Source organism: Amycolatopsis australiensis, assembly GCF_900119165.1.
GTDB lineage: Bacteria > Actinomycetota > Actinomycetes > Mycobacteriales > Pseudonocardiaceae > Amycolatopsis > Amycolatopsis australiensis.
On record NZ_FPJG01000006.1, the window covers coordinates 3,711,461 to 3,942,146 of the forward strand.

The 230,686-nt window shown below is 72.9% G+C and carries 132 protein-coding genes, 1 tRNA gene and 5 pseudogenes (1 of these 138 only partly in view); 93 read left to right on the forward strand and 45 right to left on the reverse strand.

Going from position 1 to position 230,686, the window contains the following annotated elements; all coding sequences use genetic code 11:
- Positions 1 to 68 precede the first annotated feature (68 nt).
- The 3 genes from BT341_RS19045 to BT341_RS19055 all read left to right on the forward strand — a co-directional run bounded on the left by BT341_RS19045 (position 69) and on the right by BT341_RS19055 (position 4,604).
- The gene (locus BT341_RS19045; protein ID WP_072477592.1) at positions 69 to 308 is read left to right on the forward strand and encodes a Clp protease N-terminal domain-containing protein; all 240 of its coding nucleotides are present in this window, start codon (positions 69 to 71) and stop codon (positions 306 to 308) included.
- Positions 309 to 331: 23 nt separating this feature from the next.
- A complete protein-coding gene (locus BT341_RS19050) occupies positions 332 to 1,657 on the forward strand; it encodes an aminotransferase class V-fold PLP-dependent enzyme (protein ID WP_084742918.1) in 1,326 nt (441 codons plus the stop codon).
- Between the two features lie 1,555 nt (positions 1,658 to 3,212).
- On the forward strand, positions 3,213 to 4,604 hold the full coding sequence (locus BT341_RS19055) for an FtsW/RodA/SpoVE family cell cycle protein (RefSeq protein WP_425426484.1): 1,392 nt from the start codon (positions 3,213 to 3,215) through the stop codon (positions 4,602 to 4,604).
- 130 nt (positions 4,605 to 4,734) lie between these two features.
- On the opposite strand, the gene BT341_RS44355 is transcribed toward BT341_RS19055, so the two are convergent.
- Complete coding sequence (locus tag BT341_RS44355) at positions 4,735 to 5,196, reverse strand: hypothetical protein (RefSeq protein WP_143168597.1); 462 nt, start codon at positions 5,194 to 5,196, stop codon at positions 4,735 to 4,737.
- A 655-nt stretch (positions 5,197 to 5,851) separates the two neighbouring features.
- On the opposite strand from BT341_RS44355, the gene BT341_RS19060 reads away from it, so the two are divergent.
- Both BT341_RS19060 and BT341_RS19065 read left to right on the forward strand, forming a co-directional pair.
- Positions 5,852 to 7,474, forward strand: a complete 1,623-nt coding sequence (locus BT341_RS19060; RefSeq protein WP_218177745.1) for an LCP family protein — start codon at positions 5,852 to 5,854, stop codon at positions 7,472 to 7,474.
- A 125-nt stretch (positions 7,475 to 7,599) separates the two neighbouring features.
- Positions 7,600 to 8,223 carry a DUF998 domain-containing protein gene (locus tag BT341_RS19065; RefSeq protein ID WP_245805022.1) on the forward strand — a complete coding sequence of 208 codons (624 nt, stop codon included), beginning with the start codon at positions 7,600 to 7,602 and terminating at the stop codon, positions 8,221 to 8,223.
- Between the two features lie 143 nt (positions 8,224 to 8,366).
- On the opposite strand, the pseudogene BT341_RS46520 reads toward BT341_RS19065, so the two are convergent.
- Positions 8,367 to 8,751, reverse strand: a pseudogene (locus tag BT341_RS46520) (twin-arginine translocase TatA/TatE family subunit).
- A 513-nt stretch (positions 8,752 to 9,264) separates the two neighbouring features.
- On the opposite strand from BT341_RS46520, the gene ftsW reads away from it, so the two are divergent.
- Positions 9,265 to 10,578, forward strand: a complete 1,314-nt coding sequence (ftsW, locus tag BT341_RS19075; protein ID WP_072477596.1) for a putative lipid II flippase FtsW — start codon at positions 9,265 to 9,267, stop codon at positions 10,576 to 10,578.
- A 218-nt stretch (positions 10,579 to 10,796) separates the two neighbouring features.
- On the opposite strand, the gene BT341_RS19080 is transcribed toward ftsW, so the two are convergent.
- Entirely contained in the window at positions 10,797 to 11,147 is a 351-nt protein-coding gene (locus BT341_RS19080) for an ArsR/SmtB family transcription factor (protein ID WP_072477597.1), read from the reverse strand.
- Between the two features lie 154 nt (positions 11,148 to 11,301).
- Between BT341_RS19080 and mgtA the strand changes: the two genes are divergently transcribed.
- The 7 genes and pseudogenes from mgtA to BT341_RS19110 all read left to right on the forward strand — a co-directional run bounded on the left by mgtA (position 11,302) and on the right by BT341_RS19110 (position 22,748).
- On the forward strand, positions 11,302 to 14,055 hold the full coding sequence (mgtA, locus tag BT341_RS19085) for a magnesium-translocating P-type ATPase (protein ID WP_245805023.1): 2,754 nt from the start codon (positions 11,302 to 11,304) through the stop codon (positions 14,053 to 14,055).
- Between the two features lie 125 nt (positions 14,056 to 14,180).
- A pseudogene (locus BT341_RS47890) lies at positions 14,181 to 14,431 on the forward strand (MgtC/SapB family protein); the annotation flags it as partial.
- Between the two features lie 162 nt (positions 14,432 to 14,593).
- A complete protein-coding gene (locus BT341_RS47895; protein ID WP_425426485.1) occupies positions 14,594 to 14,812 on the forward strand; it encodes a hypothetical protein in 219 nt (72 codons plus the stop codon).
- Position 14,813: 1 nt separating this feature from the next.
- Positions 14,814 to 16,553: an ABC transporter permease gene (locus tag BT341_RS19095; RefSeq protein ID WP_072477599.1), complete on the forward strand. Its 1,740-nt coding sequence runs from the start codon at positions 14,814 to 14,816 to the stop codon at positions 16,551 to 16,553.
- Positions 16,519 to 17,895 carry an ABC transporter ATP-binding protein gene (locus tag BT341_RS19100; protein WP_084742920.1) on the forward strand — a complete coding sequence of 459 codons (1,377 nt, stop codon included), beginning with the start codon at positions 16,519 to 16,521 and terminating at the stop codon, positions 17,893 to 17,895. The genes BT341_RS19095 and BT341_RS19100 overlap by 35 nt, the downstream gene beginning before the upstream one ends.
- Positions 17,896 to 19,267: 1,372 nt before the next feature.
- A complete protein-coding gene (locus tag BT341_RS19105) occupies positions 19,268 to 20,131 on the forward strand; it encodes a C1 family peptidase (protein WP_072477601.1) in 864 nt (287 codons plus the stop codon).
- Between the two features lie 337 nt (positions 20,132 to 20,468).
- Positions 20,469 to 22,748, forward strand: coding sequence for an APC family permease (locus tag BT341_RS19110; RefSeq protein ID WP_218177746.1), 2,280 nt, complete (start codon positions 20,469 to 20,471; stop codon positions 22,746 to 22,748).
- 92 nt (positions 22,749 to 22,840) lie between these two features.
- On the opposite strand, the gene BT341_RS19115 is transcribed toward BT341_RS19110, so the two are convergent.
- Positions 22,841 to 23,752 carry a phosphotransferase family protein gene (locus BT341_RS19115; RefSeq protein ID WP_072482040.1) on the reverse strand — a complete coding sequence of 304 codons (912 nt, stop codon included), beginning with the start codon at positions 23,750 to 23,752 and terminating at the stop codon, positions 22,841 to 22,843.
- Positions 23,753 to 24,252: 500 nt separating this feature from the next.
- Positions 24,253 to 24,561, reverse strand: a complete 309-nt coding sequence (locus BT341_RS19120) for a GNAT family N-acetyltransferase (protein ID WP_245805024.1) — start codon at positions 24,559 to 24,561, stop codon at positions 24,253 to 24,255.
- A 244-nt stretch (positions 24,562 to 24,805) separates the two neighbouring features.
- Here BT341_RS19120 and BT341_RS19125 point away from each other — a divergent pair, with 244 nt between their 5' ends.
- The gene (locus BT341_RS19125) at positions 24,806 to 25,195 is read left to right on the forward strand and encodes a hypothetical protein (protein WP_072477602.1); all 390 of its coding nucleotides are present in this window, start codon (positions 24,806 to 24,808) and stop codon (positions 25,193 to 25,195) included.
- A gap of 285 nt (positions 25,196 to 25,480) precedes the next feature.
- Here BT341_RS19125 and BT341_RS19130 read toward each other — a convergent pair whose 3' ends face one another.
- A complete protein-coding gene (locus BT341_RS19130) occupies positions 25,481 to 26,068 on the reverse strand; it encodes a suppressor of fused domain protein (protein ID WP_072477603.1) in 588 nt (195 codons plus the stop codon).
- Positions 26,069 to 26,554: 486 nt separating this feature from the next.
- On the opposite strand from BT341_RS19130, the gene BT341_RS19135 reads away from it, so the two are divergent.
- The 6 genes and pseudogenes from BT341_RS19135 to BT341_RS46530 all read left to right on the forward strand — a co-directional run bounded on the left by BT341_RS19135 (position 26,555) and on the right by BT341_RS46530 (position 32,490).
- Complete coding sequence (locus BT341_RS19135; RefSeq protein WP_143168598.1) at positions 26,555 to 26,875, forward strand: helix-turn-helix domain-containing protein; 321 nt, start codon at positions 26,555 to 26,557, stop codon at positions 26,873 to 26,875.
- A 27-nt stretch (positions 26,876 to 26,902) separates the two neighbouring features.
- Positions 26,903 to 28,012, forward strand: a complete 1,110-nt coding sequence (locus tag BT341_RS19140) for a hypothetical protein (RefSeq protein WP_072477605.1) — start codon at positions 26,903 to 26,905, stop codon at positions 28,010 to 28,012.
- Complete coding sequence (locus tag BT341_RS19145) at positions 28,003 to 28,257, forward strand: hypothetical protein (RefSeq protein WP_072477606.1); 255 nt, start codon at positions 28,003 to 28,005, stop codon at positions 28,255 to 28,257. Before BT341_RS19140 ends, BT341_RS19145 begins: the two co-directional genes overlap by 10 nt.
- A complete protein-coding gene (locus BT341_RS19150; RefSeq protein WP_072477607.1) occupies positions 28,254 to 30,023 on the forward strand; it encodes an AAA family ATPase in 1,770 nt (589 codons plus the stop codon). The genes BT341_RS19145 and BT341_RS19150 overlap by 4 nt, the downstream gene beginning before the upstream one ends.
- 1,664 nt (positions 30,024 to 31,687) lie before the next feature.
- A pseudogene (locus BT341_RS46525) lies at positions 31,688 to 31,927 on the forward strand (alpha/beta fold hydrolase); the annotation flags it as partial.
- Between the two features lie 98 nt (positions 31,928 to 32,025).
- On the forward strand, positions 32,026 to 32,490 hold the full coding sequence (locus tag BT341_RS46530) for an alpha/beta hydrolase (protein WP_245805402.1): 465 nt from the start codon (positions 32,026 to 32,028) through the stop codon (positions 32,488 to 32,490).
- A gap of 3 nt (positions 32,491 to 32,493) precedes the next feature.
- On the opposite strand, the gene BT341_RS19165 is transcribed toward BT341_RS46530, so the two are convergent.
- Positions 32,494 to 32,850 (reverse strand): VOC family protein, encoded by a 357-nt coding sequence (locus tag BT341_RS19165; RefSeq protein ID WP_072477610.1) that lies wholly within the window; start codon positions 32,848 to 32,850, stop codon positions 32,494 to 32,496.
- A gap of 24 nt (positions 32,851 to 32,874) precedes the next feature.
- On the reverse strand, positions 32,875 to 33,054 hold the full coding sequence (locus BT341_RS19170; RefSeq protein ID WP_072477611.1) for a hypothetical protein: 180 nt from the start codon (positions 33,052 to 33,054) through the stop codon (positions 32,875 to 32,877).
- Between the two features lie 138 nt (positions 33,055 to 33,192).
- Here BT341_RS19170 and BT341_RS19175 point away from each other — a divergent pair, with 138 nt between their 5' ends.
- The gene (locus BT341_RS19175; protein ID WP_072477612.1) at positions 33,193 to 33,393 is read left to right on the forward strand and encodes a hypothetical protein; all 201 of its coding nucleotides are present in this window, start codon (positions 33,193 to 33,195) and stop codon (positions 33,391 to 33,393) included.
- 79 nt (positions 33,394 to 33,472) lie between these two features.
- Here BT341_RS19175 and BT341_RS19180 read toward each other — a convergent pair whose 3' ends face one another.
- From BT341_RS19180 to BT341_RS45410, 7 genes are all read right to left on the reverse strand, one after another.
- Positions 33,473 to 34,342: a hypothetical protein gene (locus BT341_RS19180; protein ID WP_072477613.1), complete on the reverse strand. Its 870-nt coding sequence runs from the start codon at positions 34,340 to 34,342 to the stop codon at positions 33,473 to 33,475.
- Between the two features lie 782 nt (positions 34,343 to 35,124).
- A complete protein-coding gene (locus BT341_RS19185; protein WP_072477614.1) occupies positions 35,125 to 35,859 on the reverse strand; it encodes a GAF and ANTAR domain-containing protein in 735 nt (244 codons plus the stop codon).
- A 199-nt stretch (positions 35,860 to 36,058) separates the two neighbouring features.
- Positions 36,059 to 36,331, reverse strand: coding sequence for a hypothetical protein (locus BT341_RS19190; protein WP_245805025.1), 273 nt, complete (start codon positions 36,329 to 36,331; stop codon positions 36,059 to 36,061).
- A complete protein-coding gene (locus tag BT341_RS45400) occupies positions 36,328 to 36,471 on the reverse strand; it encodes a hypothetical protein (RefSeq protein WP_177328710.1) in 144 nt (47 codons plus the stop codon). Before BT341_RS45400 ends, BT341_RS19190 begins: the two co-directional genes overlap by 4 nt.
- 18 nt (positions 36,472 to 36,489) lie before the next feature.
- The gene (locus BT341_RS19195; RefSeq protein WP_072477615.1) at positions 36,490 to 37,230 is read right to left on the reverse strand and encodes a VIT1/CCC1 transporter family protein; all 741 of its coding nucleotides are present in this window, start codon (positions 37,228 to 37,230) and stop codon (positions 36,490 to 36,492) included.
- 148 nt (positions 37,231 to 37,378) lie between these two features.
- Positions 37,379 to 38,101 (reverse strand): trypsin-like serine peptidase, encoded by a 723-nt coding sequence (locus BT341_RS45405; RefSeq protein WP_072477616.1) that lies wholly within the window; start codon positions 38,099 to 38,101, stop codon positions 37,379 to 37,381.
- 26 nt (positions 38,102 to 38,127) lie between these two features.
- Entirely contained in the window at positions 38,128 to 39,531 is a 1,404-nt protein-coding gene (locus BT341_RS45410; RefSeq protein ID WP_072477617.1) for a hypothetical protein, read from the reverse strand.
- A 452-nt stretch (positions 39,532 to 39,983) separates the two neighbouring features.
- On the opposite strand from BT341_RS45410, the pseudogene BT341_RS19210 reads away from it, so the two are divergent.
- Positions 39,984 to 40,271: pseudogene (locus tag BT341_RS19210) on the forward strand (ArsR/SmtB family transcription factor); the annotation flags it as partial.
- A 379-nt stretch (positions 40,272 to 40,650) separates the two neighbouring features.
- On the opposite strand, the gene BT341_RS19220 reads toward BT341_RS19210, so the two are convergent.
- Positions 40,651 to 41,121 carry an ArsI/CadI family heavy metal resistance metalloenzyme gene (locus BT341_RS19220; protein ID WP_072477618.1) on the reverse strand — a complete coding sequence of 157 codons (471 nt, stop codon included), beginning with the start codon at positions 41,119 to 41,121 and terminating at the stop codon, positions 40,651 to 40,653.
- Between the two features lie 83 nt (positions 41,122 to 41,204).
- On the opposite strand from BT341_RS19220, the gene BT341_RS19225 reads away from it, so the two are divergent.
- From BT341_RS19225 to BT341_RS47655, 5 genes are all read left to right on the forward strand, one after another.
- Positions 41,205 to 41,567 (forward strand): ArsR/SmtB family transcription factor, encoded by a 363-nt coding sequence (locus BT341_RS19225; RefSeq protein ID WP_072477619.1) that lies wholly within the window; start codon positions 41,205 to 41,207, stop codon positions 41,565 to 41,567.
- Between the two features lie 108 nt (positions 41,568 to 41,675).
- Entirely contained in the window at positions 41,676 to 42,230 is a 555-nt protein-coding gene (locus BT341_RS19230) for a bile acid:sodium symporter family protein (RefSeq protein ID WP_425426391.1), read from the forward strand.
- 33 nt (positions 42,231 to 42,263) lie between these two features.
- Complete coding sequence (locus BT341_RS19235; RefSeq protein ID WP_072477620.1) at positions 42,264 to 42,674, forward strand: arsenate reductase ArsC; 411 nt, start codon at positions 42,264 to 42,266, stop codon at positions 42,672 to 42,674.
- 149 nt (positions 42,675 to 42,823) lie between these two features.
- A complete protein-coding gene (locus BT341_RS47650) occupies positions 42,824 to 43,066 on the forward strand; it encodes a hypothetical protein (protein WP_072477621.1) in 243 nt (80 codons plus the stop codon).
- The gene (locus BT341_RS47655; RefSeq protein WP_072477622.1) at positions 43,063 to 43,380 is read left to right on the forward strand and encodes a hypothetical protein; all 318 of its coding nucleotides are present in this window, start codon (positions 43,063 to 43,065) and stop codon (positions 43,378 to 43,380) included. The genes BT341_RS47650 and BT341_RS47655 overlap by 4 nt, the downstream gene beginning before the upstream one ends.
- Here the strand turns inward: BT341_RS47655 and BT341_RS19250 are convergent.
- Both BT341_RS19250 and BT341_RS19255 read right to left on the reverse strand, forming a co-directional pair.
- Positions 43,311 to 43,748 (reverse strand): arsenate reductase ArsC, encoded by a 438-nt coding sequence (locus BT341_RS19250; protein WP_072477623.1) that lies wholly within the window; start codon positions 43,746 to 43,748, stop codon positions 43,311 to 43,313. The two genes, BT341_RS47655 and BT341_RS19250, sit on opposite strands and share 70 nt — an antisense overlap.
- Positions 43,749 to 43,818: 70 nt before the next feature.
- Positions 43,819 to 44,871, reverse strand: coding sequence for a permease (locus BT341_RS19255; protein WP_072477624.1), 1,053 nt, complete (start codon positions 44,869 to 44,871; stop codon positions 43,819 to 43,821).
- A 332-nt stretch (positions 44,872 to 45,203) separates the two neighbouring features.
- Here BT341_RS19255 and arsL point away from each other — a divergent pair, with 332 nt between their 5' ends.
- Genes arsL through BT341_RS19295 form a run of 8 tightly spaced genes read left to right on the forward strand, consistent with a single transcriptional unit; the run spans position 45,204 to position 53,181 of the window.
- Positions 45,204 to 46,457: an arsinothricin biosynthesis radical SAM protein ArsL gene (arsL, locus tag BT341_RS43600; protein ID WP_177328855.1), complete on the forward strand. Its 1,254-nt coding sequence runs from the start codon at positions 45,204 to 45,206 to the stop codon at positions 46,455 to 46,457.
- Positions 46,458 to 46,483: 26 nt separating this feature from the next.
- A complete protein-coding gene (locus tag BT341_RS19265; RefSeq protein ID WP_072477625.1) occupies positions 46,484 to 47,743 on the forward strand; it encodes a GNAT family N-acetyltransferase in 1,260 nt (419 codons plus the stop codon).
- 21 nt (positions 47,744 to 47,764) lie between these two features.
- Entirely contained in the window at positions 47,765 to 48,877 is a 1,113-nt protein-coding gene (locus BT341_RS19270; protein ID WP_218177747.1) for a GTP-binding protein, read from the forward strand.
- Between the two features lie 15 nt (positions 48,878 to 48,892).
- On the forward strand, positions 48,893 to 49,648 hold the full coding sequence (locus tag BT341_RS19275) for a methyltransferase domain-containing protein (protein ID WP_072477627.1): 756 nt from the start codon (positions 48,893 to 48,895) through the stop codon (positions 49,646 to 49,648).
- Between the two features lie 36 nt (positions 49,649 to 49,684).
- Positions 49,685 to 50,719, forward strand: coding sequence for an inorganic phosphate transporter (locus tag BT341_RS19280; RefSeq protein WP_084742923.1), 1,035 nt, complete (start codon positions 49,685 to 49,687; stop codon positions 50,717 to 50,719).
- A 9-nt stretch (positions 50,720 to 50,728) separates the two neighbouring features.
- Positions 50,729 to 51,079: an ArsR/SmtB family transcription factor gene (locus tag BT341_RS19285; RefSeq protein ID WP_072477629.1), complete on the forward strand. Its 351-nt coding sequence runs from the start codon at positions 50,729 to 50,731 to the stop codon at positions 51,077 to 51,079.
- Positions 51,076 to 52,290, forward strand: coding sequence for an ATP-grasp domain-containing protein (locus BT341_RS19290; protein ID WP_072477630.1), 1,215 nt, complete (start codon positions 51,076 to 51,078; stop codon positions 52,288 to 52,290). Before BT341_RS19285 ends, BT341_RS19290 begins: the two co-directional genes overlap by 4 nt.
- A gap of 48 nt (positions 52,291 to 52,338) precedes the next feature.
- Positions 52,339 to 53,181, forward strand: coding sequence for a helix-turn-helix domain-containing GNAT family N-acetyltransferase (locus tag BT341_RS19295; protein WP_072477631.1), 843 nt, complete (start codon positions 52,339 to 52,341; stop codon positions 53,179 to 53,181).
- A gap of 3 nt (positions 53,182 to 53,184) precedes the next feature.
- Here the strand turns inward: BT341_RS19295 and BT341_RS19300 are convergent, their stop codons facing one another.
- Together BT341_RS19300 and BT341_RS19305 are read right to left on the reverse strand one after the other, a co-directional pair.
- A complete protein-coding gene (locus BT341_RS19300; RefSeq protein WP_072482043.1) occupies positions 53,185 to 55,677 on the reverse strand; it encodes a molybdopterin-containing oxidoreductase family protein in 2,493 nt (830 codons plus the stop codon).
- Positions 55,678 to 56,646: 969 nt separating this feature from the next.
- On the reverse strand, positions 56,647 to 57,654 hold the full coding sequence (locus BT341_RS19305) for a LacI family DNA-binding transcriptional regulator (RefSeq protein ID WP_072477632.1): 1,008 nt from the start codon (positions 57,652 to 57,654) through the stop codon (positions 56,647 to 56,649).
- Positions 57,655 to 57,810: 156 nt separating this feature from the next.
- On the opposite strand from BT341_RS19305, the gene BT341_RS19310 reads away from it, so the two are divergent.
- The 7 genes from BT341_RS19310 (at position 57,811) to BT341_RS19340 (ending at position 65,958) form a co-directional block, all read left to right on the forward strand.
- On the forward strand, positions 57,811 to 58,911 hold the full coding sequence (locus tag BT341_RS19310; protein ID WP_072477633.1) for an ABC transporter ATP-binding protein: 1,101 nt from the start codon (positions 57,811 to 57,813) through the stop codon (positions 58,909 to 58,911).
- A gap of 29 nt (positions 58,912 to 58,940) precedes the next feature.
- Entirely contained in the window at positions 58,941 to 60,215 is a 1,275-nt protein-coding gene (locus BT341_RS19315; protein WP_072477634.1) for an ABC transporter substrate-binding protein, read from the forward strand.
- A 10-nt stretch (positions 60,216 to 60,225) separates the two neighbouring features.
- Entirely contained in the window at positions 60,226 to 61,215 is a 990-nt protein-coding gene (locus BT341_RS19320) for a carbohydrate ABC transporter permease (protein ID WP_072477635.1), read from the forward strand.
- Position 61,216: 1 nt separating this feature from the next.
- Entirely contained in the window at positions 61,217 to 62,074 is an 858-nt protein-coding gene (locus BT341_RS19325; RefSeq protein ID WP_072477636.1) for a carbohydrate ABC transporter permease, read from the forward strand.
- Between the two features lie 31 nt (positions 62,075 to 62,105).
- Positions 62,106 to 63,767: a glycoside hydrolase family 13 protein gene (locus BT341_RS19330; protein ID WP_072477637.1), complete on the forward strand. Its 1,662-nt coding sequence runs from the start codon at positions 62,106 to 62,108 to the stop codon at positions 63,765 to 63,767.
- 257 nt (positions 63,768 to 64,024) lie between these two features.
- Entirely contained in the window at positions 64,025 to 65,479 is a 1,455-nt protein-coding gene (locus BT341_RS19335; RefSeq protein WP_072477638.1) for an amidase, read from the forward strand.
- Positions 65,480 to 65,619: 140 nt separating this feature from the next.
- The gene (locus BT341_RS19340; RefSeq protein ID WP_072477639.1) at positions 65,620 to 65,958 is read left to right on the forward strand and encodes a phosphatase PAP2 family protein; all 339 of its coding nucleotides are present in this window, start codon (positions 65,620 to 65,622) and stop codon (positions 65,956 to 65,958) included.
- On the opposite strand, the gene gad is transcribed toward BT341_RS19340, so the two are convergent.
- Positions 65,953 to 67,383: a glutamate decarboxylase gene (gene gad / locus BT341_RS19345; protein WP_072477640.1), complete on the reverse strand. Its 1,431-nt coding sequence runs from the start codon at positions 67,381 to 67,383 to the stop codon at positions 65,953 to 65,955. The genes BT341_RS19340 and gad overlap by 6 nt on opposite strands.
- Before the next feature lie 16 nt (positions 67,384 to 67,399).
- Positions 67,400 to 68,269, reverse strand: coding sequence for a class II glutamine amidotransferase (locus BT341_RS19350; RefSeq protein ID WP_072477641.1), 870 nt, complete (start codon positions 68,267 to 68,269; stop codon positions 67,400 to 67,402).
- A gap of 123 nt (positions 68,270 to 68,392) precedes the next feature.
- On the opposite strand from BT341_RS19350, the gene BT341_RS19355 reads away from it, so the two are divergent.
- The 5 genes and pseudogenes from BT341_RS19355 (at position 68,393) to BT341_RS19375 (ending at position 73,223) form a co-directional block, all read left to right on the forward strand.
- Positions 68,393 to 68,644 (forward strand): YrhK family protein, encoded by a 252-nt coding sequence (locus tag BT341_RS19355; RefSeq protein ID WP_072477642.1) that lies wholly within the window; start codon positions 68,393 to 68,395, stop codon positions 68,642 to 68,644.
- A gap of 389 nt (positions 68,645 to 69,033) precedes the next feature.
- Positions 69,034 to 71,016 (forward strand): annotated as a pseudogene (locus tag BT341_RS19360) (tetratricopeptide repeat protein); the annotation flags it as partial.
- A gap of 58 nt (positions 71,017 to 71,074) precedes the next feature.
- Positions 71,075 to 71,809: a tetratricopeptide repeat protein gene (locus BT341_RS47900; protein WP_072477644.1), complete on the forward strand. Its 735-nt coding sequence runs from the start codon at positions 71,075 to 71,077 to the stop codon at positions 71,807 to 71,809.
- Between the two features lie 45 nt (positions 71,810 to 71,854).
- Positions 71,855 to 72,448 (forward strand): RNA polymerase sigma factor, encoded by a 594-nt coding sequence (locus tag BT341_RS19370; RefSeq protein WP_218177748.1) that lies wholly within the window; start codon positions 71,855 to 71,857, stop codon positions 72,446 to 72,448.
- Between the two features lie 34 nt (positions 72,449 to 72,482).
- Positions 72,483 to 73,223 carry a hypothetical protein gene (locus tag BT341_RS19375; RefSeq protein WP_072477645.1) on the forward strand — a complete coding sequence of 247 codons (741 nt, stop codon included), beginning with the start codon at positions 72,483 to 72,485 and terminating at the stop codon, positions 73,221 to 73,223.
- Between the two features lie 256 nt (positions 73,224 to 73,479).
- On the opposite strand, the gene BT341_RS45890 is transcribed toward BT341_RS19375, so the two are convergent.
- Together BT341_RS45890 and BT341_RS19385 are read right to left on the reverse strand one after the other, a co-directional pair.
- Positions 73,480 to 73,692, reverse strand: a complete 213-nt coding sequence (locus BT341_RS45890) for a hypothetical protein (RefSeq protein WP_218177749.1) — start codon at positions 73,690 to 73,692, stop codon at positions 73,480 to 73,482.
- Positions 73,693 to 73,701: 9 nt separating this feature from the next.
- Positions 73,702 to 74,652 carry a DMT family transporter gene (locus BT341_RS19385; RefSeq protein ID WP_072477646.1) on the reverse strand — a complete coding sequence of 317 codons (951 nt, stop codon included), beginning with the start codon at positions 74,650 to 74,652 and terminating at the stop codon, positions 73,702 to 73,704.
- Here BT341_RS19385 and BT341_RS19390 point away from each other — a divergent pair.
- On the forward strand, positions 74,651 to 76,063 hold the full coding sequence (locus tag BT341_RS19390; RefSeq protein ID WP_072477647.1) for an aminotransferase-like domain-containing protein: 1,413 nt from the start codon (positions 74,651 to 74,653) through the stop codon (positions 76,061 to 76,063). The two genes, BT341_RS19385 and BT341_RS19390, sit on opposite strands and share 2 nt — an antisense overlap.
- Here BT341_RS19390 and BT341_RS19395 read toward each other — a convergent pair.
- Positions 76,026 to 76,931, reverse strand: coding sequence for a LysR family transcriptional regulator (locus BT341_RS19395; RefSeq protein WP_072477648.1), 906 nt, complete (start codon positions 76,929 to 76,931; stop codon positions 76,026 to 76,028). The genes BT341_RS19390 and BT341_RS19395 overlap by 38 nt on opposite strands.
- Before the next feature lie 70 nt (positions 76,932 to 77,001).
- Between BT341_RS19395 and BT341_RS19400 the strand changes: the two genes are divergently transcribed.
- From BT341_RS19400 to BT341_RS19415, 4 genes are all read left to right on the forward strand, one after another.
- Positions 77,002 to 77,874: an NAD-dependent epimerase/dehydratase family protein gene (locus tag BT341_RS19400; RefSeq protein ID WP_072477649.1), complete on the forward strand. Its 873-nt coding sequence runs from the start codon at positions 77,002 to 77,004 to the stop codon at positions 77,872 to 77,874.
- A complete protein-coding gene (locus BT341_RS19405; protein ID WP_245805026.1) occupies positions 77,871 to 78,740 on the forward strand; it encodes an aldo/keto reductase in 870 nt (289 codons plus the stop codon). Before BT341_RS19400 ends, BT341_RS19405 begins: the two co-directional genes overlap by 4 nt.
- Before the next feature lie 4 nt (positions 78,741 to 78,744).
- Positions 78,745 to 79,896: an aminotransferase class V-fold PLP-dependent enzyme gene (locus BT341_RS19410; RefSeq protein ID WP_084742926.1), complete on the forward strand. Its 1,152-nt coding sequence runs from the start codon at positions 78,745 to 78,747 to the stop codon at positions 79,894 to 79,896.
- Between the two features lie 104 nt (positions 79,897 to 80,000).
- Positions 80,001 to 80,675, forward strand: a complete 675-nt coding sequence (locus BT341_RS19415) for a uracil-DNA glycosylase (protein ID WP_342750222.1) — start codon at positions 80,001 to 80,003, stop codon at positions 80,673 to 80,675.
- 639 nt (positions 80,676 to 81,314) lie between these two features.
- On the opposite strand, the gene BT341_RS19420 is transcribed toward BT341_RS19415, so the two are convergent.
- The gene (locus tag BT341_RS19420) at positions 81,315 to 81,710 is read right to left on the reverse strand and encodes a hypothetical protein (protein ID WP_072477651.1); all 396 of its coding nucleotides are present in this window, start codon (positions 81,708 to 81,710) and stop codon (positions 81,315 to 81,317) included.
- Complete coding sequence (locus tag BT341_RS19425; protein WP_072477652.1) at positions 81,707 to 81,976, reverse strand: hypothetical protein; 270 nt, start codon at positions 81,974 to 81,976, stop codon at positions 81,707 to 81,709. The genes BT341_RS19420 and BT341_RS19425 overlap by 4 nt, the downstream gene beginning before the upstream one ends.
- Before the next feature lie 151 nt (positions 81,977 to 82,127).
- On the opposite strand from BT341_RS19425, the gene BT341_RS19430 reads away from it, so the two are divergent.
- Both BT341_RS19430 and BT341_RS19435 read left to right on the forward strand, forming a co-directional pair.
- Positions 82,128 to 82,469: a hypothetical protein gene (locus BT341_RS19430; RefSeq protein ID WP_072477653.1), complete on the forward strand. Its 342-nt coding sequence runs from the start codon at positions 82,128 to 82,130 to the stop codon at positions 82,467 to 82,469.
- Positions 82,456 to 83,385: a response regulator transcription factor gene (locus BT341_RS19435; RefSeq protein ID WP_084742927.1), complete on the forward strand. Its 930-nt coding sequence runs from the start codon at positions 82,456 to 82,458 to the stop codon at positions 83,383 to 83,385. The genes BT341_RS19430 and BT341_RS19435 overlap by 14 nt, the downstream gene beginning before the upstream one ends.
- Here the strand turns inward: BT341_RS19435 and BT341_RS19440 are convergent.
- The 4 genes from BT341_RS19440 to BT341_RS19455 all read right to left on the reverse strand — a co-directional run bounded on the left by BT341_RS19440 (position 83,348) and on the right by BT341_RS19455 (position 87,896).
- A complete protein-coding gene (locus BT341_RS19440; protein WP_072477654.1) occupies positions 83,348 to 84,241 on the reverse strand; it encodes a TIGR03619 family F420-dependent LLM class oxidoreductase in 894 nt (297 codons plus the stop codon). The two genes, BT341_RS19435 and BT341_RS19440, sit on opposite strands and share 38 nt — an antisense overlap.
- Before the next feature lie 432 nt (positions 84,242 to 84,673).
- Complete coding sequence (locus BT341_RS19445) at positions 84,674 to 85,468, reverse strand: NAD-dependent epimerase/dehydratase family protein (RefSeq protein ID WP_072477655.1); 795 nt, start codon at positions 85,466 to 85,468, stop codon at positions 84,674 to 84,676.
- The gene (locus BT341_RS19450) at positions 85,468 to 86,472 is read right to left on the reverse strand and encodes a Gfo/Idh/MocA family protein (protein WP_072477656.1); all 1,005 of its coding nucleotides are present in this window, start codon (positions 86,470 to 86,472) and stop codon (positions 85,468 to 85,470) included. The genes BT341_RS19445 and BT341_RS19450 overlap by 1 nt, the downstream gene beginning before the upstream one ends.
- Positions 86,451 to 87,896 carry an NDP-hexose 2,3-dehydratase family protein gene (locus tag BT341_RS19455; RefSeq protein ID WP_072477657.1) on the reverse strand — a complete coding sequence of 482 codons (1,446 nt, stop codon included), beginning with the start codon at positions 87,894 to 87,896 and terminating at the stop codon, positions 86,451 to 86,453. Before BT341_RS19455 ends, BT341_RS19450 begins: the two co-directional genes overlap by 22 nt.
- 175 nt (positions 87,897 to 88,071) lie before the next feature.
- Between BT341_RS19455 and BT341_RS19460 the strand changes: the two genes are divergently transcribed.
- On the forward strand, positions 88,072 to 89,292 hold the full coding sequence (locus BT341_RS19460; protein ID WP_072477658.1) for a macrolide family glycosyltransferase: 1,221 nt from the start codon (positions 88,072 to 88,074) through the stop codon (positions 89,290 to 89,292).
- A gap of 11 nt (positions 89,293 to 89,303) precedes the next feature.
- Positions 89,304 to 99,701: an SDR family NAD(P)-dependent oxidoreductase gene (locus tag BT341_RS19465; protein WP_425426486.1), complete on the forward strand. Its 10,398-nt coding sequence runs from the start codon at positions 89,304 to 89,306 to the stop codon at positions 99,699 to 99,701.
- A 72-nt stretch (positions 99,702 to 99,773) separates the two neighbouring features.
- Here BT341_RS19465 and BT341_RS19470 read toward each other — a convergent pair whose 3' ends face one another.
- A complete protein-coding gene (locus BT341_RS19470) occupies positions 99,774 to 99,989 on the reverse strand; it encodes a hypothetical protein (protein ID WP_072477660.1) in 216 nt (71 codons plus the stop codon).
- 215 nt (positions 99,990 to 100,204) lie between these two features.
- Here BT341_RS19470 and BT341_RS19475 point away from each other — a divergent pair, with 215 nt between their 5' ends.
- Both BT341_RS19475 and BT341_RS19480 read left to right on the forward strand, forming a co-directional pair.
- Positions 100,205 to 101,176, forward strand: coding sequence for an ABC transporter ATP-binding protein (locus BT341_RS19475; RefSeq protein WP_072477661.1), 972 nt, complete (start codon positions 100,205 to 100,207; stop codon positions 101,174 to 101,176).
- Position 101,177: 1 nt separating this feature from the next.
- The gene (locus tag BT341_RS19480) at positions 101,178 to 102,011 is read left to right on the forward strand and encodes an ABC transporter permease (protein WP_245805027.1); all 834 of its coding nucleotides are present in this window, start codon (positions 101,178 to 101,180) and stop codon (positions 102,009 to 102,011) included.
- A 52-nt stretch (positions 102,012 to 102,063) separates the two neighbouring features.
- Here the strand turns inward: BT341_RS19480 and BT341_RS19485 are convergent, their stop codons facing one another.
- Positions 102,064 to 103,251 (reverse strand): macrolide family glycosyltransferase, encoded by a 1,188-nt coding sequence (locus BT341_RS19485; protein WP_177328857.1) that lies wholly within the window; start codon positions 103,249 to 103,251, stop codon positions 102,064 to 102,066.
- 94 nt (positions 103,252 to 103,345) lie between these two features.
- Here BT341_RS19485 and BT341_RS19490 point away from each other — a divergent pair, with 94 nt between their 5' ends.
- Entirely contained in the window at positions 103,346 to 104,476 is a 1,131-nt protein-coding gene (locus BT341_RS19490; protein WP_072477663.1) for an acyl-CoA dehydrogenase family protein, read from the forward strand.
- 5 nt (positions 104,477 to 104,481) lie between these two features.
- Positions 104,482 to 105,921, forward strand: coding sequence for an AMP-binding protein (locus BT341_RS19495; protein WP_218177750.1), 1,440 nt, complete (start codon positions 104,482 to 104,484; stop codon positions 105,919 to 105,921).
- Between the two features lie 74 nt (positions 105,922 to 105,995).
- Here the strand turns inward: BT341_RS19495 and BT341_RS19500 are convergent, their stop codons facing one another.
- A complete protein-coding gene (locus tag BT341_RS19500; RefSeq protein ID WP_084742929.1) occupies positions 105,996 to 106,751 on the reverse strand; it encodes a class I SAM-dependent methyltransferase in 756 nt (251 codons plus the stop codon).
- Positions 106,736 to 108,337, reverse strand: coding sequence for a beta-N-acetylhexosaminidase (locus BT341_RS19505; protein WP_072477664.1), 1,602 nt, complete (start codon positions 108,335 to 108,337; stop codon positions 106,736 to 106,738). The genes BT341_RS19500 and BT341_RS19505 overlap by 16 nt, the downstream gene beginning before the upstream one ends.
- A 306-nt stretch (positions 108,338 to 108,643) precedes the next feature.
- Here BT341_RS19505 and BT341_RS19510 point away from each other — a divergent pair, with 306 nt between their 5' ends.
- Positions 108,644 to 109,306: a GOLPH3/VPS74 family protein gene (locus BT341_RS19510; RefSeq protein ID WP_072482051.1), complete on the forward strand. Its 663-nt coding sequence runs from the start codon at positions 108,644 to 108,646 to the stop codon at positions 109,304 to 109,306.
- Between the two features lie 179 nt (positions 109,307 to 109,485).
- Here the strand turns inward: BT341_RS19510 and BT341_RS19515 are convergent, their stop codons facing one another.
- On the reverse strand, positions 109,486 to 110,547 hold the full coding sequence (locus tag BT341_RS19515; RefSeq protein WP_072477665.1) for an LLM class flavin-dependent oxidoreductase: 1,062 nt from the start codon (positions 110,545 to 110,547) through the stop codon (positions 109,486 to 109,488).
- A gap of 220 nt (positions 110,548 to 110,767) precedes the next feature.
- Here BT341_RS19515 and BT341_RS19520 point away from each other — a divergent pair, with 220 nt between their 5' ends.
- The 9 genes from BT341_RS19520 (at position 110,768) to BT341_RS19560 (ending at position 118,940) form a co-directional block, all read left to right on the forward strand.
- The gene (locus BT341_RS19520; protein WP_072477666.1) at positions 110,768 to 111,730 is read left to right on the forward strand and encodes a hypothetical protein; all 963 of its coding nucleotides are present in this window, start codon (positions 110,768 to 110,770) and stop codon (positions 111,728 to 111,730) included.
- 25 nt (positions 111,731 to 111,755) lie between these two features.
- A complete protein-coding gene (locus BT341_RS19525) occupies positions 111,756 to 112,826 on the forward strand; it encodes an arylcarboxylate reductase (RefSeq protein ID WP_072477667.1) in 1,071 nt (356 codons plus the stop codon).
- The gene (locus BT341_RS19530) at positions 112,826 to 113,893 is read left to right on the forward strand and encodes an NAD(P)/FAD-dependent oxidoreductase (RefSeq protein WP_072477668.1); all 1,068 of its coding nucleotides are present in this window, start codon (positions 112,826 to 112,828) and stop codon (positions 113,891 to 113,893) included. The genes BT341_RS19525 and BT341_RS19530 overlap by 1 nt, the downstream gene beginning before the upstream one ends.
- 55 nt (positions 113,894 to 113,948) lie before the next feature.
- Positions 113,949 to 114,027: transfer RNA gene (locus tag BT341_RS19535), tRNA-Trp, on the forward strand.
- A 55-nt stretch (positions 114,028 to 114,082) separates the two neighbouring features.
- A complete protein-coding gene (locus tag BT341_RS19540; protein WP_072477669.1) occupies positions 114,083 to 114,952 on the forward strand; it encodes an alpha/beta fold hydrolase in 870 nt (289 codons plus the stop codon).
- 20 nt (positions 114,953 to 114,972) lie between these two features.
- Entirely contained in the window at positions 114,973 to 115,839 is an 867-nt protein-coding gene (locus tag BT341_RS19545) for a VOC family protein (RefSeq protein WP_072477670.1), read from the forward strand.
- Entirely contained in the window at positions 115,836 to 117,200 is a 1,365-nt protein-coding gene (locus BT341_RS19550; RefSeq protein WP_084742933.1) for a M20 family metallopeptidase, read from the forward strand. Before BT341_RS19545 ends, BT341_RS19550 begins: the two co-directional genes overlap by 4 nt.
- Positions 117,197 to 118,360 carry a Rieske 2Fe-2S domain-containing protein gene (locus BT341_RS19555; protein ID WP_084742934.1) on the forward strand — a complete coding sequence of 388 codons (1,164 nt, stop codon included), beginning with the start codon at positions 117,197 to 117,199 and terminating at the stop codon, positions 118,358 to 118,360. The genes BT341_RS19550 and BT341_RS19555 overlap by 4 nt, the downstream gene beginning before the upstream one ends.
- On the forward strand, positions 118,353 to 118,940 hold the full coding sequence (locus BT341_RS19560; RefSeq protein WP_072477671.1) for a UbiX family flavin prenyltransferase: 588 nt from the start codon (positions 118,353 to 118,355) through the stop codon (positions 118,938 to 118,940). Before BT341_RS19555 ends, BT341_RS19560 begins: the two co-directional genes overlap by 8 nt.
- Positions 118,941 to 119,005: 65 nt before the next feature.
- On the opposite strand, the gene BT341_RS19565 is transcribed toward BT341_RS19560, so the two are convergent.
- Positions 119,006 to 120,418 carry a UbiD family decarboxylase gene (locus BT341_RS19565; RefSeq protein WP_072477672.1) on the reverse strand — a complete coding sequence of 471 codons (1,413 nt, stop codon included), beginning with the start codon at positions 120,416 to 120,418 and terminating at the stop codon, positions 119,006 to 119,008.
- Between the two features lie 192 nt (positions 120,419 to 120,610).
- Between BT341_RS19565 and aceA the strand changes: the two genes are divergently transcribed.
- From aceA to BT341_RS19640, 15 genes are all read left to right on the forward strand, one after another.
- Positions 120,611 to 121,906 carry an isocitrate lyase gene (aceA, locus tag BT341_RS19570; RefSeq protein ID WP_072477673.1) on the forward strand — a complete coding sequence of 432 codons (1,296 nt, stop codon included), beginning with the start codon at positions 120,611 to 120,613 and terminating at the stop codon, positions 121,904 to 121,906.
- Between the two features lie 109 nt (positions 121,907 to 122,015).
- Positions 122,016 to 122,636 (forward strand): hypothetical protein, encoded by a 621-nt coding sequence (locus BT341_RS19575; protein WP_143168599.1) that lies wholly within the window; start codon positions 122,016 to 122,018, stop codon positions 122,634 to 122,636.
- A gap of 60 nt (positions 122,637 to 122,696) precedes the next feature.
- Positions 122,697 to 122,969 carry an acyl carrier protein gene (locus tag BT341_RS19580; protein ID WP_072477675.1) on the forward strand — a complete coding sequence of 91 codons (273 nt, stop codon included), beginning with the start codon at positions 122,697 to 122,699 and terminating at the stop codon, positions 122,967 to 122,969.
- A gap of 32 nt (positions 122,970 to 123,001) precedes the next feature.
- Positions 123,002 to 124,351, forward strand: coding sequence for an NAD(P)/FAD-dependent oxidoreductase (locus BT341_RS19585; protein WP_072477676.1), 1,350 nt, complete (start codon positions 123,002 to 123,004; stop codon positions 124,349 to 124,351).
- A 90-nt stretch (positions 124,352 to 124,441) separates the two neighbouring features.
- Complete coding sequence (locus BT341_RS19590; protein ID WP_218177751.1) at positions 124,442 to 125,857, forward strand: cation:proton antiporter domain-containing protein; 1,416 nt, start codon at positions 124,442 to 124,444, stop codon at positions 125,855 to 125,857.
- Positions 125,854 to 127,074 (forward strand): macrolide family glycosyltransferase, encoded by a 1,221-nt coding sequence (locus tag BT341_RS19595; protein ID WP_072477677.1) that lies wholly within the window; start codon positions 125,854 to 125,856, stop codon positions 127,072 to 127,074. The genes BT341_RS19590 and BT341_RS19595 overlap by 4 nt, the downstream gene beginning before the upstream one ends.
- Positions 127,071 to 128,294: a cytochrome P450 gene (locus tag BT341_RS19600; protein ID WP_072477678.1), complete on the forward strand. Its 1,224-nt coding sequence runs from the start codon at positions 127,071 to 127,073 to the stop codon at positions 128,292 to 128,294. Before BT341_RS19595 ends, BT341_RS19600 begins: the two co-directional genes overlap by 4 nt.
- Before the next feature lie 111 nt (positions 128,295 to 128,405).
- Positions 128,406 to 140,291: a type I polyketide synthase gene (locus BT341_RS19605; protein WP_084743234.1), complete on the forward strand. Its 11,886-nt coding sequence runs from the start codon at positions 128,406 to 128,408 to the stop codon at positions 140,289 to 140,291.
- A 34-nt stretch (positions 140,292 to 140,325) separates the two neighbouring features.
- Positions 140,326 to 154,650 (forward strand): type I polyketide synthase, encoded by a 14,325-nt coding sequence (locus BT341_RS46545; protein ID WP_072477680.1) that lies wholly within the window; start codon positions 140,326 to 140,328, stop codon positions 154,648 to 154,650.
- A 96-nt stretch (positions 154,651 to 154,746) separates the two neighbouring features.
- Entirely contained in the window at positions 154,747 to 168,300 is a 13,554-nt protein-coding gene (locus BT341_RS19615; RefSeq protein ID WP_072477681.1) for a type I polyketide synthase, read from the forward strand.
- Between the two features lie 44 nt (positions 168,301 to 168,344).
- The gene (locus BT341_RS46550; RefSeq protein WP_425426489.1) at positions 168,345 to 192,725 is read left to right on the forward strand and encodes a type I polyketide synthase; all 24,381 of its coding nucleotides are present in this window, start codon (positions 168,345 to 168,347) and stop codon (positions 192,723 to 192,725) included.
- The gene (locus BT341_RS19625) at positions 192,722 to 201,952 is read left to right on the forward strand and encodes a type I polyketide synthase (RefSeq protein ID WP_072477683.1); all 9,231 of its coding nucleotides are present in this window, start codon (positions 192,722 to 192,724) and stop codon (positions 201,950 to 201,952) included. Before BT341_RS46550 ends, BT341_RS19625 begins: the two co-directional genes overlap by 4 nt.
- Positions 201,953 to 201,983: 31 nt before the next feature.
- Entirely contained in the window at positions 201,984 to 212,348 is a 10,365-nt protein-coding gene (locus tag BT341_RS19630; RefSeq protein ID WP_072477684.1) for a type I polyketide synthase, read from the forward strand.
- Positions 212,341 to 213,099, forward strand: coding sequence for a thioesterase II family protein (locus BT341_RS19635; RefSeq protein ID WP_072477685.1), 759 nt, complete (start codon positions 212,341 to 212,343; stop codon positions 213,097 to 213,099). Before BT341_RS19630 ends, BT341_RS19635 begins: the two co-directional genes overlap by 8 nt.
- Positions 213,100 to 213,110: 11 nt before the next feature.
- Positions 213,111 to 214,367 (forward strand): activator-dependent family glycosyltransferase, encoded by a 1,257-nt coding sequence (locus BT341_RS19640; RefSeq protein WP_072477686.1) that lies wholly within the window; start codon positions 213,111 to 213,113, stop codon positions 214,365 to 214,367.
- Positions 214,368 to 214,393: 26 nt separating this feature from the next.
- Here BT341_RS19640 and BT341_RS19645 read toward each other — a convergent pair whose 3' ends face one another.
- Positions 214,394 to 215,584: an aminotransferase class I/II-fold pyridoxal phosphate-dependent enzyme gene (locus BT341_RS19645; RefSeq protein WP_072477687.1), complete on the reverse strand. Its 1,191-nt coding sequence runs from the start codon at positions 215,582 to 215,584 to the stop codon at positions 214,394 to 214,396.
- Positions 215,585 to 215,798: 214 nt separating this feature from the next.
- On the opposite strand from BT341_RS19645, the gene BT341_RS19650 reads away from it, so the two are divergent.
- Positions 215,799 to 217,004 (forward strand): macrolide family glycosyltransferase, encoded by a 1,206-nt coding sequence (locus tag BT341_RS19650; RefSeq protein ID WP_177328858.1) that lies wholly within the window; start codon positions 215,799 to 215,801, stop codon positions 217,002 to 217,004.
- The gene (locus BT341_RS19655; protein WP_072477688.1) at positions 217,001 to 218,059 is read left to right on the forward strand and encodes a ketoacyl-ACP synthase III family protein; all 1,059 of its coding nucleotides are present in this window, start codon (positions 217,001 to 217,003) and stop codon (positions 218,057 to 218,059) included. Before BT341_RS19650 ends, BT341_RS19655 begins: the two co-directional genes overlap by 4 nt.
- 416 nt (positions 218,060 to 218,475) lie before the next feature.
- Here the strand turns inward: BT341_RS19655 and BT341_RS45430 are convergent, their stop codons facing one another.
- The 4 genes from BT341_RS45430 to BT341_RS19670 form a co-directional block, all read right to left on the reverse strand.
- The gene (locus tag BT341_RS45430; RefSeq protein ID WP_177328859.1) at positions 218,476 to 218,622 is read right to left on the reverse strand and encodes a hypothetical protein; all 147 of its coding nucleotides are present in this window, start codon (positions 218,620 to 218,622) and stop codon (positions 218,476 to 218,478) included.
- 192 nt (positions 218,623 to 218,814) lie between these two features.
- Entirely contained in the window at positions 218,815 to 219,498 is a 684-nt protein-coding gene (locus BT341_RS19660) for a helix-turn-helix transcriptional regulator (protein WP_084742936.1), read from the reverse strand.
- Positions 219,499 to 219,844: 346 nt separating this feature from the next.
- Entirely contained in the window at positions 219,845 to 220,951 is a 1,107-nt protein-coding gene (locus tag BT341_RS19665; RefSeq protein ID WP_084743237.1) for a cytochrome P450, read from the reverse strand.
- A 124-nt stretch (positions 220,952 to 221,075) separates the two neighbouring features.
- A complete protein-coding gene (locus BT341_RS19670; RefSeq protein WP_072477689.1) occupies positions 221,076 to 222,287 on the reverse strand; it encodes a macrolide family glycosyltransferase in 1,212 nt (403 codons plus the stop codon).
- Between the two features lie 141 nt (positions 222,288 to 222,428).
- On the opposite strand from BT341_RS19670, the gene BT341_RS19675 reads away from it, so the two are divergent.
- Both BT341_RS19675 and BT341_RS19680 read left to right on the forward strand, forming a co-directional pair.
- Positions 222,429 to 223,415, forward strand: a complete 987-nt coding sequence (locus tag BT341_RS19675) for an ATP-binding cassette domain-containing protein (RefSeq protein WP_245805030.1) — start codon at positions 222,429 to 222,431, stop codon at positions 223,413 to 223,415.
- Positions 223,412 to 224,257, forward strand: coding sequence for an ABC transporter permease (locus tag BT341_RS19680; protein WP_072477691.1), 846 nt, complete (start codon positions 223,412 to 223,414; stop codon positions 224,255 to 224,257). The genes BT341_RS19675 and BT341_RS19680 overlap by 4 nt, the downstream gene beginning before the upstream one ends.
- Before the next feature lie 40 nt (positions 224,258 to 224,297).
- Here BT341_RS19680 and BT341_RS19685 read toward each other — a convergent pair whose 3' ends face one another.
- Positions 224,298 to 225,401, reverse strand: coding sequence for an oxidoreductase (locus BT341_RS19685; protein WP_245805031.1), 1,104 nt, complete (start codon positions 225,399 to 225,401; stop codon positions 224,298 to 224,300).
- Positions 225,402 to 225,418: 17 nt separating this feature from the next.
- Positions 225,419 to 225,583, reverse strand: coding sequence for a hypothetical protein (locus tag BT341_RS46555; RefSeq protein WP_245805032.1), 165 nt, complete (start codon positions 225,581 to 225,583; stop codon positions 225,419 to 225,421).
- Between the two features lie 122 nt (positions 225,584 to 225,705).
- Between BT341_RS46555 and BT341_RS19690 the strand changes: the two genes are divergently transcribed.
- The 3 genes from BT341_RS19690 (at position 225,706) to BT341_RS19700 (ending at position 228,002) form a co-directional block, all read left to right on the forward strand.
- The gene (locus tag BT341_RS19690; protein ID WP_245805033.1) at positions 225,706 to 226,242 is read left to right on the forward strand and encodes a TetR/AcrR family transcriptional regulator; all 537 of its coding nucleotides are present in this window, start codon (positions 225,706 to 225,708) and stop codon (positions 226,240 to 226,242) included.
- Between the two features lie 64 nt (positions 226,243 to 226,306).
- A complete protein-coding gene (locus BT341_RS19695) occupies positions 226,307 to 227,263 on the forward strand; it encodes an acetoacetate decarboxylase family protein (RefSeq protein ID WP_072477693.1) in 957 nt (318 codons plus the stop codon).
- Positions 227,264 to 227,294: 31 nt separating this feature from the next.
- The gene (locus BT341_RS19700; RefSeq protein WP_072477694.1) at positions 227,295 to 228,002 is read left to right on the forward strand and encodes a type 1 glutamine amidotransferase domain-containing protein; all 708 of its coding nucleotides are present in this window, start codon (positions 227,295 to 227,297) and stop codon (positions 228,000 to 228,002) included.
- A gap of 114 nt (positions 228,003 to 228,116) precedes the next feature.
- Here the strand turns inward: BT341_RS19700 and BT341_RS19705 are convergent, their stop codons facing one another.
- Positions 228,117 to 229,349 (reverse strand): macrolide family glycosyltransferase, encoded by a 1,233-nt coding sequence (locus tag BT341_RS19705; RefSeq protein WP_072477695.1) that lies wholly within the window; start codon positions 229,347 to 229,349, stop codon positions 228,117 to 228,119.
- A gap of 205 nt (positions 229,350 to 229,554) precedes the next feature.
- Between BT341_RS19705 and BT341_RS19710 the strand changes: the two genes are divergently transcribed.
- On the forward strand, positions 229,555 to 230,686 hold the 5' portion of the coding sequence (locus tag BT341_RS19710) for an ArnT family glycosyltransferase (protein ID WP_072477696.1). Its footprint extends 362 nt past the window's final position; 1,132 of the gene's 1,494 nt are visible here — the first part of the coding sequence; its start codon is at positions 229,555 to 229,557; its stop codon lies beyond the right edge, outside the window.

Sequence of the window (230,686 nt, forward strand, 5' to 3'; positions counted from 1 at the left end):
CTCAGCGGCAACGGGGGCGAGCCCATCGCCTCGCCCCGCACGCTGTGCTTGTCCACATAGAGGAAGCTATGACCGACACTACCGCTTCGGGACCCCGGCCTACACCGCGCTACAGCGACGTTGTGAAGCGTGCCTCCCAACTGGCGGACGAACTCGGCCACAGCCATGTCGGCGTCGAGCACCTTTTCGTTGCAATCCTTGAGAACGAACACTCGCTCCCCGCGCAGCAGCTGGGCAAGATCGCTGACCGCGATGCCATCCGGCAGACTTTGCTGGAGACCATGCGCTCCGAGGCATACAACGCATAGACCTGTTCAGCGATCGGAGGCGAATGTCATCCGCAGCTCTCGGCGGCCGCGATATCAATCGCCGCCGGTTCATGATCGCATCAGCGGCGGCCGTGGCGCCCACTGCCAATCGTCCGCAACGGCTCACGTGGCCCGCGGCTGTGAGCCCTCCTGGCCCGGATTGCCGCGCAGCCGTTGGCTGGAGCTGGGTTCGCGAGCAGTTCCAGCTCCGAACCGATCAGGCCCAGTTCTCCGCGTACGTCCTAGCCCCGCACCCGGCGCCGGTCCGCTCGGCCATTGCCGAGCATCGTGCCAATTTGGATCAGGATCCGATCGGCTACCACCGGGCCCACGATGCGGCCTTCGACCTGGCGACCCGGAAGAGCGCAGCCGCCTGTCTTGGCGCGTCATATCGCGACATCGCGGTAACTGGCAGCGCAACGGCCGGGCTGGCGATGCTGTACAACGGTATGCGGATCCGAGCGGATCAAGAAGTCCTCACAACCGTCCACGACTTCTACTCGACCAAAGAGTCGCTTCGGCTTCGCTCGATCAGATCAGGCATCTCAATCCGTACGATCGCGCTGTACACCGACCCTGCCGCAGCCCAGATTGATCAGATGCTCGACACCATCGCCGCGAACATCCAACCCAACACACGTTGCGTGGCACTCACCTGGGTGCACTCCGGCACCGGCGTCACCATCCCGATCCGTGAAATCGCCGACCATATCACCGAGATCAACAGCAATCGGTCACCAGAGGACCGGATCTTGCTCTGCGTCGACGCCGTCCATGCTTGCGGCCTGCTCAGTATCAACTTCGCGGACATCGGCTGTGACTTCCTCGTCACCTCGGGTCACAAATGGCTCTTCGGCGCCCGCGGCACCGGACTGATCATCGGCCGGCCCGAGGCGTGGCGCCAGATCGACCCGACCATCCCGAACTTCACCTGGATCACCGAGCCACCACCACCAGCCTCACCGCCTGGCTACATCCAGACACCGGGCGGCTACCACGCATTCGAGCACCGCTGGGCACTCGAGCACGCCTTCGAGTTCCAGCAAACGATCGGACGAACAGCGATCCAGGAGCGCACCCTTAGCCAAACAGCCCAGCTCCTCGACGGTCTCCGTCGCCTGCCTCACGTCCGTCTTCTGACACCGTACGCCCCCGGACTTTTCGCCGGCATCGTGTGCTTCACCGTCAACGGCACCAGCCCGGCCGACACGGTACAGGCACTACGCGAAGGCTTCGACATCATCGCGACCACGACGCCGTACGCCACAACGGCAGTGCGAGTAGGCCCCAGCATCGTCACCTCACCTGCGGAAGTAGACCAACTGCTGGCAGCGGTGGCAACCCTCTGATCGGCTGAGCACGCGGCCCACGGCAAGGGGTTCTCAGGGCTCAGCGGTACCGATGTGCACTGCTCGCCGATCAGACACGATGTGAGGCGGCAGGCTCGGGGTGGCGCTTGGGACGACTCGGCTCGAGCGTGGCTGGCCTGGACCCACGCACCGGCTCTGCATACAATCCCGCACTGCCAACTTACCCCTGCCAGGGCTGCCCTTGACGTATAGGCGAATCGTGAACGGGATCTGCCGGGCACACCTAGCGTTTTCTCTCGGTAACCCTGTACGCCGGTTTCGCCGTAGCGCCGGGTGGTGTCCGAGTCACCCGCAGCCGGGCTGCGGATCGGCGGCCTTGTGCCGGCCAGGCTCCGCCCGAGTGCGTCGGCCCGACCGGGACACCCGCCCCCGCGCTTGTCAGCGCAGCAACGCTGTGTTCATGTTCTGCCCGCCCAGTTGCTGCGGGGTCGATCATGCGAGGTCGGCTTTTAGGCGGCTGCCGCTGAAGAGACCCGTAGTTCGCCAGATGCGCACCGCCCGCGGGATGGCGGGCATGGGTTTCTCTCAGCGTTTTGCCAGCATCTGCCGGATAGCGTCACGTGCCTCGGGATGGCCAACGTCCCCCACGTGCGGATGGTGGCTTTCCGGATCGTCGTGAGGAGCGCGTTATGTTCGAAGTGGACGGCTGGGCATGAGGTTTGCCGTGTGGGCGGTGCTATGCGTCGTCTGCCTCGCCTCGGGCCACGTCGTGCTTGGCATACTAGGATTGCTGCTGCTCTTCGTCGCTCACGGTGGCTCCGCCGACGTTCGTCGAGCGCGTCGCAACATGGCAGGAATGACTCCGCCGGTGTCGGGCCGGTCGTGCCCGGAACGGCGACGTCTCGTCGTGGCGGGCTGAACGCGCTCGAGGTGCCGCGCGGCGAGTTGGAGGCCTCCAGGAGTATCCGCTCGATCGCGCCTTCACCGCTGGGTTGACGGGTCCGGGCAGCAGATCTCCGGTCGGCGCCGTGCGTCTGGTAGCGGGCTGGGTGAACGCCGACGAAGGGTCCTGTCCTTCGTCGCCTCCGCTGGCTTCGCGCTCGTCATGTTGGTGACCGGCAGTCACGTGCCGTTGCGTAATTCGGCGCTACGCGTTGCCTACGCCAAGATTCGGAAGGGTACGGCGCTCTCGCCGGTTCTGCTCGTGCGCGGGGACGCCCCCAGGCCTGGTACATTTGGTGACCTTCCCGTCCCCGACGGCTACCACCGCGCGTGTGACTCTCATTACCTCGACGAGGACGCCGACATTCCCTGGAAGCTGATCTGACCGCCCGGCGCCACTTCCGCTTCTCAGCGATTTGCCAGGGAACCCTGAATACGATCGGGAACCAGCTCGGATTCCGGCCGCCTACGGTTGCCGGCGGCAATGCCGTTGTGCCGAGCGTGCAACTGTGTCCACACAGGACACTTCATCCGTCGGCGCCGATGAGGGTTCGGAACATAATCGATGATTCCACGCGTGAAGGGGACAGTGACGGACGCGTCACCCGCTGGTCCGTCTCAGCAGTCCACGACGCGTCGCGGTACCGAACTGATGATGCTCGGCTTCGCCACCGTCATCGTGGCCTTCGCCTTCGTGCTGGTGGAAAGCAACCAGGACCACGAACTCACCGCGGTCGTGGTGTGGTACGGGCTGGGATACTTCGCGATCTTCGCGATCGCCCACCTCGCGACCCGCCGGTGGGCACCGCATGCTGACCCGCTGGTCCTACCGTGCACGGCCCTGCTCAACGGGATCGGGCTGGTGATGATCTACCGGATCGACCTGGCACAGGCCGCGAAAGCTACCCAGAACAACGACACCTTCGCGGCAGAGGCGCCGAAGCAGGTCCTATGGACCGTCCTCGCGCTGGTGCTGTTCCTCCTGGTGCTGATCGTGGTGAAAGACCACCGGCGGCTGGCCCGGTTCGGGTACATGGCCGGGCTGGCCGGTATCGTCGCTATCGCGCTGCCGGCGGTACTGCCCAGTTCGATGTCGGAAGTCAACGGGGCGAAGGTCTGGATCAAGCTCGGCCCGTTGTCGATCCAGCCCGGTGAGTTCGCCAAGATCCTGCTGCTGGTGTTCTTCTCGTCGTTCCTTGTGGCGAAGCGGGAACTGTTCATGTCGGCGGGCAAGAAGGTGCTTGGCGTCGAACTGCCGCGTGCACGCGACCTGGGCCCGATCCTTATCGCCGCGCTGGGCTGCATGGCCATCCTGGCGTTCGAGAAGGAACTCGGGGCGGCGTTGCTGTTCTTCGGCATCGTGCTCGTGGTGATCTACGTCGCCACCGAGCGCGGGATCTGGGTCGGGCTGGGTCTGGTCGTGTTCGCGGCCGGTTGCGTGCTCGCGTACCTGCTGTTCAACCACGTCCGCCAGCGCGTGGCGAACTGGATCGACCCGCTGGCCACCTATGACCAGCCCGGCGGGGGCTACCAACTGGCCCAGGGGTTGTTCGGGATCGCGACCGGCGGGGTGGGCGGCACCGGCCTCGGCGCGGGTCGCCCGGACATGGTGCCCGAAGCGAGTACCGATTTCATCACCGCGGCGATCGGCGAGGAGCTCGGATTCGTCGGTCTCGCGGCGATCCTGATGGTCTACCTGATCCTAGCGATGCGTGGGATGCGCGCCGCGCTGGCGGTGCGGGACACCTTCGGCAAGTTGCTCGGTGTCGGCTTGTCCTTCGCTGTCGTCATGCAGATCTTCGTGGTCGTCGGCGGGGTCACGAAGCTGATCCCGGAAACGGGGATCACCGCCCCGTTCCTGTCGAAGGGTGGCTCGTCACTTCTCGCGAACTACATGCTCGTGGCCCTGCTCCTGCGGATCTCCGATGCCGCTCGCCGGCCGGCACCCGGCCCGGCCGCGGCGCCGCCACGCCAAGCGCCGCTGGCCGAAGCGCACACCGTGCTGGTCAAGGCACCCGCCACCCCACCGGTCCAGCCGCGCTGATACGGGGAATGCCGGACAGCTACGCCACGAGGTGAACCGCTGCATGTGATGCGCACGGGAATCGACCCGGCGGGTTCACTTCCGGGCCAGCCGCTACCGCGATCCACACGGCGCGCGGTTGTGCCCTGGTCTACGGCGGCGGGCTCACCGTCCAACGGAGCTTGACGGGACCGGATCGCCCTCCGAGGGCACAGCGCTTGCCGGAGCCGAGGGCAGCCGGTCCAGGCATCCTGACCAGTCCCCGGCAGGGCAGATCCCGACGTTGGTGATCGTCGTGTTGAGGGTGACGCGGTGCCCGGGGGTCCAGGCAGGTGCTCCAGGCCTCCCGGCCGACGCAGGCGGTGTAGTCACCGGATTCGAACACGGTGACCATGGTTCCCGGGATGATCATGGCGCCGATGCCGCCGCCGAAACACAGATCGGGTCGGGGAGGGGTGGCCCGAAGCGCGACGGATTCAGGACGCAGGCTGGAGTCGCAGTTGCGGCGGACGATGGCCGAATCCGCGCCAGGCGTCGCGCCGCATCCGGTGAGCAGGCTCGCCGCGATCCCGGTGGCCAACAGCAGCGCTGCGCACTGCCGCAACTCATTCACCGCAGCCGCTTCCGCTGACGCGGCTGTCATCCAGTGGCCGATGCAGTGACTCGCGACGACGAGCTGTGCCTCGGCTGCTCCGCCGGGACAGTGAGGTCGCAGCGGTCTCCGTAGCCGTCGGCTGGCCCGGATCTGTCGCGTTCGACCATCGAGACGGTTCCTGTTCGGCTTCGGGCGCGTGTCTGAGCCGAGTGTGCGACGGAGTCGTTGAGAGGACGTTGAGATGGCGCCCTGCCCGGTCGCGCAGGTGGTTCCGCACTCGGCGACGAGTACTGGTCCGCCGTGGCGAGGCAACGTTCGCCGATCGTCGACGCGGCTCAGCTGGGCTGTCGCCTTTTCACGTGTGTGCCGCACAGTCCGGTTTGCTTGCAACGACAACTGCGGAGGGAAGTTGCCGGGCGGTGACCCGCATCCTTTTTGCGCCGCGGCTCTCAGCAAGCGCTAAGCGAGTGCCGCGTATTGTGCGCCGGACGCGTAGGCTCGCCGCTCGGACGATGCCGAACCTGATGGGCCACTCACCGAAACCTCAGCACCCTCTGGGTACGGTCAGGACGCGCCGCGTGTGGTACGGGACTGGGCAGGCACGCCGCGCGCGGCGCATCGAAGGTCTCAACAGGACCGGAAATGCTCCGAGCATGGTGATGGGGGTTGGCAGTTGGACTACGAGCAGCAGCGGGCGTCGTCGCCGCGCCGCGGCCCCGCTCCGGGGCGGACTCCGACCGGCGGTACCGGCCCAGCTGATCGTCGCGAGGGCTCCAAGGTCCGCGCTACCGCGGCGGTGCGCCGTCGGCGGCGTCCAGCCTTGGTGGCCGGCCGGGTCGCGGTCGGGTTGATGTCGTTGCTCGTGCTGACCGGCGCCGGAGTGGCCTCGACGATGCTGATCAGCCTCGCCGGCGGACTGAACACCTCCGACGCGCTCGATCCGAGCGGACCGAAATCCCTCGGCAGCGACCAGAACATCCTGCTGATCGGCCTGGACTCCCGCAAGGACCAAGACGGCAACCAGCTACCCAAAGAGGTCCTCGACCAGCTGCACGCCGGGGACGGCAGCGAGGGAGGCTACAACACCAACACGCTGATCCTCATGCACATCCCCGGCAACGGCGGCAAGGTGTCCGCCGTCTCGATTCCGCGCGACGACTACGTCCCCGTGCAGGGCATTCCCGGATACACCAAGGTCAAGATCAAAGAAGCTTACGGGCTGGCGAAGTTCTGCGCCGAGCAGAACCTTGCCAAACAGGGAATCACGGACAAGGCGGAACTGGAGCACAAGGGGCGCGAAGCCGGCCGGAAAAAGACCCTCGAAACGGTCCGTAACTTCCTGGATGTGCCGATCGACCGGTTCGCCGAGATCAATCTGGCCGGTTTCTACGATCTCGCCACCGCCTTGGGCGGGGTGGAGGTGTGCCTGAACCACCCGGTGAAGGACAGTTACTCGGGCGCGGACTTCCCGGCGGGGCATCAGACGCTGAACGGGGCGCAGGCACTGTCCTTCGTGCGGCAAAGGCACGGCTTGGACAACGGGGACCTGGATCGCACGCACCGGCAGCAGGCGTTCATCGCTTCGGCCGCGCACAAGCTGCATAGCGTCGGCACGTTCACCGACCTCGGCAAGCTGCAGGACCTCATCGACACCGCCAAGAGGGACGTGGTGATCTCCTCGGGATGGGACATCCTGGCGTTCGCGCAGCATGCGCAGAACCTCACCGGAGGCGACCTCGAGTTCACCACCCTCCCGATCGCCGGGTACGAGAAAGTCAACGGTCAGGATGTGAACAAGGTCGACACAGACCAGGTCCGCGCGGCGGTCCGGGTTGCGTTCGGCCTCGTGGCTCCGGCACCGGTGACCCCGCAGATCAGGGCGTCGGCCACGGTCGACGTGCGCAACGCCACCGGTAAATCGGGGCTGGCCTCGACAGTCGCGACGGCGCTGGCGCCGTATGGTTTCCGCACCGGTCAGCTGGCCAATACCGCTGCTACCGCTTCGTCGATCGCGTACGGCGCGGGCGAGAAAGACGATGCAGCTACGGCCGCGTCACTGCTGGGCGGACTGCCGATCGCCGCCGACTCCCGCGTGCCCAAGGGCCACCTCCGGATTACCCTGGGCACCGGATTCAGCCTGCCGGCTGCGCTTGGACCGCATGGAGCCGACGCCGCACCCGGCACGCCCGCAGCAGCCGCGACGTCGGCTGGGACCGCGTCCGCAGCCGAGCCACCCCCGGCTGCCGGGCCGCAGGGCGGCACGGTCGACGGCAGCGGCATTCCCTGCGTCAACTGATCGTTCACGAGGAGTTCTGCACGGTGTCTCTGCCCATGCCGTCGTCGGTGGCTGCCGCCCTAAGTGCCGCGGGCCGCTGTCGAGTTGGGGTGTTGGCCGCACAGGCCGTGTTCACTGTCGCCGGCATGCTGCTGGTGGTGTTGCATGTGGACCGTCGGTGGGGGCCGATCAACCCCGCGACCGCGATGTTGTCGGACTACGCGTGGTGTCCTGGTTGGTGGATGTGGGACGCGGCGCTGGCGTTGATCGCGACTGGGTCGGCTGTGGTGCTGGCGGTGCTGTACCGCCGTCGCGTGCTGATGGGCTGGCCGGCGGTGTCGGCCATGGCGGCCTGGTGTCTCAGCGTGTCGGCGGTCGCGGTGTTCAGCAAGGACCCTCAAGGCGGCGCGGTCACTCCGACCGGCAAGGCCCACCTGTACGCCACCGCCGTTTCGTGTGTCAGCCTGCCGATGGCCGGCTGGTTGCTGGGACGCCGCCACCGCCACGAGCCGCGCTGGCGGCGCTCGGCGGCGTGGTCTCGACGCCTGGCGCTGGCCACGATCCCGTTCTTTCTGCCGTTCATCGTCCCGTTCATTGCCAACGTTCTGCTCGGTGGACACCTGCCGACCGTGGCGACGGGGCTGGTGGAGCGCATGATGGCGGCCCTCGAACTGGCGCTGTTGGTCGTGCTCGCCCGCTGGGTCCGCCCCGCCGGCACCGAAGACACCGCCCCGGGCTCAGCGGGTGCCGCTGGCGCTCTTGGCCGATGACGGTCAGCTCCGCGATGTACAGCCGTCGCCTTCGACACCGCGGGGGGCTACGGAAGCCGTGAGAGCGTACTGACGCTTCAGCCGACGTCTGTTCCGATTGTCGGTGGCATGCGCTGCCTGCCAGGCCGGAACGGTGCCCGGGTTCAGGTCGCGTCGGGGTCGATGGGTGCTCGCTCGCCGGTCCGCGACGGGAGCCTGCTGCCCGCCGCGGGGTCAGGGCGCTCATGCGGCGTTTCGGCGCCGCCCATGGGTGGTTCGGCGAAGGTGTCCTCGAGCAGGTACCGGCCGAGCGCGGTCTTGCGGTCGAAGCTGCGCAGGGCTTGCAGGTCCTGCAGGGGCTTACGAAGCTGCTGGAATTCCGGTCCGAGTTCGCTGCTGATCTGCTCCTGTGCGCCCGAGGCGAAGCTTCGGGCCTTGCGCAGGGGTCTGGGCCAGCCAGCGGGCGGATTCGGGCAGCCGCTCCGGGCCGAGGATGAACAAGCCCGCGACCAGCAGGACCAGAAGATGATCCAAGCTGAGACCGAACACGCCAGACTCCTCGCTGCAGTGCCGCGCCGAGCCGGGCGGCGCCTGCCATGGTAGCTACCTGTCCGGACAGCGGGGGAGCGATGACGCCGCGGAGTGCGCCAGAATGGCGGTTCAGTGTGCTGTGCCGGTGATCGCCGGCATTGTCGCGGGTGATCCTCGGTCGGCTCCGACCCGGCGTCGCGGGCGCTGTTTCGCGAGCCGGCTGTGGCGTCGGAACCGGAAAGCGCGAGAGGCCTTCCATGGGGCTGTGTGCCGAGCCGGAACCGTGATCAACGTCGGCGGTACCTCCGTGCACGGGGCTTCGCTCAGTCGGTGCAGCGAAGGCACGACGAATCGCAACCCGGGTCGCGGGCGAGGTCACCTGTTCGCGTCTGGTCGGCTGTTCATCCGCATTGACGACATTCACCCGACCGAGGCCGGTCTCAGCGTCCTATCAGGACATGTAGCGGACTCTGCTCCGACAGACCTGAAGCAACGTTTCCACAAGGAACCAGGAAATTCGGCGGGGTAAGCGTGGTCAACAGGGCCGGAGAGGGCCGGAGGGCACGGCTGCAGACTGCCACGGTCGCCTGGCTGTCCCGGCCGCTGGCGTCGTTTCACCTGGTTCTGGGGCTGTGTGGCCTGCTGACTCTGCTCGGTGCAGTGATGGTGCTATCGGCATCGGCTGCTTCAGCCTACGATCCGCACACTGGATCCGGTGTCTACGGCACGTTCTACCGTCACTTGGCCTACATCGGAGCTGGGCTGTGTGCCTTCTGGGCAGCCCTGCGGACACCGTTGCCGGCACTCAGGCGAGCGTCGCCGCTGGTGATGATCGTGGCATTGGCGCTCCTGGTCCTGGTCATCACTCCGCTCGGGGTCTCTATGGACGGTGCGCAGCGGTGGTTCGCCCTCGGCCCGCTCTCTCTGCAACCGGTCGAAGTCGCCAAGGTTGCCCTCACACTCTGGGGCGCACACATCTTGGTGATCAAGTCCCGGCTGTTGCGGCATTGGCGGCATCTGCTGGTGCCGGTGGTCCCGGCTGGGCTGCTGATGTTCGCGTTGGTCATGGCCCAGCCGAACCTGAGCGGCACGATCACGCTGGGGATCGTGCTGATTGCCTTGCTGTGGTTCGCTGGTGCGCCGAAACGGCTGTTCGCGGTTCTGGTGGCCGGCGCCGGTGTCGGATTCCTGGTGCTTGCTCTCGCCGCGCAATATCGGCTTGCGCGGGTGCTGTCGTTTGTGTCCGGCGGGGACGCTTCCGGTGCGGACTATCAGGCGCTGCAGGCGAAGTACGCCCTGGCCGACGGGGGTTTGCTGGGCGTGGGGCTCGGTCGGGGCGCCTCCAAGTGGAGATATCTCCCGAACGTCCAGAACGATTTCATCTTCGCCCTCGTCGGAGAGGAACTCGGCTTCGTCGGCTGCGTGGTCGTGCTTGTCCTGTTCGGCGGGGTTGCGAGTGTGGGTATGCGAATCGCCATCCGCAACCGCGACCCGTGGATCCGGATGGTGGCCGGGACGATCACGGTCGTGGTGGTGGCCCAGGCCGCGATCAACATCGGCTACGTCGTCAACATCCTGCCGGTCACCGGCGTCACGCTGCCGCTGATCTCCTACGGCGGGACGTCCCTGGTGGTGACCATGTTTCTCTTCGGTGTCCTCGCCCACTGCGCCCGCCACGAACCGGACGCCGTCGCCGACCTGAGGACGCTCGGCCCCGGCCGGATAGGCAGCCTCCTCCGCCTGCCCCAACCGCGAGCCGCGTCCATGGCGACAGATCGCCACCGGCAGCCTCAGATCGCGCGCTCCGGTACCGGTCCGGCACGACGTCCGGATCTTCGGCATTGATAGACCGGCCACACGTCCGGCACGCCGGTACCGGGGGAGTGCCCTGACCGACGCGGGAACGTCATCCAGCTCGACGTCCAGAATTGCGGGAAGTCCCATTAGGAGCGGCATCGATGATCCCGCGCCCGCCGGCCGGGACCGGCCGGCAGGCGTCGGGAGCCGCGACCGGTGGGACTCCGGCGCCCAGGGTCGAACCGCGGCCGCGGGACGAAGGCTGGTCATCCAGCTTGTGTTCGTCGTCGGCGGGACTGCTCGGCGCGCAGTTCCCGGTGGTGGTCGATCGCGAGTTGGGCGATGTGGGCGACGTGGGGATTGTCGACGTAGTGGATCTGGTGCTTGCCGTGGCGGCGGGCGCGGACGAGGCCGGCGAGTTTGAGCTTGCCGAGGTGGTGGCTGACGGTGGCGACGCTCTGCCCGGTTTCCTCGGCGAGGGTGCCGACGTCGCGCTCACTGCCAGCGAGCAGCCAGAGGATGTGCAGGCGGACGGGGGCCGAGAGCAGCCCGAAGACGGCGGCGGCGTCCTGCAGCAGGTCGGGCGACAGCGGTGGCGGTGGAGGATCTGCGGCCACGGAGGTCCTTTCGCGTGATGCCTTGTAGCGTGACGCACGAAGGTCAGTTGGACAAGTGTTTGACTGTTGCGGGGTTGTGCGCTGTACTGGGACCGGCCGCCCGGGTGCCGGGCGGATGTTGTTCTGTGGAGGGAGGTGAGCTGGATGACCAGCGATGGAAGTAGTAGTCACGATCGCGCGGATGTCCGGCCCTTCCCCGCCGTGCTGGGGTAGCCCTCATGCGGTCCGCGTGGTCTGTGCCGCAGTCATTCTCCACCGCTTCGGCCCCCACGGACAGGACCTCCTCATGACCCGTATGTCCCTGCTGCACGCGGTCCCGGCCGGCGACGACACGTCGCTGCGTGAGCTCGGTGACGCTCCGGTGCTCGCCGTCTACCGGCAGCTGCGGAGCTCTCCGAAGGGCCTGACCGAGTCCGAGGCGGCCGAGCGGCTGCACCGCCACGGCGATAACCGGGTCGGGGCCGAGACCGGCCTCAGCGTGCCGGAGCGAGTCTGGGACGCGGTGCGCAGCCCGTTCGTGGCGCTGCTCACCGGGTTGGGCGTCGTGTTCGCGGTCGCAGGTGATCTGCGGGGCGCGATCACCGTCGGTGTGATGATTGTGCTGAGCGTGGGTCTGCGGTGGTGGCAGCACACCCGCTCGGACCGGGCGGTGCGGGCGCTGCGCGCGCAGGTGAGCACCACCGTGACCGTGCGGCGCCGGGCTGATTCCGGGTTCGCCGGGCTCGAACGGGAAGTCCCGACAGCGGATCTGGTGCCCGGGGACGTTGTGCTGCTGCGGCGCGGCGACGTTGTGCCGGCCGACGTTCGCGTCGTGACGGCCACGGACCTGGTAGTCGATCAGTCCGCCCTGTCCGGTGAGGCCCTGCCCGTACCGAAGCGGGTACCGGCCACGCGGCAGCGCCGGCACCGGGCACCGGTCGACATCGTGGATGTGCCCGCGCTGTGTTTCGCCGGGACGTCGGTGATCGGCGGCACCGCAACCGCGGTCGTGCTCGCCACCGGGACTGCGACATATGTCGGCTCGCTGGCCACCCAGACCGCCACGCCGCGGGGGGAGTCCACCTTCGACGCCGGGGTGCGTCGCGTGGGATGGACACTAATCCGGTTCATGGTGGTGATGGTGCCGATCGTGCTGGTGGTCAACGGCACGGTCACCGGGAACTGGGCACAGGCCGGGATGTTCGCCGCCGCGGTCGCGGTCGGCTTGACTCCGGAGATGCTGCCGGTGATCGTCACCACCAACCTGGTGCGCGGCGCGGTGCGGCTGTCACGGCAGAGGGTGATCGTCAAGCGGCTCAACGCGATCCAGGACCTCGCCGCGATGGACGTGCTGTGCGTGGACAAGACCGGCACCCTGACCGAAGACCGGGTGGCCTACGCGCACAGCATCGACCTGGACGGGCGTCCGGACAGCGAGGCGGCGGAATACGCGTACCTGGCGGTACATTTCCAGGCCGACCGGCACGACCGGGTCGACGAAGCGATCGTGGCCCAGCTTGCCGAGGCGGATCAGGACCTGGTGACCGACGCGCTGTTCACCAAGGTCGACGAGCTCGGTTTCGACCACGACCGCCGCCGCGCCACCGTGGTGGTGCGCCGCGCCGGCCAGGACATTGTGATAACCAAGGGGGATCCGGACGAGATCCTGCCCCGCTGCACCCACGCCCGCCGGCGCGGCGAGATCGTAGCGCTGACCGATGCCACACGGTTCGATGTCGAAGACCTGGTACGCGCGCACGCCGACCACGGCATGCGGATCCTGGCCGTCGCGGCCCGCCAGACCGCACCGCGGTTCGGCGGCTACGACGAGGGCGACGAGGCCGATATGGTGCTGGTCGGGCTCGTCGGATTCGTCGACCCGGTCCGTGAGGGCGCCGCAGAAGCGGTGAAAACCGTTGCCGAGCAAGGAATCGCGGTCAAGATACTCACCGGCGACAACCGGCACGTGGCCGCTCGGGTCGCCGCCGAGGTTGGCGTGCCGGTCGGCGAGGTCGTGCTCGGGCACGAGATCGACACGGCCGATGACGCCGACCTGCGCGTGCTGGCCGAGCGCACGACGGTGTTCGCCAAGCTCACCCCGGCACGCAAGGCGCGCATCGTGGCCGCGCTGCGGGCGAACGGCCACGCGGTCGGATTCGTCGGCGACGGCGTCAACGACGTCACGGCGTTGCGGACCGCCGACGTCGGGATCGCGCCGGACACCGCGACCGACGTGGCCAAGGACGCCGCGGACCTGGTGCTGCTGGAGCGGGATCTCGGCGTGCTGAACCGCGGTGTCGTCGAGGGGCGGCGCACGCTGGGCAACACGCTGAAGTATGTCAACATCACCGCCAGCTCGAACTTCGGGAACGTGCTGACCGTGCTGGTGGCGGGCGCGTTCCTGCCGTTCGCGCCGATGCTGCCGATCCAGCTGATGGTGGCGAACCTGCTCTACGATGTCGCCCAGACCGCGCTCGCGTGGGACCGCGTCGACGCGGACTACCTGCGGAAGCCACGCCGCTGGGACGCACACGGGCTGACCCGCTTCATGCTCGTGTTCGGGCCGGTCAGCTCGCTGTTCGATCTGTCCACGTTCGCTGTGCTCTGGCAGGTGTTCGGTGCAGGCGCCGACCCTCTGCTTTTGCAGACCGGCTGGTTCGTCGAAAGTCTGCTTTCGCAGCTTTTGGTAGTGCTGATCCTGCGCAGCCGGGCCGCGCCGACCCGGAGGAATCGGCCGTCGCGGCCAGTGCTGCTCGCGGCCGCGGTCGCCGGGCTGACCGGGCTGCTGTTGCCGCTGTCGCCGCTGGCCGGTCCGTTGCAGATGCACCCGTTGCCCGGCAGCTACCTTCTGTGGCTGGCGCTCCTGCTCCTCGGCTACGGGCTGACCGCACAGCTGGCCAAGCGGCTCGATCGCCGAACCTGGTGGTAACCGCCACATTCTGATGACGCAAGGAAAGCGGAACGCAGATGACGACTGCGGAGATTTTGCTGCGCCTGGGCGCGGGCGTCGGCCTGGGCACGGTGATCGGGTTCGAGCGCCAGTACCGGGCCCGGATGGCCGGATTGCGCACCAACGCGTTGGTCGCGGCCGGGGCGACGTTGTTTGTCCTGCTGTCGGCGCATGGGTTCACCGGTGGCAGCGCGGACCCGACGAGGGTGGCCGCGCAGATCGTGTCCGGGATCGGGTTCTTGGGCGCCGGAGTGATCTTGCGTGAGGGCCTGACCGTGCGTGGCTGAACACGGCCGCGACTTTGTGGTGCTCGGCCGCAGTGGGGTCGCTGGCCGGGGCCGGGCTCTACTCCGTCGCGGTGGCGGGCACCGCTGTGGTCGTGGTGGTGAACGTGGCCTTGCGGCCGCTGGGGCGGGTGGTGGATCGGCGTCCGGCCACTGGACGGGAGACACCGACGTCGTACACGTTCCTCGCGGTGACCAAGGACGACGCCGAGGCGCACGTGCGGACGCTGCTGGTGCAGGCCCTGTCCCGCACCGACTTCGCGCTGCGGTCGGTGACCAGCACCAACGCCGACAGCACGGGCCTGGTCCAGGTGCGGGCGGAGCTGTCGGCCGAGCAGCGCGACGACAAGCAGATGGAATCGGCGGTCAGCAGGCTGTCGATGGAGCCCTCGGTGACCAGCGTGCGCTGGGAAACCGAACTGTCCTACCCTGACCAGGACGGAGACAACTGAGATGTCCCTGCTGCGTACCTTCCCCACCCGGGGGGCGCTGCTGCGGCCGCGGCGCACGATCGCGGATGTGGCGGTGTTTCTCGGTGCGGCGGTGCTGCTGTGGCTGGTCGTTCGGCTCGCTCACGGTGCCGTGGTGCCGTGGAACGCCGAGACGGCACCGTCCACTGTGTCCACCGATCCGGCCGAACTTCCGTATTACGCGGGACGTTCACTGTTGCGGATGTTCGCCGCGCTGGCCTTGTCGGTGGTGTTCACCTTTGTCTACGCCACCGCTGCGGCGCGGCTGCGGCGCGCGGAGAAGGTGCTGCTGCCAGTGCTGGACATCCTGCAGTCGGTGCCGATCTTGGGGTTCCTGTCGGTGACGATCACCGGCTTCATCGCCATGTTCCCGAGTTCGGAACTGGGGCTGGAGTGCGCGTCTATCTTCGCGATTTTCACCTCCCAGGCTTGGAACATGACCTTCGCGTTCTACCACTCCCTGGTCTCCCAGCCACGCGATCTGGACGAGGCGTCGCGGCTGCTGCGGCTCTCGCGCTGGCAGCGATTCTGGCGCGTCGACGTCCCCAGCGGGATGATCCCGCTGGTCTGGAACGGGATGATGAGCTTCGGCGGCGGCTGGTTCTTCCTCACCGCCTCCGAAGCCCTGAGCGTCAACAACCACTCCTACGCCCTGCCCGGGATCGGTGCTTACGTCGCCGCCGCCTCCGACGCGGGCGATCTGGGCAAGGTACTGCTCGCGATCGCGGTCATGGTCGTCCTGGTGGTCGGGGTCAACGTGCTGTTCTGGCGCCCGCTGACCGCCTGGTCCGAACGCTTCCGGATCGAATACTCCGAGGCCGCGCAGGCGCCCCGCAGTCTCACCTTGGACCTGCTGCGCCGCTCGCGGATCCCGGCCCTGCTGGGCCGGGTGTTCGGACCGCTGGTGTACCCGATCGACCGGGCGATGGCCACGTTCGGGCTCGCCGAACACCCGCTGCGGGTCTCGCCGGTGCGACGCCGTGCCGGGGACGTCGCCTTCGCCGCGACGGTCCTCGTCTTGATCGTCTACGGCCTGGTCAGAATGATCACCTTCATCGCCGGCTCGGCCGGGTTCGCCGAGGTGGCCCACGCACTGCTGCTCGGGATGATCACCTTCGCCCGGGTGCTCGTGCTGGTCGCGGTCGCGACTCTGGTCTGGGTCCCGATCGGAGTGTGGATCGGGCTCAACTCGAAGGTGTCGCGGCTCGCCCAGCCCGTCGTGCAAGTGCTGGCGAGCTTCCCGGCGAACTTCCTGTTCCCGATCATCACCGCTGTTCTCGTCGCGACCGGTATCCCCCTGGACTGGGGCGGCATCCTGCTCATGAGCCTGGGCGCGCAGTGGTACATCCTGTTCAACGTCATCGCCGGCGCCAGCGCCGTCCCCAACGACCTACGCGAAGCCGCCACCAACCTGCGGCTGCCGCGGAAACTGTGGTGGCGCAAGCTCATCTTGCCCGCGATCTTCCCCAGCTACGTCACCGGCGGCATCACCGCCGCAGGGGGCGCCTGGAACGCCTCCATCGTCGCGGAAATCGTCTCCTACAACGGCCTCACTCTCACTGCCACCGGTCTCGGTGCGTACATCAAGGAAGCGACCAGCGCGGGCGACGCGGGACGCATCCTCATCGGCGTTGCCGTGATGAGCCTGTATGTCGTCGGGCTCAACCGGCTGTTCTGGCGGCGACTGTATGCCCTGGCCGAACGCCGCTTCTCCCTGTCCTGACTGGAGGTTTCCCGTGCCCCGTCCCGAAGTTCTCGTCGCGCTCGAGAAGGTCAACAAGAGTTTCGCCGGCTCCGCCGGCGATGAGCTGCGCGTGCTGGACAACATCACGCTCGAGCTGCGCGCCGGCGAGATCGTCGCGCTGCTCGGCCGGTCCGGCTCCGGCAAATCAACCCTGTTGCGCACCATCGCCGGCCTGATCGGCCCGACCACCGGGTCCGTCCGCTACCGCGGCACCGAGCTCAACGGCGCCAATCCCGGCACCGCCATGGTCTTCCAGACCTTCGCCCTCATGCCGTGGCTGACCGTGCAGGACAACGTCGAACTCGGCCTCGCCGCCCGCAACGTCCCACCTGCCCAGCGCCGGGAGCGCGCCCTGAAGGCGATCGACATGATCGGCCTGGACGGGTTCGAGTCCGCCTACCCCAAGGAGCTCTCCGGCGGCATGCGCCAACGAGTAGGTTTCGCCCGCGCCCTGGTCCTCGAACCGGACCTGCTGCTCATGGACGAACCTTTCTCCGCCCTCGACGTCCTCACCGCCGAAAACCTGCGGACCGAGCTTATGTCCCTATGGGAGCAGGACGACTTTCCCACCAAAAGCATCTGCCTGGTCACCCACAACATCGAGGAAGCCGTCCTGCTCGCCGACCGCGTCCTCGTCCTCGGCGCCAATCCGGGTCACGTCCGCGCCGAAGTCCTGGTCGAGCTGGCACGCCCGCGAGACCGGAAGGCTCCGGCGTTCGAGTCGCTGGTCGACCGGCTCTACGACTTGCTCACCGGCCGTGAACCCGGGGAAACCGTGCCCGAACCCACTCACGCCACTCCCACCGCGCGACCGCTCCCCACGGTCTCGGTCGGCGGACTCGCCGGGCTCGTCGAGATCGTCTACGCCCGAGGCGGCCGCGCCGATCTGCCCGACATCGCCGCGGAGCTCAGCTTCGAAGTCGACGACCTGCTGCCGCTGGTCGACGCCGCGGCGATGCTCGACTTCCTCGTCGTCGCCGGTGGCGACCTGCACCTCACTCCGGTCGGCGAGACATTCACCACCGCCGACATCCAGGAGAGCAAGAAGATCTTCGCCGAGCAAGCCCGCGACCGGGCACCGCTGGTGCGCACCATCTACAAGGCCCTCGCCGCGAGCGCCGACGGCAGCCTGCGATCCGCATTCTTCCTCGACCTGCTTCGCCGCGGCTTTTCTCCCGCAGACGCCCAGCAACAGCTCGACACCGCCATCGACTGGGGCCGCTACGCCGAGCTTTTCGACTACGACACCGACACCGGCCAAATCACCCTCGACCCTGCCCTGTGGTCCGGCGGCGTCATCGTCGGCCGAGCCTCCGCATGAACAGTCGGGCAGCGGTCAGGGACACCGAACCCCGGCTTGGACCGCTGTCCGGCTGTGCCAACAGCATCGTCCTCGCCGTCACCTTCGCTGCCGCGACCCTCACGCTCAGCGCCCACACGATGCCCAGGTGGTACTCGGCGAGGCGCAGTCCGAACTGGTCCTCGACGAAAACCCGCGATGCCCGAACGCGGCGGGCAGGTCGTGGGCCAGCGTGCCAGGGCTGGTCACCGCCGGGGTCGGGGTGCACCGTGAGCCGGCCGGAACCGCCTGCACAAGATCAAGCCAGGGAGGCGCGTGCGTCGACCTGTGTACACCCGGCCTGGCGACGTCTCAGCGCTCGGCTTCCCACCGCCGTGTCACGGAGGATGTGTCAGCGGTGACGCCTACCTACTGACATCCCGTGACGTATGCCGAGTCAGCGTGGCGACGCCTCGCAGTTGAGGTCAGCGGGGACGCCGCCGAGTGGTGGGGCGGCGCTCGGTCGTCGGCTTCCTTGTCGTCGTCGCCGTCGGTGGATGGGCTGTCGTCTGCGTGGTCGCCGGGGCCGTCGTCGTCACCGGCGAGTCCGATGTGGTCGTCACCGGTGTGTCCGGTGTGGCCGGTGCCTCGATTGTCGCCGGGCCTTCGTCGTCGGTGGGATCACCACGCCGGTGCCCGACCCGCCTCCCGCGCACGCCGAAACCAGCAGGCCCGCGCCCGCCGCGAAACTGCACCACCACACCTTCACCGGCCGGACATTAGCGGCGGCGAGCCTGCGATGAGGGCAAAACCGGCCGGGTCCCGCGGCGGTCCAGGGCGTGGCCGGACCGCAGCTACAGCTCCTGGTGGTCCGGGTGCTCGACTCGGGTCTCCGGGACTGGACGCCCGTCGCAAGCCGTTCGAGCCGACGGTTCAGTACGCCACGGAACAAGGGGCGGTCCCGGCGAAGAAGATCACGCCGGGGCCCGCCGGCCGCGGCCCGGCCTCGGTTGCTGCACGTTTGTCCACGGCAGTGCTGTGACCGCTCGTCGCCCACGTGTCGGCCGCCAGTCCCTAGATCGACCCGGGCATTCTCAGGTGCGCCGTGGTGCCTGCGCCGAAACCTTGCAACATTACGTACCGGGCAGGGCCTCCCTTAGAGTTTCCTTATTGTTCTGTCGGGGCCATGCATCCGTTGGAGCGTTATCCGATGCGTCTTTCCCGGCGGCGGTATTTCTGAAATAGAGCCCGTTATATCCGGATCCCGACCAAAGAACTGCGCGGATGACCAGAGCATACCTTCGTCGGTGTCGGCGAACTCTGCGGCCGCCTTATCGTCTGCCTTGGCGCGATTCCCGGGAAGATCCGGACCGCTGCCACCTTTTTCATAGTCTCTTGATGAGAGTGAGAAACAATGGACGTCAAGAAAATGGTCGGCATCGTCGCCGTGGCGCTGGCGGGCATGTCGGCGACGACGGCGACCGCATCTGCGGCCGGCGAGCAGCCCGCGCACCGGCACCTGGCCCACGGACTGGGGCTGGACCTGGCTGCGGCCCGCGCGCACCACAATGCTGCTCACCTCGTCGCGCCGCAGCCGTTGCGTGCGCCGGCGAGCTACGATCTCTCGCAGTATGCGCTGTCGCCGGGTGACCAGGGGCAAGTCGGTGCCTGTGTGACCTGGGCGACCGGTTACACCGGCTACGGCATCCTCTCCAACGAGCAGAACATCGCCGGTGCGCCGATGGCGCCGATGTACATCTATTCGCAGATCGCGCAGGGCAACGACCAAGGCACCACCGCGTCGGTCGCGCTGCCGATGGAACAGCAGCAGGGCATCGACACCAAGAGCGACTACTGGCAGGGCGACTTCGACTACACCACCCAGCCGGACGCCGCCGAGCGCGCGAACGCCGCCCATTACCGGCTTTCCGGCTTCACCGAGCTGCCCACCAGCGGCAGCTCCGCGCGCACCGCGATCGAGAACGCGATTTCGCAGGGAGAGCCGGTACCGATTGGTTTCCAGGTGCACCAGAGCTTCATGGACCTGGACGCCCAGTCCGCTTCGGACTACAGCTACCTGCCCGGCGACCAGTACAGCGACCCGATCGTCGGCGGTCACGAGGTCACCATCGTCGGTTACAACAGCCAGGGCGTGAAAATCGAAAACTCGTGGGGCGCCAACTGGGGCGACGGCGGGTTCGTGACGGTGCCGTGGAGCTTCTTCGACACCGGTGACGTGATGGAGATCCACGCTATGGGGGCCATCGCGCAGGGCTGAACCCGGTCCACCCTGACCAAGATAGCCGCCGAGCACCGATCCCGACCCCAGCCGACCGGTGCTCGGCACCTTCTAGTGCTCGTCCGGCCGAGATCCCTGACGAAATCTTGATGCCCCACCGGCGGATATTTGCGTTTTCTTGATGCCAGCCTGATGTCACACTCGTCATTCCCGTGGGGTGATCGGAACATCCTTTCCCCGTTATGTGGCGACGCCCATTTCTTGACATGCTGTCCCAGTGACGGACATCGAAGAAGCAGTTCGCCGGCCTGAGCCGGGTGCGATCGGGTACGCCCTGAAACGGCTTTTCTTGGGCAAACCACTCATCACTGCCCAGTTGACCCATGAGCGGCTGTCGAACGCGACGGCCTTGGGAGTGCTGTCCCCCGACGCGATTTCGTCCTCGGCCTACGGCACCGAGCAGATCCTGGTGGAACTACTGCCCTATGCCGGTCTCGCCGCGTTCACGGTGGTCCTGCCGGTCACCGCGGTGATCCTGGTGATCCTGGTGCTGGTGACCGCGTCGTATCGCCAGGTGGTGATGGCGTACACGCGAGCCGGCGGGTCGTACGTCGTGGCCCGGGAGAACTTCGGGCCACGGGTCGCCCAGGTCGCCGCGGCGGCATTGCTGATCGATTACGTGGTGACGGTCGCGGTTCAGACATCGGCGGGTACGGCCGCCGTGATCTCGGCGATCCCCGCGCTCGGTCCGTACCACCTCGACATCACCGTCGGCATCGTCGTGCTGCTCTGTTACGCCAACCTGCGGGGCCTGCGCGAAGCGGGGCGCCCTTTCGCCGTGCCGACCTACCTGTTCGCGGCGCTGATGGTCGCGATGATCGTGACCGGGCTGGTGGAGGCCGTGACCGTCGGCCTGCCCGCCTACGACGCGGCACACCTTCCCGGTGCGGTGCCGGTCCATCAGGAGTCCGGGCTGGTCGCCGGAGCGACGGTCATGGTCCTGCTTCGCGCGTTCGCCAACGGCGGATCGTCCCTCACCGGTGTGGAGGCGATCTCCAACACCGTGTCGGCGTTCCGGAGCCCGCGCGGCGCGAACGCCCGGAAAGTCCTGGTGATCATGGCCGCCATCCTCGGGTTCCTGGTCGCCGGTGTCTCACTGCTGGCGTACTTCACCCACGCGACTCCCTACGAGTCCGGATATCCGTCGGTGGTGTCCCAAGAAGCGCGTGCGGTGTTCGGGCACGGCGCGTTCGGGCAGGCCATGTTCGCCCTCATCCAGACGGCGACCGCGCTGATCCTCTACACCGGAGCCAACACCAGCTTCAACGGCTTCCCGTTCCTGGCGAGCTTCGTCGCCGCCGATCGCTTCCTGCCCCGCCAGCTGACCAAACGCGGTCACCGGCTGGTCTTCTCCAACGGCATCATCGTCCTCACCGTGCTTGCCGTGGTCCTCCTGCTCTTTTCCGGAGGAACCGTCACCGCGCTGGTGCCCTTCTACGCCATCGGCGTCTTCACCGGGTTCGCCGTCGCCGGCTACGGGATGAGCAGGCACCACCTCCGGCTCCGTGAGCGCGCCTGGCGGACCAAACTCACGATCAACCTCGCCGCAGGACTCCTTTCCACCGTGGTGGTGGGGATCTTCGCCATCGCCAAGTTCACCGAAGGCGCGTGGCTCGTCGTCGTGGTCTTCCCCGTCCTGGTGTTCGTCTTGATCCGCCTCAACCGCGAGTACCGCGCGGAAGCAGCCGTGCTCGAGCGCTTGACCGCCGAGGGCGCCAACCCGACCCGATACGCCCACCACCAGGTGTTCGTCCTGGTCAGCACGATCGATCTGGCTGTCGTCGAAGCGCTCCGTTACGGCCACAGCCTTCGTCCCGACAAGTTGACCGCACTGCACTTCGTCATCGATGCCCAAGCCGCGGAACGGCTGCGTTCGCGCTGGGAAGAACTCGGCATGAACACCGCCCTGCGGCTCATCGACGTCCCCGATCGGCGGATCGCCCGAGCCGCCTACACATTCGTGCGGGAAGCCACCGAGAACACACCCCGGACCGGCGTCACCGTGCTCCTGCCGCGCCGCAGCTACGCGCCCCTGCTGGGCCGCCTGCTGCACGACCGCACAGCCGACCGTATCGCGCGGGTCGTCAGCCGCGCCCCGCACGCCGCGGCCACCATCGTGCCCTACGACGTGCAAAGCCAGATCCGCACCATGATGCCCGACCTGCCCGAAGAACGCGTCACAGCCGCCATCGAGCGCCTCCTCGACCGGATCAGCTCAAGCGGCGAAGACGGTGCCGAGACCGCCGCCGACCGGATTCCTGCCGATCCGCTGTCCACACCGATCCGCGAACTGCGTCCCGGGACGAGCGTCGTGGTCGACGGACGGCTGCGCGAAGTAGCGATTTCCGAAGAACCCGTGGACTCCGGCGGCCCAGTCCTCACCGCCCAGCTCGCCGACGCCACGGCGACCGTCGTCCTCGAGTTCTGCCGCCCTCATCCGGACCTTGAACCAGGACAGCTTCTCCGCGTCACCGGCGAAGTTCACGAATCCGGGTCCGAGCACAAAATGATCATGCGGGATCCCGGCTACCGCGTCCTCGACTCAGCGAACCCGGATCAAGACGACCAGCCGGACGAGGAGGACGAGACAAGCTGAGAGAGCGGTTCACGCAGGCGTGGACCACGGTGTCCTCCTCGCCGACGTCCGAAGAGCAGGAATCGGGCCGCCGCCCGCTGCACCTGGCCGAGCTACTGCGGCGCGCACTGTCCTGAACCGGTGCCCCACCACGCCGCGGCCAGCGCGTCGAGAGTCGGCTCCGGCGGAGTGGGCAGGATGTCGAGGTACCAGGTGAAGTCGCTGTAGACGTGCAGCAGCGCGTACGCCAGGCAGCGGCGAGGGTCGACCGGCTGGCCGTAGCCGTCCAGGAACCGGCGCATCAGATCGCCGTCGCCGCCGGTCACGAACAGGCCCACCGCAGCGAAGTCGTACTCCGCCGCGCCGCGCATCGCCGGTTCGAAGTCGAACAGGCCGGTGACGCGGCCGTCCGGGTCGACCATCACGTGGTCGCGCATGAACTCGGTGTGCAGCGGCACGACGGTCGGCGTGCCCAGCTCGACGGTGCCGAGGAACCCGGGTATCTGCGCCAGCCACGCCTCGTCCAGGCCCGTCCGGCGATGGTGTTCGACGACGTTTTCCCGTTGTGCCGCCACGAATTGCGCCCAGTCCGGCGGCGCCAGCACGGCCAGCCGCGGGTCGTCGACCGCGTGCAGCGCGGCGAGCAGCTCGCCCAGCTCGGGCATGAGCCGTTGCCTGTCCTCGGGGGACAGGGACGGCCACGCTTCGTTGAGCGTCCGTCCCGGAAGGCGCCGCATCAGCAGCCAGCTCCAGCCGTCCCGCTCGCCGGAGCCGGCCGGTTCCGGCGTCGGCAGCACGCCGTGCAGCACCTCGAGTGCGGTGCGTTCGGTGGTGACCTCGTCGCGGTAGAGCGGTGGGTACAGCTTGAGCACGAGGTCGTCGCCCACGGCGTACACCGGCAACGAGCCTTCGGTGAACGGGACGACGTCGGCGCGGCCGAGCAGGTCGACGACCGCGGGCAGCACGTCCTCGCGGGTCAGCGCGCGGAACTCCGCTTCGGTCGCTGCGGGCGGGAAGGACACCATGATCTCGACGGTAGGGCGGCCGTCCACCGGTTATTCGCTGCTTCTCCACGGCGGTGGTGCGCCGCGTCATCGGCTGGTCCATCGGCGACGACCGCGGGTAGATCAACGGATGGCGGACACGCGAATGCTGCGCCGGCCAGGGTGCAGTGGAGCTGGTAGCGGGGCTGTAGGGGCGGGTCATGCCGTAGTGCTCCAAGTACTCCCGGCGCACGCACGGGGTGGGGATGCCGGTGCCGGGTCGGATCGGCAGGGGGTTGCCGTACTCGCTGCGTGTACCGGATCGGGCGCCTGTAGGTTCTCGCCGCCGATGACATGTCGATCTTCTGCGATGTGCGGTTTTTAGTTGTCTCAGCGCGATGTCACCGTGTGCAATCTCAATGCCCGTGACACTCCTCGGCCGTTGCTGTCTGGTCGGAGATAGTTCCAGCCGTCGGGGCGTGTCTGTACCCGAACAGCCTCCTTGACCGCCAAACCGCTGCCTGGCGGGGCTCAGTGCTGCATCAGCATGGAAAGTCCCAGGTGGGTGAGGTGGTGGTGGACGGCTTGACCGAGGCGGTGGGTGTAGAGCGCGGTTGCGTCGGTGTTGGCTTCGGCGACGTGCAGGAACGGGCGCTCGTTCCGGTGGTGATCAGGGCGCTGAGCGCGCGCACGAGACGGCCGGCGTGGCGTCGGCCGCGGGCCTCAGGCGCGGTGCAGACGGCGCTGATCTCCGTCCAGGCCGGTGGGTGCAGCCGTTCGCCGCGACGGGCAAGCCAGGCTTCTTCGTCAGTACGAGGACGACGCGCTCGAGGTCCATCAAAGCGGACCACCGACCTCGCACCGGAAGGCGCGGGAGGTGTCGCTCCCGGGGGCAGTGACGACCTGTGGTGTTCACAACGAGTGCACTAACCGCCGGGATTTGGATCGGGAGCACCCGCCTAAGCTGACACGGCACAGCCCGCAAAGTTGAGAGAGGTTTCTCTCAGTCGCTCGCGTCCGGAGTGGGGCGGGTAACGCCCGACCCAGTTAGCACGACCTCTTGATCACCGCCCCTGTTGCAGAAGGAGATCCCGCATGCTGCGCCTGCCCGCCGTCGCTGCAGTCGCTGTGGCTGTCGCTGTGCTCGCCGAGGGGTGCGGTAACCCCTCCGCGGGCCCGCTGCCGTCCGCGGTGTCGCTGCACCAGGTGCAGATCACCGTCACCGGCGGGCCGGGCACGACGTACCAGGTGATCAAGAACCGAGCGGCCGGCGCGCCCATCGTCGTGTCCGACGCGGGCAAGGACGTGATGACGCTGCCGACCGGCGACCCGCTGCCTGCGCTGCAGGTCCGGGTCACCGGGCAGCTGCGGGACACGTTCGGCTGCGAGATCAACGTCGACGGCCGCGACGCGGCACGCAAGAACCGGGAGACGAATCCGCAGAACGCGTCGACGGCCGTGGCCGTCTGCGACCTCGTCGCCTGACCTCACGCCGGTGCCTGGCCGTCCGGTGTGCAGCTGCGCGAGATCGTCGCTCGATCACGGCGAGCGTGACTTCGGTGGCGAGTGAACCGGACAAGCGGTCGATCCAGCGCCGCATCCTCGGGCGGATGGTGGGAAGCCCGACGGAGCGGCCGCCAGCGTGCCGGCGAGCTTTGTTGGGTGCCGAGACTGTTCTGGGCAGACCCGCACTGAGGCTCCCTTCGCGCAATCCGACAACGACCGGCTGCGCGCCGCCCCGCAGGTGACGCCGTGCGTGTCTGGCCGGTGTCAAACGGCCGATGCCCGGTAGAGGTCGAGGATGTCGGTCTCGCGGGACTCCCAGACGTCGTAGAGCGCTGCGGGGTCGTCGCCGTGTTCGCGCACAAACCGGAACTCGCTGAGGGTGCAGGGGAGCAGGGTGATGAAGCGTAGCGCGGGTTCGTTTCGATCGTCGTGGTATAGGTCGAACTCGTCGCCGGCGAACGGGTGGGGGGCGGCGAGCAGGAACGCGATGCCGGTGCCGGGAATCAGGGGCTCGGCGTTGACGTAGCCGCTGCCGTAGGCGTAGCCGCGTTGGCGTTCGATCGCTTGGGTGGCGATGACGTGCGCGAGGTATGCGGCTTCGTCCTCGTGCTCGGGCACGGCGGATACGACGAACTCTTGCGGCAACGAGGCGTCGATGTGTTGGAACCGCACCCCGGTGGTCACCGCGGAGACCATCCGCTGCTGCGGGTGCGTGTGGAAGCCGAGGGCGAATCCCCGGTTGCGCCCGTCTGGGCCCTGGGGGCTCTGCGCGTGAGTCACCGGCCCAAGATGGCGTTCGACGTGGGAGCGCAGCCCTTCGTACCGCGTCGGGTCAGCGTGTGGAAAGCTCATCGCCTGATCCTAGGGAAGACGACATTCTGGCGCGGCGAAGCGAGCAGGCGACGTCACTGGATGTCCACTGAAGTTCCTGGCGACGAGGCAGCTAAGCAGCAGTACCTGGCCGCGATCGCGGACGGCAGCCTGATCGCCACCGTCGCGTTGACCGAAGAGGACGGTCGCTCGGAATCGACAGGAGCTTGCCCGCGGTGTCGGCTGCGGGCAAGCTCTGTTCGGCTTCCGGACCGAGGTGCGGCACGCGCGCTCGCTGTAGCGCCGGCGCCAGAGCATGCCCTGCCTGGGCAATAGCCAGGTGCGCGTGGAGGAGCGGCGGCTCGCGAATTGTCCATGCTCGACTGGATGTCGTGACCGCTCTCGTTCGGTGTCTCGCCTGGTGCCTGCTATCCGGTGGCGCGGAGAGCTTCATCGAGGGGTGCCCTGACATCACGCCTCGACCACCGCCGGACGGCCCTGACGACGTCCCTCGACATCCTGGAACAGGTGTCCGAGCCAGCACCCGCCGCGGCAAACCCAGCGACCAGAACGATCGTCGAGCTACATGCCGCCGACATCTTCGCCACCCTTTCCGACCGCGAGCGCATCGTCCTCGCCGACCCCGAGGCCACGGTCCGGGACCTCGCGCGCCGGCTCGGCCTAGGCAAGTCGCAGGCCGACACGATCCGGCACCGGCTCTTCGAACGGCTCCGCCGGGAGTTCGCCGACGACCAGGACGCCGGCCAGGTGATCTCACGGCTATGCGAATTTTGCGATCATTGGCTCCGAGGCCGGACAGAGGTGGAGGGTGCGACGTCTGATGACTGACGCGTCCAATGAACGGGGTGAACAGTGATGACCGCGAACATCCATCCCACCTCCAGTGAGCTCGCGACAGCCGTCACGGAGCCTGGCCAGGCGGGGCCTACACTCGCGCACGTCGACGAGTGCCTGGCCTGCCGCGTCCTTCTCTCACGAATCCGCCACGATCTGAGGCTCCAACCGCCGGACGACGACAGCGTTCAGCGCATCCTGGCGGCGTCGGCGCCGCTGCCCGAGGGCTTGGGTGAACTCCTCCAGGCACCGCGGCAAGGTGATCCCCGACCTGGTGAAATCTGGCGGGTCGGGCGAGACGAGGCACTGCTGGTCTGGGTCAGGCAGATCTTCGATGACGGTGTAGCCGACGTCGTTCCGCTGCTCCTCGACATCGAGCTCGCCGATCAAGAAACGGTCGTGATCGAAGCCGATGCGACTCCACTCGCTTCGGAACTCGCGGCAATGGTGGCTCTCCGCACACACCTCGACTTCGGCGCCTTCATCAACCGGATCGGCGTTCTCAACATCCAACGAGAGGTGAAAGAAGTGATTACGGCCGTCAAGGAGGGGCGGCGACCCAGTGGCATCCGGGTGGGACCACCGATCGACGATGACGATGACCAGCGGATCGAGTATCGGCAAGCACTTCGTGACCTCCTGGGCGAACTCACACCCAGTGCGTGGGCCATGGCCGGGTCCGCAACCGGGCAGGCCCTCGAGGACAAGTCTCCCGAACATCTCGCCGACATCAAGACTCGGCTCGGCGAGCGCGTGGACGGAGTGCAGTTCCGAGGCGTCGACGAGCAGGTGATCACCCTCAGCGGCGGGACCCGACTTAGTGCCGCGCTGAAGGTCACCTGCTTGGACACCGCGATCCTTGTCGTGACAGCCGATGCGTTTCTCCCTGACTACGCCGAGGTCGTCGAGGCCTGCAACAGGATGGTCATCCGGGAAAGCGACGCCGACGCGGTCGCGGTGGCGGTGCCGGCCGAGGACTGGGAGACGTCACTCTTCACGCGAGCGCACCTGCGTCCGGCGATCGAACTACCCGGGGGAGCGTCCGTCGGCCCGAAGGTAACCATGAGTGGCCACGGTCTCGTCGACATCCTCGTCAAATACCTCGAAGGAGTGACTTCTCCGTGGAGGTGACGGAACCCGTCGCCGAGCACCTACCACAGCGCAGTGTGCGCCAGATCGCGCTGAGGTACGCGGAGGCGGAGATCGGGCGGATCTCGCAAGACGGACGTCTTGCCCGTCAACCCGCGAAAAAGGCCGGCTGGCAGACGCTTCCCACTGGCCTCGGGGAGCAGGTCGCCAGGTTCATCGACGCGATCGTCAACGGGAAACCGGTCGACGAGGCACTGCCTGAAATAGATCTCGGTGACCCGCGATGATCAGGAACCTGATTCTGAAGAACTGGCGGAGCTACGAAGATGCCAGTATCGGATTCAAGCCCGGAACGACCTTTGTCGTTGCCTCCAACGGCATAGGGAAGACTTCCCTGGTCGAAGCTGTTCGTTGGGCCCTTTTCGGGAAGATTGAGGGGAATGGCCACGCGGCGGTTCGTGTCGGCGCTGAGGTAGCCACCGCGGAGGTGGAGCTGGAGCTCCCCGACGGCAAAGTTCTCTCAGTCGAGCGAAGCATCGACCCGAAGGTCCGTGGCATCCCCGGACCCACTGTGCGGTCCGATGGGCATACCTTGACCGACGAAGATTTCGGCCGCCGACTGAATGACGCCTATCGCACGGATCCCGCTTTCCTGGCCGGTCTCACTATGCCCGGCCTAGGCCGCGATCCGGCGGCACCGACCACGCTCGGTCTCGCCGAGCACCTGGGCCGCTATTACGGGATCGACGGGCTGAAGGGAGCGGCCGACAGGCTCGGTGTACTCCTGAAGGAAACCCAGGCAGGCATCAGAAGGATCAAGGTCGGCAACGCGGCAACTGCGAAGCAGCTCGAAGAGCTGCGGGAAACGCTTGAGGACGCCGCGGGCAAGGTATCGGTCGCCGTGACCAAGCACGAAATCCTCCAAGCCCGGCTCGTTCGGGCGCAAGAACGGGAACGCTTCGAAAGCGCGCTGCATCGATGGCAGGAAAGCCGGGATGCTTGGGCCGAGGGAGCGGCGGAACTGGCTCGCACGGCATCGCGAGAGATCGGCCGCGACGTACCGGTGGAGGACGTCGAAGACACCGTGGAACACCACGTGGGTGACCTGACACAGCAGCTCGAAACAGTTCGGGTGGAGATCGGCGTCAGCCAGAGCAGTCTGTCCACTTTGACCGGCAACGACGCGCGCCTCAGTGCAGCACACGACGACTGCCCGGTGTGCCGTCGGCCCCTCGATGAAGCGGCCATCGAGGCGGCGCACCAAGCCAACCAACAGGAAATCGAGCTCGTACGCTCCTCGATCCAGGAGCTCGAAGCAAAGGCGGGCACGCTCGGAGCCCAGCGCGACCGCCTAGTGGCGGTCCGCGAGGCATGGCGAAAACTGCCGCGTCCCGGCGAGCGGCCGACACCCCCGGAGGATGAGGATGAGCAAGTCGCGTCCGCTCTCCTGGCGGCAAAGGTTGCGGAGGCCTTCGAGATAGTGGTCAAGGCGCGCACCGCGCACGCCCGGGCCGAGGAAAAGCTGGCAGAGGCTGAAGGCGCCGACCAAGCGATGCGAGACCTCGGACGGCTGTTCCGGCGGGAAGCCGTGCTGACCGTCGCCGTGAACACCACTACGGCGACACTAAACAATCTGCTTGCGGAGACGGTTCTTCCGCTAGCCGGCGAAGTGAACCAACGATGGAAAACGCTGTTCCCCGGCCGTGGCGACGTGGCCACCGACGCGAGCGGTGACATGACGAGGTCGATCCAGGGGCACTCATTGCCGTTCGGCTCGTTCAGTACGGGCGAGAGCATGGGGGCCACTATCCTCATCCGGCTGCTGGCCGCCCAGATGGCAACCAAGGCGGACTTCTGCTGGTTCGACGAACCCCTCGAACACCTAGACCCCGACGTCCGCCGCCGCGTGGCCAACATCCTGTCGCGTGCGACGAGTGGCGAGGGACAGCTCAGGCAGGTCGTCGTGACCACCTACGAAGAACAACTCGCACGCCACCTGCGAGCGAGGGACGAGGAGCGAATCCACCTGATCGACGTACGTCCAGCAACGTGAGGCGTCCTACTAGGGCGAGTCTTGCGCGCCATGATCCTGTGCCGGTTCAAACGTAGCTGACGCAGTCGCTGTCATCGGCACGTCGAGGGGGTACTGGACCTGGTACGCAACCGCTGATCGAACAGTTACCTCTCATGCGTAACACTCCAGCTGCGTATGACGTCTTTGTGGTGTGCCTCGTATCATGGTCCAACGGTTCCCGGCGTGACCCCGCGACATCGGAAAGCCGTCATCCTAGCTATGTGGGGGTTGGCGTGCTACGTGGCGCTCCGTGCCCGAAGTAAGACCAGACTTAGCACTCCGGCGAGGGCTCGACATGCATGTCTGCGCATACATCGCAATGTTGTTCGGAAACCTTCGGATCCTGCGCCGCAGGCGAGAGTTGGTCTGATTTTTCTTGGCGTGTGTCTAGTGGTCGTTTCCGCTGTTCTCGGGTACGCATCGTGGATCTTGTATCTGGATGGTCGACCTGCGGTGATCGCCTCTGCTGGTCACCATCTTGGGATTGGTCTCGAAGTGTATACGCCGACTAACGTGTCAGTTGACCTCTATGTCGTATTTTCTCCAGGTGTGGTCGGTGGTACGGGCGTCGTCGTGATTCCGCGGTTTCGGACTCAGCGGCAATCGCCGTTTGTGGTTGGAATCGAATTCACAGGTGATGCCAGACTTAGGTCAGATGGCCTCACTGCCGGCTCTCGTCCCATATATATTCCACAGAAAGATGTTGGGTTACCATTTGTTACGCGGCGACAAATATTTGTGTCTACCGTTGATCCGAAGCAGTTGAACGAGTCTGGGTACGGTAACGCTGGTATCAGTGGGGAGACGTTTGGATCTTATGTTCAGCGCTCGGGGTTCCGGGTGTCGGCCCATCTGCCGGCGATCAATAGTCCCATAAGTTGCAATCGGCTCGACCAGGTAGACGCCGAAATGCTTCAAACTGCGGCAGTGTCCGAAGAGGATTGGGATGAGTTGATCGGCCCATGTGACGCAGATTCTGGCGAAAGGGGTATGATCGAGATCGAGTTGAGGTACCTTATTTTGGATCCTCGTATTGATTCCGCCAGTCCATCGCCGGTTATCACGCAGAATGGCGGCCTGAGCTGGCTGGCAGGGGTATCGGATGTCCTAATTGAGGCCCAGGCGAACTTCACTAGTATATCGTTGGAGGCGGAAGCACAGCGGAAGCTCTTCCTGGCTGGGGTCGGCCTTGGTGGATCGATAGCGCTACTTCCGATAGGAGTTCAGGCTGGATGGGCTGGTCGTCGGTCAAAGCCTAGGTCATGATGCTCTATGCATAAACGACATCTCGAGAGGCCAGAGCGCCGAGCAAAGGTAGCCATGGCTGCGGGATGGTAGACCGACCGCGGGCTGAGGATGTCGTAGACCTCCAACGAGCCACCCGCGAACCCCCGAAAGCGGCCAAGGAGTCCCGCATAACTGTCGTCGCACGACGCGCTTTCCTGGGTGGTCGGGGTAGTGACGGCACCTGGGAGGATGTCGGCCGCCTCTATCTATGCAAACGCCGTTGCACTGTACGGCACGACTGCCAGCGATGTTCGCCAGCGAAGCCGATTGCAGCAGATGGCGGGGCCGCTGGCCTGACTTGGCTCACGATCGCTGATCTTGGGTAGGTCCTGGCTGTTGAGCTGCGGTTTCGTCGTGTGAACGGCGAAAATCTGCGCACTAAGCGGCCGGTTCTAGGGGTCTGCCCATCGCTTCCCGGTTACGGCTTCAGCGACAAGCCGGCCGCGCCGGGGTGGGGGATCGAGCGGATATCCGACGCGTGGTGCGAGCTGATGGCCCGGCTCGGCTACCGGCGGTTCGGCGCCCAGGGCAGCGACTGGGGCACCAGCATCGCCGCGAGCATCGGTCAACGGCAACCCGATCGGGTCGCCGGCATCCATCTCATGCCGCCGCTCGCACCGCCCGATCCGGCCACGTTGGACGACCTCACCGGTGCCGAGCGGGCGGCGCTCGCGACACTGCGGGAGGCGGACGAATGGGGCTCCGGATACTCGGCGCAGCAGTCGACCCGGCCGCAGACGGTCGGCTACGGCTGGTCGACTCGCCGGCCGCCCTCTGCGCCTGGATCGTCGAGAAGTTCTGGTCGTGGACCGACTCCGGTGGCGACCTGCATCGGGTTATTACCCGGGATGAGCTGCTCGACAACCTGATGCTCTACTGGCTGCCCGGCACCGGTGCCTCATCCGCCCGGCTGTACTGGGAAAGCCTCCGGCAGGTCAACGAATGGATCTCCGGGCCGGCCGGCGCGCCGGTGACCGTACCCACCGGCTGTTCGGTCTTCCCCAAGGAGCTGCAGCGCCCGTCTCGGCGGTGGGCGGAACGCCGGTTCCCGAACATCCGGTACTGGAACGAGCCTGGCAAGGGCGGTCCCTTCGCGGCGTTCGAGCAGCCGGCGTTGTTCGTCGACGAGGTCCGGTCATTCTTCCGGCTGGTCCGCTGATGGTCACCCGGACTCGGTAAGCGGCTGGCTAAAGATCAACAAGTGCCCATCGGGTGTCCGTACGTTGAAGTCGCGCATCCCGTAGGGCCGGTCAGCCAGTGGCTCGACGATGTCGGCGCCGCGGGCGCGCAGCTCGTCGTGGCAGGAATCGACGTCGTCGACGACAACCGTCACCCTGGCCGGGCCGACGCTGCTTTCGGCGTACAGGTGGAACTCGGCGGTGTCGCGGATCACGGCCGCGTAGCTAGGTGGGGTCTCCCAGGTGAAGATGGTGTCGAATCCGAGCACGTCCGTGAAGTACGACCGCGCTGCCTGCACATCTCGGCACGGCAGCACGGGAATCGCCACCCGCATGACCATTCCGTCACCTTACCTGACTTTGGCTCAAGATCGCTGATCTTGGGTAGGGTGCTGGCTGTTGAGCTGCGGTTTTGTCGTGTGAACGGCGAAAATCTCATGCGCCGAGCCGATGTGCTCGATGTCCCACGACCCGCGACGCGAGGAGTGCACGATCTGCACCGCCCTGGCCCCCGACGCCGTCTTCACCGTGCGCACATACGCCACGAGAGACAGCCTAGAACCGGCCGCTTAGTGCGCGAAGGACGACTGACGGAAGAACTCCGAGCCCAGTGGCGTCCCCTCGCGGTGCAGGGTGCTGCGGCCGTCCTGGCGGGCGCCGCCGAAGTTGTACGCCATGAACTCGTGGCAGTACGCGGGTTCGCCGCGTCGGCACTCGTGGCACTCGCCGAGCGCGGTTTCGCGGTCTACGGGCAGGACCACCACGGCCACGGCGCGTCGATCACCGGCGAGCCGGGCGACCTCGGCCCGGGCGGCTGGCCGACGCTGGTGGCCGACATCGGCGTGCTGACCGCCCGGGCGCCGCTGTCTGCGGGGTGGCCATAACGCGACGCTAGCACTGCTGCGAGTCGCGGTGAGGCGATCGTCGACGAGTCAAGCGGTCAAGTCGTACGCGTGGGACGAGTCATGTGCTCCGGCGGCGTATTCGGCCGGCTGTCTGCACGGCGAACGGGAAGACGGCTGCGGCGAGGCCGATGAGGACCCCGGGCAGGAACTGGTAGTTCTGCCTGACTGCTTCCTCGGTGATGAGGGCGTAGCTGACGTCGATGGCTTCGCCGTCGCTGGGTTTGGCTTCCCACTCCATTTTTCCCGGGTCTGAGGGTGGTGGTGAGGCGAAGTCGATGCGGACCGGTTCCCGGTGGGCGTCGATGCGGACGCGAATCCCAGGCATGTCGGGGACGGGCTCGGCGGCCGCGCAGGTGTTGTTCACGTAGGCGAGGGTGGGGTTGAACGCCAGGATTTCACCGCGGTCGATGACCCCGTTCGCGGCTGCTGGCCGCGGGCAGGTCAGAGGCCAGAACAGAGTGGGCAGCGCGCCAGCGATCCTAGCTCGGTCTTTGGCCAGAAGGTTCTCGCGGAAGTGCAGGCACACCGAGCGGCCTGCCCGGGTTCCCTGGAAACTGGCGGTCTTGCAGCCGGTGTAGGTGTCGCTCGCGGGCGGGGCCAGGTTGACCACCCCGACCTGCCGGTCGACTGGCGAAGCTGGGTCGTGTTCGGTTTCGAAAAAGTCAAAGCCGGTCGACTCGGCGCTGTCCTGGGTGATAAGCGCCCGGTTGTAGAGGTTGACCGGGACCGGGGCGTCGCCCGTCGGGTTGTCGGTCCACAGGGCCAGCTCGGCCTCGCTAAGCCGGTCGCCGGAGAAGTCAGGGCGGCAGAAACCCTGGCCCCAGAGGGTGCGGAGATGAAGATCAGGCCACGTGCGGCTTCGTCGTCGAACGGGGATGGCACGGGCATGCCGGGCCGCCCTTCCTCGTACAGCCACCAGGAAGCCCATCCGATCGCGGCAGTCAGCGCGAGCAGGGTCGCGGTCACAGTGGCCCATCTGATGGAGATAGTCCGCCGCTGCACGGCTTGATCATCGGGTGTGATGCGCGGCGCGGCGGCAGTTTGCGGCGCAGTCGAAGGTTGCCAGGCTGGACGCGCAGGGAGGTGCGCCTGGAGCGTTGATGTCGATCATGGCGGCGCATGGCCTGACACTGTAGGGCTTGCAAGGGGTGGTGCGAGCCTGATTGAGAGGGTGTGACGCATCGATTTAGCGAGTGGGGCAGCTTCCGGAGGGGCTGTGGCCGGCTTGGGCAGTCGGGCAGAGCCCTCCGGAAGCGGCGATTTATCCCGCCGACAGCGTTAGCAGTCGATGTTGGTCAGGTAGACCACGGGCGACAGGCCGTAGACGCGGGCCCACTGACCTGGGGGATACCAAGTGCCCTGCACGAAAAGCCAGCAGCCGGGCATTTGCACCCAGTCCACGTCGTAGACGTCGTTGCCGGTGTAGGTGCGTGACCAACGCGGCGCCTGACTGGCGATTTAAGGGCGAAATTGCAGGTCGAACGAGGTCGACTGGCGTCGACTGAGGGCATAAGCGATTGCAAACGTCCCAGCTAGATCGACTGACGTCGACTCGAAATGACTCAAACCAGTAACCCGGAGGGTTCTTGGTTCGAGTCCAAGCGGGGGAGCGCAGGCCCAGGTCAACGACCTGGGCCTTTTTCGCGTTCTCGACGTCGGGTCCCGGCCGCGCGCGGCGTGGCGCACCCACGAGCCGCTCGGTGCCCGGGTTCAGCCGTTGACGACGTCGGCGACAAACTGCTCTGCGACGTCGTGCAACTTCACGTTCCGTTGCTGCGATTGGGTGATCAGCAGGCCGAACGCTTCGTCGGCGGTGATGCGGTGCAGGGCCATCAGGATGCCTTTGGCCTGGTCGATCACCGCGCGGGAGACGAGCGCGGCCTGTAGTTGGCCGACGGTGACCTGAGCGCGCCGGTAGCGGCGCGCGCTGCGGAGGGCGGCTTCGGCGGCGGTGGTGTAAAGCTCCAGCAGGGCCTCGTCGAGGGTGCTGAATCCCTCGTCGCCGGTTCCGTAGAGGTTCAGTGAGCCCTGGTACTGACGGTCGATGAACAGCGGCGCGGAGAGGTAGCTGGCAACGGCGGCCTCGCCGGCGGCCGCGGCGAAGTCCGGCCACCGCTGGGCGGCCTCGCTCACCTTCACCCGTTGGATGTGGCCAGTGCGGGAGGCTTCCAGGCAAGGGCCTTCTCCGGCGTCGTACTGGGCCTGGTCGATGCGGAGAGCGCCGTCTCCGGTGGCGGTCACGGTGTACGGGACGTCGTCGCGCAGCAGCGTGATGCTGGCCATGCCGGTGTCCGGCACCGCGCGCACCACTTGCCGGCACAGCCGCTCCAACACCACCGCCAGCTCTTCGTCCTGCTCGAGGGTGCCGGTCAGCTGTTCCAGGGCGCTGGTGACCTCGTCGACCCGCTGCGCGACGTCGGTCTCGTGCAGCAATCTCTCGTGCATCTGAAGTCCTCCGGCCTCGACGTATGCGGTGAACGTTACCTAGCAGGACGGGCGAGGCCGGGGAACTCAGGCAAGCCGCGCAGCCGTTCGGGTTGTTCTTGTGCGCCCAGTCCGGACCTTCGCGGCGCCGGCCGCGGATCGGGGCTGGCTGGTGCTCCGCGGTCACAGCGCTGCCCGGCGCGGTGGTCAACCGGTGACGTCAATAGAGGTAGACGTCCACGATCAGGGCCGAGAGTGCGGCCAGTAGCGCGGTGAGGGCGACCCGCCTTCCGGGTTCGCGGGCCAGAGGTCCGACGGCGAGCAGCAGCGCGGCGGTTGCCAGTGCGAACACTCCACTGCCGGTGTCCTGCCAGCTCACGGGAAACACCGGGATGGGCGCGTCGGTGAAGAAACCGGGCGCGTGGACGGTATCGAGAATGGCGTTCCAGGCCGCCGGTCCCAGCCCGGCCGCGAGCCCGGCGGTGATGATCACGAGCGGCCGGCGTGGTCGCACCAGCAGTGCGACCAGAAGTGGACGACGGCGTCGACGGTGGTGGCTTGGAGGTCGTCGGGCAGGCCGCTGAGGAAGGCCGGGTCGATGCCGCACGTCGTCGGCACCGGCCGGGCGGGCACGCCGGCCCAGGAGTCCTGTCAGGCCGGTGGGGTGCCGATGAGCCGGCCGATGCCGAAGGTGACGGCGACGGCCAGCCCGCCGAGGAGCAGCTGGCGCAGTCCCGAGCGCAGGAGCGGACGGCCGGTGAGCTTGCCGACCGTCATCCCGCCGGCCAGCAGGGCGATCGCGGTGATGACGAGCGGCGCGATGAGGGTGTGGCCGCCGAACAGGTAGGGCAGCAGCGGCAGCAGGGCGCCGATCGAGAACGCGATGAACGACGCTCCGCCGGCCAGCACGCCGGATGGCAGGTCCTGGGGATCGACGCCGAGTTCTTCGCGGGTGTGCAGGCGCAGTGCCTGTTCCGGGTCGCGTGCGACGGCCTCGGCCATGGTCGAGGCCGTCTGCCGGTCGGCACCGTAGGAGACGAACCGGTCGACGAGTTCGTCGTGTTCCTGCTGCGGGAACCGGGCGTGCATGTCGGCCTCGAGGGCGACTTCGGCGTGCACGAGCTCGTTCTGGTTGGTGACCGAGACGTACTCGCCGGCACCCATGGAGAACGCGCCGGCGACCAGCCCGGCCAGGCCGGTCAGCAGGATCGTGTGCGGCGCGACTCCGCCGCCGCCGACCCCGGCGATCAGGGAGGCGTTGGTGACCAGCCCGTCGACGGCCCCGAAGACGGTGGGACGCAGCCAGCCACCGGACACGTCGCGGTGGCGGTGTGCCCAGCCGGAACCGGGCGCCGGCCTCGGTGAGCGCTGAGCCGGGTCACGTTCGGTCATCACCCCGTGATTCTGGCTGAGAGCGCTGCGTTTCGCGCGCCGATCACCGGTACTCCGCTGAACGGGTGCTGGGACGGCGGGATCGCGGAGTCCGTCCCATGTGGAGTGTCCGGAAAGGGCCGCCCGGCTGACCGGACGGCCCGGTGACTCACTTCCAGGACTCGATCTCTTCGATCACCTCACGTGTCAGCCGGACGGCTTCGTTGGACTTCTTGTCGGCCGCGACCCCGGCGTGCACGCCCACGGCGGCGGGCGAACGCTCGTCCAGGTACGGCGACACCGGTGCCCCGCTCTGGCCGCCGGAGGTGGAGATGCGGTAGCGCAGGATCCGGGTGCCCGGCGGGCTGAGCAGCTTGCCGCTGTCGTACCACAACGAGTTCTCCGGGGACTTGTCGTCAGGGTAGCCGGCGACCTGCCACGTGCCGGCTTCGAGGTCGCGGTCCGGCGCCGCGGTCAGCCGGTACGAGGTGACCTGTGACGGCAGCGGGGCCGCGAGCCGCACCAGGCAGTAGTCGTACGGCCGGCCGCCCGACGGGTACTGGCCCGGGTAGGTCCACGTGGTCGCCTTGACCACGCCGAACGGGGTGCGGCCGGCGTCCCGCGCCGCCGCGAACGTCACGCCGACGGCTCGGCCGCCGTAGTCGTGGTCATACACGGCGTGGGCCGCCGTCACGACGTACTGGGGTGCGATGGCGAACGCCGTCGCTTCGAGCACCTCGCCGTCGGGCATCGTCGCCGACAGCAGGCCGAGGCCCGACCACGGCGGCTGGGTCGTCTGCTGCACCCGCTCGCGGCCGTCCGGCGGGAACGGCATTCCCACCTGGGCGTGGCCGCGGACCGGCTGGTGGAACACGGGCAATGTGGTGGTCATGGTGTTTCCTCCCGAGGGTTGCGTGGTCAGACCTTGACCCGGCGCGGGGCGGCCGAGCGGCTCGCGCGCTGCGTGGGCACCAGCCCGCCGGTCACCGCTTCTTCGATGCGCGCCAGCACCCGCTCGACTTCTTCCGGTGCCGCGGCGACGATCTCCGGGCTGCCGTCGGCGCGGATGCCGCCCACCGACGGGTATTCGGTGAGGGTGATGGTGTTCAGCACCGCGACCATGGCGGAGTACTGCTGCGGCGTCCATTCCCCGGACTCGACCTTCGCCATGTAGACGAGCAGCCGCTGCCGCTTGGCCTCCTTTTCGGTGTTGATCCGGTTTTGCAGGCCGTCGTGCTTCTCGCGGGTGACGCAGCCCTGCTGCATCAGCTGCAGGTCGTAGAAGTGGCTTTCGGTCGTCGCGGCGCACGGCACCGCCAGCGCCATCGAGCTGTTCAACCGGACCGGCATCATGCCTTCGAAGGTCACCGTCTGGTCGAAGGTGATTTCCTGCTTGAAGAAGTTGCTGACGTAACCGACGTTGACCGAGGTGGTGAACGGCAGCAGCTTCGACGCCCACTTGTCGTCTTTCGCCGGCTCCTGCGGGGTCGGGTTCGGTTCGAACTTGAACAGCCCCTCCCCGGCCGTGACCTGCTTGTTGATCGCCTCGAACAGCGTCTTGGTGGTGTTGAGCATCTGCCAGCCGAACTCGTTGCCGCCGCCGCCCTGGACGTACCGGATCGTCACGACGTTGTTCGTGATCAGCTCCTGGGTGATCTTGTCGATGCTGGTGCCGAGGTTGAACCAGCCGATGTTCAGCCCGACGTCGACCTTCGTGCGGGTGTACTCCCAGACCCGCCGCAGGTCGGCGTGGATCTCGGCCACCCATGGGTCCGCGTACAGCTCCGTCTCGCCGGAGATGTTGATCGCGAAGTCCGGTCTCGGCGCCGACTGGTCCTGTTCGTTGCCGACCAGCTCGGCGAACAGGCTGTTGCCGCTGCCGATCTGGTAGCCGGTGCTCGCGCCCAGCGTGACTTCGCTGGGGAAGGTGGCCGAGCCGCCGGTACCCATGTCGACGATGTGCTTGGCGAAGATCGGCTGCACCGTCGTGCCGGTGAGCACGAGCGGCACCAGGTTCGGCTTCTTGACGCCGTAGACGTCGCCGATGACCTTGCTGATGTTGGCCCGCTGGGTGGTGGTGATCTCGGGCACGGCGGTGCCGGACAGGTTGCCGCCGACGCAGCTCTGGTAGTTGCCGCCGCCCATGTCGACCCAGTACGGCTTCGCGTTGATGCCGTAGTAGTCGACCTTGAAGTTCTGCAGCGTCTCCCCGAGGACCGAGTCGATCCGCAGCGGGAAGTAGTGGAACATGTCCTGCTTGTCCTTGTCCTGGTACGCGACGACGCCATCCGCCGCGGCGGGACGGTTGAGCCTGCCAGCCATGGGAACTCCAGAAATGGGAAACAATGGTGGTCGCTGCGCACGAGATTCGACGGCCGCCGGTTTCGCACGCCTCCGCCACGTTACGCAGAACCCTTGTGGCCCATCAGTCCACGAACTGATGACCTTCCTTCACCGCGGGTCACCACCTTTTTCCGAAATCGCGGTAATTCCCCCGGTCCGGCAGGATCATGCGGCCAAGCGGACCGATCCGGAATTGCCGGTCCGCCAAGAACGGCGGCTGAACGGGTGACCCGCACGGTTTCGCGCCGGCGGTGGTTCCGCTGGTTCGGCGGCGCGCGCTACCGATTTCGCCGCCGGAACAGGGCGCGATCACGGTGCCGATCCGGTGCCGGAGGGAGATCCGATGAACAGCTGCGCCGGGCGGTGCCCGAGCCTCGGTTCCGCGGCCTTCGGATCGGGAGACTGCCAAGACCTTCGCCGGGTGGTTCCGGACGCTTGCGGACCCGACGCGGGTGCAGATCCGCACCCTGCTCGCCGAGGCCGGTGGCCCGACGACGGTGGGGGAGGTCGTCGAGCAGGTCACGGTGGGGCAGCCGACTGTCTCCGCACACCTCAAGGTCCTCGCCGACACCGGGTTCGTGCTGGTGGAGCCGCGGGGGACCGCCCGGCTTCACCGCGTGAACGAAGAGTGCGTCTCCTGCTTCCCGAGCGCCACGGACGTCGTCATGGGGCGTGGGGTCCGGTCGTTCGCCGAGACCGTCGACAAGGAGGCCCGATGAACCCGACCGCTACGCCACCGCCGCCCGGCGGGCACTGGCCGGCGAGGGGACCCGGAAGCTTTCCGGCGACGGGGACACCGACCGGCTCGGTGCCGTCCACTACGCCGGCGCGGACGTCCCGGACGAGGTCACCGCGACCAGCCTCGGCTGCGGCAATCCCCTGGTCGTCGCCGAGCTGAAGCCCGGTGAGACCGCGCTCGACCTCGCTCCGGCGGGGGGGCTGGACGTCCTGCTCTCCGCGCGTCGCGGGCAGGCTTTGGCCGCGCTGATCGCCTCGGCCGGCATCACGGCGTCTGGCGCGACGTCGTCACGATCGATCGCGCGTCGGCACCTGACCGGGGCCGGTGCGCCCCTCGATTGCGCACCGGCTCTCGATCCTTCAGCCGCAGCAGCCCTCCGGCTTGGCCGTCGCGCCGGTTTCGGCGTCGGGTGTGCAGCACGTCGCCGGGGTGACCGGCGCCGCGCTCTCGGTTCCGAAGGTCGTCGAGTCGGCCTTCACTGTGTAGACCTCCCACGGCTCCTTGCCTGGACCGTGGACCCACACTTTGTCCTGCACCGCGTAGCAGCACGTGGTGTCGTCCTCGGTGAGCGTCTCGAGCCCTTCGCCGGTCAGCCGCTTCGTCGCCGCGTTGACCTGGTCGGTCGACTCGACCTCGACGCCGAGGTGGTCCATCACCGTCTCCTGGCCCGGCTCGCCCTCCAGCAGCACCAGCTTCAGCGCGGGCTCTTCGATCGCGAAGTTCGCGTACCCCGGCCGGAGCTTCGCCGGCTCGGTGCCGAACAGCTTCGAGTAGAAGTCGATCGATCCGGCCAGGTCTCCGACCCGCAGCGCCAGCTGTACCCGTGACATGTCCGCTACCTCCTTGAATAGACGTCTGTCTAAGTAGACGAGTCTAGATGGCCGTCTATATGCGAATCTGTCAATATAGAGGTATGTCGAAGCAACTGCCGCTCGTCGCGATGGACGCCTGCTGCGCGCCGTTGGCGAGGGAGCCGCTGACGCAGGACCAGGCAGCCGAGCTGTCGCACCTGTTCAAGGCGATGGCCGACCCGGTCCGGCTGCGGTTGCTCTCGCTGATCGCGTCCCACGCCGGCGGCGAGGCGTGCGTCTGCGACCTGACCGACGCCTTCGACCTGACCGGCCCGACCATCTCCCACCACCTGAAGGTGCTGCGCGAGTCCGGGCTGATCACCGGCGACCGGCGCGGCACCTGGATCTACTACCGCGTGCACCCCGAGGTGCTGGCGCGGCTGTCGGCGGTGCTCACGACCACGGGCGAAGCGGTCACCGCGTGACGACGATCGTGGCGCCGCCGCGACTGTCCGGCTGGACAAGTTCCTGCCGGTCTGGATCGCGGCCGCGATGGTCGCCGGGCTGCTGGCCGGGCGCCCGGCCTGGACACCGTGCTGTCCGCGGTCCAGGCCGACGGCATCTCGCTGCCGATCGCGCTGGGGCGCGGCAACCGGGAAGCAGCGGCCGTGCTGGTGGCGCTGAACTCGATGTTCCAGGTGATCGCGTTCGGGCTGCTGAGCTGGGTCTACCTCGCGGTCCTGCCGGGCTGGCTCGGCCTCCCGCAGGCCGGCTTCACCGTGTTCGAATGGCAGATCGCCAAGAACGTGCTGATCTTCTTCGGCATCCCGCTGGTCCTCTTCGCCTTGCGGGGCGACCAGATCACCAGCCGCCCGCTGGACGTCGCGCGCATCGCGATCCCGCTGACGGTCTACTTCGGACTGATGGGGGCCGGCTCCTGCGCACTCGGCAAAGCCCCGGAACTGAACTACGAGCGGACCGCCACGCCGGCGTTCACCGCCGTGGGCAACAACTTCGAACTCGCCCATCGCCACCTTCGGCGCCGCCAGCGGCCAGGCGCTCGCCGGGGTCGTCGGCCCGCTGGTCGAAGCCCCCGGGCTCGTCGCGCTCGTGTACGTCTCTCTCGCGCTGCGGCGCCGCTTCGCTGAGAACACTTGATGACCCGCACCTGGAGAACACCCGTGACCGGCAAGCCTGAAGTCCTCTTCGTCTGCGTGCACAACGCCGGCCGCTCCCAGATGGCCGCCGCGCTGCTCGCCCACCACGCCGACGGCGCGGTCGACGTCCGCTCGGCCGGCTCCGCGCCCGCCGGCAGCATCAACCCGGCCGTGCGCGAGGCGATGGCCGAGATCGGGCTCGACCTCTCCCGCGAGGTCCCGAAGAAGCTGACGACCGACGCGGTCGAGGCCGCCGACGTCGTGATCACGATGGGCTGCGGCGACGCCTGCCCGGTCTTCCCCGGCAAGCGGTACCTGGACTGGCAGCTCGACGACCCCGCGGGCAAAGGCGTCGAGGACGTCCGGCCGATCCGGGACGAGATCGACCGCAGAGTGCGGGAACTGCTCACCGAGCTCTTGGCTGCGGAGGCCTGAGCGTGCTGGGTTGACCCGGGAGGTGTGGGATCAGCTGGCGGGAATCCAGCGCGAAGGCCGACGCAGCTGAGCGTGATCGGGTCGGTGCGCTCCCGGTCACCGCGCAGGTCGACAAGGGCATACAGAAGGGCTGCCAGCTGGTCGACGCCGTGCGGACGACCCCGTCCTCGGATCCGTCGTGGGCGTATCCGCCGGCGTCCGCCGTGCTCACCCGCTGGTACGGGTGCCGCCGCGGGCGAGCCCTGACGACGTTGACGCTGGTCGCCGGGTTCGCCGGCACGGTGTTCGCCCCCCTGACCGAGCACCTGAGCTGGTGGACCAGCTACCTCGTGCTCGTGGCCTGGTTCGCGCCGGTCAGGCCGCCAGGCGGCTGGGGTTCGCGACGCTGGTGAACCGCACCGGCGTACGGACGCGCACCGCCGTCGTGATCGTCCGGCTCGCGGCGACCACCACCTTGCTGGGCGCGCTGACGTCGGCGGTGGCTCTGGTCTGCGCCTCGGTCCTGGCGGGAATGGCCCGCGGCCTGTTCACGCTGCCGCAGGCGACCGCCGTCGCGGATCGGTGGGGCACCGCCGGGTACGGACGGCTCAGCGGCCTGCTGTCCACGCCGCTGGTCACCATGTCGGCGGTCGCGCCCTACGCCGGTGCGGCGCCGGCCGCGCTCACCGTCGCCGCGGCCCCGGTCAGCTCGGACAGCAGCTCCTGAACCCGGCGCTCGATCTCGTCCCGGATCGGGCGGATCTCCCCGGCCGGGCGCCCGGCGGGGTCGTCCAGCTTCCAGTCCAGGTAGCGCGTCCCGGGTACCACCGGGCACGCGTCGCCGCAGCCCATCGTGATGACGACGTCGGACCGTTCGACGCTTTCGGTGGTGAGCTTCTTCGGCTGCTCGCCCGAGAGGTCGATGCCGCGTTCGGCCATGACTTCGACGACGGCGGGGTTGACGGTGTCGGCCGGCGCGGAGCCCGCCGAGCGGGCGATGACCCGGTCGCCGCCGTGGTGGCGCAGGAACGCCGCAGCCATCTGGGAGCGGCCGGCGTTGTGGACGCAAACGAACAGAACTTTGGGTACGGACACGAGAAGTCCCTTCCGAGCGGGGGATGTGCCGGGCGGTCCGCTGGGGGAGGGGCGGCCCGCCCGGCACGAGTCACAGGAGCAGCTGGGCGAGGAAGCCGAGCAGGATGCTGCCGAGCATGCCGAACGCCAGGTACAGCGCGAACACCTTGTTGTTGACCACGCTGCGGACCGCGACCATCGCCGGGATGGTCGTCACGGACCCGGCGAGCAGGAACGTCACCGCCGCGCCCTGGGCCATGCCCTTCGCGAGCAGGCCGCCGACGATCGGGATCGCGCCGACGCCGTTGAGGTAGAGCGGGATGCTGATGACCGCGGCGAGCGGGATGGCCAGCCAGCCCTTGTCGCCGCCGAGGATGCTCGTGATGATCCCGTTGGGCACATAGACCCGGATGACGCCCTCGAAGACGCACGCGAAGACGAGCCACTTGCCCAGGGACACGGTGTCGCGCAGGAAGTTCCGGCCCGTGATGCGCCAGTTCCGCTTCGACTTCAAGCTGGCCTTGGCCTGCGGCCACCACGGTGCTCCGTCGTCGTCCTCATCGGGGCCGCAGCCGCCGCCGGCGCAGGAGCCGGTCGACGCGGGCGCCTCGGTGAGCACGGTCGAGCCGCCGCCGCCGGCGGCCACCGCCACCTGGGCGGGCGCCGCCTGCCGTTCACGCTCGTCGACCGCCGGTTTCTTCTCCGGGCGCAGGACGTCCTTGAACCCGCCGCGCTTCTCCACCAGCAGGATGATGACGCCGGCCCCGATCGCCAGCACGAGCGCGCCCAGCAGGCGGGCGGTCGCCAGCGGCACGCCGATCTCCTTCGCGGTCAACGCGAAGATCGGCGGGTCCATGGCAGGGGAGGCGATCCAGAAGGACATCACCGCGGACAGCGGCACGCCGCCGCGCAGCAGCTTGCGGATCAGCGGAATGACGGTGAAAGAGCAGAACGGGCTGAACGCGCCGAGGCACGTGGTGAACAGGACGCCCAGCAACCCGTGCTTGCGGAACGAGCGGCGGGCGACGATGTCGAGGTAGAGCAGGTCGACGGTCGCGGCGATGGCCAGGGCGATGAAGAAGAAGATGCTCAGGTCGACCAAGTTCTCCCAGGCCAAGCGCAGGACCTCGAGGATCTTGTCCATGCCACCATCCTTGACATCGGGGACCGGTCTCGCGGTGCCGAGGACGCGCAGCTTCCCCCAGCCTTCATCGATGCTAGTCGATGAACGGGGCTCGGTCCATACCTCGTCTGCCGCGGCGAACCACGCTCCAGGGAGCCCGCCGAGGGGGTGATCACAACGTCCGAAAGGATGATTCTGGAGCTGAAAACCGTAATCTACCTGCGTTTATCGATCCATTGACATGTATCGCTGAAGCATGCCATCGTGATGCTCGCGTACGAGACGAGGCCCTCCGCCGGGCCGGTTCCGCTGGGGGAGCCAATCCTTTTGTCCGATTCAGTTGTGGGGGAAGCATGCCCGCTGCGCGTGTACTGGTCGCATCCGCCTTCGAAGCCGAGCTGCAGCCGCTGACCTCCGCGTGCGCCGGTGCCGCGATGCGGGCGCAGGGCGCCGACGTCGCGGGCTGGGACGCCCACAAGAACCCGGACGCCGTACCGGACGGCGAGTTCGACCTGATCCTGCTGTCGGTGCAGCAGTTCGAGGGTGTCGAGCGTGGCCTGAACCTCGCCGCCCGGCTGCGGGAATCCTTCGGTGGAGCCAAGCTGGTCGCCTTCGGGCAGTACGCCCAGATGAACCACCGCCGGTTCCTCGAAACGGCCGACGCGATCGTGATGGAAGAACCGGAGCTCGTCGCGGCCGAACTGGCCGAGGTGGCGCGAGGCGAGCGCGAGGTCGCCGCCGTGCCGGCATCGATGACCGCGCGGGGGATGCGGCCGAAACCGCCGCACCGGCGCATCACCGTTCCGGCCCCGGCTCGTGACCTGTTCCCGTCCTTGGTGCACTACCCGGCCCACCACTCACCGTACGGGTTGATGGGCAACGTCGAGGTCACCCGTGGCTGCCACCACAAGTGCACGTACTGCTCGGTGTACGGCGCCTATGACGGCGGAGTCGCCGCCTACAACGCCGACACCGTCCTGGCCGACTGCCTGCAGCTGGCCGAGGAAGGCGTCCGGCACTTCTGCTTCATCGACGCCGAATTCTTCAACTCCCGCACCATCGGCGCCGGCGTCGTCCGCCGCCTGGTCGACGAGATCGGCCCGATCACCTTCGAGTTCACCACCCGCGTCGACCACATCCTCAGCTACCGGAAGGAACTCACCGAACTCGTGTCGCTCGGGCTGGTGAAGGTGACCTCGGCGCTGGAGTTCCCCTCGAACCGGATCCTGCGGATCTTCGACAAGCACATCGACGTCGACCACATGCGCGCCGCGATCGCCGAAGCCGAACGCCTCGGGTTCGTGCTGTACCCGACGTTCATCCCGTTCACGCCGTGGGTGGAGTACGACGAGCTGCTCACCTTCGAAGACTTCCTCGTCGACACCGGGCTGGCGAAGGTCACCGACCCCACCGCCCTGCAGACAAGGCTGCTGCTGTTCAAGGGCTCGCCGCTGCTGTCCTCGCCGTGGATGGAGGACATCGCCACCGTCGACCGCGGGCTGTGGGTCGAGTGGACCCATCCGGACCGCCGCGTCGAGGAGCTGTGGACCGAGCGCCGCGCGGACGCCGAGGACGTCGGCAAGGTGCGCTGCTGCGTGAAGTGCTGAAGACCGATCGGGAGGGACAGCGAGCAATGGGTGGAGCGCCGCGCGTCGTGGTGAAAACCGGGCAGGGACTGCCGGATCTGGACTGGGAAGGAGAACTGGCCGACCTCACCGACGTCTTCCCCTATCTCGGCCCGACCTGGCTGGGCGCAAGCGAGAAGGCGCTCACCGACCTGCAGCCGTGGCACACGGTCGCGACCCGTGCCCGCGGCGAGCTGGCGTTGCTGCCCGGGTACGTGATGACCACACCGCCGGTCGTCGACCACGAGCCGCGCACCTACCTGGGCTGGCAGGCCCCGACGGGCGAGGAAGTCTGCTGCGGTGCGCAGACCGACGCGTGCATCAGCGGCGAAGTCGACGCCCTCGGCACCGAGCCGTTCTTCCCCGCGCTGCTGCTCGGCTCCCCGCTGGGCTACCGCACCGAAGTGGCCTACAACTTCTGGACGCCCAGCCTGATGGCGCAGCTGGTGTCCGAGCTGGTTCCGGCGGCGTTCGAGCAGGGCATCAAGTGCATCGTCGCGCCGTGGATCTCCGGCCGCAGCGGCAACGACGCGCTCGTCACCGCGCTGGAACAGGCCGGTGGGCACAGCACCTTCTGGGGCTACGAGGACTACCTGCGCCTCGACGCCGGCTCCTGGGACGGGCACCTGGCCGCATTGCCGCTGAAGAAGCGCCAGCGGATCAAGAGCGACGTCCGCCGCGCCGAGGCGGCCGGGGTGCGCGTCGAGCGCGTCGACGGCGAAGCCATCCGCCCCTACGTCACCCGGATCGCCGAATTGACCTGCCTCAACCGGGAGAAGAACGGCGCCGGCGAAGAACCCGCGCACATCATCGACGTGCTGACCGCCCTGCTGGACGCCCGCGCGGACGTGCGGGCCTACCTCGGCACGAAGGACGGCGCACTGGTCGCGACCTGCGTCGTGATCCGCAAGCACCACCGGCTGTTCCCGAAGTGGGCGGGCTTCGACTACGCCGCCATCGGCGAGCGCAGCGGCATCTACTTCGCCCTCGTCCTCGACGCCCCGGTCCGCGACGCCTACGCCGAGGGCCTGCGCACCGTCGAGTTCGGCGCGGGCGCGCACCAGGCGAAGGTGCTGCGCGGCTGCACCCCGCGGCCGGTCACCACCGCGATGGTGGTGTCCGATCCGCAGCTGCGCCCGCAGGTGGCGAAGTGGATGGACGCCTTCGGTGCCAGCCGCCGCGTCGCGTTCGGGGACGCCCCGGCTGCCACCCGCACCCCGCTGCCGATCGTCTCCGGAGGGTCCGGCGCCTGCTGCTCGGACGGCTGACACCACTGGGAGGACATGCTCGTGATCACCTTCGTGCCGCTGACCGGGTTCCTCGGGGCCGGCAAGACCACCACGATGATCGCCACCGCGCAGGCGCTGCAAGCGCGGGGCCGCCGCGTCGCGGTGATCACCAACGACCAGGGCGTCGAGCTCGTCGACACCGCGTTGGTGCGCAGCCAGCTCGACTCCGTCGCCGAAGTCACCGGCGGCTGCTTCTGCTGCCGCTTCGAGGACCTCGTCGACACCATCCGCGCGCTCGTCGACGGCGCCGGCGACAGGCCGGTCGACACGGTGATCGCCGAGGCCGTCGGCTCGTGCACCGACCTGCAGGCCACCGTCGTCCGGCCGCTGCGCGCCCACTACGGCGACAGCATGGTCGTCAGTCCGCTCACGACAGTCATCGACCCCTTGCGGTACTTGGCTTTCGACCGCGCCGCCCAGCGCGGTGAGCCGGAGTCGGACCTGTCGTACCTGTTCCGGCAGCAGCTGACCGAGGCCGACGTCATCGCCGTGAACAAGCTCGACACGATCGCGCCGGACCGCGCCACCGAGCTGATGACACGGCTGGCCGCCGACTACCCGAACGCGGCGGTCGTCGGCTACAGCGCCAAGTCGGGCGACCGCGTCGACGAGCTGGTCGAGGCGTGGGACGGGCCGTCCGGCAACCAGGCGGTCGACCTGCAGGTCGACTACGACCGCTACGCCGCCGCCGAAGCTCAGCTGGCCTGGATGAACCAGGACGTGCAGCTGACCTCGGAGGCGCCGCTCGACCTCACGGCATGGGGCAGGCAGATGCTCGCCGCACTCGGCGCCTGGGCGAACTGCGCCGGTGCCGTCGTCGGTCACGCCAAGCTGACCGTCGAGGCCGGCGACGGCGACTTCGCCAAGCTCAGCCTCACGGCCGCCGGCGCGGAACCGACGGTCGACCGGGCATCCGAGAAACAGGCGACCTCAGCTCGGGTGATCGTCAACGCCCGCGTCGCCTGCGAGCCCGCCGAACTCGACGCCGCCGTCCGCGACGCCGTGGCCACGGCGAACGCCGCCACCGGAGCCCGTTCCGCGGCCACCGCGCCGGTGTCGTTCAAACCCGGCTACCCCACCCCGGTCCACCGGCTCGCCGCCACCGGCGCCTGACCCCGAAAGACGACCATGACCGACACCACGACCGAGATCCAGGACTACTACCGCGGAAAAGCCGCCGAGGCCGCGGAGGCGAAGAGCTGCTGCGCTCCGGACCCGACGCGATTCGGGCCCGGTGCCTACAGCGACATCGGCCCCGGTGAAGCCTCCGACGCCGCGCTGCTGGCCAGCCTCGGCTGCGGCAATCCCACCGCCGTGGCCGAGCTGCGCGAGGGCGAAACCGTCCTGGACCTCGGCTCCGGCGCCGGGCTGGACCTCATCCTGTCCGCGCGCCGCGTCGGCCCGGACGGGCAGGTCTTCGGCCTGGACTTCCTCGAGGAGATGCTCGCCGTCGCCCGGCAGAACATCGAGGACGCCGAGATCGACAACGTCGTCCTGCTCAAAGGCACCATCGAGCAGATCCCGCTCCCCGCCGCCACTGTCGACGTCATCATCTCCAACTGCGTGATCAACCTGTCGGTGGACAAGCCGGCGGTGTTCGCCGAAATGGCGCGCGTGCTCGCGCCCGGCGGCCGGCTCGGGATCACCGACGTCGTCGCCGAGGACCACCTCACGCCCGCCGACCGGGCCGAGCGCGGCGGCGTCAGCCAGTGCATCGCCGGCGCCCTGTCCCAGGCCGAATACCTCTCGCTGCTGGCCGAGGCCGGGCTGATCGACGCCGAGGTCGTGTTCACCCAGGACGCCGCGGACGGCATGCACTCCGCCATCATCCGCGCCCGCAAGCCGGGCACCGGCGAGTGCGGGCCCGGCAGCGGCTGCTGCTGACCACCGAGGTTTCCGACCACTGAGGGGAGTACCTGGATGTCTTTCACCGCCATAGTCGTGTTCGTCCTGGTCGCCGCGCTGGCGGCGGTCAACGGCAGCAACGACGTCCCCAAGGGCGTCGCCACCCTGGCCGGGGCCGGGGTCACCAAGTACCGGTCGGCGATCCTCTGGGGCACGATCACGACGCTGGCCGGCTGCGTCTGCTCGCTCGGGCTGGCGTCGAAGATGACGGCCCTGTTCTCCAAGGGCATCATCACCGGCGCCACGACCGACGCGTTCGCCGTCGCCGTGCTCGCCGGCGCCGCGTTCTGGGTCGGCCTGGCGACCGTGCTGCGGCTGCCCGTCTCCACGACCCATGCCCTCATCGGCGGCATGGTCGGCGCCGGCCTGCTGATGAGCACCGGCGGTGTCTCCTGGAGCGCCGTCGGCAGCAAGCTCGTCACGCCGCTGCTGGTCAGCATCGTCGTCGCCTACGCCGTCACGCTCGTCCTCACCGTGGCCACCGGTGCCACGAACAAGCGCCGGTCCGCGAGCACCCCGCCGGTCACCCCCGCCTCCGACGGCGGCGACGTGGCCGTGAAGACCGCGCCGGCGCCGGAGAAGACCTCGTCCCGGTTCATCACCGGGGCCCACTGGTTCACCAGCGGCGCCACCGGCTTCGCCCGCGGCCTCAACGACACCCCGAAGATCGTCGCCATCGGCGCGTTCGCCCTGGTCCCGGCCGGGATGAAGCCGTGGCACATCATGGTACTGGTGACCGCCGCCATGGCCGCCGGATCGCTGCTGGGCGGGATGCGGGTCGCGGAGAAGCTCGGCGAAGGCGTGGTCAAGATGAACCACCGCGAAGGCTTCCTCGCCAACCTCACCACCGCCGCCCTCGTCGGCGTCGGCGCGGGTGCCGGCCTGCCGATGTCGACCACGCACGTGTCCACCGGTGCGATCGCGGGATCCGCCGGCCCGAACCTCAGCCGGATTTCCGGCGGGACGGTCCGGAACTTCCTGATCGCCTGGCTGGTCACCCCGCCCGTCGCCGGGGTCGTCGCGGCCCTGGTGTTCATCTTGGCTCGCTAGCCTGGCGGAGTGAGCGAGCACAAGCTGGAGCGGGAGACCGCCGAGTCCTACGCCCGCTGGTTCCACGCGCTGTCGGACGCGAACCGGGTCATGATCGTGCACTTCCTGGCCCAGCAACGCGATCCGGTTCCCGTCGGCGCGATCGTGGAGCATCTCGGCATCGCCCAGCCCACGGTCTCCCACCACCTGAAGATCCTGTCCCAGGTCCGGTTCGTCACCCGCCGCCGAGCCGGGACCAGCATCCTCTACGCGATCAACCACAGCTGCGAAGTCGGCCTGCCCACCGCCGCCAACGTCGTCCTCGGCCTGCTGGCCACGCGTGACGGCGACGGCCAGGTTCCCCTGGAAAGGACGTCGTGACCGAGCACCCGGCGCTGTTGCTGGTCGGCAGCGGGGACCGCCGCTACCGCGAATACATCCTGGCCGCGCTGCGGCCGCACTTCCGGTTGTGGCTGCTCGACTCGGTCGAGCCGACCTGGCAGACCGCCCACGTCGATGGCGTCACCGTCGTCGACACCCGCGACCCCTCGGCCCTCGCCGAAGCCGCGGACAAGCTCGGCTTCCAGCCGGACGGCGTGCTGACCTACGACGAATCCCTGGTCACCGCGGTCGCCGCCTTCGCGCGGGACGCCGGGCTCCCGGGGAGCCCGCCGGAGGCCGTCCGGGCTTGCCGGGACAAGGCCGCGACCCGCGCCGTGCTCGCCGACGCCGGGGTGCCGCAGCCCGCGTCCCGGCCCGTCGCTTCCGCCGAGGACGCCGTCGCCGCGGCCGAGGACATCGGCTACCCGGTGGTGGTCAAGGCCCGTGGCCTGGCCGGCAGCCTCGGCGTCCTGCGCGCCGGCACCGCCGGGCAGGTCGCCGAGGCGTTCACCGCCGCCGCCGGAGCGTCCTGGCCCGGCGTGCCGCGCTACGAAGCCGACGTGCTGGTCGAGGAGCTGCTCACCGGGCCGGAGATCAGCGTCGACGCCGTCGTCGGCCACGGCGTCTGCCACCCGCTCGTCATCGCCCGCAAGCAGACCGGCTTCGAGCCGTTCTTCGAGGAGACCGGCCACGTCGTCGCCGCGGACGACCCGCTGTTCGACGACGCCGCCCTGCTCGACCAGCTCGACCGGGTCCACAAGGGCATCGGCTTCACCCACGGCGCCACCCACACCGAGTTCAAGCTGACCCCGCGCGGCCCGCGCCTGGTCGAGATCAACGCTCGCCTGGGCGGCGACTTCATCCCGCGGCTCGGCATCCTCGCCGGCGGCGCCGACCCGGTCGTCGCGGCCGGCCAGGTCGCCGTCGGCCGCCCGCCGGCCCCGCGTCGCACGCTGCGCCGGACCGCCGTGATCCGCTTCCTCTACCCGGCCCGCGACTGCGAGGTCGCCGCCACCACCGTGCACCCCGAGCGGTTCGGCCCCACCGTCCACGAGGCCCTCGGCACCGCCGGGCCCGGCACCGAGCTCGCGCTCCCGCCGCGCGCCTACCTCGCCCGCTACGGGCACGTCATCACCGCCGGCGACGACCACGACCGGGTCATCGCCGACCTGGCCCACGCCGGGGAGCTCGTCGAGCTGCACACCGCCTGAACCATCGACGGCCGTCGATCGCCCACCTGGGTGAGGCACAATCGGGACATGACGACGACCGCGCCCGCCGCCGCGCTGCTGCCCGTCGAGGACGCCGCGACCTACGCCGAATGGTTCGCCTGCCTCGCCGACACGACGCGGGTGCGGATCCTGCACGCCGTCGCGGCCGCGGGCAAGGCCGTCACCATCGGCGAGATCACCGAGCAGATGGCGATCAGCCAGTCCAACTGCTCCCACCACGTCCGCAAGCTCGCCGACGTCGGCTTCGTGCGGCTGCGCAAGGTCGGCACCGCCACTCTCGTGTCGGTCAACGCCTCCTGCGCCGTGAGCCTCCCGCACGCCGCCGACGTCGTCATGGGCCTGCTCGCCCCCAAGCCCGCCGAGCCCGGCGACCTCGCCCCGGACCTCACCGTCCGGCCCCTGCGCGCCAAGGACTGGCCGGCGGTGCGGCGCATCTACGGCGAAGGCATCGCCACCGGCGACGCGACCTTCGAAACCGAGGTCCCGCCGCGCGCCGAGCTGGAGGCGAGGTGGTTGCGCGGGCACCGCTGGGTCGCCGAGGTCGACGGGCAGGTCGCCGGCTGGGCCGCCGCGGCCGCGGTGTCCACCCGCGACTGCTACGCCGGCGTCGCCGAAACGTCGGTGTACGTGGGCGAGAAGTTCCGCGGCCGCGGCGTCGGCAAGGCCCTCATGCACCGGCTCGTCGCCGTCGCCGACGAAGGCGGCCTGTGGACGCTGCAGACCTCGATCTTCCCCGAGAACCGCAACGGCGTCGCCCTGCACCACGGCGCCGGGTTCCGCACTGTCGGCATCCGCGAGCGCATCGGCGAGCACAACGGCCGGTGGCGCGACACCGTCCTGCTCGAACGGCGCCGCGCCTCCCAGCTGTGACCTTCAGGCCTTGCTGATCCGGCAGGCGAAGCACTTGTACGCCTGCTGGCCGGACAGGTTGTCGTAGAACGCGTCGTCGACCAGCCCGTTGACGGCCTCGTAGCGCGGGTCGCCGAACTGGTCGCCGACCTGCTGGGCTGGCCCGAAGGTGTTCGGCACGAAGATCGTGTCCGGCCGGATCGCCGGCCAGAACAGCGCCGTGCCGGTCACCTTCCCGCGCGGGCTCTCCACGACGACGGTGTCGCGGTCGCCGATCCCGAACCGCCGCGCGGTATCCGGGTGCACCTGGACCAGGCGGATCCCGTTGAGCTGCTCGCCGGTCGGCGTCCAGTGCGTCACCGACGCGAAGTGCACGACGCTCGGCCGCCCGGTCATGCCCATCAGCGGGAAGTCGCGGTGCACCGCGTCCGAGCCCGGGACGCCGAGGCGCACTTTGTGCGTCACCGCCTGCGGATTGACCGGGTTGGTGACGAACCCGGGCTCGTACGCGATCGTCGGGTTCGCACCGGTGACCTCGGGGTGGGTGTAGAACACCGGGAGCGCCCGGTGCCCGGCCGCGGCGAGCTTGCGGTCCAGCTCCGGGGTGAAAATCTCGACGTTCCCGCTCGGCGTGAGGAATCGCTTGCCCGGCGCGCCGAGCGCGGCCGCCGCCTCGTACCAGGAGGGGTGGTCGAGGTAGAGCGTGCTGACGCCGGGGTGCGACGGCGCCGGGCACGGCCAGCGCAGCGGCTCGGCGCGGGCGTCCATGCGCTGCTGCGTCATCCCGCCCATCGCCGGGGTGTGCTCGACGAACTCCGCCCACAGCTGCGAATAGTCCTTCCAGCTTTGCGGGAAGGCGTCGGTCCAGTAGCCCGCGGGCTTCTTCCGGTCAAGGCGGCCGAAGGCGTGGGCGAGGTCGATCCAGATTTCCCAGTCCGGCTTGCACTGCCCGGCACGTGGCACGGCGGCGTGCTGCCAGCGGATCGCGCGGTCGTCGCGTCGCATGTAGACGCCGTCCAGCTCCAGACCGCTGCACACGGGCAGGATGACGTCGGCGTAGTAGGCGGCCTCCTCCATGAACAGGCCGGTGTAGACGTAGAAGTCCAGCTTCTCGAACGCCTCGCGGACCTTGTTGGTGTTCGCTGACGAAATCAGCGGGTTGCCCTCGGTGATGACGGCCTTCAGCGGATATGGGCGGCCGGTGAGGATCGATTCGGCGAAGTAGTCCGGCCCGACCGGCAGCGCCTGCTCCAGCGGCGGCGTGGCCACCGTCAGCTCGGGCAGCCGCAGGTCGCCGGGCCAGGTGTTGTGCATGAAGTTGCACCCGCCGCCCGGGACGCCGATGTTGCCGGTGACCGCGGCCAGGAACGTCAGGACGCGGTAGGTGTCGAAGGCGCCGAGCTGGTGGGAGATCCCGGCGTTGCAGAAGATCGCGGCGGGCTTGGCCGTGGCGTAGTCCTCGGCGAGCTGGCGGATCGTCGCGGCCGGCACGCCGGTGACGCCGGCCGCCCAGTCGGGGGTGTAGTCCTTGACGTGGTCGCGTAGTTCGGCGAACCCGAGCACCCAGCGCCGCACGAACGCCTTGTCGTGGAGGTCGCGGGCGATGATGTGCTGGAGCATGCCGAGCACGAGCGCCAAGTCGGTGTGCGGTTTCGGCGCGACCCAGGTGTCGGCGGCCGCGCCGGTCGGGGTCCGGCGGGGGTCGACGACGACGAGCTTCGCCTTGGTTTTCGCTCTGCTTCTGAGCAGGTAGTCGAAGGTGACCGGGTGCGTCTCGGCCTGGTTGGTGCCGAGGAACAGCAGGTACTTCGCCGCACCGAGATCCTCCCGGCCGGTGGCGGCGTCGACGCCGTAGCCGTTGGTGAAGTTCCCGAGCCCGAAGGTCGTGGCGAGGGCGTCGCCGCCGGCGTCGTTGCAGACCGGGCCCACGTCGGTGTTGTTCGGGCTGCCCAGCAGCGCGAACAGGCGTGCGACCAGCGAGCCGGTGCCGCGGGGAAGCCGCCCGGTGGTGCGGTTGGCGATCGACTTCACCTGCCCGCTGTCGCGCAGCCGCAGGAGCCGGTCGGCGATGAGGTCGAGGGCGTCGTCCCAGGAGACCGGCTCGAACCTGGAGTCCTTCGAGCCCTTGGCGCCGGACACCCGGCGCAGGGGAGTGGTCAGCCGCAGCGGGCTGTAGGCCAGCTCCGGCATCATCGACGCCTTCACACAGAAGTTGCCGGCCTGGACCGGATCGTCCGGATCACCGGAGACGCTGATGACCCGACCGGCCCGGATGCCGACCTTGAGGCGGCAGTTCGAGTTGCAGAACTGGCAGGCCGTCGAGACGACGGTGTCCGGGTGAAGGGCGGCCGAATCGGTGGTGAAGTTGAGCGCTCCTCCGCCGATCGGGCCGCCGTGGTGGGCGTCCGGCTGCGCGGGATCGGCGGCAGCGGCGGCCGGGTCGACGAACAGGGACGCGCCGCTGATCACGGCACCTTGCACGAAACCTCGGCGTGACAGACCGGTGAAATCGTCCATCGGGACCACCCCCAGAAGAGAGGAAGGGACACAGCGCGCGACTCCATCGACACGCGTCGATCCACACTAAGGAGTGGCGGAACCATTGCATAGCAACGAATGTCGCAACCGATTGGTGATGACCGATGGTTGCAGCGAACTTTCCGCGAATGCGGCACTCGTGAGCGGGGGGCCGACGAACGGGTGAATGTCCACAGCTTCATGGGGACTTACCGTCATGACGCAAGGGAGTGAGGTGGACGCGGCCGCCCCAACGCTCCTCGGCGCGAGCATCGGCCTCGCGGGCACCCTTGATCGTTACCGCCTGCCAAGCCGGCCGGGCTGAGCGCCAAGATCTCCTGCGCGAGGCCGACGCTCGCGGCTTCGCCTGCCTGACGAAGATCCGCGCCGCGAGACGGCGGCGATCACAAGAAGACGCTCGACGCGCTGGCCCGCATCACCGACACGGAGTTCGGGGAGGTCGCCGAGAAGTTCGGAAATCCTGCGCGTTCGGACATCGGCTCAAGCGACGTCGTCGGTACGTCCACGCCACTTCAGGTTGTGCGCCTGGTCGCCTCCGTGCTTGCCTTGGCGATCTACTGGTGGACTCGGTTTCCGTGGCGATCCGCGGTCATGTGATCAGGTATAGCTTCCGAACGCATGCCGGACGTCGCCGGTTCGAACGCTGTGACCAGCTGCTCGCACGCCCAGTGCGTCGAGGTCGATGCCGAGTGGAGCAACGGTCGTGGCGTCGCCTGATACCGACTCCGAAGTAGCAGCACCCGGGGCACGGAGCAACTCATCAGCGGTCATCCCTTCTTGCGCAGCAGTCTCGTCTGGGCCGACTCGCTGCCCTGGGCCTTGCCGACCGCCGCGGTCATCGGTGCCCGCGCCGCATGTTCGTAGCCACTGAACCTGCCGTCTGGGGAAGGCGGCCCATCCGCTGTGCACAGCCGTGCCGGGCGGGCCGGTGGGTACTGCGGGCGGTGGTCAGGCGGATTCGCGGACAGTGAGCTTCAGTATTCCGTCGTGTGTGGAGCGAGGGGGGCGTTTGCCGGTGATTCCCGCGACGATGATCGCCGCCAGCTGGGCGCTGATCCGCTCGATGTCCTGGTCCACTGTGGTCAGCGGTGGTGCCGCGAACGGCGCGGTCGGGATGTTGTCCACGCCGATCACGGCGAGGTCGTCCGGGGCGGTGAGACCCAGCTTGCGCATTCCGGCGAGCAGGGCGAACGCGACTTCGTCGTTGTAGGCGCACACGGCGGTCACCCGCGGTCGCGCCGCCTGCCAGGTGGCGGCCGCTTCCGCGGCGCCTTCGGTGTCGGGCGGGACGAGCCGGACGTCCGGTTCCGGCAGGCCGAGTTCCCGGCAGGCGGCGGCCACGCCGGCCAGGCGGACCTCGGCGATCGGTGTCAGCCTGGCGTCGGCGGGCATCGCGTAGCCGAGGTTGTGGTGACCGGTGCTGTGCAGGTGACGCACCTGGATTTCGCCGATCTCCTCGTTGGGCACGAGCAGGACGTGCGCTTGCCGCTCGGTGGACGCCGGGCTGCGCAGCAGGTTCGCGAGGAACACGCCGGCGGCGCGCATCGCGCGCTGCTCGGCGGGGTCGACCGGGGTGAACGTCACCACCGCACCGGGCTCCAGTTCGCGCCAGAGCTGGGCGAGCGGCCGGGTGGGCAGCTCGACGTGGGTGACCAGGGTCAGGTTCTGCTTGCCCAGGTCCTCGGCGAGCGCTTCGATCAGGTGCGCGACGTGGGGGCCGATGGGCAGGCCGGGCATCGCCAGCAGCACGGTGTCCGCACGGCCCCGGCTCAACGCGCGTGCGGCGGCGGACGGGGTGTAGCCCAGCCGCGAGACCGCGTCGTGCACCCGCTGCCGGGTGGCGTCCGGGATCTTCTGGTGCGGGGTGTTGTTCAGCACGTAGCTGACGGTGGTCTTGGAGACCCCCGCCTCCCGCGCGACGTCGGCGACCGTGGCCCGCCCTCGGTTCGTCCCCACTGACGGCTCCTCCCTGAGACCTTGACCACGACTGTAGTCGGACCTACTCTAGCTGACGCGCTCCACTGAACCGGATCAGTGAAACGGATCACTGAGCCGATTCACCGGAGCGGGACCTGCCGGAAACGCGACGTGGCGAGAGGACGGCGACTGGCGATGGCGCCCGTGATGTTCGAGAAGGTGAGCCGGGTTCACCCGGGCTCCGACCGGCCCGCGGTGGACGGCCTGCACCTCGAGGTGGCCGACGGGGAGTTCCTCGTCCTGGTCGGTCCGTCCGGCTGCGGCAAGTCGACCTCGTTGCGGATGCTGGCCGGGCTGGAGGACGTCGACGACGGCGTCATCCGGATCGGCGACCGGGACGTGACCGGCCTCCCGCCGAAAGACCGGGACATCGCGATGGTGTTCCAGAACTACGCGCTCTACCCGCACATGTCGGTCGCCGAGAACATGGGGTTCGCGCTGAAGATCGCGCGCACGCCGAAGGCGGAGATCGTGCGGCGGGTGCGGGCGGCCGCCCGGCTGCTGGATCTCGAGGACTACCTGGACCGCAAGCCCAAGGCCTTGTCGGGCGGTCAGCGGCAGCGGGTGGCCATGGGCCGCGCGATCGTGCGTGAGCCGCGGATCTTCCTGATGGACGAGCCGCTGTCGAACCTGGACGCACAGCTGCGGGTGTCGACCCGGACCCAGATCGCGGCCCTGCAGCGCAGGCTCGGCACCACCACGTTCTACGTGACGCACGACCAGGTCGAGGCGATGACGATGGGCGACCGGGTGGCCGTGCTGAAGGACGGCGTGCTCCAGCAGTGCGACACGCCGCGCAAGCTCTACGACGCGCCGGCGAACGTCTTCGTCGCCGGGTTCATCGGGTCGCCGGCGATGAACCTGCTGACCGACGTCCCGGTCGCGGGCGGGGTGGTGCGGACCGGCGGGATCGAGGTGCCGCTGACGCGGGCGACGATCGCCGAAGCCGCGACGGAGGGCCGGTCGTCGATCACGCTCGGCGTCCGGCCCGAGTCGCTGCGCCCGGGCGGACCGGACGAGCCGGGCTTCGACGTGACCGTGAACCTGGTCGAGGAACTGGGTGCGGACGCCTACGTCCACGGCTCGTTCGTGGACTCGCCACGGGGTAGCGCCGACCTCGTCGCCCGGGTCGGCCCGCAGTGCCGCATCGCCGCCGGGGACCGGCTCCGGCTGTGCCCGCGCCCCGGCGAATGGCATTTCTTCTCCAGCGCCACCGGCGACCGACTGCCCGCCTGAACCGGCCTTTCCGAGCAAGGAGAACCCCCGTGAACACCAGCACCAGAAGGCTCGCCGCCGCGGCGGCGGCCGCGTTGATCGTCCTCGCCGTGCCCGCCTGCGGATCCGGCGGCGACGACCCGGCCGCGCAGAACCGGACCGGCCGCGGCCCGATCACTTTCGTGCAGGGCAAGGACAACACCGGCGACGTGAAGAACATCGTCGCCAAGTGGAACACCCGGCACCCCGACCAGCCGGTGACGCTCAAGGAGCAGACCGACAACGCCGACCAGCAGCACGACGACCTGGTCCAGCACTTCAAGTCCCAGGACGCGGGCTACGACGTGGTGACCGTCGACGTGGTGTGGACCGCCGAGTTCGCCGCGCAGGGCTGGCTGCAGCCGCTGGAAGGCGACTTCGCGATCGACACCCGCGACCTGCTCAAGGCGGCGGTGGCCGCCGCGACGTACCAGGGCAAGCTGTACGCCGCGCCCGCCACTTCCGACGGCGGCATGCTGTACTACCGCTCCGACCTCGTCCCCAAGCCGCCGGCGACCTGGGACGAGCTGCGGGCCGACTGCGACATCGCCAAGGTGCACGGGATGGCCTGCTACGCGGGACAGTTCGCGAAGTACGAGGGCCTGACGGTCAACGCGGCGGAAGCCATCCACGCCGCGGGCGGCCAGATCGTCGGAGCGGACGGCAAGACCGCCGCCGTCGACAGCCCGGAAGCCAAGCGGGGACTGGGTTTCCTCGCCGACGCCTACCGCCGTGGTGACATCCCGAAGGAGGCCGTCACCTACCAGGAGGAGCAGGGCCGGCAGGCCTTCGAAGACGGCAAGCTGCTGTTCCTGCGCAACTGGTCCTATGTGTACAACCTGGCCACCGAAGACGGCGCGTCGAAGGTGAAGGGCAAGTTCGCCGTCGCCCCCGAACCCGGCCCCACCGGCATCGGGACCAGCACGCTCGGCGGCCACAACCTCGGCGTGAACGTCTACTCGGCGCACAAGGCGACCGCGATCGACTTCATGCGGTTCATGGAGACTCCGGAAATCCAGCGTCAGGTTCTGGTCAACGAGTCCAACGCGCCGGTGCTGGCCTCCCTCTACGCCGATCCGCAGCTGCTCGCGGATCCGAAACTCGGCTACCTCAAGACGCTCGGGGAAAGCCTGAATTCGGCGCGCAGCCGTCCCGTCACGCCGTTCTACCCCGCGGTGACCAAGGCGATCCAGGACAACGCCTACGCCGCCATCAAGGGGGACAAGAGCGTCGACCAGGCGCTGCACGACATGCAGGCCGCGATCAACTCCGCCGACGGCAGCTAGGGGGAGTGTCATGACCACCACCTTGCCGAAGCCGGCCGTGGCCCGGCCGAAGGCCCGCCGCCGGGTGCGTCTCGGCGCCGGTGAAGGCCGCCTCGCGGCCATGCTGATCGCCCCGACGATCGTGCTGCTGGCCGTCGTCATCGGCTACCCGGTCGTCTCCGCCGTCATCACCTCGTTCACCCGGGACCAGTCGCTGCACAGCGGATTCTTCACCCGCGGCGGCGGATTCGCCGGGCTGGACAACTACATCCACTGGCTGGCCCAGCGGTGCGGGAACGCGGCGTGCCCGCCGGGCACGCTCGGCAGCCAGTTCTGGAGCGCGATCGGCGTCACCGTGTTCTTCACGGTCACCACGGTGGTGCTGGAGGTCGTGCTCGGCACCGCGATGGCGCTGGTGATGAACCGGTCCTTCGCCGGCCGGGCGATCCTGCGGGCCAGCGTTCTGGTCCCGTGGGCGATCCCGACCGCGGTCACCGCCAAGCTGTGGTTCTTCATGTTCGCCTACGACGGCGTCGTGAACCACGTCCTCGGGACGCACATCCTGTGGACCGACGGCGAATGGGCGTCGCGGTTCGCGGTCGTCATCGGCGACGTGTGGAAGACGACCCCGTTCGTCGCGCTGCTCGTCCTCGCCGGCCTGCAGATCATCCCGGGCGAGGTCCACGAGGCGGCGCGGGTCGACGGGGCCGGCGCGTGGCGGCGGTTCACCAGCGTCACGCTGCCCCTGCTGCGCCCGGCGCTGCTCGTCGCCGCGCTGTTCCGGCTGCTGGACGTGCTGCGGATCTACGACCTGCCGGCCATCCTGACCCACGGCGGCGGCGGTGACGGGCACGCCACCACCACGCTGTCCATCCTGGTGATCCAGCAGATCCAGCAGGGTTACGGCGGCGCGTCCGCGTTGTCCACGATCACGTTCCTGTTCATCTTCGGGATCGCCTTCGCGCTCGTGAAGCTGTTCAACCTCAACGTGGTCCGGTCCCAGCAACGGGCGGTGAACTGACATGGCCGTCCCGCACGCACTCGCCAGGTTCTCCTGGCGCCGGCTCGGGCTGTACGCGGGCATCGCGGTCATCGCCCTCTGGTGCCTCGGCCCGTTCTACTGGATGGTGGTGACCGCCTTCCGCGACGTCGGGTTCACCTTCGACACCACCCCGTGGCCGACGCACCTCACCCTGGACAACTTCCGCACGGCCTTCGACACCAGCCGCGGCAACCACCTCGGCCAGGCGCTGCTCAACAGCCTCTTCATCGGGGTGGCCACCACCACGCTGGCGATGGCCATCGGCGTGGTCGCCGCCTACGCCCTCGCACGGCTGCACTTCCGCGGCAAGTTCCTGATCCTCGGCACGGTGCTGGCGGCGTCGATGTTCCCCGGCGTCGCGCTGGTGACGCCGTTGTTCCAGCTGTTCACCGAGATCCGGTGGCTCGGCACCTACCCGGCCCTGATCGTGCCCCAGATCTCGTTCGCCCTGCCGCTGACCGTCTGGATCCTGACCAGCTTCTTCGCGGAGATGCCCTGGGAACTGGAGCAGGCGGCGCGCATCGACGGCTGCGGCCCGCTGCAGGCCTTCCGCCTGGTCATCCTGCCGCTGGCCGCACCCGCCCTGTTCACCACGGCGATCCTGGTGTTCATCTCCAGCTGGAACGAGTTCCTGCTGGCCAACCTGCTGTCCAACGGCAAAGCCGGCGTCGCGCCGGTGACCGTGGCGATCGCCGACTTCACCGGCAGCCTGCCCCACCAGGAGCCCTACACCGCGGTCATGGCCGCGGGCACGGTCGTGACCGTTCCGCTGGTCGCGCTGGTCCTGCTCTTCCAGCGCCGCATCATCTCCGGCCTCACCGCCGGAGCCGTGAAATAGCCCGGAAAACCCCGAGAAAGGCGAACGCACCGTGTCGATACAGCACCGCCGTCTCCCGTGGTGGCGCACCGCCGTCGTCTACCAGGTCTACCTGCGCAGCTTCGCCGACGGCAACGGCGACGGCATCGGCGACCTGGCCGGCCTGCGCTCCCGCCTGGACTACCTGGCCGACCTGGGCGTGGACGGCATCTGGCTCAACCCGTGCTACCCCTCCCCGCAGGCCGACCACGGCTACGACGTGGCCGACTACACCGGCATCGAGCCCGCCTACGGCAGCCTGGCCGAATTCGACACCGTCGTCGACGACGCCCACGCCCGCGGCATCCGGGTGCTCATGGACCTGGTGCCCAACCACTGCTCCAGCGCGCACCCCTGGTTCCAGGCGGCGCTGGCCGCCGCCCCCGGCTCACCGGAGCGCGACCGGTTCGTCTTCCGCGACGGCCGCGGCGAGCACGGAGAGCTGCCGCCGAACAACTGGCGCTCCGAGTTCGGCGGCCCCGCCTGGACCCGCGTCCCGGGCCCGGACGGCGAACCGGACCAGTGGTACCTGCACTTCTTCGACGCCGGACAGCCGGACTTCAACTGGCGCAACCCCGAAGTCCCGGCGATGTTCGAGAAGGTCCTGCGGTTCTGGTTCGATCGCGGCGTCGACGGCTTCCGCATCGACGTCGCCCACGGCCTGTACAAGCACGCCGACCTGCCGGACTGGGAAGGCGCGCACTACAACGAATTCGCCTGGGACCAGCCCGAGGTGCACGACGTCTACCGCAGCTGGCGCGCCATCGCGGACTCCTACGGCCCCGAACGCGACATCACGCTCGTCGGTGAGGTCTGGGTCCCGGAGGTCACCTCGCTCGCGGCCTACCTGCGAGACGACGAACTGCCGCAAGCCTTCTTCTTCGACCTGCTGCTGCAACCATGGTCGGCGACGCTGTTCCGCGCCTCGATCGACCGGGCGTTCGCCGAGATCGGCGCCACCGGCGCGACCATCACCTGGACGCTGGCCAACCACGACGTCCACCGGACCGTCACGCGCTACGGCATCGTGCGCCCCGAATCCCTGCCCGCGGAGGTGGACGCCCAGGCCGCGCGGTCGCGGCCGCGCGGCGAGGTCGACGTCGCACTGGGACAGCGCCGAGCCAGGGCGTCGACGATGCTGCTGCTCGCGCTGCCTGGCTCCCAGTTCCTCTACCAGGGCGAAGAGTTCGGCCTGCCCGAGGTGCTCGACTTCCCACCCGGACTACGCCAGGACCCGACCTGGCACCGGTCCGGCGAGGTCGACTACGGCCGCGACGGCTGCCGCGTCCCGCTGCCCTGGTCCGCCGGGGGAGCGAACTTCGGGTTCTCGCCGGCCGGAACAGCGGCCGCGCCCTGGCTGCCGCAACCCGGCTGGTTCGCCCAGCACGCGGTGGACACCCAGATCGGCGTCGAGGGCTCCACCCATTCGTTGTACCGCGCGGCCCTGCAGCTCAAGCGGACGATCTTCCCGGCGGCGGACACCGCGGTCACCTGGCTGCCCGCCCCCGGCCGTGACGACGTGCTCGCCTTCCGTCGCGGCGAGGCCACCTGCGTCGTCGTCTTCGGCGGCGAACCGTTCACCCCGCCCGCCGAGTGGGGAACGATCCTGCTGCGCAGCGAGCCCGCCGACACCGGGGGAGAACTCCCCGGCAACTCGGCGGCGTGGCTCCGGTAACAGCGGCGGAGCGGAAGGTGAACCGGCTACACCGTGCCTGTCACCTTCCGCCCGAGCTGATTCGGTGGCCGACAACTGAGACCTCCGTCCCGTTGCCCGGCGCGGCATTTCGTGGCCTGCGCCGGTGGCGTCGGCCCCGTCCGGCGGGTGACCTGGGGTAGGTCGCCTTCGGCGGCAGAACCCGAGGGCGAATTCGGTTTCTCGTTGCACGAACCGGAATTTCGTGCCTCACCAGACGGGCCGTTAGCTTCGCAGTCATGGAATGGAGCTTTCGGACGGCCGAAGCACTTGTCGCCGCAATGCGGGACGGTGCGGTGACGTCGGTGGAACTGACCGAAGAGGCGATTGGCCGGATCGAGCGCGACGACGAGGTGGTCAACGCGATCTGCGTGCCGGACTTCGACCGGGCGCTGGCCGCCGCGCGGCGGGCCGACCAGGCGCGGGCGCGGGGTGCGGACCGGCCGCTGCTCGGGGTTCCGGTCACCGTCAAGGAGTCGTACGACGTCGCCGGGTTGCCCACCACCTGGGGCATGCCGCCGCACCGGAACCACGTTCCGGCCGAGGATGCCGTGCAGGTGGCGCGGCTCAAGGCCGCCGGCGCCGTGGTGCTCGGCAAGACCAATGTGCCCCTGGGGCTGCAGGACATCCAGACCTTCAACGACATCTACGGCACCACCACGAATCCGTGGGATCCGGCGCGCACGCCGGGCGGATCCTCCGGCGGGTCGGCGGCGGCGCTGGCGTGCGGGTTCGGAGCGTTGTCCATCGGCTCCGACCTCGCCGGCTCGCTGCGCACCCCCGCGCACTTCTGCGGCGTCTACGCCCACAAGCCGACGCTCGGGCTGGCGGCCGTCCGCGGCATGGTCCCGCCGTCCGAGCCGGCCCTGCCCGTCGAGCCCGACCTCGCCGTCGCCGGGCCGATGGCGCGGTCCGCCCGCGATCTCTCGCTGCTGCTCGACGTCATGGCCGGGCCGGACCCGCTGACGTTCGGCGTGGCGCACCGGGTGACGCTGCCGCCCGCCCGGCACGAGCGGCTCGGCGATTTCCGGGTCCTGGTCCTCGACGAGCATCCGTGCATCCCGACCGGGGCCGCCGTGCGGGCGGGTGTGCACCGGGTGGCCGACGCGCTCGCCGACGGCGGTGCCCGCGTCGGACGGCACAGTTGCCTGCTGCCCGACCCGGCCGAAGCCGCGACGCTGTACATGCAGCTGCTGATTTCCGGTTCGGTGGCGCGGTTCCCCATCGAATCGGAGGAGGAGCTGCGCGAACGCGCCGACGAGGGCAGTCTCGACGCCGTACGGCTGCGCGCCATGGCGTTGAGCCACCGCGACTGGACGGCGGCGAACAACCGCCGCGAACTGCACCGCCACGGCTGGCGGCAGCTGTTCGCCGAATTCGACGCCGTCGTGTGCCCGATCACGCCGACGCCCGCGTTCCCGCACGACCACCACCCCAATCCGATGGAACGGCGCATCGACATCGACGGCGCCGGTCACCCGTACTTCGACCAGCTCGTCTGGGCCGGGCTGGCGACCATGCCCGGCCTGCCGGCCACCGCCGTCCCGGCAGGCCGGTCGCCCGAGGGCCTGCCGGTCGGCGTGCAGCTCGTCGGCCCGATGTTCGAAGACCGCACCCCGCTGCGGCTGGCCGAACTGCTCGAGCCGAAGCTCGGCGGCTTCCGGGCACCTGAAGGTGGTCGTCGGCTATCGTGACCGCGTGACTCCGCCGCCGGAGGGCGCTGTCGGCAAGGACTTCGCGGCGGCCGACGCCGATGCGCTGGCCCTCCAATCCGCGGAACACGCGATGCGCATCGACATCGAGCGAACCGTGACCGGTCTACTGGGCGGTACCGATGTCGCCACCGCGGTTCGCGCTGCCGGGCGCCGTCGACGTCGTGGCCCGGTACGACCTCCCGCACCAGGCGAGCTGGACGAGCCCCACCCGCTACACCGCCATGCCGAGCATGCACGTGGGCTGGTCGCTGCGGTGCGCGTATGCGGCGTGGTCCGAGCTCCGGAGCACCCGTCCGCGCCTGGCGCTGCTGCCGTGGTTGTTGCCGCCGCTCATGACGGCCGACGTGCTCGCCACGGGGAACCACTACGTGGTCGACGGCGCGGGCGGTGTCACGTTGCCGGCGGTCTCCGTTCCGGCCGCGTCGGCGTGGGGCCGTCTTGCCGCACGCCGGTCATGACGTCGGCTGGTGCTGGGCTTGAGGGCTGTCGGCGCCGTGGCTGAAGCCGGCCGATTCCCGGCCGTGCTGGGGTTTGTCCTGGCCGCGCAGGCGGGGGAGGGCGCGCTCGAGGGCGTCGATGAGCAGGTCTCCGAGGTCGTGGCTGAAGCCGTTGCGGACGACGATCCGCAGGACGGCGAGGTCTTCGCGGTTCCGGGGGAACGTGTAGGCGGGCACGAGCCAGCCTTGTTCGCGTAGTGCCGCGGAGACGTCGAAGACGGAGTAGCCGGTTTCGTCGTCGGCGAGGGTGAAAGCGAAGACCGGCAGGTGGCTGCCGTCGGTGATGAGGCGGAACGCGCCGAGCCCGGCGATGCGGCGGGCGAGGTCGGTGGCGACGTCGCGGCAGTACTGCTGGATGCGGCGGTAGCCGTCGTGGCCGAGGCGCAGGAAGTTGTAGTACTGGGCCACGACCTGGGCGCCGGGGCGGGAGAAGTTGAGGGCGAAGGTGGGCATTTCGCCGCCGAGGTAGTTGACGCGGAAGACGAGGTCGTCGGGCAGGGCGGCGGCGTCGCGCCAGACGACCCAGCCGACGCCGGGGTAGACGAGGCCGTACTTGTGGCCGGAGGTGTTGATCGAGGCGACCCGGGGCAGCCGGAAGTCCCATTCGAGGTCCGCGTCGCAGAAGGGGGCGATCATGGCGCCGGACGCGCCGTCGACGTGGACGGGGACGTCCCAGCCGTGCTCCTCGTGGAGCCGGTCGAGGGCGGCGCAGATCCCGGCGACGGGTTCGTAGCTGCCGTCGAAGGTGGAGCCCATGATCGCGACCACGCCGATGGTGTTTTCGTCGCAGTAGCGGACGGCTTCTTCGGCGGTGAGGTGGAACCGGTCGCCGTCCATCGGGACCAGGCGGGCTTCGACGTCCCAGTAGTTGGCGAACTTCTCCCAGCAGACCTGGACGTTGATGCCCATGACGATGTTGGGCCGGTCGGCGGGCTGCCCGGCGGCGCGTCGGCGGTGCTGCCAGCGGCGTTTGAGGGCGAGCCCGGCGAGCATGCAGGCTTCACTCGATCCGGTGGTCGAGCAGCCGGTGGCCTCGGCGGGGTCTTCGGCGTGCCAGAGGTCGGCGAGCATGCGGACGCAGCGTTGTTCGAGATCGGCGGTGCGCGGGTACTCGTCCTTGTCGATCATGTTCTTGTCGGCGCACTCGGCCATCAGGTCGCGGGCCTTCGGTTCCATCCAGGTGGTGACGAAGGTGGCGAGGTTGAGCCGGGCGTTGCCGTCGAGCATCAGCTCGTCGTGGACGACCTGGTAGGCGGTGTCGTTGTCCAGTTCGCCGTCCGGGATCCGGTCGCGCGGGATGACGACGGGTTCGCGGGTGAAGACGGGGTTGACCGCGACCTCGGCGCGGCGCCGGTCCTGGCGGTGGGACGGGTGGCTGAGCGGCATGGGTCCTCCGGGTGGGTTACTGGCCGTGCTGGGACGCGGCGGCGTGCGCGCCGAGGTCGTCGAGGCTGAGCGGGTGCTCCGGCGGCTGGTCGACGACGACGCGGCGGGTGGCGACCTGGTCCGGCCCGACGTGCAGCAGCTGCCCGGGTTCGAGGTTCTGCCAGCCGGGGTCCTCGTCCATGCGTTCGCTGGCGACGACGACGGCGCGGTGGTGGGCCAGCGGCCCGGAACGGGCGCGGATGCGGCCGGCGGCGCTGGCGTGCTCGAGGTGGCGGTCGCCGTGCGGGCCGCCGGGCGAGCGTTGCAGCACGAACAGGTCGTGGGTGTCCGGGTAGCGCAAGGCCCACAGCTCGGTGGCGGTGGTGAGGATGAGGTTGATCGCGTAGACCGGCAGGTGCCGCGCGGCCCAGCGGGCGGCGGCGGCGATCCCGGCGCCGACGTCGCCACCGTGGGCGTCGGTCTCCTTGGTGACGAGGGCGAAGAACCGTTCGGAGTCGGTGTCGCCCTCGACGAGGGCGCGGTAGTCGCCCAGCCGGTGCTCCAGCGCCGGGAGGTCGCCGATGACGCCGTTGTGGGCGAAGAGACGATCGTGCTGGGTGAACGGGTGGGTGTTGCGGGTTTCGAGGCCGCCGGTGGAGGCGTAGCGGATGTGGGCGAGGAAGGTGGCCGATTCGCACTGTTTGGCTTCGTAGGCGAACTTTTCGTCCTGGTAGGCCGCCAGCGGCTGCTTCGACACGTGCGGCTCGCCGTCACCGCCGAAGAAGCCGAGGCCGGTCCCGTCGGGTTCCCGGCGGCTTTGCGCGGCGAGGCTGTCGGGGGCTTCGAGCAGCCAGAAGGTGGCACGCACCCGCTCAGGCGCGGCGGACAAACCGAACAGACGACACATCCCGTACTCCTTCCCGCGCTGCGGATACGCCGACCGGGGCGCGCGAACCATCCGTTGTGCTGTCAAACTTTTGTGTCGGCCAAGCGTGTGGTTGACCGCTTCGGCGGCGGGTAATCCGGGCGGGTGAACGTGAAGGTCTTCATCCGCGAGTTCCCGGCCGTCCACCTCGCCATCGGAGTGATCGGCAACGTCATCTTCTTCGTCGGCAGCGTGCTGTTCATCTGGCACGCGACCGAGGATGTCGCGATCTGGCTGTTCATCATCGGCTCGGCCGGGATGATGCTCGGCGCGGTCGGCCAGGCGTTCTACACGTACGAGCGGCACCGCCTCAACGGCGCGCCGGGCGAGGCCGCCGAGGCGCGGCTGCGCGGGTGACCTCGCTGCCGGCGCTGTGAACCGGCCGGACAGGGGACGCACCATCCGTCCGTCCGGATGACGTATCGGCTGCGGACAACCGATCCCGGCGGCCAAGGAACTGCGGCGTCGGCTCGCCACAGCCGGTGCGGCTGCTGACTTGGATTCGCGACAACCACCACCAACACTGCGTGCACTCCGATGGCGGCATCCTCGACGGTGTCGTCCCCAGGACGTGTGGCAGCGAATCCTCCCGTTGGATCTTCGTGGCGGCCTGACGCGCCGACGGCCGGCTGGTGCCGCGGGCTGCCGGTCGCCCGGTGCCGGCCACAGCCGCACACGCGGGCGGTCGTGGCCGGCCCGTCGGCTACCGTGAGCCGTGTCCGTTTCGGCGAACTGGTGGGGGTCCCGTGCACCGCAGATCCGTCAGCCTGCAGGAACTCATCCGGCGGCGGCAGTCCGGCGGCTTCGTCGGCCGTCAGGAGGAGCTCGCGCAGTTCCAGGACAACCTGCGCCTGCCCGTCGACGACGTCCGGCGGCGATTCCTCTTCAGCGTCCACGGTGACGCCGGCATCGGGAAGACCTTCCTGCTGCGGCAGTTCATCCGGCTGGCCCGCGAGGCCGGCTGCCTCACCGCCTACGTCGACGAAACCGTCTACGACATTCCCGCCGCGCTCGAGGCTGTTTCCGCGGACCTCGCCCAGCAGGACGCGCACTGCAAGGAGTTCGCGAAGCGGGCCGAGACCTATCGGAAGCACCAGTACGAGCTCGATTCGGACCCCGCCGCCCCGGAGGGCCTCTCTTCCGCGCTGACGCGGTCGGCCGTGCGCATCGGGCTGCGGGCCGCCGAGGACATTCCGCTGGTCGGGCCCTTTGCGAAGGAACTGAACACCGACGCGGTCGCCGGCCAGGTCGACCGGCTGCGGTCCTACCTCAACGGCAAGCTGCGCAACCACCACGACGTCCGGCTCATGCTGTCGCCGGTCGAGGTTCTGACGCCGCTGTTCGTCGCCGACCTCGGCGAGATCGCCGCCGAGCGGCCCGTCGTCCTCTTCTTCGACACCTACGAGCGGACCGGTGCCTTTCTCGACGCCTGGCTGCGCACGCTGCTGTCCGGCCGCTATGGGGACCTGCCGGCGAACCTGGTCCTCGTGCTCGCGGGACAGCACCCGCTGGACGTCAACGCCTGGGGCGACTACCTGGCCGTCCGGTCGGACATCGCGCTGGAGGTGTTCACCGAACCCGAGGCGGTGCAGCTCCTGGCCGCGCGCGGCGTGACGGACAAGGGTGTCGTCGACGTCGTCCTGGGCCTCACCGGCCGGTTGCCCGTCCTGGTCGCGATGCTCGCCGAAGCGCGGCCGGGCAACGTCGAGGAGGTCAGCGACCCGAGCGACAACGCCGTCGAGCGCTTCCTGAAGTGGGAGAGCGACTCGCGCCGGCGGGAGTCGGCCCTGCTCGGCGCCCTGCCCCGGCGCCTCGACCGGGAGACCTACGCGGCGGCGACCGGCGCGGACGAGGACTTCGCGTGGCTGCTGAGCCTGCCGTTCGTCGCCGAGCGCGCCGGGGGCTACCGCTACCACGACGTGGTCCGCAACGCGATGCTGCGCGTCCAGCGCCGTCGCTCGTCGGCGGAATGGCGCGCGCGGCACGAGAAGCTGGCGGAGCACTACCGCGTGAGCGTGGAGTCGCACGACCTCGCCGGTGCCTGGAGGGACGAACGGTTCCAGGTGCTCGCCATCGAGGAGGCGTACCACCGGCTCTGCGCGCACCCGTCCGCCGCCCTGCCGCCGGTACTGGAGTCGCTGGTCGACACGCTCGACGAAAACCCGGAGTTCGTCCCGCGGTGGACGGCGATGATCCGCCAGGCAGGCGAGGACAGCGGGACACCGGCCCTCGCCCGGCACGGCGAAGAGCTGACGACGTCGTACGCCGACGAGAAGCGGGGCCGGCTCGCGTTCTGCACGAGCTTGGCGGAGAACACCGCACTCGACTCCGCGCACCGCGCGCTCGCGTACGGGGAGCGCGGCGCGTTGCACCAAGGCATGAAGGAGTACGAGAAGGCGGTCGCCGACTTCACCCGGGCGCTCGAACTCGACGAAAACCTCGGCTGGGCGCGCGCGTTCCGCGGTGACACCTACCGTGACCTCAACCGGTACGACGATTCGGTCGCCGATCTGAGCCGGGTCATCGAAGCGAAACCGGACTACCGGTGGGCGATCGGCTCCCGCGGCAGCACCTACCGGCTGATGGGGCGGTATGCCGAGGCGCTGGCGGACTTCGAGCGGGTACTGGAGCTCGATCCGGAGTTCGACTGGGCGAAGGTCAACCGCGGGATCGTGCTGCGCGTCACCGGCCGGTTCACCGAGGCGCTCACCGTGTTCGACGACGTCCTGGCGCACGGACGCGGACAACTCGTGGGTGCTCGCTCACCGTGGCGAGACCTTCCGGCTGATGGGACACCGGGACGCGGCACTCGCCGACTTCGAGCGCGCGCTCGAATCCGCGCCGGACGACGACTTCGTGCTGGCGTCCCGTTCCCAGGTGTACCGGAACCTCGGCCGCTACGATGCCGCGTTCGGCGACTTGACCCGCGCGATCGAGCTGAACCCCGGTTACCGGTGGGCATTGCTGGAGCGGGGGAGCCTGTCACGGATCTGCGGCAGGCACGAAGAAGCCCTCGCCGACTTCGAGCGGGCTCACGTGCTCAGTCCGGAATCACTCGACGTCGTCGTCGAGCGCGCCGAGACCTACCGGGTGATGGGACGGCACGACGACGCACTCGCGGTGTTCGCCGAACTGCTGCGGAACGATCCGGCAGACGGCTGGATCCGATACCAGGTCGGTCTCGTGCGGTGGGCCCGAGGTGACCGGGACGCCGCGGGCACGGAGTTCGCCGCGGCGCTGGAGATCGAGCGCGCGGCCGCGGAAGCGAACGCGGGCGACAGCTGGCGAGCGTTCAACGTCGCCGTCTTCCTGGCCGCGCGCGGCCGCCACGAGGAAGCGCTCGCGCAGCTCCGGACGGCGCTGGACGGCAAGCACGACGCCGACGACGTCCAGGCCGCCGTCGAAGACTTCGCCGAGCTGCACCGGGTCACCGGATGCGACGTCGACGCGGCTCTGGCGACGCTCCGCGCGGATGGCCCGTCCGGGGGCGGGGTTCCGCGGGCCCGGGTGGATGGACCATGATGGCGGCGACAACGCGGTGGGGCTGACCGCAAAGGATTTCGTGTGGTGCTGGAGTCGGTCCCTTACCGTGGTGGGCGGCCGTCGGCGGAGGTGCTGACCGGCGACGGGCTGTCGGCGGCGCTCGGGCGGGCGCAGCGCGGCGACGAGGACGCCTTCCGCGTCCTGTACCGGGCGATCCAGCCGGGGCTGTGCCGCTACCTGCGGGTTCTGGTGGGGCAGGACGCCGAGGACGTCGCCTCCGAAGCGTGGCTGCAGATCACCCGGGACCTCGCGTCGTTCCGCGGCGACGCGGACGGCTTCCGGGCCTGGACCGCCACGATCGCCCGCCACCGGGCCCTCGACCACCTGCGGCGGCAGCGGCGCCGCCCGGTCGCCGAGGCGCCGGCCGAGTGGTTTCCCGAGCGGCCCGCGCCGGACGACACCGCCGGGGCCGCGATCGAGGCGGCGGCCACCGAGGCGGCACTGGCGCTGATCGCGACGCTCCCGCGTGACCAGGCCGAGGCGGTGGTGCTGCGCGCCGTGCTCGGGCTCGACGCCAAGGCGGCCGCGGCCGTGCTCGGGAAGCGTCCCGGCGCCGTCCGCACCGCCGCCTACCGGGGACTTCGCACGCTCGCCGACCGGCTCGGCGGGCAGGTGTGACACTTTCGGGGGGCGCGACGCTGAGGGGTGTGTGATGAGCAAGCACGAAGGGCGCCGGCTCGACCGGCACACCGCGGAGCAGCTGCTTCGGGGTGCGCCGGCCGACGTCCCGGGCGCGCTGGCCGGCCTGCTCGCCGCCGCGGCCGCCCCACCGCGCGACGGCGAGCTGGGTGGGGAGCCGGCGGCCGTGGCGGCGTTCCTCGAGGCGGCTCGGCACACCCATGCCCCTCGACCCGGGAGTCCCTCGATGCGCAAGAGCACGTGGGCGAAGCTGCTCACGGCGAAGGTCGCGGCCGCCGCGGCGGCGATCTTCGCCGCCGGCGGAGTCGCCACGGCCGCGGTCACCGGCGCGTTGCCGCTCCCCGCCGGTGACCCGCCGCGGGCCCCCGCGACGTCGGCGCCCAGCGACCCGGCCGCGGGCGAACCGGCCACGTCCACCACGGCGCACACCCGCGACGAGACCCGGCCCGCGCCCGCTCCCTCCCTGCCGGGCCTGTGCCGTGCCTACGAAGCCGGGGACCAGGCCGAGCGCGGCAAAGCGCCGGCGAACCCCGCGTTCACGGCGCTGGTCACGGCCGCCGGTGGCCAGGCCGGGGTCGACGGCTACTGCGCCGCCCTGCTCGGCGCGGAAGCGCCGACGCCGGTGCGGACCACGGGCGCGCCCGCGGTCCCGGGTCGTTCCGACAACGGCAAGGAGCACTCGACCGGCTCGCACCCGTCCGGGCCGCCGGCCACCCATCCGTCCGGGCCGCCGAACACGCGTCCCACGCACTGACGGTCAGACCCGCGGCGATCCCTCCACCCCCATTCCGGGGATCGCCGCTGCCGGACGGGCGGCGGCCGAACCCCCATCACCGGGCCGCCGTCCGTCCATGATCACGTTGGCGGGGCCGGAAGAACAGGCGGGCGGGCACGACGAGGCCGGCCGGCGAGAGCGCGATGAACACGACCTGGTGAACGTGGTCCTTCCCGGGCGGCAAGTCACCGAGCAGGTGGGCGAGCCAGAACAGCGGGTGGAACCAGAGCGCGAATCAGGCCCACCGTTCCCGGCGCCGGTACGGCACCAGGGCGAGCAGCCCGCCGAACAGGCCGGTGCCGGCCGACGCGAGCCCGTCCGCGCGGTACCGCAGCGCGTCGCCGGCCGGTGGCGCGATCGCGACCACGACGCCGAACCCGGCGATCCCGAGACTGACCGCGGCCAGGCTGATCCAGCCGACGCGCATCTCGAGGCGTTCTCGCCGCATCCGTCCAAGTTACTCCGGTTTCCCGGGAGCCCGGGTCTTGCCGGCCCGGCCGCCGCCCCGCCGCGTGCGGACCGCGAGGCCCGCGCAGGCGATCACCGCGGCGCCGCCCGCGATCGTCGGCCACGTGAGGCGCTCGTCCAGCAGCAGGGCCGCCCACGTGATCGTCAGCACCGGCTGGACCAGCTGGACCTGGCTGACCCGGGCCATCGGGCCGATCGCCAGCCCGCGGTACCAGGCGAAGAACCCGAGGAACATGCTCACCACCGCCAGGTAGGCGAACGCGGCCCACGCGGCCGCCGCACCGCCCGGCGGGGTGCGGACCGCCGCGACCGCGGTCAGGACGGTCATCGGCGGCCCGGCGAGCACCAGCGCCCAGGACACCGTCTGCCAGGCGCCCAGCTCCCGGGCGAGCAGGCCGCCTTCGGCGTACCCGATCGCCGCCGCCAGCACCGCGCCCGCCAGGAGCAGGTCGGACACGTGCAGGCCGCCGAGCCCGCCGGGGAGCGCGGCGAAGATCACGACCGCCACCGCGCCCAAGGCCGCGGTGACCCAGAACGCCGCCGGTGGCCGTTCGCGGCCGCGCAGGACCGCGAGCACCGCCGTGGCGGCGGGCAGCAGCGCGATGACGACCGCGCCGTGGGCGGCCGGGGCCGAGGTGAGCGCGAACGAGGTCAGCAGCGGGAACCCGGCGACCACCCCGCCGGCGACGACCGCCACCCGCCACCACTGGCGGCCGCGGGGACGCGGCTGCCTCGTGAAACCCAGCGCGGCGGCGGCGAGCAAGGCCGCGACGACCGCCCGGCCGCAGCCGACGAAGAGCGGGGACATCTGGCCGCTCCCGACGGCGAGGCGGGTGAACGGGACGGTGAGCGAGAACGCCACGACACCGGCGAGACCCCACCCCAGCCCGCCGAGTAGCGGAGGCTGGGAAAAGTGAGTAGCGCTACTATCCAGCTTCATGTCCGACGATAGCAGTGTCCGGATCGTCGCGGGCCTCCGCGACTGGCTCGCCACGGCCGAGCCGGGCGCGCGGCTGCCCTCGACGCGGGCACTGGCCGCCCGGTACGGCGCCGGCCCCGGCACCGTCCAAAAGGCACTGCGGACGCTGACCGCGCAGGGACTGGTGGAAACCAGGCCCGGCGTCGGCGCCTTCGTGCGCGCGGTGCGTGTCGCCCGGCTCCAGGACTACAGCTGGCAGACCGCGGCGCTCGGTTCGCGCCGGGACCCGGCACCGCGGCTGCCCGCGTCGCTGCGCACCACGCCGAACGACGTCATCGCCCTGCATTCCGGCTACCCGGCTCGTGAGCTGCTGCCCGAACGCCTGGTGCGGGCCGCGTTCGCCCGCGCGGCCCGAGCGGAAAGCGCCGTCGGCCGCCCGCCGGCCGCCGGCCTGCCGGAGCTGCAGGCGTGGTTCGCCGCCGAGCTGGGCGAAGCCGCTCCGGTGCGCGTCGCGCCGCCGGCACCCGGTGACGTGATCATCTTCCCCGGCAGCCAGAGCGGGTTGAATTCCGTGTTCCGCGCCCTGGTCGGCGCCGGACGGCCGCTGCTGCTGGAGTCGCCGACCTACTGGGGCGCGATCCTCGCCGCCGCGCAAGCGGGAGTCGAGGTCGTGCCCGTGCCCAGCGGCGTGGCCGGACCGGACCCGGACGAGCTGGCCCGCGCCTTCGAGCGCACCGGGGCACGGGCGTGCTACGTCCAGCCGAACTTCGCCAACCCGACCGGCGCGCGGTGGCCGCCGGACGTGGCCGGACGCGTCATGGACGTCGTCCGCCGGTACGGGGCGTTCCTCATCGAAGACGACTGGGCCCACGATTTCGGGATCAGCGCCGACGTGGTGCCGCTCGCCGCCCAGGACGACACCGGCCACGTCGTCTACCTGCGCTCGCTGACCAAGAGCGTTTCGCCGGCCGTCCGGGTGGCCGGGGTCGTCGCCCGGGGGCCCGCGCGCGAGCGGATCCTGGCCGCGACGCAGGCGGAATCCCTGTACGTCAGCGGCTTGCTGCAGGCGGTCGCGCTCGAGGTCGTCACCCAGCCGGCGTGGCGCACGTACCGGCGCGGGCTGCGCCAGCAGCTGGCCGCCCGGCGTGACCTGCTCGCCGGCGCGCTCCGCGACCACGTGCCGTCCGCGCACCTGGAGGTGCCCGCGGGCGGGCTGAACCTGTGGGTGCGGCTGCCCGAGCAGACCGACGTCGCCCGGCTGGCGCGGGACTGCGAAGCCGCCGGGGTCGTCGTGGCGCCCGGTGACGAGTGGTTCCCCGCCGAGCCGACCGGCCCGTACCTGCGGCTCGGCTACGCCGGCCCCGCGCCGGGGTCCTTTCCCGAGGGAGCCCGCGTCATCGGCGAAGCGCTCGCCGCGCAGCACTCCCGGTGAGGGCCGCGCGGAGGGTGCCGACTTCGGGCCGGGTGGTGCGGGCGGTCACGATGCCGACGTGGCGGGTCGGGCGCGGGGCGTTGAGCGGGACGACGGCGAGGTCCGGGCCGGGGTCGATCGCCAGACCCGGGACCAGCGAAATCCCGACCCGCGCGCGGACCATGGCCTGGGCGAAGTAGTAGTCGGTGCTGCTGCCCGACACGCGGAGCTCGAAGCCGGCTTCGGCGGCCTGGCGGTGCAGGAAGTCCGCGGTTTTCGAGCAGCCGAGCACCCAGCGTTCCCCGGCGATCTCGGTGAGGTCGGCGCTCTTGCGGTCCGCGAGCGGGTGATCGCGGTGGACGACGACCGACATCGGGTCCGGGCCGAGCGGGGTCCAGGCGAGCCGGTCCCGGTCGGCGGGGCGCAGCGGCAGCGCCCGGTCGAACCGGTAGGCCAGCGCCAGGTCCGCCTCGCCGGCGCGGACCAGCGCGATGGCGTCCTCGGGCTCGCGTTCCAGGACGACCGGCTCGACGTCGGGATGGGCCGCGGTCAGGGCGGCGAGGGCGGCGGGCAGCAGCCGCCTGCCACCGGTGGTGAAGGTGGCGACGGTCAGCGTCCGGCGTCCGCCGGCCAGCTCGGACAGCCGGGCGCGGGCGGTGTGCAGCTCGGCCAGCACGGTCTCGGCGGTGTCGGCCAGCAGCCGCCCGGCCTCGGTGAGCCGGACCCCGCGGGTGCTGCGGTGCACCACGTCGGTGCCGGCCGACCGCTCGAGGGCGGCGATGTGCTGCGAGACCGCGGACGGGGTGAAACGCAGCGCGGCGGCGGCCTTGCTGAAGCTGCCGTGCCGCGCGACTTCCCGGAGCACGCGCAGCCGCTGGATGTCGATCATCAGTTTTCCTCACCGCCAGTTAAGCAAGCAGGCACTTCTGCTTATCACCGGATCGGGTGATCGTAACGGCGTGCACAAGATCTGCGTGATCGGCGGCAGCCGCTACTTCGGCCGCCGGCTGGTGCTGGACTTCCGTGACGCCGGGGCGGACGTCACGGTCGTGAACCGGGGGTCGGTCCCGGCGCCGCCGGGTGTCCGGCACCTGGTGACCGACCGGGCGGCCCTGGCGAGGCTGCTGCGGGACGCGTCTTTCGACGTCGTGGTCGACCAGGTCTGCTACACGCCCGTCCACGCCGCGGCGGCGGTGGCGGCCTTCCGGGACCGCACCCGGCGGTACGTGCTGACCTCCACGATCGAGGTCTACGCCGGTCTGGACGCGGCGGCCCCGCTGCCGGAGACCGCGGCCGACCCGCTGCGCCACCCGGTGCGCCCGGACCTGCCGTGGGCGCGGCCGGGCTACCTCGACGCCCACTACGCCGAAGGCAAGCGCCAGGCCGAAGCGGTGTTCGCGGCGACCGCGCCGTTCGAGGTCGCCGTGGTGCGCGCGGGGCACGTGCTGGGCGGCGACGACTTCACGGGCCGGCTGCGGCACTACACCGACCGGATCCGCCACGAACAGCCGGTGCTCGTCCGGCCGCGCAACCACCCGTCCTCGTTCATCCACCACGCGGAGATCGCCCGGTTCCTGCGCTGGGCGGCGGAGTCCGGGTTCACCGGCCCGGTCAACGCGTGCTCGCACGGCGAGTTCGACGTGACCGAGCTGTGCGCGCGGATCGGCGCGCGCGCCGGCCGGGAACCGGTCTTCGGCACGGGCGAGTCCCCGTTCGCGTTCGACCGCTACTACGGCATGGCCAACGACCGGGCCGAATCGCTCGGATTTTCCTTTTCCCGCACCGGAGACTGGCTCCCCGGAGTCATCGGCGAAGCACTGGAGGCAACGTGATCACCCGCCGCATCGGGCCGTTCGACGTCGGCGCCGTCGGCCTCGGCGCCATGCCGCTGTCGATCGAGGGCCGCCCGGACCGCGACCGCGCGATCGCCACGATCCACGCGGCGCTCGACGCCGGGATCACCCTGATCGACACGGCCGACTCCTACCACTGGCACCGCGACGAGGTGGGGCACAACGAAGAACTCGTCGCGACGGCGCTGCGTGGCCACCGCGGTGACGTCGTGGTCGCGACCAAGGGCGGACGCGGCCGTCCCGGCGACGGCTCGTGGACCGTCGACGCCTCACCGGACCACCTCAAGCGCGCCTGCGAAGGGTCGTTGCGTCGCCTGGGGGTCGACGCGATCGATCTCTACCAGCTGCACAAGCCGGACCCGCGAGTGCCGTGGGCGGACTCGGTGGGCGCGCTCGCGGAACTGCTCGACGCCGGCCGGATCCGCGCCGCCGGTGTGTCCAATGTGGATTGCCGGCAGATCCGGGAGGCGCACGCGATACTGGGCGACCGGCTGGTCGCCGTGCAGAACCGGTTCTCGCCCGCGGTCCGTGACGCCGAGCCCGAACTGCGGCTGTGTGCCTCGCTCGGGCTCGCCTTCCTGCCGTGGAGCCCGCTGGGCGGACTGGCGCGCAGCTCGCTCGACGGCCCGTCGCGACCGGCGGATCCCGCTCCGGCGTTCGCCGCGTTCCACGAGATCGCGGGCGAACGCGGCGTGAGCCCGCAGCAGGTCGCCCTGGCTTGGCTGATCGGCCGCTCGCCCGCGGTGGTGCCGATCCCCGGCGCCCGCCGTCCCGAGACGGCTCGGGCCTCCGCGGCGGCGGCGGGGATTTCCCTGACCGCCACCGAACTCGCCCGGCTAGGGTGACCCGGTGATCGAGATACCGGACGAGCAGCTGGGGCGGGCGTGGGCGGAGCGGCGGCCGCGGACGGCGGGATTGCACGTGGACACCGCGGCGTGCGGGCGGACGAGCGGGGCGGTCCGGGCCCGGGTCGCGCGGCATCAGGCGGCTGAGGCGAGGCGTGGCGGGTACGTCGCAGAAGCGGCCATCGCGGGTGAGTTGCGCGAGGCTCGTGCGCGGCTGGGGGCGTTGCTGGGGTTCGGTGCGGAGGACGTGGCTTTCACGGAGAGCGCGTCGACGGCGTTGGCGCAGTTGCTGGCGGCGTGGCCGGTGGAAGCCGGTGATGTGGTGTGGGCGCCGCGTTCGGATTGGGGGCCGAGCCTGGCGGCGTTGGCCGACCGGGGGTTGCGGGTCGAGTTGCTGGACGTGGATTCGCGCGGGGTCCTGGACGTGGAGGCGCTGGCTGCGCGGTTGCGGCGGGAGCGTCCGGCGTTGGTGCACGTGACGGCGGCGTTGTCGCATCGGGCGGTGCTGCAGCCGGTCGCCGAGTGTGTGGCGGCGTGTGCGGAGTACGAGGTGCCGGTGGTGCTGGACGCGGCGCAGGCACTGGGGCAGTTCCGGTTGCCGCCGGGCGCGGCGGCGGCGTATGGGACGGGACGCAAGTTTCTGTGCGGGCCGCGTGGTGTGGGGTATGTGGCGGTGGCGGATCCGTGGCAGGGACGGCTGGTACCGCGGGCACCGGCGTTGGCGGCGGGGGCGTGGCCGGGGGAGTCGCGGCCGGTGCGGCGGTTGGAGAGCCGGGAGGCGTTCGTGGCGGGCCGGGCGGGGCTGGCGGTGGCGTTGGCGGAGTTCGAGGAGCTGGGCCCGTCGCGGATCATGCGCCGCCTGGCCGAGGTGGGCGCGGCGACGCGGCGGGCGTTGGCGGAGGTGCCGGGCTGGGCGGTGTGCGACCCGGTCGCGGCGCCGGGAGCGATCGTGGCGCTGCGGCCGGCGGACGACGTCGACCCGGCGGCGGTGCGGGAGCGGCTGGTGCGGCGGGGCGTGGTGTGCTCGGTGGCCGGTGCCGAGCGTGCTCCGCATCATTTGACGGGTTCGCTGCTGCGGTTCAGCCCGCACATCGACGTGACCGCGGCGGATCTCGAGCGGTTGGTTCGGGTGCTGGCCTCGTGTACGGGCCCGTGAGGGGTGTCGGCCGGCCGCTCGGCGAGCCCGATCGATCCGGGCAGCGCCGGGCCTTCGGGCTTTCCTGAGTCGCCGGGAAAGCACGGGCGTGCTGGACTGGGGTGGTGTCCTCGGCTGAACTCGAGCGGGTCGGTGCTCGGATCGTCTCCTGCTGCCGGTGTCCCCGGCTCGTCGCCTGGCGGGCCGCCGCCGCGAGCCGGGCGCCGGTGCGTTTTGCCGGGCAGGACTACTGGGCTCGGCCCGTTCCCGGGTTCGGGGATCCGCGGGCGCGGATCTTCGTGCTCGGGCTGGCGACCGCCGCGCACGGGGGGAACCGGACCGGGCGGGCCTTCACCGGGAACCCCTCCGCCGGGCTGCTGATGCGGGCGCTGCACCGGGCCGGACTCGCCGACCGGCCGTCGTCCGAGCACGCCGGTGACGGGCTGCGGCTGCACCGGACTTGGCTCGCTTCGGCCGTGCGCTGCCCGCCGCCCGCCGACCGGCCGACGCCGCTCGAGCGTGACAACTGCCTGCCGTACCTCTCGGCCGAGGTGGCCGCTCTCGAGGACTTGCGGGTGATCGTCTGCCTCGGCGGGTTCGCCTGGCGGGCCGCGCTGCGCTGGGCCGGGGTGCGGCCCCAGCCGAAGTTCGCCCACGGCGGGGCGCACCGGCTCGACGGTGGGCTGACGCTGCTCGGCAGCTACCACCCGAGCCCGCGCAACGTGCACACCGGGCTGCTCACCGAGCCCATGCTCGACGACGTTTTCGGCCGGGCCCGCGCGCTCGCCGGGCTGGCTTGACCCGGTGCACGCGGCCGGGCCTGGAAGTTCGCCCAGGCCCCGCGCTCGCCGGGGTTGGCTTGACCCGGGGGCCCGGCCGGAAACCCGCCTGGGCGGGCGGCCCGCCGGGCCGGCTGGACCCGCCGTGTAGGCCCGGCCGACAGCTTGGCCGGGCGGGCTCGCCGGGGTTGGCTTGACCCGGGGGCCCGGCCGGAAACCCGCCCGGGCGGGCGGCCCGCCGGGCCGGCTTGACCCGGGGCCCGGCCGACGGCTTGGCCGGGCGGGCTCGCCGGGGTTGGCTTGACCCGGGGCCCGGCCGGAAACCCGCCCGGGCGGGCGGCCCGCCGGGCCGGCTTGACCCGGGGCCCGGCCGACGGCTTGGCCGGGCGGGCTCGCCGGGGCTGGCTTGACCTGGCAGCGGCTCCGATCGGGCGGGCCTGGTCGCCGGCGCAGTCGCGACCTTCGCGGCAGGCGCGCCCGGCCCGGCGAGCGCAGGCCCGGCCGGGCGGAAACCGGTCATCGGCGCCCGAAAGCTCGATATCCTCGGCTCGTGTTGGCGGGCACTGCGTGGATGCGGACGTTCGGGCGTGCGCACCCGGTCGTCGTCGATGGGGTGCTTGCCGTTCTGCTCTTCGGCACCACCGCCTGCCTGGGGCTGCTCTACCACCTCGCCGACGGGGAAAGAGTCCATTTCGACTTCGCGGCGAGCGGCACGACGGTGTCGCCGGTCCGGGCGGCGAACCCGGCCCCGCCCGGCTTCTCCCGCAGCTTCGCCCCGGACTTCCAGTGCGCGTTGACCGTGCCTTCGAACAGGTCCTTGCGGTTGGCCGGCGCGGACTCGTAGTCCTTCCGGTAGGCCGGCGCCACGTCGCGGGACTGGACGCGGAACAGCGCGCGCCCCGGCCAGATCCAGCCGCCGTTGCCGTCGCCGGAGTCCATGCCGTCCTGGTCCCAGGTGCTGCCGTCCCGCGTGAGGCTGTCGTAGCGGGTGTTCCCGTCGGGGTGGAAGACGAACCGGGTGCCCGTGGCGGGATCGGCGCCCGCGCCGCGGATCACGAGGTAGTCGCGTCCACGCTGATCTGGCGGGACACGTCGAGGACCCCGGCGGGCAGGGTGATCAGCGACAACCGGTCGTAGGAGGCCGACGGCGAGCAGTCCCGCTTGATCCGGTCGATCGCCGCCTGCAGCGCGCCGGTGTCGAGCCGCGGCACGGCGGCCTGGACGGGCGGCGGCGCGGCGGGCACCGACCACGGCCGGTGCCCGGACGCGGCCGGAGCGCCCGTACCCCGCCAGCTGGCGGCCACGACGACCGCCGTCGCCACGACGACGGCGCCCCCCCACCGCGAACAGCAGCCGGCTGCGGCGCACCATGCGTTCTCCCCCCCGGTCGCCGACGACCCTAGCGATCCGCGCGCGGGCCGTCCTCCCACGCCGGATGGATCCCGGGGTCAACTTCTGCAGTACGGTCGGGGCATGTGGCAGTACGCCCTCTGGGGGCTCGTGGGCGCCGCGGTCAACCGCGCCTTGCTGTTCCTGGAGGCCAGCCAGCGGGTGAAGGGCTGGCCGTGGGCGCGGCCGCACGGTCCCGGCGGCGGGGTGTACGCGGTGTCGGTCGTGCTGCACCTGGCGATCGCGGCGACGACGACGGCCGCGGTGTCCACGACCCAGCTGCTGAGCAACGGGTTCCTCGCGTTCGGGATGGGCGCCGCCGCCCCGGTCGTCGTCAAGAAGGTGTCGGGGTACGCCTTGAAGGTGCTGCCCCCGGACGAGACCGGAGCGCGAGCGGGCGAGGGAGGTCCGGATGACGGCTCGTGACGTGCTCGCGCGCCTGCTGGCCGCGCTCGCCGACGCCACGCCCGCCTTCCGCGCGGACGCGCACGCCGATGCCAGCCGTTCCGGCCGGGGCCGCAGGCTGCTGGCCGCGCTCGCCGACGCGGCTCCCGCGTTCGGCCGCGCCGCCGGCACCGACGAGTACGCGTCGCCGCCGGAAGCGCGTCCGGCCGCCGGGCCTTACGCCCGGGTCCTGCTGGTGGAGCCGGACGCGCGGACCGCGGGTGAGCTCGGCCGCGCGCTCGCCCGCCACGGCATCCCGGACGTCCGCGGGGCCTCGCCCGACGAGCTGTTCGACCGGCTGGACGGGGTCGAGGTCGTGGTGCTGGACCTCGGCGCCGCGCCACGGTCCGAAAGCGTGCGGCTGTGCCTGCGGATCCGCGCGGTCAGCGACGCCGGGGTGATCCTGACGTCCGCGGGCGGCGACGCCCGCGACCGCGTCCAGGCACTGCAGGCCGGTGCGGACGACTACCTGGTCAAGCCCTACGGCGTCGACGAGCTGGCCGACCGGATCACCGCGGTCGGCCTGCGCCGCCGCTGGAAGGTGGCCGCGAGAGGCGAGCCCGGCGACGTCGTGCGGTTCGGGGACGTCGAGGTGGACCTGAACCGGCACGTGGTGTCCTCCGGTGGCCGCCCGGTGCCGTTGACCCGCCGGGAGTTCCGCGTGCTCGCCGTGCTGGCCGAGGCAGGCGGCGAGGTGCGCACGCGCGAGCGGCTGCTGACCGAGGTTTGGGGCGCTTCCGGCGCGGCGGAGAGCCGGTCGCTCGACGCCCACATCGCGGCCCTGCGCCGGAAGCTGGGGGACCCCTCGGTGATCGAGGCGGTGGGCGAAGCGGGCTACCGGCTCGTCGCGCCGCCGCCCGTCAGCCCTTGGCCGTCAGGTCCAGGAGCCGGCCGGTGAGGTCGAGGTGCTCCTCGACGCTGCTGGTCAGGTACGAGATGTCCACGAACGTGTGGTCCGGTTCGAGCACGGAGACGATCTTCGTCACCGACTCGGCGATGGCCTCCGGCTCGGTGCCCGGGGCGGCGTTCACCCGCAGCGCCACGCCCAGCGCGCCCGGGTCGCGGCCGGCCCGCTCGGCGTCGGCCCGGAGCTTGGCCAGGGTGCCGGTGAGGACGTCCGCCGGGAACTGCTCCGGCACCGGCCAGACCGGCAGCCAGCCGTCGGCGCGCTCGGCCACCCGGCGCAGTGCCTTCTCGCCGAACCCGGCCAGGTGGACCGGCGGCCGGCGGACCGGCTTGAGGCCGACGTGCGACTCCGCGACCGCGTAGCCGATCCCGTCGTGCGCCACGGTTTCCTCGCTCCACCAGGTTTCCAGCAGGTCGAGCAGGTCGTCGAGCCGCTTGCCGCGCTCGGCCATCGGGATGCCGACCGCCGCGTACTCGTCGGGCGACCAGCCGATGCCGAGGCCGGGCAGCAGCCTGCCGTTGCTGGCGACGTCGATGCTCGTCAGCTGCCGCGCGAAGTTCGCCGGCTGGTACTGGGTCGCGTTGAGGGTGCTGGACCCGAGGACGGCGGTCTCGGTCACGGCGGCGGCGACCGCCAGCGCGGTGAACGGGTCGTGGACGGTGTGGAACTCCTCGGGCATGGTGTCGTAGCCCGGGTAGGGCACCACCGGGGCGACCGGCGACAACAGCCGGTCGCCGACCCAGAGACCGGCCGCACCGGCGCGTTCGGCTTCGCGCGCATACCGCGCGATCCCGCCCGGTGTGGCCGCCGCCTTGCCGAACACCGGAAGGCTGAACCCCAAGTTCATGCGTTCTCCCCTGAAGAGTGGCCGGACCGTACCGGCCCTTCCTCCACTTGTACGCGCATCTGGTTGCGCGTTCAAGTATCGTCGGCGGCGGCCGGACAACCGGCGGCCGCCGCCTCGGTGCCGCCGCGTTTTCGCGTGCCGATGCGCGGAAACGGGCGGAAACCGCAATTCGCGAGATGCTTTCTACTCCATTCGTGATTGGCGGCGATCAACTTAGGTTGTCGGGGTCAGCGACCTTTTCCGCTAGCCGCAGCGGTGCCGTTCCCGGTTAGCTCGGTACCGGAGCCGCCTACGCGGCTGAAGACCCGGCGGGAGAACTCCCCCTCTCCCGCCTGCGAGGTACGGCGTCCGGCCCCGCCCAGCCCCCAGTACGGTGGGCCGGGCGTCGTACCGACCCGTGTCCGAGGTGGACAGTCCGGAAAGGACAGAAGCTCAGAGCCTGCCGACGGCGGATTCGGCCGCGAGGTCGTGGTGGGCGCTCTCGGCCAGCTCGCCGATGTTGCGGTCCAGCAGCGACTTCAGATAGCCGGGGCCGATGCCGAGCTCGTCGAAGCCCGCCACCAGGCCCCGCAGCTTCTCGATCCGCACGTGCCCGCGCTTGGCCGGCATGTCGACGAGCTTGCGCTCGGCGCGCGTGCCGAGGCGCTCCTCCAGGCCGTCGACGATGTCCTCGATGGCCTCCGACCGCCCGGACGCCACGTTGATCACCTCGTCCCGGACGCCCTGCGCGAGCAGCGAGTCGAGCATCCGCATCATGTCGCCGACGTCCAGCAGGTCGCGCGACACCCCCGAGTGCAGGGTGACCGAGCCCGCGAGCAGCTGGCGGGTCAGGGACGGCAGCAGCTGGTGCGGGGACTGGCCGGGACCGACGATGTGGGACAGCCGCAGCACGAGCCACCGCGCGCCGGACAGCGCGCAGACGTGCTCCAGGCACAGCTTGTGCCTGCCGTAGGGGGTGAGCGGGAAGACCGCGCCGCCTTCGCTGCCCACCGACTGGTCGGCGCCGTACATGCCGGTCGACGCGGTGGACAGGAAGATCACCGTGCGCCCGGCGGCCCGGCAGCGGTGGATCACGTCGTAGACCAGCGCGGACTCGCGCTGGAACGCCGAGACGTCGTTGACGAGCACCGTCGAGACGCCCGCCGCGATCAGGGTGACGTCCGGGTAGCGGTCGCCGAAGAACCGCCGGGTGTGCCGCGCGATGAAGCCGTTCCCGATGATCTCCATCAGCGGGTCACCGCCCGCTCGCCGGCCGCGGCCAGCACTTCGCCGGCCAGCCGCGCGGTGTCGACGGAGGACGCAAGCCACGCCGCTTCGGACTCGTCGCGCCCGGCGAGCGCGGCGGCGGTGAACGAGCGCAGGGAGAGCTGGAACTGGTGGGCCGGTGGCAGCCACAGTTCTTCCACGTGGTCCTGTTCTTCGATGCGCAGCACCGGTTGCCGTCCCGGCGGCGGTGTGAAGGCCCGGTCGAGCGACAACGCGGCCGCGCTGCCCCACAGTTCGTACCGCGAACGGTAGCTGTGCTGGAACCCGAATTCGAGCGACGCGGTGACGCCGCTCGCCGACGTGATCAGCGCGTGCCCGGCGACGTCGACGCCGCGCCCGTCGAAGCGCAGGGTCGCGCCGGTCACCCGCAGCTGCGGGCCCAGCAGGAAGAGCGCGGCGCGCAACGGGTAGACGCCGACGTCGAGCAGCGCCCCGCCACCCAGCGCGGGCTGGTGGCGGATGTCTTCCGCGGGCAGGGGCGGGATGCCGAACGCGGCGCTGAAGGTCCGGAGCTCGCCGAGGCGGCCGCCGTCGAGCAGCTCGCGCACCCGCGCGTGCTGGGGGTGGTGCACGAACGTGAAGTTCTCGCGCAGCACGAGATCCTGCTTCGCCGCCAGCTCGGCGAGGTCCACGGCCTGCTCGTGGTTCAGCGTGAGCGGCTTCTCGCACAGCACGTGTTTCCCGGCCAGCAACGCTTTCCGGGTCCACTCGTGGTGCAGGGCGGTCGGCAGGGAAACGTACACGGCGTCGACGGCCGGGCTCGCGAGCAGCTCGTCGTAGGTCATCGCGGTGGCACCGAAGCGGCGGCCGAACTCCGCGGCCTTCTCCGGCGACCGGGCCGCGACGGCGGCCAGCGCGAGTCCGTCCACACCGGACAGTGCCGGCAGCGTGCGCCGCGCGGCGATCGACGAGCAGCCCAGGGCGCCGAGCCGCAGCACCCGGCTCACCGCAGCCCCCGCAGGCACGCGATCAGGCTGCGGGCCTGCACGTTGACGTAGTGGCTGTGCCGCAGCAGCTCGTTGAGCTGGTTCAGGGTCAGCCAGCGGAAGTCGGCCAGGCCCGCGTCCGGGAAGTCGGCGGGCACTTCGATGATCTGGTAGTCGCTGTAGGCGTGGTGGAACCGCCCGCCTTCTTCCGACAGCTGGGCGGCGAACAGCACCTGGTCGGCACGCCGGGCCAGCACCATGTCGAGGAACGGCGGCCGGTCCGGTGGCGCGGTGTGCACGTAGTTGTCCGGCGTGCACTGCACGGTCGGGGCCAGCTCCACCACGTCGAGGTAACCGGGCTCGACGCGCGCGTTGAGCAGCGCGTGCAGCACACCGTCGACGCGCTTGACCAGCAGCGCCACCACGCCCGCGCCGTGCGGCCGCACCAGCGGCTGGGTCCACTGCGCGACTTCGCGCCCGTTCGTGGTGATGTCGACGGCGATGATGCTGAAGAACAGGCCCAGCTCGTGCGAGATCGCGGCGGGCGTGCGGACCCAGTTCGCGACCTCGCGCAGGGGCAGCGGGCTGGTGCGCACGACGTGCTGCGCCTGGCGCGAGGTGATCCAGCTCAGCACCTCCGTGCGCGTGTGCAGGCTGCCGGTGTGCTGGGCCGAGGACCGCGCCACCGACGCGGCGAGGTCGGTCACCGCCTCCGCTTCGACGCCCTCGATGCCCGCGGGCATGCAGGACAGCACGGTCCGGGCGTCCATGTTGACCACGTTGTCCTGCTTGAGCAGCTCGTGCAGCTGGCCGAGGGTGAGCCAGCGGAAGTCGTCGGGCAGCTCGTCCCCGACGGCGGACTCCGGCACCTCGACGATCATGTTCCGGTTGCGCTTGCGGTAGAACCAGGACCCCTGCTCGGACTGCAGGACGTCGGCGAGCACCGTCTCCGGGTCCGGGTCGCGGAAGTGCTCGAGGTAGGGGACCGGCCGCCCGCCGTGCACGCGCGTGTAGTTGCTCTTCGTCGCCTGCACGGTCGGCGAGATCTGGACGCCGTTGACGTTGCCCGGCTCGGACTTCGCCTGCATCAGGCAGTGCAGGACGCCGTCGATCTCCTGCACGAGGATGCCCAGGATGCCGATCTCCGGCTGGTTGATGATCGGCTGCGACCAGTGCGTCACCGGGCCGTGGTCGGTGTCGACCTCCAGGCCCTCGACGGCGAAGAAGCGGCCGCTGTCGTGGCGGAGGTCGCCGCTGCCGGGGTCGAAGCCCCACCGGCGCAGCTCGCCGAACTCGATCCGCCGCACTTCGTGGCGGTGGGCGAGATTGCGCTGCGCGATCCACTCGGCCACGTGCGCGTCCGGCGTGGCGACGCCGCCGGTGGCGGCCGCGGACTTCGCGAGCCGGTGGGGCAACGTCACGTCCGGTTTGCGGAGCAAGCCGGTTCCAGTGTGACGGTCCATCGATTCACCTCGCGTGGCCAGCGGACGGGATGCCTCCATTCGTAGCGGGCGGAAACTAGGAGGAATGCTCGTCTTCGCCGTGGCCCCGCCGCCGCGGCCCGGTGACACTAGGCGATTCATTGGATTCCCTGTGCGCGCCACGGGGAAGCGCCGCCCGGCGACCTAGGGTGGCCGCGTGGACGTCTCCGGCAGCCATGTCGCCTTCTTCAGCTTCCCGGGTTTCGGGCACATCCGGCCGACCCTGCCGGTGGTGCGCGAGCTGCTCGCGCGCGGGCACGACGTGTCCTACGTGGTCGCCGAGCGGTTCGCCGGCGTGGTCGCGGAGACCGGCGCCGACGTGCTCACCTATCCGTCGGCGTTCCCCGGGTCGATGCCGGACGTGCATACCGCCGACGACCTCGCCGTCGTGCTGGCGCACTACCTCGACGAGGCGTTCGCCCCGCTGGCCACCGCGTGGCCGCGGTTCGCCGGCCGCCCGGTGGACCTCGTCGTCGAGGACGTGCTGAGCACCGACGTCGGCGGGCTGGTCGCGCGGCGCGCCGGCTGCGGGGTCGTCCGCCTGTTCGCCGGGTTCGGCGGCAACGACGAAGTCCCGCTGAACGGCAGCGAAACCGAGCTGGCCGGACCGCCGCTCGACCCCGGGCATCCCGTGCTCGCGGCCTGCGGGGAACGGGTCAAGACGCGGCTGGCGCGCTTCGGCCTCGACACGCCATCGCCGGAACCGGCCCGGGGCGGGGAAGTCGTGGCGAACCTCGTGTTCGTGCCGCGCGCTTTCCAGCCGCGCGCCGAGTGCTTCGGCGACGAGTTCGTGTTCGTCGGCCCGACCGGCGACGACGGCGCGGCCGCCGGCAGCTGGCAGCCGCCCGGCGGGGACGTCCCCGTCGTGCTGGTTTCGCTGGGTACCTCGTCCAACAGCAATCCCGGGTTCTTCACCGCCTGCGGGCGGGCTTTCGCGGGCACCGGCTGGCGGGTGGTGATGACCACCGCCGGGCACGTCGGCGACGACGTCGCGGCGGCCATGCCCGACAACGTCGAGCTGCACTCGTGGCTCGACCACCGCGCGGTCCTCCCGCACACCGACGTCGTCGTCTGCCAGGCCGGGACGGGCTCCCTGATGGACGCGTTCGGCCACGGCGTCCCGGTGGTCGCCGTGCCGCAGCGGCCCGAGGCGCGGGTGACGGCCGCCCGGGTCGAACGGCTGGGCCTGGGACGCGCGCTGCTCGACGACGTGACCGGCGCCGACGTGCGCGATGCCGTGCTGGCCGTCGCCGCCGACGCGGCCGTGGCGAAGGAGGTGGCGCGGATGCGGGCGGCGATCCGCGCGTCCGGCGGCGCGAAACGGGCGGCGGACGTGCTCGAACGCGCCGTGCGGTCCACCGATGGGGAAACGGCATGAGCGACGACAAGCTGCGCGAGTACCTCAAGAAGGTCACCGCGGACCTGTACCGGACGCGCGAGCGGCTGCGCGACGCGGAAGACCGCGAGCACGAGCCGATCGCCGTCGTCGGGATGAGCTGCCGCTACCCCGGTGGCGTCCGCTCGCCGGAGGACCTCTGGGACCTCGTCGCCGCGGGCCGGGACGCGATCTCGGGCTTCCCCGTCAACCGCGGCTGGGACCTCGACGCGCTCTACGACCCCGACCCGGACCGCGCCGGCAAGTGCTACACCCGCCAGGGCGGGTTCCTGCACGACGCCGACCAGTTCGACCCCGGGTTCTTCGGCATTTCCCCGCGCGAGGCGCAGACGATCGACCCGCAGCAGCGGCTGCTGCTCGAAACGGCCTGGGAGGCGTTCGAGCGCGGCGGGCTCGACCCGGCGTCGCTGCGCGGCAGCCGGACCGGCGTGTTCGCCGGGGTGATGTACAACGACTACGCCACCCGCCTGACCGGCCTGCCCGCGAGCCTCGAAGGCTATGTCGGCAACGGGAGCGCGGCCAGCATCGCCTCCGGCCGGGTGGCCTACACCTTCGGGCTGGAAGGCCCGGCGATCACCGTCGACACGGCGTGCTCGTCGTCGCTGGTGGCGCTGCACTGGGCCACGCAGGCGCTGCGGCGCGGCGAGTGCTCGCTGGCGCTGGCCGGCGGGGTCGCGGTGATGTCGACACCGGTGACGTTCATCGGCTTCAGCAGGCAACGCGGCCTCTCGCCCGACGGCCGGTGCCGCTCGTACGCCGACTCCGCCGACGGCACGGGCTGGGGCGAAGGCGCCGGGTTCCTGCTGCTGGAACGGCTTTCCGACGCGCAGCGCCACGGTCATCCGGTGCTCGCGGTGGTGCGGGGCTCGGCCGTCAACTCCGACGGCGCCAGCAGCGGGCTCACCGCGCCGAACGGGCCTTCGCAGCAGCGGGTCATCCGGGCCGCGCTCGCCGACGCGGGCCTGTCGGCTTCGGACGTCGACGTCGTCGAGGGGCACGGCACCGGCACCACCCTCGGCGACCCGATCGAGGTGCAGGCGCTGCTGGCGACCTACGGCCGGGACCGGGCGGGCCGTCCGCCGCTGTGGCTGGGCTCGGCCAAGTCGAACCTCGGCCACACGCAGGCGGCGGCCGGTGTCGGCGGCGTCATCAAGATGGTCATGGCGCTGCGCCACGAGCGGCTGCCCCGCACGCTGCACGCCGACGTCCCCACGTCCAAAGTGGACTGGGACGCGGGCGAGGTGAGGCTGCTGCAGGAGGCCGTCGCCTGGCCCGCCGGCGACCGCCCGCGCCGTGCCGGGGTCTCGTCCTTCGGCGTGAGCGGGACCAACGCGCACACGATCCTCGAGCAGGCACCCGCGGCCGAACCCGTGGCCGAAGCGCCGGCGCGACCCGGGCCGGTACCGGCCGTGTTGTCGGCGAAGAGCGCGGAGGCACTGCGCGCGCAGGCCACCCGGCTGCTGTCCCGGGTGGACGGACAACGGCCCGCCGACCTCGCGTTCTCCCTCGCGACCACCCGCGCCGCGTTCGAGCACCGCGCGGTCGTGCTCGCCGAGACCGCCGAGGAGCTGCGGGCGGGGCTCACCGAGCTGGCCGAGGGACGGGCGCCGGCCGGTGAGACGCGTCCGGGCAAGACGGCGTACGTCTTCGCCGGCCAGGGCGCGCAACAGCCGGGCATGGGACGACAGCTGTCCGCCGCGTTCCCCGTGTTCGCGGCGGCCTTCGACGAAATCTGCGCGGGCTTCGCCGCCGCCGGGCTGCCCGGCCTGCGGGAACTGATCGACGACGGGGAAGCGCTCGGCCGCACCGAGGTGACGCAGCCCGCGCTGTTCGCCGTGGAGGTCGCGCTCCACCGGCTGCTCGTCTCCTGGGGCCTGACGCCGGACTTCGTCGTGGGCCACTCGATCGGCGAGCTGGCCGCCGCGCACGTCGCCGGGGTGTTCGACCTGCCGGACGCGTGCCGGCTGGTCGCCGCGCGAGCCCGGCTCATGCAGTCCGCGTCCGGCGCGGGCGCGATGGTTTCCCTGCGCGCCACCGAGGAAGCCGTCCGGCCGCTGCTGGGCGACGGGGTGTCGGTGGCGGCGGTCAACGGGCCCGAAGCCGTGGTCGTCTCCGGGGACGCCGGCGCCGTCGAGGCGATCGCCGCGCAGTTCGCCGAGTCGAAGCGGCTGCGCGTCAGCCACGCCTTCCATTCCCCACACATGGATCCGGTCCTCGCCGGGTTCCGTGCCGTCGCGGAGACGGTTTCGTATGCGCCGCCGAAGATCCCGGTCGTCTCCAACGTCACCGGCGAACCCGCCGACGTCGGCTCGGCGGAGTACTGGACGCGGCACATCCGGGCGGCCGTCCGGTTCCACGACGGCCTGCGGTGGCTCGCGGCGCACCGCGTCACCCGGTTCGTGACACCCGGTCCCGGCGGCGACACCGCCGCGATGGCCGCGGAATGCGTGCCGGACGCGCTGGTCGTCCCGGTGCTGCGGCGCGGCCGGCCCGAAGCCCGCACGTTCACCGAAGCCGTCGGCCGCCTGCACGTCGCCGGGTTCAGCCCGGACTGGACGGCCGTCTTCGCCGGTCGCGGCGCGCGGGCCGTCGACCTGCCGACGTACGCCTTCCAGCGCGAACGCCACTGGCTCGACGGGCAGCGGGCCGCCGAACCCGCCGGTGCGCTCTACCGCGTGGAGCGGGTTCCGGTGACCGGTGCCGGTCCGGCCCGGGACGCCGTCGGCTGGCACGAGCTGGACCCGGCCGCGGACGTCCCGCCGGTCGTCCACTTCCGCTGCGAGGCAAGCGGCGACGTCCTGACCGCCGCGCACGGCCTGGCGGCGGAAGCACTGGCCGCGTTGCAGGCGTGGCTGGCCGACGACCGCTACGCGCGGGCGAAGCTCGTCTTCGTCCTCCGGGACGCCCTGCCGGGCGCCGCGGTGCGGGGGCTCGTCCGGTCGGCGCAGGCCGAGCACCCCGGCCGGTTCGTCCTCGCGGACGTCGCCGCGGACGCCGATCTCGCCACGGCGTTGTCCGCGGTGCTGGCCACCGGCGAGCCGGAAGCCGCCTACGCGGGCGGCGAGGTCACCGTGCCCCGGCTCGCCGAGCCGCCCGAGGCCGAACCCGGCCCGGGCTTCGGCCCGGACGGCACCGTGCTGATCACCGGCGGCGCCGGGTCGCTGGGCGGGGCGCTGGCCCGGCACCTGGTCCGGGCGCACGGCGTCCGCAGCCTCGTGCTCGCCGGGCGGCGCGGCCCGGATTCCCCCGGTGCGCCGGAACTGCAAGCCGAACTGGCGGCCGAAGGCGCCGAAGTGCGGCTCGCCGCCTGCGACGTCACCGACCGGGAGGCGCTCGCCGGGCTGCTGGGCACGATCGAGTCCCTGACCGCGGTGGTCCACGCCGCCGGGGTACTGGACGACGGTGTCGTCGCCGCGCTCACCCCCGACCGGCTCGCCGCCGTCCTGCGGCCCAAGCTCGACGCGGCCTGGCACCTGCACGAGCTGACCGCGGGCCTCGGCCTGACCGCGTTCGTGCTGTTCTCCTCCGCCGCCGGCGTGCTCGGTGGCGCCGGGCAGGGCAACTACGCGGCGGCCAACACGTTCCTCGACGCGCTCGCCGCGCACCGGCGGGCGCACGGCCTGCCCGGGGTGTCCCTGGCCTGGGGACCGTGGACGCCGGACGGCGGCATGACCGGGCAGCTGACCGGCGCCGACGTCGCCCGCATGCGCCACGGCGGCGTCCGGCCGCTGGCGGCCCGCGACGCGCTGCGCCTGTTCGACCGCGCGATCGCCGGGAGCGACGCGGTGGTCGTGCCCATCGACTTCGCCGTCGACGCGCTGGACGCGACCCGGCCGCTGCTCGGCGGGCTGACCGGAAAGCGTGAACCCCGGTCCGGTTTCGCGGGGGTGCCGCCCGCCGACCGCCCGGCCGCCGCGCTCGACCTCGTCCGCGGCCAGGTCGCCGCCGTGCTCGGCCACGCGTCCACGGCGGCCGTGCGCCCGGACCGGCCCTTCGCCGACCTCGGCTTCGACTCGCTGACCGCGGTCGAGCTGCGCAACGCCCTCGGCCGCGAGACGGGCCTGACGCTGCCGTCGACGCTCGTGTTCGACCACCCGACGCCGCGCGCGCTCGCCGAGCACCTGCTCGGGGCGGCCGGCCCCGGCCCGGCCGAGAACGCGGCGCACGACGGCGACCCGATCGCGATCGTCGCCATGAGCTGCCGGTTCCCCGGCGGCGTCAGCTCGCCGGAGCAGCTGTGGCAGCTGCTGGCCGACGGCCGCGACGTCATCTCGCCGTTCCCCGCCGACCGCGGCTGGGACCTCGACACGCTCTACCACCCGGACCCCGGGCACCCGGGCACCTGCTACACGCGGGAAGGCGGCTTCCTCGACGACGTGGCCGGCTTCGACCCGGAGTTCTTCGAGGTTTCGCCGCGCGAGGCCGTCGCGATGGACCCGCAGCAGCGGCTGCTGCTGGAGACCGCGTGGGAGGCCTTCGAGCGCGCCGGGATCGACCCGGTGACGCTGCGGGGCAGCCGCACCGGCGTCTTCGCCGGGACCAACGGCCAGGACTACTCGTCCGTGCTGCGGGACGCGCCGGACGACGTCGCCGGGCACCTCGGCACCGGCAACGCGGCGAGCGTGCTGTCCGGCCGGGTCTCCTACACGTTCGGGCTGGAGGGCCCGGCGGTCACCGTCGACACGGCGTGCTCGTCGTCCCTCGTCGCGCTGCACCTCGCGGCGCAGGCGCTGCGCGGTGGCGAATGCTCGCTGGCGCTGGCCGGCGGGGTCACGGTGATGTCGACCCCGGCCGGGTTCGTCGAGTTCAGCAGGCAGCGCGGGCTGGCCGAGGACGGCCGCTGCAAGGCGTTCGCCGAGGCCGCCGACGGCACCGGCTGGTCCGAGGGCGCCGGGATCCTGCTGCTGGAACGGCTTTCCGACGCGCGGCGCCACGGCCGCCGGGTGCTGGCGGTGCTGCGCGGGTCGGCGGTGAACCAAGACGGGGCGAGCAACGGCCTCACCGCGCCGAACGGCCCGGCGCAGCAGCGGGTCATCCGCGCCGCGCTGGCCGACGCCGGGCTCGCACCGTCCGAAGTGGACGCCGTGGAGGCGCACGGCACCGGGACCCGGCTCGGCGACCCGATCGAGGCCCAGGCGCTGCTGGCCACCTACGGCCAGGACCGGGACCGGCCGCTGTGGCTCGGCGCGATCAAGGCGAACCTCGGCCACACCCAGGCCGCCGCCGGGGTCGCCGGCGTCATCAAGATGGTCCTCGCCCTCGAGCACGGGACGCTGCCGCGCACCCTGCACGCCGGCGTCCCGTCGGCGCGCGTCGACTGGACCGCCGGAAACGTCCGGCTGCTGGCCGAGGCCGTCGCGTGGCCCGCGGGCGGACGGCCGCGCCGGGCCGCGGTGTCCGCGTTCGGTTTCAGCGGGACCAACGCGCACGCCGTGCTGGAAGAGGCTCCGGAGCACGTGCTCCCGGAGTCCGGAGCGGACACTCCGGACACGGCGCTCTGGCCGCTGTCGGGACGGTCCGAAGCGGCGTTGGCCGCGCAGGCCGCCGCGCTGCTCCCGGTGGCCGAGGCCGGCCACGGGCGCCACGCCGTGGGTGCCGCGCTGGCCGCCCGGACGGCGTTCGACCACCGTGCCGTGGTGCTGGCGCCGGACCGGGACACCGCGCTGCGGAACCTGCGGCTGCTGGCCGAGGGCGGCGAAGGACCCGGCGTCGTGCGCGGCCGCGTGGCCGGCGAAGGCCGTTCCGCGTTCCTGTTCACCGGACAGGGCGCCCAGCGGCCGGGCATGGGACTCGCGCTGCGGGAGGAGTTCGGCGTGTTCGCCGAGACCTTCGACGCGGCCTGCGCGCTGTTCGACCGGGAGCTGGACGTCCCGCTGCGCCGGGTGATCGCCGAAGGCGGCGCGGACCTGGACCGGACCTGCTTCACCCAGCCGGCCCTGTTCGCGGTGGAGGTGGCGCTGTTCCGCCTGCTGGAGTCGTGGGGCCTGGCACCGGACTTCGTCATGGGCCACTCGATCGGCGAGCTGGCGGCGGCCCACGTCGCGGGCGTGCTGTCGCTCGAGGACGCCTGCACGCTGGTCGCCGCGCGCGGGCGGCTCATGCAGGCCCTGCCCGCGGCGGGGGCCATGGTGGCGCTGCGGGCGACGGAGGCGGAGGTCCGCCCGCTGCTCACGGCCTCGGCCGGGATCGCCGCGGTGAACGGCCCCGCCTCGGTCGTGGTGTCCGGGGCGGCCGAGGACGTCCTCGGCATCGCGGCGCACTTCGAAAAGCAGGGCCGCGACACCAAGCGGCTGCGCACCAGCCACGCGTTCCACTCGCCGCTGATGGACCCGATGCTCGCCGGGTTCGGCGAGGTCGCCGCCGGGCTGTCCTACCGGGACCCGGTGCTGGGCGTCGTCTCGAACCGCACCGGGCGCCCGGCCACCGCCGCCGAACTGCGCTCGCCCGAGCACTGGGTGCGGCACGTGCGCGACGCGGTCCGCTTCGCCGACGGGGTCGGCTGGCTGGCGTCCCGGGGCGTCACCCGGTTCGTCGAGCTGGGCCCGGACGCCGTGCTCGCGGCCATGGTCCCGGACTGCGTGGACGGCGAGGTGTTCGTGACCGCGACGCAGCGGCGCACCCGGCCGGACGTCGAAACCGTGCTCACGGCGGTGGCCGACGCCCACGTCCACGGGCTGTCCCCGGACTGGTCCGCGCTGGTCCCGGCCGGGCAGGAGCGGCCGCAGCTGCCGACGTACCCCTTCCAGCGCCGCCGGTTCTGGCCCGGTACGGCCGCGGGCCGGGCCGGCGACGTCGCCACCGCCGGGCTGGCCGCGAGCCCGCACCCGTTCCTCGGCGCGACGGCCGAGCTGGCCGGGGCCGCGGGTGTCCTCGGCACCGGGCGGATTTCCCTGCGCACCCACCCGTGGCTCGCCGACCACGGCATCGGCGGCTCGGTGCTCTTCCCCGGAACGGCGTTCGTCGAGCTGGCCGTCGACGCGGGGGACCGGGCGGGCTGCACGCGCATCGAGGAGCTGACGCTCGGCGCGCCGCTGGTGCTGCCCGCGGCCGGCGCCGTCCGGCTGCAGGTGCTGACCGGCGCGCCGGACGAGTCCGGGGCGTGCCCGCTGACCATCCACTCGCGACCCGAGGACGCGCCGGCCGACAGCGCCTGGACGTTGCACGCGAGCGGCGTGCTGACCGCCGGGGTCCCGGCGCGCGGCGAGGACTTCCCCGAGTGGCCGCCGCCGGGCGCGGAACCCCTGGAAACCGCGGGACTGTACGAGGAGCTCGCCGGCAGCGGGTTCGGTTACGGCCCGGTGTTCCGCTGCCTGCGGCAGGCCTGGCGGGCCGGCGAGGACGTGTACGCCGAGGTCGAGCTGCCGGAGGACGCGGCGGCCGACGGCGGCGCGTTCGGGCTGCACCCGGCGTTGCTCGACGCCGTCCTGCACGCGGCGGCGTTCCTGCCCTTCCCACCCGCCGCGCACGGCAGGCTGCCGTTCTCCTGGCGCGGGGTGTCCCTGCACGCCGAAGGCGCGCGCGGGCTGCGGGTGCGGCTGACCCGCACCGGCGAGGAGTCGCTCGCGATGGCCGTCGCCGACTCCGCCGGGCGCGCGGTGGCCACAGTGGACTCCCTGGCGCTGCGCGAGTTCTCGCCCGAGCAGCTCGCCGGCGGTCCGGTCCGGGACGCGCTCTACCGGCTGAGCTGGCCGGTCCATGCCGAGGGCCCGGCCGGCGTCCCGTCGTGGGTGCTCGCCCCGGAAGCCGCGCTGGACGCTCTCACCGAGGTGCCCGACGTGGTCGTCGTGCCCTTCGCGACCCGGCCGGTGCGGGAGGCGGCGCACGACGCGCTCGCTCTCGTGCGAACCTGGCTCGCCGACGACCGGTTCGCCGCGGCGAAACTCGCGCTGCACACCTGCGGCGCGGTCGAAACCGAGGAGGGTGCCGGGCCGGTCGACCCCGCGCTCGCCGCGGTGTGGGGCCTGGTGCGCTCGGCGCAGTCCGAGCACCCCGGCCGGTTCGTGCTGGTGGACTCCGACGGCGCCGGCGACCTCGCGGAGACCGTGGCGACGGCGCTCGCGACGGGCGAGAACCAGATCGCGGTCCGCGGCGGCGCGCCGAGGGTGGCCCGGCTGACCAGGGAATCCGAGGCTCTCGCCGTCCCGGCCGGAAACTGGCGGGTCGACATCGCCGACCGCGGCACCCTCGACGGGCTGACCGTGGTGCCGTGCCCCGGGTTCGCCGGACCGGTGGCGCCGGGCGCGGTGCGGATCGCCGTGCGGGCCGCCGGTGTCAACTTCCGGGACGTGCTCAACACGCTCGGCATGTACCCGGGCCCGCCCACCGCGCCGGGCCTGGAGGGCGCCGGGGTGGTCACCGCCGTCGGCGACGGCGTCACCCGCTTCGCGGCCGGCGACCGGGTGATGGGCATGTTCGGCGGCGCGTTCGGGCCGGTCGCCGAGGTCGACGAGCGCCTCCTCTGCCCGCTGCCCGCCGGGATGACGTTCGCCCAGGGCGCTTCGGTGCCGGTGGTGTTCCTGACCGCGCTCTACGCCCTGACCGACCTGGCCGGGCTGCGGCCCGGCGAACGCGTTCTCGTGCACGCGGCGGCCGGCGGCGTCGGCATGGCCGCGGTGCAGATCGCGCGGCAGCTCGGCGCCGAGGTGTACGGCACCGCGAGCACCGGCAAGTGGGCCACGCTGCGCGCGTCGGGTCTGCCCGACGACCACATCGCGTCGTCGCGGACGCTGGATTTCGAGCGCGAGTTCCTGGCCGCCACCGGCGGGGACGGCGTCGACGTCGTCCTCGATTCGCTCGCCGGGGACTTCGTGGACGCGTCCCTGCGGCTGCTGCCCCGCGGTGGCCGCTTCCTGGAGATGGGCAAGACCGACGTCCGGGACCCGCAGCACGTCGCGGCCGGCCACCCGGGCGTGGCGTACCAGGCCTTCGACCTCGTCGAGGCCGGGTACGACCGGATCCGCGAGCTGTTCGACCGGCTGCTGGCGTGGTTCGAGGCCGGGGTGCTGACGCCGCTGCCGGTCACCGCGTGGGACGTCCGGCGCGCGCCCGCGGCGTTCCGGCACGTCAGCCAGGCCAAGCACGTCGGCAAGGTCGTGCTGACCGTTCCCGCGCCGCTCGACCCCGGGGGCACCGTGCTGGTCACCGGCGGCACCGGCGGCCTCGGCCGCGTGCTGGCCCGCCACCTCGCCGCCGGCGGGGTGCGGCACCTGCTGCTGGCGAGCCGGCGCGGCCCGGCCGCGGACGGCGTCGACCGGCTGCGCGCCGAGCTGGCCGAGCTGGGCGCCCAAGCCTCGGTCGTGGCCTGCGACGCGGCCGACCGGGACGCGCTGGCGCGGCTGCTGGCGGACGTGCCGCGGCAGCACCCGCTGACCGCGGTGGTGCACGCGGCCGGGGTGCTCGACGACGGGCTGGTCGGCTCGCTCACGCCGGACCGGCTGGACACCGTGCTGCGGCCCAAGGTCACCGCGGCGGTCAACCTGGCCGAGCTGACGCGGGAGCTGGACCTGTCCGCCTTCGTGCTGTTCTCCTCGGCGGCCGGGGTGCTCGGCGCGCCGGGCCAGGCCGGCTACGCGGCCGCGAACGCGTTCCTCGACGCGCTGGCCCGGCAGCGGCGCTCGGCCGGGCTGCCCGCGCTGGCGCTGGCCTGGGGGCCGTGGCGGCCGGACGGCGGCATGACGGCCGGGCTGGCCGAGGCCGACGTCCGCCGCATGGCCCGCTCCGGCATCCCGCCGCTGCCCGCGGAGCAGGGGCTGGCCCTGTTCGACGCCGCGGTGGGCTCGCCCGACGCGGTGCTCGTGCCGATGCTCGTCGACGCGCGGGCCTGGGGCCCGTCGGACGTCCCGGAGCAGCTGCGCGGACTGGTCCGTCCCGGCTTCCGGCGGCGGACGGCCGACACCGGCCAGGGCGAAGCCGGTCTTCGGGAGCGGCTGGCGGGGATGTCCGGCGACGACCGGCGCCAGGCGCTGCTGGACCTGGTGTGCGCGCAGGCGGGCGCGGTGCTGGGCCACGGCGGCGCCGTCGACCCGGCGCGGGTGTTCAAGGAGCTGGGGTTCGACTCGCTGACCGCGGTGGAGCTGCGCAACCGGCTCGGCGCGGCGAGCGGTGTCCGGCTGCCCGCGACGCTGATCTTCGACTACCCGACACCGGCCGCGCTGGCCGGGTTCCTCGGCGAGGAGCTGTTCCCCGCGTCCGGGTCCGAAGAGGACATCCGCGGGGTGCTCGCGTCGATTCCGTTGGCGCGGGTGCGCGAAGCGGGCTTGCTCGACGCGCTGCTGAAGCTGGCCGGCCGCGCCCCGGCGCCGGAGCCGGTTCCCGAGTCCGGCGACGACGAGCTGGGCGAGCTGGAGGTCGACGACCTCGTGCGGCTGGCGCTCGGCGCCGAAGAGGGCTGAACGCGAAGCGGCCGCCCTGGTGCACCCCCCGACGGGACACCAGGGCGGCCGCCGAGCCGCCGGAAAGTGCTTTCAGGAAATGAAGAAGCGGCGCCGCCCGGCGGCCGTCGTCCGGCGGGTGGCGGCGCTGCGGACGAAGAACGCCAGTCCCGCGACGATGGTCACCACCCCGCCGATCACGCCGATCGTGTGCTGGCCCGCGTTGACGATGATCGCGACGCCGCCCGCGACGAGGATCAGTCCCATGACGAGGGAAACGAACGGGCGGCCGCCTTGTTCTTTGGCCATCGGAAAAACTCCTCGGAAACGGTGGTCGACGAAATGTCGTGTGTTCCGATTCAAGCACGGCGCACTGCGTGCCGATCAGTCCCAGAAAGTGGTCTTCCGGGCCGTGGAGGTGCAACTTTGGTTGCGGCGACAAGCCACCTTGTGCCGTAGCAGACCAGGCCGGGGAAGCGGTTCACTGGTCTTCAGGTACACGGGAGCGAAAACGGAGCAGGCGCTTGATCACAGCACGAGATCTGACGAAGCGATACGGGGACACGACGGCCGTGCGCGGCCTGTCCTTCGACATCAAGCCCGGCGTCGTGACCGGATTCCTGGGCCCGAACGGCGCGGGCAAGTCGACCACCATGCGGATGATCCTCGGCCTGGACGCCCCCAGCGGCGGCTCGGTGACGGTCAACGGCAAGGCCTACCGCGACCTGCCCGCGCCGATGCGGGAGGTCGGCGCGCTGCTCGACGCGAAGGCCGTCCAAGGCTCCCGCACGGCGTACCGGCACCTGCAGTGGGTGGCGCAGGCCGGCGGCATCCCGCGCAAGCGCGTCGACGAGGTGCTCGACACCGTCGGCCTCACCGACGTCGCGGGCAAGAAGGTCGGCAACTTCTCGCTCGGCATGTACCAGCGGCTCGGCATCGCGACCGCCCTGCTGGGCGACCCGCCGACGCTGCTGTTCGACGAGCCGGTCAACGGCCTCGACCCCGAGGGCATCTACTGGATCCGGACGCTGATGCAGGACCTCGCCGCCGAGGGGCGGACGGTCTTCGTCTCCAGCCACCTGATGAACGAGATGGAGGAGACGGCCGCGCACGTGATCGTGATCGGCCGCGGCGAGCTCATCGCCGACATGCCGATCACCGAGTTCACCCAGCGCAGCGCCCGCAGTCACGTCCACGTGGTCTCCCCGGACGCCACCGAGCTGGCCGAAGCGCTGGAGCGCGCGGGCGGCAAGGTGACGAAGCTGGCGGACGGCTCGCTCAACGTCGCCGGCCTCGACGCGCCGGAGATCGGCGACCTCGCGCTGGAGCGGCGGCTCGGGCTGCACGAGCTCACGCCGGTCCGGGCCAGCCTGGAGGCCGCGTTCATGGACCTCACCAAGGACAGCGTGCAGTACCGCTCGCACGGCGCGGCGCCCCCGGAGGAGCACAAGGTCCTCGAGACGGTGCGGGCGCTCGCGTCGGAAGGGAAGGAATGACGTGACGACCGCAACCGCGTCGCTGCCGGCGGCGAAGACTTCGCCCGGCATCGGGAACACGCTCGCCGCGGAGTGGACCAAGCTCCGTTCCGTCCGCTCGACCTGGGTCGTCGTCATCGCGGCGGCGGTGGTGAGCGTCGGGTTCTCCGTGCTGTTCAGCTTCCTGACCGAGCAGGACTACCAGAACCTGCCCGCCGGGCAGAAGATCGACTTCGACTCCGCCGGCACCAGCATGGTCGGCATGAACCTCGGCCTGATCCTGATCTCGGTGCTCGGCGTGCTCGCCGTGTCGGGGGAGTACTCGACCGGGATGATGCGCCTGACCCTGGCCATCACGCCGCACCGCGGCCGGGTCCTGGTCGCCAAGGCCGTCGTGGTGGGGCTGCTGGCCTTCGTCCTCGGCACCCTGTTCGCCTCGGCCGCGTTCTTCGTCGGCCAGCTGGTCCTCGGCCTCAACCCGGCCATCCCGACGCTGGGCCTCGGCGGTCCCGGCGTGCTGCGCAGCCTGCTCGGCTGGGGTGCGGAGATGGCGGCGTTCGCGCTGCTGGCGCTGTCGTTCGGCGTGATGATGCGCAGCGCGGCGGGCGCCATCGCCACGGCGATCGGCTTCATCTTCGCCCCGGCGATCCTCGGCGCGCTGCTGCCGACGTGGGTCCAACGCGACATCCTGGCCTACTTCCCGGCCTCGGCGGCGGAACAGCTCAGCACGGCGCAGCTGAAGCCGGACTCGGTGACCTACCTGGGTCCGCTGACCGGCGGCGGCACCCTGCTCACGTGGGTGGCGGTGGCGCTGGTGGTGGCGTTCTCCCTGATGGGCAAGCGCGACTCCGGCTGAGCACCCCGCCACGGTCGTGAGCGGCAAACAGGGTCAGAACCCTGTTTCCGGCTCACGACCGGGCGTGGCCGAGGATCCGGTCGGCGGCGGTCACGGCACCGCCGCTTTCGCGCGTGTGGTCGCGCATCGCCCGCATCCTCGCGCCGATGCCTTCGTCCGCCGCGACGGCCAGCACGGCGTCGCGGATCCGTTCCGGCGTCACCTCCGCACGCGGCAGGCGGTGGCCGAGGCCCAGCTGGACCACCCGCTCGGTGTTGACCTCCTGCTCGCCGTGCATCGGCACCAGCACCAGCGGCGTCCCGCAGTAGAGCGCCTCCATCACGCTGCCCATGCCCGCCGACGTCACGAACGCCGACGCGTGCCGCAGCACCGCCGGGTGCGGGACCCACGGGCGTGCCTCGACGTTCGGCGGCAGCGGACCCAGCGATGCCGGGTCGGTGCCGCCGCCGAGGGTCATCACCACCGTCCACGGCAGGTCCGCGAACGCGCGGGCGCACTGCCGGAAGAAGCCGGGCTGGTCGTTGAAGGCGGACGTGCCCAGGGATACCAGCAGCACCGGGTCGCCGTTCGCGGGCGGCTCCCAGCCGGTCAGGGGCCGCTGCGGGCCGAAGCACGGGCCGGTGAACGTGTGCCGCGCGTCGAACGTCTCGCCCGCGTACTGGAAGCCGCGGGGGATCAGGACCAGCTTGTGGTCGCGGCCGTCGTCGAGGAACTGCTCCGCCGTCCGGCCGGGTGCTTCGGCCGCCAGCAACGCGGTCAGATCGGCGGCGAAGTCGTGGTCGCCGGCCACGCTGTCCACATCGTCCACTTCGGCGGAGGGGAAGCGGGCGACGTGCGCGGGCAGCGAATAGTGCTCATTGGAAGCGAAACACGCCGACAGCTGGACCGTCGGGCACGCGACGTCGTGGGCCAGCACCCGGCCCGCGATCCACATGGTGGAGTCGAAGGCGAGCACGCCGGGCGGGTCGTCCGCCAGGAGCTTCCGCAGCGGCGCCAGCGGCGCCAGGCAGCTGCCCGCGCCCGTGAGCGCGGCGGCGAGCCGGTGCGCACCCGGGTCCGCGCCCGCCGGCTCGGCGTAGGCGACCGGGGTCGCGCCGGTGGCCGCGATCCGGTCCGCGAAGCCGCCGCCGGTGGCCACGGTGACCCGATGGCCGCGCCGGACCAGCTCGCCGAGGATGTCGAGCACGGGCGTCACGTGCCCGTGTCCGGGCAGGGTGCAGACCACGACGTGTTCGGTCACACCGGCCATGCTCGCACCGCGCATTCTGGGATTTCGCCAGACGTGCCGCCGTTAGCCTGGGCCGCGAAGAGGCCGTCGCGGTGGAGGTGGGCAGGTGGAGTTCGGCTGGACCGCGGACCAGCGGCAGCGCTACGACCGGACGGTGGCCGACACGCGGGCGGCCTTCCCCGTCGAACCGGAATACGTGTTCAGCCGCGAAAAATGGGCGCTGCTCGGCAAGTCCGGAGTGCTGGGTGCGAGCGTGCCTGCCGCGTACGGCGGCGGCGGCCTCACCGCGCTGGACACCGCGCGCGTGTTCGAAGCGGCCGGGCGCGGCTGCCCGGACACCGGGCTGGTCTTCGGCGCGGCCGCGCACCTGTTCGCCTGCACCATGCCGATCGTGGACTTCGCCCCGGCGGCGGTACGCGACCGGCTCCTGCCCGGCCTCGCCACCGGGGACCTCGTCGCCGGCAACGCGATGACCGAGCCCGAAGCGGGTTCCGACGTCGGCGCGCTGCGGGCCACGGCGACCGCCACGGACGGCGGGTACCTGCTCAACGGCGTCAAGAGCTTCGTCAGCAACGGCCCGGTCGCCGACGTCCTGGTCACGTACGCGGTCACCGACCCGGCCGCCGGCCACTGGGGGATCACCGCGTTCGCGCTCGACGCGCACCGGCCGGGCGTCACCCTCGGGGAGCCGTTCGGCAAGCTCGGCATGGAGGGCTGCCTGGCCTGCGAAGTCACCTTCACCGACTGTTTCGTCCCTGAGGAAACGGTTCTCGGGGAACCCGGCCAGGGCTCGGCGATCTTCCAGCATTCGATGGGCTGGGAGCGGGCGTGCCTGTTCGCGCTGTACCTGGGGGTCCAGGACCGGCTGCTCGACCGCTGCCTCGCGCACGTGCGCGACCGCCGTCAGTTCGGCAAGCGGCTCGCGGAGTTCCAGTCGGTGTCCAACCGGGTCGTGGAGATGAAACTGCGGGCCGAAAGCGCCCGCCTGCTGCTGTACCGGGCGTGCTGGGCGCTGGACGAGGGCGAGGACGCGACGCTGTTCGCGGCGCTGTCGAAGCTCGCGGTGTCCGAGGGCACGGTGGCGAGCGCGACCGACGCCGTGCAGCTGTTCGGCAGCCGCGGCTACCTGCGCGAGCACGGCGTCGAAGCCGCGCTGCGGGACGCGATCGGCGGGACGATCTTCTCCGGCGCGTCGGACGTGCAGCGGCAGCTGGTCGCGATGGAACTGGGGTTGTGAATACTGTGGACAGTCCGGAACTGCTGCACCAGCTGGTGATCGACGCTGCCGGGCGCACGCCGGACGCCCCGGCCGTGCACGCCGGCGACACGACGGTGACCTACCGCGAGCTGGACCGGCTGGCCGCCCGGCAGGCGGCCGGCCTGCACGCGGCCGGGGTCCGCCGCGGCGACCGGGTGCTGATCTGGGCGGAGAAGAGCGCCGAGGTGGTGGCGCTGATGCAGGCGTCGTTGCGGCTGGGCGCGATCTACGTGCCGGTGGCGCCGTCGAACCCGGTTTCGCGGGTGCGGCTCATCGCCGACGGTTGCGCCCCGGCGCTGGTCGTCACCGGCGAAGCCGGGCTCGCGGCCGGCTGGGGCGACAACCCGCCGCCCTTGAGCGGGTTCGCCGAACTGTCCACTGTCGATTCTCCGGTGCCGGTCGAGCCCGTCGGCCCGGACGAGCCCGCCTACATCCTCTACACCTCCGGGTCGACCGGCGCGCCCAAGGGCGTCCTGATCAGCCACCGCAACGCGCTGGCCTTCGTCACGTGGGCCGCGGCGGAAACCGGGCTGCACGCGGGCGACCGGCTGGCCAACCACGCGCCGTTCAACTTCGACCTGTCCGTGTTCGACCTCTACGGCGCGTTCCTCGCGGGCGCGTCGGTCGACCTGGCCGGCGCGGAGCTGTCCTACTCGCCGGCCGAGCTGACGGAATTCCTGAGCGAACGCGGAATCAGCATCTGGTATTCGGTGCCTTCGGCGCTGCTGCTGATGATGCGGCACGGCGGCCTGCTCGACCGGCCGGTCCCGGCGCGGCTGCGCGTCTGCGTGTTCGCCGGGGAGCCGTTCCCGATCGCGGGGGTGCGGGCGCTGCGCCGCGCGTGGCCGGACGTCCGGCTGTTCAACTGGTACGGCCCGACCGAGACCAACGTCGTGACCAGCCACGAGGTGACCGGCGCGGACCTCGGCCGCACCGGCGGCCTGCCGATCGGACGGCCCTGCTCGGGAGCGACGGTCACGCTGGCACCGGACGCCGAGATCGTCGTCTCGGGTCCGACGGTCATGCTGGGGTACTGGGGCGCGCCGCCGCAGCTCGGCGGCTACCGGACGGGTGACCTCGGCCGGTACGGCGAGCGAGGCGAGCTGGAGTACATCGGCCGCCGCGACGCGATGGTGAAGCTGCGCGGCCACCGCGTCGAGCTGGGCGAGATCGAGGCGGCCCTGTCCCGCCACCCGGCGGTCGCGCAGGCGGTGGTGGTGGTCGCGGGCACGGGCATCGACGCGAAGCTGCGCGCGGTGATCGTCCCACGCGCCGGCGAGCGCGTGACGCTGCTGGGCATGAAGGCCCACTGCGCGGCCCACCTGCCGCGGTACATGATCGTGGACGAGGTGACCGTGGTGGCGGAGCTCCCGCGCACGGCCAACGGCAAGACCGACCGCGCCGCCCTCGCCGCCACTCCCTGACTCCGGCCCCACGCCGGGAATGCCACGCCGGGAGACCACAAGTCCCTCGACGTGGCATTCACGACCCGTGCGGGTCAGGCGCGGGCGATGACGTAATGGGTCGGCAGGTCCAGGTTCGCGCCGTCGGCCAGGGTTTCCGTCGTGCGCAGCCGGAGTTCGCCGCCCTCGGTGATCGTGAAGCCCGCCTGCTCGTAGACCGTCTCCAGTTCCGCCTCGCCCGCCGCCGGCTGCAGGCCGATGCCGAAGTAGATCGAGACGCGCTCCAGCTTCGGCAGGTCGTTGGCCGGGTCCGCGATCAGCCGCTGCATGTACGTGTAGCTCGCCGGGGTCAGCTCCTGGTCGAACACGCACCCGCGCGTCCCGGCCAGCACCGCCAGGTTGCGCGTGCACGCCACGCGGCGGTCCACCGGCAGCTGGTGGATCACCCCCGACAGGTAGATGTTCACGTCGCCGTGGCGCTCGTGGAACGCCCGCACCGCCGCGTCGTCCAGGACGTCGAGCAGCTCGTACGCGACGTTGGCCGCGGGGTTCTCCGCCCGCGCCCGCTTCAGCGCCGCCTCGGCGATGTCGACGCCGACGACCCGGTCGTACAGCCCGGCCAGGTACTTCGTCTGCGTGCCGTTGCCGCAGCCGAGGTCGACCAGGGGCAGCTGCGGGTCGAAATGTGCCTTGAACAGCTCCGCGTGCGCCGCCGCGCCGTCCGCGGGCTCGCAGTCCCAGAACGCCGCGCCCGCGCGGTCCGGGAGGTCCGTCCAGTAGGCCTCCCAGACTTGCCCGTCCTTGTTCGCCATCGTCGGCATCTCCTGACGCGGGATCAGTGGCCCGGCCACGGGATTTCCGGTGCCGGGTAGTACTTCACGCCCAGCGCCGTCCAGCGCGGGCCCTGCGCGGCCAGCCGGGCCGAGAACGACGTCCAGTCGTGGCTCGCCTGCGGCGACCAGCCGATCTCGGCGATCGCCGGCAGCCGCGGGAAGGCGAGGTAGCGCACGTCGTCGAGGCTGCGCACGGTGTCCGTCCACAAGGGAGCTTCGACGCCGTCGATGTTGGACGCCGACGCGCCCGGTACCACGGCCGTCGGGTCCCAGCCGTACGCCGCTTGGACGCTGATGTCACCGGCCCACTCGAGGCCGAGCGAAGCGGGGACGCCGGGCGCGTACTTCATGTCGAGGTAGGTGTAGACGCACGGGGCCATGATCAGCTTCGCGCCCTGCTGGCTGGCCTGGCCCACCTCGTTCTGCGTGCCGTCGTAGATCCAGAACTCGCCGGTCGCGCCCTGCGGCGGCGTCGCGGTGAGCATCTCGCCCCAGCCGAACAGCTTCTTGCCGAGCGCGGCCACCATCGGCGCGATCTTCTTCATGAACGCGGTGTACTGCTCGTCGGTGAGGTCCTGGATCTCGTCGCCGCCCACGTCGAGGTAGCCGCCGGGGGTCAGCGCCGCGACCTGGCCGAGCACGTCGCGGATGAACCGGTACGTGACCGGCTTGCCGACGCACAGATCCGACCGCGGCGCGGGCGTCAGGCCGGTGTAGACCGGCCCGGCGACGCCGTCGCAGTTGAGCTCGGCGTACGACGCCAGTGCCGCGCCGAAGTGCGACGGCATGTCGATCTCCGGCACGATCGTGACGTGCCTGCTCTCGGCGTAGGCGACGATCTCGCGGTACTGGGCCTGGGTGTAGAACCCGCCGGGACCGCCGCCGGAGCCGGTGCTCGCGCCCTTGGCCGTCAGGTTCGGCCAGCCGTCGATCTGCAGCCGCCAGCCCTGGTCGTCGGTGAGGTGCAGGTGCAGGTTGTTCACCTTGTACAGCGCGATGTCGTCGATGTACTTCTCGACGTCGGCGACCGGCAGGAAGTGGCGGGCGACGTCGAGCATGGCGCCGCGGTAGGCGTACCGCGGGTAGTCGAGGATGTGGCCGCCGGCCACCGTGAGGGGCCCGCTGAGGGACGCGGGCAGCAGCTGCCGCAGCGTCTGCACGCCGTTGAACAGCCCGGCGGGCTTCGCGGCCCGGATGGTGACGCCGGTCGCCGTGCTGTCGAGCTGGTAGCCCTCGTCGCCGACGCGGGCGTCGGCGCCGCCGAGCACCAGCGAGATCCCGGGCAGCGTCTTCGGCACCCAGGGGCCGGACGCCGGCGCGGGGAACACCGGGAGCCGGAACCGGGTCGACGGGCGCAGCAGCCCGGCGAGGTAGTCGCCGACCTCGCGGGCTTCGGCGCCGCCGGCGGTGAACACCACCGTGTCCGGGCCGAGCCGGTAGCGGACGGCCGGATCCGGCGTCACCGACACCGGGGCGGGCACGACCTGCTGCAGGGTCGGTGCGGCCGGAACCGGGCGCGGTGCGGCGCCGGCGGGCACCGCGGGGGCGAGCAGGCCGAGGAGGGAGAGGAACAGCACCCCACGCCTGGCAGTTCGAGCGGTCATGAGCCGTCCATTGCGGATAGTGGTGAGACTGGTCCCTTTCTCTTAACGGCCCGGTGGCCGGGGAGTCCACTCGCGCAGCCCACGTCTAGGCGGACTGCCAGACCCCGGAATCAACTAAGGTTGTCCGCCCGCAACCTTCCGTCACCGACTGTCAACCTTTGGCCGTTACCCGACGGCACCCCGATCGGTCAAGATCGGGTCGTACGCATCCGAACCGGTCCGGCCAGGGGGAGAACTCGGCCGGGCGCAGGTGCGCCGGAGAGACCCGGCCCGTACCGACGACCGACACAGAAACGGGTGACCGAGATGACCGAAACGCCGACCGCCGTCCATTACCGTGCCTACCTGCTCGCCTACGACGTGGAGAAGGAAGACCTCTACGACCGCACGCGCACGGCGTTCCTGACCCGCGCCGGCGTGCTGACCGAGCTGGCGCTGCGCGGCAACATCGCCGACGAAGACGGCGACGCCGTGCTGGTCAAGGCGGACCCGACCGGCGACCCGGTGCTCGACCGGCTGCTGGCGCAGATCGGGAACGAGAAGCGCAGCTGGAAGTCGTGGATCCGGCACGACTACAAGGAGACCCTCGACCAGATCGAGGAGCAGCTGGTGGAGCGGAAGCTGCTCGCGGTGGAGGAGAAGAAGGTCCTGGGCGTGGTGCCGAAGACCCACGTGACCGTCACCGACCCGGCCGTGGCCAAGGCGCTGCAGGAGCACGCGGTCGAGGTGCTGCACGGCTCGACCCCGGCGGCCGAGATCGGCGCGGACGACGCCGCGCTGGTCGCGCTGGCCGCCGCCGGCACGGTGCCGAGCGTGGTGACCCGCAAGGAGAGCAAGGGCGAGTACAAGGACCGCATCGAGGAGCTGACCGACCGCGTCGGCGAGGTCGCCCCGGGCCTGGAGAAGGCACTGCGCGGCATCCGCCTGACGATGATCGCCGCCCAGGGCGGCCTCGGCTTCAGCGGCTGACCCGCACCCCCTGACGACGGAAGGACCCGGCGGCCATCGGCTGCCGGGTCCTTCCGTCTGCGCACCCTGGGAGCGGGCGAAGTCACGAGGCCGGTGCGGCCGCGGCGCGAATCACGGCACAGCCGGAGCGTGCGCGGGTTCCGGCCGGCGGCCGGAGATCCGGCCGCGGCGCCGCCGGGTCAGGCGAGTGCCGGCATCACCTTGTCCGCGAACAGCTGCAGTGTGCGGGACATCGTCTCCGCCGACTGGCCGCCGAAGTCGAGGTTCCACAGGATGACGTCCGGGCCCAGGACGTCACGGACCTCCTCGATGCGGCCCAGCACCGTGTCCGGGGCGCCCACCACGGCCTTGGCCTCGAGGCCGTCGGTCTCCAGGTCGAAGCTCGCCATCTGGCGCGCCATCGCCGTGTAGCCCTCGTACGCCGGCGACTCGACGTTGTGCCACGACAGGATCGCTTCCTTGAACGCGTTGAACGACTTCACCATGAACGGCACCGCCAGGTCGCGCGCCTCCTCGTCGCTGTCGGCGATCAGCAGCGGGATGCTCACCGCGAACTTCGGCTTGCGACCCGAGTCGCCCTGCGACTCGAGGAACGCGCTGCGGTACAGCTCGACGTACTCGCGCTTGCGGGCCATCTCGTTCAGCTGGGTCGAGCTGATCAGCAGGTTGAACCCCTTGCGGCCGGTCCAGTCGAAGCTGGCCGGCGTCGCCAGCGCGGCCACCCACACCGGCGGGCCGGGCTGCTGCACCGGGGCCGGCAGCGAGTTCGCGTTCTCGTAGGCGAAGAACGGCGTGTCCTCGGTGACGTCGGACTCGTGCCACAGCCGCACCACGGCTTCGATGGTGGCCAGGAACCGCTCGCGGCTGGTGTCCATGTCGACGCCGAACGCCTCGAACTCGTACGGCAGGAACGCCCGCGCGAAGCCGACGTCGAGACGGCCGCCGCTCATCACGTCGACCTGCGCCGCGTGCGCGGCGATCTGGATCGGGTGGTGGAACGACGCCTGGATGCCGCCGGTCATCAGGCGGATCGACCGCGTGCGCGCGGCCACCGCCGACAGGAAGGCCAGCGGGCTCGGGGAATATCCGCCGTAGGAGCGCAGGTAGTGCTCGGTCATCTTGACGTAGTGCAGCCCCAGCTGGTCGGCGAGCACACTGACCTGCAGCACGTCCTGGAAGTACTGCGAGGCGGTGGTGGTCCGCGGATCGCAGTCGGGCAACAGCGAGACGCCATACTCCACGTTCTGATACCTCCGGCGAATAGGGTGACGGCTACCGGTTTTCTCGCACCCGGCCTGCCCGCGACACCCGTCCTACCAAGCCAACCCTGGGGTAACCCTTAGACGCCCGTCCGCGCGGAGCTGAGGTTTTGCCTAGAGCCCGCATGCTAGCCCGGTCCCGCCCGCGAGGGCGTGCGTAGCGTCGCGGCCACCGCGTCGGTTCGTTCGTTAGGGGAATTCGGTGACTCTGGGATATCTCTTCGGCGCGAACATCTCCGATCCCGACCCGGAGCACGGGGCGAAGCTCTACGAGGCCTACCCGGCGATGCGCCGCGCCTACGAGCAGGTGCGCGACTGGACCGGCCTCGAACCGCGCGCGCTGCTGCGCGGGGAGTTCGAACCGCGCGGCGACCACGAGCGGTTCAGCCTGGCCGGCATCCGGCTGGCCGCGCTGGCACTGGGCATCCACGACGTCCTGGCCGGATCCGACGTCCACCCGGGCGTCACCGGCGGGATCAGCCTCGGCGGTCTCATCGCGAGTTCCGTGGCGGGCGCGGTGGACCGCCGGACGCTGTTCGACCTGCTGCTGCGCGAAGCCCGGACGCCGCTGCCGGACCCGGCACCGCCGGCGCAGGGCGCGGCCATCGCCTTCCTGCCGGTGAGCGAGGATCCGTTCGCCTACCACGGCGACCGGCGTCCCGGCGTGCACCTCGGCGGTGACTTCGGCCTGCTCGCCGACGGGACCGTCCGGCTGCTCATGCTCAGCGGCACGGCCGAGGCCCTCGACCGGCTCGTCGCGCAGAGCCCGCCCGGCATGATCAGCGTCATCGACGGCCAGCCGTTCGCCGTGCACTCCCCGCTGCGCCAGTACGCGACCGACTTCATGGCGCCGGCGGTCGCGGCCATGCCGGTGGCCGACCCGCGCATCCCGGTGTGCTCGTTCCTCGAGCAGCGCGCGCTCACGACCGCCGACGATGTGCGGGACCTGTTCCAGCGCAACAAGACCTCGACGATGAGCCTGCCGCACGTCTGCGCCGGGATGGCGGAGCAGGGCGTCCGGCTCGCCTTCGTCCTCGGCCCGACGCTGCCGGCCGGCGTGCTCGACTTCCCGTTCCCCGTCGTGCGGATCACCGAGCCGCACCACGTCACCGAAGCCATGACCGCGATCTACGACCACGCCGTCGACCTCGTCGCCCCCGCCTGACCGCCTTCCGGAGCAAGGAGAGACCGTGAGCACCCGCACGCACGAACGTGCCAGCCTGACCGACCACTGGTTGTCCCTCGACCTCGACGCGTGGACGCGGCACGTGGTGCGGCGGCACTTCAACCCGGAGCTCGGCAGCCCGTACTGGCTGAAGCGGGCGACCGAGCTGGCGTTCGACCCGATGGACATCACGCGCTACGACCAGCTCGCCGAGTTCGGCCCGTTCCCGCCCGGCGACCTGCGCGGCATGGACCCCGCGGACCTCGTGCCGCGCACGGTGCCGCGGCCGCTGACCGGGCGCGTGTGGGAGTCCGGCGGCACCACCGGCGACCCGGTGCGGGTGTTCTACACCGAGGACATGATGACCCACCGCGTCGAATGGCGGCGCTGGTCGTACCTGTTCGACGGCTACCGGCCGGGCCGCACCTGGGTGCAGGCCACGCCGAGCGGGCCGCACCAGATCGGCAACGGCGCGATCGAGCTGTCCGAGCAGCTGGCCGGGCTGGTCTACGGCATCGACATGGACCCGCGCTGGATCAAGCAGCTCATCCGCGCCGGCAAGATGAAGGAGCTGGGGGAGTACACCGACCACGTGCTCGGCCAGATCGTCGACATCCTGCGCTCGCAGCACGTCCACTACCTCAACACGACACCCGCGCTGCTGCAGAAGCTGATCGCGCGGCAGCCGGAGCTGGTCGCCGCGCTCGACGGCGTGCGGCTGGGCGGCACGCACATGAGCCCGCGGATGTACCGGGACTTCGTCGCGGCGCTCGACGGCGGACTGGTGCGGTCCGGGTACGGCAACACCTTCGGCAACGCCGTGAGCCTGCACCCGGAGGACGACGGCGCGATCCTGCCGTACGTGCCCACGTACCCGCAGGTGACCATGTCGGTCGTGGACCCCGGCGACTTCCGCCGGACTGTCGGAAAAGGACAGCTGAAGCTGACTGTGCTGCACGAGGACCTCTTCCTGCCCAACCTGCTGGAACGCGACGAGGCGACCCGCTACGACACCAAGGGCGAATGGCCGGTCGACGGCGTGTACAACGTGCGTCCGCTGCAGGTCAGCCAGGCCGCGCCGGAAGGGCTCTACTGATGGCGCCGGCCGTGGTCGTCGTCGGCGCCGGGGTGATCGGCGCCGCGGTGACCTACCACCTCGCCCGGCGCGGCGCCCGCGTGCACTGCGTCGACCGCGCGGACCGGCCCGCCGCGGGCACCACCGAGGCCGGGTTCGCCACCGCGACGGCCTACCGGCGCTTTCCCAAGGCGTATTTCGAGCTGAACCAGGCGGGCATCGCCGAGCACGCGGCACTCGCCGGGGACTCCGCGCCCTGGTGGCACCGCACCGGCACGGTCGCGTGGACCGACGACGAGTCGTTCGCCGGCTACCTCGCCCAGCTCGCCGAATGGGGCTGCCCCGTCGAGCGGTACGCCGCGGACGGCACTTCGGTGGTCTTCCCCGCGTCCGGACCGGTCGCCTTCCTGCCGTCCGAAGGCTGGATCGACGCGGTCGCCTTCACCCGCCACCTCCTGGACCGGGCGGTCGCCCACGGTGCCACGCTGGCGCTGAACGCCGAGGTGACCTCGGTGTCCGGCGGCGTCGGGCTCGCGGACGGCCGCCGGATCGAGGCCGACGTCGTGGTCAACGCCGGCGGATCGGCCGCGGACGAGATCGGCGCGCTGGCCGGCGCCCGCCCGTTCCTCGGCCCGCCGCGGCGGAGCCTGATCGCGCACCTGCTGGTCGACGGCGACCCGCTGTCCTGCATCCTGCGTGCCCCGGAGGTCAGCATCCGCCCGGACGGGCCCGGACGCGTCGTCCTGCGCTCCGACCGCGTCGACCGCGGGCTGCCGCCGCGCTCGGGGACGCCCGATCCGGAGTTCGTCAAGGACCTGCTGGACCGGGCGGCGAGGGTGGTGCCGTCGCTGGGGACGGCGACCGTCCGGAAGGCGAGCGTCGTGGACGCGCGGTGCGCGCGCGACGAACTGCCGAGCGTCGGCTCGCTGTCGGCGGTGCCCGGGTACTACGAGGCCGTCGCGAGCGCCGGGGTGACGTTGGCGCCGCTGTTCGGCAAGGCCCTCGCCGCGCGGATCGTCGACGGCGAGCCGGACGCGCTCGTGGACGTCTTCACGCCGGACCGCTTCGAAGCGGCGGAGACAAGCTAGAAAGTTCCCCAAAACTTCCGTCGCATACTGATCTCGCACCGGGAAAGCGGTGCGAAGGGGTGTAGCTCTCAACTGGCCAGAGCAGCGGTTTCCAACACCGACGGTTGCAGGTTCGAGTCCTGCCGCCCCTGCCACGAACAGCTGCGCCACCGGTCCCGGCCGGGCCCGCCGACCGTTGGGAGTACCGAGGTGACCATCTGGACCGAGCTGCTGGGCAGCCAGACCCGCTACCTCGGCGAGAAGTACCGCACCCGCGTGATCGAAGCCGGCGACGGCGAGCCGCTGCTGCTCCTGCACGGCGTCGGCGGGCACGCCGAGGCCTACGCGCGCAACGTGACGCGGCTGGGCGAGCACTGCCGCGCGATGGCGATCGACCTGCTGTGGCACGGGTTCTCCGGCAAGCCGGGCTTCACCCACGACGCCGTCGGCACGTACGTCGACCAGGTGCTCGACCTGCTGGACTCCGAGGGCATCGAGCGCGCGCACGTCGAAGGCGAGTCGCTCGGCGGCTGGGTCGCGCTGACGCTGGCCCTGGAGCACCCCGGCCGCGTCGGGAAGCTGGTGCTCAACACCACCGCGGGCATCAAGTGGCGGCCCGGCTCGGTCCACGAGCGGCCCGCCGAAGGGCGCGAGGCCCTGCGCGCCCGTTCGCTGGCCGCGATCGAGAACCCGGTCCCCGAAACCGTCCGCGCCCGGCTGGAGTGGCTGATGGCCCGCCCGGACCGCGTCACCGGCGAGCTGGTCGAGGTCCGCCGCCGGATCTACGCCGAGCCGGCCACCAACGCCGCCCTGCGCACGGTGTTCGAGAACTCCTTCGGGTTCGGCTCCGGCCCGGACCGGAAGATCGCCGAAGAGCGGCTGGCGGAAGTGAGCGTGCCGACGCTGGTGCTGTGGTCGGACCACAACCCCGGCAGCGGGCCCGATGTGGGCCGCCGGATCGCCGAGCTCGTCCCGGGCGCGGCCTTCCACTGCGTCGCCGACGCCGCGCACTGGCCGCAGTGGGAGCAACCCGAAGAGCACGACCGCGTGGTCCTCGACTTCCTGGGCCGTGCGGAGTGAACAGCAGGAGGACCGACCCGATGCGCATCCGCAGCCTCGCCTACGCCGGACTGTCCACCCGGGAGCTGCCGTCCTGGGAGACGTTCGGCGCGGACGTCCTCGGCCTGCCGGGCCACTGGGCCGGCGACGGGCGCCTGCTGCTGCGCATGGACGAACGGGCCTACCGCTTCGACATCCGCCACGGCGACGCCGAAGGGCTCTCGTGGCTGGGCTGGGAGGTGGCGAGCGCCGCCGACCTGGCCGCGCTGGAGCACGACCTGGCCGCGGCCGGCGTCACGGTCACCCGGGCGAGCGCCGCCGAGTGCGCCGACCGGCGCGTCGCGGGCATGGCGTGGCTGGTGGACCCGTCCGGGCTGCGCCACGAGCTGTGCTACGGCCAGGAGGCCGACTTCCGGCCGCTGCGGCTGACCCGCCCGCTGTCCGGCTACCGGACCGGCGAGCACGGGATGGGGCACGCCGTGATCGGCGTGCGGAACTACGCCGAGACGCTCGCGTTCCTGGTGGACACCCTCGGCTTCGCGGTCAGCGACACCTTCAAGGGCTTCATCGCCTTCCTGCACTGCAACCCGCGGCACCACTCGATCGCGCTGGTCGAGACCGACGAGCCCGGGCTGCGCCACATCATGCTGGAGACGGCCACGCTCGACGACGTCGGCTCGACGTTCGACGCCGCCTTCGACCGCCGCATCGTCACCCGCACGCTGGGCAGGCACAGCAACGACCGGGCCGTGTCGTTCTACCTCGAGACGCCGTCGGGCTGGGAGATCGAGTACGGCTGGGACGGGATGGACGTCGACACCGCCGGGTGGTCGACGCGGCAGCTGGCCGGGCCGACGAGCCTGTGGGGGCACCACCACGTGACCGGCACCGAGATCAAGACGTCATGACACCCGACCCGATCGACCCGGACATCACGCAACTGTCCGGCTGGCAGCGGGAATGGGTCAAGGCCGCCCGCGCCGAGGTCGACGAAGCCGAGCTGGCGCTGCTGTGCCAGGCCGCCACCGACATCCCCAGCCCGACCGGCTGCGAGCGGGAGCTGGCCGAGTACTTCCGCGACGCGATGACCTCGGCCGGGCTCGACAGCCGGGTGCAGGCGATCGACGAGCGCCAGGCCAACCTCGTCACCCGGATCGGCACCGGCCGGGCCGGCGCGCAGCTGCTCCTGCTGGCGCCCCTGGACACGGCGTTCGCGCCCGGACCCGAGGACGCGCCGTGGCTCGGCGAACGGCCCCGCGACGACTTCGCCCTGCCCGCGCAGCGGTTCGGCGACAAGATCGTCGGGCTCGGCGCGGAGAACCCGAAGGCGTTCGCCAGCTGCGCGCTGGCCGCCGCCCTCGCCGTGCACCGCTGTGGCGTGCCGCTGGACGGGCAGCTGGTGGTCGCGCTCGTCGGCGGCAGCATGCCGGTGCTGGCCGGGGAGCTGTCGTCGCGGCGCAACTCGGGCATGCACGTCGGCACGCAGTTCCTCATGGACCACGGCCAGTGCTCGTCCGACCTCGCGATCGTGCTCAAGCCGGGCTACTCGGTGGTGCACGAGGAGGTCGGGTTCGCGATCTTCCGCGTCGCCGTGCGCGGCGCGGCCGGCTACACCGGCAGCAGGCACAAGGGCCACTACAGCAACGCGATCGTCGCGGCCGCCCGGATGGTCGGGCGGCTGGAGAGCTGGTTCGGCGAGTACACCGCGCGCAACACCTCCGGGCAGGTGGCACCGCAGGGCGCGGTCAACGCCATCCGCGCCGGCGACGGCGGCAAGCCGGCGTTCAACCCGGTGGCCTGCGAGTTCTGGGTCGACCTGCGGGTCAACCCGCGCACCACGGTGCACGACGTGGCCGGGCAGTTCGAGGCGGTCGTCGCCGAGCTGCGCGCGGCCGAGCCCGCCGTGGAGATCGAGGTCGAGCTGGTGGCCGGACAGGCGGGGTCGGCCACGCCGCCGGACAGCCCGGTCGTCACCCGGCTCATCCGGGCCTGGGAGGACGTCGAAGGCCGGCCGCACGTGCCGGGCAAGCCGGGCAGCGGGCTGTCCGACGGCGGGGTGCTGCGCCGGCACGGCATCCCGACCGCGCGGATCGGCTTGCCGCCGCCCGCCGAACCGGGCCCGTTCCCCGGGTTTTCCATGGGTGTCGCGGACGTGCCCGCCATGCGCCGGCTGGTCGACCTGCTGGTCGGCGTCGTGGTCGACGTGACGACCAGCCAGCGTGCCGAGCTGCGGGAGCCGCCCGCGAGCAGTCGAGGAGACAGCCGATGACCGACATCCTGCCCCCGGTCGACGACGAGGCCCGCCCGGCGCGGCGGCAGGCGGACGTGGGTGTCCCCGGCCGCCGGGACTGGTCGACCTGGCCGCGCTACGAAGCCGCCGCGCTCGGCTTCCGCGAGTACTGGTACCCCGTGGCGTGGTCGCGGAAGGTCGGCCGCAAGCCGCGCGCGATCCGCGTGCTGGGCGAGAAGGTCATGCTCGTGCGCGACGGCGGGCAGGTCCGCGCGCTGCACGACCGGTGCCCGCACCGCGGTGTCCCGCTGAGCCACAAGATGTCCTCGCAGGAGTTTCCGGGCACGTGGAGCTGCTGCTACCACGGCTGGACGTTCGACCTGGCGACCGGCGTGCTGGTCGCCGCGATCACCGACGGGCCGGAGTCGCCGATCTGCGGCAAGGTCACCGTGCGCACCTACCCGGTCGAGGAGGCCCGCGGCCTGGTCTGGCTGTGGATGGGCGACGGCCCGGCCCGGCCGTTCGCCGACGACGTCCCGGAGGAGCTGCTGGACCCGGACGCGATCGTCGTCGGCCGCATCACCGTGCGGGACGGCAACTGGCGCTTCGGCGCGGAGAACGGCTTCGACGACGGCCACGCGAAATGGCTGCACCGCAACGCGTTGTGGACCAAGCGCGTGAAGATGCCGGTGTGGAGCGAGATGAAGGTGATCCGCGACGGGCCGTGGATCACCCGCCGCAAGGACAAGATGCACTACAGCGCCTCGTTCCCCGGTCTCGGCGACTTCCCGAAGAAGAAGTGGTACCGGCGGCGCGAGGGCAACAAGACGAAGGTGTCGCTGCGGCTGCCGGGCACGCTGCGGGTGAAGTACGAGGAGTGGTCGCACTTCGAGTGGTGGGTGGCCGCGACCGCGGAGGACCACACCTACGTCCAGCTCGCCGTGATGAGCAAGGGCAAGTGGCGGAACCGGAAGTTCTGGCTCTACTACTGGACTTGGGCGCGCTGGGTGTTCCACGGCATGTTCAACGACGAGGACCGGCTGATGGTCGAGGTGACCGATGCCCCGCCGGAGCGGCTGTACCGACCCGACGTCTCGCTGACCGAATGGCGGCGGCTGGTCGAGGAGGAGGCCCGGCGCGGGCCGGTCGAGGTCGTCAAGGAGCGGCAGGCGCAGCGGAGGCGGGCGAAGGATGACTGAGCCGACGCGGCTGGTGGTCGGGATGTCCGGCTCCAGCGGGGCGATCTACGGCATCCGCCTGCTGGAGATCCTCAAGGGCATGCCCGAGGTCGAGACGCACCTGGTGGTCACGCCGGCCGCCCGGCAGACGATCGTCTTCGAGACGGACTGGACGCCGTCATCGGTCGCTTCTCTCGCCGATTTCACGTACCGGCCCGGTGACATCGCGGCGCCGATTTCCAGCGGGTCGTTCCCGATCGACGCGATGATCGTGCTGCCGTGCTCGGTGCGCAGTCTCGGTGCCATCGCCTGGTCGCAGAACGACAGCCTGCTGGTGCGGGCGGCCGACGTGACGTTGAAGGAGCGGCGGAAGCTCGTCGTCGCGCTGCGCGAGACGCCGTTGCACCTGGGGCACCTGCGGGCGATGACGCAGGTGACCGAGATGGGCGGCATCCTGGCCCCGCTGATGCCCGCGTTCTACGGGCGGCCCGCGACGCTGGGCGACCTGGTGGACCACCAGGTCGGCCGGCTCTGCGACCTGCTGGGCATCCGCCCGCCGGACGAGCTGGTGGAGCGCTGGCACGGCCCCGCCCGGGGTTAGCCCGGCGGCTCACCCGGGTGGTGGAAGATCGCCCGCACCGGCGTCGTCGGCGGTGCGGGCGACCTTCAGCCCGGAAAGGACGCCGGCACGTCCTCCAGCAGCGCGCGGTGGTCCACCCGGGCCACGACCTCCGGCGGCACCCGGCACGAGGGCGGGAACACCGCCGGCGGCACGGGCTTCGTGCAGTCGAAGATCAGCTTCGTCTCCATCGGGCCCTTCTCCTCCCGGTTGTGCCCGTAGGTCACCGGGTTGAGCTGGCCGCCGAGGAAGCCCGGCATGATCGTCAGGTCGCGGTCGGCCTGGAAGCGCGTCGCCAGGCACCACAGGGTTTCGACCTCGTTGAACACGTCGACGTCGTCGTCCACCACGAACACGTGCTTCAGCAACGGGTCCACCGCCAGGGCCGCGCAGGCCGCCAGCTTCGGCTCGCCCTCGACGCGCTTGCTCATCGACAGGTACAGGTGCGAGCGGGCCATGCCCGACAGCGGCAGGTGCACGCCGGTCACCGTGGGCACCGCGTCCTTGACCCGGCGGTAGATGCTGCCCATCCGGGGCAGCCCGCCGAGCATGCTGTGCTCGGTGTGGGCGTTGAACACGTCGACGAAGACGGGCTTGCGGCGCATGGTGATCGCGGTGATCTTCACGTACGGCTGCGGGCCGGTGCGCGTGTAGAACCGCGGGTACTCGCCGAACGGGCCTTCGACGACCGTGGCGTCCGGATCGGTGTCGATGACGCCTTCGATGACGATCTCGGCGCGGGCCGGCACTTCGAGCCCGACCGTCTTGCAGGGCACCATTTCCAGCGGTTCGCCGAGCAGGCCGCCGACCACGTCGAGCTCGCCGCCGATACCCTCCAGCTTGGACACCGCGCCCATCAGCAGCGCCGGGTGGTGGCCGATGACGAGCGCCACCTCCATCGGCTTCTTCTGCTCGCGCAGCTTCCGCAGCACGTACGCGGTGTGGTGGGCCGGGTTCACCTGGATGCCGACCTGGTCGCGGCCCTGCGCCTGGTGGCGGAAGATGCCCGCGTTGATCTTGCCGCTGTCCGGGTCGCGGCAGATGGTCACCGCCGAGGTGATGTACTTGCCCGCGTCCAGCTCCTGGTGCTTGAGCAGCGGCAGCAGGCCGACGTCGATGTCGTCGCCGGTGAGCACGACCTCCTGCACCGGCGCGGTTCCGACGGTGACCGGCTTGATCCCCGATCCCTCGCGGCGGGCGTACTCCGGGACCATCGAGTGCACGTCCGAGCCGATGCTGCGCGCGAGCCGCTCGTAGGTGCCGTGCAGGTTGATCAGCAGCGGGATCGCGGAGCCGCCGACGTTCTCGAACAGCACCGCCGGGAATCCGGGGTAGGCCGGGTCGTCCTCCAGCTTGTCGACCAGGGCGGTGACCTCGAACTCGGGGTCGACCTGCTTGCGCACGACCTTCACCTGGTCCGGCGGCAGCTCCGCCAGGAATGTCCGCAGATCCTTCGCCATCAAACGCCTTCCGTTCGCAAGGTGGCTCGCGAACCCGAGTATCGGGCCCGCTCAGCGGGCGGGCGGAGCGCACGCGGGAAGAACTAGGGGAATGTTTCGTCCTGGGCCACGAGCACCGCCGGGGCGCGGTGCGGCGGTGCTAAATGGTGACGTCCACGAACCCCGCGCGTCGTCGTACGTCAGGAGAACGACATGACCGTAACCGCAGCGCCGCCCCGCGAAGCCGCGGCGGCCGAACTGGCCCGGTCCTGGGCCGAGGACTCCCGATGGCGCGGTGTTCGCCGGGACTACACCGCCGAGGACGTCCTGCGGCTGCGGGGGAGCGTGACCGAGGAGCACACGCTGGCCCGGCTGGGCGCGGAACGGCTCTGGCAGCTCCTGCACAGCGAGGACTACGTGCACGCGCTGGGCGCGCTGACCGGCAACCAGGCCGTGCAGCAGGTGCGCGCCGGCCTCAAGGCCATCTACCTGTCCGGCTGGCAGGTCGCCGCCGACGCCAACCTGGCCGGTCACACCTACCCGGACCAAAGCCTTTACCCGGCCAACTCCGTGCCGCAGGTCGTGCGGCGGATCAACAACGCGCTGCTGCGCGCGGACCAGATCAGCTGGGCCGAGAACGAGCCGGACGCGCCGCACTGGCTGGCGCCGATCGTGGCGGACGCCGAGGCGGGCTTCGGCGGCGTGCTCAACGCCTTCGAGCTGATGAAAGGCATGATCGCCGGCGGCGCGGCGGGCGTGCACTGGGAGGACCAGCTGGCCGCGGAGAAGAAGTGCGGCCACCTCGGCGGCAAGGTGCTCGTCCCGACCGCCCAGCACATCCGGACCCTGCAGGCCGCGCGCCTGGCCGCCGACGTCTGCGACGTCCCGAGCCTCGTGATCGCCCGCACCGACGCCCAGGCCGCGAACCTGATCACCAGCGACGTCGACGAACGCGACCGCCCGTTCCTGACCGGAGAACGCACCGCGGAGGGCTACCACCGGGTCCGCGGCGGCCTCGAGCCGTGCGTCGCCCGCGGCCTCGCCTACGCGCCCTACGCCGACCTGCTGTGGATGGAGACCTCCAAGCCGGACCTCGAGGTCGCGCGCCGGTTCGCCGAAGCCGTCAAGGCCGAGTACCCCGACCAGCTGCTGGCCTACAACTGCTCGCCGTCGTTCAACTGGAAGAAGCACCTCGACGACGCGACGATCGCCAAGTTCCAGCGCGAGCTCGGGCACATGGGCTACAAGTTCCAGTTCATCACCCTCGCCGGGTTCCACTCGCTGAACCACGCGATGTTCGCGCTGGCCCGCGGTTACGCCGGCGAAGGCATGACCGCCTACGTCGAGCTGCAGGAGCGGGAGTTCGCCGCCGAGGCGGCCGGCTACACCGCGACACGGCACCAGCGCGAGGTCGGCACGAGCTACTTCGACCTGGTGAGCACGGTCGTGAACCCGTCCAGCACCACCGTCGCGCTGATCGACTCCACGGAGAAGTCGCAATTCTACTGAGCGTTTCCCCAGTCAGGTGCTGTTAGAAACAATTCGACGACACATCAGCCACGCGAAAACTCCGAATCCAGGACGGTCGCTCATGCGCATGCCCGAGAATCTCGAAGACATGGTGTACGGAGTCTACGGGACCACTGAAATCGCGGTGAAGCCCTGCCCGTTCACCCAGGCCGAGATCGACGAGCTCGAGACCACCAACGAAATGCTCATCTACGTGCCGCAGGAGATCTCCGAGGCGCAGATGATCGAGACCGGGAAGCTCACCACGAACTTCCGCTGGGAAGTCGAGCAGAACATGATCAAGAGCCCGATGACCGACGAGTCGCACTGGCTCGTCTGCTCGGCCTCGCCGATCCCGGAAATGCTCGGGCAGAGCACCCAGGCGATTTCCCGCGTCTACGAAGAAGAGGGTCTCGACGGCATGGACTTCCGCCGCTACCTGGCCTTCGTGCTCACCTACCGGCACCTGACCAACGAGTACCCCGACTACCGCCAGTGGTGCCTGCTCGTCGGCGGCCACTACGACCGCAGCGGCATTTCGCTGGTCGGCTTCGACAAGTTCGGCAACTTCGGCCACCACGGCTGGATGAAGAACTTCAAGGCCAAGATGTCCGGCGGCCGGTACGTGGCTTTCGCGCCGCGCAAGCACATCAACGCCGAGACCGAGCTGCTGCAGCGCCCGCGCCGCGGCTCCCGCAACAAGGCCACGCACGACGCGGGCACCGACTGACCCGGAAACCATCCAGCACGATCCCGTGCGTGGAGCTGTGCCGTCACTGGAGGAAGAGCAATGGCAGACGACGAGCGCGTGGACGTCACGCGCAAGCTCGTTGAGTTCGTGGGGAAGCACCTGCTGGACGGCAAGGACGTGGGCGAACTGACCACGACCACGCCGTTGCTGGACTGGGGCTTGCTCAACTCGATCGAAACGACCCGGCTGGTCGCCTACATCCGCGAGGAGTTCTCCGTGCGGGTGCCCCCCACGGACATGGTGGCCCGGCACTTCAAGGACATCGAAAGCATCGCCGACCTGGTGACTTCGCTGCGCACCCCGGTCGCCTGACCCCTCTTTTCCCGATCCAGAACGGAGAACCCGTGTCCTACGACTACGATGTCGGCATCATCGGTGGTGGCCCGGCCGGTTCCACGGCGGCGTCCTACCTGGCCAAGGCCGGCCTTTCGGTGGCCGTCTTCGAGGGTGACGTCTTCCCCCGCGAGCACGTCGGCGAGTCACTGGTCCCCGCGGTCATCCCGGTGATGCACGACATCGGGGTCATCGGCAAGATCGAGGCCGCGGGCTTCCCCCGCAAGTACGGCGCCGCGTGGACCTCGTCCGACACCCGCCCGACCAGCACGCTGGACTTCGACGCCGGCTCGCACGGCCTCGGCGTGGCGGAGATCGCCTACGAGGAACGCGACCAGAACGGCGTGGACCGCGTCTACGCCTGGCACGTCGACCGCGGCAAGTTCGACTCGCTGCTGCTGAAGCACGCCGAGGAGCTCGGCGCCAAGGTCTACCAGGGTGTCCGGGTCAACCGGGTCGACTTCACCGACCGCGACCGGCCGGTGCTGCAGGCCAAGATCGGCGGGCAGCAGCTCGAGGTCGCCGTGCGCTGCGTGATCGACGCGACCGGCCGGCAGACCCTGCTCGGCAACCAGCTCAAGGTCAAGGTGCCGGACAAGGTGTTCAACCAGTACGCCGTGCACACCTGGTTCGAGGGCCTCGACCGCGCGTCGCTGGCGCGCCGTCCCGAGGACGCCGACTACATCCACGTGCACTTCCTGCCGCAGGAGAACACCTGGGTCTGGCAGATCCCGATCACCGAGACCATCACCTCGATCGGCGTCGTCACCCAGAAGGAGAAGTTCAAGGAGCACAAGGACGACCTCGAGGGCTTCTTCTGGAACTCGGTCGGCACCCGGCCGGAGATGCTCGACGCGCTGAAGAACGCCGAGCGGGTCCGGAAGTTCAAGACCGAGGGCGACTACAGCTACGGCATGAAGCAGATCGCCGGCGACTCGCTGGTGCTCATCGGCGACGCCGCCCGGTTCGTCGACCCGATCTTCTCCAGCGGCGTCAGCGTGGCGATGAACAGCGCGCGGCTGGCCGCCAAGGACGTCATCGCCGCGCACCAGGCCGGTGACTTCCGCCGCGAGCGGTTCGACAACTACGTCACGACGCTGCGCAAGGGCGTCAACATCTGGTACGACTTCATCTCGATGTACTACCGGCTGAACGTGCTGTTCACCGCGTTCATCGACGACGAGCGCTACCGCAAGGACGTCATCCAGATGCTGCAGGGCGACGTCTACGACGCGGAAGAGCCGGCGGCACTGACCGCCATGAAGGAGTACGTCGCCGCCGTCGAGGCCGATCCCACGCACCTGTGGCACGGCCACCTCGGCAACCTCAAGGCGTCTTCGTCGGCGCTGGCCCTGTTCTAGCAAGACCCCAGGTCGTGAGTGAGAAAACAGCGTTCCAACGCTGTTGCTCACTCACGACCTTTCCGCCGGCGCCGATCGGAGAGGCCAGTCATGTCATCGCTCGACGAGCGCACCGCGTCGCCCGCGCCCGCCGCGCCCGGCCGGCGCGGCCGCGCGTGGGTGTCCTACCTGGCCATGGTGGTGGTTCCCGTCGTGGCCGCGTTCTTCCTGCTGCGCACCGGCGGTGGTGACGGCGCCGCGCCGGCCGGGCACGCCGGAGGCGCGGCCGACCCGGTGGCCAAGCTGCTGTTCGCGTTGCCGGTGATCTTCCTGGCCTGCCGCCTGCTCTCGGCGCTCGCGCGGCGGCTGGCGCAGCCGGCGGTGATCGGCGAGATCTTCGCCGGCATCCTGCTCGGCCCGTCGTTCCTCGGCTGGGCGTGGCCGGCGGCCTACCACTGGATCTTCCCCGACCACCTGGCCTCGACGATGAACACGCTCGCCCAGATCGGCCTGGTCATCTTCATGTTCCTCGTCGGCTACGAGCTCGACGTCGAGCTGGTCCGCCGCCGCAGCAAGGCCGCGGTGCTGGTCAGCCACGTCAGCGTGGCGATCCCGTTCCTGTCCGGGGTGCTGCTCGCCTTCGCCCTGCACCCCGCGCTCGGCGCCGGCGTCGACCGGCTGCCGTTTTCGCTGTTCCTCGCGATTTCGATGAGCATCACGGCGTTCCCGGTGCTCGCCCGGATCATCACCGACCGCAAGATGACGAAGCTGCCGATCGCCGCGCTCGCGCTCAGCTGCGCGGCGGTCGACGACATCACGGCGTGGTGCCTGCTGGCGCTCGTCGTCGCTATCGCGAGCGCCACGTCGATGGCCGCGACCGCGGTGACCGTGGCGCTCACGGTCGCGTTCTTCGCGCTGATGCTGTTCGTCGTCCGCCCGGTGCTGCGGCGGCTGTTCACGCCGGCCGAGCACGGCCGGAAGGCGCTGCCGACCACGGCGGTGGTGTCGGTGCTGCTGGCCGGGCTGCTGCTGTCGGCGCTGGCCACCGACAGCATCGGCATCCACCCGATCTTCGGCGCGTTCCTCTTCGGCGCGGTGACGCCGCGGGGCTCGCTGCCGATCCGCCAGGCCACCGAGCAGATGCACGCGCTGACCGTCACGCTGCTGCTGCCCCTGTTCTTCGTCTACACCGGACTGCGCACGAAGTTCGACCTGATCGGCGCCGACCCGTCGCTGTGGCTGTGGACCGCGCTGATCGTCGTCGTGGCGATGCTGGGCAAGTGGGGCGGGAGCCTGGCCGCCGCGCGGCTGTCCGGGATCGGCAGGCGGGACGCGTGGTCGCTGGGCGCGCTGATGAACTGCCGGGGGCTCACCGAGCTGGCGGTGCTGAACATCGGGCTCGACCTCAAGGTGATCAGCCCGACGCTGTTCGCGATGCTGGTGATCATGACGCTGGTGACCACCGTGGCCACCTCGCCGGCCCTCTCGGTGATCGAGCGCTTCCGCCGGCCTGCCGCCGCGTCATGACCGCCGCGCGGCATCTCGTCTTCCTGCCGTACCCGGCCTACGGGCACATGACACCGGTGCTGCCGGTGGTCGCCGAGCTGGTCCGGCGCGGGCACCGGGTCACCTGCTTCACCTCCGGCGAGTTCACCGCCCGCGTCGCCGCGGCCGGTGCCCGGCCCGTGGCGTACGGCTGTGACCTGTCCACGGCCCAGCCGGACATCACGAACGCCGAAGAAGCCGCGCGGGCGCCGCTGGACCTGCTGGAGCAGAGCATGGCCGTGCTGCCGGCGGTGGAGCGCGCCTTCGCGCGGTCCACCCCGGACCTGCTGGTCTACGACACGACGTTGTGGGCGCCCGGACGCCTGCTGGCCGCGAAGGAGCAGCTGCCGGCGGTGCAGCTTTCGGCCACGGTGGCGTCGAACGAGCACTTCTCGCTGACCGCGGAGAACCAGACGTTCGGCGAGGCGGTCGATCCGGCCCACCCGGCGATCGCGCGGTTCGTCACCCGGCTCGGCGAGCACCTGCGTGACCACGGCCTGGGCGCGCTGACCCTCGAGGAGTTCTTCACCGGCGGTGACGAGTTCACGCTGGTGTTCCTGCCCCGCGCGTTCCAGCCGGCCGGGGATACCTTCGACGAGCGGTTCACCTTCGTCGGGCCGCCGGCCGGCCCGCCGCCGTCGCCGTCGTGGCGGCCGCCGTCCGGCGGCAGGCCGGTCGTGCTCATCACGCTGGGCACGACCGTCAACGACCGGCCGGGCTTCTTCCGCACCTGCGCCGAGGCGTTCGCGGGCCGGCCGTGGCAGGTCGTGCTGACGCTGGGCAACCGGGTGGACCCGGCCGCGCTCGGGCCGTTGCCGTCCAATGTGGAGGCCCATCGCTGGGTGTCGCACGCCGACGTCCTGCCGCACTGCTCGGTGTTCCTCTGCCAGGGCGGGATGGGCAGCCTGATGGAGGCGCTGCAGTTCGGGGTCCCGGTGATCGCCGTGCCGCACCACCCGGAGCAGCACATCAACGCCCGGCAGGTCCGCCGGATCGGGCTGGGCGCGGTGCTGGACAAGGAAACCGTGACCGCGCCGCTGATCCGGGACACCGTGACGGCGGTCGCGGCGGACGAAGCCGTCCGCCGGCGCGTCCAGGCCATGCAACGCGAAGTCCACGCGGCGGGCGGAGCGGTTCGCGCCGCCGACGAGCTCGAGGCCCGCCTCGCCGCGGCTTCGGCCGAAGGGAACCGGAAGTGACGCCGCAGGAGCCGACTTCGTTGCCGGTCAAGCGAAGCTGCCCGTTCGACCCACCCGGCGAGTACCGGGCGCTGCAGGAAGGCGGCGGCGTCACCCCGCTCGCGTTCGACGCCAGTCCCGGCCCGGCCACCGGCTGGCTGGTCACCAGGCTCGCCGACGTCCGCGCGGTGCTGGCCGACGCCCGGTTCAGCCACCGCAACGACCTGGTCGCCCTCGCCGTCCCGCCGCCGTTCCCGATGGACACCTACCGGCCCGAACCCGCCGCGCCCGGCGCGTTCCCCAAGATGGACGGCGCCGAGCACGCCCGGTACCGCAAGCTCGTCGCGAAGTACTTCACCGTGCGGCGGACGCGGGAACTGGTCCCGGTCGCCGAGCGGATCGCCCGTGAGCTCCTCGACGTCATGGCCGCGGACGGGACCGAGGCCGAGCTGGTCACCGCCTACGCCGAGCCGCTCGCCACGCGCGTGATGGGCGAGCTGGCCGGCGTTCCCGAGGCCGATCGCGAAGAACTGCTGCACCACCTGAACGTCGTGGCGAGGATGCGGTACACGCTCGAAGAGCTGATGGCCGCGATCACCGTCGTCGGCGGCATCCTCGAGCGGCTGGTCGACGCGGCGTTCGAGACGCCGGGCGACGACATGCTCGGCGAGCTGGCGAGCACGGGCGTGCTCGACCGGCCGGAGCTGGTCAACCTCGTCTGGGCGCTGGTCGGCGGCGGGTTCGACACCACGACGAACATGCTGGCGCTGGGCACCTTCGCGCTCTTCGAGCATCCCGCTCAGCTCGCGCGGCTGCGGGCCGAGCCCGCCTTGTGGCCCAACGCGATCGAGGAGCTGCTGCGGTACCTGACGGTGTCGCACCTGGGCGCCAGCCGGGCGGCGCTGGAGGACGTCGAGCTGGGGGAGCAGCTGATCCGCAAGGGCGAGACGGTGGTCGTCGCGCTCCCCGCGGCGAACCGTGACCCCGAGCGGTTCCCCGACCCCGGCACCCTGGCCGTCGACCGGGCGACGCAAGGGCACGTGGCGTTCGGCCACGGCGTGCACCAGTGCCTCGGCCAGCACCTGGCCCGCGTCACGATGCTGGTGGGCTTCCGCGAGCTGTTCGCGCGGTTTCCCGAGCTGCGCCTGGCGGTGCCGCCGGAGCAGGTCCCGCTGCGCGACGACATGCTGCACTACGGGGTCCACGCCCTCCCGGTCACCTGGGCCCGCCGCGTCCTCTAGGCACCGCACTAGACCTCACCTGTCCGCCGTGGACAGCCCGGCCGCGCCTGTGTTGCCGTGGACGTCGAGCAGCCGCCACAGGAAGGAAGCCGCCCGCCGATGGAGCGTGAGATGACGGGTTTTGCGAACACTCCGGGTGAGCCGATCGCCGTCGTCGGGCTGTCCTGCCGCCTGCCGGGCGCGGACGGGCCCGCCGCGTTCCGGCGGCTGCTGGCCGAGGGCCGCAGCGCGATCACCGAGGTGCCCGCGGATCGGTGGGACGCGGCGGCGACCGGCGTCCGCCACGGCGGGTTCCTCGACGCGGTCGACCGTTTCGACGCGGCGTTTTTCGGTGTCTCGCCGCGGGAAGCCGCCGCGATGGACCCGCAGCAGCGGCTGGTGCTGGAGCTGGCGTGGGAAGCGCTCGAACACGCCGGGATCGTGCCTTCGACGCTCGACGGGACCACCGCGGGCGTGTTCGTGGGCGCCATGTGGGACGACTACGCCGCGCTCGGGCACGCGCGCGGCCCGGCGGGCATCAGCCACCACACCATCACCGGTGTGCACCGCAGCCTGCTCGCCAACCGCGTCTCCCGGCTGCTGGGCGCGCACGGCCCGAGCTTCACCGTCGACTCCGGACAGTCGTCCTCGCTGGTCGCCGTGCACCTGGCGGTGCAGAGCCTGCGCCGCGGCGAGTGCCCGGTCGCGCTGGCCGGCGGGGTCAATCTCGTCTTCTCGCCGGGCAACGCGGTCACCACGGCGAAGTTCGGCGGGCTGTCGCCGGACGGGCAGTGCTTCACCTTCGACGCCCGCGCCAACGGTTTCGTGCGCGGGGAGGGCGGCGGGCTCGTCGTGCTCAAGACGCTGTCGCGGGCGCACGCGGACGGCGACGAGATCCTCTGCGTCATCCGGGGCACCGCGGTCAACAACGACGGTGCCGGCGAGGGCCTGACCGTGCCGGACGCGCGGGCGCAGGCCGCGGTCGTCCGGAGCGCGCACGCCGACGCCGGGATCGACGCGGCCGCCGTCGGTTACGTCGAGCTGCACGGCACCGGGACCAAGGTCGGCGACCCGGTCGAAGCGGCCGCGCTGGGCGAGGTCTTCGCCGCCGTCCGCGACGAGCCGCTGCCGGTCGGCTCGGTGAAGACCAACATCGGGCACCTGGAAGGCGCGGCGGGCATCGCCGGGCTGCTCAAGGCCGTCCTCGCGGTCCGGCACGGCCTGCTGCCCGCGAGCCTCAACTTCGCGACGCCGAATCCGGCGATTCCCCTGGCCGAGCTGAAGCTGCGGGTCGTGACGGCGGCCACCGGCTGGACCGCCCGACGGCGGGTCGCGGGTGTCAGCTCGTTCGGCATGGGCGGGACGAACGCGCACGTCGTCGTGGAGTCCGCCGAGCCGGCGCCGGTGCCGCCGCGTGACCTGCCGGCCGGGCCCGTGCCGTGGTTGCTTTCGGCCCGCACCCCGGCGGCGCTGCGGGCGCAGGCCGCCCGGCTGCTGGCGCATGTGGACGAGCACCCTGAACTGTCCCCTGTGGACGTCGGCTGGTCGCTGGCGACGCGCCGGGCGATGTTCGAGCACCGGGCGGTGGCGGTCGGCCGTGCCGAGCTGCGCGCGATCGCGGACGGCGTCCCGTCGGCCGTCACCCAGGGCGCCACCGCCACGCGGGACGGCCGTGTGGTCTTCGTCTTCCCCGGCCAGGGCGGGCAGTGGGCCGGAATGGCCGCCGAGCTGCTCGACGCCTCGCCGGTCTTCGCCGCGCGGCTGGCCGAGTGCGCCGCCGCGCTCGCGCCCCACCTCGGCTGGGACGTCGTCGACGTCCTGCGTGAGGTGCCCGGCGCTCCTGCGCTCGACCGCACCGACGTGCTGCAGCCGGTGTTCTGGTCCGTCGCGGTGGCGCTGGCCGCCGAGTGGCGGGCGCGTGGCGTCGAACCCGCCGCCGTGCTCGGCCACAGCCAGGGCGAACTCGCGGCCGCCGCGGTCGCGGGCGCGCTGTCGCTCGACGACGCCGCCCGGATCGTCGCGTTGCGGGCCAGGCTGCTCGCCGAGCGGATGGCCGGCAACGGCGGCATGCTCTCGGTCGACCTGCCGGTCGCCGTTGTGACGGACCTGCTGGCCGCCTACGGCGGCCGCTTGTCGGTCGGCGCGGTCAACGGCCCCGCGACCACCGCGGTTTCCGGCGACCTCGACGCGCTCGGCGAGCTGCAGGCCGAGCTGACCGCGCGCGGCGTGCGGTCGCGCCGGATCGCGATCGCCTACGCCTCGCACTCCGCGCAGGCGGAGCCGTTGAAGGCCGAGCTGCTGCGGCTGATCGCCGGGATCCGCCCGCGCGCCACGGAAATCCCGTTCTACTCCTCGACCGCGGGCGGGCTGCTCGACCCCGCGCGGCTCGACGCGGCCCACTGGTTCGCGAACCTGCGGCAGCCGGTGCTGTTCGACCCGGCGGTGCGTGCCGCGCTGGACGAGGGCATGGGCCTGTTCGTCGAGGTCAGCCCGCACCCGGTGCTCCTCGGCGGCCTGCTGGCGACGGCGGCGGACCACGATTGCCCAGCCGCCGCGGCCGGCACGCTGCGCCGCGGCGACGGCGGCCCGGCCCGCTTCCGCACGTCGGTGGCGGAGCTGTGGACCCGCGGCGGCCGCGTCGACTGGACGGCCACGTTCCCCGGCGCCCGCCCGGTCGAGCTGCCGACGTACGCCTTCCAGCGGCAGCGGTTCTGGCTGGACGAAGACCCCGCGGGAACCGGCACCGCCGAAACTGCCGGTGCCGCCCGGTACGCTGGAAACCGGGGGCCGGCGGCACAGCCGCCGCAGGACCTGCTGGAAACCGTCCGCGCGCACACCGCGGTCGTGCTGGGCCACCCGGGCCCGGCGGCGATCGACCCGGCCGCGTCGTTCAAGGACCTGGGCTTCGACTCGATCGTCGGCGTCGAACTCTGCGAGCGGCTCTCCGCCGCGACCGGCTTGAGACTGCCGGCCACGGCGGTGTTCGACCACCCGACGCCCGCCCGGCTCGCCGCGATGCTGCGCGACGAGCTGACCGGAGGCGCCCGGACCGCCCCGGCCGAAGTCGTCGGCCGGGCGGAAGAGCCGATCGCGATCGTCGCGATGAGCTGCCGGTACCCGGGTGGCGTGCGCTCGGCGGACGAGCTGTGGGACGTGGTCGCCGAAGGCCGTGACGTCATCGCGGGCCTGCCGGACGACCGCGGCTGGGACCTCGACGACCTCTACGACGCCAACCCCGGCAAGGCGGGCAAGTCCTACGCGCGCCACGGCGGTTTCCTGACCGGCGTCGCCGACTTCGACGCGGACTTCTTCGGCATTTCGCCGCGCGAGGCCCTCGCCATGGATCCGCAGCAGCGGCTCCTGCTGGAAACCGCGTGGGAGGCGTTCGAGCACGCCGGCATCGACCCGGCGACGCTGCGGGGCAGCCGCACCGGCGTCTACGTCGGTGCCACGTCGTCCGAGTACGGCCCGCGGCTGTCCGAGGGCGGCGAAGGCTTCGACGGGCACCTGCTCACCGGGACCACCGGCAGTGTCGCTTCGGGACGGCTCGCGTACGTCCTCGGGCTGGAGGGCCCGGCGCTGACCGTCGACACCGCGTGCTCGTCTTCGCTGGTCGCGCTGCACCTCGCCGTGCGCGCGCTGCTCGCGGGGGAGTGCACGCTCGCGCTGGCCGGTGGCGCGGCCGTGATGGCGAGCCCCGGGATGCTCGTCGAGTTCAGCCGCCAGCGCGGCCTCTCCCGTGACGGCCGCTGCCGGGCCTTCTCGGCGGACGCCGACGGTACGGGCTGGGCCGAGGGCGCCGGGCTCGTGCTCCTCGAACGGCTCTCCGACGCCCGCCGCCACGGGCATCCGGTGCTCGCGCTGGTGCGCGGGACCGCGGTGAACTCCGACGGCGCGTCCAACGGCCTGACCGCGCCGAACGGCCCGTCGCAGCAGCGGGTCATCCGCGCCGCGCTGGCCGACGCCGGGCTCGAACCGTCCGATGTGGACGTCGTGGAGGCGCACGGCACCGGGACCCCGCTGGGCGACCCGATCGAGGCGCAGGCGCTCATCGCCACCTACGGCCAGGACCGCGACCGGCCGCTGCTGCTGGGGTCGCTGAAGTCGAACCTCGGGCACACGCAGGCCGCCGCGGGCGTCGGCGGCGTGATCAAGATGGTGCAGGCGCTCTGGCACGAGGTCGTGCCGCGGACCCTGCACGCCGGCGAGCCCAGCCCCCGGATCGACTGGACGGCGGGCGCGGTGACACTGGCTTCGGCGCAGCAGCCGTGGCCGGAGACCGGCGCGCCCCGCCGGGCCGGGGTGTCGTCGTTCGGGATCAGCGGCACGAACGCGCACGTCATCGTCGAGCAGGCCCCGGAATCCGCCGCCGAACCCGTGCCCGTCGCCGAGGACGCCCCGGAATCCGCCGCCGAACCCGCTCCCGTCGCCGAGGACGCCCTGGGCGTGTGGGTGCTGTCCGGCCGCTCCGAACGCGCGGTGGCCGACCGGGCGTCGGCACTGAGCGAGACCGGGCACGGCGTCGCCGAGGTCGGCTGGTCCCTCGCGGCGACCCGGACCGCGTTCGAGCACCGCGCCGCGGTGGTCGGGCAACGCGCCGAGCTGCTGGCGGGCCTGCGCGAGGTCGCCGCGGGCACCCCGGGCGCCGCCGTGGTCACCGGGCTCGCCGGTCCCGCCGGACGCACGGTCTTCGTCTTCCCCGGGCAGGGCGCGCAGTGGGCCGGGATGGCCGCCGGGCTGCTCGGCGAGTCGCCGGTCTTCGCGGCGCGGTTCGGCGAGTGCGCGGCCGCGCTGGAGTCCTTTGTGGACTGGAGTCCGGTGGACGTCCTGCGCGGCGGTGAACTGGACCGGGTCGACGTCGTGCAGCCGCTGTCGTGGGCGGTGATGGTGTCGCTGGCGGCGCTCTGGCAGTCCTACGGCGTCACGCCGGACGCGGTCGTGGGGCATTCGCAGGGTGAGATCGCTGCCGCGGTGGTCGCGGGTGGGCTGTCGCTCGAGGACGGTGCGCGGGTGGTCGCGTTGCGCAGCAAGGCGATCGCGGCCGGGCTGGCCGGTAAGGGCGGCATGGCGTCGATCGCGGCGGACGCCGGACGCGTGGCCGCCCTGCTCGACGACCGGACCTCGATCGCGGCGTTCAACAGCCCGTCCTCGACCGTCGTCGCCGGCGAACCCGCCGCTCTGCGGGAACTGGCCGGCCGCTGCGAACGCGAAGGCATCCGCGCTCGCCTGATCCCCGTCGACTACGCCTCGCACTCGGCGCACGTGGCGGCGATCGAAGCCGGACTGCGGGAAGTGCTGGCCCCGATCCGGCCGCGGACCGGTGACGTCCCGTTCTACTCGACCGTGACGGCCGAGCCGGTCGACACCGCGACGCTGGACGCCGGGTACTGGTACCGCAACCTGCGTCAGCCGGTGCGGTTCCGCGAGACCGCCGACGTGCTCGCCGGGCGCGGGCACCGGTTCTTCGTCGAGGTCGGCCCGCACCCGGTGCTCGGCGGCGCACTGCAGGAGACCGTCGACGCCGCCGTGGTCGGGACGCTGCGCCGGAACGAGGGCGGCCTCCGCCGGTTCCTGCTGTCGGCCGCCCAGCTGTGGGCGCACGGCCACGACGTCGACTGGTCGGCCCTGTACCCGCGCCGGCGCACGGTGAGCCTGCCCACCTATCCCTTCCAGCGGCGGCGGTTCTGGCTCGAGCCGGCGACCGCAACCACCGGCGACCGCGGGTTCTGGACCGCGCTCGAAGACGACACGCTCGGCCTCGCCGGTGACACGCCGTGGCGCGACGCGCGGCTCGCCCTGACCCGGTGGCGGCGGCAAGCCGACATCGACGGCTGGCGTCACCGCATCGCCTGGCGCGCCCGGCCCGAGCCGTCCGGTCCCGCGCTCACCGGCACGTGGCTCGTCGTCACGCCCGGCCCCGGCGCGCTCGACGCCCTCGGCGGGCTCGGCGCCGATCTCGTCGAGGTGGTCGGCGACGGCGACCGCGCGGCCCTCGCCGAGCGCCTGACCGGGCTGAGCCCCGACGGTGTGCTCGCCCTGCCCGCGCTCGAAGCCGACCCGATCCGCGCGGTCACCCGCGCGACAGTTCTCGTCCAGGCACTCGGCGACGCCGGCATCGACGCGCCCCTGTGGTGCCTCACCAGCGGTGCGGTCGCCGCGCTCGACACCGACCCGCCGCCGGAACCGGCGCAGGCCGCGGTCTGGGGCTTCGGCCGCGTGGCCGCGCTGGAGCACTCCGGCCGCTGGGGCGGGCTCGTCGACCTGCCCGCGACCCGGGACGCCGGAACGTTCGCGCGGCTGGCGGCGGTGCTGTCCGGAGCGGACGACGAAGACCAGGTGGCGATCCGGCCGTCCGGGGTGTTCGCCCGGCGCCTGATCCCCGCCCCGCTGCGGGGCCGGGCGCCGGCCCGGACCTGGGAAACGGGCGGCACGGCGCTGGTCACCGGCGGCACCGGCGCGCTGGGCAGGCACCTCGCCCGCTGGCTCGTCACCCGCGGCGCCGAGCACGTCGTGCTGACCGGCCGCCGCGGCGCCGACGCGCCCGGCGTGGCCGAACTGCGCGCCGAACTGGGCACCCGGGTGAGCGTCGTGGCCTGCGACGTCGCCGACGCCGATGCGCTCCGCGCGGTCGTCGAGGGCATCGGCGACGACCTGCGGACCGTCGTCCACGCGGCGGGCGCCGGCACGCTCGCCGCGATCGCGGACACCGGCCCGGACGCCGTCGCCGGCGTCCTGCGGGCCAAGGTGCACGGCGCGCGGCACCTCGACGACCTGCTCGGCGACCGGGACCTGGACGCGTTCGTGCTCTTCTCGTCCATCTCGGGTGTCTGGGGCGTCGCCGACCACGCCGCCTACGCCGCGTCGAACGCCTACCTCGACGCCCTCGCGGTGCGCCGCCGGGCGCTCGGCCGGACCGCGCTGTCGGTGGCCTGGGGGCCGTGGGCCGGTGGCGGCATGATCGCCGAAAGCCTGCACGACGTCCTCGCCCGCCGGGGTGTCCCGGTCATCGCCCCCGACCTGGCCCTGGCGGCCCTGGGACAGGCGCTGGACCACGACGAGACGTTCGTCGCACTGGCCGAGATCGACTGGCCGGTGTTCGCCGACGTCTTCTCCGCCGTCCGGCCGAGCCCGCTGCTCGCCGAGCAGCCGGCGGTCAAGCGGCTCCGGGAAGCGGCGCCCGCCACCGCCGGCTGGGCCGCGCGGCTCGCCGGGCACACCGGTCCCGAGCGGGAGAAGCTCGTGTCCGCCCTGGTCCGGCAGCAGGTCGCGGCCGCGCTCGGGCACGACGGCCCGGAGACCGTCGACGTCCGGCGCGCGTTCAAGGACCTCGGCTTCGACTCGCTGACCGCGGTCGAGCTGCGCAACCGGCTCGCCGCCGCGACCGGGCTGAAGCTGCCGAGCACGCTCGTGTTCGACCACCCGACGGCCGCGAAGCTGACCGAGTACCTGCTGGCCGAAGTGGCACCGGTGGCCGCCGTGGCGTCCGGTCCGGCCCCGGCCGCGGCGGACGGCGACGACCCGATCGCCATCGTCGCGATGAGCTGCCGCTTCCCCGGCGGCGTCACCTCGCCCGAACAGCTCTGGACGCTGCTCACCGACGGCGCCGACGCGATCTCCGGCCTGCCCGCCGACCGCGGCTGGAACCTCGGCTCGCTGTACGACGCCGACCCGGGCCGGGCGGGGACCACCTACACCCGCCACGGCGGGTTCCTCGCCGACGCCACGCGGTTCGACCCGGCGTTCTTCGGGATCTCGCCACGCGAGGCGGTGGCGATGGACCCGCAGCAGCGGCTGCTGCTCGAAGTCTGCTGGGAGGTGTTCGAGCGGGCGGGCATCGACCCCGCCACGCTGGCCGGCACGCCCGCCGGGGTGTTCGTCGGGATGACCGACCAGGCCTACGGCGCGGGCAGCGGCGGCGAAGGCGAGGACTACCTGGTCACCGGCGCGGTGTCCAGCGTCGCCTCCGGCCGGATCGCCTACCTGCTCGGGCTGGAGGGCCCGGCCGTCACGATCGACACGGCGTGCTCGTCTTCGCTGGTGGCGCTGCACCTCGCGGCCCGGTCGCTGCGCTCCGGCGAGTGCTCGATGGCGCTCGCCGGCGCGTCGATGGTGATGTCCACGCCGAGCCAGTTCCTCGGCTTCAGCCGCCAGCGCGGCCTCGCGCCCGACGGCCGCTGCAAGCCCTTCGCCGCGGCCGCCGACGGCTTCTCCCTCGCCGAGGGCGTCGGCGTGCTGCTGGTGGAACGGCTGTCCGACGCGCGGCGCCACAACCATCCCGTACTGGCGCTGCTGCGCGGATCGGCGATCAACTCCGACGGCGCGTCGAACGGGCTGACCGCCCCGAACGGCCTTTCGCAGCAACGGGTCATCCGCTCGGCACTGGCCGACGCGGGACTGGAGCCGTCCGAAGTGGACGTCGTGGAGGCACACGGGACCGGGACGCCGCTGGGCGATCCGATCGAGGCGCAGGCGCTGATCGCCGCGTACGGGCCGGACCGCGACCGGCCGCTGCTGGTCGGGTCGCTGAAGTCGAACCTCGGCCACACCCAGACCGCGTCCGGGGTCGCCGGGGTGATCAAGGTCGTCGAAGCGATGCGGCACGGGCTGCTGCCGAAGACCCTGCACCTCGACGAGCCGACGCCGGAGGTGGACTGGTCGTCCGGCGTCGTCGAGCTGACCGGCGAAGACCGCGAGTGGCCCGACACGGGCAACCCGCGGCGGGCGGGCGTGTCGGCGTTCGGGATCAGCGGCACCAACGCGCACGTGATCCTGGAACAGGCACCGGAAGAGCCCGTGCTGGACCCGCTTCCGGACACCGTGGGCACGTGGGTCCTGTCGGCCCGGTCCGAGGCCGCCGTGCGCGCGCAGGCGGCGGCGCTCGCGGAGACCGGGCACGGCGTCGCCGAGGTCGGCTGGTCGCTGGTGAGCACCCGGTCGGCGTTCGAGTACCGGGCCGCGGTCGTCGGCGACCGGGACGAGCTGCTGGCCGGGCTGCGCGAGCTGGCCGCCGGCGGTCCCGTCACCACGACGGTCGCGGGCGAGACCGTGTTCGTCTTCCCCGGGCAGGGCGCGCAGTGGGCCGGGATGGCCGCCGGGCTGCTCGGCGAGTCGCCGGTCTTCGCGGCGCGGTTCGGCGAGTGCGCGGCCGCGCTGGAGTCCTATGTGGACTGGAGTCCGGTGGACGTCCTGCGCGGCGGTGAACTGGACCGGGTCGACGTCGTGCAGCCGCTGTCGTGGGCGGTGATGGTGTCGCTGGCGGCGCTCTGGCAGTCCTACGGCGTCACGCCGGACGCGGTCGTGGGGCATTCGCAGGGGGAGATCGCCGCGGCGGTGGTGGCGGGTGGGCTGTCGCTCGAGGACGGTGCGCGGGTGGTCGCGTTGCGCAGCAAGGCGATCGCGGCCGGGCTCGCCGGCCACGGCGGGATGGCGTGGATCGCCGCCCCGGAAGCCGAGATCACCCCGCTGCTGGCCGCCCACGACGGGCGGATCTGCGTCGCCGCGGTGAACGGGCCCGGCTCGGTCGTCGTCTCCGGCGAGACCGAGGCGGTGGACGCGCTGCTCGCCGGAGCCGGCGACCTGCGGGTCCGCCGGATCCCGGTCGACTACGCCTCGCACTCGGCCGCGGTCGAGGCGATCGAGGTCGAGCTGCGGGAAGCCCTCGCGCCGGTCCGGCCCCGGACCTCGGCGATCACGTACGTCTCCGGGATCACCGGCGAGGCGATCGACACGGCGGGCCTGGACGCCGGGTACTGGTACCGGAACCTGCGGGAACCGGTCCGGTTCCACGACGCCACGAAGACGCTCGCCGAGTCGGGACACCGGTTCTTCGTCGAGGTGAGCCCGCACCCGGTGCTCGGCGGCGGGATCGAGGAAACCCTCGACGAGACGGGCGAGCGCGCCGCCGTCGTCGGCACCCTGCGCCGCCACGCGGGCGGCTTCCGGCGGTTCCTGACCTCGCTGGCGCAGCTGTGGACGCACGGGCACGACGTCGGCTGGCCCGCCCTGTACCCGGTCCGGCGCACGGTGCCGCTGCCCACCTACCCGTTCCAGCGGCAGCGGTTCTGGCTCGAGCCGCGGTCCGCGGCCGCCGTCGTCCGGTCCGCCGTGGACGAGCTGCGCTACGAAGTCCGCTGGAGCCCGGTGGCCACCCCGCGGACCGCGGCCCTCGACGCCGGCTGGCTGGCCGTGGTCCCGGCCGGGCTGGACGTCCGTGACCTGCTCGGCCCGGACGTCCGCCTGCTCGAAGTGTCCACCGAGGACCGTGCGGCGCTGGGCGCGCTGCTGGCCGCCGAGGCACCGCCGTCCGGCGTGGTCTCCTTGCTGGCCTTGGCCGGCGAGCCGCACACCGAGCATCCCGTGCTCACCGCGGGCCTCGCCGGGAACGTCCTGCTCACGCAGGCGCTGGCCGACGCCGGGATCACCGCCCCGCTGTGGTTCGTGACCCGCGGCGCGGTTTCGACCGGTCCCGGCGACTCCCTCGCGAGCCCCGCGCAGGCGATGGACTGGGGACTCGGCGGCATCCTCGGGCTCGACCACCCCGACCGCTGGGGCGGTCTCGTCGACCTGCCTCCGGTCGCGGACACCACGACCGCCGGCCGGCTGGCGGCGGTGCTCACCGGCCACGACGGCGAGGACCAGGTGGCGTTGCGGCCATCCGGGGTGTTCGCCCGCCGGCTCGTCCGCGCCGCGGCGTCCCCGCCCGCCGGCACGCGCTGGCGGCCGCGCGGCACCGCGCTGGTCACCGGCGGGACCGGCGCGCTCGGCGGGCAGGCCGCCCGCTGGCTGGCCGCGAACGGGACACCGCACCTCGTGCTCGTCAGCCGGAAGGGCGAGGACGCGCCGGGCGCCGGTGAGCTGACCGGCGAGCTGGCCGCGCTCGGCGCCGAAGTGACCGTCGCCGCCTGCGACGTCGCGGACCGGGACGCGCTGCGCGACCTGCTGGCCCAGCTGCCGCCGGTGCACGCCGTGGTCCACACGGCGGGCGCGGTCGACGTCGAACGGCCGCTCACCGCCGTGACCCTGGCCGACGTCGCGGAACTGGCCGAAGCGAAGGTGCAGGGCGCGCGCAACCTCGACGAGCTGTGCGGCGACGTGGACGCGTTCGTCCTGTTCTCCTCCGGCGCCGCCGTCTGGGGCAACGCGGGCCAGGCCGGCTACGCCGCCGCGAACGCCTTCCTGGACGCGCTGGCCCAGCAGCGCCACGACCGCGGGCTGCCCGCGACGTCGATCGCCTGGGGTGCCTGGGCGGGCGGCGGCATGGTCGACGAAAACGTCGGCGCGCAGCTGGCGCGGCGCGGCGTGCCGATGATGCGGCCCGAGCTGGCGGTCACCGCGATCCAGCCGTCGGTCGACACGGGCAGCCCGACCGGTGTCGTGGCCGACATCGACTGGGCGGCGTTCACCCCGCTCTACACGGCGGCACGGCCGCGGCCGCTGCTGCGGGACCTGCCCGAGGCGCAGCGAGCCGTCGCCGAGGAGTCCCCTGTGGACAGTGGCGGCGAGCTGGTGCGGCGGCTGCGGGCGGCCTCGGACGGCGAACGCGACCGGATCGTGCTCGACCTGGTGCGCGGCGAGGTCGCCGCGGTGCTCGGCCTGCCCGGCCGCGACGCCGTCCGGCCCGCGCAGACGCTCAAGGACCTCGGTTTCGACTCGCTCACCGCGCTCGACCTGCGCAACCGGCTCGGGTCGGCGACGGGCCTGCGCCTGCCCGCCACGCTCGTCTTCGACTACCCGACTCCCGCCGCCGTCGCCGGGTACGTGCTCTCCGGGCTGGTCGGCACCGAACCGGCCGAGGCCGGCGGCCTGCTGGGCGAGCTGGACCGGATCGAGGCCGCGCTGGCGGCCCTGCCCGCCGGCGACCCGGCCGCCGAGCTGGTCACCGCCCGGCTGCGGAAGCTGCTGTGGAAGCACGACGACACCGGCGGCGAGATCGGCGGCGACCCCGACGACCTCGAACTCGACACGGCGACCGACGACGAGATGTTCGCGGCGATCGACCGGGAACTCGGGATCTCTTGACGTGACCGGAAAACCTTCCCAGGAGCGGACGCAGATGCGCAACGAGGACAAGCTCCGTGACTACCTCAAGCGGGTCACGGCCGATCTGAAGCTGGCCAACCGGCGCCTGCACGACGTCACCGAGCGCCGCGCCGAGCCGATCGCCATCGTGGCGATGAGCTGCCGGCTCCCGGGCGGGGTGAGCACGCCCGAGCAGCTGTCGGACCTGGTCGCCGAAGGCCGGGACGCCGTTTCGCCGTGGCCGGCCGACCGGGGCTGGGACCCGGACCTCTACGACCCCGATCCCGAGCGGACCGGCCGCAGCTACGTGCGCGACGGCTGCTTCCTCGCCGACGCCGCGCAGTTCGACCCGGCGTTCTTCGGCATCTCCCCGCGCGAAGCCGTGGCGATGGACCCGCAGCAGCGGCTCCTGCTGGAGACGGCCTGGGAAGCGTTCGAACGGGCGAAGCTGGACGCGGCTGCCCTGCGCGGCAGCCGGACCGGCGTGTTCGTCGGCGCGAGCAACCAGGGCTACGCGGGCGGGCTGGTCACCGCGCCCGAGGGACTGGAGGGGCTGCTGCTCACCGGCGGTTCGGCCGCGGTGCTGTCCGGCCGCCTCGCCTACACCTTCGGGCTGGAGGGCCCGGCCGTCACGGTCGACACGATGTGCTCGTCCTCGCTGGTCGCGCTGCACCTGGCGGTGTCCGCGCTGCGGAACGACGAGTGCGCCATGGCGCTGGCCTGCGGCGCGACGGTGATGGCGAACCCGCGCAACTTCGTCGAGTTCAGCCGCCAGCGCGGCCTGTCGGCGGACGGGCGGTGCCGTGCCTTCTCCGCCGACGCCGACGGCACGGGCTGGGGCGAGGGCGTCGGCGTCCTGCTGCTGGAGCGGCTTTCGGACGCGCGCCGCCACGGGCACCCGGTCCTCGCGGTCGTCCGCGGCACGGCGATCAACCAGGACGGCGCCTCGAACGGGCTGACCGCGCCGAACGGCCTCGCCCAGCAGCGGGTGATCGAGGCGGCACTGGCCGACGCGCGGCTCGCGCCCGAGCAGGTCGACGCGGTCGAGGCGCACGGCACGGGCACCAAGCTGGGCGACCCGATCGAGGCGCAGGCGCTGCAGGCCACCTACGGCCGCGACCGGGAGCGTCCGCTGCTGCTGGGCACGGTGAAGTCGAACATCGGCCACACGCAGGCGGCCTCCGGCGTCGCCGGCGTGATCAAGATGGTGCTGGCCCTGCGCGCCGGGCTCCTGCCGAAGACGCTGTTCGCCGGCGAGCCGACGCCGCACGTGGACTGGACCGCGGGCCGGGTCGCGCTGCTCACCGAGCCGGCGGAGTGGCCGGAGACGGGCGCGCCGCGCCGGGCCGGCGTGTCTTCCTTCGGCGGCAGCGGGACCAACGCGCACGTCGTGCTGGAAGGCGTCGCCGAGGAGCCTCCGGTCGCCGAGGAATCCACTGCGGACACGGCGGTGTGGGTGCTGTCGGGCCGTTCCGAAGCCGCGCTCAAGGCCCGCGCCGCGGACCTGGCGGAGCTGCCGGACGCGAACATCGCCGACGTCGGCTGGTCACTGGCGCACACGCGCTCGGCGTTCGAGCACCGCGCCGCGGTGGTCGGCCGGGACCTGCCCGCGTTGCTCGCGGGTGTCCGCGAGATCGCCGGATCCGGCACGGCCGCGGGCGTCGGCGGCGAGGCCACGGCCGTGGGCGGCACGGTGCTGGTCTTCCCCGGCCAGGGTGCCCAGTGGGCCGGGATGGCCGTGGACCTGCTCGGCGAATCCCCGGTGTTCGCCGAGCGGATGGCCGAGTGCGAGGCCGCGCTGGCGTCCTTCGTGGACTGGAAGCTGACCGGCGTCCTCGGTGACGCGGCGGCCCTCGAACGAGTCGACGTCGTGCAGCCGGTGTCGTGGGCGGTCATGGTGTCGCTCGCCGCGCTCTGGGCGGCCCACGGCGTCACGCCGGACGCCGTCGTCGGGCACTCCCAAGGCGAGATCGCGGCCGCCGTCGTCGCGGGGGCGCTGTCGCTGTCCGACGGCGCCAAGGTCGTCGCGCTGCGCAGCAAGCTGATCGCCGGCCGGCTGGCGGGCCTGGGGGCGATGGCGTCGGTCGCGGCGCCCGAAGGCCGCGTTGCGGCGCTGCTCGCGGACGGTGTTTCCATCGCGGCCGTCAACGGACCCGCGTCCGTGGTGATCTCCGGCGAGGTCGCCGCCGTCGAAGCAGCCCTCGCTCGCGCCGAGGCCGAAGGCCTGCGCGTGCGCCGGATCCCGGTCGACTACGCCTCGCACTCCGCCGTCGTCGAGGTGTTGGAAACCGAGCTGCTCGAAGCCCTGGCCGGGCTCGAACCCCGCCCCGCGCGGATCACGTTCGTCTCCAGCGTCACCGGTGAGATCGCCGAGCCCCTCGACGCCGGCTACTGGTACCGCAACCTGCGGCAGCGCGTGCGCTTCCAGGAGGCCACCGAGACCCTTGTGGCGGCAGGGCACCGGTTCTTCGTCGAGTCCAGCCCGCACCCGGTGCTCGGCGGCGGCATCCAGGACACCCTCGACGACACGCTCGAGCCCGGCTCGGCCGCCGTCGTCGGCACCCTGCGCCGCGGCGAAGGCGGCCTGACCCGGTTCCTGACGTCGCTGGCGCAGCTGTGGACGCGGGGGCGCGACGTCGACTGGACGGCCGTCCATCCCGGCGCGCGTCCGGTCGCTTTGCCGACATATCCCTTCCAGCGGCAGCGCTACTGGCTCGACACCCCGGCCGGGACCGCCGCCGCGGACGACGGGTTCTGGACCGCGGTAGAAGACGGCGCCCTCACCGAACAGCTGGGCGTCACCGCCGAAACGCCCTGGCAGGACGTGCTGCCCGCGCTGGCGGACTGGCGCCGCCGCCGCACCGAGCTGTCCACAGTGGACCAGTGGCGCTACCGGATCACCTGGCACCCGGTCGCCGAACCGACGCCGGCGCCGGCCGGCACCTGGCTGGTCGTCAACGCGCCGGACGTCTGCCTGGACGCCCTGGAGAAGGCGGGTGCGCGAGTCCGCACGCTGCGCGTCGGCGAGACCGACGATCGCGCGTCGCTCGCCGAGCGGCTGCGCGGCGAGACGGAGCTCGCGGGCGTGCTCTCGCTGCTCGCGCTGGACGAGCGGCCGCACGCCACGCACCCCGTGCTGACCACCGGACTCGCGGCGAACCTCCTGCTCTCCCAGGCCCTCGGCGACGCGGGCATCGCCGCGCCGCTGTGGCTCGCGACGCAGGGCGCGGCCGTCGTCGTGCCCGGCGACGAGCTGCCGCACCCGGGGCAGGCCACGACCTGGGGCCTCGGGCGGGTGCTCGCCCTCGAACACCCCGACCGCTGGGGCGGGCTGGTCGACCTGCCGGAGACGCTCGACGAGCGGGCCGCGTCCCGGCTGTGCGCCGTGCTCACCGGGATCGACGCCGAGGACCAGCTCGCCGTCCGCGAGTCCGGGATCCACCTGCGCCGCCTGCGGCGCGCACCCCTGACCGGCACCGCGCCCGAGTGGCGGACGAGCGGCACCGCCCTGATCACCGGCGGCACCGGCGGCCTCGGCGCGCACGTGGCCCGCTGGCTCGCCGGCCGCGGAGCCGAGCACCTCGTGCTCACCAGCCGCCGCGGGCCCGACGCCCCCGGGGCCGCCGAACTGCGGGAAGAACTCGAAGCACTCGGCGTGCGGGTGACGATCGCCGCGTGCGACGTCGCCGACCGCGACGCGCTGGCTTCGCTGGTCAGCGGGCTGACGGAGATCCGCGCGGTCGTGCACACCGCCGGGGTCGGGCTCTTGGCCCCGCTGGCCGCCACGACGTTGCCCGAATTCGAAGAGGGCGCTCGCGCGAAGCTCGCCGGCGCCCGCCACCTGGACGCGCTCTTCGGCGAAGCCGGCCTCGACGCCTTCGTGCTCTACTCCTCGGTCGCCGGGGTGTGGGGCAGTGGCGACCACGGCGCCTACGCCGCGGCGAACGCCTACGTCGACGCGCTGGCCGAGAGCCGCCGCGCCCGGGGCCTGGCCGGGACGTCGGTCGCCTGGGGCATCTGGGCCGGCGACGGCATGGTCTCCGACGTCGTCGCCGACCAGCTCAAGTGGCGCGGGATCCCGTTCATGGCCCCGGAACCGGCCCTGCTCGGGCTCGGCCAGGTGCTCGACCACGACGAGCCGTTCCTCGCCGTCGCCGACATCGACTGGGCCCGGTTCGTCCCGGTCTTCACCGCCGCCCGCCCGCGTCCGCTGCTGTCCGAAGTACCCGAGGTCGCGGCCGTGCTCGCGGCCGAGCCCGAGGTCATCGAGGACCAGACCGGCGCGGCGGGTGCGTTGCGCGCCAAGCTGTCCGGACTGTCCGAACCGGACCAGGACCGCGAGCTGCTCGGGCTGGTCCGCAAGCACGCGGCCGCCGTCCTCGGCTACGCCGGCCCGGACGACGTCGACGCCGGCCGGGCGTTCCGGGAGCTGGGCTTCGACTCGCTGACCGCGATCGACCTGCGCAACCGGCTCACCGCCGCCACCGGGCTCAAACTGTCGGCCACGCTGGTGTTCGACTACCCGAACGCGACCGCGCTGGCCCGCCACGTCCGCACCGAGCTGCTCGGCGTCGCGGTGCCCGCCGTGGCCGCGGCGGGCACCGCGACCGACGAGCCGCTGGCCATCGTCGGGATGAGCTGCCGGTTCGCCGGCGGTGTCGGCAGCCCGCAGCAGCTGTGGGAGCTGATGCTGGCCGAGGCCGACGTCATCGGCGAGTTCCCCGGCGACCGCGGCTGGCACCCCGGCACGCTCTACGACCCGGACCCCGACCGCGCCGGGCACAGCTACACCCGCGCGGGCGGGTTCCTCGCCGGCGCGGCCGAGTTCGACCCCGCCTTCTTCGGCATCAGCCCGCGCGAAGCCCTCGCGATGGACCCGCAGCAGCGCGTGGTCATGGAAGCCTCGTGGGAAGCCTTCGAAGACGCCGGGCTCGGCCAGGCCGCCGTCCGCGGCAGCCGCACCGGCGTGTTCGTCGGCGCCAGCGGCCACGACTACGGGCCCCGGCTGCGGGAAGTGCCCGAAGGCGTCGAGGGTCACCTGGTCACCGGCGGCACCGGCAGTGTCACCTCGGGGCGCGTCGCCTACACCTTCGGCCTCGAAGGCCCGGCGGTCACGATCGACACCGGCTGCTCGTCGTCGCTGGTCGCCCTGCACCTGGCCGGCCAGGCGCTGCGGTCGGGCGAGTGCGACCTCGCCCTGGCCGGCGGCGTCGCGGTGATGTCCACCCCCGCGCCGTTCGTCGCGTTCAGCCGCCAGCGCGCGCTGGCCGCCGACGGCCGGAGCAAGCCGTTCTCCGCCGAGGCCGACGGCATGGGCCTGGCCGAGGGCGTCGGCATGCTGCTCGTCGAGCGGTTGTCCGACGCGCGGCGCCACGGCCACCGGGTGCTGGCCGTCGTCCGCGGCACCGCCACCAACCAGGACGGCGCGTCCAACGGCCTGACCGCCCCGAACGGCCCGTCGCAGCAGCGCGTGATCCGCTCCGCGCTCGCCGCGGCCGGCCTCGAACCGTCCGATGTGGACGCCGTCGAGGCGCACGGCACCGGCACCACGCTCGGCGACCCGATCGAGGCGCAGGCCCTGATGGCGACGTACGGCCGTGACCGCGCAGAGCCGCTGTGGCTCGGCTCGGTCAAGTCCAACATCGGGCACAGCCAGGCCGCCGCGGGCGCCGCGGGCGTCATCAAGATGGTGCTCGCCATGCGGCACGGCGTCCTGCCGCGCTCACTGCACTCGGAGCACCCGTCGCCGCACGTGGACTGGGCCGGGGGCCCGCTGAAGCTGCTCACCGAAGCCACGCCGTGGCCGGACAAGCCGGGACCGCGCCGGGCCGGCGTGTCGTCCTTCGGCGTCGGCGGCACCAACGCCCACGTCGTCCTCGAACACGCGCCCGAGCCCGAGCCCGGAGTCGTCCGGGAGCCGGTCGCGGGCCCGACACCGTGGCTGGTCTCGGCGCGCGCGGCGGCCGGGGTCCCCGCGCAGGCGGAGAAGCTGGCGGCGTTCGCCGGGGACACGGACATCGCCGACATCGGCTGGTCGCTGGCCACGACGCGGACCGCGTTCGAACACCGGGCCGTGGTGCTCGGCGACGACCGTGCGGAGCTGCTGGCCGGCCTGCGGGACCTGGCCACCGGCATGCCGGGCGCGTCGGTGGTGACCGGCGTCGCCGCCCCGGCGGGCCGGACCGTGTTCGTGTTCCCGGGCCAGGGCGCGCAGTGGGCCGGCATGGCGGTGGAGCTGCTGGACTCCGCACCGGTGTTCGCCGAGCGGTTCGCGGAGTGCGCCGCCGCGCTGGAGTCCTTCGTGGACTGGTCGCCGGCGGCGGTGCTGCGGGGCGCCGAGTCCCTGGACCGGGTCGACGTGGTCCAGCCGCTCTCGTGGGCGGTCATGGTCTCGCTGGCGGCCTTGTGGCAGTCCCACGGCGTGACGCCGGATGCCGTCGCCGGGCATTCGCAGGGGGAGATCGCCGCGGCCGTGGTCGCGGGTGGACTGTCGCTTGCGGACGGTGCGCGGGTGGCCGCGTTGCGCAGCAAGGCGATCGCGGCCGGGCTCGCGGGCCGCGGCGGCATGGCGTCGGTCGCGCTCGGGGCCGAGCGGGTCGAACGGCTCCTGGCCGAATGGGACGGCCGGATCACCATCGCGGCGTTCAACAGCCCGTCGTCGACGGTCGTGTGCGGTGACCCGGCGGCGCTCGACGAGCTGCTGGCCCAGTGCGAAGCCGACGGCGTCCGCGCCCGGCTGATCCCGGTGGACTACGCGTCGCACTCCGCGCACGTGGCGGCGATCGAAGCCGAGCTGCTGGCGGCGCTGGCCCCGATCGAGCCGCGAACCGGCGAAATCCCGTTCTACTCGACGGTGTCGGCCGAGCCCGTCGACACGGCGGCACTGGACGCGGCCTACTGGTACCGCAACCTGCGTCAGCCGGTGCTGTTCGGTCAGACCGTCGAAGTGCTCGCCGCGCGGGAGCACTCCGTGTTCGTCGAGGTCAGCCCGCACCCGGTCGTCTCGGCCGCGATCGCGGAGACCGTGCCCGGCGCCGTCGTCGCCGGCACGCTGCGGCGCGGCGAGGGCGGCCCGGCGCGGTTCCGCCGGTCCCTGGCCGAACTGCACGTCCGCGGGGTCGAGGTCGACTGGGCACCGGTGTTCCCCGGCGCCGCCACGGTTCCGCTGCCGACCTACGCCTTCCAGCACCAGCGGTACTGGCTGGACGCCCCGGCCCGCGGAGCCGGCGCGCTGGACGACGAGTTCTGGGCCGCCGTCGAGCGGGCCGACCTCGGGGCGCTCGCCGCCTGGCGCGCCGAACGCCTGCTGGAGTCCACTGTGGATGGCTGGCGGTACCGGGTCGACTGGACCCCGCTGACCGTCGCGTCCGGGACGGTCGTGGCGAACTGGCTGGTCGTCGCCCCGGCCGGGTATGACGCACGGGAGCTCGCCGACGGTCTCGGCGCGCGCCTGCTGGTCCTGCCGTCCGATGTGGACCGTGCCCGCTGCGCGGAGCTGCTGAGCGAGGCGGGCCCGTGTGAAGGCGTGCTCTCCCTGCTGGCCCTCGACGGCCTCGAACCGAACCTCACGCTGCTGCACGCCCTCGGCGACGCCGGGATCGACGCGCCGCTGTGGTGGGCCACGAGCGGCGCGGTCAGCACCGGGGCGGCCGACCCGATCCGGGCCGCCGCCCAGGCGCTGACCTGGGGCTTCGGCCGCATCGCGGCCATGGAGTACCCGCAGCGCTTCGGCGGCCTCGTCGACCTCCCGGCGGAACTGGACGCCCGCGTGCCGGCCCGGCTCGCCGCCGTGCTCGGCACGCCGTCCGACGAGGACCAGGTCGCCGTCCGCGCGTCCGGCGTCTTCGGCCGCCGGTTCGTCCGCGCGGCACCGGCCCGCGCCACGACGACGCCGTGGCGGCCGTCCGGCACGGTGCTGCTCACCGGCGGCACCGGCGGGATCGGCGCGCACGTCGCCCGCTGGCTCGCCCGGGCCGGCGCCGAACGGCTGGTGCTCACCAGCCGGCGCGGCCACGCCCCGGCCGGGCTGGCCGCCGAACTGGCCGACCTCGGCACCGAGCTGACCGTCGCGGCCTGCGACGTCGCCGACCGCGGCCGGCTGGCCGCGCTGCTGGACGGGCTGCCCGGGCTGACCGCCGTGGTGCACGCCGCCGCCGTGCTCGACGACGGCGTCATCGACGGCCTCACCCCCGAGCGGATCGCGGCCGTGCTGCGGCCCAAGGCCGAGGCCGCGCGGCACCTGCACGAGCTGACCGCGGACCGCGACCTGTCGGCGTTCGTCCTGTTCTCCTCGCTGGCGGGCACGCTCGGCGGCCCGGGACAGGCGAGCTACGCGGCGGCCAACGCCTACCTCGACGCGCTCGCCCGCGAGCGCCGGGCCGCGGGCCTGCCCGCGACGTCGATCGCGTGGGGCGCCTGGGGCGGTGGCGGCGCGGGCGAGGGACTGGCCGGCCAGGGCCTGCCCGCGATGGCGCCCGAGCCGGCGCTGCTCGCGCTGCAGCAGGCCCTCGACGAGGACGAGACCGTCCTCGCGGTCGCCGACATCCGCTGGGACCGCTACCGCAAGACCCTCGCGCTGGGCCGCCCCGGCGCCGCGCTGCGCGGGATTCCCGAGGCCGTCGCGTCCGCGGACGGCGGCGGGACCGGCTGGGCGCAGCGGCTGGCCGGGCTGGAAGCGGCCGAGCAGCACCGGCTGGTGCTGGAACTGATCCGGGCCGAGGCCGCGGTCGCCCTCGGCTACCCCGGGCCCGCGTCGATCGAGCCGGACCGGGCCTTCCGCGACCTCGGCTTCGACTCGCTCACCGCGGTCGACCTGCGCAACCGCCTCGGCGAGGTCACCGGCCTGCGGCTGCCGGTCACGCTCGTGTTCGACCACCCCACCGCCACGGTGCTCGCCGAGCACGTCCGGCGCGAGCTGGCCGGGGACACCGCGCCCGACACCGCGGCTCCGGTGACGGCCGTCACCGAGGACCCGATCGCGATCGTCGCCATGTCCTGCCGTTACCCCGGCGGGGTGGCCGACCCGGAGCAGCTGTGGCGGCTCGTCGCGGAGGGCGTCGACGCCGTCGGCGAATTCCCGGCCGACCGCGGCTGGGACCTCGACCGGCACTACGACGCCGACCCGGACAAGGCGGGCACGTTCTACACGCGCGGTGGCGGCTTCCTGCACGACGCGGCGGAGTTCGACCCGGCGTTCTTCGGGATCGCGCCGCGCGAGGCGCCCGCGATCGACCCGCAGCAGCGGCTGCTGCTCGAGACGTCGTGGGAGGCGCTCGAGCGCGCGGGCCTCGACCCGAAGCTGCTGCGCGGCAGCCGGACCGGCGTGTTCGTCGGCTCCAACTACCACGACTACGGCACGCGGCTGCGGCACGCGCCCGGCGAGTTCGAGGGGCACCTGGCCACCGGCAGCGCGGGCAGCGTCGCCTCCGGCCGGATCGCCTACACCTTCGGGCTGGAGGGCCCGGCCGTCACGGTGGACACGGCGTGCTCGTCGTCGCTGGTGGCGCTGCACTGGGCGGTCCGGGCCCTGCGGTCGGGCGAGTGCGACCTCGCACTCGCCGGCGGGGTCACGGTGATCTCCTCGGTCGACACGTTCGTGGAGTTCAGCAGGCAGCGCGCGCTGTCGCCGGACGGCCGGTGCCGCGCGTTCTCGGCCGGCGCCGACGGCGCGGGCTGGGCCGAAGGTGCCGGCATGGTGCTGGTGGAACGGCTGTCCGACGCGCGGCGGCTCGGGCACCCGGTGCTCGCCGTCGTGCGGGGCAGCGCGGTGAACTCCGACGGCGCGTCCAACGGCCTGACCGCCCCGAGCGGGCCCGCCCAGCAGCGGGTGATCCGCGCCGCGCTGGCCGACGCCGGGCTCCCACCGTCCGAAGTGGACGCCGTCGAGGCGCACGGCACCGGCACCCCGCTCGGCGACCCGATCGAGGCGCAGGCGCTCATCGCCACCTACGGCCAGGACCGCGAACGACCGCTGTGGCTGGGCTCGGTGAAGTCCAACATCGGGCACACCCAGGCCGCCTCCGGGATCGCGGGCGTGATCAAGATGGTGCAGGCCCTGCGGCACGGCGTGCTGCCGCGCACGCTGCACGCCGAGACCCCGTCGCCGCACGTCGACTGGGCCGCCGGGCACGTCCGGCTGCTGTCCGAGCCGGTCGAGTGGGCCGCGAACGGCCACCCGCGCCGGGCCGGCGTGTCCTCGTTCGGCGTCAGCGGCACCAACGTGCACGCGATCCTCGAAGAGGCCCCGGAAGTTCCCGGCCCGCCCGAAGCGGCTACCGCGCAACGGCTCACCGCGTGGCCGGTGTCGGCCCGGTCGGAGGCCGCGCTGCGCGCACAGGCCCGGCGGCTGCTGGCGTTCACCGAGCCCGGCACCCGGTCCGAAGTGGACGCTGTCGATGTCGCGCGCTCGCTCGGGGCCCGGACGCGGTTCGACCACCGCGCGGTGGTCGTCGGCGAGGACCTGGCCGAACTGCGGGCCGGGCTGGCCGCGCTGGCCGCCGACCGGCCCGCCGCCGGGCTGCGCCGGCACACCGCGCGAGCCGGCCGGACGGCGTTCCTGTTCACCGGGCAGGGCGCGCAGCGGCCCGGCATGGGACGGCAGCTGTACGAGCGGTTCCCGGTCTTCGCCGACGCCTTCGACGCGGTGTGCGCCCACCTCGACCCGGCGCTGCGGGACGTCGTGTTCGGCGACGACGCGGCCCCGCTCGACCGGACCGCGGTCACCCAGCCCGCGCTGTTCGCGCTGGAAGTGGCGTTGTTCCGGCTGCTGGAATCCTGGGACGTCCACGCGGACTTCCTCGCCGGCCACTCGGTCGGCGAGCTGGCCGCGGCCCACGTCGCCGGGGTGCTTTCGCTGGCCGACGCGGCGAAGCTGGTCAGCGCGCGGGGCCGGCTGATGGAAGCCCTGCCGGCCGGCGGGGCCATGGTCGCGATCGCCGCCCCCGAAGCCGAGGTCGTCCCGCTGCTCGGCGAGCGGGTGTCGCTGGCCGCGGTCAACGGACCCGAAGCCGTCGTCGTCTCGGGCGAGACCGAAGCCGTGCTGGCGCTGAAGGACCACTTCGCCGCGCTGGGCCGCAAAACCCGGCGGCTGGACGTCTCGCACGCGTTCCACTCGCCGCTGATGGAGCCGATGCTGGCCGAGTTCGCCGAGGTCGCGGCGGGGCTGACCTACCACCGGCCGCGGATCCCGGTGGTGGCGGCCGGCGACGTCGCGACGCCGGAGCACTGGGTCCGGCACGTGCGTGAGGCCGTCCGGTTCGCCGACGCCGTCGCCACCATGACCGCGGAAGGCGTGAACCGGTTCGTCGAACTGGGGCCGGACGCAGTGCTCGCCGCGCTCGTCCCGGACTGCGCCGGACCGGCCGAGCTGAGCGTGGGGGCCCTGCTGCGGAAGGGCCACGACGAGGAGCGGTCGCTGCTCACCGCGCTGGCCGGGCTGCACGTCAGCGGCGCCGACGTCGGCTGGGCCGCGGTCCGCGGCGGCGGACGGCACGTCGAGCTGCCGACCTACCCGTTCCAGCGCGAGCGGTACTGGCTGGACGCCCCGGCCGTGACCGGCGGCCTCACCGCGGCCGGGCTCGGCGAAACCACGCACCCGCTGCTGGGCGCGTCGGTGCCGCTGGCCGGTTCGGACGGTGCGCTGTTCACCGGCCTGCTGTCGGTCGCGAGCCACCCGCTGCTGGCCCAGCACGTCGTGCTCGGCACCGTGCTGCTGCCGGGGACGGCGTTCCTGGAACTGGCCGTCCACGCGGCGGAGCAGGTCGGCTGCGAGCGCGTCGAAGAGCTCACCCTCGCCGCCCCGCTCGTGCTGCCGGAGACCGGCGGCGTGCGGCTGCAGGTGGCCGTCGGCGGCCCGGACGAGTACGGCAACCGCCCGATCGGCATCCACTCCCGCGCCGGCGACGCACTGGAAGACGAGCCGTGGACGACGCACGCCACCGGCACGCTCGCCGTGACGCCGGTCCCGGCGCCCGAACCGGCCGGGACGTGGCCGCCGTCCGGGGCCGAGCCGATCGACCTCGACGGGCTCTACGACCGCGTCGCGGAGAACGGGTTCGGCTACGGCCCCGCGTTCCGCGGACTGCGGCGCGCCTGGCGCGCCGGCGACGAGATCTTCGCCGAGGTCGCCCTGCCCGAGGCGGAGCGGGCTGAAGCCGGGCGTTTCGGCCTCCACCCGGCGCTGCTCGACGCCGCCCTGCACACCGTCGCGCTGCGCGACGGAAGCCGCGCGGTCCTGCCGTTCGCCTGGTCCGGGGTGACGCTGCACGCCGGCGGCGCCGCGGCCCTGCGGGTGCGCGTGAGCGGGCGGGACCAGGACGAGGTGACCCTGGCGGTGGCCGGCGAGGACGGGCTGCCGGTGGCCACTGTCGGCTCGCTGACGCTGCGGCCGGTCTCGGCCGAGCAGCTCGACGTCGCCCGGTCGGCCTACCACGAGTCGCTGTTCCGGGTGGGCTGGGTGCTGGCCCCGATCAGCCCGGTCAGCCACCCGGCGACCGAACGCTGGGCCGTGGTCGGGGTCGACGTCGGCGTCCGCGTGACCAAGGCGCTCGGGACGGCCGGGGTCCCGGTGGAGTCCCACCCGGACTTCGACGCGCTCGGCGCGGCCGTGGACGCGGGTGCCCCGGTGCCCGGGGTGATCGTGGTGACCTGCGGCTCGAGCTGCGGCGACGACGTGCCCCTGGCGGTGCGGACCGCCACCCACGGCGCGCTGGAGCAGGTGCAGGAGTGGCTGGCCAGCGAGCGGTTCGCCGGCTCCCGCCTGGTCTTCGTCACCCAGCGCGCGATCGCGACCCGGGTCGGCGAAGGCATCACGGACCTCGCCACGGCGGCGGTCGTCGGCCTGGTGCGCTCGGCGCAGTCGGAGAACCCCGGCCGGTTCGTGCTGGTGGACCTCGACGACCGGGACGTCTCCTACGCGGCGCTGCCGTCCGCGGTGGCCTGCGGCGAGCCGCACGTCGCGGTCCGGGTCGGCGCGATCCAGGTGCCCCGGCTGGCCCGCGTCCCGGCGACGACCGCGGCCCCGGCGGCCGCGTGGGACCCCGACGGGACGGTGCTGATCACCGGCGCCACCGGGACGCTCGGCACGCTGGTCGCCCGGCACCTGGTGACGGCCCGGGGCATGCGGCGGCTGGTGCTGACCAGCCGCCGCGGCCCGGCGGCGGAAGGCGCGAAGGAGCTGGTGGAGGAGCTGACGGCGTGGGGCGCGGACGTCACCATCGCCGCCTGCGACGTCGCCGACCGGGACTCGCTGGCCGCGCTGCTCGCGGCCGTGCCCGCGGAACACCCGCTGACCGCGGTGGTGCACACCGCGGGCGTGCTCGACGACGGTGTCGTGTCGGCGCTGACCACCCGGCAGCTCGACACGGCGCTGCGGCCCAAGGTCGACGCGGCCTGGCACCTGCACGAGCTGACCGCCGGGATGGACCTGGCGGGGTTCGTGGTCTTCTCCTCGCTCGCCGGGACGTTCGGCGGCACGGGACAGGCGAACTACGCGGCGGCCAACGCGTTCCTCGACGCGCTGGCCCACGTGCGGCGCGCGGCGGGCCTGCCGGCGCTGTCGCTGGCGTGGGGCCTGTGGGCGGAGCGCAGCGGCATGACGGGCAAGCTCGGCGAGGCCGACCTGTCCCGCCTGGCCCGCGGCGGGGTCGAGCCGATGCCGTCGGACGAGGGCCTTGACCTGTTCGACATCGCGTGCACGCTCGACGAGGCGGTGCTGCTGCCGGTCCGGCTGGTCGTGGAGGCGATGCGCGACCGCGTCGGCGAGGACGCGATCCCGGTGATCCTGCGCAGCCTGATCCGCACGCCGGTGCGCCGCGCGGTGAGCGCCGGCGTCGCCCCGGCCGACCCGGCGGACAGCCTGACCCACCGCTTGGCGGCGATGTCGGAAGCGGAACGGGAGGGCGCACTGCTGGACCTGGTCCGCACCCAGGCGGCCGCGGTGCTGGGCTATGCGGGCCCGGACGCGATCGAGCCGGACCGCGGGTTCCTGGAGCTGGGCTTCGACTCGCTGAGCGCGGTGGAGCTGCGCAACCTCCTCGGCGCGGCAACGGGGCTGCGGCTGCCGGCGACGCTGCTGTTCGACTACCCGTCGACGACGGTGCTGGCGGAGTACCTGCGTGCCGAGCTGGTGCCGGCGGTCCCGGCGGCGATCCTGCCGGCGCTGGCGGAGCTGGACCGGGTGGAGATCGCGTTGCCGGACCTGCTGGCGGACACGCAGGCACGCGAACGGCTGGGTACGCGGCTGCAGGAGCTGCTGGCACGGGTGACCGGCGCCGGCGCGGCAACGGCGGTCGAGGAGAGGCTGGAGTCGGCGACGGACGACGAGATGTTCGCGTTGATCGACGAACTCGACCTCGACTGACGGGTCCGCCGGAGATGCCGAGTCTAGGGATTTGCGGGTGCCGCGTGCGGTTCACTCGAGGCGACCACGCCGTGAACCTGGAGGTACCTGGTGGCAGTGTCTTCGGACAAGGACAAGGTCGTCGAAGCGCTCCGGGCGTCCTTGCGGGACAACAAGCGGCTGCGGGAACAGAACGACCGGCTCGCCGCGGCGTCGCGCGAACCCATCGCCGTCGTCGCCATGGGGTGCCGGTTTCCCGGCGGGGTCGCCACGCCCGAACAGCTGTGGGAGCTGCTTGTCGACGGCACCGACGCCATCTCCGCCTTCCCGGCCGACCGGGACTGGCCCGCCGGTGAGCTGGCCAGCAACACCGCCGAGGGCGGGTTCCTCGACTGCGCCGGCGACTTCGACCCCGCCTTCTTCGGGATCTCGCCCCGCGAGGCGCTCGCCATGGACCCGCAGCAGCGGCTGCTGCTCGAAGTCTCCTGGGAGACCTTCGAACGCGCCGGGCTCGACCCGCGCGGCCTGCGCGCCGGCGACACCGGCGTCTTCATCGGCTGCAGCAACCAGGCCTACGGCACCACGGACGTCCCCGACGAGCTGCGCGGCCACCTGCTCACCGGCAACGCCGTGTCCGTCGCGTCCGGGCGGCTGGCCTACACCTTCGGTCTCGAAGGACCCACCGTCACCGTCGACACCGCGTGCTCGTCGTCGCTGGTCGCGCTGCATCTCGCCGTGCAGGCGCTGCGCGCGCGGGAGTGCTCGATGGCGCTCGCCGGCGGGGTCACCGTCATGGCCACGCCCGCGGTGTTCGTCGAGTTCACCAGCCAGGGCGGGGTTTCCGCGTCCGGGCGGTGCCAGTCGTTCGCCGACACCGCCGACGGCACCGGCTGGGGCGAAGGCGCCGGCGTGCTGCTGGTCGAGCGGCTGGCCGACGCGCGCCGCAACGGCCATCCCGTGCTCGCCGTCCTGCGTGGCTCCGCGGTCAACTCCGACGGCGCGTCCAACGGCCTCACCGCGCCCAACGGCCTTTCGCAGCAACGCGTCATCCGCGCCGCCCTCGCCAACGCCGGCCTGGAACCGTCCGAAGTGGACGCGGTCGAGGCGCACGGGACCGGGACCACGCTCGGCGACCCGATCGAAGCGCAGGCCCTGCTGGCCACCTACGGCCGGAACCGCGCCCATCCGCTGCGGCTCGGCTCGATCAAGTCCAACATCGGGCACACCCAGGCCGCCGCCGGCGTCGCCGGGGTGATGAAGATGGTCCTGGCGCTGCGCCACGGCGTGCTGCCGCGCACGCTGCACGTCACGCGGCCGTCGTCGCAAGTGGACTGGACGCGCGGATCGGTCGAGCTGCTGACGGAGAACGCGCCGTGGCCGGACACCGGCGCGCCGCGCCGGGCCGGGGTGTCCTCGTTCGGCGTCGGCGGCACCAACGCCCACGTCGTCCTCGAAGCGGCCGAGGCCACGGCGGAGCCGGAGGGGTCAGGGACACCTCCCGGCCCCGCCGTGTGGCTGCTGTCGGCGCGGACCGCCGAGGCGCTGCGCGCGCAGGCCGGCCGGCTGCGCGAGCACGCCGGTGACCGCCGGCCGGGCGACGTCGGCCTGACGCTGGCCACCGCCCGCACCGCCTGGGAGCACCGCGCCGCCGTGGTCGGCGGCACCGTCGAAGACCTCGTCCGCGGCCTGGACGCCGTCGCGGACGGCAAGCCGTCGGCCGCGGTGGTCCACGGGGTCGCCGCGCCGCCGGGCAAGACGGCGTTCGTCTTCCCCGGCCAGGGCGCGCAGTGGGCCGGGATGGCCGTGGATCTCCTGCGCGAGTCGCCGGTTTTCGCCGCCCGGATGGAAGAATGCGCGGCGGCGCTGGCTCCTTACGTGGACTGGCCGCTGACCGGCGTCCTGGGTGACGCGGCGGCTCTCGAGCGGGTCGACGTCGTGCAGCCGGCGTCGTGGGCGGTGATGGTGTCGCTGGCGGCGCTCTGGCGGGCGCACGGGGTCGAGCCCGGCGCGGTCGTCGGGCACTCCCAGGGTGAGATCGCCGCCGCCGTGGTCGCGGGCGCACTGTCCATCGAGGACGGTGCGCGGGTGGTCGCGCTGCGGAGCAGGCTCATCGCCGAGCGGCTCGCCGGCCGGGGCGGGATGGCCTCGGTCGCGCTGCCGCCGGCGGAGGCGGCCGCGCGGCTGGACGACCGGATCGCGGTGGCGGCGGTCAACGGCCCGGCCTCGGTGGTGCTGTCCGGCGAGCCCGCGGCCCTCGACGAGCTGATCGAAACCCTGGTCGCCGAAGGGATCCGCGCGCGTCGCATCCCGGTGGACTACGCCTCGCACTCCGCGCACGTCGAGACCATCGAGGACGAGCTGCTCGCCGCGCTGGCCCCGATCGTCCCGCGCGAACCCGTGATCCCGGTCCAGTCGTCGGTGCTCGGCGACCGGGCCGGGGACATGGACGCCGCCTACTGGTACCGGAACCTGCGCCTGCCGGTCCGGTTCGACGCCGCCGTGCGCGGCCTGGCCGCGGCCGGGTACACCCGGTTCGTCGAGGTGAGCGCCCACCCCGTGCTCGCCGCCGCCGTGCCGGAGACGTGCGGGGACGCCGAGCCCGTCGTCGTCGGCTCACTGCGTCGCGGCGACGGCGGCCTGCCGCGCTTCCTGACGTCTCTGGCCGAGTTCTGGAGCCGCGGTGGTGAAGTGGAGTGGGCCGGGCTGTTCCCCGGCGCCCGGCTCACCGACCTGCCCACCTACCCCTTCCAGCGCGAACGCTTCTGGCTGACCGGCCCCGAGCGGACGGTTTCCGCTGCCGACCCGGCCGGCGAGCAGTTCTGGTCCGCTGTGGACAGTGGCGACGCCGGCGCGCTCGCCGAGTCGCTGAACCTGGACGCGTCGGCGCTCACGGACGTCCTGCCCGCGCTCACCCAGTGGCACCGGCGCCGCCGCGAACAGTCCGTTGTGGACGGATGGCGGTACCGCATCGCCTGGCAGCCCGCGACGCTGCCCGACGCGGGCTTCGGCGGCCGCTGGCTGGTCGTCGTCCCGGCCGGGCACGCGGCGGACGAGCTGGCCGGCGGCCTGGCCGCGCACGGCGCCGAGCCGGTCCTGCTGACCGTCGACCCCGGCGCCGGCCGGGCCCGGCTCGCCGAACTGCTCGCCGGGGCCGCCGAGGACGTCTCCGGTGTGCTGTCCCTGCTCGCTTTCGCGGATGACGGCCTCGCCGCCACCGTCGAGCTGGTCCAGGCACTGGGCGACGCCGGGGTGCCCGCGCCGCTGTGGCTGCTGACCCGCGGCGCCGTCGCCACCGGCCGCGCCGACCGGCTGACCGGCCCGGCGCAGGCCCAGATCTGGGGCATGGGCCGGGTGGCGGCCCTGGAGCACCCGGACCGCTGGGGCGGCCTCGCCGACCTGCCCGAGCGCCTCGACGAGCGCGCGATCGGCAGGCTCTGCCGGGTGCTCGCCGGGACGAGCGGCGAGGACCAGGTCGCGGTCCGCGCGTCCGGGATCCTGGTCCGCCGCCTGGTGCCGGCGCCGCTGGGTCCCGGCGGGGCGGGGGAGTGGCGGACGAGCGGGACCGCGCTGGTCACCGGCGGCACCGGCGCGCTCGGCGCGCACGTGGCCCGCTGGCTGGCCGCGGCGGGGGCCGAACACCTCGTCCTGACCGGCCGCCGCGGTCCCGGCGCGCCCGGCGCCGCCGAACTGCGGGAGGAACTCGAGGCGCTCGGCGTCGAGGTGACGATCGCCGCGTGCGACGTCGCCGACCGCGACGCCCTGGCCGCGCTGCTGGCCGGCGTCGAGCCCCGGACCGTGGTGCACGCGGCCGGGCTGGGCCGCTCGGCGGCCCTCGACACCACCGGCCGCGCGGAGATCGACGACACGCTGCGCGCGAAAGTCGCCGGCGCCGCCAACCTGGACGCCCTGCTTCCCGCGGACCTCGACGCCTTCGTGCTGTTCTCCTCCAACGCCGGGGTCTGGGGCGGGGGCGGCCAAGCCGCGTACGCCGCGGCCAACGCCTACCTCGACGCCCTCGCCCAGCACCGCCGCGACCGCGGTCTCCGCGCGACGTCCGTGGCGTGGGGTGCCTGGGCCGGCGCGGGCATGACCGGCGACGCCTCCGGGGAACAGCTGCGCCGCCGGGGCGTCCGCGCGATGGACCCCGCGCTCGCGCTCACCGTGCTGGGACAGGCACTGGCGGCCGACGAGACGTTCCTCGCCGTCGCCGACGTGGACTGGGCGCGGTTCGTCCCCGCCTTCACCGCCGCCCGCCCGCGGCCGCTGCTCGACGAGCTGCCGGAGGTCCGCCGCGTCCTCGAGACCGCGCCCGGGACGTCCGGTTCTTCCTTGGCCCGGGAACTTTCCGGCCTCAGCGAGCGCGCGCGGGCCGAGGCCCTGCTCGACCTCGTGCGCGCCGAGACCGCCGCCGTGCTGGGCTACCCCGGGCCGGAGGCGGTCGAGCCGGACCGGGCCTTCCGCGACCTCGGCGTGGACTCGCTGATCGCGCTGGAGGTGCGCAACCGGCTCGTCGCGGCGACCGGGCTCGCGCTGCCCGCCGTCGTCCTGTTCGACCACCCGGACCCGCGGCGGCTCGCCGCGCTGCTCGGACGCGAGCTGCTCGACACCGGCCCGGTGGCGGCCGATCGGCTCGGGTCCGAAGCCGACCGCGCCGAGCCGATCGCCATCGTCGCCATGGCGTGCCGGCTGCCCGGGGACGTCCGGTCGCCGGAAGACCTGTGGGACCTCGTTTCCGCGGGCGCCGAGGGCCTCTCGGCGTTCCCTGCCGACCGCGGCTGGGACCTCGACGCGGTGACCGGCGTCGGCGGGTTCGTCCACGACGCCGACGAGTTCGACGCGGACTTCTTCGGGATCTCGCCACGCGAGGCGACGGCGATGGACCCGCAGCAGCGGCTGCTGCTGGAAAGCGCCTGGGAGCTCTTCGAGCGCGCCGGCATCGACCCGCGGTCCCTGCGCGGCAGCAGCGCCGGCGTGTTCGTCGGCTGCGGCACGCAGGGCTACGCGACCGGCCACGCCGGAGCGGCCGACGAGGTTGAGGGGCACCTGCTGACCGGGAACGCCGGCGCGGTCGTGTCCGGCCGGGTGTCCTATGTGCTCGGCCTCGAAGGTCCCGCGGTGACCGTCGACACGGCCTGCTCGTCCTCGCTGGTGGCGCTGCACCTGGCCGCCCAGTCGGTCCGCTCCGGCGAGTCCTCGATGGCGGTGGCCGGCGGGGTCACGGTGATGGCGACACCCGGCGCGTTCCTGGAGTTCGGCAAGCAGGGCGGGCTCGCCGCGGACGGGCGGTGCAAGGCCTTCGCCGACGCGGCGGACGGGACCGGCTGGGGCGAGGGCGTCGCGCTGGTGCTGGTCGAGCGGCTCTCGGACGCGCGACGGCTCGGCCACCCGGTGCTGGCGCTGCTGCGTGGCTCGGCGGTGAACTCCGACGGCGCGTCGAACGGCCTGAGCGCCCCGAACGGCCCGTCCCAGCAGCGGGTGATCACCGCGGCGCTGGCGAACGCGGGCCTGGCACCGTCCGATGTGGACGCCGTCGAGGCGCACGGGACGGGCACCGCGCTCGGCGACCCGATCGAGGCGCAGGCCCTGCTGGCGACCTACGGCCGGGACCGGGAAGAGCCGCTGTGGCTGGGGTCGGTGAAGTCCAACATCGGCCACACGCAGGCGGCTTCCGGTGCCGTGGGCGTGCTCAAGATGGTGCTGGCCATGCACGGCGGGACGCTGCCGAAGACGCTGCACGTCGACCGGCCGTCGGAGCGGGTGGACTGGACGGCGGGCGAGGTCCGGCTGCTGACGGAGGCCCGGCCGTGGCCGGCGGGCGAGCGGCCGCGGCGTGCGGGCGTGTCCTCGTTCGGGGTGAGCGGCACCAACGCCCACGTCGTCCTCGAAGAGCCGCCCGCGGTTCCGGCCGCGCCCGGCGCGCCGGAGCCGGGCGTGCTGCCTTGGGTGCTGTCCGGCCGGACCGGGCAGGCCGTGCGCGACGCGGTGAGCGGGCTGGCCGGCGTCGGCGGTGACCCGCTGGACGTCGCGTTCGCCTTGGCCGCGCGCACGCCGTTCGAGTACCGGACCGTGGTGGTGGGCGACGGCCGCGACGACCTCCTGGCCGGGCTCGCCGCGGCGGCACCCCAGGGGGCCGAGCCGGGGAAGACGGCGTTCCTCTTCCCGGGCCAGGGCGCGCAGCGCGCCGGGATGGGGGCGGAGCTGTACGCCCGGTTCCCGGTGTTCGCGGAGGCGTTCGACGCGGTGTGCGTGTACCTCGACCGGGAGCTGGACCGGCCGTTGCGGGACGTCGTCTTCGGCTCCGGAGACCTGCTGGACCGGACCGGCTACACGCAGCCCGCGCTGTTCGCGGTCGAGGTGGCGTTGTTCAGGTTGCTGGAGTCGTGGGGCGTGCGGCCGGACCACGTGGCCGGGCATTCGATCGGTGAGCTGGCGGCGGCGCACGTCGCCGGGGTGTTCTCACTGGCCGACGCGGCCAAGCTGGTGGCGGCCCGGGCGGGCCTGATGCAGGCGCTGCCGGGCGGCGGCGCGATGCTGGCCGTGCAGGCCACCGAGGACGAGGTCACGCCGCTGCTGGGCGACGGCGCCGGCCTGGCCGCGGTGAACGGGCCGGAAGCCGTGGTGGTGTCCGGCGAGGCCGGCGCGGTCGCGGCGGTCGAGCGGCAGTTCGCCGCGCTGGGCCGGAAAACCGGCCGGCTGGTGGTGTCCCACGCCTTCCACTCGGCCCTGGTGGACCCGATGCTGGGCGAGTTCGCCCGCGTCGCCGGGGAAGTGACCTACGCGGCGCCGGAGATCCCGCTGGTGTCCACTGTGTCCGGACAGCTCGCCGGGGACGAGATCCGCACCCCGGAGTACTGGGTGCGGCAGGTCCGCGAGCCGGTGCGGTTCGCCGACGCCACGCGGACCCTCGCCGGGGCCGGGGTCACCCGGGCGCTCGAACTCGGCCCGGGCGGTGTGCTGTCCGCGTTGGCGGCCGTGCCCTCGGCACCCGTGCTGCGCAAGGACCGCCCCGAATACCCGAGCCTGCTGTCCGCGCTGGCCGACACGCACACGCGGGGGCACACCGTCGACTGGGTGGCGGTCCTGCGCGCGGCCCACCCGGGGCATGCGCCGCGGGCCGTCACGCTGCCCACTTATCCGTTCCAGCGCACGCGCTTCTGGCTGGAGACCTCGACGCGTCCCGAGCCCGACGAAGCGTTCTGGACGGCTGTCGAGAACGAAGACTTCGACGCCCTGGCGGCGTGGCGGGAACGCCGGCGACCGCGGCCGCCGGTCTACGACGTCACCTGGGAGCCCGTGGCCGAGCCGCCCGTCGCGCCGGCGGGCCGCTGGCTCGCCGTCGTCCCCGCCGGCGCGGACGCCGACCTGCGCGCGGCGTTGCCGGCCGACGTCCTCGAAGTCGCCGCCGGCGACGACCGGGCGTCCCTCACCGCGAGCCTGCGGGGCCGGGAACCCGCCGGCGTGGTGTCCACCTTGGACGTCGCTGGTCAGCTGGCCCTGGTCCAGGCCCTCGGTGACGCCGGGATCGACGCGCCGCTGTGGTGCCTCACCCGCGGCGCGGTCGCCGCGGCCGACGGCGATGTGCCGGACCCGGCCCAGGCGATGGTCTGGGGCCTCGGGCGCACGGTCGCGCTGGAGCAGCCGCACCGCTGGGGTGGCCTGGTGGACCTGCCCGCCGACGCCGGCGAGCCGGCACTGCGCCGGTTGTCCGCGATCCTCGGCGGCACCACCGGCGAAGACGAGATCGCCGTGCGCGGCACCGGAATCCTGGCCCGCCGCCTCACCCGCCCCGGCGTCGTGAATGGGAAACAGCGTGCTAACCCTGTTCCACACTCACGACCGGACTGGCGGCCCGGCGGCACCGTCCTCGTCACCGGTGGCACCGGCGCGCTCGGCCGGCACGTCGCCCGCTGGCTGGCCGGCGCCGGGGCCGGACGCCTCGTCCTGCTCAGCCGCCGCGGCCCGGACGCGCCCGGCGCGGCGGCCCTGCGCGACGAGCTGACCGGGCTCGGCGCCCGCGTCGACATCCTGGCCTGCGACGTCGCCGACCGGGAGGCGCTGGCCGCGGCCCTCGGCACCGCCGGTGACCTCACCGCCGTCTTCCACACCGCCGGGGTGCTGGCCGACGGCGTGCTCGAAGCCCTCACCCCGCAGCGGCTCGCCGAAGTCGTCGACGCCAAGGCCGGTTCCGCCCGGCACCTGCACGAGCTGACGGCCGGGCACCCGCTGGAGGCGTTCGTCCTGTTCTCCTCCTGCGCGGCCACCTTCGGCGCGGCGGGCCAGGCCAACTACGCGGCCGCCAACGCCTTCCTCGACGCGCTCGCCGAACGGCGGCGGGCCCAGGGACTGCCCGCGACGTCGATCGCCTGGGGGCCGTGGGCCGACGGCGGGATGGCGGCGGCCCACGGCGAGCACCTCGGCCGCACCGGGCTCGTCCCGCTGGGGCCCGGCCGGGCGGTCGCCGCGCTCGGGTCCGCGATCGGGCACGCCCGCGCGGCGGTCACCGTCGCCGACGTCGACTGGGCCCGGTTCGCGCCTGCGCTCACCACGCACCGCCCGCGCCCGCTGATCGCCGGCCTGCCCGAAGCGCGCCGGCACGCCCCGGCGGCCACGGACTCGCTCGCCGGCCGGCTCGCCGGGCTGTCCACCGCGGACGCCGACCGGCTGCTGCTCAAGGTGGTGCGGGAACAGATCGCGTTCGCGCTCGGCCACCGTTCGGCCGACGACGTCGCGCCCGGCCGCACGGTCAAGGAGCTGGGCTTCGACTCGCTGACCGCGGTCGAGCTGCGCAACCGCCTCGACACCGCCACCGGCCTGCGGCTGCCCGCCACGCTCGCGTTCGACTACCCGACCGCGACGGCGCTGGCGGCCCACCTGCGCGCGGAGCTGCTCGGCGCGGCCGGACCGGCACCGGCCGCGGCGGCCGCGCCGGACGCCGGCGAGCCGATCGCCATCGTCGGCATGAGCTGCCGCTTCCCCGGCGGCGTGCGGAATCCCGATCAGCTCTGGGCGTTGCTCGCCGAGGGCCGTGACGCGGTGACGGAGTTCCCGGCCGATCGCGGCTGGGACACCGACGCGCTCTACGACCCCGATCCCGGCCACGCCGGGACGACCTACGTGCGCGAAGGCGGGTTCCTCGACGGCGCCGCCGGGTTCGACGCCGGGTTCTTCGGGATTTCGCCGCGCGAGGCGCTGGCCATGGACCCGCAGCAACGGCTGCTGCTGGAGGCGTCCTGGGAGGCGCTGGAGGCGGCGGGCATCGACCCGCTGTCGGTGCGCGGCGCGCCGGTCGGCGTCTTCGCCGGCACCAACGGGCAGGACTACACCGCGGCGCTGCACTTCGGCGCGGAGAACGTCGACGGCTACCTCGCCACCGGCAGCGCCGGCAGTGTCCTTTCCGGACGGATCTCGTACGAGCTCGGGCTGGAGGGCCCGGCGATGACGGTGGACACCGCGTGCTCGTCGTCGCTGGTCGCGCTGCACCTCGCGGCTCAGTCGCTGCGGGCGGGCGAGTGCTCGCTGGCGCTGGCCGGCGGCGTCACGGTCATGGCGACTCCCGGCCTGTTCGTCGAGTTCAGCCGCCAGCGCGGGCTCGCCCCGGACGGGCGGTGCAAGGCCTTCGCCGACGAAGCCGACGGCACCGGCTGGGGCGAGGGTGTCGGCGTCCTGCTCGTGGAGCGGCTTTCGGACGCGCGGCGCAACGGCCATCCGGTGCTCGCGATCGTGCGGGGCTCCGCGGTGAACCAGGACGGTGCGTCGAACGGCCTGACCGCCCCGAACGGCCCGGCCCAGCAGCGCGTGATCACCGCGGCGCTGGCGAACGCCGGCCTCGAACCGTCCGATGTGGACGCCGTCGAAGCGCACGGCACCGGGACGACCCTGGGCGACCCGATCGAGGCGCAGGCCCTGCTGGCTACCTACGGCCAGGACCGCGAACAGCCCCTGTGGCTCGGCTCGATCAAGTCGAACCTCGGTCACACGCAGGCGGCGGCGGGTGCCGCCGGGGTGATCAAGATGGTGCTGGCGCTACGCCACGGCCTGCTGCCGAAGACCCTGCACGTGGGTGCGCCGTCGCGGCACGTCGACTGGGGCGGCGGCGCGGTGTCGCTGCTCACCGAAGCCCGGCCGTGGCCCGCGCACGACGGCCCGCGCCGCGCCGGCATCTCGTCGTTCGGGGTCAGCGGCACGAACGCGCACGTCATCGTCGAGCAGGCACCCGAACCACCGGTCGAGTCCACTGTGGACGTCCCGGAAACCGTGACCGCCTGGGTGGTCTCGGCCCGTTCGGCGGCCGCGGTCCGTGACCGCGCGGCCGCGCTGGCGGACCTGCCGGAGCACAGCGCCGCCGAGATCGCCTGGTCGCTGGTCAGCACGCGCTCGACGTTCGAGCACCGCGCGGTCGTCCTCGGCGAAGACCGGGACGAGCTGACCGCCGGGCTGCGCGGGCTGGCCGGCGGCGCGCCCGACGCCGCCGTCGTCACCGGAACCGCCGCGGCCGCGGGGGAGACGGTGTTCGTCTTCCCGGGCCAGGGCGCGCAGTGGGCCGGGATGGCCGTCGGGCTCCTCGGCGAACCCGTCTTCGCGGCCCGGCTCGCCGAATGCGCCGCCGCGCTGGCCCCGCACGTGGACTGGTCGCTCACCGAAGTCCTGGCCGACGCCGACGCCCTGCGGCGGGTCGACGTCGTGCAGCCGGCGTCCTGGGCCGTCATGGTGTCCCTGGCCGCGTTGTGGCGCTCGGCGGGGGTCGAACCCGACGCCGTGGCCGGGCACTCGCAGGGCGAGATCGCGGCCGCGGTGGTCGCGGGCGGCCTGTCACTGGAGGACGGCGCCAGGGTGGTCGCGTTGCGCAGCAAGGCGATCGCCGCGGGGCTCGCCGGGCGCGGCGGCATGGCTTCGGTCGCGCTCGGCGCCGAGCGTGCCGGGGAGCTGCTGGCGGACTGGCCGGACATCGCGATCGCCGCCTACAACAGCCCGTCCTCGACGGTGGTGTGCGGCGATCCGGCCGCGCTCGACGAACTGATCGCCCGCTGCGAGACCGGCGGTGTCCGGGCCCGGCGCATCCCGGTCGACTACGCGTCGCACTCGGTGTACGTCGAGGGAATCCGCGACGAGCTGCACGAGGTTTTGGCCGGACTGCGGCCGCGCACGGGCGAAATCCCGTTCTATTCCGCCGTGACCGCGGAGCCGGTCGGCACCGCGGGCCTGGACGCCGGGTACTGGTACCGGAACCTGCGCGAGCCGGTCCGGTTCCGCGAGACGACCGAGGCCCTGCGCGAGCGGGGACACCGGTTCTTCGTCGAGGTCAGCCCGCACCCGGTGCTGCTCAGCGCGATCCAGGAGACCCTGGACGACACCCCGGCCGTCGTCGTCGGGACACTCCGGCGCGGCGAGGGCGGCCCGCGCCGGTTCCTGACCTCGGTGGCCGAGCTGTGGACGCAGGGCCACGACGCCGGCTGGACGGCGCTCGTCCCGAAGACGCGCACGATCGGGCTGCCGACCTACCCCTTCCAGCACCGGCGGTTCTGGCCGGCGGCCGCACCGGACGCACCGGCCACCGCGTCCGCCGCCGACCCGGTCGACGACCGGTTCTGGGCCGCGGTGGAACGCGAGGACCTGGCGTCGATCGCCGGCACGCTCGCCGTCGCGCCGGAACCTCTGGGCGACGTGCTGCCGGCCCTCGCCGCCTGGCGGCGCACCCGGCTCGACCAGGCCGCCGTGGACAGCTGGCGCTACCGGATCACCTGGAAGCCGCTCGCCACCGAAGACCGCGCCCTGTCCGGGACGTGGCTGGTCGTGACGCCGGAGGGCGGCGACCACCCCTGGCTCGACGCGGCGCGGCGAGCCGTCGAAGAGGCGGGCGCCACCGCGGTCCCCGTCCCGGTCGGGACCGTCGACCGGGCGACGCTCGGCAAGCGGCTGGTGGACCTCGCGCCGGTCGACGGCGTGCTTTCGCTGCTGGCCCTCGACCCGGCCGCGCACCCCGCGCACCGGGGACTCGCGCGCGGGGTCGCGAACACCCTGCTGCTAAGCCAGGCGCTCGGCGACGCCGGGATCGCCGCGCCGCTGTGGCTGGCCACGGCGGGCGCGGTGGCCACCGGCCGGGCCGACGCCGTGACGGACGCCGCGCAGGCCCAGGTCTGGGGCCTGGGCCGGGTCGCCGGCCTGGAGCACGCCGACCGCTGGGGCGGGCTGGTCGACCTGCCCGCCACGACCGACGAGCGCGACCGGCGGCGGCTGACGTCGGTGCTGGCCGCGGCGGGCGACGAGGACCAGGTGGCCGTCCGCGCGCCGGGCGTGCTCACCCGCCGGCTGGTGCCCGCGCCGCTCGGCGACGGCGCCCCGGCCCGGGACTGGCGGCCGTCCGGCACCGTGCTGGTCACCGGCGGCACCGGCGCGCTCGGCGCGCACGTCGCCCGCTGGCTGGCCGCACGCGGGGCACCGCGGCTGGTGCTCACCAGCAGGCGCGGCGAGACGGCGCCCGGCGCGGCGGGGCTCCGCGAGGAACTGGCCGCGCTCGGCGCGGACACGACGATCGCGGCCTGCGACGTCGCCGACCGCGCCGCGCTCGCGGCGCTGCTCGACGGGCTGGCCGCGGCGGGCGAGCCCGTGCGGGCGGTGTTCCACGCGGCCGGGATCGTGCAGGGCACGGCACTGGACGACACCGGCCTGCCGGAGTTCGCCGAGGTGGTCTCGGCGAAGGTGGCCGGCGCCACGCACCTCGACGAGCTGCTCGGCGACCTCGACGCGTTCGTCCTGTTCTCCTCCAACGCCGGCGTCTGGGGCAGCGGCGGGCAGGGCGCCTACGCCGCGGGCAACGCCTTCCTCGACGCGCTCGCCCAGCGCCGCCGGGACCGCGGGCTCACCGCGACTTCGGTGGCCTGGGGCGCCTGGCAGGGCGCGGGCATGGCGGGCGACAACGACGCCGAGGAGCACCTGCGCCGCCGCGGCGTCGGCGCGATGCCGCCGCCGCGGGCGTTGCTCGCGCTGGGCCAGGCTCTCGACCGCGACGAGACCGTGCTCACGGTCGCCGACGTCGACTGGGACCGGTTCGTGCGGGGCTTCACCGCCGCGCGGCCGCGACCACTGCTCGACGACCTCCCCGCGGTCCGGCGGGCCCGGCAAGCGCAGGCGGCCGAACCGGAAGCGGCGCCGGAGTCCCTCGCCGACCGGCTGGGGGGCCTGCCGCCCGCCGAACGGGAACGGGTGGTCCTCGACCACGTCCGTGCCGCCATCGCCCGGGTGCTCGGGCACGCCGGCGCCGAGGAGGTCGACGCGCAGCGGCCGTTCAAGGAGATCGGCTTCGACTCCCTGACGGCGGTCGAGCTGCGCAACCGCCTGCGCGCGGCGACCGGGCTCAAGCTGCCCGCCACGCTCGTCTTCGACCACCCGACCCCGGCGGCACTGGCCGGGTTCCTGCGCTCGGCGCTGGCCGGCGACCGGGTCCCGGCACCGGCGGCGGCCCTGGCCGAGCTGGACCGCATCGAGGCGCTGGTTTCAGGGGTTTCCCCAGAGGATGCCGCCTTCGGCCTGATCACCGGCCGACTTCGGACCATGCTGGACAAGCTGGGGGAAGCACGGGCGTCCGACGGCCGTCCCCGCGTCGCCCAGCGGCTCGAAGGCGCGACGGACGACGAAATATTCGACTTCATCCACCGGGAGCTCGGCAGGTCGTAGCAAGCCCGCGCCGGTGGACCGCACGAGGACCACAGGCGAGGGCGCTGGTGAACGAAGACAAGCTCCGGGACTACCTGAAGTGGGTCACGACCGACCTCGCCGAGACCCGGCAACGCCTCCAGGAGCTGGAGGCGGGGGAGCGCGAGCCCATCGCGGTCGTCGCGATGGGCTGCCGGTTCCCCGGCGGCGTGACGTCCCCGGAGGAGCTGTGGGACCTGCTCACCGACGGCACCGACGCGATGTCGGAGTTCCCGGCCGACCGCGGCTGGGACGCGTTCGCCGCCGGCGGCGAGTTCGCGCGCGCGGGCGGGTTCGTCGACACCGCGACGACGTTCGACCCCGCGTTCTTCGGCATCAGCCCGCGTGAGGCGCTGGCCACCGACCCGCAGCAGCGGCTGCTGCTGGAAGTGTCGTGGGAGGTCTTCGAGCGGGCCGGGATCGACCCCGGGACCCTGGCCGGCACGGCGGCGGGCGTCTTCGTCGGCTCGACGCCGTCCGGGTACGCCGCGCACCTCGGCAGCGAGGCGGGCGAGGTCGCCGGGCACCTGCTCACCGGCAACGCGGGCAGCGTGCTGTCCGGGCGGCTCGCCTACAGCTACGGCCTGGAGGGGCCCGCGGTCACCGTCGACACCGCGTGCTCGTCCGCGCTGGTCGCGCTGCACCTCGCCTGCCAGGCCCTGCGCAAGCGGGAGTGCACGCTCGCGCTGGCCGGGGGCGCGACGATCATGTCGACCCCGGCGGTCTTCGCGGAGTTCGCCCGCCAGGGCGGCCTGGCCGGCGACGGCCGGTGCAAGCCGTTCGCCGAGGCCGCCGACGGCACCGGCTGGGGCGAAGGCGTCGGCCTGCTGCTGCTCGAGCGCCTGTCCGACGCCCGCCGCCGCGGGCACCCGGTGCTCGCGGTGGTCGAGGGCTCGGCCGTCAACTCCGACGGCGCGTCGAACGGCCTGACCGCCCCGAACGGCCCGTCGCAGCAACGCGTGATCCGCGCGGCACTGGCCGCCGCCGGGCTCGCACCGTCCGATGTGGACGTCGTCGAGGCGCACGGCACCGGCACGACGCTCGGCGACCCGATCGAGGCGCAGGCCCTGCTGGCCACCTACGGGCAGCACCGCCCGGCCGGACGGCCGCTGCGGGTCGGCGCGGTGAAGTCCAACATCGGGCACACCCAGGCCGCCTCCGGTGCGGCCGGGGTGATCAAGATGGTCCTCGCCCTGCGGCACGGGCACCTGCCGCGCACGCTGCACCTGGACGCGCCGACGTCCCACGTGGACTGGTCGGCCGGGGCGGTCGAGCTGCTGGGCGAGCCGATGCCGTGGCCGGAGCGCGACGCGCCCCGCCGAGCCGGGGTGTCCGCGTTCGGGGTCAGCGGCACCAACGCGCACGTCCTGCTCGCCGAGCCGCCCGCGGCCGAAGAGACCGAGGAACTCCCGGCCGCTGAAGGCCCCTGGCCGTTCCCGGTGTCCGCGCGCGGCACGGCCGCGCTGCGCGAGCAGGCCGCGAGCCTCAAGTCCGCCGTGGCGGACGGCACCGCGAGCCTGCCCGACCTCGCCTGGTCGCTGGCCACCGGCCGGGCGGCGCTCGACGACCGCGCGGTCGTCCTCGCCGGCCACCGCGACGAGCTGCTGCGCGGCCTCGACGCGCTGGCCACCGGCGGCGTCGCACCCGGCCTGCTGCGCGGGACGGCCCGGCCGGGCAAGCTGGCGTTCCTGTTCACCGGCCAAGGTGCCCAGCGGCCCGGCATGGGCCTCGGGCTGTCCGCGCGGTTCCCGGCCTACGCCGCCGCGTTCGACGCGGTGTGCGCGGAGTTCGACCGGCACCTGGACCGTCCACTGCGGACGGTGATCGCCTCGGGCGACGGCCTCGACGAAACCGCCTTCACCCAGCCCGCGCTGTTCGCGGTCGAGGTGGCGCTGTACCGGCTGGCCGAGTCCTGGGGCTACACCCCGGACTACCTGCTGGGCCACTCGATCGGCGAGCTGGCCGCCGCGCACGTCGCCGGCGTCCTCTCGCTGGCCGACGCGTGCACGCTGGTCGCGGCCCGCGGCCGGCTCATGCAGGCCCTGCCGTCCGGCGGCGCGATGGTCGCCGTCCAGGCCGCGGAAGACGAAGTCACGCTCGTGGAGGGGCTGTCGATCGCGGCCGTCAACGGGCCCGCTTCGATCGTGCTCTCCGGCGACGAGGACGCCGTGCTGGCCGCCGCCGGCCACTTCGCCGGGCTCGGCCGCAAGACGAAACGCCTGGACGTCTCGCACGCGTTCCACTCCGCCCGCATGGACGGGATGCTCGCCGAGTTCCGGGACGTCCTGGCCGGGCTGACCTTCCACCCGCCGGAGATCGCGGTCGTCTCCAACGTCACCGGCACCCTCGCCGACGCCTTGACCTCGGCCGACTACTGGGTCTCGCACGTCCGCGAAGCCGTGCGGTTCGCCGACGGCGTCGGCCGGCTGCGCGACGCCGGCGTGACCGGCTTCCTCGAGCTGGGCCCGGACGGCGCGCTGGCCGCGCTCGCGCAGGAGTGCCTGCCCGGCGGCGTGGCCGTGACCGCGCTGCTGCGCCGGGACCGGCCGGAGGTGCCCGCCGCGCTGACCGGCCTCGCGCGGATGCACGTGGCCGGGCACCCGCCCGCCTGGGCGGCCGTGCTCGGCGGCGGCCGCCGGGTCGACCTGCCGACGTACCGCTTCCAGCGGCAGCGGTACTGGCTGGAGCCGTCGGTACCCGCGGATGCCGGGGACGACGCCTTCTGGTCCGCCGTGGACAGCGGGACCGTCGCCGAAGTGCTGGACCTGCCGGCGGACGTGACCGACGCCCTCCTGCCGGCGCTGGCGGCCTACCGCGCCCAGCGCCAGGATAAGTCCACTGTGGACGCATGGCGGTACGGGATCGGCTGGGCTCCGGTGTCCCCGGCGCCGAAGCCGCTGGGCACCTGGCTGGCCGTCGTCCCGGCCGCGGACTTCACCTCGCCGATCCTCGACGCGCTGACCGGCCGTGGATTCACCCCGGTGACCCGTGACGAGCTGGCCGAGCATTCCGAAGTGGACGGCGTGCTTTCCTTGCTGGCCCTGGACGAAGAGGCGTCGGTCGTCACGACGCTGATGCGCACCGTCGAACTGGTCCGCGCGGACCTCGGCGCGCCGCTGTGGATCGCCACCCGGGGCGCCGTCTCGACCGGGCAGGCCGACCCGCTGCGGGACGCCGGTCAGGCCACGCTGTGGGGCCTCGGCCGGGTGGCCGCGCTGGAGTACCCGCGGCAGTGGGGCGGCCTGGTGGACCTGCCGGCCGAAGCCGGCGAACGCGCCTACGACCGGCTGGCGGGTGTGCTGACCTCGGCCGAGGACCAGGTGGCGCTGCGGGCTTCCGGCGTCTTCGCCCGCCGGCTGCGGCGGAGCACCGGTCCCGCCGCCGAACCGTGGTCGCCGTCCGGGACCGTGCTGATCACCGGCGGGACCGGCGCACTCGGCGCGGTCGTCGCGCGCACCCTCGCCGAGGCCGGGGCCGGGCACCTCGTCCTCACCAGCCGCCGCGGTCTCGACGCGCCGGGCGCGGCGGCCCTGCGCGACGAGCTGACCGCGCTCGGCGCCCGCGTCACCGTCACCGGCTGCGACGTCGCCGACCGCGACGCCGTGGCCGCGCTCCTGGACTCGCTGCCGGACCTCGACGCCGTGCTGCACACCGCCGGCGTCCTCGACGACGCCGTGCTCGACGGTGTCACCGCCGAGCAGCTGGCCACCGTGCTGAGGCCCAAGCTCGACGCCGCCCGGCACCTCGACGAGCTGACCCGCGACCGCGAGCTGTCCGCGTTCGTGCTGTTCTCCTCCTTCGCGGGCAGCCTCGGCTCGGTCGGGCAGGCCGCCTACGCCGCCGCCAACGCCGGGCTCGACGCGCTCGCCGAACGGCGCCGCGCCGCCGGTCTGCCCGCCACCTCCGTGGCCTGGGGACCGTGGGGCGGCAGCGGCATGGCGGCCGACGACCTGGTCGCCGTCCGGATGCGCCGGGGCGGCGTGCCGCCGATGGCGCCGCGCCTGGCCGTCGCCGCGCTGCGCCGCGCGATCGCAGGCGGCGAGGCCAACCCGCTCGTCGCCGACGTCGACTGGGCCAGGTTCGTGCCCGGGTTCACCACCACCCGGCCCAGCCCGCTGCTCGCGGACCTGCCCGAGGCGCGCGACGCCAGGCGCGTCCCCGGCGAGCAGCCCCTGGCCGGGCGCCTGGCCACGCTACCGCCCGAAGAGCAGCACGCGCTGCTGCTCGACGTCGTGCGTGCGCAGGCCGCCGCCGTGCTCGGCCACGCCGGGCCGGAGTCGGTCGAGCCCGAGCGGGCGTTCAAGGACCTCGGCGTCGACTCGCTGACCGCCGTCGAGCTGCGCAACGGCCTCGGCGCCGCGACCGGCCTCGCCCTGCCCGCCACGCTCGTGTTCGACTACCCGGCTCCGGCCGCCGTCGCCACCTACCTGCGCGACGAGCTGTCCGGGGCCACCGAGGCGCCGGTGGTCACGCGACCGGCCGCGGCGGCCGCGGACGAGCCGCTGGCCATCGTCGCGATGGCCTGCCGCCTGCCCGGCGGTGTGCGGACCCCCGAAGATCTGTGGGAGCTGCTGGCCGGCGGCCGTGACGCCGTCACGCCGTTCCCCGAGGACCGCGGCTGGCCGCTCGACGAGCTGTACCACCCGGACCGCGGCCACGAAGGCACCAGCTACACGCGGCACGGCGGTTTCCTCGACGGCGTGGCGGACTTCGACGCCGCCTTCTTCGGGATCTCACCGCGGGAAGCCCTCGCCATGGACCCGCAGCAGCGGCTGCTGCTGGAAACCTCGTGGGAGGCCTTCGAACGCGCGGGCATCGACCCGCTCTCGCTGCGCGGCGCGCAGGTCGGTGTCTACATCGGAACCAACGGCCAGGACTACGCGGCGTTGCTGCGCGAGACCGGCGAAGGCGGCGCGGAGGGGCACGCCGGGACCGGCAACGCCGGATCGGTCGTCTCCGGCCGGATCTCGTACGTGCTGGGCCTGGAAGGTCCCGCCGTGACCGTCGACACCGCGTGCTCCTCGTCGCTGGTCGCGCTGCACTGGGCCGCGCAGTCGCTGCGCTCCGGGGAAGCGGAGATGGCGCTGGTCGGCGGCGTCACGGTGATGACCACGCCGGGGGCGTTCCTGGAGTTCAGCAAGCAGGGCGGGCTCGCCGCGGACGGCCGCTGCAAGGCCTTCGCGGACGGCGCCGACGGCACGGGCTGGGGCGAAGGCGCGGGCGTCATCCTGGTGGAGCGGCTTTCGGACGCGCGGCGCAACGGCCATCCGGTGCTGGCGCTGGTGCGGGGCTCCGCGGTGAACCAGGACGGTGCGTCGAACGGCCTGACCGCCCCGAACGGCCCGTCCCAGCAGCGGGTGATCCGGGCGGCACTGGCGAACGCGGGACTGGCACCGTCCGATGTGGACGCCGTCGAAGCGCACGGCACCGGGACGACCCTGGGCGACCCGATCGAGGCGCAGGCGCTGCTGGCCACGTACGGCCGGGACCGGGAAGAGCCGCTGTGGCTCGGGTCCCTGAAGTCCAACATCGGGCACACCCAGGCCGCGGCGGGCGTCGCCGGGATCATCAAGATGGTGCTGGCGCTGCGGCACGGCCTGCTGCCGAAGACCCTGCACGCCGGCCGGCCGTCCGCGCACATCGACTGGGACAGCGGCGCGGTGGCGCTGCTGACCGAGCCACGCCCGTGGCCGGAGCACGGCCGTCCCCGCCGCGCCGGGGTGTCGTCGTTCGGCGTCAGCGGCACGAACGCCCACGTGATCCTCGAAGGCGTCCCCGCCGCCGCCGAAACCCCGGCCGCCGCGAGCGGCGTGGTGCCGTGGGTCCTTTCCGGACGGACCGAGTCCGCGGTGCGTGACGCCGCCCGCAACCTGCTGCGGCTCGGCGACACCGGCATCGTGGACGTGGCGGCCGGCCTCGCCGGACGCGCCGCGTTCGAGCACCGGGCCGTCGTGCTCGGCGCGGACTTCGCCGAGCTGGCGACCGGCCTGGACGCCCTCGCTTCCGGCGGATCCGCGGCCAACCTGGTCCAAGGCGTCCGGGACGCCGGGAAGACGGCGTTCCTGTTCTCCGGGCAGGGTTCCCAGCGCGCCGGGATGGGAGCCGAGCTGTACGCGCGGTTCCCGGTGTTCGCGGACGCGTTCGACGCCGTCTGCGCGCTGATCGACGCCGAGCTGGAGCGCCCGCTGCGGGACGTCGTCTTCGGCGAACCCGGCCTGCTGGACCGGACCGGGTACACGCAGCCCGCGCTGTTCGCCGTCGAGGTCGCGTTGTTCCGGTTGCTGGAGTCGTGGGGCGTCACCCCGGATTACGTGGCCGGGCACTCGATCGGGGAGCTGGCGGCCGCGCACGTCGCGGGCGTGCTCTCCCTCGAAGACGCGTGCACGCTCGTCGCCGCGCGCGCCGGGCTGATGCAGGCCCTGCCCGAAGGCGGGGCGATGCTCGCCGTGCAGGCCACCGAGGACGAGGTCACCGCCGTGCTCGGCGACGGCGCCGGCTTGGCCGCCGTCAACGGTCCACAAGCGACAGTCGTCTCCGGGACCACCGACGCGGTCGCGGCGGTCGAGGCGCACTTCGCCGGGCTGGGCCGGAAGGTCCGCCGGCTGGCCGTGTCGCACGCCTTCCACTCGGCGCTGCTGGACCCGATGCTGGACGCCTTCGCCGCGGCCGCCGACGAACTCGTGTTCACGACGCCGAAGATCCCGATCGTGTCGACGGTGTCCGGCCGCCTGGCCGGCGACGAGATCCTGAACCCGGTCTACTGGGTGCGCCAGGTCCGCGAACCGGTGCGGTTCGCCGACGCCGTGGCCGCCCTGCCCGCGCTGGGCGTCACCGGCTGCGTCGAGCTCGGCCCGGACGGCGTGCTCGCCGCGCTGGCCCAGGAGATCCTGCCCGCGACGGCGGTCCTGCGGAAGGACCGGCCCGAAGAGCGGACGCTGCTCACGGCGCTCGCCCGCCTCCACGTCGCCGGCCGGGGACCCGATTGGCCGGCCGTGCTGCCGCCGTCCAGGTTCGTCGTCCTGCCCACCTACCCGTTCCAGCGCGAGCGGTTCTGGCCGCGGACCCGCGCGGCCGCCGCCCCGGTGAGCGGCGTGGACGGCGAGTTCTGGACGGCGGTGGCAGCCGGGGACGTCCCCGCGCTCGCCGCGACCCTGGACGTCGCCGAGTCCGAGCTGACCAGCCTCGAAACCACCTTGCCGCTGCTGGCGCGCTGGCACGGCGACCGCGCCACCATGTCCACCGCGGACCAGTGGCGGTACCGCGTCGGCTGGCGTCCGGTGCCCGTCGCGCTGGCTGCGCCGGGCACCTGGTTGCTGGTCCTCCCGGACGACGGCGTCGAGCCGGGCTTCCTCGCCGCGTTGACCGCGGGCCTCGACTGCGTCCCGGTCCGCGTCGCCGACCTGCCCGCCGCGCTCGACGCCGGCTTCGACGGCGTGCTCTCGCTGCTGGCCTTCGACGAGCGGCCCGCGCCGGAGATCCCGGCCGGGCTCACCGCGACCGTCCGGCTCGTGCAGGCGCTCGGCGCCGCCGGGATCGCCGCGCCGCTGTGGTGCGTCACCTCGGGTGCGGTCTCGACCGGCCGCGCCGACGCGGTCCGCAGCGCGGCCCAGGCGGCGCTGTGGGGCTTCGGCCGCACCGCCGCCCTCGAACACGCCGACCGCTGGGGCGGGCTGGTGGACCTGCCCGCCGTCCTCGACGACCGCGCGGTCGCCCGGCTGGCGGCCGTGCTCGCCGGCACCGGCGAGGACCAGGTCGCCGTCCGCGACTCCGGCGTGTTCGCCGCGCGCCTGGCGCACGCCGGGGCGCGGACGCCGTCCGGCCGGGCGTGGCGGCCGCGCGGGACCGTGCTGGTCACCGGCGGGACCGGGGCGCTCGGCGCCGAGGTCGCCCGCTGGCTGGCCCGCGCCGGGGCCGGGCAGCTCGTGCTGGCCGGCCGCCGCGGCCTCGACGCCGACGGCGCTCCGCAGCTGCGCGACGAGCTGGCCGCGCTCGGAGCGACCGTGACCGTGGCGGCCTGCGACGTGACCGACCGCGAAGCCGTCGCCGCGCTGGTTGCGGGCCTGGACGGGCCGCCGCTGCGGGCCGTCGTGCACGCCGCCGGCGTGGCGCAGTCCGCCCCGCTCGCCGAGCTCGATCCGGCGGAGTTCGCCGCGTTCGCCGCCGCGAAGCTCGCGGGCGCGGCGAACCTGCACGCGGTGCTCGGTGACCGGGAGCTCGACGCGTTCGTGCTGTTCTCCTCCATCGCCGGCGTCTGGGGCAGCGGCGGCCAGAGCGCCTACGCGGCCGCGAACGCCTACCTCGACGGTCTCGCCCACCAGCGCCGTTCGGCGGGACTGGCCGCGACCTCGGTGGCCTGGGGCCCCTGGGCGGGCGGCGGCATGCTGGCCGCCGAAGGCGCGGAGGACCACCTGCGCCGACGCGGGCTGCGGCCGCTCGACCCGAAGGCGGCCATCACCGCCCTGCGTCAGGCCCTCGACCACGGCGACACCGCCGTGACGGTGGCCGACGTCGACTGGGCCCGGTTCGCCCCCGGGTTCACCGCCGTCCGGCCCAGCGCCCTGCTCGGCGACCTGCCGGCAGTCCTGGCCGCGCTCGACGCCCCCGTCGAGACACCCGCCCGGGCCTTCACCGCCGACGAGCTGCTGGACCTCGTCCAGCGCGAAGCCGCGGCCGCGCTCGGGCACGCGGACCCGCAGGCCGTCGCCGTGGACAAGCCGTTCCGCGACCTCGGTTTCGACTCGCTGACCGCCGTCGAGCTGCGCAACCGCCTCGGCACGGCGACCGGCCTGAAGCTGCCCTCGACGCTCGTCTTCGACCACCCGTCGGCCACCGTCCTCGCGGGCTTCCTGGCGACCGAGCTGTCCGGCGGTGCGGCCACGCTCGTCCCGGCCCGGCTCGTCGAGGACACCGGCGAGCCGATCGCCATCGTCGGCATGAGCTGCCGCCTGCCCGGCGGGATCACCTCGCCGGAAGACCTCTGGCGCCTGCTGACCGAGGGCGGCGACGCCATCACCGCCTGGCCCGGGGACCGCGGCTGGGACGTCGAGGGCCTCTACGACCCCGACCCGGACGCCGAGGGCAAGAGCTACTCCCGCGACGGCGGTTTCCTGACCGGCGCCGGCGAGTTCGACGCCGCCTTCTTCGAGATGAGCCCGCGCGAGGCGCTGGCCACCGACCCGCAGCAGCGGCTGCTGCTCGAAGGCGCGTGGGAAGCCCTCGAACGGGCCGGGATCGACCCCCGGTCCCTCGCCGGGAGCGACTCCGGTGTCTTCGTCGGCGCGGGTGCCTCCGGTTACGCCGCCGGGCTGCGCGAAGCCCCCGAAGGCCTCGGCGGGCACCTGCTCACGGGCAACGCCGGCAGTGTCCTTTCCGGCCGGATCGCCTACCACCTCGGCCTCGGGGGCCCGGCCGTCACCCTGGACACGGCGTGCTCGTCGTCGCTGGTCGCGCTGCACCTCGCCGCCCGGTCGCTGCGCTCGGGCGAGTGCTCGCTCGCGCTGGCCGGCGGCGTCGCCGTGATGGCCAATCCCGGCGCGTTCGTCGAGTTCAGCCGGCAACGCGGCCTCGCGCCGGACGGCCGGTGCAAGGCGTTCTCCGCCGGCGCCGACGGCACCGGCTGGTCTGAGGGTGCCGGGATGCTCGTGCTGGAACGGCTCTCCGACGCGCGGCGGCTCGGGCACCCGGTGCTCGCGCTCGTGCGCGGGTCCGCGGTCAACTCCGACGGCGCGTCCAACGGCCTGACCGCGCCGAACGGCCCCGCGCAGCAGCGGGTGATCCGCGCGGCGCTCGACGGCGCCGGCCTCGGGCCGTCCGATGTGGACGCCGTCGAAGGGCACGGCACGGGCACCCGGCTGGGCGACCCGATCGAGGCGCAGGCCCTGCTGGCCACCTACGGCCAGGACCGCGAACGGCCGCTGTGGCTCGGCTCGCTGAAGTCGAACCTCGGGCACACGCAGGCCGCGGCCGGCGTCGCCGGGGTGATCAAGATGGTGCTGGCGCTGCGCGGCGGGCTGCTGCCGAAGACGTTGCACGCCGAGCCGCCGTCGTCCGAAGTGGACTGGACGGCGGGCCGCGTCTCGCTGCTCACCGAAGCGGCGCCGTGGCCGGCCGGCGAACGTCCGCGCCGGGCCGGCGTGTCGGCGTTCGGGGTCAGCGGCACCAACGCGCACGTCATCATCGAAGAGGCCCCCGCCATCGAAGCCGCCCCGCGGCCACGGCACACCGGGCTCGTCCCGCTGCCGCTGTCCGGCCGGTCCGAAGCGGCACTGCGGGCCCAGGCCACGGGCCTGCTGGAGCACCTCGACGCCGATCCGGCCGACCTCGCCTGGTCCCTCGCGACCACCCGCTCGGCATTCGAGCACCGCGCCGTCGTGCTGGCGGAGGACGGCGCCGAGCTGCGGGCCGGGCTCACGGCGCTGGCCGAGGGCACCCCGTCCGCCGCGGTGGTCCGCGGGACCGCCACGCCGGGCCGCACGGCGTTCCTGTTCACCGGCCAGGGCGCGCAACGGGCCGGCATGGGCCGCGAGCTGTACCGCGAATACCCGGTGTACGCCGAGGCGTTCGACGCGGTGTGCGCGCACTTCGACACCGAGCTGGACCGTCCGCTGCGCGGCGTCGTCGAGGACGGCGAGCCGCTGGACCGGACCGAGTACACCCAGCCCGCGCTGTTCGCCGTCGAGGTGGCGCTGTTCCGGCTGCTCGAACACTGGGGCGTGCGGCCCGGCTTCGTCGGCGGTCATTCGATCGGCGAGCTGGCCGCCGCGCACGTCGCGGGCGTGCTGTCGCTCGAAGACGCGTGCACGCTCGTCGCCGCCCGCGCGCGGCTGATGCAAGTCCTGCCCGCGGGCGGGGCCATGGTCGCCGTCGCGGCCACCGAGGACGAGGTCACGCCGCTGCTGGGCGAGCGCGTGTCGCTGGCCGCGGTGAACGGACCGTCGTCGGTCGTGCTCTCCGGCGACGAGGACGCCGTGCTCGCGGTGGCGGGGGTCTTCGCCGGGCGCGGGGTGAAGACCCGCCGCCTGCGGGTGAGCCACGCGTTCCACTCGGCGCGGATGGACGGCATGCTCGCCGGGTTCCGTGCCGTGGCGGCCGGGCTGACCTACCACGAGCCCGCCGTGCCGGTGCTGTCGAACGTCACCGGCGAGCTCGCCACCGCCGCCGAGCTGGGCGACCCGGAGTACTGGGTCCGCCAGGTCCGGGCCACCGTCCGGTTCGCCGACGGCGTCCGCACGCTGGCCGGGCGCGGGGTGACCCGGTTCCTGGAGCTGGGCCCGGCCGGGGTGCTGTCCGCGATGGTCGCCGAATGCTGCGACGGCGAGCCGGTCGCCGTGCCGGTGCTGCGCGCCGGCCGGCCCGAAGCCCGCACGCTCCTGTCCGCGCTCGCCACGCTGCAGGCCGGCGGCGCCGGCGTCGACTGGGCCCGGGTGCTCGGCGGCGGCTCGCGCGTGGACCTGCCCACCTACCCGTTCCAGCGCGAGCGGTTCTGGCTGGAGGTGCCGGACGGCGGCGGCGACCCGGCGTCGCTCGGCCTGTCCGGCGCGGAGCACCCGCTGCTCGGCGCGGCGGTCGACCTGGCGGGCGCGGACGGCGTCGTGCTCACCGGGCGGCTCTCGGTCCGGAGCCAGCCGTGGCTGGCCGAACACCGCGTCGACGGCCAGATCCTGTTCCCCGGCGCGGGCTTCGTGGAGCTGGCGCTGCGCGCGGCCGACGAGGTGGGCTGCGCGCAGGTCGAGGAGCTGGTCCTGGCGGCACCGCTGGTCCTGCCGGAGCACGGCGGCGTGCCGGTGCAGGTCCGCGTCGAGGCCCCGGACGACGCCGGGCGGCGCGCGTTCGGCATTCACACCCGCGGCGACGGCTGGGTCCGGCACGCCACGGGCACGCTCGCGCCGGAACCGTCCACATCGGACGACCTGACGCGGTGGCCGCCGTCCGGCGCCGTGCCGGTCGAGGACTTCTACGCCCAGCGCGCGGCCGCCGGCTTCGCCTACGGCCCGGCCTTCCAGGGCCTGCGGGCGGCCTACCGCGCCGGCGAAGAGGTCTTCGCCGAGGTGGCCCTGCCCGCGGGGATCGCCGCCGAGGGCTGGGGACTGCACCCGGCGCTGCTCGACGCGGCCCTGCACGCGCTGGCGTTCACCGGCCTGCCCGCCGGGCACCTGCCGTTCTCCTGGTCGGGCGTGAGCCTGCACGCGACCGGCGCGACCGAGCTGCGGGTGCGCCTGCGGCCGTCGGGCGACGCCGTCGCGCTGACGCTGGCCGACCCGGCCGGCCAGGTGGTCGCCACCGCCGGCTCGCTCGTCCTGCGCCCGGCCGCCCGCACCGCCCCGGCCACCACGCACCACCGCACCGAGTGGGTCCTGAGTGGGAAACAGTGTTCTGGCCCTGTTTCCCACTCACGACCGGTCGCGGGCATCGGGGACGGGTTCAGCCACGGGGAGCTCGCCGAGCTGGCCGGCGGCGAAGTGCCCGAGGTCGTCTTCGCCTGCTGCCGTCCGTCGGACACCGACGATCCCACCTGGGCGATCTGGGCCGCGGCCCAGCGGGCGCTCGCGCTGGCCGAGGCCTGGCTCGCGGACACCCGGTTCACCGGGTCACGGCTGATCTTCGTGACCCGCGGCGCCGTCGCCGTCACGCCCGGCGAGGTACCGGACGTCGTCGAGGCCGCCGTCTGGGGTGCCGTCGAGCCGCTGCTCGCGGCGCATCCCGGGCGGTTCGCCCTGGTCGACGGCGAGCCCGTCGTGCCGGGCGAAGACCGGCTCGCGCTGCGGGACGGCATCGGGTACGAGCCGCGGAGTGCCGCCTGCGCCCCGGCGGCCTGGCGGCCCGCGGGCACCGTGCTGCTCACCGGCGCGTCCGGCGAACTCGGCGCCGCCGTCGCCCGGCACCTCGTCGAGGACCGGGGTGTCCGGCGGCTCGTCGTGCTCGGCGCGGCCACCCTGCCGGACCTCGCCGCGGACGTCACGGTCGTCGGCTGCGACGCCGCCGACCGGCACGAGCTGGCCAAGGCACTGCGGGACGTCCCGGAACTGACCACCGCGGTCCACATCGGACTGTCCGACGGCAGGCCCGCGGACCTGCGCGACCGCGCGGACGTCGGGCTCAACCTGGCCGAGCTGGACGTCGAGCTGGTGGTCTTGACCGCCGCGGGCGGCGAGGGCCTGGTCGCGGCGCAGACCGCGGTGCTCGAAGCCGTCGTCCACGGCCGCGGCGGCGCGCTGGCCTGCCGGGCCGGTGAGCCACCGGCCCTGCACCTGCTCGGCACGAGCGGGGTGCTGCGCGTCGCCGAGCCCGTCCCGGCGGCGAAGGCCCCGGCTCGCCGCCGCGTGGCGGCCAAGGTCGCCGACGCGGGCAACGCCCTGCACCGCAGGCTCGCCGGGCTGGCCGAAGCCGACCGGCACCGGGCCCTGCTCGACCTCGTCCGCACCGAGGCGGCGCTCGTGCTCGGGCACGCCGGGCCGGAGGCGGTCGGCGCGGACCGCGCGTTCAAGGAGCTGGGAGTCGACTCGCTGACCGCCGTCCAGCTGCGCAACGCGCTCAACACCGCGACCGGCCTGCGCCTGCCCGCGACGTCGGTCTTCGACCACCCGACCCCGGCCGCACTGGCGAAGTCGCTGCAGGCCGAGCTGTTCGGGGCCGAGGACGACGTCGCCACCGAGGTCGTGACCCGGGTCGACGAGCCGATCGCGATCGTCGGCATGGCCTGCCGCTACCCCGGCGGCATCGCCGATCCCGAGGCACTCTGGCGGCTGGTCGCCGAGGGCGGCGACGCGATTTCGCCGTTCCCCGCCGACCGCGGCTGGGATCTCGAAGCCCTCTACGACACCGACCCCGACGCGCCGGGCACCTGCTACGCCCGCGAGGGCGGGTTCCTGCACGACGCGAGCGCGTTCGACCCCGGCTTCTTCGGGATCAGCCCGCGCGAGGCCGTCGCGATGGACCCGCAGCACCGGCTGCTGCTGGAGGTGTCCTGGGAGTCGATGGAGCGCGCCGGGATCGACCCGGCCACGCTGCGCGGCAGCCGGACCGGCGTCTTCGCCGGCATCACCTACCAGGACTACGGCGGCCTCCTCGGCGCCGCGACCGACGACTTCGAAGGCTTCCTCGGCACCGGCAACTCCCCGAGCGTGCTGTCCGGCCGCGTCGCCTACACCTTCGGCCTGGAAGGGCCCGCGGTCTCGATCGACACCGCCTGCTCGTCCTCGCTGGTGGCGATCCACTGGGCGTGCCAGTCACTGCGGGACAGCGACTGCACGCTGGCGCTGGCCGGCGGCGTGACCGTCATGTCCACCCCGGTTTCGCTGGTCGAGTTCAGCCGCCAGCGGGCGCTGGCCGCGGACGGGCGCAGCAAGCCGTTCTCCGCCGACGCCGACGGCGCGAGCTGGGCCGAGGGCGCCGGGATGCTGCTGCTGGAGCGCCTGTCCGACGCCGAGCGCAACGGCCACCGCGTGCTCGCGGTGATCAAGGGCTCGGCGATCAACTCCGACGGCGCGTCGAACGGGCTCACCGCCCCGAACGGCCCCTCGCAGCAGCGGGTGATCCGCCGGGCGCTGGCCAACGCGCGGCTCGAACCGTCCGATGTGGACGTCGTCGAGGCCCACGGCACGGGCACCAGGCTCGGCGACCCGATCGAGGCGCAGGCCATCATCGCCACCTACGGCCAGGACCGGCCCGCCGGCCGGCCGGTGCACCTGGGCTCGTTCAAGTCCAACGTCGGGCACGCGCAGGCGGCGTCCGGGGTCGGCGGCGTGATCAAGATGGTCCAGGCCATCCGGCACGGCGTGCTGCCGAAGACGTTGCACGCGGAGGTCCCGTCCCCGCACGTCGACTGGGACGCGGGCGAGGTCAGCCTGCTCACCGAGACCCGGCCGTGGCCCGCCGAGCGCCCGCGCCGCGCGGGAGTCTCGTCGTTCGGCATGAGCGGCACGAACGCGCACCTGATCCTGGAGCAGGCCCCCGAGGCGGCCTCGGTCGCTGCTCCCATGCCCTCACCAGCACCCTCGACGGAGGCGCTGCGCGCCGCAGCGTCGTTCAACGCACCGAAGGCCACATTAGGGCGCTCGGGGCCGGTGCCGTGGCTGCTGTCCGGGCGGACCGCCGAGGCGCTGCGGCGGCAGGCCGAGCTGTTGTCCACAGTGGAGTCCGGCGACGCCGACGTCGCGACATCGCTGGCCCTTACCCGGTCGGCCTTCGAGCACCGGGCCGTCGTCGTCGGCGCCGGCCGGGACGAGCTGGTCGCGGCGCTGGCCGATCCGGCCGTGCGCGGGGTCGCCGGGACGCCCGGCAAGACCGTGTTCGTTTTTCCCGGCCAGGGTTCGCAGTGGGCCGGCATGGCCCTCGAACTCGCCGAGGCCGCGCCGGTGTTCGCCGAGCGGCTCGCCGGGTGCGCGGCCGCGCTCGAACCGTTCGTCGACTGGCGGCTCGCCGACGTCCTGGGCGACGCCGAGGCCCTGGCCAGGGTCGACGTCGTCCAGCCCGCCTGCTGGGCGGTCATGGTGTCGCTCGCCGCGCTGTGGGAGTCCTTCGGGGTCCGGCCGGACGCCGTGATCGGCCACTCCCAGGGCGAGATCGCCGCCGCCTGCGTCTCCGGCGGGCTGTCCCTCGAGGACGGCGCCCGGGTCGTCGCGCTGCGGAGCCAGGTCATCCGGGCGTCGCTGGCCGGCCGGGGCGCGATGGCGTCGGTGGCGCTGCCCGCCGACGACCTCGAGCTGCCGCCCGGCCTGTCCGTGGCTGCGCTGAACGGGACCGCCGCGATCACGGTGTCCGGCGACCCGGAGCGGATCGACGCGCTGCTGGCCCGTTGTGCGGCCGACGGCGTCCGGGCCCGCAAGGTCGCCGTGGACTACGCGTCGCACTCGGCGCACGTCGAGGCGATCGAAGCCGAGCTGCTGGACGTGCTGGCGCCGGTCACCCCGCGCGAGGCGCGGATCCCGTTCTGCTCCACCGTCACCGGCGACTGGCTCGACACCACCGAGCTGACCGCCGCGTACTGGTACCGGAACCTCCGGCAGCCCGTGCTGTTCGCGCCCGCGGCCGTGGCGCTCGGCGAGCAGGGCTTCGACGTGTTCGTCGAGTCCAGCGCGCACCCCGTGCTCGGCACGGCGATCGCCGGGACCCTCGGCGACGCCGTGGTCACCGGCTCGCTGCGCCGTGGCGAGGGCGGCCTCGCCCGCTTCCTGACCTCGGCCGGCGAGCTGTGGGCGCGCGGTGCCGAGGTCGACTTCACGCCCGTCCTCACCGGGTCCATTGTGGATCTGCCGACGTATCCGTTCCAGCGGCAGCGCTACTGGCCCACGCTGCCGGGCCCGGCCGACGTCGCCGCGGCCTCGGACGCCGCCGACGCCGGGTTCTGGTCGGCCGTCGAACGGGACGACGCCGGCGAGCTGGCGAAGACGCTCGGTCTCGACGAGCCCGCCGTCGAAAACCTGCTGCCCGCGCTGGCCGCCTACCGCAGGCAACGCCGTGCGGAATCCACTGTGGACAACTGGCGCTATCGCGTCGGCTGGCAGTCGGTCCCGGTCGAGGCATCGCCCCGGCTCGACGGCACCTGGCTCGTCGTGCGCCGTCCGGACGACGACACCCCGCTGCCCCTCGACCGCTTCGGCGCCGAAGTCGTCACGATCGAGGCCGAGCCCGGGATCGGCCGGGCCGCCCTGGCCGAGCGGATCGGGGACCTCGCACCGGCGGGGGTCGTTTCCCTGCTGGGCACCGACGAGTCCTACCGCGGCCTCGTCGACACGCTGACCCTGCTCCAAACCCTCGGGGACGCTCCCTTGTGGACGCTCACCCGGGGCGCGGTGTCGACCGGCAAGGCCGATCCGCTGCGCACCCCGGCCCAGGCGGCCGTCTGGGGCCTCGGCCGCGTCGCCGCCCTCGAACACCCGGGACGCTGGGGCGGCCTGCTCGACCTGCCCGCCGACCTCGACGACCGCGCCGTCACCCGGGTGGTCGCCGCGCTCACCGGGGACGAGGACCAGGTCGCCGTCCGCGCGTCCGGTGTCTTCGGCCGGCGGCTCCTGCGCTCCCCGCTCGGCGCCACGCCGCCGGCACGCGAATGGACGCCGGACGGGACGGTGCTGGTCACCGGCGGCACCGGCGCGCTGGGCGCGAAGGTCGCCCGCTGGCTGGCCGGCCGCGGCGCCGGACGGCTGGTGCTCACCAGCCGGCGCGGCATGGCCGCGCCGGGCGCGGCCGAGCTGTGCGCGGAGCTGGCCGCGCTCGGCGCCGAGGCCGAGGTCGTGGCCTGCGACGTCGCCGACCGCGCCGCCCTGGCCGCCGTCCTGGCGGAGCACCCGCCGGCCGCCGTGATCCACGCCGCCGGCGTCCTCGACGACGGCGTCCTGGACTCGCTCACCCCGGACCGCCTCCTCGGGGTGCTGAAGCCCAAGGCACTGGCCGCGTTCCACCTGCACGAGCTGACCCGCGACCGCGACCTGTCGGCGTTCGTCTCCTTCGCGTCGACGGCCGGGGTCTGGGGTGGCCCGGGGCAGGGCAACTACGCCGCCGCCAACGCCTACCTCGACGCGCTCGCCGAGCACCGGCGCTCGCTCGGGCTGGCCGCGACCTCGATCTCCTGGGGTCCGTGGGCCGACACCGGGATGGCCGACGCCGCCGCCGTCGCCGAACGGCAGCGGCTGGGCGGCATCCACGCGCTCGACCCGGATCTCGCCGTCGCGGCCCTGCAGCAGGCCCTCGACCACGGCGAGACCACGCTCACCGTGGCGGGCGTCGACTGGGCACGGTACGTGCCGTCGTTCACCGCCGTCCGGCCGAGCCCGCTGCTGCTGGGCATCCCCGAGGCGCGGGCGGCGATGGAAACCGCGACGGAGCAGAGCGCCGGGCTGAGCGAGCGTGACGTGCTGGACTTCGTCCGCACCCAGGTCGCCGGGGTGCTCGGCTACGCGGGGCCGGCGGAGGTCGAACCGAACCGGGCGTTCACCGACCTGGGCTTCGACTCGCTGACCGCGGTCGACCTGCGCAACCGGCTCGGCGCGGCCACCGGGCTGAAGCTGCCCGCGACGCTGATCTTCGACCACCCGACCACGACCGCGCTGGTCGCGCACCTCAAGGCCGAGCTGGGCGAACCGGCCGGCACGCCGTCCACAGTGGACGTGACGCCGAAGCCCGTGGAGGACGACCCGATCGCCATCGTCGCGATGGCCTGCCGGTTCCCCGGTGGGGTCGGCTCGCCGGAGGACCTGTGGGCCCTGCTGTCCGGCGGCCGGGACGCGATCACCGGCTTCCCGGACGACCGCGGCTGGGACCTGGACGCGCTCTACGACCCCGACCCCGACCACCAGGGCACCTCCTACACCCGCCGCGGCGGCTTCCTCGACGACGCGAGCCGGTTCGACGCCGCGTTCTTCGGCATCAACCCGCGGGAAGCACTGGCCATGGACCCGCAGCAGCGCCTGCTGCTCGAGACGGCCTGGGAAGCCATCGAGCGCGCCGGCATCGACGCGGCGTCGCTGCGCGGCGGCCCGGTCGGCGTGTTCGCCGGCTCCAACGGGCAGGACTACACGCCGCTGCTCGCGCTCGGCGACGACGAGGGTGTCGAGGGCTACACGATGACCGGCAACGCCGGTTCCGTGGTGTCCGGCCGGATCTCCTACGCGCTCGGACTGGAAGGCCCGGCCGTCACGGTCGACACGGCGTGCTCGTCTTCGCTGGTCGCGGTGCACCTCGCGACGCGGGCGCTGCGGGCGGGCGAGTGCTCGCTCGCGCTGGCCGGCGGGGTCACGATCATGTCGACGCCGTCCGGGTTCATCCAGTTCAGCCGCCAGCGCGGGCTCGCGCTCGACGGCCGCTGCAAGGCGTTCTCCGACGACGCCGACGGCACCGGCTGGGGCGAGGGCGCCGGCATGGTGCTGCTGGAACGGCTCTCCGACGCGCGCCGCAACGGCCATCCCGTGCTGGCACTGGTCCGCGGCAGCGCGGTCAACCAGGATGGCGCGTCGAACGGGCTCACCGCGCCCAACGGCCCGTCGCAGCAACGCGTGATCCGCGCCGCGCTGGCCGACGCCGGACTGCGGCCGTCCGAAGTGGACGCCGTCGAGGCGCACGGCACCGGCACGGTGCTGGGCGACCCGATCGAGGCGCAGGCCGTGCTGGCCACCTACGGGCAGGACCGGGACCGGCCGCTGTGGCTCGGCTCGGTCAAGTCCAACATCGGGCACACCCAGGCCGCCGCCGGCGCGGCCGGGATCATGAAGATGGTCCTGGCGCTGGGCCACGGCCTGCTGCCGAAGACCCTGCACGCCGACGTCCCGTCGTCCCACGTGGACTGGAGCGCCGGGGACGTGCGGCTGCTGTCCGAGCCCGTCGCGTGGGCGCCGAACGGCCACCCGCGCCGGGCCGGGATCTCGTCGTTCGGCGTCAGCGGCACCAACGCCCACGTCATCGTCGAGCAGGCGCCCGAAGCGCCCGCCGTGGCCGAGCCGACGTGGTCCGGGCCGGTGCCGTGGGTGCTGTCCGGCCGCTCCGAAGCCGCGCTGCGCGCCCAGGCAGGCCGGCTCGCCGACCGGCTCGACGCGGGCGCGCGACCGGCCGACGTCGGCTGGTCGCTGGCCACCGGCCGGACGGCCTTCGAGCACCGCGCGGTGGTGATCGGCACCGGGACCGAAGAGCTGCTGCGGGGTCTGCGCGACCTGGTCGACGGCCCGCTCCCCGCGGCGGCGAGCGAAGGCCGGATCGGGTTCCTGTTCACCGGGCAGGGCGCGCAGCGGCTCGGCATGGGCGCCGAGCTGTACGCCGGCTACCCGGTTTACGCCGAAGCGTTCGACGCGGTGTGCGCGCACTTCGACACCGAGCTGGACCGGCCGCTGCGGGACGTCGTCTTCGGCGACGAGGACCTGCTGAACGAGACCGGCTACACCCAGCCCGCGCTGTTCGCGGTCGAGGTGGCCTTGTTCCGGCTGCTGGAGTCGTGGGGGGTGCGGCCCGGGTACCTGGCCGGGCACTCGATCGGCGAGCTGGCCGCGGCGCACGTCGCCGGGGTGTTCTCGCTGGCGGACGCGTGCCGCCTGGTCGCCGCGCGCGGCCGGCTGATGCAGGCGTTGCCGCGCGGCGGCGGCATGCTGGCCGTGTCGGCCACCGAGGACGAGGTCACGCCGCTCCTCACGGACACGGTGAGCATCGCCGCGATCAACGGGCCGTCGTCGATCGTGGTCTCCGGCGACGACCTCGACGGGATCGAGCAGCACTTCACCGCACTGGGCCGCAAGACCAAGCGGCTCACCGTTTCGCACGCGTTCCACTCGCCGCTGATGGACCCGATGCTGGCCGAGTTCGCGAAGGTGGCCGAGCGGATCACCTACGCCGGACCGGAGCTGCCGATCGTGTCCACGGTGACCGGTGCGGTCGCCTCCGCGCTGACGGCGGAGTACTGGGTCCGCCAGGTGCGCGCGGCCGTGCGGTTCGCCGACGCCGTCACGACCCTGCGCGAGCTGGGCGTCGACCGGTTCGTCGAGCTCGGGCCGGACGCCGTCCTCACGCCGATGGTCGAAGCGGCCGTGGCGGTGCCGACCCTGCGCGCCGGCCGCGACGAGCGGGTCACCGTGCTGGCCGCCGTCGGCGAGCTGCACGTCCACGGGCAGAGCCCCGACTGGGCGGCGGTGTTCGGCGGCACGGCCCCGCGCCGGGTCGACCTGCCGACGTACGCCTTCCAGCGCCGGGGGTTCTGGCCGCACCTGACCGGCCTGCCGGCCGGGGACGTCACGGCCGCCGGCCTCACCGCGGTGGACCACCCGTTGCTGGGCGCGGCGGTCTCCGTGGCCGGCTCCGCCGAGCTGCTGTTCACCAGCCGGCTCGCGCTCGCCACGCACCCGTGGCTGGCCGGGCACGAGGTCATGGGGCAGATCCTGCTGCCGGGCACCGCGTTCCTGGAGCTGGCCGTCCGCGCCGCGGACGAGGCCGGCTGCGCCTCGGTGGCGGAACTGACGCTGGCCGCGCCGCTGGTGCTGCCCGAGCGCGGCGGCGTCCAGCTGCAGTGCTCGGTGGGGGCGCCCGGCGAGGACGGGACCCGGCCGTTCACCGCGCACTCGCGGGCCGAAGACGGTGAAGAGTGGGTCCTGAACGCCACCGGTGTGCTCGCCGCCGAGGCCGGTGCCGCCGGCGAGCCGTCGGCGGAGTGGCCGCCCGCGACGGCGGAACCGATTGCCGTGGACGACTTCTACGCCACGTACGCGGCGGGCGGGTTCGCCTACGGGGACGCTTTCCGCGGCCTCGTCGCCGCCTGGCGATCCGGCGACGACGTGTTCGCCGAGGTCGCGCTGCCCGAGCCGGCCCGTGAAGACGCGCGCCGCTTCGGGCTGCACCCCGCCCTGCTCGACGCCGCCCTGCAGGCGCTGCTCTACCTGCCGCTGGACGGGGCCGGGCAGAGCCGGCTCCCGTTCTCCTGGTCGGACGTAACCCTGCACGCCTCCGGCGCCGACGCGCTGCGCGTCCGGCTGAGCCCGGCCGGTCCGGACGCGCTCGCGCTGGCCATCGCCGACACCGCGGGCAACCCGGTGGCCACCGTGGGATCGCTGGCCATGCGCCAGGTCTCCGCCGAGCTGCTGACCGAGCCGAAGCGGCTGCACGACTCGCTGTTCCGAGTGGACTGGGTGCCGCTGCCCGGCGGGTCCGGACCGGACACCGGCACCTGGGCCGTGCTCGGCCCGGACCGGCACAAGCTCGGCGTCCACCTCGGCACGTCCGGCCCGCTGAGGTCCTATGTGGACACCGACGCGCTGGTCGCCGAAGGCGGCACGCCGCCGGAGGTGGTCTTCGCGCCGCTCGCGGCGGACCGCGCGGCGGACCTGCCGGGCGCGGTCCGCGCGGCCACCGGGCTCGCACTGGCCACCGTGCAACGCTGGCTGGCCGAGGACACCCTCGAAGCCGCGAAGCTGGTGTTCGTCACCTCCGGCGCGGTGGCCTGCCGCGGTGAGGTGACCGACCTCGCCAACGCCGCGGTCTGGGGCCTGGTCCGCTCGGCCCAGGCCGAGCACCCCGGCCGGTTCCTGCTGGTGGACGTCGACGGCGCGGAAGCGTCCTACGCCGCGATCCCCGCCGCGCTGGCCACCGGCGAGCCGCAGCTGTCGGTTCGCGACGGTGTAGCGCACGCGGCCCGGCTGGTCCGCGCGGAAACCGCCGGCGGGGTGCTCGCCGCCCCGGCGGCCGGGCCGTGGCGGCTCGGCGTCGCCGGCAAGGGCACCCTCGAGAACCTCACCCTGCTGCCGTGCCCGGAGGTCGAGGGGCCGCTGCCGGCGGGTCACGTGCGGATCGCGGTCCGCGCGGCCGGCGTCAACTTCCGCGACGTCCTCACCGCGCTCGGCATGTACCCCGGCGAGGCCGGGCACCTGGGCCTGGAAGGCGCCGGCGTCGTCACCGAAACCGGGCCGGGGGTCACCGGGCTGGCCGCCGGCGACCGGGTGCTCGGCATGTTCCCCGGCGCGTTCGGCCCGGTCGCGGTGGCCGACCAGCGGCTCGTCGCGCGCGTCCCGGACGGCTGGTCGTTCGCCGAAGCCGCGTCCGTGCCGATCGTGTTCCTCACCGCCTACTACGCGCTGGTCGACCTCGCCGGTGTCCGGCCGGGGGAGAAGGTGCTGGTCCACGCGGCGGCCGGCGGCGTCGGCATGGCCGCGGTCCAGCTGGCGAAGCACCTCGGGGCCGAGGTGTTCGGCACCGCCGGCGCCGGCAAGTGGGCCGCCCTGCGCGAGCACGGCCTCACCGACGACCGGATCGCCTCCTCGCGGACCCTCGAGTTCGAGGAGCGGTTCCGCGCGGCCACCGGCGGCGGCGGCGTCGACGTCGTCCTCGACTCGCTGGCCGGCGAGTTCGTCGACGCGTCCCTGCGGCTGCTGCCGCGTGGCGGCCGGTTCCTGGAGATGGGCAAGACCGACGTCCGTGACCCGGACGCGGTCGCCGCGGCCCACCCGGGCGTGGCGTACCGGGCGTTCGACCTCATCGAGGCCGGCCCGGACCGCATCGCCGAGATGCTGCGGGAGATCCTCGGCCTGCTCGGGACCGGCGTGCTGCGGCCGGTGCCGGTCACCGCCTGGGACGTGCACAGCGCGCCCGCGGCGTTCAAGCACCTCCAGCAGGCGCGCCACGTCGGCAAGGTCGTGCTGACCGTGCCCGCCCCGCTCGACACCCAGGGCACGGTGCTGATCACCGGCGGCACCGGCGGCCTGGGCGGGCTGCTGGCCCGGCACCTGGTCCGCGCGCACGGCGCCCGGCACCTGCTGCTGACCAGCCGCCGCGGCCTCGCGGCCGAAGGCGCGGCGGAACTGCGCGACGAGCTGACCGCGCTGGGGGCGAGCGTCACCGTCGCGGCCTGCGACGTCGCCGACCGCGACGCGCTGGCCGACCTGCTGGCCGGGATTCCCGGGGCCCACCCGCTGCGGGCCGTCATGCACACGGCCGGGGTGCTCGACGACGGTGTCGTGGCGTCCCTGGACGCGGCCCGCCTCGACACGGTGCTGCGGCCCAAGGTCGACGCGGCCGTGCACCTCGGCGAGCTGACCCGGCACGCCGACCTCGCCGCGTTCGTCCTGTTCTCCGGGGCCGCCGGGCTGTTCGGCGGCGCGGGACAGGCGAACTACGCGGCCGCAAACGCTTTCGTCGACGCCTTCGCCACCCACCGGCACGCGCTCGGCCTGCCCGCGGTGGCGCTGGCGTGGGGGCCGTGGTCGGCGGCGGCGGGCATGACCGGCGGCCTGACCGAGGTGGACCTGGGCCGGATGGCCCGCGCCGGGCTGCTGCCGTTGCCGGCGGATCTCGGGCTCGCGCTGCTGGACGCGGGCATCGCCGCCGGCGAACCGGCGGTGGTGCCGATGCGGGTCGACCCGGCCGCGCTGGCGTCCTCGGGCGTGCCGCTGTTCCGCGGCTTCGCCACCGCGCCGGCCCGGCGAGCAGCGGCGTCGTCCGTCGCGAAGGCCGGCCAGGCGGGCTTGGCCGAGCGGCTGGCCGCGACGCCGGTCGCGGACCGGGAAGAGCTGGTCGTGACCGTGGTGTCCGGGCAGGTCGCCGCCGTCCTCGGACACGCGTCCACAGTGGACATCGACCCGGGCCGGGCGTTCTCGGAGCTGGGTTTCGACTCACTCACCGCGGTCGAGCTGCGCAACCGGCTCGGCGCGGTCGCCGGGAAGCGGCTGCCCGCGACGCTGGTGTTCGACTACCCGACGGTCCGGGAACTGGCGGGCTACCTGCTCGGCGAGATCGCGCCCGCGGCACCACCGGCGACCGGGCTGGTCGACGACCTGCGCGGCTCGCTCGCCGCGCTGCCCGCCGGTTTCGAAGGCCGGGACGAGATCACCGAGCGGCTGCGGTCCCTCCTCGACTGGTGGACCGGCGAACCGCGGCTGGACGACGAAGTGGCGGCGGCCTCCGCCGACGAGCTGTTCGACCTGATCGACAAGGAGTTCGGGGCGTGACGTCCACCAACGAGCAGAAGCTGCTCGACTACCTCAAGAAGGTCACCACCGACCTGAGGGCGGCGAACCAGCGGCTGCGGGAGGCCGAGGAGCGGGACGCCGAACCGGTCGCGGTGATCGGGCTGGGCTGCCGGTTCCCCGGCGGGGTCCGCACCCCGGAACAGCTGTGGCAGCTGCTCGTCGAAGGCGGCGACGGGATGGCCGGCTTCCCGGCCGACCGCGGCTGGCCCGCGGCGCTGTACTCGGGAGACGCCGAGCAGGCCGGGACGAGCTACGTCCGCGAAGGCGGGTTCGTTTACGACGCGGCGGAGTTCGACCCCGGCTTCTTCGGGATGAGCCCCCGTGAGGCCCTGGCCATGGATCCGCAGCAGCGGCTGCTGCTGGAAACGGCGTGGGAGACCTTCGAGCGGGCCGGCATCGATCCGCTGTCGCTGCGCGGCACCCCGGCCGGGGTGTTCGTCGGCGGCACGTCCACCGGCTACGGCTCCGGCCTGACCGCGCTGCCCGACGGCGTCGAAGGGCACCTGCTCACCGGCAACTCGACCGCGGTGATCTCCGGCCGGGTCGCCTACCAGCTCGGGCTCAAGGGCCCGGCGGTCACCGTGGACACCGCCTGCTCGTCTTCGCTGGTCGCGCTGCACTGGGCCGTCCAGTCCCTGCGGCGCGGCGAATGCTCGCTGGCGCTGGTCGGCGGTGTGACGGTGATGTCGACCCCCGGCATGTTCCTCGAGTTCAGCCGCCAGCGCGGGCTCGCCCCGGACGGGCGGTGCAAGCCGTTCGCGGCCGCGGCCGACGGCACCGGCTGGTCCGAGGGCGTCGGGCTCGTCCTGGTCGAGAAGCTGTCCGACGCGCTGGCCGGCGGGCACCCGGTCCTGGCCGTCGTCCGCGGATCGGCGGTCAACTCCGACGGCGCGTCCAACGGGCTCACCGCGCCCAACGGCCCGGCGCAGCAGCAGGTCATCCGCGCCGCGCTGGCCGGTGGCGGGCTGGCACCGTCCGATGTGGACGCCGTCGAGGCGCACGGCACCGGCACCACCCTCGGCGACCCGATCGAGGCGCATGCCCTGCTCGCGACCTACGGCCAGGACCGGGACCGCCCGCTGTGGCTCGGCTCGGTCAAGTCCAACATCGGGCACACCCAGGCCGCCGCCGGCGTCGCCGGGGTGATCAAGATGGTCTTGGCGCTGCGGCACGGGCTGCTGCCGCGCACGGTGCACGTCGACGAGCCGTCCCCGCACATCGACTGGGCGGCCGGTGCGGTCGAGCTGCTCACGCGGAACGTCGAGTGGCCGGCCGGGGACCGCCCGCGGCGGGCCGGCGTGTCCTCGTTCGGCATCAGCGGCACCAACGCGCACGTGATCCTGGAAAGCCACGACGCGCCGCCCGCCGAGCGCCCCGAGCCGCCCACCGGCACGTTGCCCCTGGCGCTGTCCGCGCGGTCCGGGGACGCCCTGCGGGAGCAGGCCGTGCGGCTGCGCGAGCACCTGGCGGCGCACCCGGACCGGCCGCTCGCGGACACCGCGTTGTCGCTGGTCACCGGCCGTTCGGCGTTCGAGCACCGAGCCGTGGTGCTCGCCGGTGACCTCGCCGGGGCGATGACGGCGCTGGACGCGCTGGCCGCCGGCGAACCCGCGGTGTCCCTGGTGGAGGGGGTCGCGGGCAAGCCCGGCAAGACCGCGTTCCTCTTCTCCGGGCAGGGATCCCAGCGGATCGGCATGGGCGCCGGGCTGCGCCGCGAGTTCCCGGTGTTCGCCGAGGCGTTCGACGCCGTGTGCGCCGGCTTCGCGGGACTGCTGCCCGCCGCGCTCGACCAGGTCGTCTCGGGTGCCGCCGAGTCGCTGGACGACACCGGGTACACGCAGCCGGCGCTGTTCGCCGTCGAGGTGGCGTTGTTCCGGCTGCTGGAGTCCTGGGGCCTGCGCCCCGACTACGTGGCGGGGCATTCGATCGGCGAGATCACGGCGGCGCACGTCGCCGGGGTTCTCTCGCTCGCCGACGCCTGCCGGCTGGTCGCCGCGCGGGCCCGGCTGATGCGGGCCCTCCCGGCCGGCGGCGCGATGGTCGCCGTGCAGGCCGGCGAGGACGAAGTCGCGCCGCTGCTGGGCGAGCGGGTGAACCTGGCCGCCGTCAACGCGGCCGACGCGGTCGTGCTCTCCGGTGACGAGGACGCGGTGCTCGCGGCGGCGGCCGAGCTGGCCGCCCGTGGCCGCCGGACGAAACGCCTGGCCGTGTCGCACGCCTTCCACTCCGCGCGCATGGAGCCGATGCTGGCGGAGTTCCGGGAGGCCGTGTCGGGGCTGACGTTCTCGGCGCCGCGGCTGCCGGTGGTCACCGGCGAACCCGCCGACGTGCGCGATCCCGAGCACTGGGTGCGGCACGTCCGCGAGCCGGTCCGCTTCGCCGCCTGCGTCACGGCACTGGCCGCGCGGGGCGCGACGCGGTTCGCCGAGCTGGGCCCGGACGGGACCCTGACCGGCCCGGCGCGGGCGAGCCTGCCCGCCGAGGCGGTCGTCGTGCCGCTGCTGCGGGCCGGGCGCGACGAGCGGGAATCGGCGCTGAGCGCCTTGGCGGAGCTGTACGTGCGCGGCGGGACGCCCGGCTGGACCGCGCTGCTCGACGGCGCCCGCCCGGTCGAGCTGCCGACGTACCCGTTCCGGCGGGAGCGGTTCTGGCTCACCTCGGCCGGACCCGCCGCCGCCGTGACCAGCACCGATACCGGCACCGGCCGGTTCTGGTCGGCGGTCGAGCGCGAGGACGTCGACGCGCTCGCCACGACCCTCGACGTGCCTCCCGAGACACCGCTGAGCGACGTCGTGCCCGCGCTGGCGGCATGGCGGCGCCGTCACCACGACGAGTCCACAGTGGACAACTGGCGGTACCGGGTGGCCTGGCGCCCGCTCACCGGGACGGCCGTGACCCGGCTGCCCGGCCGCTGGCTCGTCCTCGTGCCGGACACCGGGGCACCGGCGATCGCCGGACAGCTGCGGGCCCGCGGTGACGTGACCGAACTCCGCGTACCGGCGGACGCCGACCTCGCCGCCCTGCTGGCGGGCTCCGGTGCGGAACCCCGCGGAGTGTTCTCGCTGCTGGCGCCGTCCGGCGAGGCGCTCGACCGGAACCTGGCGCTCTTCCAGGCACTGGGCACGCTGGGCTGGTCGGCGCCGTTGTGGTGCGCGACGCGGGGAGCGGTGTCGACCGGCCGGTCCGACCCGCTCGCGGACCCCGGCCAGGCGCAGCTGTGGGGCCTGGGCCGGGTCGCCGCCGTGGAGCACCCGCGCCGCTGGGGCGGGCTCGTCGACCTGCCCGCCGAGCCGGGCGAACGCGAGACCGACCGGCTGTGCGCCGTGCTGGCCGGCGAGGCGGGCGACGAGGTCGCCATCCGCTCGTCCGGGGTGTTCGCCCGGCGGCTGGTCCGGGCGCCGCTGCCCGCCGACGTCCGTCCGGAGTGGACGGTCACCGGCACCGTGCTGGTCACCGGCGGCACCGGCGCGCTCGGCGGGCACCTGGCGCGCTGGGCGGTCGAGCGGGGGGCCGCGCACGTCGTGCTGGCCAGCCGCCGCGGCCCGGCCGCGCCCGGGGCGAGCGAGCTGCGCGCCGAGCTGACGGCGCGGGGAGCCGAGGTCACCGTCGCGGCGTGCGACCTCGCCGACCGCGACGCGGTCACCGCGCTCGTCGGCTCGCTGCCGGACCTGACCACCGTCGTGCACGCGGCCGGGGTGCTGGACGACGGCGTGCTCGACGGGCTCACCCCGGACAAGCTGGCTCGCGTGCTGCGCGCCAAGGCGACGTCCGCGTGGCTGCTGCACGAGGCCACGGCGGACCGTGACCTTTCGGCGTTCGTGCTGTTCTCGTCGCTGGCCGGCACGGTCGGGGCGGCCGGGCAGGGCAACTACGCGGCGGCGAACGCGTTCCTCGACGCGCTGGCCGGGTACCGCCGGGCGCGCGGGCTTCCGGCGACCTCGCTGGCCTGGGGACCGTGGGCCGACGCCGGGATGGCGGCCGACGAGGCCGTCCGCGACCGGCTGCGCCGCGGCGGGCTCGCGCCCCTGGACCCGGGCCTCGCGCTGGCCGCGCTCGACCGCGCCCTCGGCGCCGGCGACGCCGCGGTCGTGCTGGCCGACGTCGCCTGGCCGGTGTTCGGTCCCGGTCTCACCGCCGTGCGGCCGAGCCGCCTGCTGGCCGAACTGCCGGAAGCGGCGGTCGCCGGCGCGGCCGCGCCGGCGGACCTGGCCGGATTGTCCGAAGCGGACTTGCTGACGTTGGTGCGCAAGCAGGTGGCGGTGGTGCTCGGCCACGCCGACGCGTCGGCCGTCGCGCCCGGCCGGTCGTTCGCCGACCTCGGCTTCGACTCGCTGACCGCCGTCGAGCTGCGCAACCGGCTCGGCGTCGCGACCGGCACGGAGCTGCCCGCGACCCTCGTGTTCGACTACCCGACGGCCGCCGACCTGGCCGCGCACCTCGCGGCCGTCCTGGGCGGCGCGCCGGTCGCCGAGCCCGTTCCCGAGCGAGCCGCGGTGTCCACCGAGGACCCGATCGTCGTCGTGGCGATGGGCTGCCGGTTCCCCGGCGGCGTGCGGACCCCGGACGACCTGTGGCAGCTGCTGCTTTCCGGCGGTGACGCGGTTTCCGGCTTCCCGGCCGACCGGCACTGGGACGTCGCGGGCCTCGCGGCGGCCGGGGTCGTCACGGGCGGCGGCGCGTTCGTCGACGGCGTCACGGAGTTCGACCCGGCCTTCTTCGGCATCTCGCCGCGGGAAGCCCTGGCGATGGACCCGCAGCAGCGGCTCGTCCTGGAGACGGCGTGGGAGACCCTCGAACGCGCCGGCGTCGACCCGGGCCGGACCGCGGACATCGGCGTGTTCCTCGGCACCAACGGCCAGGACTACCCGGCGGTGCTCGCGGCGTCGGGCGAGGACTTCGGCGGGTTCGTCGGCACCGGCAACGCGGCTTCGGTCGTGTCGGGCCGCGTGTCGTACGTGCTTGGCCTGGGCGGCCCGGCGGTCACGGTGGACACGGCGTGCTCGGCGTCGCTGGTGGCCCTGCACCTGGCCGCGCGCTCGGTGCGCGCGGGGGAGTGCGCGATGGCGCTGGCCGGCGGCGTGACGGTGATGGCGACGCCCGGCGCGTTCGTCGAGTTCTCCCGCCAAGGCGGCCTCGCGGCCGACGGCCGGTGCAAGGCCTTCGCCGACGGCGCCGACGGCACGGGCTGGGGCGAGGGCGCCGGGATCGTGCTGGTCGAGCGGCTCTCGGCGGCGCGGCGGCTCGGGCACCCGGTGCTGGCGGTGCTGCGCGGCTCGGCAGTCAACTCCGACGGCGCGTCGAACGGGCTCACCGCGCCCAACGGCCCCGCGCAGCAGCGGGTGATCCGGGCCGCGCTGGCCGACGCCGGGCTGAGTCCGTCCGATGTGGACGCCGTGGAGGCGCACGGCACCGGCACCGCGCTGGGCGACCCGATCGAGGCGCAGGCCCTGCTGGCGACCTACGGGCAGGACCGCGAAGAGCCGCTGTGGCTGGGCTCGCTGAAGTCCAACATCGGCCACACCCAGGCGGCGGCGGGTGTGGCCGGGGTGATCAAGATGGTGCTCGCGCTGCGCCACGGCGTCCTGCCCAAGACGTTGCACGCCGGCACGCCGTCGCGGCACGTCGACTGGCGCGGCGGCGCGGTGGCGCTGCTGACCGAGCCGGCGCCGTGGCCGGAGCGGGACCGGCCGCGGCGCGCGGGCGTGTCGTCGTTCGGCTTCAGCGGGACGAACGCCCACGTGATCCTCGAACAGCCGCCCGCCGGCGAGGTACCGGTGCCGGAACCCGCGGCCGCCCCGGTCGTGTGGCCGCTGTCCGGCCGGTCGGACGCGGTCCTGCGCGAACAGGCCCGGCGGCTGCTGGCGTTCGCCGAGGGCTCGGACGCCGGTCCGGCCGACGTCAGCCTGTCCCTGGCCGGCCGGGCGGCATTCGACCACCGGGCGGTCGTGACGGGCGCCGGGCGGTCGGAGCTGCTCGCCGGGCTGGCCGCCCTCGCCGCGGGCACGAAGGCGCCGGGGCTGGTCACCGGCCACGCCGGCGACGGAGCGACCGCGCTGCTGTTCGCCGGTCAGGGCGGGCAGCGCGCCGGGATGGGCGCGGAGCTGTACGAGCGGTTCCCGGCGTACGCGGACGCCTTCGACGAGGTGTGCGCGGTGCTCGACCCCGAGCTGGACCGGCCGGTGCGGGACGTGGTCTTCGGCTCCGGGGAGCTGCTCGACCGGACCGGGTACACGCAACCCGCGTTGTTCGCGGTGGAGGTGGCGCTGTTCCGGCTGCTGGAGTCGTGGGGGGTGCGGCCGGACTACCTGGCCGGGCATTCGATCGGCGAGCTGGCGGCGGCGCACGTCGCCGGGGTGTTCTCGCCGGCGGACGCGGGCCGGCTCGTCGCCGCGCGGGCGGGTCTCATGCAGGCCCTGCCGGGCGGCGGCGCGATGCTGGCCGTGCAGGCCACCGAGCAGGAGGTGCTCGGGTTCGCGGCGGGCCGGGCGGACCTGGCGGCGGTGAACGGGCCCCGGTCGGCGGTGCTGTCCGGGGACGCCGCCGTCCTGGCCGAGATCGCCGCCGAGCTGACCGCGCGCGGGGTGAAGTCTAGGGATTTGCGGGTCTCGCATGCGTTTCACTCGGCTCGTATGGACGCGATGCTGGAGGAGTTCGCCGAGGTGGCGCGCGGGATCGGCTACGCCGCGCCGCGCGTGCCGGTGGTGTCGACAGTGACGGGCCGGCTGGCCGAGGACCTGACCGACCCGGGGTACTGGGTGCGCCAGGTCCGCGAGCCGGTGCGGTTCGACCGGGCGATCGAGACGCTGCGCGACGCCGGAGTGACCCGGCTGGCGGAGCTGGGCCCCGACGGTACGTTGACGGCACTGGCGACGAGCCGGCTCGGCGCGGCAGTGAGCGCGGCCCCGACGCTGCGCAAGGACCGCCCGGAGCCGGCGACGGCGGTGCTGGCCTTGGCGACGCTGCACGTCAGCGGCCACACGCAGGACTGGACGCGGCTGTCGAGGGGAACCCGGCACGTCGCGCTGCCGACGTACCCGTTCGAGCGCCAGGTGTTCTGGCCGGAGCCCCGGGTGCCGGCACCGCCGAGCGCGGACGCGTGGCGCTATCACGTGTCATGGCGGCCGGTGGCCGACCGGCCGGGGCGTCCGTTGTCCGGGCGCTGGGCCGTGGTGGTGCCGTCGGCGGAGGATCCGCTGGTCAGGGCGGTGCTGGGGGCACTGGCGGACGCGCGAGCCGAACCGGTGGCGATCGAGGTGGGCGAGCGGGATCTCGACCGCGAGAAGCTGGCGGCGCGGCTGCTCGCCGCCGCGGCGGGGCAGGTGGCGCTGCCCGAGGCGGGTCGTGGCGCTGGGCCCTTGCCGGTCGCCGGGCCCGGGCCGGTGGCGTCGGCCGTGGCCGGTGGCGCGGAGCCGGTGCTCGGTGTCGGACAGGTGGCGTCGGCCGTGGCCGGTGGCACCCAGCCGTCGCTCGGTGCCGGGCCGGTCGCGCTCTCCGCGGCCGGTGGCACCCAGCCACTATCCGCCGAAGCGCCCTTCGCCGGCGTGCTCTCCCTCCTCGGCCAAGCCACCCAAGCCACCCCGGGCCACCCGTCCGTGCCGCTCGGCCTCGCGCTCACCACCACCCTCCTCCAAGCGCTCGGCGACACCGGCCTCACCGCGCCGCTGTGGTCCGTCACCTCCGGGGCCGTCGCCGTCGGCGGTGCACCTCCCGCCCACCCGCGCGCCGCCGGGGTCTGGGGGCTCGGGCGGACCGCCGCCCTGGAGTACCCGGACCGGTGGGGCGGGCTCGTCGACCTGCCCGCCGAACCGGACGGTGCCGCGCTCGCCCGGCTCGTCTCCGCGCTCGGCCGCCCCGGCGAGGACCAGCTCGCGATCCGCCCGTCCGGCACCTTCGCGCGGCGGCTCGGGCACGCACCCGCCGATCTGCCCGCCGAACCCTGGACGCCGTCCGGGCCGGTGCTGGTCACCGGGGGCACCGGTGCCCTCGGCGCCGAGGTCGCGCGGTGGCTCGCGCGCACCGGGGCGCCGCACGTCGTGCTCGCCGGGCGGCGCGGGCCCGGCGCACCCGGGGCCGCCGAACTCGAGGCGGAACTCGCCGGGCTCGGCACGAAGGTCACCATCGCCGCCTGTGACGTCGCCGACCGCGCCGACCTCGCCGGGCTGCTGGACTCGCTGCCCGGGCTCGACGCCGTCGTACACGCCGCCGGTGTTCTCGACGATGGTGTCCTCGACTCCCTCACCCCGCAACGACTCGCCACCGTGCTCCGGTCCAAGGTGGAGTCCGCCTGGCACCTGCACGAGCTGACCGCGGGGCGCGAGCTGTCGGCGTTCGTGCTGTTCTCCTCGCTCGCCGCCACCCTCGGCGCGGCCGGGCAGGGCAACTACGTGGCCGCCAACACGCTCCTCGACGCGCTCGCCGAGCACCGGGCCGGCCTCGGCCTGCCCGCCACCTCGATCGCCTGGGGACCGTGGGCCGGTGCCGGCATGGCCGCCGGGGACGGGGTCCGCTCCGGACGCGGCGGGATCCGGCCGATGGCCCCGGAACTCGCCACCGCCGCCCTGCACCGCGCGCTGAGCGGCGGCGAGCCCGTCGTCGCGGTGGCCGACGTCGACTGGGCGGTCTTCGCCCCCGGCTTCACCGCCGTCCGGCCCGCGCCGCTGCTCGACGACCTCCCCGAGGCGCGGCGGGCCGAGCCCGCGCCCGTCCGGGACCTGCGGGCCGAGCTGGCCGCGCGCACCGGGCCCGAGCGGGACCGCGCGCTGCTGGACCTCGTGCGGGCCGAGGTCGCCGCCGTGCTCGGCTACCCGAGCCCGTCCACAGTGGATCCCGCGCTCGCGTTCAAGGACCTGGGTCTCGACTCGCTCACGGCGGTCGAGCTGCGCAACGGCCTCGCCGCCGTCACCGGCCTGGCCCTGCCCGCGACACTCGGGTTCGACTACGCGAACCCGGCCGCGCTCGCCGCGCACCTCGGACGGGAACTCGGCCCGGCCGCCGCCGCCGAGGCCGAGCTGGACCGGATCGAAGCGGCCTTCGCCGGCCTCACGGCCGAGCAGCTGGCCGGCACCCGGATCACCGCCCGGCTGCAGGCGCTGCTGGGCAGGCTGGCCGCGCCCGCCGGACCGGCGGAAAGCGCGCGGCAGAAGCTCGAGACGGCCAGCTCGAGCGAGATCTTCGACTTCATCGACAACGAGCTGGGACTCGCGTGACGCGCGGGGTCGCCGGCGGGCGGGGTGCGACGTGAACGAGGAGAAGCTGCTCGGCTACCTGCGCAAGGTCACCGCCGACCTGCACGAGACCCGGGAACGGCTCAAGGCGGCCGAGGCCGTCACGCCCGAACCGGTCGCGATCGTGGCGATGGCCTGCCGGTTCCCCGGCGGCGTGGCGACCCCCGAGGACCTGTGGCGGGTGCTCGAAACCGGGACCGACACGCTGACCGGCTTCCCGGACGACCGGGGCTGGGACATCGACGCCGTCTACCACCCCGATCCGGATCACCCGGGCACGAGTTACGTCCGCGAGGGCGGGTTCGTCCGCGACGCGGGCGCGTTCGACGCGGCCTTCTTCGGGATCTCGCCCCGCGAGGCGCTGGCGATGGACCCGCAGCAGCGGCTGCTGCTCGAGACGTCGTGGGAGGCCGTGGAACGCGCCGGGATCGACCCGCTTTCCCTGCGCGGCCAACCGGTCGGCGTGTTCGCCGGGACCAACGGCCAGGACTACCCCGGGCTGCTCAGCCTCGCGCCCGGGGCCGGCGACGGCTACGAGAGCACCGGCAACGCGGCGAGTGTCCTTTCCGGACGGGTCGCCTACGTGCTCGGCCTGGAGGGCCCGGCGGTCACCGTCGACACCGCGTGCTCGTCTTCGCTGGTCGCGCTGCACTGGGCGGCGCACGCGCTGCGCGAAGGGGAGTGCACGCTGGCGGTGGCCGGCGGCGTCACCGTGATGACCGCGCCCGGGGCGTTCATCGGCTTCAGCAGGCAGCAGGGGCTGGCCGCGGACGGCCGGTGCAAGGCGTTCGCCGAGGGTGCCGACGGCACCGGCTGGGGCGAAGGCGCCGGCGTGGTGCTGCTGGAACGGCTGTCCGACGCCCGTCGCAACGGGCACCCGGTGCTGGCCATCGTCGCGGGCTCGGCGATCAACTCCGACGGCGCGTCCAACGGGCTCACCGCGCCCAACGGCCCGTCGCAGCAGCGGGTCATCCGGGCCGCGCTGGCCGACGCGCGCCTGTCACCGTCCGATGTGGACGTCGTCGAGGCGCACGGGACCGGCACCTCGCTCGGCGACCCGATCGAGGCACAGGCACTGCTCACGACCTACGGCGAGCACCGGACGGCCGGGCGCCCGCTGTGGCTCGGCTCGGTCAAGTCGAACCTCGGGCACACGCAGGCCGCCGCCGGGGTGGCCGGGGTGATCAAGATGGTGCTGGCGCTGCGGCACGGCGTGCTGCCGCCGACCCTCCACGTGGGACAGCCGACGTCGCGGGTGGACTGGTCGGCCGGTGACGTCCGCCTGCTGACCGAGCCGGTGCCGTGGCCGGACGAGGGCCGGGTGCGCCACGCGGGCGTCTCGGCGTTCGGGGTCAGCGGCACCAACGCGCACGTGCTCCTGGCCGCGCCACCGGCCGAAGAAACGTTGCCCCAGCGGGAAAGCCGTCCGGTGGACGTGGTCCCGTGGGTCCTTTCCGGACGGTCGGCGGCCGCCCTGCACGCCCAAGCCGCCCGGCTCGCCGCCCTCGACGTCGACGACCCCGCCGGCATCGGGCTGGCGCTCGCGACGACCCGGTCGGCCTTCGAGCACCGCGCGGTGCTGGTCGGCGACGCGGCCGAGCTGCGCGCGGGCGTGCGCGCGCTCGCCGGCGGCGAAGACGCGCCCGGGCTGGTGCGCGGCGCCGTCGCCGAAGGACTCACCGCCTTCCTCTTCACCGGCCAGGGCGCCCAGCGCGCCGGCATGGGCCGTGAGCTGTACGAGCGTTTCCCCGCCTACGCCACCGCGTTCGACGAGATCTGCGCGGAGTTCGACCGGCACCTCGACCGTCCACTCAAGACAGTGGTGTGGTCGGGCGAGGAACTCGGCGAGACGGCCTACACCCAGCCCGCCCTGTTCGCGCTCGAGGTCGCCTTGTTCCGGCTGGCCGAATCCTGGGGCGTGACCCCCGACCATCTCGCCGGGCACTCCATCGGCGAGCTGGCGGCGGCGCACGTCGCGGGCGTGTTCTCGCTCGCCGACGCCGCCGAGCTGGTCGCCGCGCGGGGACGGCTGATGCAGGCGTTGCCCGCCGGCGGCGCGATGGTCGCCGTCCAGGCCACCGAAGCCGAAGTGACCCCGCTGCTCGACGGCACGGTGTCGCTCGCGGCCGTCAACGGCCCGGGCTCGGTCGTCGTTTCCGGTGCCGAAGCCGGGACGCGGGAGATCGAGCGGCACTTCGCCGCGCTGGGCCGCCGGACCCGCCGCCTGACCGTTTCGCACGCTTTCCACTCGCCGCTGATGGACCCGATGCTCGGCGAGTTCGCCCGGGTCGCCGCGCGCGTCACCTACGCCCGGCCGCGGATCCCGGTCGTGTCGACGGTGACCGGGAGGCCGGCGCCCGATGCACTGTCCACCCCGGGCTACTGGGTGCGCCAGGTCCGCGAGCCCGTCCGGTTCGCCGCCGCCGTCGACACGCTCGCCGGGCTCGGGACCACCCGGTTCCTCGAGCTGGGCCCGCACGGCGTGCTCACCGCGATGACCGAGGAGTGCCTGCCCGGCGTGACGGCCGCCGCGCTGCTGCGCCAGGACCGCGACGAAGTCCGGACCGCGCTGACCGCGGTCGCCGCCGGGTACGTCCGCGGCGCGCGGGCCGCCTGGGCCGGGGTGTTCGACGGCACCGGCGCGCGGGCGCGGGAGCTGCCGACCTACGCCTTCCAGCGCGAGACCTACTGGCCCCAGCTGCCCGGCCCGGCCGGCGGCGGCACCCGCGACGCCCTGCTCAAGCTCGACTGGGTGCCGGTCCCGGCCGGCGAGCCGGTGCCCGCGGCGTGGGCGGTGCTCGGCTCCGGCCACCGGGAACTCGCCGCGGGCCTGCTCGCCGAGCTGGGCGCGCTGGCTTGCCACCCGGACCTCGACGGCCTCGCGGAAGCGGGTGCGCTGCCCGACGTCGTGGTCGCTCCCTTCCTGTCCCGGTCCGAGGCGGACACGCCCGGCGAGGCGGCCCGCCGCGCGCTGCGGCTCGTGCGGTTCTGGCTGGCCGACGAGCGGTTCGAGGGCCGGCCCCTGGTCGTGCTGACCCGCGGCGCCGCCGTCGACGGCGGGGTGCCCGACCTCGCGCAGGCCCCGGTGTGGGGCCTGCTGCGCTCGGCCGCGGCGGAGCACCCCGGCCGGTTCGTGCTCGCCGACGTCGACGAGCCGTCGGCCGCGCGGCTGCTGCCCGCCGCGCTCGCCACCGGTGAACCCCAGTTTCTCCTGCGCGACGGCGAAATCCGGGCCGCTCGCCTGGCGAAGCTGCCGTCGTCGTCCGGCCCCTCCGCGTCCTTCGGCCCGGACGGGACGGTCCTGGTCACCGGCGGCACCGGGATGCTCGGCGCGCTGGTCGCCCGCCACCTCGTCACCCGGCACGGGGTGCGGCACCTGCTGCTGGCCAGCAGGCGCGGCCCGGACGCCGAGGGCGCGGCCGAGCTGAGCGCGGAGCTGGCCGGCCTCGGCGCGGAACCCGTCGTCGCGGCCTGCGACGCCGCCGACCGCGCCGCGCTGGCCGGGCTGCTGGCGGGTATCCCGGCGGACCGGCCGCTGACCGGGGTCGTCCACGTGGCCGGTGTCCTCGACGACGGCGTCGTGTCCGCGCTGACGCCCGAGCGCCTGGACACCGTGCTGCGGCCCAAGATCGACGCCGTCACGAACCTGCACGAGCTGACCGGCGGCGCCGAGCTGACCGCGTTCGTCGTGTTCTCCTCGGTTTCCGGCACGCTCGGGCCGGTCGGGCAGGCGAACTACGCGGCGGCCAACGTCTGGCTCGACGCGCTGGCCCGCCACCGCCGTGACCGCGGCCTGCCCGCGCTCGCCCTCGGCTGGGGGCTGTGGGCGCAGGCGAGCGGCATGACCGGCGGGCTCGCCGACCGTGACCGCAGGCGCCTCGGCGCCACCGGCATGGTCCCGCTGTCGGCCGAGGAGGGCCTGCGGCTGTTCGACGCGGCCTGCCGCGCCGGCGAGCCCGTGGTGCTGCCGATCCGGTTCGACCCCGCCGTGCTGCGCGCCGCCCCGGCACTGCCGCCGGTGTTCGCCGGGCTCGTCCCGCCCGCCCCGCCGGCCGAGCCCGCCGGCGGCCCGGCCGGGCTGACCGCGGCCGCCGTGCTCGACGTCGTGCGCACCGCCGTGGCGCAGGTCCTCGGCTACCGGGACGCGGCGGCCGTCGAGCCGGACCGCGCGTTCGCCGACCTCGGGTTCGACTCGCTGACCGCGGTCGAGCTGCGCAACCGGCTCGCCGCGGCCACCGGGCAGCGGCTGACGGCCACGCTGATCTACGACTACGCCACCCCGAACGCACTCGCCGCGCACCTGCGGGCCGAGCTGACCGGCGACGCGGAGCCCGGGAGGCCGGCGTCCGGCGCCGCGCGGGCCGGCGACGAGCCGATCGCGATCGTGTCGATGGCCTGCCGCTTCCCCGGTGGCGTCCACACCCCGGACGAGCTGTGGACACTGCTCGCCGAAGGCCGCGACGCGATCGGCGGGTTCCCGGCCGACCGCGGCTGGGACCTCGACGCGCTCTACGACCCGGATCCCGACAGCGAGGGCACGTCCTACGCCCGCGAGGGCGGTTTCCTCGACGACGCGGCGTTGTTCGACCCCGCGTTCTTCGGCATCTCGCCCCGCGAAGCCCTCGCCATGGACCCGCAGCAGCGGCTGCTGCTCGAGACGTCGTGGGAAGCACTGGAACGGGCGGGCATCGACCCGGAGTCGCTGCGGGGCCGCCCGGTCGGCGTGTTCGCCGGCACCAACGGCCAGGACTACCCCGCACTGCTCGCGTTGGCCCCGCAGAGCGCCGAAGGCTACCTCGGCACCGGCAACGCCGCGTCCGTGCTGTCGGGCCGGATCTCCTACGCGCTCGGGCTGGAGGGCCCGGCGGTCACGGTGGACACCGCGTGCTCGTCGTCGCTGGTCGCGCTGCACTGGGGCATCCAGGCGCTGCGCACGGGGGAGTGCTCGCTCGTGCTCGCGGGCGGGGTCACCGTGCTGGCGACGCCGGGCTCGTTCGTCGAGTTCAGCCGCCAGCGGGGCCTGTCCCCGGACGGCCGCTGCCGCGCCTTCTCCGACGACGCCAACGGCACCGGCTGGGGCGAGGGCTCGGGCATGCTGGTGCTGGAGCGGCTGTCCGACGCGCGGCGCAACGGGCACCCGGTGCTGGCGCTGGTGCGGGGCTCCGCGGTGAACCAGGACGGCGCGTCGAACGGGTTGACGGCGCCGAACGGCCCGTCCCAGCAGCGGGTGATCCGGGCGGCACTGGCGAACGCGGGCCTGGAACCGTCCGATGTGGACGCCGTCGAGGCGCACGGGACCGGGACGACGCTGGGTGACCCGATCGAGGCGCAGGCGCTGATCGCCGCGTACGGCCGGGACCGCGAGCGGCCGCTGTGGCTCGGTTCGATCAAGTCGAACGTGGGCCACACCCAGGCGGCGGCGGGGGTCGCCGGAGTCATGAAGATGGTGCTGGCGTTGCGCCACGGCCTGCTGCCGCGGACGCTGCACGCCGACGTGCCGTCGTCCCATGTGGACTGGTCCGCTGGGTCGGTGCGGCTGCTGTCGGAGCCCGTGCCGTGGCCGGCGGACGACCGGGTGCGCCGCGCCGGGGTGTCGTCGTTCGGGGTGAGCGGGACGAACGCGCACGTCATCGTCGAACAGGCACCGGAGCGCCCCAAGGCCACATCGGGGCGCTCGGGGCGGGTGGTCGCGTGGGCGGTGTCCGGCCACACACCCGAAGCCCTGCGGGCGCAGGCCGGACGGCTGCTCGACCACGTCACTGCCCACCCGGGCACGGCGGCCGCCGAAATCGGCAGCGCGCTGGCGGGCCGCACGGTGTTCGGCCACCGCGCGGTCGTCGTGGGTACCGGCCGGGACGAACTGGTGCGGGGACTGGCCGCCGTCGCCGATGGGCGTCCCGCGGCCGGGGTCAGCACCGGCGTGCGGGCCGAGGGCGGCACCGCGTTCCTGTTCACCGGGCAGGGCGCGCAACGGCTCGGCATGGGCGCCGGGCTGCGCCGGGAGTTCCCGGTCTTCGCCGAAGCCTTCGCCGAGGTCTGCGCGCAGTTCGACGGCCGTCTCGACCGGCCGCTCCGGGACGTCGTCGACACCGGACCGGACCTGCTCGACCGGACCGCCTACACCCAGCCCGCGCTGTTCGCCGTGGAGGTGGCCCTGTTCCGGCTGCTGGAGTCGTGGGGCGTCCGGCCGGACCGGCTCGCCGGCCACTCGATCGGCGAGCTCGCCGCCGCGCACGTCGCGGGCGTGTGGTCGCTGCCCGACGCCTGCGCCGTCGTCGCGGCCCGCGGCCGCCTGATGCAGGCCCTGCCCGCGGGCGGTGCCATGCTCGCCGTCGAGGCCACCGAAGCCGAGATCCTCCCGACGCTGCCCGCCGGTGTCGAGCTGGCCGCCGTCAACGGCCCGGCGTCCGTCGTGGTGTCGGGCGCCGAGGACGGCGTGCTCGAAGCCGGACGGCGGTGGGCCGGCCGCCGGACCCGGCGGCTGCGCGTCTCGCACGCCTTCCACTCGCCGGACATGGACCCGATGCTCGCGGAGTTCGGCCGGGTCCTGGCCGGCGTCACCTTCGCCCCGCCCGCCGTCCCCATCGTCTCGACGCTCACCGGCGAGCCGGCGGCCGACCTGACCTCGCCGGAATACTGGCTGCGCCAGGCCCGCGGGACCGTCCGGTTCGCCGACGCCGTCGCCACGCTCGCCGGGCTGGGCGTGACCCGGTTCGCGGAGCTGGGCCCGGACGGCGTCCTCAGCGCGATGGCCGCGTCCTGCCTCGGCACCGGCACGCTGGTCACGCCGGTGCTGCGCAAGGACCGCGACGAGCCGGAAAGCCTCGTGACCGCGCTGGCGAACCTGCACGTCGGCGGCGTGCCCGTGGACTGGGCCGCCGTCCTCGGCGGGCCCGGCGACCCGGCTCCCCTGCCGACGTACGCCTTCCAGCACGAGCGGTTCTGGCCCGAGCCGGCGCCGGTGGCGGCGGGCGACGTCACGATGGCGGGCCTCGACCGGCCGGACCACCCGCTGCTCGGTGCCTCGGTGACCGTGGCCGGGACCGGCGCCGTGGTCTGCACCGGCCGGCTCTCGCCGCGCACGCACCCCTGGCTCGCCGACCACGTCGTCGCGGGCCGGACGCTGTTCCCGGGCACCGGGTTCGTCGAGCTGGCCCTGCGCGCGGGCGAGCTGGTGGGCGCGGGCGGCGTCGACGAGCTGGTCATCGAGACCCCGCTGCCCCTGCCCGGAGACGACGGTGTCCAGGTGCAGGTCGTGCTCGGCGCGCCGGACGAGGCGGGCACGCGGCCGGTGACCGTCCACTCGCGACTCGGCGACGAGCCGTGGACGCGGCACGCCACCGGGCGGCTCGCCGCCGAACCCGGGCGGCTGCCCGAAGACGTGCCGGAGTGGCCGCCCGCCGGAGCCGAGCCGCTGGACCTCGACGGCCTGTACGACGCCGGGCCGGACAGCGGGTTCGGCTACGGCCCGGCCTTCCAGGGCCTGCGCGCCGCCTGGCGGCTCGGCGACGCGGTGCACGCCGAGGTGGCGCTGCGCCCGGAGGAGCACGCCGACGCGGCCCGGTTCGGCCTGCACCCGGCGTTGCTCGACGCGTCGCTGCACGTGCTGGGCACCGTCGCCGATTGGGCCGGCCGCCAGTACCTGCCGTTCTCCTGGAGCGGCGTGACGCTGCACGCGAGCGGCGCCACCGCGGTCCGGGCCACGCTCACCCCGGACGGCCAGGACACGGTGAAGCTGAGCCTGGCCGACCCGGCCGGCCGCGCGGTGGCGACGGTCGACGCTCTGGTACTGCGTCCACTGGCCGGTGCGCCCGCGGCCCGGAAAGCCCACGACGCGCTCTTCCGGCTCGACTGGCGGCCGGCCACGCCGGCGCCGGTCGAGGCCGCCACCCGGCGCTGGGCCGTCGTCGGCCCGGACGACCTCGGCGTGGGGCCGGTCCTCGACGCGAGCGGCGTCACCCTGGAGTCCTATGTGGACCTGGACGCGCTCGGCGCCGCGGTCGGCCTCGGCATGGCGGTGCCCGAAGCGGTGCTGGCCGTGTGCACGCCGCCGCCTGGCGAGCCGCACGACGTCGCGCGGACGACGGCGCACGGGGTGCTGGCCCTGCTGCGGGCGTGGCTGGCCGACGAGCGGTTCGCCGCGGCCCGCCTGGTCGTGGTGACGCGGGACGCGGTGGCCGCCGGGGCCGGTGACGACGTCGCCGGACTGGCCTGCGCGCCGGTGTGGGGCCTGGTCCGCTCGGCGCAGGCGGAGAACCCCGGCCGGCTGCTGCTGGTCGACCTCGACGACCACGCGGACTCGCGCGCCGCGCTCGCTTCCGCGGTCCGCACCGGCGAACCGCAGCTCGCCGTCCGGGAAGGCGTGCTGCTCGCCGCCCGGATGACCCGGGCGGCCACCGACTCCGCCACCGGCAAGCCCCCGTTCGGCCCGGACGGCACCGTGCTGGTCACCGGCGGCACCGGCAGCCTCGGCCGGGCGCTGGCCCGGCACCTCGTCACCGGCCACGACGTCCGGCGGCTCGTCCTGGCCGGGCGCACTGGGCCGGACGCGCCCGGCGCGGCCGAGCTCCGGGCCGAGCTGTCCGCGCTGGGCGCCGACGTCCGGCTCGCCGCCTGCGACGCCGCGGACCGGGCCGCGCTCGCCGGCCTGCTGGCGGATATCCCGGACCTCGCGGCGGTCGTGCACGCGGCGGGCGTGCTGGACGACGGCGTCGTCTCCTCGCTCACCCCCGAGCGGCTGGACGCCGTGCTGCGGCCCAAGGCCGATGCCGCGTGGCACCTGCACGAGCTGACCGCGGACCGGCACCTCTCGGCGTTCGTGCTCTTCTCCTCGGTGTCGGGCACCTTCGGCGCGCCGGGGCAGGGCAACTACGCCGCGGCGAACACCTTCCTCGACGCGCTCGCCGCCCACCGAGCGGCCCGCGGCCTGCCGGCCCAGTCGCTGGCCTGGGGCCTGTGGGACACCGGGATGAGCGCCGGGCTGGACTCCGCCGACCGCCGGCGGATGGCGCGCGGCGGGGTCCGGGCGCTGCCGGTCGAGCAGGGGCTGGCGTTGTTCGACACCGCGACCGCGCTGGCCGAACCCGCGCTGGTCCCGGCGAAGCTGGATCTCGCGGCCCTGGGCGCCGCGGGCCAGGTCGCCGCCGTCCTGACCGGGCTGGTCCGGACGCCGGCCCGGCGGGCCGCGCCGGTGTCCGGGGCGGGCGGCTTGCGCCGCGTGCTGGCCGGAAAGCCCGCGGCCGAGCAGGAAAGCGTGCTGCTGGAGCTGGTCCGGGGCGCCGCGGCCGCGGTCCTCGGGCATGCCGGTCCGGAGGCGGTGCGCCCGGACGCCGGGTTCCTCGTCGCCGGGTTCGACTCGCTCACCGCCGTCGAGCTGCGCAACGCACTGGGCGCGAGCACGGGACTGCGGCTGCCGCCGACGCTCGTCTTCGACTTCCCGGCCCCGGCCGACCTCGCCGCGCACCTGCGGGCGGAGCTGGCCGTCACCGAAGCCGCACCGACGCCGTCCACTGTGGACTCCGGCGAGACGCTCGGTGCGTTGTTCCGCACGGCGTGCGAGCTGGGCAAGCTGACGGAAGGCTTCGAGCTGCTGCAGAACGCCGCGCTGCTGCGGCCCACCTTCGCCTCGGCCGCGGACCTGGCCGAGCCGCCGAAACCGGTGAAGCTGGCTGCCGGGGAGGGCGGGCCCCGGCTGATCTGCTTCAGCTCGTACGTGGCGCTGGCCGGGGTGCACCAGTACGCCCGGTTCGCCTCGCCGTTCCGCGGCGACCGCGACGTGTACGCGCTTCCGGCGCCGGGCTTCGTCAAGGGCGAGGCGCTGCCCGAGACCGTCGCCGCGGTCGCCGAGGCACTGGCGGGCTCGGTGCTGCAGGCCGCCGGCGGCGAACCGTTCGTGCTGCTCGGCTCGTCCTCCGGCGGGATGCTCGCGCACGCCGCCGCCGAGCACCTCGTCGCGCGGGGGACGGCGCCGCTGGCGGTCGTGCTCCTGGACAGCTACCTGCCGCGCGCGGACTCGCCGCTGGAGCGGTTCCGCGACGAGCTGCTGGGCGGCATGTTCGACCGCGAAGCGGTGTTCGCACCGATGGACGTCGCCCGGCTGTCGGCGATGAGCTGGTACTTCCGGCTGATGGCCGGCTGGTCGCCCGCGAAGCTGCCGTCGCCGGTGCTGCTCGTCCGCTCGTCCGAGCCCCCGGTCGCCGAAGGCCCGGGCGGGCCGCTGGCCCCTGGGGAATGGCAGACCCACTGGGACACCGCCGACACCGTCGTCGACGTGCCGGGCAACCACTTCACCATGGTCGAGGACCACGCCGTGACCACCGCCCGGACGGTGCGCGGCTGGCTCGACACGACTTTGAGGACGGAGTTCACGCATGACTGACGACCCGGACCGGTGGCTGCGCCGTTACCACGACGCCGACGAGGGCGCGGTCCAGCTGTTCTGCCTGCCCCACGCGGGCGGCTCGGCGAGCTTCTACCACCCGATGTCGGCCGGCCTGGGCCGGGCGGTGGACGTCGTCGCCGTGCAGTACCCGGGCCGCCAGGACCGGCGCGCCGAGCCGGGCATCGACAGCCTGCCGGTGCTCGCGGACCGGCTCGCCGAGGTGCTGGCCGGGCGGGCCGGGCGGCCGTACGCGCTGTTCGGCCACAGCATGGGCGCGACGCTGGCGTTCGAAGTCGCCACCCGGCTGGAGCGGGCCGGGACCGGCCCGCGCCACCTGTTCGCGTCCGGTCGGCGGGCTCCCGCGTGCCGCCGCGACGAGTCCGTCCACCTGCTCGACGACGACGGGATGCTCGCCGAGCTGCGCCGGCTCGGCGGCACCGACGCGGCCGTGCTGGGCGACGAGGAGATCCTGCGCATGGCGTTGCCCGCCATCCGCAACGACTACACGGCCGCGGAGACCTACGTCCACGCGCCCGGCCCGAAGCTGCGCACGCCGGTCACCGTGCTGACCGGGGACGCCGACCCGAAGACGACCCTGGCCGAGGCACGGGCCTGGCAGGACCACACCGACGGCGAGTTCGAGCTCAAGGTGTTCCGCGGCGGGCACTTCTTCCTCGCCGACCACCAGGCCGAAGTGCTGCGCCTGATCTCCGCGCGGCTGGCGGGCACCTTCACCGGCCACCACTGAAAGGCACCCCCGTGCGCGTGTTGTTCGTGACGCTCGACGAGAAGTCCCACCTGTACTGCATGGTGCCCACGGCGTGGGCGCTCGTCGCGGCCGGGCACGAGGTGCGGGTGGCGAGCTCGCCGGGGTTCACCGACGTCATCACCGGCACCGGGCTGACCGCGGTGCCGGTGGGCGCGGACAACACGATGCACGAGGGCATGAAGCAGAACCGCGACGCCCAGGAAGCCGACATCGCGAACTGGAACGACACCGATCCGGCGTCGCACACCTGGGAAGCGATCCACGCGCGCTACACGTTCACGGTGTGGGCCGGGTTCTCCATCTACAACGACGAGATGGTCGCGGACCTGGTCGCGCACGCGCGCGACTGGCGCCCCGACCTGGTCGTCTGGGACGCGCTCACCTACGCCGGCGCGATCGCGGCGAAGGCCTGCGGCGCCGCGCACGTCCGGCAGCTGTGCTGGGCCGACGTCTGGTGCGCCATGCGCCGGACGTTCCTGCAGCTGATGGCCGCGCAGCCGCCGGAGCGGCGGGAAGACCCGCTGTACGACTGGCTGGAGCTGACCGGCCGCCCGTACGGCGTGGACTTCGCCGAGGAGCTGGTCACCGGCCAGGCGACGATCGACCCGCTGCCGGAGCCGCTGGGCGCCGGCTCCGGCGTCCGGCGGCTGCCGGTGCGGCACGTGCCGTACAACGGCCGGGCGGTGGTCTGGGACTGGCTGCGCACCCCGCCCGCGCGGCCCCGGGTGTGCCTGACACTGGGCGCGTCCAACACCGACGCGTTCGGCGGCGACTACGTCTCGATCCCGGAGATCCTCGCCGCACTGTCCTCTTTGGACGTCGAAGTGGTCGCGGCGCTGGTGCCCGCGCAGCGGACGGCCCTCGGCGAGGTGCCGGCCAACGTCCGCGTCGTCGAGTCGGTCGCCTTGCACACGGTACTGCCGACCTGCGCGGCGATCGTGCACCACGGCGGGTTCGGCAGCTACGGCGCGGCCCTGGTGGCGGGCGTGCCCCAGCTGACGGTCACCACGCCGATCGCCGACCACCTGCTGCGCGCCCAGCGGCTGGCCGACCAGGGCGCCGGACTGCTGTTCACCCACAACGGCTTCACCGCCGCCGGCCTCCGCACGGCGGTGGCGAGACTGGTCGGGGAACCGGAGTTCCGGGCCAACGCGGCCCGGCTGCGCGACCTCGCCCTCGCCCAGCCGACCCCGCACGAGCTGGTGGCGGACCTGGAGCGGCTGGTCGTGAGCGGGAAACAGGGTTAGCACGCTGTTTCCCGCTCGCGACGTCCTCAGCGCGTGGCGAGGCGGCGGCGGATCTCGGGCGCGTGCTCGACGGCGAAAGCCACCAGGGCCGCGACTTCGGCCGCCTGCTCGCTCGTGACCGACGGCCCGGTCGGCAGCGTCAGCACGCGCCGCGAGAACGCGTCGGTGGCCGGCAGCGAGACCGGCCGCTCGGTCCGGTACGGCTCGCACTCGTGCACGCACGGCGAGAAGTAGCGCTGGGCCAGCACGTTGTCCGCCCGCAGCAGGCCGAGGATCGCGTCGCGGGACAGGCCGCACTCCGCCTCGTCGACCTTGACGACGTTGTACTGGTAGCTGTTGCGGTGCTCCTCGTCGTAGCGGTGCATCTCCAGGCCGGGGAGCCCGTCCAGCGCGCCGGCGTACAGCTCGTAGTGGGCGCGGTTGGCCGCGATGGTGGCCGGCAGCGCGTCGAGCGAGGTGAGCCCCATCGCCGCTGACGCCTCGCTCATCTTGGCGTTGGTGCCGGCGAACTCCGTGACGTGCTCTTCGCCCCAGCCGAAGTTGTGCGTGTAGCGGGCGCGCTGGGCGAACTCGTCGTCGTCGGTCACGATCGCGCCGCCCTCGAACGTCGTGACGACCTTCGCCGCGTGGAAGCTGAACATCTCCGCCTGCCCGAACCCGCCGAGCGGCTTCGGGCCGAAGCTGCAGCCGATACCGTGCGCGGCGTCGAAGAAGAGCGTGAGGCTGTGCACCTCGGCGATCTTCTCCAGTTCCTGGATCGCGGCGGGCTGCCCCCACAGGTGCACGCCGACCAGCGCGCTCGTGCGGTCGGTGATGAGGTTCTCGACCTGCTCGGGGTCGATGCAGCCGGTCGTCGGGTCCAGGTCGCAGAAGACCGGCGTCAGGCCCAGGTAGCGCATCGCGTGGGCGGTGGCGACGTAGGTCATCGACGGCATGATGACCTCGCCGGTGAGCCCGGCCGCGCGGGCCATCACCTCGAGCGCGATCGTCCCGTTGCAGGTGGCGACGCAGTGCCTGGTGCCGGCGTGGTCGGCGATCCTGGCCTCGAACTCCTTGACCAGCGGGCCGCCGCTGGTGAGCCGTCCGCTGTCGAGGGCCAGTTCGAGCCGCTCGTAGAACTTCGCCCGGTCGCCGGTGCTCGGCTTCCCCACCACCAAGGTCTTCTCGAAGGCCATCGGGCCGCCGAACAGGGCCAGGTCGTCAACGCTCTTCTTCATGAAGGTCCTTCCCCAGGGGTCGCGGACTGCCCTTACCCGCGGCGACGTGCTTTTCGTTGCTTTCCAACGGTTGTTGAGTTCCCCCTCGATGCGTCGTCTGCAGGATAGGGACGGCGCCCGCCGGTGACCGGTTTTGTCAGCGAACACTGTGAAAGCCCCTAGTCGTCACCGCGTACCGGTTCGCGTGGCGGTCCCGGTGCCGGACGATGCGGTGGTGAGCAGGCACATCGCCGTCTTCAGCTTTCCCGCGTACGCCCACGTCGCGCCGGTCCTGCCGGTCGTGGCCGAGCTGGTGCGCCGCGGCCACCGGGTCACGTTCGCCGTGGTCGACGAGTTCGCCGCCGAGGTCGCCGCGACCGGGGCCGAAGTGCTGCCCTACACCTCGACGTTCCCGTGGGCGACCGGGCTGGGTGACTCCGGTTCGGACGGCTACGCGCTGCGGGCCATGCTGGCGTTCATGGCCGAGGGGCTCGCGCCGCTGCCGTCCGCCGTGCGGCGGTTCGCCGGCGACCCGCCGGACTTGGTCGTGCACGACCTCGCGGCGTCCGAGACGGCGCGGCTGCTGGCGCGCAAGTGGTCGGTGCCCACCGTGCAGTCGTGCCCGGAGTTCGCCTCCAACGAGCACTTCGCGATGAACGCGGCGCAGGCCGCCGAAGACGCCGGCCCGCCGCCGGACCTGGACGATCCCGGGCTCGCCGCGTTCGTCGAGGAGGCGGAGCGGCTGCTGGCCGAGCACGGGCTGTCCGATGTGGACACCAGCGGGGACGCCGGCTACCACCTCGTCTACCTGCCGAAGGCGTTCCAGATCCGCGGCGAGACGTTCGACGACCGGTTCGCGTTCGTCGGGCCGTGCTTCGACCGGTCCGGGCCGGCGGGGGAGTGGGCGCCGCCGGCGGACGGGCTGCCGGTCGTGCTGATCTCGCTGGGCACCTCGCGCAGCCGGGAGCAGACCGGGTTCTTCCGCAAGTGCGTGCGCGCGTTCACCGGGCAGCCGTGGCACGTCGTGCTGACGCTCGGCCGCTGGGTCGACCCGGCCGAGCTGGGGCCGTTGCCGCCCAACGTCGAGGCGCACCCGTTCGTCGCGCACGCGGCGCTGCTGCCGCACACGAAGGTCTTCGTCACCCACGGCGGGCTCGGCAGCACCATGGAGAGCCTGCACTACGGCGTGCCGATGGTGGTGACGCCGTCGCAGAGCGACCAGGTGGTGACCGCCGCCCGGATCGCCGAGCTGGACCTGGGCCGCGTGGTGTCCCGGACCGGCGTCACCGAGCGGGAGCTGCTCGACGCCGTCACCGAGACCGCCGCGGATCCCGTGGTCGGCCGCCGGGTCCGGTGGATGAGCGAGCAGGTCCGGCAGGCGGGCGGGGAGACGCGCGCGGCCGACGCCGTCGAGTCGTGGCTGGAAGGGGCGGTGCGGTGAAGCTGCCGGAGGTCTACCTGAGCGGGATCGGCACGTACGTGCCGGAGACGACCGGCGTCGGGTACGCGATCGAGCAGGGGTGGCTGACGGCCGAGGACGCCGAGAGGACCGGGCTGACCGGCGCGGCGTGCGCCGGCGAGACGCCGGCGCCGGACATGGCGCTGTGGGCGGGGCAGCAGGCCGTGGCCCGCGCGGACGTCGACCCCGAGTCGCTGGACGTGCTGCTCTACGCCGACAACTACCACTCCGGCCCGGACGGCTGGTTCCCGCAGTTCTGGCTGCAGCGGCACCTGGTGGGCGGCGACCTGCTGGCGGCCCAGCTGCGGCAGGGCTGCAACGGCATGTTCGGGGCGCTGGAGCTGGCGGCGACGTACCTGATCGCCCGCGGCGGCGGCACGGCGATGACGGTGGCGTCGGACAATTCGACGTCCCCGCTGGTGAACCGCTGGCGCTGCCTGCGCCCGGACTTCATCATCGGCGACGCCGCGACGGCGGTGGTGCTGACCACGAAGCCCGGCTTCGCGAGGTTGAAGTCGGCGAGCTCGATCACGGTCCCGGAGCTGGAGGGGATGCACCGCGGCGACGAGCCGATGTTCCCGCCGGGAGCGACGGTGGGCCGGTTCATGGACTTCGCCGAGCGCATCGACTTCTTCGGCTTCGAGCACCGCGACACGATGCTGCACAGCGGGCTGAACCTGCTCAAGACCCGGTCGGAGCTGATCGACCGGGTGCTGGCGGAGGCGGGCATCGGGCTGGACGGGGTGAGCCGCATCGCCTACAACCACGGCTCCCGCCAGTACGTGGAGGACGGCCTGCTGACGATGCTGGGCATCCCGCTGGAGAAGTCCAACTGGGACTTCGGCCGCGGCCTGGGCCATCTGGGGGCGAGCGACCAGGTGGCCTCGCTGGCGCACATGCTGGGCACCGGGCAGCTGGAGCCGGGCGACCACGTGCTGATGGTGGGGATCGCGCCGGGGGTGAGCGTGGCGGGCGCGGTGGTGGAGGTCCTGGAGATCCCGCCCTGGGCGGAGCCGGTGCGGCCGAGCAGCCGCTGAGGTCCGGTGGCGGGCCGGGCGGGCTCCGAGGCACCTTTGGTCGGGTCCGGCCGCCTGGCTGTGTGGGGCCTGTGGCGCCTTTGGCGCCTTTGGCTGGTCCGGCCGCCCGGCTGCGTGGGCCTCGGGCCACTTGGCTCGGTCCGGTCGCCTGGCTGTGTGGGCCCCGGGCCATCTCTGGCTGGTCCGGCCGCCCGGCTGCGTGGGCCTCGGGCCACTTGGCTCGGTCCGGTCGCCCGGCCGCGTTCCCACTGACTGGGAGCGAATCCCGTCCAAGCGGGTTGAAACTCACCAACAGTATCTCGCCCGAAGCGCGCCGCCGCTCACCCGTACCGCCCGAACCGAGGTGAAAAAGACGAATCGGGTGGTCCGAGGCAACCCTCGTCCCACCCGACTCGCGGGTTCAGCGCAGTGCCGGCTCAGCCGCCGCTGCCGCCGCCGTACGCGCCGCCCAAAAGGCGGCTGCGGCGCTTGCGGTTCTTTTCGTCGTCGGCCTTGGCGTTGTCCGCCTTGGAGTCCGCCGGCTTCTTCTTGGAATCGTCTTCCTTTTTCCCGAACACGCCCACTTCGTCATCCTTTCTTGGCACCGAACACTGTTCAACAGGCTCCCCGTGGCCACTTTAGGCCGGTGGTTCGAAAGGAACCGGTTCCGGCGCCGCGGAAATCGACGCCGGTCTTCGCAGGATAGCGCAGGGTGCGGTTCGGCGCACCCTGCGCTACCCACGTTCGGACTGGTTTTCGCCGTCGCCGGGAAGCGGTCAGCGGATGTACTGCGGGGTCACCTTCGGCGGCCACTGGCCGATGCAGAGGATGCCCTGCGAGTACGCCTTCGAGACCAGCGCCGAGCGGTTCGGCGACTTGAACTGCCGCAGCATCGCGCCGACGTGGTACTCGATGCCCTGCCTGCTCAGATAGAGCTTGGAAGCCAGCTGCACGGTCGAGATGCCCGCGGCGACGCCTTCGAGCACCTTCGCGTCCAGCTCGCTGAGGAGCTTGTTCTTCTCGATCGCCGGCCGCGGGGCCTCCGCGGCGCGGTCCGGCTTGATCAGCACGACGATCGTGGTCACCTGCCCGGACTGGCTGCGGACCGCGATGCCGGTCAGCCCGCCCGAGAGCACCGGCTGCGCCGGCCGCACGCCGACCAGGCGCGCGCTGAAGCGGTCGCGCCGCCCTTCGTTCAGCCGCGCCAGCTGCTGCAGCGTGAACTGCTTGGCGCTCGGGTGCACGAAGTCCACAAAGCTCTGTCCGAAAACGTCGGACGAAGTACGGCCCAGCTGCCGGAGAAAGTCGCCATTGGCTTCGGTCACCCGCAGATCTGGCCCCAGATTGGCGATGCAGACGTCGGACAGGTCGAAGGGGACGCCGGGATTTCTTTCGGCGGCGGGCGAAGCGGGCGGCGCGGCGGCAGGCCGCTCCGCGATGGAATCGACACGCGTGTTCATGAGATCGAACCCCCAGGATCGTTCTGCATTTTTCGGCATTGTCCAACGACGAACAGCGACGACCCTGAAGCTTCCCCATCCAAAGGGCCCCGCGGCGACTGTCCGGATGGAGCTTCACACCACCCCAGCGGAAACCTCGAGCCCTCCCCAGACGGTCCTCGAGTCCACCCGCACAGTGCCGCTCCGGTTCGTTTCGTTGGAAACAAACCAAACGACGTCTCGTACGCTAGCCAACCGGGTATGACCCGTCAATGCCGGTGCGGGGGTTGGGGGCTAACACTGTGGTCCGCCCGACCGCAGGTACGGCACCCCCGGGCCACCCTTCGGTAGCGGGCCGCCCGCGAGGTCAGCGGGGGCGGGTGGTCACCGGGAGCCGCTGGACGCCGTACACGCCGCCGGCGTGGAACGGGACCTGGGCGCCCGGCGCGACCCGCAGGTGCTCGAACCGCTCGAACAGCAGGTCCAGCGCGATCCGGCCTTCCAGCCGCGCCAGCGGCGCGCCCAGGCAGAAGTGGATGCCGTGCCCGAAGGCGGCGTGCGTGTTCGGCTTGCGGCGCACGTCGAACCGTTCCGGGTCCGGGAACTCGCGCTCGTCGTGGTTCGCCGACACCACCCACGCCCAGACCAGCGAATCGGCCGGGATCACCGTGCCGGCCACCTCGGCGTCGGCGGTGGTCACCCGGACCACCCGGGGGAACGGCGGCCGCAGCCGCAGGACCTCCTCCAGCAGCGGCTCCACCGCCGACGGGTCGGCCCGGACCCGCTCGTAGCCGCCGGGCGCGTCCTCGAGGCAGAGCAGCACGTTGCCCAGCAGCATGGTGGTGGTGACGTGCCCGGCGAGCAGCAGCAGCGCGGTGAAGTTGCCGACTTCTTCGTCGGTGAGCCGTTCCCCGTCGATCGACGACTCGACCAGCCGGGTCAGCAGGTCCTCGCGGGGCCGGGCACGCCGGTCGCGGATCTGCGCGTTGAGGTACGCCTCCATCTCTTCGATGGCGACGGCGAGCTGCTCGCCGGTGCTCGGGTCGTCGACCTGCAGCGCCATCAGGGCCTCGGCCCAGCGCCGGAACAGCGCGCGGTCCGCCGACGGCACGCCGAGCAGCTCCGCGATGACGATCACCGGCAGCGGGTAGGCCAGGACGTCGACCAGGTCGAACTCCGTCGCGTCCGGCTCGACGGCGGCCAGCAGCTCCCGGGTGACCTCGGTGATCCGGGGCGCCAGGTCCGCGACCACCTTGGGCGTGAACGCCTGGCTGACCAGGCGGCGCAGCTTGCGGTGCTCGGGCGGGTCGATGACGAGCAGGGTGCCGGGCGGTGCCTGGTCGCCCGGTGAGGTCAGGCGGGTCGTGTCCGAAGAGAACAGCTGCGCGTCGGTGCTGACGCGGCGCACGTCGGCGGACCGGAACACGTGCCAGGCGCCGGTTCCGTCCTGCCACACCGGCGTGTCCGCCCGCATCTTCCCGAGCCAGGCGAGCAGGGCGGCCCCGCCGTCCGGGGCGATCTCCGGCGCGGTGGTCAGGTCGGTGGGCACGTCGGTGCCCGGCGCGGTGGTGTCCACGTCGCATTCACTCCCACGGTTCTCAGGCGGTCAGGCGGGCCTCGACGCGGTCCGCGGCCGCCGCCGCGCCCCCGGCGCCGGTGATGTGCTCGCGCATCCGGGCCACGTTCGCGCGGGCGGTCGCGTCCGCGGCCAGGCCGGTGACGGCCGCCCGCAGCGCCTCGGCGGTCACACCGGCCGGGTCGACGCGGACGCCGAGGCCGAGCTCGGTGACCCGGTCGGCGACGATCTCCTGCTCCAGCGTGCGCGGCACGACCACCGGCGGGACGCCGAGCGCGAGCGACTCCATGGTGCTGCCCATCCCCGCGTGCGAAACGAACGCGCTCGCCCGCCGCAGCACGGCCGGCTGCGGCACCCACGGGTGCAGCTCGAAGTTCCGCGGCACCGGGCCCAGCTCGCCGGCCCGGACGAGGCGGCCGATCGTCATGACGACGTGCCACGGCGACCCGGCGAACGCCTCGAGGCAGGCGGTGAAGAACTCGCGCTGGCGGTGGTAGCCGAAGCTGCCCATGGCGATCAGCAGCACCGGCCGGCCGTCGGGCGGGCTCCAGCCGCCCGCGCGGTCGCCAAGGCAGGGCCCCACGAACGCGAACCCGTCGTCGAAGGTGTCGCCGCCGGGCTGGAACTCGCGCGGCAGGAACACGAGCTTGGTGTCCTCGCGGGCTTCCGCGAACTCGGCCGCCGACGTGCCCGGCAGGTGCTCGGCGAGCGCGTCCCCGACCACCGCCGCGGCCTTCGCCAGCGCGGGGTGGTCCGGGTCGGGCGCGGGCACCTTGCCCGCCATCGCGGCGTACGGCGAGAACCGCTCGTTCGCCACGAACGTCGAGCACAGCAGCACGGCCGGGATTTCCCACTTCCGCGCCAGCAGGCGCCCGGTGGGATACCCGAAGGCGTCGTAGAGGAACACGTCGGGACGGTCGTCGCCGAACGCGCCGAGCGCGGCCGGCAGCGGCGCGAACCCTTCCAGCGCCTGCGCGAGCCCGGCCTCGGCGACGACGTCACCGGTGATCTTCTCGGGAATCGCCACGGTGTCCCACGACTTCGGCACGTGCGACTCGTAGGGCAGCACGGTGGCGCCGGTTTCGCGCACGGCGGCGGCGAACTGCCCGGCGACGACGTAGCTGACCCGGTGGCCGCGCCGGACGAGCTCGGCCGCCACCGGCAGCGTCGGGTTGACGTGCCCGTGTGCCGGATAGCTGAGGACGGCGATGTGGCTGCCCGCCTGGGGAGACATGCTTCGAAAGCTAGTCGGGCCCGGCGGCCAGTCAACCATGTCTAGGCGATCCCCTCGGGTCCCGGCGCGAGCCGGGGAAGCCGGATTCACCCTGTGCTACCTGTAGGGATGTCCGATCCGGCGCAGCGGAAGGAAGCGGTCGTGACCCACTTCGTCGAGGTCGAGGCAGTCACCAAGAGCTTCGGCAAGGTCCGCGCGCTCGACGACGTCAGCCTGCAGGTCCCGCGCGGCACCGTGTGCGGGCTGCTGGGCCACAACGGCGCCGGGAAGACCACTTTGGTCAACGTCCTGACCACCCTGGTGGCGCCGACCTCCGGCCGGGCCAGGGTCGCCGGGCTCGACGTGCAGCGCGACGCCGTGGCGCTGCGCAGCCGCATCGGGCTCACCGGCCAGTTCGCGTCGGTGGACGAGCAGCTTTCCGGTTTCCGCAACCTGATCCTGATCGCCCGCCTGCTCGGCGCCTCCACCAAGGCGGCCAAGGCGCGCGCCGACGAGCTGCTGACCGCGTTCGGCCTGCGCGAGGCGGCCGCCCGGCCGGCGAAGACGTACTCCGGCGGCATGCGGCGGCGGCTCGACCTGGCCGCCAGCCTGGTCGGCTACCCCGACGTCATCTTCCTCGACGAGCCGACGACCGGGCTGGACCCGGCCGCCCGGATCGCGATGTGGGAGATCGTGGAGCAGCTCGTGCGCGACGGCTCGACCGTGCTGCTCACCACGCAGATGCTCGACGAAGCCGACCGGCTCGCCGACAAGATCGTCGTGCTCGCGCAGGGCAAGGTGATCGCCGCCGGCACCGCGGCCTCGCTCAAGGCACAGGTCGGCAAGCGCACGGTCACCGTGACGCTGGCCGGCGCGGCCGACTCCGGGCGGGCCGAAGAAGCGGTGCGTCGCGCCGGAATGGTCCCGCGCATGTCCGGAGTGGACGAACAGGCCGGGCTGGTGCTGACCGTCCCGGTCGAGAAGTCCACCGATCTCGCGCGCGTGGTCCGGGTGCTCGACGAAGCCGCGATCGAGCCGGTCGAGCTGGCCCTGGTCGACCCGCGCCTCGACGACGTCTACCTCGCGCTGTCCGCCGGGTCCCGGCCGGACGTCCCCGCAGCCGGCCACCGAGAGGCACTGACGCCATGAGCGCACCGACCGCACTGTCCGCTTCGGACTCCGCCACCGCGCCCCGGCCGGCAGGCGGCCCGTGGCGCGGCACCAGCGTGCCGATGCAGATCCTCATCCTCACCGGCCGCTCGCTGCGGGCGGTCGTGGCCTCCCGGGCGCTCGTGCTGCTGGGGCTGCTGCAGCCGCTGATCGTGCTGATCCTGTTCAGCCAGGTGTTCGCGAGCCTGGCCGGCACCGCCTCCTTCCCGGCGGGGGTGTCCTACATCGACTACCTGATGCCCGCGGTGCTGGTGATGGGCTCGCTTTCGGTGGCGCTGCAGTCGGGCGTCGGCCTGCTCGACGACATGCGCAACGGCGTGGTGGCCCGGTTCCGCACGCTGCCGATCGCGTCGGCGTCGGTGCTGGTGGCGCGCAGCCTCGCCGACGTCGTCCGGCACGCGCTGCAGCTGGCGATCATGCTGGTGCTGGCGGCGACGCTGTTCGGCTTCTCACCGGGCGGCGGCTTCACCGGTGTGCTGTGGGCGTGGCTGATGTGCATCGCGGTCGGCTGGTCGCTGAGCTGGATGTTCATGGCGATCGGCGTCTGGATCACCAACGTCGAGGTGATGCAGGGGGTGACGTCGATGGTGATGTTCCCGCTGATGTTCGCGTCCTCGGCGTACGTCCCGCTCTCGTCGCTGCCGGCGTGGCTGCGCGCGGTGGCGACGGTGAACCCGCTGACGTACTCGGTCGACGCGTCCCGCAACCTGGCGCTGGGCCACCCGGTGGGCACGGGCGGCCTGGCCGCACTGGGCGCGGCGGCCCTGATCGGCTTGACCGGCGCGATCGCCGCGACGCGGGGTTTCCGCCGGTCCGCCTGACTGCTGGGCGTGGCCGCCTTGCCGCGGATTCCCGGCGCGCTCACCGGACCTGGCCGACGCCCCGGGAGCGCCGACCGGCAGGCGAGGTGGTCCGGGTCCGGTTGCGCAGCCACCGCCGGTAGCGGCGCAGGGCACGGCGCTGCAGCAGACTTTCCTTGACCAGGGCGAGCTTCGGGTCGGTGCGCGGTCGCGTCGGGCGGCCCGCGCCCAGGCGTCGCAGCTGCCGTCGGACGCGCGCCATCCCCGCGGCCGAGGCCACGGCCTTGTCTTCGAGGGGGATCGGGGCGAGGTCGACCGCGGCGTCCTGGCCGCGGCGCCACTTGGCCGGCAGGTCGGGATCGACCGCCAGGGCGGTGCCCATCCCGACCAGGTCGATGCCGCCGGCCAGGACCCGTTCAGCGACCGGCCGGCGGACGATGCCGCCGGTCAGCATCAGCGGCAGCGGGCTGGTCCGCGCGAGTTCCTCGGCCAGGGTGAGGAAATAGGCTTCGCGGGCTTGGGTGCGCGCGTCGGCGGCGCGACCGGACATGGCCGGGCTTTCGTAGCTGCCGCCGGAGAGCTCGACGACGTCGACGCCGAGCGGGGCCAGCATCTCGATGACCCGGCCGGCGTCGGCGGCGTCGAAGCCGCCGCGCTGGAAGTCGGCCGAGTTCAGCTTCACCGCGACGGCGAACGCGGGGGACACGCCGTCGCGCACGGCACGCACGACCTCCAGCAGCAGCCGTGCCCGGTTGTCCAGGCTGCCGCCCCACCGGTCGGTGCGGGTGTTGACCAGCGGGGAGAGGAACTGGGAGAGCAGGTAGCCGTGCGCGGCGTGGATCTCGACACCGTCGAACCCGGCTTCCTCGGCGCGACGGGAGGTTTCGGCGAACCGCGGCACGGTCTGCGCGATCTGCTCGGCGGTCATGGCCGTCGGCCGGGCGAGCCGTTTGCTCTGCCTGCCGAGATCGACCTTGATCGCCGACGGGCCCCAGGCGACGCCGGGCATGTCCGCCATGATCTGCCGGCCCGGGTGGTTGATCTGCATCCACACCCGCGAACCACCGCTCTTGGCCGCGCCGGCCCATGCGCGGAACGGCTCGAGGGGCGAGTGTTCGTCCAGGACGATGCCCGCGGGACCGGTGAGCGCTTCGGCGTGCACCATCACGTTTCCGGTGATGATCAGCCCGGTCCGCCCGCGCTCCAGCGGGCATAGAGCCGCCGGATGCGCTCGCCGGGCAGCTGCCCGGCATCGGCCATGTTCTCCTCCATGGCTGCCTTGACGAGCCGGTTCGGGAGGACTGATCCGCCGGCCAAGGGCAGCGGGGTGAACAGCGGCGAAGTCATCGCGGGGTTCCTTCGGTCGATGCGGTATGTTTACAGTGCTCACATGACGGTAGGAGGGGATGTAAGCGGTGTCAACATCCGGTAAGGGTGCTTACCATCACGGCGACCTGCGGGCGACGCTGATGAGGATCGCGATGCGGCTGCTCGAGCAGGGCGAGCCGTTCTCGCTGCGGGCCATCGCCCGGGAGGCGGGCGTCTCGCCGACGGCTCCTTACCGGCACTTCGCCGACCGGGACGCGCTCGAGTCGGCCTTGGCCGCCGAGGGGCTGCGCGACCTGAAGGCCGACCTGCTGCGGAGTGGCGGCCGGCCGGTCACGGTGGCCGATCTGGCCGAGCTGGGTGTCGCCTACGTCGACTTCGCGCTGCGCCGGCCGGCACTGTTCCGGCTGATGTTCGGCAATCCCTGTGACGACACGAGTGATGCCCGTGTCCGCGCCGCGGCCGAGGTGCACGAGCTGCTGGCCGCTGCGGTCTCCGGCGTGTTCCCCGACGCCGACCCGGCCGCGCTGGCCACCGCGGGATGGGGTCTGGTGCACGGTCTGGCCTGCCTGTACCTCGACGGCAAGCTGACCGGCGCGTCGACCGGGGACGTCGCGGATCGGGTGCGTGAATCCTTCGTCGCGATCTTCACGGCCCGGCCTCGCCCACCGTCGTGTTGACAGTGCTTACATCAGCGCCTACCGTGATGTGAGCACCGTAAACATGCATCGCGAGGGAGTGCCGATGTCACCGACCGGCCAGCAGATCCCAGTGGGAACCGGACGAGGTGACCGGTCCGCCGACACGGTCCGGGTCGACCTGGGCGATCGTCTCGTGGCGGTGCCGAAGGGCGGTTTGTACGACCGCTTCCGGATGGCCACCGACCTCGACGAGGTCGCCCGCGATCCACGCGTGCCCGGCGTGGACTTCTTCCGCCGTCTGCCCAAGACGAAGGTCGACTTGCTGATCGGCCCGACCCTGACGCCGAACTTCTACTACCGCATGTCCTCGGCGCGGCTGACCATGCTCGCCCGGTCGCGGGCGATCCGCGGCCGCCTGCCCGGGGAGCTGGCACCGCTGGAGGTCGCGCCGGGGCTCGGCCTGGTTTCGGTGATGTTCTTCCGGTACGACGTGTGCGACATCGACTTCTACACCGAGGCCGCCGTCGGCGTCGCGGTCAGGCCCGCCCGGCACCGAGGGCTCGGGGTCGTGGACCTGCTCGCGGCGTTGAAGAACGACCACCTCGGCTCCTACGTGCTGTCGCTGCCGGTCAGTACCGACATCGCGCAGGTCCGCGGCCACGACGGCTACGGCTTCCCCAAGTGGGTCACCGGCGTCGACGTCGACGTCACCGCCGACCGGACCGCCGCGCGCGTCACCGGCGCCGCCGGCGAGACCGACTTGGCCCTGTCGGTGGCCACCCCGCGCCAGACCCGCCGGCCTTCCGGCGAGCGGGTCTCGACCCTCACCTCCTACACGAGGATCAACGGCGCCTGGCACTCGACGCTGAGCCAGACGAACGTCCTCGCCGCCGGCAGCGTGTCCTTTCCCCGCCACGTCGACCTGACGCTCGGCCGGGGGCGCATGAGCGAGGACCTGCGGTCGCTCGATCCGACCCGGCCCGTCCACCTGGACGTGATCACCGAGGGGCAGCTGGCGCTGCACATGCCGGTCCCGTACTCGGTCGCCGGCGCGTCCTGACGACGTCGGACCACAACTGCGAGGAGGCACGATGATCAGGGTTCTGCAGGTTCTCTCGGCCGCGCGCGTCTGGACGCTCAAGGACGGCACCGAGCACCCGACCGGGTTCTGGGCCGAGGAGTTCGTCGTCCCGTACACGTTGTTCACCGACGCCGGCTGGGAGGTCACGCTCGCCACTCCCGGTGGCCGTGAGCCGGTCGTCGACCAGCTCAGCCTCGGCCTCAAAGGCGGCGTGCTGCCCCACACCGCCAAGAAGCTCAGAGCCGAACTCGACCGGCTCGCCCCCGTTCTCCGGAAGCCGGCGAACCTGTCCGCAATGGATCCCGGCGACTTCGACGTCGTGTTCTACTCCGGCGGCCACGGCCCGATGGAGGACCTCGCCGTGGACGCGACCTCGGGGGCGCTGCTGACCGAGCGGCTGGCTTCCGGCCGCCCCGTGGCGCTGCTGTGCCACGCCCCGGCGGCAGCGCTGGCCGCGGCGAACCCGGACGGCAGCTGGCCGTTCGCCGGGTACACGATGACCGGTCTGTCCAATGTGGAGGAAAGGCTCAACCCGTTCGCGTGGAAAGCCGAGTGGCTGCTGGAGGACCGGCTCAAGGAGGCGGGCGCGAACTACACGGCCGGGCTGCCCCTGAAGTCCAAAGTGGTCGTCGACCGCAACCTCTACACCGGGCAGAACCCCGGCTCTTCGGCCGCGCTCGCTCGCCGCATCATCGCCGACGTCACCGGGCAGGAGTAGCCCGGCCTTCCCGCCCCGCGAACAGAGTCGCGAAGAACGCGGCGACCGATGCGCACCCGCGGGTCGCGACGTCCCGTCCGAAGAGGGCCGCATGATCCCCGGCGGGCGCCGGCCTCACCCGCGGGCGAGAACGGCCTCCAGCGCGTCAGCCGCCGCGGGAGCGCCGCCTGCCTCCTCGATCGCCTTCGCCATCGCCGCCAGCCGGGGCGCCAGCTCCTCGTCCGCCGTCAGCGACTCGACCGTCTCCCGGATCACCGCACCCGTGGCCTCTGTCACCGGGACGTGCCGCCCGAGCCCCAGTTCCGCCACGCGGTGGGCGTTGGCCAGTGTCTCGCCGCTGTGGGAGACCGCCACCACCGGGACCTCGTACCGCAGCGCCTCCAGCACGCTGCCCATCCCCGCCTGGCAGACCAGCACCGCGGCGTGGCGCAGCACCGACGGGTGCGGCATCCACTCGTGCGCCTCCACGTTCGGCGGCAGCTCGCCCAGCGCGGCCAGGTCGGCGCCGCGGCCCAGCGTCAGCACCACGTGCCACCGCGTGCCGCGGAACGCCTCGACGCAGCCGGTGAAGAAGCCGACGTCCTTGCTCATCGACGTGCCCAGCGAGATCAGCACCACCGGCCGTCCGTCGCCCGGTCGGGTCCAGTGGCCTTCCAGTGCCGCGCAGTCCGCCGTGGGCCCGACGAAGACGTACCGCGGCCCGAACGTCTCGCTCCCGTAGTGGAACGCCTGCGGGATGTACACCAGGCGCGGCTCGTCGCCGGCGGCGGCCAGGCTGTCCGTCGCCAGCCGCGGGTCCAGCCCGTACCGCGTCAGCAGCGCCGCGACGCGTCCGCCGAACTCCTCGCCGAAGCGGGCCAGGCGCGGGTCCTGCGTGTCGAAACCGGTGGCGGCCGGGTGGTCGTCCGGTGGCTGCGGCGAGCCGGGGATCTCGTCCTCGTCGTTTTCGATGAAGACGGGACAGCTCTCCACCAGCGGGACGGCCCAGGCTCGGCCCAGCACGCGGGCGGCGTTCGCGCTGATCGTGTCGTGCACGATCAGGCCGGGCCGGTCGCCGGAGAAACGCTCCAGCGCCCGCTCCAGCGGTGCGAAGCCCTCGCGCATGAGGTCGATGATCATCGTGACCGCGTCGTCGGCACTGTCCACTTTGGTCACCGCCGCGGGGAACGCCGACGGGTAGGTCAGGACCTCCGCGGAGCTGTCGCGCAGCAGGTGCGCGAACTGCTCGGCGACGGCGAAGGTGACCCGGTGGCCGCGCTCGGCGAGCGCTTCGACCGGGCCCAGCATCGGGTTGATGTGCCCGACGCCGGGAAAGCTGAAGAAGGCGATGTGCCGACCCTGGGTCATGAGCCGGAGTATGGCGGGAAACCCAGCCCGGAGCCGGTTTCCGGGGCAAGTCTAGGGAAACCGCTACCCGCACTGTCCGTGGTGAAACATCACTTCCGAGTGACTACGAAGGTTGCGGATCCGTGCGCCGCGGTCGACTTTGGTTGCTCCGGATGGGGACTTGCGGCCGTCGAAACCGCGGCCCCCGCCCGGGTCTACTGGAGGTATGACCCTTACCAGTGAGACCACCGACAGCCGGCCGGGCCGCACGCGCCCGGCGTTCGCGCGGACCCCGGTTCTCCTGATCGCGGGAGTCACCGGCGTCCTGCTCTTCGCCGCCAGCCGCAACTACGGGTTCTCCTTCGACGAGGCCTACTTCGTGGTCGCCGGCCGTGACCACCCCGCGTGGGGCTACTTCGACCAGCCGCCGCTGCTGCCGTTCCTCGCGGCCGGGCTGGACCACCTGTTCCCCGGCTCCCTGACGGCGTTGCGGCTGCCCGCCACGCTGGCCGCCGCGGGCGGGATCGTGCTGAGCGCGCTGATCGCCCGCGAGCTGGGCGGCCGCCGCGTCGCGCAGTCCGTCGCCGCCGCGGCCTACGCGATGTCCGGCGCCACGCTGATCTGCCACTACCTGGCGACGTACTCGATCGACCCGTTCTTCTGGTCGCTCATCGGGTGGCTGGTCGTGCGGTGGGCCCGGCAGCGACGCGACGGCGAAGCCGACGACCGGCTGCTGTTCGCCGCCGGGCTCGTCACCGCCGTTTCGCTGCAGACGAAGTTCCTCGTCCCGGCACTGTGGCTGGCGATCGCCGCCTCCTCGCTCGTGTTCGGGCCGCGGGACCTCGTGCGCCGCCCGCTGCTGTGGGCGGGCGCGCTGGTCGCGACGCTGACCACCGTGCCGACGCTGGTCTGGCAGGCCGGCCACGGCTGGCCGTACCTGCGGATGTCCGAGGTCGTCGCGGCCGAGTTCCCCGGCACGGGCGTGTTCCTGCTCGAACTGCTGTCCGGGCCGGGCCTGGTGATCGGCGTGCCGCTGGCGCTGTTCGGCTTCGCGCGGCTGCTCCTCGCCCGCGACCTGCGGCCCTACCGCTTCCTCGGCGTCGCGTTCCTGCTGCTGCTCGTCGCCTACCTGGTGACGTCCGGGCGGTCGTACTACGCCTACAGCCTCTACGCGCCGCTGTTCGCGGCCGGCGCGGTGGGCCTGCAGGACGTCAAGTGGCCCGCCGCCGCCAAGGCGGCCGGCTGGCTGCTGGCGGCGGCGTCGGTCGTCCAGGCGCTGTTCGCGCTGCCGATCTACCCGCGGTCGTGGGCCGAGCGCCTGCCCGACGTGCCGCTGGTTCCGTTGACCGCCAAGGTCT

Excerpts from the sequence above, each read along its gene's own strand:
- BT341_RS19045 (WP_072477592.1), top strand. The coding sequence starts at position 69 with ATGACCGACACTACCGCTTCGGGACCCCGGCCTACACCGCGCTACAGC.
- BT341_RS19050 (WP_084742918.1), top strand. The coding sequence starts at position 332 with ATGTCATCCGCAGCTCTCGGCGGCCGCGATATCAATCGCCGCCGGTTC.
- BT341_RS19055 (WP_425426484.1), top strand. The coding sequence starts at position 3,213 with ATGATGCTCGGCTTCGCCACCGTCATCGTGGCCTTCGCCTTCGTGCTG.
- BT341_RS19065 (WP_245805022.1), top strand. The coding sequence starts at position 7,600 with ATGCTGCTGGTGGTGTTGCATGTGGACCGTCGGTGGGGGCCGATCAAC.
- mgtA (WP_245805023.1), top strand. The coding sequence starts at position 11,302 with ATGGAAGTAGTAGTCACGATCGCGCGGATGTCCGGCCCTTCCCCGCCG.
- BT341_RS19095 (WP_072477599.1), top strand. The coding sequence starts at position 14,814 with ATGTCCCTGCTGCGTACCTTCCCCACCCGGGGGGCGCTGCTGCGGCCG.
- BT341_RS19100 (WP_084742920.1), top strand. The coding sequence starts at position 16,519 with ATGCCCTGGCCGAACGCCGCTTCTCCCTGTCCTGACTGGAGGTTTCCC.
- BT341_RS19105 (WP_072477601.1), top strand. The coding sequence starts at position 19,268 with ATGGACGTCAAGAAAATGGTCGGCATCGTCGCCGTGGCGCTGGCGGGC.
- BT341_RS19115 (WP_072482040.1), bottom strand. The coding sequence starts at position 23,752 with ATGGTGTCCTTCCCGCCCGCAGCGACCGAAGCGGAGTTCCGCGCGCTG.
- BT341_RS19125 (WP_072477602.1), top strand. The coding sequence starts at position 24,806 with ATGCTGCGCCTGCCCGCCGTCGCTGCAGTCGCTGTGGCTGTCGCTGTG.
- BT341_RS19130 (WP_072477603.1), bottom strand. The coding sequence starts at position 26,068 with ATGAGCTTTCCACACGCTGACCCGACGCGGTACGAAGGGCTGCGCTCC.
- BT341_RS19140 (WP_072477605.1), top strand. The coding sequence starts at position 26,903 with ATGACCGCGAACATCCATCCCACCTCCAGTGAGCTCGCGACAGCCGTC.
- BT341_RS19150 (WP_072477607.1), top strand. The coding sequence starts at position 28,254 with ATGATCAGGAACCTGATTCTGAAGAACTGGCGGAGCTACGAAGATGCC.
- BT341_RS46530 (WP_245805402.1), top strand. The coding sequence starts at position 32,026 with ATGGGGCTCCGGATACTCGGCGCAGCAGTCGACCCGGCCGCAGACGGT.
- BT341_RS19165 (WP_072477610.1), bottom strand. The coding sequence starts at position 32,850 with ATGGTCATGCGGGTGGCGATTCCCGTGCTGCCGTGCCGAGATGTGCAG.
- BT341_RS19180 (WP_072477613.1), bottom strand. The coding sequence starts at position 34,342 with ATGGGCTTCCTGGTGGCTGTACGAGGAAGGGCGGCCCGGCATGCCCGT.
- BT341_RS19185 (WP_072477614.1), bottom strand. The coding sequence starts at position 35,859 with ATGCACGAGAGATTGCTGCACGAGACCGACGTCGCGCAGCGGGTCGAC.
- BT341_RS19195 (WP_072477615.1), bottom strand. The coding sequence starts at position 37,230 with ATGACCGAACGTGACCCGGCTCAGCGCTCACCGAGGCCGGCGCCCGGT.
- BT341_RS45405 (WP_072477616.1), bottom strand. The coding sequence starts at position 38,101 with ATGACCACCACATTGCCCGTGTTCCACCAGCCGGTCCGCGGCCACGCC.
- BT341_RS45410 (WP_072477617.1), bottom strand. The coding sequence starts at position 39,531 with ATGGCTGGCAGGCTCAACCGTCCCGCCGCGGCGGATGGCGTCGTCGCG.
- BT341_RS19220 (WP_072477618.1), bottom strand. The coding sequence starts at position 41,121 with ATGTCACGGGTACAGCTGGCGCTGCGGGTCGGAGACCTGGCCGGATCG.
- BT341_RS19225 (WP_072477619.1), top strand. The coding sequence starts at position 41,205 with ATGTCGAAGCAACTGCCGCTCGTCGCGATGGACGCCTGCTGCGCGCCG.
- BT341_RS19255 (WP_072477624.1), bottom strand. The coding sequence starts at position 44,871 with ATGGACAAGATCCTCGAGGTCCTGCGCTTGGCCTGGGAGAACTTGGTC.
- arsL (WP_177328855.1), top strand. The coding sequence starts at position 45,204 with ATGCCCGCTGCGCGTGTACTGGTCGCATCCGCCTTCGAAGCCGAGCTG.
- BT341_RS19265 (WP_072477625.1), top strand. The coding sequence starts at position 46,484 with ATGGGTGGAGCGCCGCGCGTCGTGGTGAAAACCGGGCAGGGACTGCCG.
- BT341_RS19275 (WP_072477627.1), top strand. The coding sequence starts at position 48,893 with ATGACCGACACCACGACCGAGATCCAGGACTACTACCGCGGAAAAGCC.
- BT341_RS19280 (WP_084742923.1), top strand. The coding sequence starts at position 49,685 with ATGTCTTTCACCGCCATAGTCGTGTTCGTCCTGGTCGCCGCGCTGGCG.
- BT341_RS19295 (WP_072477631.1), top strand. The coding sequence starts at position 52,339 with ATGACGACGACCGCGCCCGCCGCCGCGCTGCTGCCCGTCGAGGACGCC.
- BT341_RS19300 (WP_072482043.1), bottom strand. The coding sequence starts at position 55,677 with ATGGACGATTTCACCGGTCTGTCACGCCGAGGTTTCGTGCAAGGTGCC.
- BT341_RS19310 (WP_072477633.1), top strand. The coding sequence starts at position 57,811 with ATGGCGCCCGTGATGTTCGAGAAGGTGAGCCGGGTTCACCCGGGCTCC.
- BT341_RS19320 (WP_072477635.1), top strand. The coding sequence starts at position 60,226 with ATGACCACCACCTTGCCGAAGCCGGCCGTGGCCCGGCCGAAGGCCCGC.
- BT341_RS19325 (WP_072477636.1), top strand. The coding sequence starts at position 61,217 with ATGGCCGTCCCGCACGCACTCGCCAGGTTCTCCTGGCGCCGGCTCGGG.
- BT341_RS19335 (WP_072477638.1), top strand. The coding sequence starts at position 64,025 with ATGGAATGGAGCTTTCGGACGGCCGAAGCACTTGTCGCCGCAATGCGG.
- BT341_RS19340 (WP_072477639.1), top strand. The coding sequence starts at position 65,620 with ATGTCGCCACCGCGGTTCGCGCTGCCGGGCGCCGTCGACGTCGTGGCC.
- gad (WP_072477640.1), bottom strand. The coding sequence starts at position 67,383 with ATGCCGCTCAGCCACCCGTCCCACCGCCAGGACCGGCGCCGCGCCGAG.
- BT341_RS19350 (WP_072477641.1), bottom strand. The coding sequence starts at position 68,269 with ATGTGTCGTCTGTTCGGTTTGTCCGCCGCGCCTGAGCGGGTGCGTGCC.
- BT341_RS47900 (WP_072477644.1), top strand. The coding sequence starts at position 71,075 with ATGGGACACCGGGACGCGGCACTCGCCGACTTCGAGCGCGCGCTCGAA.
- BT341_RS19375 (WP_072477645.1), top strand. The coding sequence starts at position 72,483 with ATGAGCAAGCACGAAGGGCGCCGGCTCGACCGGCACACCGCGGAGCAG.
- BT341_RS45890 (WP_218177749.1), bottom strand. The coding sequence starts at position 73,692 with ATGCGGCGAGAACGCCTCGAGATGCGCGTCGGCTGGATCAGCCTGGCC.
- BT341_RS19390 (WP_072477647.1), top strand. The coding sequence starts at position 74,651 with ATGTCCGACGATAGCAGTGTCCGGATCGTCGCGGGCCTCCGCGACTGG.
- BT341_RS19385 (WP_072477646.1), bottom strand. The coding sequence starts at position 74,652 with ATGAAGCTGGATAGTAGCGCTACTCACTTTTCCCAGCCTCCGCTACTC.
- BT341_RS19395 (WP_072477648.1), bottom strand. The coding sequence starts at position 76,931 with ATGATCGACATCCAGCGGCTGCGCGTGCTCCGGGAAGTCGCGCGGCAC.
- BT341_RS19430 (WP_072477653.1), top strand. The coding sequence starts at position 82,128 with ATGTGGCAGTACGCCCTCTGGGGGCTCGTGGGCGCCGCGGTCAACCGC.
- BT341_RS19435 (WP_084742927.1), top strand. The coding sequence starts at position 82,456 with ATGACGGCTCGTGACGTGCTCGCGCGCCTGCTGGCCGCGCTCGCCGAC.
- BT341_RS19440 (WP_072477654.1), bottom strand. The coding sequence starts at position 84,241 with ATGAACTTGGGGTTCAGCCTTCCGGTGTTCGGCAAGGCGGCGGCCACA.
- BT341_RS19445 (WP_072477655.1), bottom strand. The coding sequence starts at position 85,468 with ATGGAGATCATCGGGAACGGCTTCATCGCGCGGCACACCCGGCGGTTC.
- BT341_RS19455 (WP_072477657.1), bottom strand. The coding sequence starts at position 87,896 with ATGGACCGTCACACTGGAACCGGCTTGCTCCGCAAACCGGACGTGACG.
- BT341_RS19470 (WP_072477660.1), bottom strand. The coding sequence starts at position 99,989 with ATGGCCAAAGAACAAGGCGGCCGCCCGTTCGTTTCCCTCGTCATGGGA.
- BT341_RS19505 (WP_072477664.1), bottom strand. The coding sequence starts at position 108,337 with ATGACCGCTCGAACTGCCAGGCGTGGGGTGCTGTTCCTCTCCCTCCTC.
- BT341_RS19510 (WP_072482051.1), top strand. The coding sequence starts at position 108,644 with ATGACCGAAACGCCGACCGCCGTCCATTACCGTGCCTACCTGCTCGCC.
- BT341_RS19530 (WP_072477668.1), top strand. The coding sequence starts at position 112,826 with ATGGCGCCGGCCGTGGTCGTCGTCGGCGCCGGGGTGATCGGCGCCGCG.
- BT341_RS19545 (WP_072477670.1), top strand. The coding sequence starts at position 114,973 with ATGCGCATCCGCAGCCTCGCCTACGCCGGACTGTCCACCCGGGAGCTG.
- BT341_RS19550 (WP_084742933.1), top strand. The coding sequence starts at position 115,836 with ATGACACCCGACCCGATCGACCCGGACATCACGCAACTGTCCGGCTGG.
- BT341_RS19555 (WP_084742934.1), top strand. The coding sequence starts at position 117,197 with ATGACCGACATCCTGCCCCCGGTCGACGACGAGGCCCGCCCGGCGCGG.
- BT341_RS19560 (WP_072477671.1), top strand. The coding sequence starts at position 118,353 with ATGACTGAGCCGACGCGGCTGGTGGTCGGGATGTCCGGCTCCAGCGGG.
- BT341_RS19565 (WP_072477672.1), bottom strand. The coding sequence starts at position 120,418 with ATGGCGAAGGATCTGCGGACATTCCTGGCGGAGCTGCCGCCGGACCAG.
- aceA (WP_072477673.1), top strand. The coding sequence starts at position 120,611 with ATGACCGTAACCGCAGCGCCGCCCCGCGAAGCCGCGGCGGCCGAACTG.
- BT341_RS19575 (WP_143168599.1), top strand. The coding sequence starts at position 122,016 with ATGGTGTACGGAGTCTACGGGACCACTGAAATCGCGGTGAAGCCCTGC.
- BT341_RS19580 (WP_072477675.1), top strand. The coding sequence starts at position 122,697 with ATGGCAGACGACGAGCGCGTGGACGTCACGCGCAAGCTCGTTGAGTTC.
- BT341_RS19590 (WP_218177751.1), top strand. The coding sequence starts at position 124,442 with ATGTCATCGCTCGACGAGCGCACCGCGTCGCCCGCGCCCGCCGCGCCC.
- BT341_RS19595 (WP_072477677.1), top strand. The coding sequence starts at position 125,854 with ATGACCGCCGCGCGGCATCTCGTCTTCCTGCCGTACCCGGCCTACGGG.
- BT341_RS19605 (WP_084743234.1), top strand. The coding sequence starts at position 128,406 with ATGACGGGTTTTGCGAACACTCCGGGTGAGCCGATCGCCGTCGTCGGG.
- BT341_RS46545 (WP_072477680.1), top strand. The coding sequence starts at position 140,326 with ATGCGCAACGAGGACAAGCTCCGTGACTACCTCAAGCGGGTCACGGCC.
- BT341_RS19635 (WP_072477685.1), top strand. The coding sequence starts at position 212,341 with ATGACTGACGACCCGGACCGGTGGCTGCGCCGTTACCACGACGCCGAC.
- BT341_RS19645 (WP_072477687.1), bottom strand. The coding sequence starts at position 215,584 with ATGAAGAAGAGCGTTGACGACCTGGCCCTGTTCGGCGGCCCGATGGCC.
- BT341_RS19660 (WP_084742936.1), bottom strand. The coding sequence starts at position 219,498 with ATGAACACGCGTGTCGATTCCATCGCGGAGCGGCCTGCCGCCGCGCCG.
- BT341_RS19665 (WP_084743237.1), bottom strand. The coding sequence starts at position 220,951 with ATGCGGGCGGACACGCCGGTGTGGCAGGACGGAACCGGCGCCTGGCAC.
- BT341_RS19670 (WP_072477689.1), bottom strand. The coding sequence starts at position 222,287 with ATGTCTCCCCAGGCGGGCAGCCACATCGCCGTCCTCAGCTATCCGGCA.
- BT341_RS19680 (WP_072477691.1), top strand. The coding sequence starts at position 223,412 with ATGAGCGCACCGACCGCACTGTCCGCTTCGGACTCCGCCACCGCGCCC.
- BT341_RS19685 (WP_245805031.1), bottom strand. The coding sequence starts at position 225,401 with ATGGTGCACGCCGAAGCGCTCACCGGTCCCGCGGGCATCGTCCTGGAC.
- BT341_RS46555 (WP_245805032.1), bottom strand. The coding sequence starts at position 225,583 with ATGACTTCGCCGCTGTTCACCCCGCTGCCCTTGGCCGGCGGATCAGTC.
- BT341_RS19690 (WP_245805033.1), top strand. The coding sequence starts at position 225,706 with ATGAGGATCGCGATGCGGCTGCTCGAGCAGGGCGAGCCGTTCTCGCTG.
- BT341_RS19695 (WP_072477693.1), top strand. The coding sequence starts at position 226,307 with ATGTCACCGACCGGCCAGCAGATCCCAGTGGGAACCGGACGAGGTGAC.
- BT341_RS19700 (WP_072477694.1), top strand. The coding sequence starts at position 227,295 with ATGATCAGGGTTCTGCAGGTTCTCTCGGCCGCGCGCGTCTGGACGCTC.
- BT341_RS19705 (WP_072477695.1), bottom strand. The coding sequence starts at position 229,349 with ATGACCCAGGGTCGGCACATCGCCTTCTTCAGCTTTCCCGGCGTCGGG.